The sequence below is a fragment of the Pseudobdellovibrionaceae bacterium genome, from assembly GCA_023898385.1.
In the GTDB taxonomy this organism is placed as follows: domain Bacteria; phylum Bdellovibrionota; class Bdellovibrionia; order Bdellovibrionales; family UBA1609.
The window spans coordinates 1-230,686 of the sequence record CP060220.1; the positions used below are offsets into that span (position 1 = coordinate 1).

The window sequence follows — 230,686 nt, forward strand, 5'->3', positions numbered from 1 at the left end:
AATGGATGGGGCGGCAGGACTCGAACCTGCGAATGTCAGAATCAAAATCTGATGGCTTACCAACTTGCCGACGCCCCAATCGCAGAGCCTTCGTTTCTATGAAGCTTTGGCGGCAAAATCAAGTGAAAGATCAACGATATCGGGGCCCACGAGTCCATTACTCATCGCAGCAAATGCCGAATGAGCTATTCGCCGTCCGATTCATCGAGCTCTTTTAGTGAGTCACCCATAGAGCGCACTTGTTTTTCATACTCGTCAAAAACCGCTTGCTCGATCATTTCACGAGTTTCTTGGTTTAGCGGATGGGCGATATCTTTGAATTCTCCATCTCGACGCTTCTTGCTGGGCATGGCCACAAACAGGCCAGTATTGCCGCGAATCACTTTTAAGTCTCGCACAACAAAGCAGTCATCGATTGTGATGGATACATAGGCTTTAAGCCGTTCTTCATTGACAGGGAAAACATTCACCTCGGTGATTTTCATTTTTGTTTCTCCTTGTTGCCTTCGCGATGTCTTTCCAGGAATCAACCCTGGCCGTAGTCGAAGGGGATTACAATTGCTTCAGCTCCTCTGTCGGCAGACTGGCCCAAAGACTTAAGCCCTTTGTTGAGGTTTTGTTAAAAAAAACACGTCGGGCCAGAAATTCCCAGTGATTGCAGGGGGTTGATCGTTTTAGAAAATTGAAGATTTTTTGCTATGGAAGTCGGGATCGTGTTATTTTGAGACACGCACTTATCGAAAATGGGGTCATCTACAGCGAGGTGCCATCCAAACTGACAAATATCAGTATCGGTGAATGATGTTCTTCGTGGTCTACAAGCCCTCGGTCTTCTCCGCACGGAACCATAGATGGGGTGGGTAATGTGGCCGTTATTGTTTTTCTACGGCACCACGATCGCAGGTTAACCCCCCACCGCCATCGGCCGGTCGTGGGAGCCCTCTTTGATCTGTGGTGGGGCAGTAGGCATTCAGCCCGCTATCCAGAGCAGGGCTGCCAGCCTGGAGACTGATAGTCTGTGTGCTGCCGCCATTGTTTGCAAGGCCTGCAACATCGAATTGCGGGTTCGTCGAAAGGTCAGTGCCATGGGCAAAGCCGCAAGAGTTGTCATCATCGATGTTTCCGCCAAGAGAAACCAGTGTCGAAACTCCCGAGATCGTGCAATTGTTCGTCGAAGCTCCTGCGAAAATGCTGTTCACCACTTCCACATCCGAGTCATACACGGCGAGGCTGTGAGAGGTGGCGCCTGAAAAGGTCACGTTTTGAAGGGTTGTGAGAGAGGCCGCGGCGTCCGCATTGATAACCAGGTGAAAGGGGTTATTTGAAAAGGTGGAGTTGACCACTGTAAAATCGGACGTCAGGCTGTGCAAATAAACAGAGTAATAATTACCGCTGCTAAAAGTACTACCTGAAATCAAAGATCCGCTACTCCACCCGGTGCCGTAGATATGGGCGCCATAATTCGCTCCGCCAGCTGCGGTGTTGCCTTGAAACTCGGAGTCCATTATTTTCACATCCCCTGTTTGCGCGTAAATTGCGCCGCCTCCCTGGATATTGTTGTTGGAATTTGAAGTAAACGTAGTTGATTGAATCTCAATTCCGAACAACGCTTTGATGGCGCCACCTCCATACTCAGATTGATTATTTGAAAATTGAGAATTTCGTACAAGAAAATACCCGCTGTGTTTAGTGATCGCCCCGCCACCGCCAGCGGAATTATTGTTTGTGAAAATGGAGTTGGCCACCTCGCCAGAGGGAGATTGTATAAAAAGGCCGGCGCCATCACTGCTGCCATTGGTGCTGCTGTTGTTGGTCACGGTGCAGTTGTCCATCAAAAACTCTTGGGATGTTACTATGTAGGCCCCAGTTCCCATAAGAAACGAGCTGCTGGAGTTATTGCTGATTTGACAATTTAGTAAGTGCAATTTTGAGTTGGTTGCTTTAAGGCCAACCCCATTGGCAAGGGACGAGCCACTTGAAGCCCCATCAATAGTGAAACCATCAATGGTGACATCACCGCTGATAATGTCCACGCCGCGCTCAAGCCCAGAGGCATCCAATACGGTTTTTATGCCATGGGGATTTTCAAGAAGGACATCACTGTTGATAACAAGGGTACTTGAAAGACTTATTGAGTAGCTTGTGGCAGTTACAATTTTTGCAGGAACGCCGGGTTCATTGTTGGCCTCTTCCACGGCGGCTCTGAGAGTGCAGGCTCCCGAGCCATTGTCGCAATTATTATCACCAAGATTGTAATCTGATCCGTCCCCATTGGCATTGATGCTGAATTTTTGACCGACTCCAATTTGAATTTGTGTCTCTGTAGACCCCGCCGAGTTAGATGCGGTGATGGTATAGGTCGTTTCGGCGATGGGTTCTGATGGGGTTCCCGTTATGGCTCCAGTCTGGGTGTTAAAAAGCAGTCCTGGGGGTAAACTCGGTGAAATCGAAAATGAGTCAGCCACGCCATCGAGGCTGGGTGCTGCCAATAAAAAAGAGTCACCAGCATAGATCACTGTGGGCACACTAGAGTAACTTAGCGAGGACGGAGGGGCCACGGGCGTGCCACTCGGGCTCGATTTTATGGAACCTTGGATAGAGTTGTCCGCCAGTTGGCAATTGGCTAAAGCCAAGCAAAAGAGGGGCAGCAGCATTAGCAAACGGGCATTGAATGGTTTTGTGGCCAGGCAACCAAGCATCGGTCAATCCACCTCTGTTAAAAACATTGAATTCATTTTATTTTATCGGAAAGGCAGGCGTTTTGCTAAAGGCTTTTGGGAAAATCCCAATTTCGATCAAATAAGTTTCTAAAAGACGACGCCAAAATAAATGGAGTTGCCGAATCGCGATAGGTGTAATCACCAATCAGTCAGTTCTCGTATCAGATTGAGACGGATTTGTTACAACAATAGATTAGTTACGGGTGTTGAAAAACTACGGCACCCGAAGGAAGTTTGTGTTGAGCGAGCCAACATGGATTTTGCGATATTGCCAGTAACCGCGTTGAGTCCAAGAAACGAAAAAAGACGCCGACCACCCAACCGTCGACAAAACTACGGCGCAGAAAGGAAGTCTGCGTCAATAGCATCATCGAACTGCGATTCCACAATCGGTGAAGCGTGTGGTGTTCTTATCGTAAACAAGGTCAAAGTACATTGTGCCTATGGGCAAGCTCTTCAATACGATCACATTCGGCTGGTCTGCTTGGGAAAGTCCCATAATGTTTCTAACTTGCACTTGACGTGTAGACCTTGCAATCAGCGGTTTGCCAAAGAGAGACTGGGGCAAGAACTTATGCAAAGTCATTTGGGGCGCACCTAGTGACCGTTGAAATTTCAGATGCCGCGCAAACAAGCCTTGGTGCGGAGGTGATGCCTGCGTTTTGGTCTTTTTAGGTCACCTCATATTGGCTTGCCGCGTCCGAGGTTTTCTCTATACGTCCGCCTTGCGATCAGCGAAGGTCCGTTCGGCTAAGTCATGGGCCGCAAAAAACGAGTTGGTATCTAATTCCGTAGGTAAAAATCCGTTTTATGGGGCGGGTCGATGATAGGGATATTTTCACATTGGTTTTGGTGACAATATCGGTTGAAATAGCAGTTGATTTTTTCACGGCCATTGTTAGTAGCTAGGGGGCCGCCAACTTCGAAGATTAAGTCAGGAGCCAACTCAATGAGACGAACGGCATTTCTATGGATTGCCATATCAATAGCACCTTTTTTTCTTTTAACTTTTTTTAATCACCCTTCCGCGGATGATTTTGTCTATGCCGTAAAGACTCTTGAACATGGCTTGTGGCGAGTGCAAGCTCATTACTACCTCGGTTGGTCGGGGCGGTATATGTCGACCCTGTTTTTAACGTTAAACCCATTTGTGTTTGGGCATGAATGGAGTTATCCGTTGATGTCTCTGTCTATGTTGCTGGTGTTTTTGACTTCATTGTGGGCGTTGTTCAACACAGCATTAGAACGGTACCTTGAGAAAAAATATATTTATGCCTTTTGCCTGGGGTTTTTTGCACTTTATTTAGCCCACTTGCCACGGGCCGCCTCGGGCTTTTATTGGCTGGCAGGCTATGTCAACTACATGGTCCCCTTGGTTTTTTTGAATCTAGCCGTCATTGGTCTCCTGAAACTTTGGGATTCTCGGTCAGCAATATTGTGGGTCCCGTCGCTCGTTATCTATGCTTTTTTCATTACCGGCGCCAATGAGACCATCATGTTAATTTTTAATTGGGTATTGGTCTTAGCGTTGGTGGCTTATTATCTCAAGCACCACAAAATTTGGTGGCCCGTCGTTTTAGTGTTTGTCTTCAATTTGGCCTTTTCTGTGGCCGTGGTAATGGCTCCCGGCAATGCTGTCCGCACCGGTCACTTTCCCAACGCTCACCAGCCATTGATGTCTGTGGTCAATTCAGTGGCCTTTTCCTTAGAGCATTTTTTTAGATTTTTAAGTGTTCCATTGATACTTGTGAGCATTGTCTTCGCCCAATGGATACTTGACCGAAGTCATCTCATGAACTCAGTTCATGTTAACAAAAAAACGTACAAGATCACTTGGGTTCTTTTAGGCTCATTTTTTCTGGCGGCTTTTTTTCCGGCGGCTTGGGCCATGGGTGGGCCACCACCAGAGCGGGTTGATAATATGACTTATTATTTTTTTCTGTTATTTTGGTTTGCTCTTGTCGGTCAATATGTCCATTTAAATTCAGACAAAGTGAGAGCCCTCGTTCATAGATTCAAATGGTTAAAACCTAACTATTTACAGTGGGTGATCGTCATAGTTCTTTTTGTCTGGGGCAACACGGGACGAGCTTGGTACGACCTGCTGACTCAGGCGTATCCCTATCATCGGCAAATGGTGGAGCGAGATATAGTAGTAAAGTCAGCGTCAAAGGGGTCACAACTCATCGTCCCTCCAATCGTGAATCGCCCACGTACGATATTTTTTGACGATATCATAGAAGACCCAGCTGACTGGAGAAACGTTGGTGTCTCAGGATACTATGGGTTGGGTTCAATTCGGGTGGCTCCTGATGGCAAATAAAACTTTATTAGTGGTGCCGTGCTACAACGAAGAACGGCGTTTGAATTTTGCAGAATTCGAAAAGTGGGCCAGCGAGGATCTGCAGTTTTTATTTTTTGACGATGGATCTACGGACGAGACGGCTTCACTGATTTCACAGTACATCGAGAATCGCCCGTTTATGTATTTTGAAAAAGGTGTAAAAAATCTGGGTAAAGCTGAGGCTGTGCGATCGGGCGTGTTGACCGCCAAAAATTTACCAGTCTATGGCCGCCTGGATTGGATTGGGTTTTGGGATGCGGATTTAGCTACACCACTCTTTGAAGTCTCAAACATGTTTACCTATGCCGACTTTTGCAAACAACCGGTGGATGCTGTTTTCGGCAGTCGTGTTTTTCGCCTCGGTGCGCGGATTGAACGATTGCCTTATCGCCACTATCTGGCCCGTGTATTTGCCACTCTAGTGAGTGTAATGCTTGGGGTAAGATCTTATGACTCTCAATGTGGTGCGAAGTTATTCAAGAAATCTGTGGCAGAGAGGGCGTTTTCTAAACACTTTGTAAGTCGTTGGATTTTTGATGTGGAAATTCTCCTGCGGCTTGATCAATCCCGCATCGTTGAGTATCCGCTAACAAGATGGGTGGATGTGGCAGGCAGTAAATTGCGACCCAAAGACGTCATTACCGTCTTCACCGACATATTGCGAATTTGGCGTAAAAAGTCTTAAAGTTGTCTCAATACAAAACCAGTATAGCGATCATTTATATTCAAGGTACGCCAAAAACACCTGATCTTGTCGCAACACTCGTAAAATATTGAGTTGTTTCTTTTTAAAGTGGCGGACCACATCTTTTGCTGAATACACAGCTTTCTTGTTTACATCGAGAATCACATCCCCCGGAGCAAGGCCCGCTTGAGCAGCGGTTGAGCCCGCTATAACTTCGACAACGACTGGGCGAGGCTTGCGCAGACGTGGCAAATTATACTCTTTGATCAAACTTCCGCTCATGTCGGCCACTTTGAACCCAAGCTCCGAGGCCGAAGTTTTTTCTTGTCGCTTGGGCGAAGCGTCTGCAAGTTTGGTGTCTTCAGGATGAGACCCCACGGCAATCATCAAAGTTTGATCCTTGCCGTTTCGGTTGATCTTCATTTTGGCCTGGCCACCCACAGGGATGTCCATCACAGATCGGACCAGGTCGTTAGAAGATTTTACTTCTTTACCGTTCACTTCAAGGACAAAATCATAGGGTTTAAGGCCGGCTTTGTCCGCCGGCCCACCCGGCTCCACCTGAGTGATCAACGCGCCTTTTGTGGAGGGCAGCCCCAGAGATTGGGCCGAGGAAGGATTTACGTTGGTGAGGTAAATGCCCAGATACCCTCGTTTGATATGTCCAAACTTTTCTAGGGATTCCAAAATGGACTTCACATCATCAATGGGAATCGCAAAGCCAATCCCTTGAGCCCGGGCATCGACAGCCGTGTTAACGCCGATCACTTCACCAGCCGTGTTGACAAGGGGGCCCCCTGAGTTGCCTGGGTTAATGCTGGCGTCTGTTTGCAAAAAAGGAAAGCGATTTAGTTCATCGATTTCGCGGCCTTTGGCGGAGATAATTCCTTTTGTCATCGTGTGTCCGTGGCCAAACGGGTTCCCAAAAGCGGCAACCCACTCGCCCACTTCGAGCGTCGAACTGGTGCCTAGAATCGCTACCGGCAGCTTCTTTTTCGCATTAATTTTGATCAATGCCACATCGGTACGGCCGTCGCGCCCTACAACTTTAGCGTCGTATAATTGATCATCGTTTTCAGAAAGCTGTACTTGAATAATATCAGCCTGCGCAATCACGTGGTTATTGGTGAGAATCAATCCGTCTTCACGAATGATAAAGCCGGTTCCCAGCGATTGAGCCGGCTGAATAGGTTGTTGCATTTGCGGCCCCATGAACTGTTGAAACAGATCAAAAAAGGGGTCGCCTGTGGGGCCGAACTGTCGCCGCATACGAACTTGTTGGGTGGTTGAAATGTTCACTACCGCCGGATTCACAAGTTTAGCCAACTCAACAAACAGATCAGAGGGCATTGGCTGCCCCTTTTCCACTTTAGGCAGTTTGGCTTCAGATGTGTTTGGAAATGAAAAGCCCACGAGGGCCACAAAAAATAGGAATACTGATCGAAGCATCATAGAACTTCTCCTTACTTTCCCTTGGCTTGCAGAAACTTCATCTGCAAATCATTTAAAATGGTTTCAAGGAATTCTTGCTCGTCTTTTTCAAGATTATTTTGAGTTTTCTTTTTCAGTAACACCAACAAGTCGATATTAAACTGAGCCATGTTCAGGTCTTTTTCCATTTTGTCGGTGGTGGGATTGGGGGCTAGCCCCAGTGCCATGGCCGCCGATGAAGCAATAGACAAAATTAATGTTGAAAAGCTGGCTTCCAGTCGATTTTCCATAGTGATCAATCCTATTTAAATTTTTCAGATGGGATAATATCCCAACAAGTTTTGAATCCGTTTTTTAACGGGCGGTTGCGCCTGAAAATATCGAGACCAACCTTTGCCAGTCAAGGGGTTAACAATAAACATATGGGCTGCGGCAGGAGACACGGAAAACGGCTGAGTGGCCCGCAGAGAATCTAGTTTCCAAAGTGCCTGTGCCAGGGTTTTTGGTTGTCCCGTCAGTTCAGCCGCCAATTGATCGATATGATAGTAGCTGCTTGACCCAACACTGGAGCGCAGCAAGAGGGCCACCACGGGTGCCGTAATGTAAGTCACAATATGACTTTGCGGAGCGTAGGGATCTTTTTTTGCACCAGTGATCAACCGCAAAAAGGCATCGAGTCCTCGAGTCACCCACAAAAACAAAGTGGCAAATAAGCTGCTAATTCCGAACGAAAGCGTGTCTAAGCGTTTAATGCAGGCCACCTGATAGGCAAGAATGGCTTCCAGCTCCCCGCGATCAAAGGAGTCCAATAGCCCCTGAGTGACAACAACGGTGGCCTCTTTCCAGCTTCGTCCCACGGCAAAGGCCTGGGGCGAGGATTGATCCATCACGAGAAGTTTCGGCTCGGGAATGCGCGCCTTTCGGCTAAGAGTAGACAGAATTTCTAAAGCTCGCCACGGGTCTTGGCCTTCAAGATGATGGCCCTGGACGGACTGCAGTATGCGAGCGTCGCCGAAAAAGTACATCACGCTGTTGATGCTAAGCGCCATGGCCACGCCCCACAGCACTCCGTCGCGGCCGCCAAGCCAGTGGCCCAGAACAATCAAGACCAATGCCAGGGTGATGAGATAAATCCATGCACGCGTTGGACTTTTCACTATTTCCCTCCAGGTTGGCTTTGCAAGCATTGAGTTTGCGAATAATATAATAAAGTTCTGTTGTCGAGGCCATCAAAATTGGAGGAGAGTCCGTGGAACTAGATATCGTCGCACTCAATGAAGCCATCAAAAAAGAAAGCCAATTTGTAGATAGGGCGTTTGCTGAAATCTCTAAAGTAGTTGTGGGACAACAAGAGATGGTTGAAGGCATCATTATGGGATTGCTGACGGGGGGCCATGTGCTTTTAGAGGGGGTGCCGGGGTTAGCAAAGACGTTAACTATTTCGTCAGTGTCGCAGGCCATCTCGCTCAATTTTCAACGCATTCAATTTACACCGGATTTGCTGCCCACCGACCTCATTGGGACGATGATTTACAATCTGAAAACGGGAGAGTTTACACCTAAAAAGGGGCCGATATTTACAAACATTGTACTAGCCGATGAAATCAACCGGGCGCCAGCAAAAGTTCAAAGTGCCTTGCTTGAAGCCATGGCTGAAAAGCAAGTGACCATTGGTGACAATACTTACAAGTTAGAAAAACCCTTTTTAGTGTTGGCCACACAAAACCCCTTGGAACAAGAAGGCACTTACCCCTTGCCAGAAGCGCAGATGGATCGGTTTATGTTTAAGATAAATGTAACCTATCCAAAAAAAGCAGAAGAAATGGAAATTCTTGAGCGGATGGCTAAAGAAGATATTCCACAGATTCAGCCGATGATCACAAAAGAAGAACTGATGCATGCAAAAAGTCGCGTCGATATGATCTATCTAGATGATAAAATCAAAAATTACATTGTTGAAATTGTGATGGCGAGTCGTGAACCCGGAAACTACGGTTTAAGTCATATTGAAAACCTCATAAGCGTCGGAGGGTCGCCGCGAGCCACGATCAGCTTAACTCGGGCGGCAAAAGCCCAAGCCTTTATTCGGGGACGAGGCTATGTCACAGCCGAAGATGTAAAGTCCATTGTCTATCATGTTCTTCGCCATCGGCTGATCCTGACCTACGAAGCCGAAGCTGAGGAAGTAACAACCGAAGATGTGATTAAAGAAATTCTTAGCCAAGTAGAGGTACCTTAATTTGAGTTTGCCGCCAGAGATACTGAAGAAAGTTAAACTCCTTGAGCTGGCCACCCGCAAATTAGTTAACAACCGTTTTGCCGGGGACTACCATTCGGCCTTCAAGGGTCAGGGTATGACCTTTGCGGAGTTTCGTGAGTATGTGCCTGGTGACGACATTCGGGCCATCTCGTGGCCCCTCACGGCCCGAACTGGTAAACCATATATAAAAATCTTCGATGAAGAACGGGAAAATTGCCTCATGTTGGCCGTGGATGTGAGCGGCTCTTCTGATTTTGGGACCGGTGAGTATTTCAAAGGCGACGTGATGGCGCATATTGCGGCGCTTTTGAGTTTTAGTGCTGTACGCAACAATGACCCCACAGGTTTGGTTCTTTTTTCTGATCAGGTGGAGCACTATGTGCCCCCCAAAAAAGGCCGTGGTCATGTTTTGCGAATTTTACGAGATCTGTATTATTTTAAGCCAAAATCCCGCGGCACCCGCGTGGCTTCAGCGCTAGAGTTTTTGCAGGGCGTTTTGAAAAAACGCAGTCATGTTTTTATCATAAGTGATTTCTTGGACCAGGGCTTTGACCAGGCATTGCGGATGATGGGAAAACGCCACGATACAGTGGCTGTGGTGGTGCAGGATCAGGCTGAAGTTGAAATTCCTAATTTAGGTCTGATTGATTTGCAGGATCCTGAGACAGGTGAAGTGGTTACAGTGGATACGGGCTCTAGGGCTTTTCGCCGAGATTATTCAGAGTACAAAAGAAAAGAACGAGCTGCTACAGAAGAAGAGCTCAAGCGCGCTCAAGTGGATCGAATTGATATTAAGAGCAATGAAGATTTTGTAGATCCGTTAATTGTTTTTTTCAAGAAGCGGGCTCGGCGATGAGTGAATCTAAAGAACCTTCAAATTCAAACCCGCAGCCCTCCGAAGTTGTAAATTCGGGTGCTTCATTGCCTCAGTGGAGCTGTGATCTCCAGGCTCTCGCCGATGGGCCGGCATTAGATGCGTGGCAAGTGGGGGATAAATACAACTTAGTGTGTAAGGGTGACGTGCTTGAGGTGGGGCTAAAGCCCACTGCGCAGATCATGTTCAAAGAGAAAAATGATGAATACATATTGCGTATCCTCAACGTGCAGCAGTCGGATCAGCAACAAGCGACATTTGTTGTGACCGGCTACAAGCCTGGCGAGTATTCACAAAAGTCTTTTGAGATTGGTGATGGATCTGCACGAGTTGAAGTGAAAGATTTATCGTGGACGGTAACTTCAGTCATTGAGGGGCAGATGGCGCAGCCGTATCCTTCGGCGCCACCAAGGCCATTGGGTTTTCCCGTGTGGGTGTGGACGAGTTTGGGTGTTTTTGCGGTGGTCATTTTGGCTAGCGTGGTCCGTGCAGTCATTAAATATTTTGAGCGAAAACGCTTGTACGAACGAATGGCGAAACAACGTACTGCTTTAGGCCCCTACAACCAGTTAAACAAAGATTTGCGAATTCTACTGCGCAAATACACGGGCAAACGAGTGACAGCCGAGGAAGAAAATTTACTGGCACGAAACTATCTTCGCGATCTAGAAAGAGAATTTAAGATGTATCTGGTTCGACAGCTCTTAGTGCCAGCAACAGAGTGGAACATACGATTAACGATGAAAGAGATTAAATCTCGCCACCGTAAAATATATAAAGACCAGGGGCCCCAAATAGAGCGGCTTTTGCGGGAGTTTAGCAAGGCCTCTAAAAATGTCGAGCGCATTCAAATTGTGGATTGTGAGCAGCTTGCCAATATGGTTCGGCATACGGCTGCGAGAATCCATTTACAGACGAGAGTGAAGCCCGTATGACCGTATGGAACACTCCTTGGGCTTTTTTAGTGTTGATTCCCGTTTTGTTGGTGGTGGCTTATCTGGCCTACCGAAAGGGCCGGCGTCGAGGCGCCATGCAATTCAGTGCAGTGGGTGTTTTTAAAAATGTGCCCAAAACCCTTAGAGGACTTTTAGCGCCCATACCGACGGCGTTTAAAGTTATCGCACTTGTTTTGGCAGTCATTGCATTGGCGCGGCCACAAAGGTCAGACACAAAAATACGGCGCAATGTTGAGGGAATTGACATCGTGCTCGCCCTTGACGTGTCAGACAGTATGTTGATTGAAGACATGCAGCCGGCAAATCGGCTTGAGTCCTCCAAGAAAACAATCAAAGAATTTGTTGAGAAGCGAGTGTCGGATAGGGTCGGGTTAGTCGTATTTTCGGGTGAGTCCTACACGCGTGTTCCATTAACCTTAGATTATGAGCTTTTTCAAAAGAGTTTGTCAGAAGTACAGACCTCAAGAAACATCAAAATGGGTACGGCTATCGGAGTGGCCCTCGCCAATGCCGTGGGGCGACTGAAGGATTCGACGGCGAAAAGTCGCGTTGTGATATTTCTCACTGACGGAGAAAATAACAGTGGCACTATTGACCCGATGACGGCCATTGAAATTGCCAAAGGCTATGGTGTTCGTGTTTACAGTATTGGTATGGGAGTCGATGGAGAAGCCAGGTTGCCCATTTACATCCAGCGCGGACGCGACAAAATAAAGCAGTATCGGCCAATTCACAGCAAAGTGAACGAAGAGCTGTTGCAGAAAATGGCGGCTGAAACCGGTGGTAAGTACTTTCGAGCCACCACGTCACAAGCTTTGGACGAAGTTTTCAAAGAAATCAATCAACTTGAAACCACAAAAATTGAAGTGAATAGTTTTACTAAATACACAGAGTTGTTTCCTCATTATTTATGGTGGGCAGTGGTCTTTTACCTAATGGCATTTGGATTGGCCCGCACTTGGCTGAGGAGGAATCCGTAGATGATCTATCGGTTTGCTGACCCCAATATTCTAAAATGGCTTTGGTTGGTGCCGGTCATAGTGATTTTGGCCTATTTGTTACAGCGATGGCAGCAAAAGAAATTTCAAAGAGTCATTGGTGGTAAGTTGTCTGGTTTTTTGCTGTCGTCGGTTTCACAAAATAAACGTCGAATAAAGCTTATCCTGGAATCTATTGTTGTGGTGCTTTTTATATTGGCCCTTGCCAGGCCTCAGTCAGGGGAGCGCACCCAAAAAATTCAGAGCCAAGGTGTAGAGTTGATGCTTCTCGTGGATGTTTCAGAAAGTATGTTGGCGGAAGATGTGAAGCCCAGTCGTATGGATTTGGCAAAAACCGAATTGGTGCGACTTTCTGACTCGGGTGGCGGCGACCGCATGGGAGTGATTGCCTTTGCGGGTTCGGCTATTTTGTTGTCGCCGGTGACGCCTGACAAATCGGCCATCAATATGTATTTAGATTCTCTCGGCACAAACTCCGTGTCTACACAGGGAACGAGTTTTAAAGAAGCGCTGCAAGCGGCTAGCGACGCATTTAAGCGCGGGGGCATTGAGGAAGATGAAAAATCAGTGGTGACGCAAGCTGTAGTGATGGTGTCTGATGGAGAAAATCACGATCCCGGAGCCATAGAGATTGCGGAAAAAATGGCCAGCGAAGGCGTACATATTTTCACTCTTGCAGTGGGGACCGAAAAGGGCGGAGCCATTCCCCTTCGGCAACATGGCCAACTTAAAGGCTATAAAAAGGATTCGTCGGGCCAGGTGGTCATGACACAAACTTCAGGTGAGGCACTAAAGGCCATTGCGCAAGCCGGAAAAGGTAGTTTTTATCACTTAACATTTGGTGGAAACGCCATATCCAATCTGAGACGGGACCTGGACCAGTTAGAAAAAAGCGAATTTGATAGTGCTGAAGTCTCGCAATATGATGAAAACTATCAATGGCCCCTTGGGCTTGCCATTGTGTTGGCGCTCATTGAATTGCTCTTGGGCGAGCGACGACCCGAGGGTCGAATTTGGAAAGGCCGATTTGAGGTAACAGTTTCATGAGTGCCTTGTTGAAATATCTATTCGGTTTGACGTTGATCTTCGCGGTGGTTCCGGCGAGTGCCTATGATTTAAGAGTTGTACCAGAGAACAATCGGGCCCTCGTGGATTTGATGAAAGCGATTCTGGTAAAGAACGCTGAGCTTTCAATAAAACAAATGCTTGGCGAGGAAGCTGGGTTAAGTCGTGAAAATTTATTGAAGGTGATAGAGCAACTTAAGAAAGTAAAGCAAGAGGTTCAGAGCAAGCAACTGCAAAAAGACGCTGATGGTGAGAAAGATGCGTCCTCTGATCAAGTTCAACTGATTGATGGATTGATAGAGCAGTATGAAAACCTGCTTGAATCTGAACAATGGAATGCCGAAATCTACGCCGCCGACGCCCATAAAAGACTTATTGAGGCGTTAATGTACGAGCCATTTATGCCACTGCTGCATTTCAATTTGGCGCAAGTCTATTCGGTGAATGGTGAAAGTGAAAAGGCATTAAATGAGTACAACACGGTCATAAATGACCCCCAAACAAAACTAGAGTTAAAGTTTTTAGCCCGGTTCAATGCCGGCAATGAGGCCAGTCGGGCTGGTAAAATAGACCTTGCGCTTGAACATTTTCAGGCAGCGCTTGCGATTAACCCTGAGTCAATCGAGGTGAAGACCAATATTGAACTCCTGTGGCGGCAAAATCAAGGCGGCGGTGGTGGCGGTGGTAAGTCCAAAGAGGGGGAAGGTGATGGAGAAGGCGAAGGTTCTGAAAATAAAGAACCTGACGAAAATACTCAATACACAAATCAACCCCAACAAAATCGTCCGTTTAACAGTAAAGAATTAACAAAAAACGACGTGCGAAAAATTTTGGATGAACTTCTAGATCAGGAACAAGAAATTAGAGCCAAAGAATACGACAAACAACCAAAGGAGAGACCTCGTGGCAAAGATTGGTAGAAGCCTATTGGGTGTATTGGTTTTTGTGTGGAGTGTTGTTGCCTTTGCCGATGTAAAGGTGACGGCCGAGCTGGATCGCCAAAAGGTGAACCAGGGTGAGACTTTTAATTACATCATCACTGTTGAATCCACTGACAGCGTTTCTGTCGGTGAACCCAGGTTGCCCAGTCTAACCGGAGTGAGTTTGCTAGATGCCTCTAAGTCATCAAGTAGTTCCACAAGTTTCATTAATGGTAAGTTCGAGTATTTGCAGACCTTACGCTATGTCTATGTGTTGCAAGCCGAGCAAGTGGGCAAACACCAAATCGGCACCACAGAAGTTGTGGTCGATAGCAAAAGTTACCTGACCGCAGCTGTAAATGTAGAAGTGGTGGCTGGTGGTGCACCGGCGCCCCCGATTGCCGGTGGTGGCGGGGCACCTCAGTCCTTTGACCCCTTTGCCGACGATATCTTTGATCAGTTACTCCAACGCGGCAACCCTCCCGGAGGTTTTAAGACCCAGCCGGTCAATCCCAATGAAGCATTTTTTATTCAAGTGGATGTGGATAAATCGAAGGTTTACGAAGGAGAACAGGTCACAGCGTCTTGGTATCTTTATACCAGAGGTAACGTGTTGACCATCGATACGCTGAAGTATCCCAGTCTCAATGGATTTTGGAAAGAAGACATCGAAGTGGCCACAAGACTCGATTTTACAAATGAAATGTATGATGGCGTGGTTTATAGAAAAGCGTTGCTGGCTTCTTATGCCCTGTTCCCGATTAAGTCTGGTCAGGGCATGATTGACCCCTACAAGGCCAGATGCCAAGTGATCACGCCTTCAAATTTTGGATTGAGGCGCGCTAATTATTATACAAAAAGCAGCAAGCCGGTGAAAGTTGAGATTTTGCCCTTACCCAAAGAGGGGCAGCCTGCGGATTTTACCGGTGCTGTCGGACAGTTTGAAGTCACAGCAAAGTTAGATAGTGAGGTCGCAAAGGTCGATCAGCCTGTGACTCTGTTGGTTCGTTTTGATGGCAAGGGCAATGCGAAGTTGATTGATTTGCCCACCATTGATTTTCCTTCACACTTTGAAGTCTATGACACGCAAAAAGAAAGTCATTTTGAAAAAGATGGGTCGAGCCATAAAGAATTTAAAGTGCTGTTGATTCCGAGGCAGCAGGGAGATTATGAAATCCCGTCGTTTAGTGTGAGCTTTTTTGATCCAGACAGAGAGAGTTACTACACGAAGACCATACCGAGCCTACCGATAAAGGTCGCGCCCGGTGATGGAACTAAGGCCATTTCAGACGCGCCCCTTGCCGAGACCGGAGCTGGCGAAAAATTGCCAGCCATTGTGGAGCCGCCATTGAGTCTTGCGTGGTCCAGTGGGCCACTACTAACAAAAACTCAGCGGGCCACGCTATGGAGTGCTGTTTTTTCTTTTATTCTCTTGTTCTTGGGTTGGCAAAGTCGCATGGAGTTAGGTTGGGGTCGTAAGCGCCAAGATTTAGAACAGCTTTTAAGACTGCGTCTGAAAGTGGTGCATCAACACCTAGACAAAGGTGATTGGCGTCAGGTGGGTGTGAGTGTAATGAACACAATGTATATGGTGTTGGGCGAAGTCTCTGGGGAAAAGGGCGCCAGTGAAGAAATCGAAAAAATGTTTTTAAAAGCCCCGCCCAGTGTTAGGCGTGAAGTGGCCGAGCCTTTACAGAAACTCATGCAGTCCTTTGAAGTGCTGGCCTTTGCTCCTGAGTCTGTCGTGGGGCCGTTAAAAGATCCTAAAAAACTTAAAGATTTGGTGCAAGCCGTAGACAAGGTCTTATTTAAGGCCGTACGCTTAGGTGTAGGTACGGAGGAGATGGATTCTTCCGCCAAATCGGAGAAAAATGTTTAGATCATTTGCTTGCGTCATTTTTTTTATTTTATCGGTGGCGGAGGCACAGCCTCATAAAGTGACCCTCACTGAGGCCGATCAGTGGCCGCAGCCACGATGGATGCACGACGGAAGCTCCAGTGTGACGGGGCCCGTGCGCATTCTATATTTGGCAAAAAAAGCAGAATCAGAAGAGAAATTCAAAACCTGTCTGAGCCAACTCAGCAAAGCAGAAAAACGATTTCAAAATATCCAACCCTGGATAGCTCATCTGCGCCTTCAGTGTGGTCGCCTAGAAGTAAAGAAAGACTCCGAATCTTTGCGGAATCTTTGGGAAACCACAGAGTGGGTCCGGCAAAATCCGCAGTGGCTGACGGGCAGCCCTTACAGTGCCTCTTTAAGAGAAGAGTATTTAGAGGGGTTAATGAGCGTGGCCGAGGGATATGCGCAGTCTACACCCGAACGCGCGTGGACGGCAGTGGAGAATTTATTGGCATTATTCGAATTCCTCAGCACCAGCGAAAAGGCAAAGATACTGAAGCTTGCTGGAGATGTGGCCCAACAATTGAAAAATCCAAGGGGCGCATTGGCCTACTACCAACGCAGTTTAGATCAAGAGTATGAAACGGCTCTGGCTGTGAAAGTTCAAAGCCTGCGAAAAAAATTGTTGATCCCAGAGGTGCCATCTTCGAGCGACGGCCAGCCTTCAATGACTGCAGACGCTTCGACACCAGCAGAAAAAGAATTGGCCCAACTATTAGAGCGAATGAAAAAATGGGGCCGCAAAGGTGATCATGTCGCTGCTATTGTTGATGGCGTTCGGTTGTTACGTCAATACCCGGCCAGCCCCCAAGCTGAAATCGCATCCAATCAAGTGTCTGAAAGCCTGAAAGTCGTAGTAAAAGGTGGGGCGCAAAGCAAGATCGAGAAAGTTTTAAGAGAATTAAAAAAGTGTGACGGTGACAATCTCAATCGCTGGGCTTTAAGACTGTTTGCACAACGTGAGTATGAGTTGGCTGAAAAACTAGCAGAGGCCAGTGCTGAAAAACTAGAGACAGCCGGCCAAGGCGCCAGAACATTGTTGTTGATTGCCAAAGGATTTGTAACAGAAGGCGAGTACAATCAGGCCATAAAAATTTACACAAGAATAAGCGACAACTACCCCGGCAAAGATTGGGCGCATGAAGCTCGTTACCGCCTAGGATTGGTGAAGTTTCGCCAACAAAAATATGACGAAGCCAAGCCGTTGTTTGAAGGCTATTTGGCAAATCCCAATCGCGAAGAATTTCGCTTGAGTGCAATGCATTGGCTCTGGCGATCAGAATTAGAACTGAAATCTGAAAAAGCAGCCACGGTGGCACAGCAGTTGGTGAAAGAGTATCCGCTCACCTATTATGGATTGCGGGCTCGTGCCGAACTCAATGGGGGACAGCTGGAGTGGTCTGATGAGACTCACGCTCCACTCAAAGCCGAGATGTGGCTCACAGACAGTGAGCAACAAAGCTTTGATCGGTTTAAGCTTTTGCTGCAAGCCGGATGGCTAAAGGCCGCGCAGACCGAGCTCAGAAGTTTGCCAGATCCTTTGTCTGCTGAAGAAAGGCTTTTACGGGCTCGATTATTTGCCGCATCCATGGACTATTTCACAGCCATTCAGTGGACGCAGAAAAGTTGGGAAGACAATCCTGGGTTGAGGGTGAAGCGATTTTTACCGCTGGTGTTTCCAAAGGAGTTTTCAAATCTCGTAGAAACTCAATCTGAAAAATACGAAGTGGAGCCACTGCTTGTATACGGTTTGATAAAACAAGAAAGTTCGTTTCGCACCAACGCGATAAGCCCTGCGCGGGCCATGGGATTAATGCAGCTCATGCCGGGCACAGCGCGTGATGTGGCTCGTTACAATCGTACGGGGTCTGTGCAGTTGCCAGATGACATGTTCGATCCTGAAAAAAACGTGTATTTCGGGACAAGTTATTTAAAGCGCATGATTCGGGCCTTTGATGGACATGTTCCGTTGGCTTTGGCCGCCTACAATGTGGGCATTGGAAACATGCGACGGTTTTTACGGGGCCGGGATGAACTGTCAGAGCTAGGTAAAAAACAAACCTCTCACTACCTGCACGAAGTGTGGGTGGATGAGTTGCCTTGGGAAGAAACCAGTTTTTATGTGAAGGCCATCATGCGAAACTTGCTTGTCTACAGAATGCTTGAGCAAAACAGCGTGGGTCTTGCCGATCCTCTTTGGGCACCCGTGGTGATGCAGACTCCCCTTGAGGCCTCACACCCCAATGATGCAAAGCCAAAACCTGGCCCTTGATCGGTCGAGCCCCCCGTCCTCAGCCCTATTGCCTTGCGGCATGATTGCTCTAGATTATGGGGTAGGTTAGGATGAAGTTTGAGAGTATCACAGCTTATTTGGGATCTTTCAAAAGATTGGGGTTAGTTTAATGGCAGTATGGTTGAAGTATGCGGCGCCGTTGGTGGCGGCGTCAGTGGGCCTTTCGGGTTGTTCAACTTTTCGGCAAGCTAAAACGGGCAATGATGACCGAGAGGTTGAAATTCGCCATGAGTTTTATCAGCAAAACCCGCAGGCCGAAGAGCAAGAAGTCACGGGGCAGGCCGCATCAATTCCCTTAGTGGTAAATCCAAAGGTCAACCAATGGATCAATTATTTTCAAGGTCGAGGTCGACCTCATATGGAGCGGTACCTAAGGCGCTCCAGTCGCTATTTGCCAAAAATGAAATCCGTGTTGCGAGAGCGGGGCCTTCCTGAGGAATTAGTCTATGTGCCTTTAATTGAATCGGGATTTAACCCAGTAGCACACAGTCACGCCAGTGCCGTGGGTTACTGGCAGTTTATTAGAAGTACTGGCAAGCGATACAACCTTCGAATCGATGGCTATGTGGACGAGCGACGGGATTTTGTGATGTCCACCGAGGCCGCAGCCAATTATTTTTCAGCCCTTTACAGTCTTTTCGGAGATTGGTACTTGGCCCTGGCCGCCTATAACACTGGTGAAAATCGCGTTAAACGAGCCACCATGCGCTATCACACACGAGACTTCTGGGAGCTGGCAGAGGGAAGGAGGCTTCCCCGCGAAACGCGCAATTATGTGCCTAAGTTTATCGCTGCGGCGTTAATTCATAGAGAGCCGCAACGCTATGGATTCACTGATATCGACTATCAAGAGCCCCTAGCCTATGACCGCTTTGAAGTGACAAAGCCTGTGAGCTTGATCAAGTTGGCAAAAAATATCGATGTTCCTTATAAAACATTAAAGGCGTTAAATCCGAGCTTTCGAACAGATTATGTTCCTATTTATGGATCTCGACCGCAGCTGATTCGAGTGCCTACGGGGCAGCGAGATTTAGCTCTCGCGCAAATAGATAACAGCTACAGCAAAAAGCCGTCTTATGTATCTCGTGATTATTTTTACTATCGCGTACGTCGCGGAGATACCCTTTCTGAAATTGCCCAACGCCATCGTACGAGGATATCCACACTTCGACGGCTTAACGATTTGGGTCGGCGCTCCTTTCTTAGAGTGGGACAAAAGCTGAAGGTGCCGGTAGCCGGTGGAGTACAGGTGGCAGCGAACGATTCTGGTGATGAAGCACCGGTCAAGGAGACGGCGCAAAGGGCCGCGAGTATTGAAACCTCCTCTGACGGAACTCACCGGGTGCGACGAGGCGAGAATCTCACGTTGATTGCCAGAAAATATGGAATGAGTGTGAGTGAATTAAGAAGCCTTAATGGTTTAGGGCGCCGGTCGATGCTTAGGGTGGGGCAGAAATTGAAGGTTTCAGGAGAAGGCTCATCCTCACTGCGAGTTCACGTGGTTCGACGGGGTGAAAATCTGTCTTTGATTGCTCAGAAGTACGGCACATCGGTACGAGCTTTGGCGCAAGTTAACTCGCTTGAGAATCGCTCACGCATTTTCGCGGGCAAAAAGTTATATATTCCTCATTAAATAAAAAAAACCCGCCAGGGTGTTTCCTAGGCGGGCTGCAGGGATAAGATCTTCGAGGTTTCCCAAATAAATCCCCAAAAGCCCATTCGAACCTTTGGCAGCTGGCTGGCATGGCATAAGCCGAAGCCCCTGTAGCTTTGCGTCCCGTGGTTTCCGCACGGTTTGCCCCTACAAAGGAAGAACACTCGAAGGAAAGTCCATAATACGACCTCCTTGTTAGCGAATGTTAATCTCGTTAGTAAGGTCTTCTCATATAAGAGAAGTTTAGAATCTCGCGTGTCTCACGCTACTTTGGCGGCGGATCAATGCGCCACTTCTTGGGGTCCGTCATCGAAACAACTCCTTTCGAAAATACGTCAGCGTCTATACCTTCATAATAACGCGAAGTGTCTTTGCGACAAAGAGTTTATGAGGTCCCCATGAGAAAAAACCAGGCTCTGTCTCATTACGGTTCGAAACTCGCCTCGAGATAAGACAACCTGGCAACACTTCGGCGACGATTGGGTTCCAGGTCCTAAACCTGATCACACAGCGTCAATGTCCACCCGATGCCATTTTGATTTTTAAATTATTTCACCGTCGAATAGCACGGAGCTGTTTGTTAGCTTGTCTTTTTTGCTTTTAAAGTACTGCCGTTTTAACGCCCACCGGACGGCTTCATTTTGTTGATCGGAGGGCTTTTGGTTCAGCCACGACAACGTATCGTCTATGTTGTCAAAAAGTGTGTCGTCGAAGGCTAGTGGGATGAGCAACTTGGAGCGACCAAGCAGACCATGAAGAGTGCTGTAAGGATAATCTTCAACTCTTTCAGCCATACAAGCCTGAACCGGATTTCTATAGTTATACTTGTAGGCATTGAGGTAGTAGCTGGGATGATCTAAAATCGTCTTATAGTGTCGGCCGGCAAATGTCTGATTAATACGATTCCCTGCTTGAGTTAGCCTCAAACTCACATTTTTTAGGAGCCGATACATGCACTGACTGATGTTGGCATCCGGTGTGGACGCTAGCAGGTGAAAATGGTTATTCATAAGAACAAAACTGTGGATTAGCAAATTATGATTAATCACTGTTAGGTATAACTCTTCACTAAAAACATCCCATACCTGTGGCATGGGCAAGTTAAACCACTCGCGATTAATACAGCGGCCACTGATATTGTAAGGATACTTCGACTGGAGAATAGCTCTTGCTCGGGGCATGGATGGAACTTGCTGCAAATGCATGCCATTTTTTTCTGTCAGCTGTGTGTGTATCTGGCACTTGTAGTGTCCGAATTACATTCCACAGGGTCCGGTAACCAGGCCAATCTATTTGGGGTTAAATGGGCGGACTCCGACGCTATGTGACCAGGTTTAGGACCTGGAACCCAAAAGTTCCCCGTGCTTACAAGCCCAAAACCTGGCGAGCTAGTTTCATGAAAGTCTGGGCCTCTATGCTTTCGGGATAACTTTCTACCACAGGAATGCCGGCTTCGCCGGTGAGTCCAATGTTGGGGTTAAATGGAATTTGCGCCAACTACCAAAAAAACGTGAGTTTCAAAGCATTAGCTGAATCCCCAACTGGATGTAAAAAAGGTACGCCATAAAATGAGAATGACGGTAGGGTCGTCTCAAACAGGGGGATGGACGCATTGCACCCCTCTCCGCGGAGGTGAAAGTAAACATAACTCTTTTTGCCCGCTTCAGGATCGTAGAGAATTCCACCATAGTCGTCCACTGCACAGTCGTATAAATAGGGTTCGTCAACATAGCCACGATACGACCGAGAAAGGTGAAATCCAGTTTGGTGCCATTCGGAATCATAATTAACCCATTCTAGCTCGAACCGTATGTAGAGAGAATTATTTGCTTCGGAGTACGTAATTTCTCGTGTAAATCTACCTTCCGCATCTTTTGCTATGTTAAGTTGAGCTTCTACATAATCAACGTTGGCCAATACTGGTTTGGACAAGAGTAGTATGGCATATATTACGATATTCTTCATAACTTGTTACCCCCCTTTAAATTTCCAATCTACTAGTGGAATGTCTTTAGAGTCAAATTTTGCTATTTAGAGCCAATGGGACCGGCCTCCAAATCCAGTGAACTAAGACCAGACGCATCCAGACCTTGGTCTCGGTCACAGATCATCACATCGACATTCACGTTCATCGCACAAAACAGTGGCTGCGACATCAAAAGCGCTTTGAACGGTGAATTGAGATAATCATAATGGGATCCGGCCTGCAATGTTTTACCGAGTTAACAGGTGTTTTGGGATTTTTCTGTAAATGTTGTTTAAGTGAGTTTTTACAGTAGATGGCGCGATATTCAGGTGTTCGCCAATTTCCCGGTTCGAAAAGCCTTTGAGGATCATCGCTGAGATTTCGAACTCTCTCGGTGTGATCAAAAAGCTTTTAAGGGCTTCAAGGCGGGCCTCTAAGATCTCATCTTGAGGAGTCAACACAATTACATATTGATCGTCACGATTGATCATCAGGACGTCACACCATTGACCATGCATTTGAATATTGCGGCCATAATTGTTGCTACAGGAGCCGGAAAATTTTGAAAGGCAATCTTCATTGCAAGAGACTCCAAGCTGATCATTACAAATTGCAACACAGGCCGGGTTTTGGAATTTCACTGGACCACCGGGGGCTTTCATGCACAGACCAATGGATGTTGATTTATCTAAGGAACATTCTGTTTCTTGGAAATTTCCACCCCGGGGGTCGATGTTATTTTCGACAGACATGTGGCATAGGTATCTGAATCAAACAGATAAAACAAGGGAGGATGCCATGGGGTCATTCATCAAAACCGCAAAACTGTTTTCTTTCTGGCTGCCGTTGATTGTAACAAGTGCAAATGCTGCTGAATGCTTTAACCTAATGGAGTTAGGTCGTCAGACGCCGTCCTATGAACTTTGTGTAAAAGCGACGGGATCAATGAATCCAGGAGGGTGGAAGCCAGCCAATGTTGTTTTGAAGTTGCAAAGCAATAACTCCATCTTATCTGAATCCAAAGCTGCACTTATCTTCTCGCAGGCGACTGGAGAGAACCTCTCTTTTAATAAAATAGTGCTTACGGAGGAACCCGTAGGTAACGACACCTTGATCAAAAAAGTAAATCGTTTTGTTATTCAAGAGATGAACCCTATAGAATTTAAGGTTTCATTTGGCGATCAGCAAAATACAGACGGCCTTGTGAGTATGGGCGAACAGCTCTATGTCTACAAAAGGGTGGGCGCTGAAAACTAGCCGATTTAGGACCTGGAACCCAATACCTGGCGAGCTAGTTTCATGAAAGCCTGGGCCTCTATGCTTTCGGGGTAACTTTCTACCACGGGCATGCCGGCTTCGCCGGTGAGTCCAATGTTGGGGTTAAATGGAATTTGCGCCAACTTCTCAATGCCTTTGCTATCAAGGTATTGATCGAGTTCACCTTTTGGAAACAAGGCTATGGGGTCGCCACCGCCGGGGGGTTGAAAATAGGCCATGTTCTCTACCACGCCGAGATTTTTTACATTTGTTTTTTCAAACATATCGATGGATTTTTTAGCATCGATGAGTGCGATATTTTGCGGTGTGCAGACGGTGACAGCTCCATCCACCGGAACTTTTTGGGCCACAGTGAGAGCGATGTCGCCGGTGCCTGGAGGCAAATCAATGATGAGAATGTCCAAATCCCCCCAGTCCACATCGCGAAAAAACTGGTCCATGGCTTTAAACAGCATGGGTCCCCGCCAAATCACAGCGGAGTCTTCATCTACCAGAAAGCCCATGCTCATCAGCTTCACTCCATGCCTTACCAAAGGCTGGATTTTTTGATTCTCATCCACCACGGGACGTTGATGAAGGGCCCCAAATAGCCGCGGCATGCTAGGACCATAAAGATCAGCATCCAGCAGCCCCACCTTTTGTCCTAATTTTTTTAATCCCAGGGCCAAATTGGCGGCCACAGTGCTTTTGCCCACGCCACCCTTGCCTGAGCCAACGGCAATAATGCGCTTGATACCAGCAATGGGAGTTTGTTGATCAAATGGGTTCATGGCATCTCCTTTAATGGCAAGAGTTGAAAATCAACGCCGCGTCACTATAATTATTAAATGGACCCTAATGTAAAGAATTTTCTGATCGTAAACGGCATCGTGGTGTTGGCGCTGGTGTTCTATTTTCTAAAGCGGCGCAATAACCAACCTACCGTTTTGAAGATGAAAAAATCTGCAGGTTCGAAAGTGGCTGCGGTGTCCCAATCAGTTCCGGAGCCCCAGGAGGCGATTTTGAATGGGGAGAGGCCCAAGGGTCGTGATCTCAATGTGATCTTTGTTTTTAATGGCCATCCCTTTGATGCCTATGAGGCCTTGGGTTTGCCGGCGGGTAGTCCCATGCCCGCAGTGAAGCGGGCCTACGAAGACTCTGTAAAAAAAGTGAATGCGGATTCAAGGGAGTTTATTGATAAAGCCTACGAGTCCATTTGCCGAAAAACGGGCTCCGGTCATTAGAATCCCCTTTTGGGGTGTGGTTTTCGCCCCGCCCTCATCCATAAAATTTTAAAGATTTTCATAGCGTTAGCCGCCCGAGATGGGTGCGATTTGGTTGACTGAAATCGACCGCAAATGGTACCCGAAAAGCTTAAAAGGTTTGATGGCCAAACCAAGTAGAACTTGCCCGCTTTTTATTGAGGAGCCCAACATGCAGGTTAATCGTCTTAAGGACCTCCAAACGCTCGTGTCGCTGGCAAAGCGACGGGGTATTATTTTTCAAAGTAGCGAAATTTACGGAGGGTTAAATTCCTGCTGGGATTATGGCCCTTTAGGATCCCAATTTAAGTATAACGTGAAACAAGCGTGGTGGAAGGCGATGACTCGCCGGCGGGATATTGTAGGCCTTGATGCTGCTATATTGATGCATCCAAAGGTTTGGCATGCCTCGGGCCATGTGGAAGGCTTTACCGATCCGCTTGTGGACTGTCGCAACTGCAAAGCCCGCTTTCGTTTAGATACGGCACCGAAAAAAGACGGGCAAGTGGTGTGCCCCGAGTGTGGTTCTTCAAATATCACAGAAGCCCGTAATTTTAATCTCATGTTTAAAACATTTATGGGGCCGGTGGAAGAAGACGCGGCGGTGGTTTTTTTGCGTCCCGAAACGGCGCAGGGAATTTATGTTAACTTTGAAAATGTGGCCACCAGTGCGAGAAAGAAGATTCCATTTGGGATTGCCCAAATAGGAAAGTCATTCAGAAATGAAATCACTCCGGGCAACTTCATTTTCAGAACTCGTGAATTTGAGCAAATGGAAATGCAGTATTTTGTAAAGCCAGGCGAAGATGAGCAATGGTTTGAAACTTGGAAAGAGACCCGTTGGAACTTCTATTTGCATCTCGGTCTTGATGAGCGAAAATTGCGATTTCATCAGCACGGCGAAGGTGAGTTAGCTCACTATGCGAAAGCGGCATTTGACGTTCACTACGAATTCCCCTTTGGTTGGCAGGAACTCGAAGGCATTCACAATCGCAGTGATTTTGATTTGTCTCAGCATCAGAAATTTAGTGGTAAAAAACTAGAATATTTCGACGACACGACAAAAGAAAAGTATCTGCCCTATGTGATTGAAACGGCCGTGGGTTGTGACCGTCTTTGTTTGGCACTTCTTTGTGATGCTTATCGAGAAGAGGTCACAACAGATGCCAATGGTAAAGAAGACACAAGGGTGGTGTTGGGTTTAAAACCATCGGTGGCCCCAGTGAAAGCCGCCGTCTTACCGCTTTCTAAGAAATCGCCCTTAACTGAGATTTCACAAAAAATATTCGACGACCTAAGCCTCGATTGGGAAATTGACTATGACGATGCTGGCAGTATCGGAAAACGGTATCGACGACAAGACGAGATAGGCACGCCTCTTTGTATCACCGTTGATTTCGATACGTCTGAAGATCAAAAAGTCACTGTACGCCACAGAGACAGCATGGAACAGGACCGCGTGGAGTTGGCGCAACTGAAAACCTATGTGGCCAATAAACTTGCAGAATGATTTTATCGTTTTAATTTTGATTAACCCTGAGGAGGGGGAATGAGCTTGTCAACAGAACCACAAAGCAGCCAGTCAAAGAAGAAAGTTCCCCAACAATCGGTCTACTTTTTCTCTAAAGGAGAGACCGACGGCCACACGGGAATGCGCGATACCCTTGGCGGCAAGGGGGCCAATTTAGCGGAAATGACAAGCCTGGGTTTGCCGGTGCCTCCAGGGTTCACCATTTCCACAGATGTTTGCCAGGCCTTTTATGATAATGACGAGCACCTGCCCGATGAAGTTGTGGCGGCGGTGGAAAAGGCCTTGTCCCGAGTAGAAGGCGTGATGGGCAAACAGTTTGGTTCAGCTGAAAACCCATTGCTGGTGAGTGTTCGCTCTGGTGCGCGGGTGAGCATGCCCGGGATGATGGACACCATTTTAAATCTGGGTCTTAATGATAAAACCGTGCAAGGCTTAGCTCAGGTTTCGGGCAACGAACGTTTTGCTTGGGACTCCTATCGAAGATTTCTGCAAATGTATTCTGATGTGGTTATGGGCATGAATGGTTCGCTCTTAGAAGTGACCCTAGAAGATCTAAAATTTGATAAGGGATACAAGTCAGACACAGAGCTGACTGTCGATGATTTAAAAAAATTAGTGGATCAATTTCGCAGACAAATTCTACAGGATACGGGTAAAGCCTTTCCTGAAAAACCCAAAGATCAATTGTGGGGAGCCATTAAAGCCGTATTTAAAAGTTGGAACACGGCTCGAGCGGTAACATACAGAGAGCTGCACGGTTACCCTCACAATTGGGGAACGGCCGTGAATGTTCAGAGTATGGTCTTTGGAAATATGGGCGACGACTCGGCAACGGGTGTGGCGTTTACAAGAGACCCATCTACTGGCGAAAAAAAATTCTACGGAGAATTTTTGATCAATGCGCAGGGTGAAGATGTGGTGGCAGGAATTCGAACGCCCCAACCAATTACAAAATTAGATGGTGAAGCCTCAGGGCAAGTTTCATTAGAGCAAGCGATGCCTGAAAGTTACAGCCAGCTTGTGGATGTGTACAAAAAACTAGAAACCCATTATCGAGACATGCAAGACATTGAGTTCACCATAGAACAGGGTCGGCTGTGGATGTTGCAGACACGCACGGGTAAACGAACAGCTCGTGCGGCCCTCAAGATTGCCTGTGACATGATTGATGAAAAGCTCATCAACGAAGAAGAAGCACTGCTGCGAATAAATCCGAACAGTCTTGATCAGCTGCTCCATCCCACGCTCGATCCGAACGCCGAAAAAACGCTGTTAGGTAAAGGTCTGCCGGCAAGTCCGGGTGGAGCCACAGGAGAAGTGGTTTTTTCATCAGAGGCTGCTGTTGAGGCTGTGAACAAGGGTAAGAAAGTGATACTTGTTCGCGTTGAAACTTCGCCTGAAGATATTGAGGGTATGGTCAAAGCTCAAGGCGTGCTTACTAGTCGCGGAGGAATGACTTCTCACGCCGCTGTGGTGGCCAGAGGTATGGGCAAGTGTTGTGTGGCTGGCTGTGAGGAAGCCGATGTGGATTATCAAAAAGCCGAGCTGCGCATGCGTGGCTATGTGATCAAGCCCGGAGATATCATCACTCTGGACGGCTCTACCGGAGAAGTGCTGCTCGGAGAAGTGAAGACGGTCGAGCCAAGACTTGATGAATACTTTGAGCGAGTGATGAAGCTTGCAGACAAGTATCGAAATTTGGGTATTCGCACCAACGCGGACACGGCCAAAGACGCCACGGTGGCTCGAGAGTTTGGGGCCGAGGGCATTGGCTTGTGCCGTACTGAGCATATGTTTTTTGCTCCAGAGCGCATCGATGTGGTTCGGCAAATGATTTTGGCTGAAAACAAAGAGCAACGGATATCGGCACTGGAAAAGCTGCTTCCCATGCAACGTGAAGACTTTGTGGCTTTGTTTAAAGCCATGTCGGGATTGCCAGTGACCATTCGACTTTTAGATCCGCCGTTACATGAATTTTTACCCCAAGACGAAAAAGACCTTTTGGATTTAGCCAATCGGTTGGGCATAGATCCTTCATCGCTTCGAACAAAAGTTCGAGCCTTACATGAATTTAATCCCATGTTAGGGCATCGGGGCTGTCGATTGGCGATCACTTATCCCGAAATCTATGAAATGCAAGCCCGTGCGATTGCTGAGGCCGCCGCCGAAATGGTGAACTCGGGTCAGAGTTTGACTCCTGAAATCATGATTCCGCTTGTGGGAATGGCCGGCGAGCTAGAGCAGCTTCGACAACGGGTGGAGCGCACAGTGAGCATGGTAAAAAATGAACGCAACGTGCAATTTGATTATTTAGTGGGCACCATGATTGAGCTCCCGCGAGCGGCCGTGACAGCAGACAAAATTGCTGCATTTGCTGATTTTTTTAGTTTTGGAACAAACGACCTAACGCAGACCACGCTTGGGATTTCCCGTGATGACGCGGGGCGATTTTTGGGCAGCTATGTGAATGAAGGGCTGCTGCCGGCCGATCCATTTGCCAGTTTAGATCAAGAGGGCGTTGGATATTTAGTGCAAAAAGGTGTTGAATTAGGACGTAAAACAAAGCCTGATATTAAGTTAGGAATTTGTGGAGAGCACGGTGGAGATCCAGCGAGCATTGAATTTTTCAATGGAGTGGGTCTCGACTATGTGAGTTGTTCGCCCTATCGAGTGCCTATAGCTCGTTTGGCGGCAGCTCGTGCGGCGATAATTCAACGAAAGGTCGAACATTGAGAATCAAAAAGCTGGAACTTTTTGGTTTTAAGTCGTTTAAGGACCGCACCGTGGTTCATTTTGATGCTGGCATCACTGGTATCGTTGGACCAAACGGATGTGGAAAATCCAATATTGTGGATGCTCTAGTTTGGGTGATGGGCGAAATGTCAGCCAAACACTTGCGGGGCTCATCCATGGAAGACGTTATCTTTGCGGGAGCCGAAGGCTATGCCCCCATGGGTATGGCCGAAGTGTCGCTGACCCTTGAGAATGACGGTGGCCCGTTTCCGGCAAAATATGCCAGACATTCTGAAATCATGGTCACTCGGCGGCTGAACCGCTCGGGCGAGTCAGAGTATCAGATTAATAAAGAACCCGCTCGCCTTCGTGATATTCAAGAAATTTTCATGGATACCGGCGCCGGCTCAAAGGGATTTTCCATTATTGAGCAAGGGGCTATCGGTAAGATCATTACGGCTAAGCCAGAAGAGCGGCGCGTGTTGATTGAAGAAGCTGCTGGAATCACCAAGTTTAAAGTGAGAAAGCGTGAATCACAGCGAAAGCTCACGTCAACAGATCAAAACCTAGTGCGTCTGCAAGATATTATTGGTGAGCAAAAGCGCCAGCTAGACAGTTTGCAAAGGCAAGCGCAGCGGGCGGAACGATATCGAAAAATTAAAGACGAGCTTAAAGAAAAAGAGCTTTGGGTCAGTTCAAAAAAATATCTTTCTCTTCACGCTGAAACGAGCGAGGCTCAAAGTATTTTTACGGAAGCCAAAGAGCAAGAAGCCAGCATGTCGGCTGAAATCAGCCAGATCGAATCAGAGCTTGAGCAATTAAAGCTTAACGTTTCTGAGCGTGAGTCTGAGGTTCAACAGGGGCAGTCAGAAAACCAAGTTGTTCAAGATAAAGTGAAAAATCTTGAAAGCGAAATCCGAGAGTTGCAGTTTGAAATTGAGCAAGCCCGTCGTAACAAAGAAATGACCGGCAACATCCTTGAGCAATATACAGTACGTCGTGAAGCTCTTGAAAAAGACCAAAAAGACTTGAGCGAAAGGCAGCAGGCCGCGGCCAGCAAAGCCGGGCAATTAGAACAAGAGTTTAGTGAGAAGCGTGAACGGTTTGCGGAGGTGCAATCACGTATTCAATCTGCCGATGATGAGTTAACTGAAAAGCGTCGAGAGATGTTGGCCGTGAGTCAAAGTGAATCTCATATGGAGGCAAAGCTTTCAGGCCAAGAAGCTCAATTGGCAGATCTTTCAGAGCGGTATGAACAGTCTCGCGCCATTGAACTCGAGCTTACAGAAAAGAAAACAGAGTTTGAACAGCGGCGTAATAAAATTTTTGGTGAACTCGAAAAAGAGCGACAGCTGCAATTTGACATAGTCCGCGACGTAGAGAATCTCACCGCTAACGTGGAGTCCCTTGGATCACAAGTGACAACTAAGCAAGATGAAGTGGCGCGTTTTAAAGATGAGCTCAATGAAGTGGCGAGCCGTTTGTACGGTCTTGAAAACTTGCGAGACAACTTTGAAGGTTTTCAAGAGGGCGTTAAATCTGTGATGTTGTGGCAGCGACAAAAAATGGAAGCCGTGCAACTGCAAGGCGGACAACCGGTTGTGGAGTATCGGCCCGTCGCAGAGGTTGTGGAAGTTCCCGCTGAATATGAGTTGGCCATGGAAGCCGCCCTCGGAAATCGCCTACAAATGTTACTCAGCTCAGATGCTGACGCGGCAGTATCTGGTGTGGACTATTTAAAAGAACAAAAAAATGGTCGGTCGAGCTTTTTTGCTGGGGCCGAAAGCAATGCGGTGTCATCCTCAGAGACACAACAAAGCGAGCTCAAGGGTGAATCCGGTGTTCAAGCCATGCTCTCTGATGTGGTGCGTGTGCCAGAGGGCCACGAACGACAGGTGGCGCAAATCATTAAAGATATCGTCATTGTTGACTCTATTCGTACGGCACTGGCGTTGCGTCCCAACTATTCGGGAAAAACATTTGTGACCGTTGATGGTGACACACTGTCTGAAGATGGCGTGCTAACGGGTGGGGCGTCAGAGAACGCTGACTCCGGAATGTTAAAACGGCGTCGTGAGATTAAAGAGCTTTCGCAAAAACGAGAAGAGGCGGCCGGAAAGTTATCCTTAGCCCAAGCGTCTTTGCAAAAACTGGAGAAGCAACATAAAGCTTTGGCCGAGCAGCTTGAGACAGCGAAAAAACAAAGCAGTGAAAAAGAAATTCTTATTACAGGATTGAAAAAAGACTTCGAACGGGCTGAGAACGAATTAAATAATGCACAAACTGCATTGAATCGCCAGCAAGAAGAGGTCAGTCGACATGACAGCCAGCTTCAGGTTTTAAATGAAAAGATTGTTGAGCTGCGCGAAACTCTGCTTGAAGTGAAAGAGAAAAAGCAGGGTCTTGAACGGTCTGTGGAGGCGCTGACTGAAGAGTTGCGGCAAATTCGTCAAGGCATAGACGAAAAGCAACAAGAAGTGACACGGCTTCAGGTCGAATCCGCTTCTCGTCGTCAAGAGGCCGAAGGGTTAAGGCACCAGTTGGAGATGGTGACGAAGTCTTTAAATGAGGTCGAGACGCAGTTGGGAGAGATGTCAGAAGAGTCTCAACGCAATACAGAATCGCTGTCGTCAAATCAAATCATCATAGAACGTTCAAAAGTCGATCTTGAAAGCCTTATTCGCCAAGCCAAAGAGCAAGAGAAAAAACTAGCTCAGGCTAAAGATGCTTACGAGCAGGCAGTGGCTCACCTCCGGCGCCGAGAAGAGCAAGTGGGTTCTTCTTTGCGCGGAATCAACGAGTACCGAAGTCGCATGAGTGAAGCTGAGCTCAAGCTAGAGCAGCTGCGCATGAAAGAGCAGTATTTGTTGGATCAAATCAACGAACGATACATGTTGGACCTTCGCGAAGTGGCGCCTCAGTATAAAGATCAAGAGGGCGACATAGCGGCCACAGAAGCTGAGCTGAGTGACTTGCGTGGTAAGTTGAGCCGAATTGGAGAAGTGAATCTCTCAGCCATTGAAGAGTACGATGATCTTGTGCAGCGCTATGAGTTTCTCAGCCAGCAACATAAAGATCTCATGGAGGCCAAGGAGCAATTGCGTAAAGTCATTGATCGAATCAATCGCATTTGTTCTCGGCGGTTCAAAGAGACCTTTGAACAGGTCAATGAGCGGTTTACAAAAGTCTTCCCCGTTCTGTTTGGCGGTGGAGAGGCTCGCCTGATCCTTGTGGAAGATGAGCTCAAAGGGGAGATGGGGATCGATATTGTTTCTCGGCCTCCTGGTAAAAAATTACAGAATGTGAGTCTTTTGTCCGGTGGTGAGAAAGCATTGACCGCTGTGTCCTTGATTTTCGCCATCTTCCTCGTTAAACCGTCGCCATACTGTCTACTGGACGAGGTGGACGCTCCGCTTGATGATGCCAACGTGTTCCGCTTCAATGATTTGGTGAAAGAAATGTCAAAACGAAGCCAAATTATTGTTGTGACCCACAACAAACACACGATGAGAGTGAACAACAAGCTCTTCGGTGTGACCATGCAAGAAAAGGGCGTATCCAAACTTGTCTCAGTCAGTCTAGCTGAAGCTGTAAAAGTAGCTGAAGCGTAACAGGCGTTAAAATAAAAAAAACGTCTCTGTATCCGTAGGTGGGTGCTTGAAAAGTTAAAGGCGCTTTGCCCAATAGGTTTCGTTTTGTCTTTGGTAGATTCGGGTTGTTAACCTGTTTTTGTGAAGACGGAATGATTCAAGGGAAGGTAACTTTCTCATCAAAAGCTTCCTCAGTCGGTATGTGTAAAACCAAGTAGGGCCATCGTACTTAGTTCGAAGCGGTGTGGTGGTTCAAAGATATGGGCTTCGTAAAGAATTGTTGGAACAGTTATGGATGAAAATACTCAAGTTGTCTTATTTGTTGTGATCTTTGTTTTTGGGATGCTAGCCACAGCTGTTTATTACTTTGCTCGATATTATTTTCGCACCCATGATAAGGACCAAGAGGTGGTGCCAAAGCTGCGAGAAGAAGCGCCGGCGCTGCAAAAAGATTTGGTTCGTGAAACCGCCACTTTAGAGTTGGTTAAAGAAGAAAAACACACCGCCGAAGACCGTGTTGAACCCAAAGCACCCATCGCAGAATCTGCTCCCGTAAAGCCCCTAGAAAAACCGCGTGAAGAAAAACCGGCACCCGTAAAAGATCTGCGCTCCGCACTGGCAAATACTCGATCAAGTATGTTCGGTCGATTTAAAGAAGCCCTACTCAATAAGCCCCGGTTGTCAGAGGATGATTTTGAGTACCTAGAAGAGGTTCTTTATACCAGTGATCTGGGGCCGCACACGGTGCAGAGATTGGTAGAAGCCATTGGAAATCGGCTTTCTGCTGAAGATCGCGCGGATCTTGAAAAAGTAAGGCTGGCGCTAAAAAATGAAATGCTGACCATTTTCTCCGAATTAAATGAAGAGCATGCGGGTGATCCTGAATTTAAAGAAATGGACGCCGTCGATAAGTTCATCAAGCAATCAGCGGTTAAGCATAAACCGCTGGTTTGGATGGTGGTGGGAGTTAATGGGGCTGGAAAGACCACTTCAATAGGCAAACTGGCAAGCCGCGCTCAAAGCATTGGGCTAAAAACTTTGGTGGTGGCCGGAGACACTTTTAGAGCCGCCGCTGAAGACCAGTTAAAGATTTGGAGCGAGCGGGCCGGTGCAGATACATTTAGCCCTGAAGGAGTCAAAGACCCCAGCGCGGTGGTGTTTGATGGCTTAGCCATGGCAAAGTCCAAAGACTATGATTTTGTGATTATCGATACGGCGGGGCGGCTGCACACACAGACTAACTTGATGGAAGAACTAAAAAAAATGAAGCGGGTAATGGAAAAAGTCGCAGAGGGTACGCCGCATGAAGTGATGTTGGTTCTTGATGCTAATTCAGGACAAAATGCGATGGTACAAGCCAAAACATTTAGCGAAGCCCTCGACGTCACCGGTGTGGTGCTCACAAAGCTTGACGGTACAGCTAAAGGCGGTGTGGCCGTGGGGTTAGCCTATGAGTTGGGATTGCCCATCCGACTTATTGGAGTGGGCGAGGGCGTAGAAGATCTTCGGCCCTTTCATCACCAAGAGTTTGTAGATTCGATTATCTAAAGGTACCCGGTTCAATTTTGATTTGCAGTGCGTTGACTTTGGTATTCTTAGCCCCGTTGAATTCACACGGCCAGTTCCACATTATCGTTGCCTCACAAATAAAACACTCGTGACCTCATGTCCCTCCACCAACTCGAATAGGCACCCACGATAGATGATCGAGCTTAAATTTAACCGGGTGCCGTGAATAGACCGCGTCATGAGGCGGGGATTGGAATGTTTAGATACTCCCAAATCTCATCAATAAAGAAATCAGCTTTAATTCGTACACTGGACTCATCGTCACTTAGGTCAATACTTTGAATTTGCATTTCGTTGTGAAGGCTGCGACCGGTCAACTCTTGAAGCCCTGTGCCGTCTACATTTCTGATATACACTTGATCGCTGACACCATCGACATTTCGCACAACAAATACAACTCGACCATCGCTTAAGACCACATATCTAAAAACTTCACCTCCATTTAGCACACCCGCACTGAGGTCAATCGCCCCACTGCCATCGGCTTTTGCAAAAAACAGCTGTTCGTTTTGATCAATTTCAACATCTGCAACGTATAGAAAACCCGTGCCGTCGTTCAGCCACATAAACTGCGATACTGATGTATAGGCAAAGTGATTCAAAGATGCCTTTAAAGAGCCTGGCGTGCCATAGTCGGTCACAAACACCTCTTGAGGGCCTGAACCATCCCGAGCCACATAGGCAATCTTACTCCCACCATCTCCAGAATATATAGAAGTCAAGTTAGGGCTGGCTAAATTCGACACCTGCGAAATCGACTCGAATACACCCACAGTAAACGTGTAAGCTTGGAGCCCCACTTTCAGAATCGGATAAGTCTCATGAAACTCTAAATACCCGTTGGCATCTAAGGACGTAGGATTCAGCCGCACCAAACTATTGGCCACACCGACTTGAGCTGTATAAAGGTCTTCGCGATTAATAAGTTCAAAGTCTGATAAAAAAACGACTTGCGATGAATCAGACGTAAAGGAAATATTCTCAATTGAATTTCCGTTGCCGCCACTCATACTCAGGTTCGTAAGGTTATTACCATCGAGGTCAATGGAAAATAGGTCGTAAAAAGAACTATCATCACAAAATATCAAGGTCTGGCTGTTGGGCGTGATCGCAAAATGCCTCTCGTATATTTGCGCAGTGGACGTCGCTAACTCTATGGAGCTGGCGCCTGTCCCTATGGCAGACGAGTAAATTTTGAAAGACCCAGAACTATAGTATTGGTAGACCACCTTTTGGCTGTTGGGTGAAATCTTGAATTCAGAAACACGGCTATTGTTGGACGGAGCCGGGCTCAGCAACACAGGGCCTGTACTTAGATCGGTTGGCTGACTGTAAAGCCGGTTCTCTGATGTGGCGTCGATATCAGCCTCGTAAACGACGTGGGTGCCATCTCCACTTAACTCAATCCTATTGAAAAACACTTCATCCTCATTGGCCAAATGCCCCTCAAGATCTGTAAGTTGTCCTGTTGCCGCGTCTAAGAGGTGCATATTGGAGTCGCTATATGAGGGCCCCAACTTCGCTATGACAAATGATCCATGGGAAATATGACTGAACACATTGATGTAGTCCCAGCTGCCAACCACGGTAGCTTGTCCGGTGCTCTTGTTAACTGTCACCAACTCTTTAGGACCGCTTTGGTCAATATTCATAGCCAATACAATATAGTCATCCAGTTCACCTTCCACAACGCCGCCGCCATACCATTCCGATGGTACCCCACTCCAAGAAGTTGCCGGGTCAGTGAAAACGGTAAGGCTAGCCACTACTCCGCGACTATCTGTGACGAGTATCTCCGAAGTGCCTAGGCGATCACCGGCGATAAACTCCAATGATGATTCATCCACACTCCCTGGTCCCGAAATCACCTGGAAGCTGTACGGCGGCACTCCTCCAACCACATCGAGGTTAAGTCGCTGGCCTGGATGCAGACTGTTTGTCACGGTTGTAAAGATAAGGGCATCACTGCCGGCAACAACTCGCCCATGAAGTCGATTGTCTCCGAGCTGACAAGAAACAAGAGTAATTGTTTGCAGCACCAAAAAGACCAGCAAAAGTCCTCGGTAAGGCGAAATAAAAATGATTGGATCCTTGATCCGAGATGGCATGACTACCTCCATCAGCCAGTACAAGACTCGTATCGGCAGCCTAGTCAAAAGACTTAAGCTAAAAAATGGAGTATATGCGGGCTTCGGCGAACGAATTGTCGGCGAACGAATTGCCTCAAAATGAGAGTTACTAGTTGTTTTAAGGGGTTACCGTCGGCAATTTGGTATTGTTTGTCTCAGTTACCTCAAGCATAGTTAGGCGGGTCGCTTTCACGACACCGCCTAGTTAGAGACAGACCGCTGCATCCATGCGCTTTTTTAGTGAGGGGTATTTGCGAACATTCTCTCCGTTCACGTCGTCGTCGAAGTCGCTACTCATCTGGTCGTACGTTTCCCGTGAGACTTTGTGCAGAGCCAGCAGCGCATCTTGCATCCATTCTTGGGGAAACCCTGCGCGTTTTAATAGACAGGCTCCAAAGTGATCGGCTTCCATTTCCTGGGCTGGCGCTTTTTCGCCAAATGCATCCAGTATGACGGGCATATTCCCGCTGCCAAGAACTCGCTGCAATCTTTGGGTTTGATCCCCGGTAAACATCCAGAGAAGTTCGTCCATGATTAGCTGGCTCACATGGGCTCCTGTGCTGGTCGCCAAAGAGAAAATAGATTCCACAGAGTGGCCTTGATCGCCATGGCTGATTTCATGAGCCAATACCGCTAGCAGTTGTTCGTCAGGCAGCTCCTTAACCATTTTTTCTGTTACAAAAATATTGCACCCAATATTAAAGGCATTGTTAAAACCCAACTCGATCACCTGCACTTGATAGCAGTCGCGCATTTCAGGGTCGGCGGCGTGGGGGCGAAGTTGGCGCAGCAAAGCATCGAGCTGGGGTTGTTGGGGGTGTTGTTTTGCATTTTTGATGGCGTTAATAACCAAAACAGCAAATTCAGAAGCATCTTTGTACTCGTTGGGGAGATGAGCGGTGGCTTGTTCCACTGTGTTAAGGCTTCTCCATAGTGTCAGTATAAACTTTTCGTAAGACCTTTTTATCGGCGTGGGAACTCGCTCTAAATCGCTAAATGTTTCAGGGTATCGATTGGACCAGTATTTGTAGCTGTAGGATGAGGTTTCTTTAACAAAAGAAGATACCGAACGGATGGTAGCCAAAAATTGATTGCCTATGTCCTTGCCCCATCGATCGTAGTAGTCTTCGTACATTTTTTGAGCGGCCGGTTGAATCGTATCACGCAGATAATCGTCAAAGCTCAGTGCCGTTTCTTGCCAGAAACTGAGTTTTGCCTCGGCTTTTTTTGTGTATGTTTGAAATGAAACTAACAAAATTATCAATGCAATTAAACGCCCCACCCCTGGCCCCCCTTGCCTTTTTCAAACATAGCAATTGGGTTTGGTTAGCAATAGGGCGTTGGTGGGATGGGAGGGATTTTCCAAAATCTGCATGGTTTGTTGCGTGAAAAACAAACAGACACGGGTGAAAATTACTGAAGGCTGACAGCTCCAGGGAATTCCCGTTTGCAACTCATGGCGTTAGTTGAGTCCGAGAGCGACGAAGTGGAGGGCGGCGGGCCATCGTCGTCATCCCGATGTGCATGGCGTATCCGGGTTGCAGCACGCAGTGATGCAATCCGAAGACGACATGCGGCCACTCGGGCCTGCGACGATGGCCCGCCGCCCTCCACTTCGTCGCTCTCGGACTCAACTAACGCCATGAGTTGCAAGCGGGAACTTGGTTAGGGCTTGGGTCCTTGTTTGTTGGGTCAAGGGGGCGCGCCTTGCCAGATGTTGGGCTGGCATTAGATATTATTATCGTAAAATACGATAATAATATATTGCATCGCACCGGGAAATTTAGTATGATGAAGTTTTGGAGGTGTTGATGCTGTTGGACTATTTGGTGAAATCAGAGACCCGCAAACGATTGTTGGGACTTTTTCTTAATGAAGGTCTTGAAGGATCGGTGCATAGTCTATCAAAAATCGCCAGTGCTTCCTATGCCGTCACCTATGATGAGCTTATGTCCATGAAGGCGGCCGAGCTTGTAAAGGAGGTTCAAAGGGGGCGGGCGAAGATCTTTTCATTGAATGAAGATTATTGCGAGCTCGATTTGCTTAAAAAACTCTTTGATGCTGAAAAGGCAACAAAGGTGTCGCGAGATTGGGATAAAGAATCTGTCAAAGCTAGCCTAGTGTTTTATGGCGCTCCACTTCAGGAAAAGGGCAAAAGTGTAGCGGAACTTTCTCTTGAAGAAACATTAGTGTTGGGTGTTCTTTACTCAAAACAGGAGTCCTATCTATTGCGAACACTTCCTTTGGTTTTGTGGCGGCATCGTAAAGAAGTGAGTTTTGATAGGCTTATGCATTTTGCCTTAAAGTATGACATAAAAAGGGAAGTGGGGTTTGTGCTGGATTTAACGGGAAAGTTGTCTAAGTATCGTAAGTTTTCAAAAGAAGCAGGAAAATTTGTAGACGGTAGACATAGGAAGTCGGAAAGCTTTTTTCAGAAAGCAAGAATAACTGGCGCGCAGACGACTTTGGAAGAGCTTAATACCCCCAGGCTTGCCAGAAAGTGGTTGTTTACTATGAATGTGGGGATGGATAGCTTTGAATCATTTTTTGAAAAATTTAAGGCGGTATAGCGATGAAAACTTTTGCCCGTGAGGATCTCATTAATTTCTTGCGAGTCTTAGATGTGACGTTGGCGAGTCCATTTGAAATGATTCTCATTGGTGGGACAGCTGCGGCGCTAGCTTATAACGTCAGTCGAGCCACGAGAGATATTGATGTCATAAGCCACATTGATGGGGCCCTCGATTCGTATAAAATCGCTCAAGAAAAAACGGGTTTGAAAATTCCCATTGAAGTCGTGACCGTTCATGATGCTCCTTTCGAATATGAAGGCCGTCTGATGCTGATAAAGGAATTTAAATTTCAAAACTTAGTCCTTAAGGTCCCCGAAATCCATGATCTGATCCTAATGAAAACTGTCAGAGGGTATGAGCATGATTTTGAAGTAATTGAAGAGATGATTGCGCTCAACAAAGTATCAAAGGATATTCTCAAAGAGCGAATCAAAAATGAGATGAGTCATGTGATTGGCAATCCAAAGGTGCTCAAAGTGAAATATGAAGCATTGTTGGAGTTGTTTGGCTAAGCTAACTCGTGTAGCATTCCTCCAGGGGGAAGTCGGGATCCCTACTAGCTATCGAATGAAGGGAAATATGAGGCGGTTGATTCTTTGGGTAGTGGTTGGATTTTTTGTTCTTCTGATCACTGGCATTGTTGGTCTGGCTCTTTACATTAGTAGTGAGGCGGGGTCTGAGAGACTGTTTGCCGAGTTGGTCTCTGTTGTTCAGCAAAAAACGGGTGTTCATATTAAGTCTCAGCGGCCGCGGCTGAGTTTGTTTGGTGGGATTGAAGTGAACAACTTCGCCGTCACCCACGAGGTTTCGGGGCAAATGAAGTTGGAGGCTTTTGCTGAGCGCCTTTATTTGCGTATTCAGCCCCTTTCGGTGTTTCGATCTTCGGTGGTTGTGGAATCTCTGGAAGCCGATGCTCTCACTTTAGATGTTTCGCTCTTTTCCTCAGAAAAAACGGCTGCTGATGAAGCGCCTGGCGGTGAGCCATTTCCCTTGGCCGTTGTCCTCAAAAATTTAGATTTAAATCGTATGAATATTACGGCAACACTCAATGTGGATGATCCGCAATCTCATTGGGAGATCAAGAATGCCAAGGTCAATGGATCTCTTACTTTTTTAGGTCAAAGACCAGTCACCCAAGGCTGGTCGGGAACACTCTTGTTTGCTGCCGACGGCATTGCATCGTCATTGATTCAATTTCGGCCTCGACAAGTAAATCTAGAAATCATCTCTGTGGAAGACACACATCGGGTTTCTTTTGATGTGGCTTTAAACGATGTTCATTCCTTTGGGTATGGGCTCAATGATGTTTCGGCTTCGGGGCAGGTCCTTCTCGATGAAACTTGGCCAGCTGAGGCCAAGGTGGCGGCCAGGTCTGTTCGCGGACCTCATTTGGTGGGCGAAATTGATTTTTCAACCGATATGAAAATGACTTGGGCACCCTTGGCTAAAAAACTAGATGCTCAGGGAAGCCTTTTTGTTGATGGTCACACCGCCATTGAAAATCTCAACCTTAAGGCTGATTTAAGTACAAAAACTTTTAATGCCAGTGCCTCGATGAGTGTTTATCTCAAGGATGACTGGGTTCGGCGATTTCAGCCCACACACGATTTACCCCTCTCTGTGGATAAGGTTTTGCCTACGCCGGTGGAACTACAGTTAAGTGTGCAGCAGAATGCAGTGACATCAACTTTGGGTGTTGTCGGAGGGGCTCAGTTTTCAAAAGTGGTGGTCCCGCAAAAGGGCTTGGTCACCGATGTGAAGTGGTCATTTCAAGGAGATGCGGAGTTTTCAAAGGATGGTTCGCCAAAGCTTTTCAACTTTGATTCCACCGTGGCTCACAAAGAAACGGCATTAATTGCAAAAGGTCTTGTTGTTTGGGAGCGTGGGGATCTGCAGGGGCAAGGTGACCTCACCTTAGCTTTCCCCGAGTTTTATGAAGTGATGGATGGCCACAAAATCAAAGGTGGAGTTCATATCCCGTGGACGGTTCGGCTCGAATCGAAACACGAATTATTTTTAGAAACGCAAGTGGTTTTAGGTGGTTTGCAGTTGCAAAGTAAAGACTACGGCATCGATGGACTGAATGGCGTGGTTCGAGTGAGCGAACATTTAAAAATAAAACCATCAGGCGTGGAGCTGGCCTCCACGGTGGTGCCGAACCCCTTTTCTCGAGTGGAGTATGGGCGTGTTGAGCCGCTTATTGAAAATGTTGTGCCCATTGTGATTGATCGAGTGCGTTGGCAGAAGCATGAGTTTGGCCCATTTATTGGCTACTTTTCTTTAGTGCAGAACTTGTTTGCTATACACGAGTTTGACCTCGAAGTGGGTGATGGAGAATTGGTGGGCGAGTTTTACTTTGATGGCAGGTCCAACCAGCAGCAGATTGGCCTTTTAACAAGAGCCATTGAAATTGATTTGAACCGTCTATTTCCTCGCTTTGCCACCGCAAAAAATCAAAACGACAATCAAATTAGTGGACGTGCGGGATTGGTCGTCGATATTGCCCAAAAAAACTTAGAGGGTCGAGCTGACATCACTCAAATTGGCGCCCCCCCTTTAGTCACAATGATGAACGTGTTAGACCCCGAGTTTGAGGATGAACAATTTAATAAAGCCAGATACGCTTTGTCTTTAGCGTATCCAAGTTTAGTCATGACGGATTTTCGCCAAGGCTATATGAATATGGATGTTCAACTGTCAGGGGCCCTTAACCACCGTTTTAAATTTAGAGGCATTCCCATGGGAACATTGTTTTCGCAGATAGCCTTTGGTGACAAAAACAATAAAAAGGAGACGCCATGAGGTGTTTGAAGACTTCAATATCTATAGCAATAATCATTGGCATGACTGTGCTGTCAGCATGTGCCCCTAAAATCTATGTGATGGATCGCCCCACTGTGATGGAGGAAGAAGCGTCAGGATCCTGGCCTAATTTCACCAAAGACCTAAAGAAAAACGCGTTGAGCAAGGGGCCCACGTTTTTTCCAAAAGAAAAAGAGAACAACAAAAAAGCCCGCGTTTATAACATACTCAATGGCGACCTTACCTCAAAAAATCAGGAGTAATAGCCAATGTTTCGATTTCAAAAACAGCTTGGATTGTTTCTCGTCTTTGTTTTGGCAACTGTAGCCCTAAATTGTTCAGCTTCTGCTGAAACAGAAGCCGAGCGCCACACTCGCTTGTTGCTTCGTCTTTTGCCCCTCAATAAGATCACTGTGGGCCCCTATGACAACTACCAAGGCTCGTTTGTGAAAGGTGGCCAACAGCTCCTTTTTTCTCGAAAGGTCGATCTGGCACCGCGAATATACAAATTGGATTTAAACACAGGTAAAGAGACGCCTCTTCTTGATTTAGCTTTTGACTCTAAAGATCCTCACGTCAGTAGCACGGGCGACAAGATTGTTTTTGTGTATTTTAAAAATCGAGCGAGGGGTCAGGTCTGCGTCAAGTCGATTGATTCCGCAGATGCTGAATCTTGTTTAGATCACAGCACCAAAGAGCCCGCATTCCCTGTATGGGTGGGTGAACATCAGGTGGCCTTTATTCTTCGTGATCTGGCAAAGCGAAAAAGCGAAGTGGTGCTCTGGGATTTAAAGGCGCAAAATTCAAGGGTGGTGGCCCAGGGCCATATTTCATCTTTGACCTGGTCTGAATCTCAACAAAAAATCCTTTACACATCGGATGAAGGGATAGTGGTTTCTGATGTTTCGGGTGTGTCAAAATATGATCTCAAGTTGGATTTGCCAGGAATGCCCGGTTTTCTCTCTGCGGGCGAGGACGGATATGTTTACTTCAGTCACTACCTCAGTGACACCAATAACGATCAAATTGTTGACGCCAACGACAATGCCGTCGTATTCAGACTGCCTTTGGTTGAGGCCAAAGGTGGATCTCGGTTGGTGTTTCCGGAGCCATTGACATCAGTCGAGTACAACTGCAGTTTTCCGCAAGCGGCACGGCAGTCTTTGCTGGTGACCTGTGCGTTTGAGGGAACTCTCGATATCTATGAACTTCCCCATGCGGGAATGGTGCCATCAAGTTGGGACCACCAAATTCTTGAGAATGCCAGAAAGACTAGTCGCACCTATGCCGAACGGCTATTTTTAACTCAATCGTTAATATTTCGAAATGGGACTTTTTCTGCAGAGAAGAGTCTTCAGCAGTTGATGAGCAATCACTTGCTTGCAGAGGATGGATCGGCCACGCGATATTATCTAAAACGATTGATCGAGTTATATCCAAAGACTTCGTCTCTTTACGCTCTTCTTGATGTCTATGTTCAAGGGCTGCAGTTTAAAAAGAAAGAAACTGTGGACCCACTTTCTCGGGCCTTCTCGCGAGAAGTGAGCCAATTCTTAACAAAACTGGGTGCAATAAAAGGGGTGAATAAACAGAAAAAATTAGTGCATGCCGTATTTGACCTATGGAGCGGCAATGGGACGCGGGCCGCAGCCGTGTTGAAAGATCAAGAGACTTTAAAAGTCTCTAGCACTATTGACGGGTACTTGTTGTTTCAACTTATTGAAACTTACTCTGGCCGCCGTGGTGCGGTCGCACGAGGGGTCGACTCAGGATATTTAGCGCTCATCACCACATCAGATTTACCAGAAGAGAGCCAGCTCTTCTATGCCCACCGACTTTTGACGTACATCCAAAAAAGTGAGCCTGATCTTAAAAAACGAAAGACCTTAGTGGCGCGCTTTCAAAAAAAGTGTGAGCCTGGATCCTCGGTCGAGACTCTGATGCAGGCCGAAGTGGTTTCGTTAAATATTGTTTTGACTTTGGGCTTACAAGATAAGCGAAAAGTGTACAACGACCTAGACAAGTTGATGAGCCAAACCCGGGACAACTATTACTTACGAAAAGCTTTATATGTAAGAGCTATAGCCACATTGGTTGAAGCGGACGAGTATGATATTGCCGGTTACGTCGCCACCAATTGGTTGAAGTACACAAAGCCAGTGGATACAGAATTTAGCTACGCAAAGACCCAATACATCTATTCAGTTTTTGACGAAGCCTATTCAAGCTATGGAAGTCAGAATTATCTTTTGGCCTCCAATCACTTCTTGGCAGGGCTTCGCCTAACCGATGACTTAGAGGCTCATTTCGGGTATATTCAATCGCTTTTGAAGCTAAAAAAACGACAAGAAATTGACAAACAATATGATAATTTAAAAAAGCGGTCGTTCATCGGCGACAACATAACTTATGTAGAAACGCTCTTAGAGCTACTTGATGGTGAGGAGCGGGGCACTTTAGAATCCAAGGAAGTCAGGCGGGCCGTTGATAGGCTCAATGGTTTAACTGTTGAAAACTTCTCGCCCGTATTACACCTGACCATCGGCGCCCTTTATGTTTGGCTTTTAGACAGCGAAAGTAAAGGCCTAGATTTCTCGCAAGAAGATCTGGACAAGGCTCATAAGCATTTGATGTTGGCCTTTGATTTGGGAAGAAACAATCAACGACTTCGAGCTTCGGCTTTGATAGACCTCGGTTTATTGCATCAGAGGGTGCGAAATTATTCTTTGTCGGCCCGATTTTTTGCAGATCGAAAAAAATTTGGATTTACAAGTGACGAGGAGAGGCTTGCGTTTTCATGGCTATACAGTCGGACCCTTTATTTATCGAACAATGCCAGTGGAGCCGCTGCAGAGCTTGCGGAATTGTTGTCTACCCAGCCAAAGGCGGAGGGCGATGGTTATTTGTTTGAGCGTCTGGCTTTTTATCAACAAGCCAGCGAACAATGCAAACAGTCCATTGCCAACTATGACAAGGCTTTTGCAAAACTCTTAAAGTTAGCCGATGATCAACACGAAATGAAGATGCACCTAGGGCGTGGAGTTTGTTATTTTCGTGAAGAAAAGAAAAAGCCTGCAAAAGAAGATTTCTTAAAGGTAGTTGAGATCTCAAAAACATTGGTGAGTGAGAAGCCCACAGGCGATCGACCCTTGCCATTTAGGCCAGAGCGCCAACAGTTGTTGGCTTTAGGATATTTGGCCCAATTGAGTCAGGGCGCTGAAAGTGCAGGTTACCTGGAAGAGCGAGCTCAGTTGTTGGACTTAGTGGGTGATCAAATCAACTCATTTGCTATGAAAGAAGAATCCCTTTTGGGTTTCAAAGTAAAAAACAACCTTCAGCTTGCTGAAAAAAGGCTCGAAAGCGGGCGCAACGAAGGTGCCAACAGGTATTTGGTTTTGGCCCTGCGCGATTCTTGGCGTCTTGTTGGGGATTTAGAGCAGCCGCTCAGTGTGGTGGCATTGAATGCTGTTGAAGCCTATTTGTTGCTTGCTGCTACGAAAAATTATGAAAGGTCGGGCGACGGTCACAAGTTGGCAGGCCAATTAACGTCGACGATTCAGGAGGCGTTAGTGAAGGTGCAAAAAACTCAACAGCAGCCCATTTGGGCCTTTAGGCAAACGAAGCTGGCTTTGTTGTGGGCAAAATACGAAGGGCGCAATTTAGACCAAGAGCTGACATTGCCGCAGGCGGTGTTTTTAAAGCAACAAAGCCCTGAACGTTGGCAACAGCTCAAAGAATTATCTCAGTTGTTAGCGGCTCCACTTTGAATCCACTGTTCAAGCGCGGCTTGCTCACTGGTGCTGAGATTTACAACGCCATTGATGGGGGTGTTGAAGCGAAATATACTCGCAGGAATTGCCAAAATCTAAATGGCCATGAACTGTTTCGGTCCGACTTTTCTGATTCTGGAGTTAACAATTTTGCTCTTGGTTTATGAAAGCACCTTTCGACTCTGCTGTTGGGAGCGTTCAGCTCGGGTCTTTTGGCCTGGCTTGATCTAAGAATTTGATATATTTGTTCAGAGAGGTTCACACTCAACTGTTAAGTCAACCGGTCGGTCTACTTAACTCCCCGTTATCGTTTGTGTTTTTTTTTTGGTTGCAAACAATTCTAATAACCTTTGCGCCATCTGTAGACTGCGGTTGATGGTGTCAGTGACTTAGGCTGCCTTCATGGTTGTCTCACTTTGGGTATCGGCAGCCAATAATTTTTCTTTAGCCCCGGGTTTTAGCACTTGAGGGTACTGCAAGAGGTACTCGTTAGCAGACTTCCATCCGAGAGCTTTTCGGAGCCGCCAAGAGTTTTTCCATTGGCAATACTGTTCGAGGTATTCATTAAGCTGTTCGATGTTTTGCGGTCTTGCTCGATGGAACAACTCTTCATCGTCCATGCGGTGTGAACGCTCTACAAGCCCGTTAAGCTCTTTTTCTCCTGGAGGTATGAGTCTGTGCCTGATGCCGTGTTCATCGCATAGTTCATCCAAAATATGCGGCAAAGGATCGTCGATTCGTGAGACAAATTTATTCGTAAATTCCACGCCATTGTCTGTCTGAGTGCTGGTTATCCAAAAAGGCACTGCTCTTAGTAGTTCAATCATAAAGCGTTCAGTCTCCCAGTGACCATAACCTTCATAGGCCCTCTTAAACTCCCACCTCGATGCGTGATCAACGAAGTTATAGACGTAACACTTCTTGCCGTTTTCAAGGAGCGTTGTTTGCCAATTAACATCGATCTGCGTGTGCACTCCTGGCAACTCTACCTTCACAACGGTGGTGTGGCTAGACGCCGGCTTTGCACGCCTCTTAGAGCCCACAAGGCCCGCGTTCTTCAAAAACCGATGGATACGATACAGTGACAGCTCCACTCCAAGGTAACGTTTGAGGTGGGCTTGTATCACCTCAGCGCCCCAACCACAGAGTTTGCGCCATCGCCTGATGTGATAAGCCGTCCAGCCAGTGATGTCCTGTGCTTGTCGCCCTGGTGCCTTTCTTGGCGTTAGTTTTCTGTGTCCACCCTCGAGGTAACTCTTTCTCCAGCGATAAACAGTACGGCCAGATTTACCGATTTCCAGACCCACAAGTTCATAGTCTAAGTCCGAAAGGTTGCCAGAATGTTCCCTTTTAGCTAGCTCTATCAACGCAAGTAGTCTCAAAGTGAGAATCTTATCTTTTTTTCGAAATTTCTTGGCTTCTCTTCGCAGTTTATCTAAATTAAGACGCATTGCTAACTCCTTGTTCTTCTTGGTGTTTCTTAATTTGAGACTTTAAATTTCACCAAGAAGACTTGGAGTTTTTCAAGTAAAATCAACGTTTCCCGCCATTTCACTGACAAAATCAACCGAAGCCTAAAACCTTTGCGCCATCATCCTCAAGATTTTGCTAGACGATCCGATAGATAGTGAAGGCTTTTTCCATTTTAGAGGACAATAGAATGCGAGCAGCTACAACCACATTGATACAGGCGACCTTGCGGGCATTGACCGGCCTGACAGCTCTCCCTCTGCTGTTTGGCTGTCAACTTGCTAACAACGAAATCAATGGCAGCATTAAGTCCCCGCCTCAGACCCCCGGAAGCCCAAGTCCAGTTGTTCCTCAATTAAGCTACTCCGGGGTACCTGATTACTTTGTTGCAGGTCAAAATATTGCATCTTTAACACCAACAACAAACGTTGTTAGCGGAGGGATCTATAGTGTTTCCCCGCCATTGCCTGCAGGCCTAGTATTAAATGAAGTCTCCGGTGCAATCTCAGGCGCTCCAACGAATGCATTTTCGCCAACAACATTCTCTCTCACATTGACTCACGATGGACAAACAGTAACTGACTCTATCGAGTTGGAAGCAGGCCTTTTATTTTTAGTCAATACTGTCAACGATACCAGCGACATTAACCCAGGCGACGAAATTTGCGGTGATTTTTCTGGTGACTGTTCCGTCCGTGCAGCATTTGAGGAGGGGGCGGCGCTTTCTGATATTTTGGTTGTGGTCGATGTTCCCGCGGGCAACTACGACTTGCCATCCAATCCTCTCACCATTAGCTCTCGAGTGATAATGAATGGTGCCGGACCCAGCCAAACGATCTTCGACGCCAACCCTGATGCGTCTCCCATTGAACATGTCTTCATTATTGATGCCGTGGCGGAAGCCACCCTTAGAGGTTTTGCCGCGGTCAATGCCAATATAGTCAATGGCACTAACTTCTTAGGAATATTATATTTGGGATATGGAGGGGGCATCTATAGTCAAGCCGACACTCTGAATTTAGAAAACTGCGATGTCTCTGGACATCGTGACACGCCAGGTACTCTAACGACAACCATGGGCTTAGGAATTTATTCTGCTGGATCATATCTTAACGTTGATAACTGCACAATTGACGACAATGTGTCGTCGTTGTCCGCAGGAGTCGGGTTCGCAAATGGAGGAGCAGGCATTGCTCATTTCGGAATCACCCACATCAGAAACTCTGTGATCTCGAACAACACCATGCTCAATGCCAACGACTCGACAGGGGGAGGTTTATGGTTAGATGCGGCAACAATTGAGGACTCCCAGATATTTGGTAATCGGGCAAGACTACATGGCGCTGGGATTAATGCCTCTAGTTTAACTTTGATTAATTCGCAAGTTTTTCTCAATGGCGGCAGTGGCATCGTGTTTGGGGCTGGCATACGATTAGGGAGTGGCGCCGTAAAAAATAGTGCTGTCTATGATAATTTTGGTGGCGATGCTGAAATTTACGGGGTCGATGGAACCATCGAGGTCAATAACTCCACCGTTTTTTCAAACAATACGCCCTTTGCCATAATTTCTGATGATGCCCATTTTCAAATACTTCACAGCACATTGGTTACCGATGTGAGCGTTGCACTAAACACCTCTGGGACAGGTTCTGGTACACATACACTGGGCCATTCCATTGTACATGCTATTTCAGGGGACAGTTGTGGCAATGCTTCAAGAGTCACGTCTACAGGTTATAACATTATTAACGATTTGACCTGCAACTTTTCTAGTGTTGGCGATGTGGAAAATATTGATCCTGAAGTGGGAGTCATTGCCAATAACGGCGGACCCACGTCCACCATGGCCATCAGTGCCACTAGCCCGGCTCGCAATGCCATTCCAGCTAGTAATTGCAACTTGTCGGTTGATCAAAGAGGCGAACCTCGTCCGATGGGAGGCGCATGCGACATTGGTGCGTTTGAATACGCTGAGTAGATCCACGACTGACTTTTTAAACAGCTTGGCACCGCACTGTCGCCGCAAAAGGAAACCAGGTGCCGTGGTGCCCCCTGGCGGGCGATCTTCGTTCCGCTATTATGGGTTATTTTAAAAAGCCAAGTAGTTTAAATTATTTTAATATTTCTATTTACTGGAGGACATCTTTTGGCGTTTCCGAGCCTGTTCTCTAGCTCGAAGTTGACATATATGTGCAATGTATGTATAATGTAATAATGCCGACGATCTTTGTTATTGGCCCATTTAAGATCATCATAAATACAAAAGATCACCGGCCAGCCCATGTGCACTGTGTTGGACCAGGTGTTTTTGTGATTGTTGAAATTGTGACCCAAGAAGTGATTCGTAATAAAGGGGTTTCTCCAAAGGATATTAAACGGCTGCAATTGTTTATTGAAGGAAACAAGGATGTCTTGATGAACGAATGGAGGCATTACCATGAAGAAGAATAAAGAATCTAAAAGTCTTTTAACAGATAAAGACATGAAGCCTGAAAATGTGAAAGCCAACATCACCATTCGCATTTCTGGTGAGTTGTTAAACGCTTACCGCAAAGAGGCCGAAAAGCTTGGAATTGGTTATCAGACTTTGATGCAAATTAAGCTTAAAGAAGGACTGGATCATTCTCTTGAACGGCGGCTTGAAAAACTTGAAAAGGCCTTGAAAACAAAGGCTGGCTAATGCCTTCGGCCCGACTTATCTTATTCGGGACTTAACACTTTTGTTCTAGACTTATCGTGGCAGCTCTCAACTCTACCCGTGGGAGCGTTCAGCTAGGGTTTTGGCTTTCTTACTTAATTTCATCGAGCGATCTCCTTAAGCGTTTCTTGCTTGTTTCGATCTCCTTCTGCGGTGTTTTTAAAGCAACAAAGCCCTGAGCGTTGGCAAGAGCTCAAAGAATTATCTCAGTTGTTAGCGGCTCCACTTTGAATCCACTGTTCAAGCGCGGCTTGCTCACTGGTGCTGAGATTTACAACGCCATTGATGTGGGTGTTGATCGGAGTGCAACCGCTGACGCCCCCAAAGTTGTCCTCATAGTACTGACTGCTTACAACACCCATTAAATACGATTGGCTTGGGCTGCCGGCGGCCACATTAGACAACGAACCACAAGTGCCTGAATTCGATGCCCCGCCCACGGATTGAAATAAACTGAAATAGCCAGTGCTGGTGGAAGAAAAATCCAGCGGGGCGCCTGCCACGTACCCCGATCCGCCAGGTTGGTGACAGCTGGCGCATTCAGTAGAAAACAACTTCGAATACAGCGAAGAAAACGTGGGCTCCACATCTCCGGCCGTATTTAATGGGTCCGAGCAGCGGGCTAGTAAGAGCGTAAAAGCCAAGCCAAAAAAACCTTTAACTAAAAGCCAGCCATAATTTTGCAAAGAATGAGCGTTAGGCAAAGACCCCTCCTCAATGGGATATATCAATACAGGTTTACTTATTTCACTATGACGGTGCGTGCAATCCAAGAATTTTGTGTTAGAATTTCGTTATGGGGCACTCATCTTTAGTTTTAGCCATCGCCGGTATCGCATTTTTTCTATTTGGAATGGGTTTTGCCAGTGACAATCTGCAAAAATTGGCGGCCAACCGTATTCGTGATTTGCTGACCACGCTGGGTGATCGCCCACTTTGGGGTGTGGTGGTGGGGATTTTAATGACAGTGGTCATTCAAAGCTCCGGGGCGGTGATGAGCTTATTGGTGGGCCTGGGGTCGGCCGGAGTGGTGACCTTAAGGCAGGTGATGGGGATTATCATTGGTGCCGCTATTGGGACGACTTTTACAGTTCAACTATTAAGTTTAAATATTTCAAAATACGGTCTACCCCTGTTTGCGTTTTCTTTTATTGTCTATTTTATCAGTAAAAAGCGCGTGGTTAGGCGTGTGATGAGCGTGTTCATGGGATTTGGTCTGCTGTTTTGGGGGCTAGATCTTATCGGAGTGGCCACTAGCGATTTGCGGGACGCTCGGTTTTTTGTCGATTTTTTAGATTACTTAAAGGCCAATCCTCTGGTTACGGTGTTAGTGACTTCAGTGTTTACCGCTGTGGTTCACAGTAGTGCGGCCACTATTGGATTTTCAATGTCTCTGGCGACAACGGGTTTAATCTCATTGTCTGACGCCATCTATTGGGTTTATGGGGCCAATATTGGAACTACGGCCACAGCCCTGATGGCTTCAACAGGTGGCAACTATGTGGGTCGCCAAGTGGCCTGGGCGCATTTTTTATTTAAAATTATAAGTGTAGGTATTTTCTACTTTGCCACTGATTTTTTTGCTCACCTTATTGATTTAGATAGCATTCAACGAAACGTAGCCAATGCCCACACGGCCTACAATATTATTTCAGCAATTTTGTTTTTTCCATTTATCCATATCGGTGCCCGCGTAGTAGAAAAAATGTTTCCGCCCTTAGATTCAGAAAAAGAATTTTCAACAAAATTCCTAGAACGCGGCACCTATGAAAGTCCGTCGGTGGTCATGGCCCACGCCGAGCGCGAAGTCCTTCGCATGGGTGACATTGTGTATTCGATGGTTCGAGATTCACTTAAACTCTTTGAAAGGGAAGATCCGGACCTGTTTGAAAAAATCAAAAAACGCGACAACCGCGTGGACCTTTTAAACAAAGAGATAAGTCTGTATCTCACCTCTTTCATAGAAAATTCGGAGAGCCTGTTGCAGGGCCAGGTGATTCAAATAGTATCCTTTGCCGCCGACCTAGAGAGTGCCGCGGACGTGGTAGACAATAGCTTGATTGAACTGGCCAACAAAAAGCACGCCTTAAAGCTTGAGTTCACAAAAGAAGCCTGGGAGGGCTTGCGCCACCTGCATAAACTGGTGGTTGAAGAAGTGGAGCTTTCACTCAGCGCCTTTCAGCGAAGGGACACCGAGCTGGCCTCAAAAGTTATTTACCTCAAGCGCGAGGTAAGGAAAGTGGAAAAAGCCCTGCGAGAGGGGCACTTTTCAAGACTCATAGAGGGCCGCCGCGAATCCATAAATACTAGCTCCATCCACCTTGATGTATTGCACGAATATCGCCGAATAGCCGGACTAGCGGCCAACCACGTGTACGGTGTCCTTAAAGACAACGATCCATACAACATTATGCCTCGTAGGGAACCCAACCAAACCTAAAGGGGGAGGTGAGGGGTTCGCCAAATAAGTTAAAAAAGTTCTAAATCAAGTAAAAGGGGCGCATCAGGAAGGTGGCGATCATCCGATATCAGATATTGGGTTGGGCGGATCAACCTGAGAGTGATTAGCCAAAACTCTGAACCAGCAGGGCTGGAGACACGTCAAAAAAAATCCGAACACCCAGAACCAAGACGGAAGTTAGTCGTTGTAGACACAGGGCAGGAGTGGAGAGAGAGGGAGGGAGGGCGGCTGAGGGGGGCCGGGAGCCATGGGATCGGCCATCACGATGTGCATTGCGTATCCGGGTTGCGGCACGCAAGTGACGCAATCCGAAGACGCAATGCGGCCACTCGTGCCGGCCGATCCCATGGCTCCCGGCCCCCCTCAGCCGCCCTCCCTCTCTCTCCATTCCGTTCGAACCAGCACCCCCAACCCTCCTTATCACTGATGCGGTGTTTCTGCAGGTGGAGAAGTCCTAGCTCCTTGGGTTCCCATAGGTTATTAATATTCTTTGAGAATTTTTCGGATTTTGAGGAATTGTGGAAGAGTCATCGAAAAACCTATATATGGTTGAAATCGCCGGCTTGCCAATGAAGTTGCGCTCGTCGCATGACGAAGAAACAGTGAAGCAACTGGCCGCTATGGTTGATGAAAAAGTGAAAGAAGCCCTGGATATTGGAAAAAACGTATCTTTCCAAAACGCACTTTTATTGGCCTCCCTACATATTGCCGAGGAGCTGATCATATTAAAAAGAACAGCTCTGGGCGAGTTAGATCGCATTGAATCACGAACCCAACAACTCCTCACTGATCTGGAAGACTCTCCTGTAGCACGAATTAGATTAGATAACTAATTCTAGGAAGAGTTTGAATTTTGACAGAAGACAGATCCTTAACTCCATTGCGAGACAAGAGTGTTTTGCGAAAACACTATCAGAGAGTGCGCAACGATTTTGCGGCCACTCCTGAGGCCAAAGCGGCGTGTGCGCAACTGGTGACCCATCTTAGAAAAGTGTTACCAAACAAGGCAGGCCTTTGTGCGAGCTACCTGAATAAGAGCGGTGAGGCCAGCTTGGAGGACTTTCACCGTCAGCCTGAGGGTTGGCAGTTGGCAGTGCCTCGGGTCGATGGTGATGATCTGGATTTTTTCCTGTTCGATTCTGAGGCCGATATGCCGGTCAATCGTTGGGGAATTCGAGAGCCGCGCCCAGAGGGGTCGCAGGCTGTGGATTTGTCCCAGTGCCAAGTGGTTTTGGTGCCGGGTGTGGCCTTTGATATTTTTGGACATCGACTGGGGCATGGAAGGGGTTTCTATGATCGGGCGTTGGCCAAATATTCGGGTTTAAAAGTGGGTGTGGCTTTTGAAGTTCAAATTGATGAAAAGCCGTTGCCGGCAGATAGCCACGATGTGGTTATGGATTGGATTGTCACTGAAAAGCGAACGATTCAAACACAGCCGGCGGCAGGTGTTGAAAGGATGGTTTAAAAATGGATAGCTCAATGGTTTTAACGGGCGTGATTGGCCTGTTAGCGGGAGCGGTTTTTGGCGTTTTAGGTCTCTATATTTATCGACAAATGCTCGATGAAAAAGTCCGCGATTTTGCAAAAGTGGAAGCAGACCGCATTATGAGTAAGGCCAAATCTAACGCCAATCGTTTAGAAAGAGATGCTCAGAAAAAAGCCAAAGACTTTGAGGTGAGAGCTCGACGTAATGCCGAAAACGACATTCGTAAAGAGAAGCAAAAGATCCAGCAGGTCGAAGGGCAGTTGAAGAACAAAGAGTCCCGGCTAGAAAAAGAGTATCAGAAAAAAGCTGAGACCTTGCAGTCAAAGCTGGGTGAAACAGATGAGCGAGAACAGCGCCTAGAAATTGCTGAGCAGCGAATAAAAGACCTCGAAAAACAAACCACGGGCAAGATCAATGAGTTGCAAGAAAAACTAGAGGCCGTGGCCAACATGAGCACGGACCAAGCCCGGCACGAGTTAAAGACGGCCCTTGAAGAGGACGCGCGCCGAGAAGCTTCTCAAAAGCTTTCCCATATTGAAGAAGAGGCCCTCAAAGAGGCCAATAAAAAAGCCCGCCAGATTCTTTCAACAGCCCTGGCTCGCTATGCCAGTGAAGTCACTACCGAGCGAACGGTGACGAGCCTTCCGCTTTCGGGCGATGAGATGAAGGGAAAGATCATCGGCCGTGAGGGGCGAAATATTCGGGCCCTCGAAGCGGCTTGTGGTGTCGATATTATTATTGATGAAACGCCGGACTCAGTGATGGTTTCTAGTTTTGACCCGGTTCGCCGCGAAGTGGGACGCCGGACTTTGCTTAAGCTTATGGACGACGGGCGTGTACATCCTGCACGCATTGAAGAGGTGGTGGATAAGGTTAAAAAAGAACTGCTTCGGGATATCAAAGAGGATGGCGAAAAGGCTTGTTTTGATTTGGGTATCCCCAATGTGCACCCAGAGATTTTGAACCTGCTTGGAAGTCTTAAATACCGCAGTTCGGCTACGCAAAATCTATATGAACACAGTTTAGAAGTGGGATATGTGGCGGGTTTAATGGCCGCTGAAATCGGGGCTGATGTGAAGTTGGCAAGGCGAGCGGGATTGTTGCACGACATTGGCAAATCCATTGACCATACTGTTGAAGGCAGTCATGCCATTGTCGGCGCTGATTTTGCGCGTCGACATGGTGAAACCGATCAGGTTGTGCATGCCATTCGGGCTCACCATGGTGAAGAAGAGCCACAGTCAGTGACAGCTCACATCGTGCAAGCGGCCAATGAGTTTTCAAAAGCCCGACCTGGGGCTCGACGGTCTTCGATGCAAAATTTCATTCGTCGATTGGAAGACTTAGAATCTATTGGCAATAGTTTTGATGGCGTAGAGCGCACGTTTGCTATTCAATCGGGTAAAGAAATTCGAGTGCTTGTGGATAGCGGTAAGATCACGGATGACCAATCTGTGATGTTAAGCCGAGATATTGCTAGAAAGATTGAGCGTGAGTTGAACTATCCTGGGCAAATTAAAGTGAATGTTGTGCGAGAGACACGAATGGTGGAGCACGCTCGATAAGATCGTAAGGTGGTATTTGAATTGTTTCCGTTAAAACCTGAAGAACAACTTCGAGAAATTAAACTGGGATCCGTTGATTTGGTTTCTGAGGCTGAACTGTTGGCCAAATTGAAAAAGAGCTATGAGACAAAAACGCCACTACGGGTGAAGGCCGGCTTTGATCCCTCTCGTCCGGATTTACATTTAGGGCATGTGGTTTTAATCAATAAAATGCGGCAGCTGCAAAATCTTGGTCACCACGTCATGTTTCTTATTGGTGATTTTACCGGGTTAATAGGTGACCCCACCGGTAAAAATGAAACTCGCCCAGCTCTCACCGAAGAAGAAGTGCAGGAGAACGCCAAAACCTATGCTCGACAAGTGTTTAAGGTATTAGATCCAGAGAGAACCGAGGTCTTGTACAATTCGCAGTGGATGGGCCAATTGACGGCCACGGATTTTATTCGGCTAGTGGCTCAATACAATGTGGCTCGAATGCTTGAGAGAGATGATTTTAACAAACGCTTTAAAGGTGGCGAGTCCATTGCTATTCACGAGTTCTTATATCCATTGGTTCAAGGTTATGACTCTGTGGCGATGAAGGCCGATCTTGAGCTGGGTGGCACAGATCAACGGTTTAATTTGTTGGTGGGGCGTGACATACAAAAAGCTTACGGCGTTTCACAGCAATGTATATTAACAATGCCCATTCTTGAAGGCCTAGATGGCGTTCAAAAAATGTCAAAGAGCCTTAATAATTATATCGCAGTAGAAGATTCCCCAACTGAGATGTTTGGTAAAACCATGCGGCTTTCAGATGAACTAATGGTTCGCTATTACGAACTTTTAGGCGACATGACTGCAGACTCCTTGGCACAGTTTAAAAAAGATCTATCTATTGGAAAAAAGCATCCCCGCGATGCGAAAGCAGATCTGGCCAAAAGTTTTGTCGCGCGCTTTCATTCGTCAGAAGCCGCGACAAAGGCCGAAGAAGAATTTAATCGAATGTTTCAACAAAAAGGGCTGCCCGATGAAATGCCTGAGGTGGTTCTTTCGGCCCAAGACTCCATGGGGTTATGTCAATTGATTGTGGCGGCCGGACTGGCTAAGTCCAACGGTGAAGCCCGTCGGTTGGTTGAGGGGCGTGCCATAGAGCGGGACGGAGAAAAACTTTTGGACCCAAAAATGTTTATGAGTTTGTCATCGGGTGAAGAATTTGTGTTGAAGGCGGGCAAGAAGAGATTTGCAAAGGTGAAGGTGAGCTGACGTGAAGGTGAAGTTTGTTCCCCAAAACGTAGAATTTGAGATCGCTCCAAATCAGTCGGTGATGGACCTGGCCCATGAAAACGGATTGCCGATCAAATCGGTTTGTAATGGAGTGCCCTCGTGTGCTGAATGTCGCGTGAAGATCGTAGAGGGTGATCACAATGTGTTGCCGCCATCGAATAAAGAGTTAAGTCTTATTGGCAGTGGCTACTTTTTGGATCAAAGACGGCTTTCCTGCCAGTTGCAGGTCTTCGGTGATATCACTGTGGATTTAAGTGAACAGATGAATAAAGTCCAAGATGTGGGTAAGCGCCGGCCTCAGGGCGGAGTGGCCAAATCGGACACCGAAGAGTCCTACGCCGTGCAAGGAAGCCTTATAGAAGAAGATGCCGATCTAATGGCTCAATCAGAAAATTTGGTAAAAGAAGAAACTGTCGCGGCTCAACGATCAGCCCCCTCTGGTGACGGAAAATCAGGTCCGTCCAGAGGCAACGACCGCCAAGACTCGCGAAAGCGACGAAACCGTCGTCGCCCGCGTCGGCGCAAAGATTAGTGTAAATAGCGACTGTAAAACGGAGAGTCTGCATTGATGTCTTCTGTAAGCATCAACGCCACTGCTTTTCGTTGACCGATTTCATCTGCAAAAGACCGCTCAAGGGAGTGTAGTACATTGGTGAGGTCTTCGCCATCGGCCTGCACATCAAAGAAAAAAGCATCATTTTTAACCTGGAGCACGAGCTTGTGATTGCTGTTATCTTTGTCTGGCCATTGTCTGACCTCAAGCAATATAGCGGTTTGAGGCGTACGGCTTTGCAGACGGTGAACGAACTCTTCAAGTCGCTTTGCCATAGCTTGATCTATAACTACATTCATAAAACCTTAACCTCCGCTATTAAATGTGGGGCCGTTTTTGAATATGTCAAAAATCTAATTTGATTAACTATTTCAGATAGTTACTGTTTTTCAGTGCGATCGTTAATAAACGTAAGCTATGCGCGACAAAATGGTCACAAAGCTATCCACCACAGTCACATCACTGCCAGAAAGCTGCTTTTTAACGGGTAAACCGTAATAATAGCGAACTTGAAACCCCGCCACAAACTGGCTACTCAGGTCGAAATCGATTCCGGCACCTCCGCCAAGACCCACGCCGTTAGCTGCGGCCGTGTCTGTGCCTGATGTTAAAGAATTCAAGATCAGCGTCATACCACCTGTGTAGCTTAAATAAATATTTCGAAAGGCCTCATAGTAGTTTGAGATATTAATTCCTAAACCCGTATGAGTGAGGTCGCCGGCACTGCTGGACAGAAAATCCATCTCATACACGAGGTCATCGCTAAACATATAGGCAAAATGCAGACCATATCCAATCCCATTGCCACCAGCAGCCAGTGCTCCTTGAGGCATAAAGTTTCCAGCTAAAACCCCGAACCGAAAATCGTTTTCAGCAATACCATGGGCCTGCATGGTGGCGGAGACGATGAAGAGACCAACGATGAAACGTAACAAGGGAGACTCCTTCTGTGTAATGCGATGCAACTAAGACAAAAATCCAGAACACCTCGATTTTATTTTCGGATCTGGCCTCAAGTCAATGCCGGGGTTGGCCGATGGTGACATTGTCTATTGAGCTTTTGGAGGAATGAAATGCTACGAATAGTTCTAGAAAAAACACTTCGTCTAATTTTGATCACACTCGGCGTAGCGCTGATGTATCCAGGCAACGCCATGGGAAAGACCCCAGCAGAGGCTAAATCAAAAAATGATTTGGGTTTTCGGTTTCAATGGGATGAACCCAGCAAAACTGGCGTGTGCAAAAATGACCGCGGGGAAGAGGGTTATAATCCACACTTCGTAGGGCCATGTGGCGATATGCGGGGTATGAAGTTGGGTCGAGTGAAATTAAATGGCGCCGATCTTTCAGGCGCTATCCTTGATGGTCTTGATTTAAGAAATGCCCAACTCAATGGGGCCATTCTGGTTGGTGTAAAAGCTAGAGGTACTGATTTTTCAAAAGCCTATCTCAACGGCGCAAAACTTTATTCTGCTGATGTGAGCGGTGCAGTCCTTGATCGCACAGAACTCAATGGCGCTTATCTAGATAACGCCGATCTCAGCGGTGCCGTAGTTATTCATGCGCAAATGCATGGGGCGCAAATGAGTCATGCAAATCTTGCGGGAACTAAAATTAATTCGCCCATGGACACCGCCAATGTGCGTGGCGCCATAGTGGCCATCGGTACGGAGCTTCCTTTTGGAATCAAAGAAGCCAGTGCTCGCGGAATGTACGGAATGAACATTCAAGGTCTAGCTGATTATAAAACGGTAGAAAAGAATCGTTTGCCCGCTTCAAACGGCAAATGAAGATCCACAACCACAGGTTTTAGTGGCATTGGGGTTTGAAAACACAAACCCCTGACCGTTTAAGCCGCCTTCATAATCTAAAGTCATACCTAAAAGATAAAGTAGGCTTTCGCTGTCTACGACAACTTTTTCGCCGCTTGACTCAAAGGTTTTGTCTTTATCGCCTGTTTGCGTGTCGAATTCCATTTTATACGAAAAACCAGAGCAGCCCCCGCGCTTCACCTTCACTCGCAAGAAGGCTTCAGGTTGAGCTCCTTCTTCGGCTTTTAACGAAGTAATTTTTTTTGCAGCAGTTTCACTGATTTGAATCATAGGGTCTCCATTTAAAAACACCTGTGGTTTCGCACAAACGTCGAAAATAGTATAGCACAACCGTCAATTTCTGGCGAGATGGCCCGAGAGAGTGTCTAACTATGCGAAATCTTTTAAGAGTTTCGCTACTGTGGGTGAGGCATTTGCACAATGGCTGCGGCCAGGGCGTCCACATCTTGCACTGAGGTTTCGCGTCCCAGCCCGATGCGAATGGTGGATCGGGCCAGATCTTCAGGCAGCCCAATGGCTTGAAGCACATGGCTCGGTTCGGTGCAGGCCGAATTACAGGCTGAGCTAGAGCTGATTGCAAAGTTTCTGAGGTGCTGAGAAATAATCTCAGGTGAAACGCCTTGAAAGGCAAAACTCGCGTTATTGCAAAGTCGCAGTGTGGGGTGCCCATTTAAACGAGCCTTCGGCACTTCAGAAAGAATTTTTTGAATCAGCCGATCTCGAAGCTGAGTGATGCGGCTGGATTCTTGATGTTGTTCGTGTTGATAAATTTCACAGGCTTGGCCGAGGCCTACAATGGCGGGCACATTCAATGTGCCTGGGCGCAATCCGAATTCTTGAGTGCCGCCAAAAATAATGGGTTTCAGTGGCGCGTCTGATTTTTTGTAGAGAGCGCCAATGCCCTTGGGGCCGTAGATTTTGTGTCCAGAGATGGACATAAAATCCACGTCTAGATCAGAAACGCGAAGTGGCATTTTGCCAACAGCTTGTGCGGCATCCAGGTGGTACAAGACATTACAATTTTTAACTACCTTCCCGATTTCATCCACGGGATTGATAGATCCTATTTCATTGTTGGCCATAATAATGCTAACCAATCGCGTGTGGGGTCTGAGGGCCGCACTCACCTGGTCGGGTTGCACTTGACCGTAGCGGTTCACCGGCAGGTAGGTGATTTCAATTCCGCGCCCACTCAAGGCTTGGCACGTGTTTATAGTGGCTTTGTGTTCCGCATTTGTGGTGATGATATGGATGGGATCATCGCTATCCATAAATTCTTCCACAACCCCTTGCAGAACCATGTTGATGCTTTCAGTAGCGCCACTTGTGAAAAACACTTCCTCTGGGGAGGCATCGATCAGTCGGGCCACATGGCTGCGAGCTCTTTCGACGGCGGATCGCGCCTGCCATCCAAAGCGATGGTTATCGCTTGAGGCATTTCCAAATTCTTTACAAAAGTAGGGGAGCATGGCCTCTAAAACGCGAGTATCCATGGGAGTTGTGGCGTTGTAGTCAAAATAACTATGAAGGTGGGGAGATGTGTGGGTCGAATCAAATGTCGGTTCGGTCACGTTGGCCACAAAAATCCCCCTGGTAAATTGCTGCTTTGCGACGGTTAATGAGGGGGAGTTTAGTAAAAAATTGATAATTTGCAACGAGGGACCCTACAAAATTTACGGCAAATCCATGCTGCAGCGACTCATTGAGGGGCTTCGTGACGAACCCTTCGGTCCGCAATCCCGTGGCCGCAAAAGGTGTGGGGGTGATCACGAGTTCATGAGAGTTTTCACTCGGTGATAGAGGTAAAAAAATTCACAGTGGCCCAACTCCTATGGGGTCTGTATATTGATTTTGGATTTTACCAGATGAAGGAGAGCCCATGTCCGATGTGCAGTTGCCCCAATTTGATCTTTACAACCCTTCCGAAGAACACCAAATGCTTCGCGATGCCGTTCGTGAGTTTGTTGTGCAAGAAGTGGAGCCACAGGCCCTTGAGTATGACAGTAAAGAGAAATTCAATTTGCCGCTTTTTCGAAAGTTAGGCGAGATGGGGCTTTTGGGTATCACCGTACCCGAAGAGTACGGTGGGGCGGAGATGGATGCCGTGGCCGCCGTCATCGTACATGAAGAATTGTCAGCATCTGATCCTGGTTTTTGTTTAGCTTATCTGGCCCATTCCATGCTCACGGCTAACAACTTTGCTGTGAATGCCAGTGATGAACAAAAAGCTCGCGTGTTACCAAAGCTGTGTTCGGGTGAATGGGTGGGATGTATGGCCATGTCTGAGCCACAGGTGGGTACGGATGTACTGGGTCTTACCACGGTGGCTGAAAAAAAAGGTGAAGGGTATGTGATTAACGGCCGAAAAATGTGGATCACTAACGGCACCATCGATGAAGAGAACACGGCCGCTGATTGTGTTTTGTTGTATGCAAAAACAGGAGAGACCAAGGGGCGGGCTTTAATTTCTACGTTTTTGGTTGAAAAAGATCATCCGGGCTATTCGGTGGGGCAAAAAATTAAAGACAAAGCCGGTATGCGCGCTTCAAACACGGCGGAGTTGGTGTTCACAAATTGCCAGGTGCCGATGTCGGCGTTGATTGGTGCTGAAGGTGATTCGATGGAACACATGATGCGAAATTTAGAACTCGAACGCCTCACTTTGGCTGCTATGAGCTTGGGAATTGCGAAGCGTTCCCTGCAAGTGATGGTTCGTTATGCCAATGAGCGCGAAGCTTTTGGTCAACCCTTGTCGAAGTTTGGGCAGATTCAAAGACACATTGGTGAGAGCTATGCTGAATATATGGCGAGTCGCGCTTATGTTTACGATACGGCTCGGCGATTGGATCTTGCCCAGTCCGGGAATCGAATTGATTCTGATGGTGTTAAATTAGTCGCTTCCACTATGGGAAAAAATGTCGCCGATCGAGCCATGCAGGTTTTGGGTGGTTATGGTTATGTGGGAGAGTACACGGTTGAGCGCTTGTGGCGAGATGCAAAGCTTCTTGAAATCGGTGGTGGCACCATTGAAGCTCATCAAAAAAATATCACCCGTGATTTAGCTAAAGTTTGGCGGGAGCATCTGTAATGGGATCAACATCATTGTTTTTAGTGGTTCTTATTCCTCTACTTGTGTTTGCCGTTGTCGACACTTTTGCATCACTGAAGGTGGCACTGATTGCAGCAGCAGTGGCCGCTTTAGGAGAAGTGGCTTTTTCCTATTTTTATCTTGGCGAGATAGATTCGTTCTCCATGGCCTCGGTGTTTTTAGTGTTTTTAATGGGGGGCGTGGCGTACTTAAAAGAATCTCGACAGATTTTTTATTTGAAGCCGGCCATTTTAAGTTTTGCCCTCGGCGCCTTTTTAGTTGGTGCGCATATGATGGGGCATTCCGTGTTGCTAGAAGGTGTAACGAAATACGCACAGTTATTTCCGCCAGAGCAGCAAGAAGTTTTAGCTCAACCCATGCTTGTGAAAATTTTAACAAATGCCAGTTTTACGGTGGGGATATCATTGATTCTTCATGGGCTGTTCACTGCCTGGGCAGCCTATCGCCTATCCCGCTGGGGTTGGTTAGCCGTAGCCGCCGTGGGTGTCTACTTTTTCATGTTTGCCGGCTTAGTGGCGGCAGCCTTGTAGGGTGCCTGGTTTGTTTTTGGTCACTGTTATGGATTTGTGGGTCCGGTCCTGGCAAAGCTTTAGTGCCAAATTTAAAGAACCACGTAGTCTGGGGGTATAGGATTGCGGTGCCCCGCTTCGAAGGAGGCCGGACCTGGAGCAGCCTCACTTTTTCATAATTTTGGTTCATTTTGATGCACATTTTTGTGCAATCGTCTCAACCTGGGACAGGGGTGGTTTTCTTTTTAGAGTATGTTCAGTTGTGTGATATCCTCAAAGTAATGAATTGTATTTTCTATTGCCGGAGGATGGCTCTTTGCAAGATGTAATGACAAAAAACGACAATGGCGCTGGTCTAGTGAGCGTGTTGGTGTTTTTAGGCGTATCAATGACAGTAATGTTGAGTTTGTTGACTTTGATCAATAATTTAACAAGGGCTCAGTCACGAGTTCAAACAAAAATGGATTCTTTGTTGCTTAGGGATGAACTCGCTGCACTGTTTTGGGATTCAGCTGTGTGTACGGAGGTATTCCAGGGTCAAGAGCTTGACGTGACTGCGGAGTCAGTGGCAGAGAAATTAAGGCAAAGGGCTTCAGACATTAAAAATCGAAATCTCGGCCACACTACCCTGGGTAAATATCAGCTAGGTGTGGCAAAGTTGAATGATTTGCCAATTCAAGTTGTTGGACCGGCGGGCACCGACTATTTGGCCCGCGCATATGTAGAAATTGATTCGCCTTATAACTTTAATCCGCCAGCTGTATTGTTAAAGGTCACCGTGTCCAGCGGTAAAATCACAAGCTGTTCATCTAATACCAGGGACTTAACCGTTGTTGCTGACAACCAAAGTGGTGATGGTTGGGATTCAGGGACAGATCAAAGTTCTTTGGATTCCCGTGCCGCATGCCACTACGAAACGTCAAACTTCATTATTGACGCTAAAGTTGAAAAACATCAGCCGCCAGGAGGAGGGTACGGTTCTTCCTTTTATGTAGGTAAACTGTACGGGAAGTGGAAAACCCCTGATCCTGGCTTGCCGACGGGTTTTAGTGTGGAGTGCAGTTCGGGTAATGCATCGTCGCCGTGGGAAACCGAGTCGAGTGGGGTGATCACCTGGGATTGTTGGATCAGCGAAAGTGGCACAAGTGAACCCACCAGTACAAAATATCAAGTTTGCTCATGGGTTGATAAAACTGGTAGCGATGAAGTTTTGCGAGCACAGATTGTCAATTCTATAGGTGGGTCCTGTCGAGATAATATTTCTAGCAAAGTTATAACTTGTTCGGAGCCGCTGGCGGTGCCTTGAAAAGAGCAAGGCTTTTGAGCAGGTTTTGTCCATTTTGGCCTATAGCGTCTTCAAGTAGACTATGGCGCCAGGTGAGTGTTTCCGTCTTGGGTCAAGGTGGCTTTATTGATCCCAGGGGGAGCCCTAGTCGCAATTGATTCACGTATTAATTCACGTCATCCCACAATAACTCCTGTATCAATTCGAGACTAAAAAAACCAAAAAATCCCTCAAGGTTTGTCGACTTTCGTCCGATCTATATTCGAAGACCTATTTGATAGATGTTGAACGTTAAAAAGGGTTAGAAGAGATTGGAAAAGCTTTTTTATAAAATCATCGATATCGTATTTGGGCGTGCAAAGATATTTTTGCAAGTCGGGGCCATCGTTCAACTTATTTTTGCAGTTGGTTGCAGCATTGGCGATACGACGTTGACGGGTAACTTTATGGGGGCGCTTAAATCCACGGCCGCCCTCAGCCTTGAAAACAATCTCCACTTTCAAATTCCAGAAGATGCTCAGACTCAGTTTGTAATGAAGCTTTCTGACCCCGTCGACAAAGACACACGAGTGGATTGGGTGATTTTTCCTGATGGTGGCGGCGATGCCAGCAGTGATTTTACGGCGATCTCGGGCACTTCAACCATTCCGAAGGGTGAGATTTCATACTCAGTGGCTCTTCCGATCAATGACGACAATTTGTATGAAGGCAACGAAATATTTCGTTGGGTTTTTATCAGCTACAGTGAGCATCTCACCGTTGATATAGAACAATATAATTTTACTATTATCGATAACGAGCCCGTTCCAACCCTATCTCTTTCTAGTGGTTCCAGTCAGTTTAACGAAGCTGATGGGAGTGTTACGGTTGGTGTTATTGTAAACCCTCCAAGTGCTTTTCCCGTTGATATTTCGTACACGGTTGGCGGGTCAGCTCTTGGCGCCGGTGATGATTATGACAACTTTGTGGCTGGCAATTTGAATATTGCCGCGGGTAATGCCACGGCCAACTTTAACATCGATCTTGTTGATGATGCCACAGATGAAACTGATGAAACTATCGTCATTAACTTGACTGGAGCCTTGGTGGACGGCTCCATAGTCGCGACATTGGCGGCTCCCAACGCTCACGCATTGACCATAGTAGATAACGAAAATGCCATTCTTAGCATAACGGACTCCAATCCCTATGATTTTGGCAACGTGAGCGTGAATGGAAGCTCCACATACAGTTTTACTTTGAGCAACGCGGGAGCTGGTGCAGCAACTGCACTTGCCGATTCTCTGGGTCTTTCAGCGCCATTTGAATTTTTAGATGGAACCTATCCTGGTAATGGGGGTAACTGCGGAGGAGCACTTGCCGCAGGTGGATCGTGCGTTTTAGTGGTGGAGTTTGCCCCCACAGCCACAGGTAGTTTTTCTGATGACATTGAACTTTCTTACTTTGACGGTATGGATTCGCAGTCCATCGTTCACGGCGTTCAGGGAAATGGCGCATCCGGCGCGGTTCTTACAATCAGCGATGCCGCCACTTATGACTACGGCTTGACTGAAAATAGCACAACAAAAGATCACAGTTTTACTATCACAAATACTGGGGGCAGCCCGGCTTCAAGTATTGCTTATTCAGGTTTGGCAGCTCCTTATGATTATAAAGACAGCGTGTTTCCGGGCACGGGTGGTGATTGTGGTGCTACGCTTGCGGGCGGAGCTACTTGTACTCTCGTCATTTCATTTTCGCCATCGGCCAGTGGCGCATACCCAGAGCAGCTAGTGGTGGATTATGACTCTGGTACGGGAATGTCTCAAGTGACTCGCGACATTGCGGGTGTGGGTGCAAGTCCTTTTACGTGGACGGGTCTAGGGGTTGACAGCAATTGGGCCACAGCCGGTAACTGGCTCGGGGGCAGTGCTCCAGGTGTTTCTGATGTGGCGGTGTTTGATCAATATTGCACAAACTGCAATGCAACGGTCAATGCTTCCATAAGTATTGCCGGAGCCGAAATGAAAACAGGCTATACCGGCACCATCACACAGGCCTCTGGTGCATCGATAACAATTGGCGCATCGGGCTGGACCCAGCAGGTGGGAACATTTGTTGGTGGTGATAGCGATTTTGTGCTTAGTGATGCACCAGGTGGTAACTTTTCTCTATCTGGAGGGTCATTCACTGGCCCCAACGCCTTATTTAAACCACTCAATGGGTTTAGTATTAGTGGAGGTTCCTTCACAGCAAGTCCGACCACTCACCTCGGTGGGCTCGGTGGCGGCATAATAAATATTGGGGCGAGCGAGCTTAACGATGTTGAATTTTTAGAGGCGATAATATTGACTGGCACGCTAAAGGTTAATGGTGACTTACTGATAAACGCCAGTGGCACAGCTGTCATTAATGGCGGGACCATTGAAGTGGCTGGAAATGTCAATGTGACAAACCAAAATGGTGGAACTTCATTATTGAAGTTTGTTGGGACATCGAACTCCACCTTAACAGTTGCAAACGGCGAAAAGATCAACAAACTAGAACTTGCTATGGGGGCGGCTCAGACCTTAACTGTTGCTGGTGACTTTAGCGCCTGTGGTGGATTTACCTATACGTCAGGGATACTAAATGCCACGGGGTCGACCATTGATTTTACATGCGTAGGCGGCGTCAGTATGAACGCGGGATCGGCTCACTTCGACAGCGTTAAGTTTTCTGAAAACACAACCATAACAGGCTTCCTCAATATTGATGGAGATTTGACATTAAACGGCAGCTACGCATTAAATGCTGGAGAAGTCTTGGTCGCTGGAAATGTCACCTCCAGCTCTTGGTCGCAAGGTACGAGCGCAATGACTTTCAATGGTGCAGGCCTACAAACAATTACCTCCAGTGCCGTCTCAGAGCTACCCACTAGTGCATTCAAGATAGACAAAGCTTCGGGCACTGTCGTGCTTGCAAACGCCATTAGCCTCAACGGTGCAGGCCAAGACCTCAATATCCTAGATGGCGACCTCGACCTCAACGGCTTTGATCTCACCGTCAACGATCAACTGAATGTTGGTGATGGTTCCGGCGCCGCAAGTAGCGCTCGAATACTAAAAGCCTGTAGTACCATCACTGCTGGCACACAAACCGTAAATCCCACAGATGGAGAAATTGTGGGCTCAAGTTCAAATCCAAACATCACCATTTCAGATGCGACAGTGGCCGAAGGCGGTAACCTCGTATTTAACGTGGCATTAAGCGAAGGTGTTTGCGCTACCGACTTCACTGTGAACTATTCTATAAGTAATGGGACGACGACCGCGGCCGACTATGCGACACCTGCCAACGATTCGGATGCGACTCCTGCCGATGGCATATTAACGCTTTCATCTGGAGCAACAAGCGGCACCGTAACGATTGCGACAACAACAGATGCCAATATGGAGATGGATGAGTACCTCATTGTCGTGCTTTCTGTCAATTCCCATGGAACCTTCGTGGATGACACTGGCCGCGGTGTTATCGAAAACGACGATGACAATGGGTACATTTGGACCGGTGATGCGGGTGATGGCGATTTCCATAATGGGGCTAACTGGAGTAACGGAGTCACCGCGCCTGGAAATACCAATGTGGTATTATTTGATGATGTCTGTGCCGATGTGCCAAGCAATTGTGATGTGCTAGTTTCAAATGGCAATGTGGATGTCCAGGGTTTTTGGATCAACGAATCTTACGCGGGCACGATCACCCAAGGAGCAGGTCGCACGATAAAAGTGGGAAATTCTTATTTTGAACAAAGAGGCGGCACTTTCGTGGGGGGTGATTCCACTATTGATGTGGATCGGTTTTACATGAAAGCCGGTACATTTATCAGTACCACTGGTGAGCTTCGAGTGGGGCAAGTGAGCGTCGCTGGCGGCGGGCAGTTAAGTGTCACCGGTGGCGCCTTTGACAACAACTCTGGAACCGTTCGAATGGATGGTCAAATTTGGGATGTGAACCCAGTTCGGGTTGGTGAATTGACTGCACCGTCTGGTTTAACACTCAACAATCTTATTATTGATGCTCATGATACGGAGACTGGCAGCGGGGCGGATGATGCCTACGTCGTAATTGCGAATGGCACAACAATTCATGTTGATGGCGACCTCACAATTCGCGATGGATTCATTGGGGGCGTCAATATGGGCATTTACCCTGGCAACATCTATTTAAAGGGAAATTTTTATCAATTGGACGTTAGTTCCAGTATACGGTCTGAAGTTGTTCAACTGGGTTATGATATAGTTCCACCCATTGTTTACTTTGATAGCGGTGGGTCGCAAGAATATTCAGGAACGTCAAATACTCGGGGTCCACGAATCACGGTGACAAATGGGTCAGTGGTAACACCTGCTGCAGGGACAACGGACGTTGGTTTCTCATCCTTTGCCCTTTTGAGTGGTTCATTTCAGGCTCCATCAGGAACGATGAAGTTGGGGTACAACACCAGTTCAGATGCAGATATGCTCAGTGGTTGGACCCATACGGGAGGTATTTTCGATCATAATTTTGGGACCATTAAATTTGATTCAAATGGATACTTCAATAATCCCCGAAATGGCTGCACTGTGAACTCACCAAGTGGGACTACGTTTTACAATCTTCACATAGCGGTGAGGGATTATGCCTCCGACAGCGGCTACAATGGCGCTGAATTCGACTGGAGTGCAGCTTCCCCATTGACGGTCCTTAATGATCTTATCGTTACTGATGGCGTAGTAAAGGCCGGCGGCAGTTTCATAGTCGGTCGAGATGTGCGTTTAAACTATACAAATGCGCAAATCCACGCTGAAGGGTTTTCTGCGGGACTCACATTTAACGGTGCATCAGATGCAGCCATCGAAGTTCAGTTGGGCGCTTCCGGTTTTAGTACATCATTAAATGTTGAAAAAGATAGTACGAGTACTACAACAATGCTGAGCGATATTAACCTGAGTAGCGCGGGTTTGGATCTCAATTTGGATTCAGGCACATTGGATATCAATGGTCACAACCTAACAGTCAACGACCAACTCAATGTGGGCGATGGTGTTGGCGCCGCAAGTAGTGCCCGCATTTTAAAAGATTGCAATACCATCACGGCTGGCACCCAAACAGTGAATCCCACTGACGGTGAAATTGTAGGTTCAGGAAGCAATCCGAATATCACCATCTCGGATGCCACAGTGTTAGAAGGTGGCAACCTCGTATTTAACGTCACACTCTCTGAAGGTGTGTGCGGAAGTGCAACAAATATCACCTTCACCACCGATAATGGCACGGCAGTGGCTGGCAGCGACTACACGGATAATGACAGCACACTCGTCATCGCTGCCGGCGATACCAGTGGCACCATTACAGTGGTTACCGCCGACGATGGCACTGGCGTGGCTGGTACAATGGAGTTTGATGAGACTCTTTATATTAACCTCACGGGCACAGACCAAGGTGCAATTACTGACAGCCAAGGGATTGGTACGATTCTCAATGAGGACGACAACGGCTACATTTGGATGGGTCGTACTGATAGTGACTGGAATACGGGCGCCAACTGGTCAGGCAGCGCCGTGCCTCCCACCGACGGCAGTGTGGTGGTGGCCTTCACCGGTGCCTGTCAGGCTGAAGCAACTTGCAATGCGGTGACAGCTGGCAATGTGGATGTGAAAGGCATGTGGCTTTATGGTTCTTACGTCGGCACTATCACGCAAAGTCCTGGAAATACTGTTGATGTGGGTACGGATCGGTGGATCCAAAACTCGGGAATATTTAGCGGTGGTAGCAGCCCCATCCAAATCGCCGAGTATGTCTTGAGTGGTGGTGTATTTACAAGCACCTCGGGCTCTTTGACGGTGGGTTATGACCTGCCGCTTAATACCAGCAACGCAGACGGATTCACCGTTTCAGGTGGTACTTTCAATCATAATTCAGGAACGCTCGAATTCAAAAATCAGGCCCTCATTAATGATGCCACTTGGCGTCCTCAGGTAGTTGTAGATGTTTCAGGCAGCCTGGAGCTAAACGATGTCGTGGTAGATATAAATAATTCGGTTGGCCAATTTTCTCACGCTTCTGTCGACATTGCGGTGGGGAATACTCTTGTAGTCAACGGTGATCTTACAATCCACAATGGATATTTGCGTGAAGGTCAAATTGACTTAAAAGGCGATTTGATACTGAACTGTGCAAGTGGTCCTGGTGTCAATTTGTGTGCTGAAGGGGGGACCACGGTCATTACAATGACCGGTGGCTCACCTCAAGAATATACACACCAAGTAGGCGCTTTTGCTCCATTTCTGGTCATCAATTCTAGTTCCACAGTAGGCCCTTCCGCCGGAACTTCGACTCTTGGCGTTTTTGAGTTTACGCTTCAGTCTGGCGGCTTTACAGCTCCAACAGGCCTGATGGAAGTCGGCTATAAGATGCCGAATACAACTGCAAATACAAATGGATTTACAGTTTCTGGTGGAACCTACAATCATAACGGCGGCACGCTAGAGTTTTTAGGTGAGATGTGGAATGCGGGGTCAACGGTGCGTCCAGTTACAGTTGTCGATGTCCCAGGATCACTCACATTAAATGATTTAGTGGTCGACATTAAAGACACATCGGGCGCAAACAGCAATGTTTCAGTTGAAATTGCAGCAGGTGACACTTTAGTTGTTCAAGGCGACTTGACCATAAATGATGGGCAACTGATAGGACAGACTATTGATCTAAAAGGAAATCTCATCATTAATTGTGCCGACGGCTTTGATGGTAATTCTTGTGCAGAGGGTGGCACCACAATCATTTTAATGACTGGTGCATCACCGCAGGAATACACACATGAGCCGGGTGGTTTTGTGCCAACATTACATATCAATTCAACTTCGACAGTTTCTCCTGCTTTGGGCATAACATCACTAGGCGTGTGGAAGTTTGTTCTTCAGAGTGGGACTTTCAGCGCTCCTGCGGGGACAATGCAAGTCGGTTACAGGATGAGCAATAATGCTTCAAATGCAGACGGTTTTACTGTTTTAGGTGGCACTTTTAATCACAGTTCAGGAACCTTGGAATTTTTGGGTAACGAGTGGTCGGGAAGTTCGATGGCGAGTGTCACTACAATTGATGTGGCAAGTTCATTGGATGTTTATAATTTAATTGTCAACGTTGCAGATACATCTGGTGATTTTGACGACGTTTCTGTAGATATCACTGCTGGTGACACGATTGTAGTCAACGGTGACTTGACCATTGAAAATGGTTATTTGAAAGATGGAGTCATCGATTTAAAGGGCAATCTACAAATAAATTGTGATGATGGTCCTTCAGGAAATCTTTGCGCCCAAGGAGGTACGACCGAACTACATTTTACAGGACCTGGTGATCAGAATATTAGTATTGCTTCGAATGCCACTGCTCCCGGAGGTGTTTTTACGGTTTCAAAATCTTCTGGTGATGTTGTTCAATTGAGTTCCGTAAATTTAAGTGCTGCTGGCCAAGATCTTCTGATCTACGATGGCGATTGGAACATGGCAGGATATGACCTCACTGTTAATGATCAACTCAACGTGGGCGATGGTGTTGGCGCCGCAAGTAGTGCCCGCATTTTAAAAGATTGCAATACCATCACGGCTGGCACCCAAACAGTGAATCCCACTGACGGTGAAATTGTAGGTTCCGGAAATAATCCAGATATCACCATCTCTGACGCCTCTGTGCTAGAGGGTGGCAACCTAGTATTTAATGTATCCTTAAGTGAAGGCGTTTGTGCAACCGACTTTTCGGTGAATTACTCTATCAATGACGGTACTGCGACCACAGCGAACTCTGATTATGCTGTTCCGGCAACAGATTCTGATGCTGCTCCGAACGACGGTGTATTAACTCTATCGGGTGGTGCCACATCGGGCACGATCACTGTGGCGTCTACTGCAGATGCGACGATGGAGATTGATGAAAACATGACTGTGGTATTGGACACTCCATCGCATGGCGCACTTACTGACAACACTGGCGTGGGAGTTATAGAAAACGATGATGACAACGGATATATTTGGACGGGCGATGCTGGCGATTCGAACTTTAGCAACGGCGCCAACTGGAGTAATGGAACACTCGCACCTGGGCCGGGCGATATTGTTTTATTTGATGATATTTGCAGTGATGTGCCGGCAAACTGCGATGTGGAAACTACGGCTAGTGTGTCTATTACGGGAATAATGTTTAACAATGACTACCCTGGTACGTTTACGCAAAACAGTGGCCACCAGATATCTACGATTAATCGTTGGCTGCAAGATGGTGGAACCTTTGTGGGCGGAGATTCTAATGTCACCGTTCAAAGTAGTTTCCAGTTGTTAAACGGAAGCTTTACCAGCACCTCTGCAACGCTTGCGGTAGACTACGGTACAAATCGGACTCACATATTTGGAAATACGGCCAATTTTACTCATAACAATGGAAAATTACGATTTTATACAAACAACTCCACGTCCGACAATGTGATTACATTAAATAGGAATATTGACTTATATGACTTGGAGTTTATCCGGACAAGCTCTGGTGGTTCCTATACTCATTGGAATTTTAATAGCACAGGTGTTTTTAATGTAACAAACGATTTGTACTACACTCGAACATTAGCTGGGGGGCTGTCACTAACGGGAAGTTCCATTGAGGTTAAGGGCGACATATTTGCCGGTGGAGGGTATCATTCGGGGGCCCCTAAAATAACTACGGTAGTAAAATTAAACGGCACAGCAGACCAATACTATAATTATACAAGTGGCGTATTTCCTCGCCTTAATATAGAGAAAGTTTCAGGGAGCGTTTTGCCAGAGGTCGGTACCACAGCCCTTGAGGTCACGAGTCTTCGGTTACTTCAGGGTACCTTTACCGCACCTACGGGCACATTGAGTATCTTCTCTCGCGATGGAAATCAGATTCAAATCGATGCGGGCACAACATTTAATCACAATAACGGAAATCTCCGCTTACGTTTTGAGGGGGCCGGCGGGTCAACCGGTACAGTAAACTTAGCTTCGGATTTAAATCTTTACGACATGCAAGTTTCAAGAGGCAACTCCGGTACAGGCTCTCAGACTATTCAAATAAGCGGTGGAAATATCCATTTAATCGATGACTTGTTGTTAACCGCCCACACCGGTACCGGCCCTTTCAAGCTGAATGGCGGAAAAATCTTTGTGGGTGGCGATATGACTGTGGAAACACCGTATTCCGGAGGCTCAACACAAATTGAATTTGATGGGCCGGGCGATCAAACAGCGAGTGTTATTAGTGGATCATTGCCACAGGGAACCTTTACTATAAATAAATTCAGCGGCTCAGTTCTGCTTGGATCTGCTTTGAATTTAGGTGGCACCGGGCAAGATTTGAGTATTTTAAATGGTGATTTCCTACTCAATGGTTATGATTTGACAGTGAACGACCAGCTCAACGTAGGCGATGGTGTGGGTGCTGCAAATAGTGCGCGAATTTTAAAAGATTGCAACACTATCACCGCAGGTGCACAAAATGTAAATCCCACTGACGGTGTTATTGAGGGTTCAAGCTCGAATCCAAATATAACCATTTCTGATGCCTCCGTGTTAGAAGGCGGCAACCTTGTCTTTAATGTGGCATTAAGCGAAGGGGTCTGCGCCACAGACTTCACAGTAAACTATTCCGTTGCTGACGGTACCGCTACCACTGCGAATTTGGATTACTCAACGCCGGCCACTGACTCTGATGCCACACCCAATGATGGTATTTTAACGATTTCAGGTGGTGGTACTTCTGGCACAATCACCGTGGCGACCACGGCCGATGCTACAATGGAGCTTGACGAAACCATCAATGTTTCGATCAACAGTGCCTCTCACGGCAGTATCACCGATAGCAGCGCAGTAGGGGTGATCGAAAATGACGATGACAACGGCTATATTTGGACAGGCGACACTGGTAACGGTAGTCTATCTGATGGTGCAAACTGGAGTAACGGCTCCACGGCCCCTGGTCCAGGTGTGGTTGTGATGTTTAATGACACATGTAGTGATGTGCCAGTTAATTGCGACGCAGTGACCACGTCAAATTTTAGTGTGGCCGGTATATTGATGGCATCAAATTACGCAGGCACTATCACTCAAGATCTCGGACACTCAATCACCGTGGGCACCTCCGGTTGGACGATGGAGGGCGGGACGTTTGATGGTGGTAACTCGCAAATTGCAGTTGGTGACTCGAATTTAGAAATTCTCGGTGGAGTGTTTACTTCTACTCAAGGTCAATTGAGGCTCACTTATAATCAGGCTCCTGGTGGTATTGGTAGTGCGACACCTCTTAAAATCACGGGTGGCGTTTTTAATCATAACTCAGGTACATTATATGCGGATGGCAAGAAGAACGGCACAAACTTTGCTTATAACATGGATGTTCCCTTCGATCAGGCATTCTACAATTTCACTCTCGATAATACTTATAATAGGATTGGATATTTTAGAATCATTGGCGGCGGGCAAATCCGGGTTTTGAATAATCTAAAGTTTTCTACAACTGCCGGAAACGTGGGTGCGACTTTTGATACGGGAACAATTGTTCACGAGGGGCCAAAAATTATCTCCGATCGCGCCGATTATGCGTACCAAATTGGTCATGGCGATGGCCTAGTAAAAATAGCGGGATCGTCAAATCAGAAATTTGAGACGTTAAACAACGGATACTTTCCTCGCCTTCAATATGATAGTCCTGGTAACAGCTTGTCGCCTGAGGTTGGAACGACAGAACTCAATGCCATTTCTCTAGATATTCAAAATGGAAATTTCGTGGGACCGAATACGATCAGTTTGGGTAAAACCAACTTTTATGGAGAAGTGCCATTCCAGATTTCAGCGACAGGTGATTTTGATGAAACGGCAGTGAACGAATTTAATTTGGTTGGTGCTTCAAATGGGAGCAATAAAACAAATTCAATTTCAATTGCCGAAGATGTTTACATACCGACATTAAATATAACCGGTATCGACGCATCAGGTGGGACGAGAACTACATTTCACACATTCTCTGGCGTCGGGAAATTCAACGTGACAAATCAGCTGAATATCACGTCGTCAGCGTTGGATAAAGAAGCCATTAACGGCAACCTCTACGTACAGGGCCACATCAATATCGATGGTGTTTCAACTTCAGGCACGGGCACGATCACACTCAACGGCGGTGGGGACCAAAATTTCACGCAAATAAACGGTGGAGGATTCGATCACATCATAGTGGATAAACTCGGCGGCGAGGTGGTTCAGCAAACTGCTGTTTCAATTGGTGCAAAAAATCTAACCATCGTGAATGGTGATTGGGAAATGAACAATTTTGATTTCACAACCACAGGAACGGTGGATGTGGGCGACGGCATTGGAGCAGCGAGCACGGCCCGAATTTTAAAAGGCTGTAGTACGATCACGGCCGGCACACAAAACGTGAGCCCCACAGATGGAGAAATCGTAGTGTCAGGCTCTAATCCCAACGTCACTATATCAAATGAGTCGGTGACTGAAGGTGGTGCGTTGGTGTTTGATGTAAACTTGTCAGAGGCCGTGTGCGGCGGTAATTTTACAGTGAACTACGCCGTCGTGGACGGTACGGCCACTCTGGCTGATTCCGACTATAGTGGCACACCGACTGACAGCGATGGCGCCCCTAGTGATGGCACATTAACTTTGGCTTCAGGTGTTTCAACCGGTACGGTTTCGATCGCGACAATATCAGATGGCACCAAAGAGTTTAATGAAAAACTCTATGTGAACTTATCTTCAAACTCACACGGAACCATCACGGTGGCGCAAGGCACGGGCACCATTGTGGATGATGATGGCGCAGCGGGCCCTGCCATGGTGAACATAGCCTCTCCACTTAACACCGATTTTATAGTTGCTGGTAACCAAGCAGCTCTGCCTGTTCAAGGCTACTGTACAGAAAGCGGTCTCACAGTAACGATCAGTGCCAATGATACCAACGGCGGCACCGCAGCTGTCACTCCCACAACGCAACCCACATGCACAAGTGGTGAGTATTCAACCACTTTAGATGTATCAAGCCTCGATGATGACACGATTACGATCACAGCCGATCATGACTCAGCCACACAGGCTAGTGTGAGCCTATTGAAGTTGACATCACCACCTTCTGTGGCAATTACATCCCCATTGGCTTCGGACTATATAGCCATCAGTAACGAGTCAACTTTCACGGTAAGTGGCACATGTAGTGCTAACGGCCAGGAGGTCACCATTGGAGCTTATGATGCCAATGGAGCAACGTCTGCAGTGGCTCCGGGAGTTCAACCCACATGTGCTGGTGGTAGTTTTAGTGTATCAATTAATTTATCGTCTTTAGATGATGGTACGATCACAATTGTTGCAGATCACCAGGACGCAGCAGCCAATGTGGCGCCACAATCCTCCGTAAGTCTTGTCAAAGACACTGTGGCTCCAGACGCTATGGATTCGATCACGCTATATAGTGATCTGACAGGTAGTATCTCCTCAACTCTCAGTTACACACCTGACATCACATTGGCGTTCAGCGGTAGCGATGTTGGCACCGGTGTTGACCACTACGAATACCAAATAGAAGAAGCTGTTGGTGGCGTAGTTCAGGGTTGGACCTCAATTGCAAGTTTGGCTCCCTTTCGAGTCAGCGGGTTAAGTCTTGTCGATGCAACCAATTATTTGGTGAAGGTCCGCGTTGTCGATGCGGCAGGCAACGAATCCAGTCCACTATCTTCGGCACAATGGTTAACACAACAAGTGATAAGTGTTTATGACGGTCAGGGTTTGAGTGATCCAACCACATTGTCGGACAACTCGGTGTCTGGAAATATCAGTTCGCTCACTTATAATAGAGCTGCTCCTTACTCTGGAAAAACCTTAACAGTGAACAATACCATTGGTCGAAGCGCAGGTCCCATGTCGCTGTTCTTTTATGCCGACGTCTTGGATTTTAGTTATGGAAGTAAAGTTAATGCCAGCGGCTCGCCGGGGACCTCGGTTGGAGGATCCGCGGGCGGCGCCGGAGGTGCTGGTGCATCTGGAGGTGCCGGTGGCGGCGGTGGTGGCAGTCCGGGGGGCACAAGGGGTACGCCAGGCACCAATGGAGCCAGCGGTACTTCGGGCTCAGGTGGCAGCACTGGAGGCGGCGGTTCCGGAGGAGCGGGGTATGGTGCTATTAGCGATGGATATAACTACGGAAACGGCGGCGACGGTCAGTCATTTAGCGGTTTTACTGGTGGCATTGGTGTTAGTGGAATGGGTGGTGCTGGTGCTGCATGGGACGGAACGTGTTGTGGGTACGGTGGTGGACCCGGCTCCGGCGGCAGCGGAGGATTAATCGTGGCTGCGGCCAATCGCATATCTGGGACCGCACGGCTTAATGTAGCTGGTGGAAATGGCGGAATTCATACTTATACAGGTATTCGCACAAGCGGCGGCGGTGGCGGAGGTGTCATTTGGCTTGCAGCTAAAGAATATTCTGGAAATTTGGCAACGAACACTTTAGGTGGCCAGGGCGATTACTATAACCGCGGTGGCTCGGGCCAAGCTAAGATTTATCAGGTGAATGGTGATGGAAGCTTAACGCTTCGACGAGTTCAAGATACTTGGACTGACGATTCCGTTGCCAGTGAAAAAGGGCTGCCCATGGTGATCAGTGAGCTTCCGGACGTGACAACTCTGGGTGGAGCTGTGAGTGACCAAAGTGTGGGGGCATCCATTTCGACAAATAATTACAGTCACGCCAATCCCTTTGTGGCTCGCAATTTAACTTTTTCAAATTCGACAGTTTCGTACGGGTCAAACAATATCGCTCGTATTTATCTGTATGCGGACCAAGTGGATTTTGGTGCAGGCACCACTCTTTCTGCTAATGGTGAAAATGGGGCTGATAACTCTGGGCCAGGTGGTGACGGGGCCGATGGCGGTGGCGGCGGCTCCAACGGCGGTGGTGGCGGTGCAGGTAAAATGGGTGGTGGGGACCCTGGTACCAACGGAGGTAAGGGTGGTTCGTTAACGATTTCAGCCAAAGTGGGGCAAGGGGTTTCGGGGCGTAATCCCGGTAAGCCAGCATTAAGATTTCCCGCCTACTTTGAAGAGTCATATCTTGATGACACATTTGACTACGGTATGGGTGGAAACGGTGGTAAGGGTGATGGTACAAACGCAGGCGTTGGTGGTGCGGGCACGCCATCGGCCGGTGGTGGCGGTGGCGGTGGCGAAGGTATCTGTTGTTCCACTGGTGGAGCTGGTGGCGGAGGCGGTGGCGGAGGCCTTGTGGTGATCATAGCTAACAACATTATCGGTACGGGTGCTGTAAATGCCAAAGGTGGCAATGGTGGAATGCGATCTTTTGGTGATGTTTGTGGCGGAGGTGGCGGTGGTGGTGTCGTTTGGATTGCCGCCAAGTCTTATAGCGGAGGGCTCTCGGCAAATGTGACCGGCGGAACATCCTGTGGCAGCGGTGTTGCTGGGCAGACGGGTTCAGCTAAAATATTTAAACTTAATAACGACGGAAGCTTAGAAGAAAAAACTTTTGGCGAAAGTTGGTAAATCCCACTGATAGCCAGGACTAGCCTGGCCGTCGAAACACCCGAGCAAAAAAGAATGTTTTTTGAGCGGCTGAAATTTCAGGGGCACAACAAGCCGATTTGTTATCATCACGGAGCAGTTCAAATATCAAGGCCGCTGACGACGATCCTAGCATGGGCCCAACGAAGTAAATCCAAAGTTGGTCATAGGGCAAACCTCCTGCCCATAAAGCGGGTCCAAGGCTGCGCGCTGGATTCATTGATGCTCCCGTAAACGGTCCACCGGCCAGGGCGCCCATGGTCACTGCCATGCCAATGGCAAGAGCCGGCACCACTCCAGGCACTCGCCGATCAGTGGCGACGGCCATAATCACCAGCATTAAAAAAACCGTAAACACTACTTCAAGCCCTAAAGCTTGAAACGGCAAAAGTAATGAACTTGTGGCGCCAAAGTGAACAGCATCCGTAGAGGTTGCGGGCATAAGCAAGGCATGCGCCCCACTGGCAGCTATGGCACCAAGAGTCTGCATGATCCAGTACGGAATCACAAATCGCCACCCAAAGCGGCCCGCCACGGCAAAACCCAAAGTGACGGCGGGGTTAAAGTGAGCGGCAGACACGGGTCCCAATGAAAAAATCATTGCTGCCACAACGGCACCAAAGGCCACAGAAATGCCTACATGGGTGACGGCCCCTTGGCTGTAGTGATTGGCAATCACGGCCCCGCAACCCACAAACACCAGTGCGAACGTGCCGATAAACTCAGCAAAGTAACGTTGCCACACTTGGTGCTCACCAGGTGTGTTAATAAGTTTGTCTAACAACAGCCACCTCCAGGTGCGCAAACCTCAGCAGCTGAGTTGCCCGCCACGGGGCTAGGTCCGCAGTCAAACAATCCATAGTGGGTGGACAAATCACCCTCTATGCGAAAATGATTTTTAAACCGAGTGTCTGCAAGCATCATGGCTGTGTTTGAGCACACCAACATGGGCTTGCCCTTTTCAAACAGGTGATGGTCGTCTAAGGCAAAATAGGTAGAATTATTATCAAGCGTCCCCTTATAGTAGGCCACCTGACCGTAATCTTCGCAGCGATCTTCCAGCGGAAGCTTAAAAGCGCGCATAGTGATTGAATAAAAGCGAGCGCCGTTTACTTTTTTGGATATTTCCGAATCAGTGATCGAAATCTCAGAGGCGTACATTTGCCTTGAATCTTTGCAACCCACTTCAAAAAGCAAGCGGCGAAAGTCTTCGGTGTAAAGGGCGCCGCCGAGGCATTCGCCAAGCAGTGTTTGATCTTCACGACAAGCCTGAGGTAGGCGTCGGTCACAATAAACATCAGAAAAATACAACTCTCCACCAGGTTTTAAAACGCGAAAAATTTCTCGAAAAACGCGCTCTTTTTCAGGAGACAGATTAATCACGCAATTAGACACCACCAAATCCACTGACTCGTTGGCAATGCCGGCAGACTCAAGGTCTTCGATGTAACCCTTCACGAATTGCACGTTGGATTGCGTGTATCCAAACTTTTTCATTTGTGAATCAACATGTCGATTGGCCACTTCCAACTGCTCGTCGGTCATGTCTATGCCAATGACCTTTCCCGTTTCGCCAACCAATTGCGAAAGTAAGTAAACATCGCGCCCAGTGCCGCAGCCAAGATCTAGCACCGTCAATCCCTTAAGCTCACTGGGAAAAGGGGCTCCGCAACCGTAAAATTTATCTTGAATTTCTGCATCAATATTTTTTGTCAGCGCAATCAAATGAGCCGGCATGGACTCCACACTGCAACAGGCTGTGGTTTTAAGATCATTTTTTGTTTTTAAAACTTTACCGTAGTAATCGCGAACCTTGTCGAGCTGACTCATTTTTTACCTCCAAAGGCGAAGCAGACTTGAAAATTTTCAATACAACGAAGGGAGTCTAGCGACCGCACGGGGGAGTGGTCAAAACAGATTACAAAAACACTCGCCCTGACCAGTGGCGTTGGCGAAACTGGACGTGGTGGTTATTCGCCGCAGGAGGTGACAGACAGTAAGTTGAGAGCCAATAGAAAATAGGCTACAGCGAGCTCCTTGCGTCTATTTACTTGAGAAGGCGACCACAATCGCGATCTGAAAACCTCAAGACATGTTTGGAACTGAGCGCCGAAAGCTGGGCCTGGTCCCCACGGGCCTTGGCTTCCCGCATAAGGCGCCATTGCTGTTGGGCGTCCGTAGCCTGATCGTGAGCCTTGAGCACATTTTCTTTGATTTGGTCCATGAGGTGACCCAATTGTACGCCGCGAGTTTCAAGGAATTCAAATTGTTGCAAGTGGCGCTCAATGCCCAATTGTAAAAACTCAATTAAATCAGGTGGAGGAATATCATCAAACTGAGGTAGATCACCCAGGGCACCGACAAAATAAACGAAGTCTTTTTTAAGCGCCTGCTCGTAGTATTGAGTAATCTGCATTTTTAAGACTTCAGAAAGAGGGATTGTTTCAAGGTCACTCCTCAATGCAGCTAATCCCAGGGTGTGAATGGTTTGATAGTCCATCATTCGTAAACTCATCTCGCCAATAAGATGTAAAAGCTCTCGACTGTGTCGCAGCTCTTCAAAATTGTGTCCTTCAAGGTATTCGTGTTGTTGGCTAATGCGGACCAAAGCATGAAACTTTAAAAGCCGTGAAAAAAGCGGGTAATCTTCAGCAAACGCAGGCAGGTGGATGATAAAACGCTCTCGAGCAGGAATCACATGAAAGCCCTGTTCCTCCGGAAAATCTGTGGAACGATACCCTTTTACGTCCCATAAAACATTTTCGTCGTGAAAGTAGGCTTGATAGTAACTCTCTTGCCGATGCAATGGGATCTGACCTAAAAACTCAACAAAAAGGGCATCCAATTGGCTCGCGGGAGATTGTGCCGCGGTAGAACGTCGAAATTCTTTGGGGAGGCCAGGGATCTGGCCACTGTGACTGAGGGCCGGAATGTTGAGGTTGGCAACTAATTCGATCGCTTCACTCATTCTCTGGTGCAATGGAGTGGGCAATAACCGGTGTTGCATACCCTCTTCGGCCCAGAGATCGGGCCGCATGACCGCATAGGCTTGAGTGGAAACAACAAGAAGTGTCCCAATAATCACAGCTTTTTTAAACAATTCCTATCCCTCCGGAATTCCCAAAACCCGGTTTTATAGCAAACTCTTGCGCATCATGCCATTTGATTTTTGCAATGCGGCCTATAAGGTAGATTTATGTATGAAGTCAGGTCTTGGGGTGGTGGCTCTCAAATTACCACTTTGAAGGGCGTGGCAGCTGCCGGTGCCGTGTTTTCGATACCCGGCCAAAAGAATGCGGTGTTTTTTTATGTAGGTCTTCCAAGTTTCTCGTTGCTCGTCTTGGCTGAGAAACGGGGAGTTGAGATGCTTTTCAAGGGCGCGAAGTCTCCAATAGTCCATGGCCACATAAAGGTGAGAGAGTTGATCCGCATGTCCCCCGTACTTGGTGATAAGAGGCTCTTCAATGTATGCCACTTCGTATTTTGAGCAAATACGTAACCACAGCTCGTAGTCCTCACACACCCGAAACTGTTCATCAAACAAGCCCACATCGTCAAATACGGTTCGGTGGATCAGCGCCGTGGAGGGGCTAATACAGCATAGGGGGAGGCATTGGGTGTAGATCCGTCCCCCACTTTTTTTGTGCTTTGATTTCTGGGCGAGTGGGGTGCCATTTCTAATCCAGTTTTCATTCGTATGAATGAGAGGTCGCATCGCTTTTGAAAGCAGCACCTCCACTTGCTTTTCCAGTTTTTCAGGGTGCCACTCATCGTCTGAGTCTAAAAAGGCCAACCATTCACCCTTTGAGGCCCGTATGGCCCGGTTTCGAGCTGCACTGACCCCCTGGTTCGGGGTGCGAAAAGACAGGACTTTTTCAGGATCCCATTGTGAAAGCCACAGATCGGTATCGTCTGTGGACCCATCATCCACCACGATCACCTCGTAGGGAGAATAGGATTGGTTCCAAACAGAGGCGAGCGCCCGCTCTAGGGTGTGCCTTCGATTGTACGTGGGGATGATCACCGAGATTTTCGGGCCTCTGCTTGGTTGCACCATAAGCAAGTGGACATATCACAGAAACACGCCATGGCAATGGCCCTTTGAGAAGTTGATTTCCATCCAATTTAACGCTATACGCCAGAGCCTTACCACGCGAGGCGATCATTGTTTTTTGAAGGCTCTGAAAAGAAATTTGAATTGATTGTGAAGCCCGGCGGGCCATCGTTTTTTGATTGGTCCACAAAAGAATGGGCCAAGGTCGTCGAAATGTCTCAAGCTCAAATTTTATCTGAGTTGAGCAACGAGCGAGTCCGAGCCTATCTGCTTTCAGAATCAAGCCTTTTTGTCTGGAAACATCACATCACCATGATCACCTGCGGGCAAACGCGATTGATCAATGCACTAGAGTATGTGTTGTCAAAGCTTGACCCTGACAGCGTGGAAGCCGTGATTTATGAGAGAAAAAACGAGTACTTTCCCCACCGGCAGTCGACGGATTTCTACCAAGACTCCAAACGCCTAAAGGCACTTGTGGGCGGCCAAGCCTTTCGCTTTGGTCATGCTGACACCCACCACCTATTTTTGTTCGATATGGGTAAGTCGTACCACCCAGAACCCAGTGACACCACACTTGAGGTTTTGATGTATGGACTCAGGGATCACGCGTATGAATTATTTGCCAATGCGGCCACCGGCAGGGAGGCCATTCGAAGAAACACGGGTATTGCAGATTTATTGCCGGGTTTTTTGATTGATGATTATGTGTTTTCCCCCTGCGGTTACTCATTGAATGCCATTAATGGCGATCAGTATTTCACCATCCATGTCACACCCCAAGAAGATAGCCCCTATGTCAGCTTTGAAACCAATGTGACAAAGGGTGATTCCTATGCGCCTTTGGTACGGCGGGTGGTGGAGGTCTTTCAGCCGCAGGCCTTCGACGTTGTGGAGTTTATCCCGAAAAACAACAAGCCGATGACAGAGCCGATGACCATCAGAGGTTATCATAACAAAAGTTTCGTTCAGCAAAATTTGAGCAGTGGGTACAACGTGAGTTTTTGCCACTTTGATCAACCGGGCTTTGTTTCGACAAAAGCCGTTTCTTTGGAGATTTAATATGTCTAGTGAGTCCCAGTTCATTGAAGGTGGTTGGGCCACTGAGGTTCACCGCAACGGATACCGCATGGGGTATCGAGTGGCCGCCTCGCTTTTTTCGCAAAAAAGTGAGTTTCAGCAAGTAGATGTTGTTGAAACTGAAGGGCATGGCCGCATGTTGTTTAATGATCACTTGGCTATGATTTCAGAGCGAGATGAGTTTATTTACCATGACATGATTACCCATGTGCCGCTTTTTGTGCATCCCAACCCCAAGCGGGTGTTGGTAATTGGAGGTGGTGATGGTGGAACGGCTCGTGAGGTGCTTCGCCATGGCTCTGTTGAAGTCTGCGACATGGTAGAAATTGATGAATTAGTTGTTGAGGCCTGCAAGAAATTTATTCCCCAAACTTCAGTGGTATTTGGTAACCCCAAGTTAAATCTTATGATCGAAGATGGGGTGAAGTATGTGGCCGAAACGGACAAAACATATGACGTGGTGATTGTGGATTCTACAGACCCCATTGGGCCCGCACAGCCTTTGTTTGGCTCGGAGTTTTATAAAAACATTCATCGAATTTTGGCTGACGATGGCATAGTGGTTTCACAAGGGGAGTCACCGTTTTTTGACGTGACCATGCAGCAAAAATTATTGTCGATTATTGGTGAGTTTTTTCCGGTGGCCACCATTTATAATTTCAACAACCTCACTTATCCTGGTGGCCTATGGTCGTTCACCTTTGGTAGCAAAAAATATCACCCCATAAAAGACTTCAACCCCTCTCAAGTGGAAAGGTCGCCACTGGATTTTCAATATTACAATGCAGATCTTCACCGGGCCTGTTTTTGTTTGCCTACTTTTATGCAAAAAAATTTGGAAGGTTTGATCAAAGAATGAGTTTATTAGAGGATTCCTTTTCAGGTTCAGAGGGCCAGATTTATTCTTCAGACCAGGTGATAGAAGCCCTATCTCCGCAAATCACGGCTCGACGACTGGCGCGCATGAAAGAAGTGGTGGCTGAGCGCACCTACAGTTTTGCGTCAGTGCTTGAAAATATTTACGACAGAGGCAATGTAAGTGCAGTGATGCGAAGTGCAGAGGCCTTTGGGTTTATGAATTTTCATATTGTTGAACAACCCGACGCTCGATTTAAAGCGGCCAATCGAGTAACTCAAGGCACAGATAAGTGGCTCGATATTAAAAAACATGCATCGACATCAGCGTGTGTGTCGCAATTGAGAGGCTATGGTTATAAAATATATGCCACTCACCTTGAGGCCTCTGTGCCCATTGACGAAGTGGATTTCAGCCAGCCCACAGCCGTTGTGTTCGGAAATGAAAAAGATGGCGTAAGTGATGAAATGCTGAGTGCCTGTGATGGGCGAATCATTTTGCCGATGCATGGTTTTGCACAGAGTTTTAATATTTCAGTGGCCGCAGCCATCACCTTCTATCATGTCTACCAAGCTAGAACTGCCGCTTTAGGGAAAAGCGGCGACCTCAGTGAGCAGGATCAACAAATTCTTTTTGCTAGGTACATACAAAAGAGTGTGCCGAGATCGGCCCTGCGATAAGGCCTCAGGGGAGCCGAGTTTATTTAAAAACTCTATTCCAAAATTGACATTCATGAGTGGCATCAGATTGCAAAACACATTGTGGGGTGTGTATCAAGGCCTTTAATTGATGATCCGGAGCCGCTGGATTTGTTTTTCGTTACCAGCCAAGGTGTTTTCAAGCTCCGTTTTTTGTTGAAAGAGAGCCTGCTTTTCCTGGTCGCTGAGCGAGCGATCATTGAGTTTACTCAACACCAAATTTATGTTTTGCCCCAGTTGCCTTTGGGTCGCCTCTAGGCGGAGGACCCTTTCGCCTCGTTCATAAGCTCTTTGAAAGGCGAGGGATTGTACAGAGGGGCAAATATTCACAAGGGGTTGGCCTGTGCGGCCCCGGTTAAAGCCATTTTCAGGGGTGCAAAACTTGGCTAGGCCAGCGTTATATCCGTTTTCATAGAGGCGGGAGATGGTCTCACTGGAAGATTGCGGGCAGCTCGCTGTAACCTCTGTCCATTTGGGCTCAAGGCCACGAAATCCCTGGCGCCGACCCAACTCGTACCAATCTGGCTCTTGGCAATTCGCCGATAGAGGGGTTGATCCACAGCCTGTGGTGCCAATGAGGATCAGTAAAGATATAAATAACACTAAAGATTTCATGAGCTTGCCTAAGTCTCCCTGGGAAAGTATAGCAAGGGTCGTCCCGCTGACCAAGAGGAGAGTTATGAGTGAGGAAAAATTGTATGGTGAGATAGCCATTGAAAACAACGAGCTGGAGCGTTTTGAAAACCGCACGCAGGTTCGACGTTATGAAGTGGATTTTAACTGCCCCGAGTTTACCTGCATCTGTCCTCGCAGTGGCTTTCCGGATTTTGCAACCATTCAAATTCGATATGTGCCAGATCAGTGGTGTGTAGAGTTAAAGTCTCTAAAGCTTTACATTAATAGTTTTCGCAATAAAAAAGTTTTTCACGAAGATGTGACTAATAATATTCTCGATGATTTGGTCACCTTACTCGATCCTCACGAAATCGAAGTGGTGGGCGATTTTAATGTGCGTGGCAATATCAAGACAGTGGTGAAGGCTCGTCACTCAAAGGCATAAAAAAAAGAGCCAGGCACAAAAAAATTGTACACCTGGCTCTCAAGGAGTTTGCGTTGCAAGGCCCAGGGTCATTCAATATGACCTAGGTCTTTATGTATTTCACATCTTGTGCCAACCCTTTGGCCCGGGAAGCATAGCTCTCCCCATTTTATGGTCTAGGCCTTTGACATTGTCGATGACATTGACGTTTTCTAAAATTGCGGGAGCGCGTTGTTTCAGTCTGAAGTCGCGTTGCCAGGAGCATGGTGTCGCGCCCATAATGGAAGGGTCAGAACACGATCTCAGGTAAGGACATCTCAATGGCTCCTAGCGACATGGTTCCCACGAAAAAGCTACTGTTTCAAAAGGTGGCTCTTTTTATCGACGCCGAAAACATAGAGCTCTCGGGCCTCAAGCACCACGAGGGGCGAACCAATTATCGAAAAATCATCGAAGAGGTGGGGGATCGAGAGATTGTTCGCATTTTATATTACAAGCCGATCTACAAAGACATATCGAAAGACTTTGAAAAATTTTGGGGTAGCCTAGGTGGCGAGATCAAGCGCCCCGACAAGAATGCCGACACCTTTTTAACCATTGATGCCGTGACCATGGCCGATAAGCTGGATGTGGCTATTATATTGGGAGGCGATAAGGACTTTCTGCCCCTAGTCTGGTATTTACGCTCCCGCGGCTGCCGCACGGAAATCTGGTCTTGGCCAGAGAGCACCTCACCAGAAGTTCAAGCGGCCGCAGATGCCTACTATCCCTTGACCACAGAATATTTGGTCAAAGACGAAGAAAAGGCTCCACGGCGCACCCACCGCAGCAAGAAAAAAGCTTGATGCCCAGAAAAATTGAGGCATACTACGAGGCCTTGCAAAACCCAGCATGCAGCCGTAGCTCAATTGGATAGAGCACTTGGCTTCGGACCAAGGGGTTGGGAGTTCGAGTCTTCCCGGCTGCACCAATTTTTCGCAGAGCTCGCAAGGCGAGCGAACGAAAAATTGGTGAAGAAGCTGAAGGAGCATGAGCGCGCGTGCTAACCGCACGCCGCGTATGCGACTGAAAATCAAGTCAAATTGCGGCCCCGCCCGCAATTTGAAAATCCTCGCAGAGCTCGCAAAGCGAGCGAACCCTTCTTGCGCTGAGTTCAAATCCTGTGAAAGCAAAAGAATCCGCTCGCATAATCACACCAGAACTGACAGATCTGAAAATCATTGCTGACCAAGAGCTTATAGAAAAACTGGAGAAAATTCGCGGACTTCTTGCACACAAGACCTCTCAACTCTCTCACTGCGAATTGCTGCATGCAATTTGTGATATCGCTATTGAAGACCTTAAGCCTAAAAAACCAAGTCAAAAGGATCTGCAAAATGTCGACAAAACTACGGCGCAACAAGTATGTTTGCGTCAATAGCATCGACGAACTGCCATTCCTCATTCGGTGAAACGGGTCGTGTATCATCGCGATCACGGACATTGTGTTCGCTGTGGATCCACACGTGCCCTGCAGTATGATCACATTCAGCCTATTTGTTTAGGTGGCCGCAATGATGTGTCTAATTTGCGGCTAACTTGCCGGTCTTGTAATCAACGATTTGCTATAGAAAAGCTAGGAAATGAGACGATGGAAGCCCACCTAATAACAATTGATTTAGTTACGGACATGAGTTCCGTTTTTTGGTTTCCATCTGCGGATAAATATTCACCAACAGTGTTGCCATTACTAACTAGAATGAGAGCCGAAGAGTCATTGGATTTTGCTTTTGAAAGAATTGTATCTATATTCATCAACTAGCTCGACGCCCTATCGCCTCCAAAGAAACAGACACCTACGGTACCGGTACCTGATCTACATCGGGAAAGGTTACTAGGTTTTGAGTCCAATTGTAAATCCCTAATGAGCTCTCTTCGCCAAACGCGGCTGAGTGGCCGCCGGGGAAATAACCAAACTGAGTGACTCAGGGAACGTTCATTTTTCGAGCTACGGCCATGGATTCTTCCGCGGGCACGGCGTTGTCGTTTTCACCAAAACTAAAAAACACACGGCCGAGATCAGAAAACACTCGTTTGGCCAGCTCCGTGTCGTCCACTCTGTCGCCGGGAGGTGGATTTTGGTCAATCTCGTCGACCATTTCATGCAGCCACTGAGGAGTATCCGCTGAGAGCTGAGTGATGGCTTGAAACTCATCGATCATCCAAGGTTCATAGGGTACCCTCTGCATTAATTCAGGGACCATGCTTCGATCAGTAAATCCCGGAGTTAGCATTGAACTTGAAAGAATGTAGTTAAGTAGCTCGACTTCGCTATGGCCAGTAGAGAGAAACTTTTCCATCTGCGGGCGATCCATCTCTAGCATTTCATGAACTGTTTTTAAGAAATTTTTCTCCCAATCGCCTTTCTTACCTGGACCCAAATAGTACCACAGACTATGAATGTTTGATTCATCCAGCTTGGGAAGAGATCAAGCCCCCAGCGGCACCGCCAATTAAGATTCCAGTTAAAATATTTTTTTTGCTCGCGTTTTCAAATTTAAATCTGAGATTTTCTGTTAAAAATCCCCTGACCAACTCAGGGCCATGCCGGTGCCCGTTGTGGTCTGCTCTGTAATGTTAGTTTTGATGGCCTTGGAGCCATACCAGGTTTGTAGAGCAAGCTCATAGCCCAGCACTGTTTTTGAACCCGTGATGTCAATTCGATATCCGGCACCGCCTTCAACTTCAACTAGGTCCTTGCGGCCGGCAAGCAAACTATCATAGGAGATCCCGAGCTCTAAACCAACTTCCCAGGGAGCCTTGGTGAGAAATCTTAAATTGGGACCCAGCTTTGGCACTCCAATGTTCACTAAAGCCAATGCGCCTGAATTTGTGGTTATCACGGGTACTTGAGTGTAGCCTGCGGCAATCCCGGCGATCCAATTGGGTTGGAGCTTCCACCCGAAGCCAGCGGTAAAATCCAGAGTTTGAAGGCCCCCAACACTATAGTTTTCATTGCCCACCAAAAACCTAGATTCAAAGAGGAATTTATCCCAAAATCCGTATTCCACATTAAGATCAATAGATTGATTGAGACCGGAGGCCCTCGAAGCGCCGCTTCCCGACAACAAGTCCTTGGTTTTAATAAAATTGTAATAAAATCCCAAACCCATCACTGAGTGAAAACCCCAGTCTCCACCACTTTCAGGTTTAGCCCTTACCTCGCTCACCATCTGCTGGGCCTTATTTGCCACCGACCGAGGAATAGCCCTGGCTGATTCACTTTGGCTTGGGCTCAAATTTTGATGATTTGGCTTGGCAGCAGAGTTGCCATAGTAGATCTGCGAACCAATATAAAAATTGTAGTTCACAACGCGACCATCCGTAGAGGTTGCGAACTCTGGCATAGCCGCAATGGGCATCAGCAGCTTCACCCCAGGGCTCACCAAATTTGGGTCTTTTAGCTGCGGGTTTTTTGAGAGTATTTCGGCAACCAATTGCTTGGGGCTCAATAGACCACTTTTTACAAAGGGAGACCGGCGCACCACCTGATAGATCCACTCACCGGACTTCATTTCGTACTCTTGCCACAACAAATACTGGGTGGCATCGCCGCCAATACTGTTTTGACAAAAGAGCATGATGGCCACTATTGCCAGAAAAAACTGCCTCATGATAAGACATCGGCTGATTATGGTCTGGACTTAAGAAAACCACAACGACCTGTACTTTTGTAGGGCTCGGACTTTGCTCACGAATCTCGCCGGCCACCCACAGACCATGGGCTAGGGCGGTTTTGGTAGGTCCAACAGCAGTTCTTTGCTATAATTTGTGGATGAGATTGTCTTTTAAAATTATAGTTACTGCAGTGGCTGCATTTGTCTTTTTAAACTTGGGCTGCAACAAAAATCCACTGGGTGACGACTCCCAAGACTCATCTTTCAGCCCCGGCACTAGCTTTGACACTCAGGCGCCCACAGCCCCTGCATCCATCGTCCTCTCCGGCGTGGCCTCCACCACCATGACCCCCACTGCCACTTGGGGTGATAGTACAGATGACAGTGGTGTCACAGGATATGAAGTGGCCTTAGGGACCAGTCAAGGTGGTGAAGAGGTTCAACCTTATTCCGATTTGGGTATTACCAATAGCTATCAATTCTCCAGCCTATCTCCGGCACTAACCACTGCTACGGCTTTTTTCATTTCTGTTAGAGCTAAGGACGAGGCCGGCAATATTGGCGAAGCTGTTTCAGCCTCCTTTTATAGCCCCGGACTTGCTACAAGCAACGGCGCCTTTCAGTACCCGGATACCACCTTTGCAGTGAGCTGTTTGGAGTACCTTAATTCCATCAGCTATAACTCTGAAGGCGATGGTCTGTATTGGCTTGATCCCGACGGTGCTGGTGGCAATTCGGAGCTTAAAGCCCATTGTGATATGACTCGAGATGGCGGAGGTTGGACGCTTTTTTCCAATCGAAGAATTCACGGTAGCAATATTGAAAGTTGTCAAACCGGGCTCAATTCCTTTTTTCAAAACGCCTGCGGCAGCCCTGACCTTATTACCAGTGCTGATAGCTATAGCCTGGGCAACACCAGTGTACGCGAAAACATTCTCAGTAGTGGTGAATGGCTATTTGTTCAGTTCGATGGATCCGATGTGGAAGACTCTGATGACGCCTTTATTATCCACCATGGCAGCGACTTGTTCTTTACTTCCACAGGAGTGCTGAACCGAACTGCGGTTACAAAAGTTTGCGATATCAACAACTCCAACTGCGACTCGGCCGGGGTGGAGTTTTTGTGGGCCGGTGATGGTTACTTTTCTAGTGCCCGCTGCAACACTGGGTATTCTCCCGCAGGCGTAACCTACTTCGGCAATTATGGTTATTGTCACAATGGGAATGCCAACTACAACGCAAACTCCTTGTTTGGCAATCGCGATCAATATGTGGAAACAAAACTTTGGGGCCATCCCAGCGGCGGCGGCGCCTATTATGAGCGGATCTTTCTGCGATAGAGGATGTGTGCCGCCTAAGAGCGAAAAACCCCAAAAAGACCTGCTTTTCAGCTTGATATTGTACCTAGCGCAAGTTAGCAAGTGAACCCTATGACAATATTGGGCGGACCATGAATTTCGATCGAAAACGGAAACCTAAAGACCCTTGCAAAAGGTGCTTCTTGCACAAGGATTTCTGTTTGTGCTCTTCCATTCCGTCGTTGTCGCTGCGAACCAAAATCAGCCTAATAATTCACAAACGTGAGCTCAAGCGAACTTCAAATACTGGCCGCCTAGCTATTGAGGCACTTACTAACTCTGAAATGCGGACTCGCGGCGAACACTGTAGCCCATTAGAACTTAGCGACTTGCTCACAAATGATTACCAAACCCTATTGCTCTACCCCACTGAGGATGCCACGCCTCTCACGAAAGACTATGTTGCAAATTTTAGCAAACCTATTCAGCTCATCGTGCCCGATGGCAACTGGAGACAGGCCAGCAAAGTGAACACTCGCCACAAAGAACTGGCCAATGTACCGAGAGTAAAAGTTGTCACTATAAATGCCGATCTCGCACTGATGCGAAAAGAGACCACTGAAAATGGCATGGCCACACTGCAAGCCATTGCCTATGCCCTTGGCACTATTGAGGGGGCGAATGTGAAACAGCAACTGCTTAGCCTTTATGAGAAAAAGCTTTTGCGCACCCTCCAAGGCCGCGGCACCATGCCTGCTAGCGGCCATGGGATCAGCTGAATTTGTTACGCCCCATAAAAGCAATAGTTCACAACTAGGTTTGGGCCTGATAGCGTCAAATATTTAAGGGGGATGTTATGCAATTGAGTCTAATTACTTCGCGCAAAACCTTTGCGCCATTTTTTTGGACACAGAATCTTGGGCCAACCGCCTTGGCAATTGAGATGTTGTAGGTGAATCTGACAATGGCACCGACGGCTATTAAATCAATATCTGTTGTGAAGCCGATGAGGCAGCCATTCTCGATTGGCCATAAAACCCCCAAGAATAGTTACCATGGCTAAATACGGAGCTTGAGAATAAATGTCCGGTTATTGCTCGGAGTTAAGTGAGAATAAAAGGTTACCTGCCCTTTGGTCTCCTGAAATATCTCAATCGAATCCTTTACCGCATATTTTGGATGAACTATGCGATCTTAATAGATTCCGGAGGCAATGTAAATTTGACCGTGGCTATGTGACGTGCCATCCAAATCATAGTGCTCTTCACGGTCTTCATTGGCGCTGACCAGATCGGGCAAAGCATGTGTTTTCTTTTTAGGGGTAGTATCTTTCCCATAGAGATCTGTGAAGGCCTCATACAGCGAGGGGTAATGAAACTTGAATCTGTTGGCAAGCAGCACCCCGGGCATCGCTCGTTGGCTAAAAAGAAAGAGTTCTTCGGTGGGGCCGGGCAAACTTCGCAATAGCCACGGCGGGGTTTTAATCAACACCGGGCGATGAAGAGCATCACCAAGGAGTACTGAGAAATCCATATTATGCACTGGTTTTTGTGAGCAGGCATTTACTGGTCCTGTGACCACCGGATTTTCAAGGGCAAATACATAGGCGCGAATCGCATCTTCGATGTGAATCCAGCTGATCCACTGCTCACCAGACCCGAGGATGCTACCGAGCCCGGTTTTAAATATGGGTTCCAAAAATTTCAATAGACCTTGTCCTTTGTTGAGGATGAGGCCACAGCGCAGCGACACTGTTCGCGAAGATAGATCCTTTCGTTGCAAAAGCTCACGCTCCCAGTTCACGCACACATTGGCCAGAAAGTCCTGGCCGGCTTTAGCCTCTTCACTTATCAAATCATCGCCGCAATCGCCATAGTATCCCACAGCAGACGCACTGACCACGACGTCTACAGAATGATTGGGCTTACTTACGATGGTGTCGACGATTTTTCTTAATCCCAACACCCGCGAGCCATAGATTTTTTGACGCCCCTTTTTCGTAAAAACATTGGGAACAAGAGGAGCTCCCGCTAAATGCACAACGGCATTCACACCTGACAACGCCTTCGGATCAAGGGATTTTGATGCCTCCCATTGAAGGATACGTCGGGCTTGAGGGATGCGCGTGTAGGCTTGTTCTACATCTCGAGCTAGGGCCCAAATTTCATGCCCGCGCCGAGACAGTTCAGCCACTAAATGCGTACCCACCATTCCCGTGGCTCCGGATATTAAAACTCTCATGTACAGCACCTCAAACTGTTGATGTTGCAACTAATATTCCGCATGCTTTGAAGGTGAATAGGTTGAAGATTAGACCTGGGTTACGAAGACGTATCAATGGGTGACACTACGTAACCAAAGTTGCAACGCCCTGTAGCCACAAATGGAAGCAGGTACCTACGGTACAGGCACTTGATCTACATCGGGAAAAGTTTCTAGGTTTTGAGTCCAATTGTAAATCCCTAATGAGCCCTCTTCGCCAAACGCGGCTGAGTGGCCGCCGGGGAAATAACCAAATTGAGTGACTCCGGGAACGTTCATTCTTCGAGCTACGGCCATGGATTCTTCCGCGGGCACGGCGTTGTCGTTTTCACCAAAACTAAAAAACACACGGCCGAGATCAGAAAACACTCGTTTGGCCAGCTCCGTGTCGTCCACTCTGCCGCCGGGAGGTGGATTTTGGTCAATCTCGTCGACCATTTCATGCAGCCACTGAGGGGTATCCGCTGAGAGCTGAGTGATGGCTTGAAACTCATCGATCATCCAAGGCTCATAGGGTACCCGCTGCATTAATTCAGGGACCATGCTTCGATCAGTAAACCCCGGCGTTAGCATTGAACTGGAAAGAATGTAGTTAAGTAGCTCGACTTCGCCATGGCCAGTAGAGAGAAACTTTTCCATCTGCGGGCGATCCATCTCTAGCATTTCATGAACTGTTTTTAAGAAATTTTTCTCCCAATCGCCTTTCTTACCTCGACCCAAATAGTACCACAGACTATGGATGTTTGATTCATTCAGAGCCAATGCCACAAATTTTTCTTTGAGTTGACCTAAGAGCTGGTCAATGTCGGGGTAAGCTTCTTTCAGCTGAAGATTGAGTTGGCGTTGCTCTTCCCTGCGAGCCACACTGGAGTTCATGGTGTCCAGACCGGGGATGACGGCGCTGGCAAAAATGGCGCGCTTTGGTTTACGCAAAACGCGATCGTCCATCAGGTAGCGCATCAATGGAGCACCCCCGTAACTTTGCCCCAACATATAAAATTCAACGCCTTCGGGTATCAATTTCGAGATCACTTGGGCATGATCCAAGGCCACCTCTTCGGCCTTAAAGTATTGAGCCACTATTTCAGGTCGAATATTTGGGTGGCTCATATCAAGCGGCGCGGAATACCCATCGGTACCCCGTTGATCAATGGCTATGATACGAAAATATTTTGAAAGATACCCGATGCGATTAGTGAAGGGGTCAAAGTTTTCAATATTGCTATAATTAAAATCATAGCTGCGGAAGGTTTTTGAAGGCATGCCGGGGCCGCCATTGATCGCCACAAGTAAGGGGGCTTCACTGTTGCGAACCCCAGTTTTGACTTCGTCAAAGGTGGGAAATACGCGGTAAAAAACCTCAATTTGTGGGCCTTGCGGGCGGTCGTAGTCCAGCGGGACTGTCACAAAACCGCGTTTTTCAAAGAGGTGATCCAGAGAGATTGTTTTTTTCTGATAGGGGATGCTTTGGAGGGTATCCAAGGAGGAGTGGCCCCAAAGAATTTCTTTACAATTTCGAGGCTGGCCGTGGGCAGCAGACAAAAACACCGTCCATACAACTAATGAGCCAAATAGAAATTTTATCATCAAGTTAACCTCAGGTTCAGGCGACGTACTGAAGGAGATCTTAATACCAGCTAGGGCTTTGAAACTCCAGCCGAAGAGCGGAGTGGACAATCATTACAGGGTTTAGAGTGGGCAATGTCCTGGGTCAACAGTTAGACGCCTTTTAAGCCCAGGTAGAAGCGTTTTTTTGCGTACAATATCAAGTATCTTCAAAAACCCTGGGTTGGTGCCATGACCTGTTGCCCAGCAATTCGATGAGGTCTCATTTTGTGACAGTGGCGACTTGTTGGCTGGGTTTTTTTGACATTGGCAGGGATTGCCACAACGGAAAAAACCAAGATTTTCGCAGATTTTCGAAGATTTCACTCAAGCCATTTTGTAAAATACCGATACTTAAGTATGGAAAAGATATTGGAGGGGGCTCGATGAGGAACCCATTTTTCATACAGTTGTGGAATTGCCGGCCACGAAGTTCTTGGTTGTGGTAACGTTCCATTTCCTTAGGACGGTTCCATTATTTCGCAGCCCAAAAACGTTAGTCTGACATTTCCTGTAATATTAAGTCGGTTTTTCCAATATTCTTCCCACTCGCCGGCACTTGTTATGCGTTTTATGATGATTTTTGTCATCTTTTCGGCGCCTTTTTTACTCCAACCGAACCCGATCTTTTTTATGCGGCGGCCGATTTCGCGCATCATTCTCTCTATCATTGAACTCACTCGGGGATTCTTTAATCCCATATGAAGCCACGTGCGTAAGTAAGCAAACATCCCTTTTTTGGCTCGTATCAAGTACCTCGCGGCATCTCCGTAACCCTTCGTAATTAATTCATCGATTAAGTCTTGAACGCCTTTTTCTGCCATCCAAATTTTTTTCTCAAGACCTAGCTTTTCCTCTGCGCTGACCTGATCGAAGTCTTCTTCAGGTATATGTAATTCAATCGCTGCAGCTAATTCACCCTGGAACGATCTTGTTTCTTCTATTGAAGCACCTCCTTCTATGCGTAAAGGCTGATAGATATCCTTTACGATGTGCCAGTGACATCGTTGATGATCGAGCGTCAACTTCTTAAGACCATGTATCAGTCCGGCCTCGCCATCTGAGACCAGCACATTAGCTATGGCTTTAAATTTTACTCGCTCATTAGGATGGTTAGCGGCTTTGATCATTTGCCCAATGCTTTGCCAACTCTCATCTGTCCAAGCGCCATATGGACGGACGCCTCCATCTCGATCCACACCAACTACAACCTTCACCTCTCCGCGATTCGACTCGTACTCTGGCTTTTTCTTATAACCAGTGCCATCGGCAACTAACGTATCACAGCGGCCCTTAAGAGGGATTTCGTCACAACAACTTGCCATAACCCACCGATGAAGAGTCGTGTGGGGGATCTCAATCGATCCAATGCTTTTTAAGTGAACCTCACCTCGACGATAGCTCTGCTCACTGAGAAGCTCCACAACAGTCTTCTCTAACTCTACGGATTTTTTCTGATACCGATCGAGTCCTAAAAAAGTTCTCAGTGGGATCGTCGTCTTATGGCAGCTTTTGCATTTGAGCCGGGTCCATAGCACCGTCACTGTACCCACACCCGTTCGAACCGTCTTTTTTTCTTCTCGTCTTGTGACAACAAGATGTGACTTCTTGCAACAGTCGTGGCGACCCACCCCCAGCACTTTCTTGTAGACCATGTCGTCAAGTAGCCTTAACAACACCTGCAAAAACCCGGGTATACCCTCGCGCTCAAATAACTCTTTTGACGCTAAGAGTAGCTCGTCTAAAGTAAATTCATTTTCTGATAGACTTGCGCCCACTTTTAAAGACAATATTTGCTCAATCATTTGGTGGTCTCCTTGTTGTTTGTTTTTAGTCGAGCATCAACAAGGAGATCATTTTTATCTTCTCAACGCCACCACTTATCACTCTTGCGAACAACCTTTCTTCGACGACTCGATGGAGCTTTCAACTGAGCTTGGTGTTCTTTTAAACACCGAGGACACCATTTCGTTCGCTTGGCATTGTGAAGACTTCTTTGCCACTTGCACTTACACTTTAAACACTGCCAATCAAGTGGCGCGTCTATATGCTCGTAGGACTTTGATAAAAGCTTGGCATTGTGATCTTTGGCAAGCTTTCTGATCTCCTTGACTGTGGCCTTTCTTTTTAAAGCCCCCTCTCGCCTTCGACAGATGGGACACCACTTGCCTTGGCTAACATTGGCTGGGGTCATAAAAAACATGTGACCCCATAAACACTTCCACTTAAGCATCGTATGGGCATCGATGTAGATTCTAGATAAACAAAGCCCTTTATGTGCCTTGGCCCGAGCCCTTTGTATTGTAATGTCGCCTCGAAGCTCCTCACCACGACGCTTAAAATAACATCGCCTACACCAACTGCCTTGCTTAATGTTCTCTGGTGTCGCCAACCACTCATGACGAGCCTCGCACCGCCATAACATCTTTGTTCGACCGTTTGCATACTCTTTTGTTAATAACCGACCACCGCGAGTTCTTGCTATTCTTCGCAACTCACGTAGTTGTTTTAGACGGGCTGTCTTAGTCATCACTTCAATCCAGACAATAAGGTGTAAAACTCAAAAATACTCTAGCACTATTCAACAGTTACGGTGAATTCATAAAAACTGTCGCTGTTTGAGACGCCCAATTGGGCTTAAGCTTCGACCCACAACAATGGCGCAGCTATTCTCAAATTGATGCATAAAAAACGAGCAGTACAGCAAAAATAACTAAAGTTATTCACCGCATCAGACGATACTAAGTATATCAATTTTAATGGAGTGCTTAATATGGAGGCAAAATGTCGCCCTACAAAAATGGAACGTTACCTTGGTTGTCTGCGTGGCTTGGCGGCTTCTTGATGACTTTAATGCTTGTTGGCTGCCAGCTGGCGGACAACCGCATAAAGGGCGCAATAGCATTGTCTGGTAGTGGCGCGGGCCCAGGCGAAATTACGGGGATTAGTTCGTCTAACGTCCTCAATGATCATGGGCAAATTTCATGGCCAGTGGTCGTGGGTGCGACAGGCTACCTGGCCAGCTATCAAATGGGGGATACGGCTCCCGCAAGCTGCGATGAAGGTCTACAGGTGCCGGCCCAAAATATGTCAGGAACAACGTTAACTTTGTTAAATTTAAGCCCCGGCACGAATTACTCATTGCGTATTTGTGCTTTGGGGGTGTCTTTTGAGGGCGAATTCACTGTCCTGACACTCAAAGAATTAACAAAAGAAGTGGTCTATCCAGGCAACAGCAATTGGAATGACTATGTTCGAAATAACGGAACATATCTACTTGATGCCGACAACACACCTTGTGATGGCACGGAAACGGGCGACTATCTCTCCGAATTGTGTATTCACGTTGCCGAGGTCAATAAATTTGCGGCCCCAGACCTGGGCTCCGATTGCACCGGCGTAAGTGCTTATGATTCAGCAGGAGTCTTTGATTGGCAATGTGATGATACAGTAGATCCAGTAGTGGTTTACTCTACGGGATTGAAAAATGGCAAAGGCCTCGCCGATCTGGTCGGTGTCACAGAGTTCTTACCTCTTCGTGTTGTGATTGAAAAATCAGGTAGTGCCACTCACTCGTCATCGCTCGCCACCTGGTGGAGCAATTCTATTGCACCGATCACTGCGGGTAACCTCACGTTATCAAATGCAGGAACAATTTATGTTTTGGAACAAGACCTCACGGCCAACGGATTTACGGTCACGGCTGACAAAGTGGGCTTTGTAGTAAAATCAGGGGCCACTCTAGAAAGTGATCTTAACAAATCACTCATTGCCGACTCATCTGCCAAGTTTTTATGGATAGAAGGGAGCTTTGGCGAGACGGTAGGCACCAGCGTTCTAGATATTCGGTCAAAGTACAGCCAAATCAGAAATGTTTCCATTGAGGAGGGTGATGCGATCCAGGCATTTTTGGCCCAGTCATCAGAATATTTGAAAATCCAAAATCTTCGCATAAAAGGCACCGCTTCAGTCTACAAGTGTGTTTCCCTTACGCTAGGATCGTGGCTTGAGGCTTCATACGTGGCAACGTATGGATGTCAAATTGGGTTCTCTTCAGGGTTTAATTCGAATTCAAGATTTAATAATCTCAAAATATTGGGGCACTCTGATGATGGCATTGGCCTTTCGGGTACCGGAAACAATATTTTTGTAAACACCCAGGTGGCTTACTCAAATCGGGCCATTACCGGAGATCTAACGAATAACGTGTTTTATAATACTGTGGTTTCTAACTCCCCTTATTGCGTCTATATGACTGGCGGCTCGATGACATTTGTTAATACTTTATTGGTCAACTGTAACCAGGCCAGGTTTACTCTGTACACTCATCATTCTTCGTTTTTAAATACGGTGATTGCTTCGCAATCGGCTTCCCAAGGGCACTACTTTTATAGAGTTCACGACAACGTATTTCACAATCTTGTAACGGCGAACAATGATGGATGGCAAATTGGACATACGTCATCTAACAATTTTGTGTTTTCAAATTTGGCCATGGATTTGCCTTTTAATGGATACGACGGCGATAACTGGAAGTTTACCGGGAACTTGTTGTTAACCCCATCGGTCACTTGCAGTTACTCAGGTGCCGGTACAAATTATGGACTACAAAATGGCACTTGCGCCAATGTTGGAACAAGTGATGCCGTTCATCGAACTGGTCTGGATTTTAGCGACACCTTTGTTGGCAGGGTTTTCGACGACAGCATAACTCAGTTTGATATTTCAAGTGATGTGGACTTTACCAATATCGGAGCCATTTCAAATTTAAACGATTTTGATACCGTTATTGACTTTGAGCATCCGTTGAGAGCCTGGGGCCGGAGTTCTACAAATTGGCGCGACAGTGCTGCACGGGGGGCATGTGCGACGGGAGGTACAATGTGCGCTGTGTACGACTGGAGGTTGAAATCCACCGACACTGTGTTCAGAAACACGTCCCTAGACGGCCTCAATCAAAATGACCCCTTCATCAGTGGAAGCGCCTGTCCCGCAGCCGTAGATGGCAACTTAACGTTGACCGACTCTAATGCAAATGGGGCCAACACCTATCTGAGAAACGCCGTAGAAATAATGAACGATAAAATCGGCGACGACGACGGTCTGTGTGAGTCAAGTGAGGCCTGTATCTACTCACCCAACTTCGGCGTCTATCAGGGTCACGGCGACTACAAGGCCAACGGCACCTGCACCTTTCAAAACGGCACCGTTTCGGGCGTCACGATGTATACATACCCTAGCAATGGTATCTAGATAAATGTAGCGGCCAGAATTATGGATAGTGAAGTGCTGGCAGAGACATGACTATTGATGGTGATACATAAAATGGCTAAAATGGCTTTAATGGAATCTCGTATCAAGTCAGCTTCACTATTTAGGTGCTATTTTCTCAAACGCAGGTTTAAGCGGGAGTAGGTCGGTGTGGATGGTATTCCATACGATCGATAGGTCTACACCAAAATATTCGTGAATAAGCAAATTACGGAAATCTTTTATTTTTCGCCACGGGATTTCAGGGTTTCTTACTTGAATATCCACAGGAATCTTGTGACTGGCTTCTCCAATGACCTCTAGGCAGCGAATAACTGCAAGGACCGTTTTTCGATCCATACGGAACGAGTCAAGAGTCATCCCGTGCGTGAAGTTTTCTATGTCTTCAATACTGGTGAGTATATCCGAAACTCTCAAGTCCCATTTTCTAGGCGACACGAATGGCCTCTTTAAGAATTTGTTCTTTGAGATGAGGGTGTAAAGCTTGTTCTGTTGCCAAGTCTACTTTGCACCCAAACAATCCTTCGAGAAAATATTTAACTTCTAAAAATTGAAACATTCCGACGGGTTCAGAAAACGCCACCAAAACATCAAGGTCACTGTTTTCTTTGCCCTCGTTACGGGCAACAGATCCAAAGAGATGTACTGATTCAACTTTTAGGTTTCGCAACTCACCTTTGTGGCTTGCGAGTAAACTGGCAACTTGATCTCTGTCGGTCATAGACGCCCCCACTGAGTTTATAATCGTACTATTGTATGACTTTCACTACAAGTCCACTTTTCAGGCATTCGTCGGTTGGATTCAATCTATGGGTGCGCTTGGTCGCGTTAAATCAGCACAGGGCCTCGGAAGTCTCGATGTGGGCAGCGAATCCAGACAATAGCGGGGTTTCGAACAACAGCCGTTGTATCAATGAGCTACTGCTCGGTCTTTAAAAGATCGCCGCATCGATTCTTAGGCTCTAAACCAAATGTTGGATTGGGCAGGCCGAGACTATTGAGTTTTTCAACCAATGCATGGCTGTATTTTTCAGCAAAATCCTCGAGAACTTCCGATTGGGCGACGGGTACTTTGGGTTGCAACAAGTAAGCTTGAAACTCGTCAATGATGACATCCTCACCCTCGTAGGCAAAAGCTAACCTATTGCGAATCTCTTCGCGGTCTGATTCTGTCAGAGTGTTTTGCCAAAAATCTTTGATAGTGTTCTTGTAAGCTGGGTAGCTGTCAAAAAGGGCGTGGGCTATCTCGTGACCCAAGGTATCTAGAGCAAAGCCCACAACATTGAGCCCAATCAGAAAATAATCGCCGCCACGATGTCGGCCATTTAAGATGGGTAAAATGTGATTATAGATCATCTGTTCTTCAGGCAGCAGGTTCCCACCTGTGGCTTTTGCAAACTGAATAAGATCGCGCCTTCGAAGATTCAAGCCGCGAGCGGCTTCGATAGATTCGTGATAAAACAGTTCATTGCCTTTTGCTACATGCCCCACTTCCACTCCGGGGCCGCCGTCTTGAAACAGTGACGGACGTATCAAAGATTTATTCATGTGCAGACGTGAGTAAAATAAAGCCACATAGACGTTATTCAAGCCTTCCACTGGCCGAACTTGAACATGGTAGTTATAAAGATGCCGATCATAGTCTGAAAAATTTCGATACCAGTTGAGCGCTTTACCAAAATCAGAGTTTGATCTCATCATATAGGCATTGGCCTGGTTTTTAAAAGCGGTGACCCATTCTTTTGCAGCAGGCTCAGTCAGAGGCAGAGGGAGGGGAGAGAATCGCACTCGCTTTTCAGAAAGGCCGCCAGCCACGGACTCTGATGCACCAGCGGCAAGTACGGCCGAAAAAAGTAAACATATTGATTTCAACATACGGACCACCAAACCGAAAAAAACAAACCTAATTTTATTTTTAGTTTATCGGGAGCTCTTGATATCGACTCATTCGGGTATGAGTCAAGCAAGGGGCGGGCTTGTGAACAAGATTACACGGCCTCTTCATATTTGCGAAGCTTCTCGGTAAGGGCTGCCGCTGTTGAATCATAACAGGCCTGAAGGTTCGACAAAAGAGTTGCCAATATGGCACTAGCAGCGTGGGCTTGTGCGTGTTTTTCAATGTCTCGGGCGTGATCTTGCAGGGATTTTGCGCCCAGGGTGCCGGCGTTGGATTTCACATCGTGAGCCATTCGCTCTAAAGTATTGAGATCACCTCGCGAAAGGGCCTCACCCATGGCCTGAATACGCGCGGGGGTGTGGTCAAAAAATATGTCAATAAGGTGAGTGAGCGTTCCCAGATCCCCAGCCAGCTGGTCTCGAAAAAGATAATCTAATAAACCCTCGTCAATGGGCGATGACTCTGCCATTTGGCCTCCGCAACTCATAGGTCTCGACTTATTGTACTTGGTCTAAAAGGCGTTGAAAACTGGTCCAGAAGTCTTGGGGGCACTCCTTGTGGGGGAGGTGACCACAATTTTTGGCCACCCGAAGAGAGGCTTGTGGAATGGCATTGGCAAATTCAATACCATGGTCAAGGGGGATGATTCTATCGGAGTCCCCCCACAAAAGGGCCGTGGGCATGCGAATTTGTTTAATCCGGTGGTCGAGAAACTCCGTGCCACCTTGCTGGGATTTTAGCATTTGGATAATGGGCATTTTCTCAAATTTTCGAATCGCACTTTGAGCAATAAAATCGGGAACTGGAAAGCTATTGTAGTAGGCTTTAGCCCGAAATTCGCGCAAGCTTTCGGGGCTCGGATCCACAAATGCCGGCAAAATATCACTGTAATCTCGATCTAATCCCGCGGCGTTTTCAAGCATCAGGCCACTTAATAGTGTCGGGTAACTCAACGCTATTTCCGCAGCGATCCATCCGCCAAAACTATTCCCCACGACCACCCAGCTCTCACACTGATCCATCACGCTATCTTTAACCACGCGAGCCAAATGGGAGATGCGGTAATCATGAGAGTCTTTAAGAGCTGGCGTGTCGCCGGAGCCGGGTAAATCCACAGCAAATAGGTGAACCGAAGGAGGAGGACTCGTGAGCCCCTCACCCATCAAAACGCGCTTCCAAGTGAGGCCTTCATCACCCAGCCCATGAATAAGTAATACGCATTGGCACTCTTCAGGGTGAGAACAATAGTTCTTTCTATACACATGCACATCTCGATAGGTCTCTGAGTGAACTTGCTTAAGTTGCAGTTGCGCCTGAAAAAGAGCCGTTAATGCAGAAATGGGGTAGGCATAAACTAGGCCTGCGGCCAAAATAGCCAGCGTCACAATGGGAATTAAAATTTTCAAGGGGTATCTCATGGGTCCCTTCGTCCTTATGGGGCAAGTCTTATTTTCGGTATCAACAGAACTTGGCCAACACAAATTCTGAAATTGCAGCCAAGACTCTCAGGATACGGACTGCGTCGGCCAACTTCAAAAAAAACTTTATAGCTTTGACCAATTTGATACAAAAGTCTTTGCATGATGAGTCGTGATTGTCTGACTCTAGACTCACAATACTTGTGATTGTTAATGCAAAGGGGGATGGCGTGATTGTATTTTTGGTCAGTTTATTTGGGGCGCTTGGAGTCGCGTTGCGATTTGGCGTGAACTCGTGGATGTCCTCAGTGTCTCATTTTTGGGCCACTGTGGTGGTGAACCTTTTGGGATGTTTTTTGGCCGGAGTGTTGTTTGCGTATTTTCGAGGCCAACCCACGGTTTTGGTGCCCGGTGCCGTGAAGACGGCCCTAGTGATTGGGTTTTTGGGCGGCCTTACCACCTTTTCAAGCTTTGCATTGGACACCATGCGTCTTTTGGAGAGGGGGGCGTATGGAATGGCCCTAACCAACGTAGTGGGCCAGAACCTGGCCGGTTTACTCTTGTGTGCTGCGGGCTTGTTTATAGGAAAAATGTTGGTGAGTTCGTAGTTGAGAATCGTGGCGAACAGCTCGTGTCCAAACACTGACCAGTTTTGTGTCTGAAATTTGCTATAGATAGTCAGTGAAGTGACGATGGCGCTCAGATCCATTGGACGAGGGTTTGAGCCGTTGATGCCGAATTTGAAGCTGACCTGTGCGTTTACAACCCTGAAAAAATCACATGTCAGGGTCATTTAGCGGCACGGTCAAAATTTGATAAATGAAGCGATTTCGAGTATAACAAAGCGCGCCCTCAGCCTTTCGGCACCAGGGGTGTTGCCCAAATTTGAGGAGGAATGTGAGTGGTAGACTCTGATCTAATGAACAATGACATAGCGATGGACGCAAATATTAATCCTGAGGCCGCTGGATTTTTGGGCATTGATGGAATGGACGATGATCTCCGTTACATTGATGAGATCGATAATATTTTAAATCTTGAAGAAAACGATTATCCCAATTTTACGTTGGCAAAAAACAAAGCTCGGTTTTTGCGAATGTTAGCATGGTATAAAAATAAAGAAACTTGGTTGGATGTGGCCCCACTCAGTGGTGTGAACAAGTTGTTTAAGCAGCAATCAAAAGAACTAGAAGGCATTCGTAGCAACAAGCTCGATTATGAAATGGAGCTTGAGACGGGAACACTCACTCCCAGCCAGAGATCTTATCGTCGTGACGAACTGAAAATGTGTAAAGTTCACGAGAAAATGGCCGTGCATCTAATTGCTAAGATGCAGGTGAAGATTAAATCAGGTCGTCGATAGCATTTAGACCACCAAAAATTTTTTAGATTCTTAGATAAAAGCCGGCAATAGTTGCCGGCTTTTTGCTTTTTGGCCCAACAAGAGCCGCCTCCGGCTAAGCCTCTGTAATCTGTATCTTTTTGAGAAAACTAGCGGCTAAAGCCCTGGATTTAAAGGAAGTGTTGCCAAATCCCATTTTGGTACTGATTTCGAGTACTTATCTAAAAATGAGAAAAATAGGCAATTTTTTCCTAATCTTTTCGGCTAGACCTGCCGATAGGTTTATTGAAATGAGCCAATGACAAGTTTTTTGAAACCTTATGGAGGTATTAAAATGGGACGTACAATGTTTATAGTCGTTAGTGATGACAACAAGGTCATTAGTGAAGCTAAAGAGCTAGGCGCTCGCTCAGAATCTTCAGTGGAAGTTTATTCACCTGAAGAATGGGACCGTCTTCTTGATAGCCGACCCTTTGTTTCGCAACTTAAGGTTATGGACAGCAAAGAAAGCAGCGGCGCTAAAATTTTACCATTTCCTGGTGCTCGCACGCGGAATTACGATAACAAAAAGCGCGTTCACACCATGAACGAGCTTGAGAGCATTGCTATTGAGAATGCCATTAAAGAATACAACGGCAATCTCACTGAAGCGGCAAAAGCCCTTAGTATCGGGCGTGCTACACTTTATAGAAAAGTAAAACAATACGGCATCGACACAAGTCGTGGTCGCAGAAAGAAAGCCGCGTAATACGCTGAGCTCTATACAATAAAAAATATCACAAGGCCGAGCTTGCCATGGCTCGGCTTTTTTTTGAAGATAAACCGCTATGAGTCGACGACCCTGGATATTGGCAACAGTATTATTTCTAAGTTCTCTTATCGTAGCCAGTCGCTGCGTGAGTGTGTCTAGCCGTGTACACGCTTTTCAATCGATCTGTGATTTAGTCGAGTCACGCTACATGGATGCATCTGAAAAGCTACAGGAATGGGCCAAGTCCTGTAGGAGTAAGGCGCGACAGAGTTTCTTCTTTGAATCAAAAAACAAATACATTGAGCGAATCCACAGCCAACTGACTTTGATGGAAATATCACATCTGGACATTTACTCACCTTCGGAAGATCGAAGGATGTGGCAAGGTCAGGACGTGGACACCGGGTTGAGGGTGGTAGGTATTAATGGTCAGTTTATAGTTTCAAAGGTTATCGCTGAAAGTGCAGGAGAGCAGGCAGGATTGCGGCTCGGAGATATTGTCGTATCCATTAATGGAAAGTGGGTAGAAAATGAATGGCAAGTGCAATCGCAAAAAGGGGTCTTCCAAATAACAAGAGGTGATCAAGAATTGCTTATTGAAATTATGCCGTTCACCCTAAAGATCGATCATCGGCCAGAGCTTAAAACCATAGCGGACAGAGTCGGGCGTTTGACTATTGATAGTTTTCGTTCAGAGTATTTCAGAAAATCATCTTGGCAGGAGATCGTCGCTCAGATGCGAGACTATCGACATATCGTCGTGGACCTGCGGGGCAACAGCGGCGGCAACTTTGTGGCCATGTTAAGGGCACTATCTCCGTTTTTTTGCACTCCGACAAGCGTGGGCGCTATTGAGCAGCCGCGAAAAAGTCAAACGGGTCTGCCGCAATTGTCCGATGACTTAGACGATATACAGCAACTAGAGCAGTTGCAATCCGCCCAAAAAATAGAGATGAAAACATTTTCAGAATACGGTTGCTATCAAGGCAAAACAACAGTTCTGATCGATGCAGATTCAGCTTCGGTTACGGAGGTGTTCGCAGAGGCCATTCGGCAAAGCGGTCGAGGCCGCGTATTGGGTCAATCCACTGCCGGAGATGTTGTGCTTGCCGTTTGGTATGATTTGCCTCTGCTTGGAAGGGGCTATCGATTATCGATTCCCGAGGCCCGCATCACCAATATTCATGGAGATGCTCTGGAGGGGACTGGCGTTTGGCCCGAGGAGTGGCTCACTTATGATTTCAATGAAGCCTTGCAAGGCCAAGACAGTTGGATACTTCGAGCTATTGGCAAACATAGAGGCGTTCACTGAATTTTCGCGCCCACGTTCCATTGCCATCAGCTTCGAGTTGGCCATAGGCTTGTCTAAAAAGCTTGCTCGCTTCTTTGTTGCCGCGACAGGCGGTCTCAAATTGTTTAAGTGCCACATCGAACTGCCCTAAGGCAAAAGTGGTTTGGGCGAGACTTAAATGACTGCGCGCCGATTCGGTATTGATAGAGATGGCTTTTTTTAAATATCTCGCCGCTGTTCTGTAGGATTTTTGTTTAAAAAAGAAATCCCCAGCAGCCCAGAGCACAGGCTCTGATCTGGAAAATCTCTTAACTGCATCTGAGTAGGTTTTACGAGCGGCATCGATGTCCTGAAGATCCGTTTGCACGCGTCCCAAATCTATATAATTTTGTTCGGTGTCGGGCGCCATCTTCACAGCTTTTTTGCAGTTTTCTTCGGCTTGGTTTAAAAATGCGTCTAAGGTGAAGAGATGGCAGAGATGACTGTAATAAAGCGGTTTTTCCCCGAGGTTATTGATCATGTCATTAACAATATTGCGGCTTTCATAGTTGTTTTTTTGTTCTAGAAAAATATCTAAAATCGCTTGATAGCTGGGCTCGTGTTTGGGCTGCATTTTTAAAACTTTTCGAAATCGAATGATCGCCTGTTCCATTTGTCCATCTGACTTCAGAGCGCGTCCCTCCAAAAAGTAGGTCACATAATTGGTAGGGTTTTCAGCAATAGCAATGTCGAGCGTGCGAATTTCATTCTTGAAGTCGCCTTTGTTTCTGTAGGCGGTGGCTAAGTCCATGAGCCCGTTGTAGGTCAAAACATCTGTATAGCTAGAAAGCGTTTCAATCACCTTATCCCATTGTTCTTTTTGGGCATAGACCTTGGCCTTGCGTTCCCTGGCTACGGCGTTCGGTGCCAGGCCCTTTGACTGGGCATAAGCAGAAAGAGAAATCGACAAAAGGACTGTGATGATCGCTAAGGTGTGTCTCAAATTAAAATGTCTCATTTAAATATTGTAAGTGGCTTTGGCCTAAGTCGCAATCCCCGTCCAGACCTAAAGTTGCCAGAATGTTGTGCCGACAGGTTTCTAAGAAATCATAAATGCCCACTTGTTAGTCGGTTGTCTCATTTTGAGACGGAGACAATTTGCGGGAGTTGAGTGAACAAAGCGTAGACAAAAAGAACGCCGAGTTTTGCATTTGAGTCGGCACACGGTTCGCAATTGATAGGGGTATCGAGGGAGAAAGAGCCATGACAGATAAAGACCATGATAACAATGTTATTTTGTTTCCGGGACGAAAGTTAAAAGAAGTCGAAGCCCCAACAAATTTGCCAAAAGGCAATGTAATAAATCCGCCGGTTGAACACCGCTCAAAAAAGGTGATTTGGGGTGGCTCATTACTGTCAGTGCTTTTTGTGGCGACCATTATGAATAGCAGCCTGATTCAAACGGCGTTTGTTGATGATTCACGTCAAATTCAAAGCACTTCACTTAGCTCCAGTCTTCCCGAGAGAAACTTAGAATTTGAAAAACAAATGGCCAAAGAATTAGCTGCGACTCCACAACGTGGAATTGCCAGTATTGGTCATCGCCCATCACCAGAAGATCATCTTCGGTTTGGCCTACTTGAAGGAAAGTACGCTGTCCAATTTGCTGATGGTAAAATCAATGGTTTGGCTTTTTCAAACGATCAGACTCGTGCGGATAGTCCCAAGTATGTAAACGACCGAGTGGCCTTTTTAAAAGCCTACCGCGACCTATTGCCAGACCAATTTACGGAAGTGCATCCAGTAAGTACTGAAAATGTTGATGGATCAGTAGTAGAAACCTATGACCTGGTTTCAAGCACCCATCAACCCGTGGCCGAGGTTCGGTTTACGTTAGATCGCCACGGAAGACTGCTTGCGATGAAAGTCCAGACATCAGAAGATTCTGAGTAATTTCAATTAAAATAAATGGCCATAAAAGTTAGGTTTTTCGGCATTGGTGCCGATAAGCCCGTATGGTCATTAAAGATCCTTTTTCACAGGACAATCATAAAACTGCCGCTGTTCAAACAAAACACGAACAGGCCGCTGTAGACTCTTCGCAAAGCCCCTACCAGTTGGCCAATCCCTTGGATCGGGCGGCCGCGGCTGTTTTAGATATTTTTGTTGTTTTATCACCTTTTATTTTAGTGGTCATCGCCCCCTTTCGAAAGGAACTCACTCGACAGAGTTTAATTGGAGATAACTTTGCCACGATAATGGCTGCCGTAGCTATGTTGGTGTTGGTGTTTGTTGTTGTGTTGCTTTATCAGACGGTGATGACATGGTTATTTGGTGGCACTTTAGGGAAAATTTTATTCGGTCTGCGTGTGAGAAAAATTTGGTCTGCAGAGCATCCGACACTTTTGGATTCATTTTTGCGATCTATCATTTGGCAGCTTGAGGTTCTGGCCGTTGGCGTGCCCTTCTTGGCCGCATTAATTAACGAAAAACGGCGAGTGTTGCATGACCGCGTGTGTGACACAATTGTGGTGACAACTAAGCGGGGCCAACATGTGGGCGCGCCGAATTTTGTTGAAGTGTCGTTTGCAAAGGGCTTATTGGCTTTGGCCGCCGGAACTTTTTCAGTGCTTTTTGTTGTCTATGTGATGCAGGTCTACAAAGAAGTCGAGTCGCAAAGCCGGTTGGCTCACTTGCTAGAAAACGAGGGGACTCTTTGCCCTTCTGTGGGCCAAGCGTTTTCAGATTGGCAATCTCACGATGACAACGAAGCAGGTCGCCTTGAAGTAGCGATGGCCTTATTTGCAGCCGGCGAGATTGATGAGAGTTGTTTGGATCAAGAGGCACAGTGGATTTTTAACTCGGGATACGAAACACCCCTGGCCTACTTGGCTAAATCTTTTGTTCACTCCGGCGAACGAGAACTTTCAGATTCTTATTTGAAAAAAGTGTGTGAATTGGATGAAAAGTCAGTTCACTGTGTCATGAGTCACATGATTTCTCAATGGGCTGCTGCGGGTGATTTTGACCTGTCGACCGATCTAGAAGATCGGGTGGGTACAGGTTCTGAATATTTAGGTGTTTGGGCCACGCGCCAAATGATTCGGTTTGGTCGGTATGACGAAGCGGTGAAGATTCTTGATAAATTGGGTCAACAATCATCGCTTTCCAATTTTCTGAGCAGTCATCGAGTGATGGCCTATTGGGGGCAAAAGCGAACCCTTGAAGCCAAGGCTGCAGCAGAGGCCCTACTTCAAGGAGAGTCTAATCCCCATGTGAGTCAAATGGCCAGTTGGTTGTGTTTGCAAAGCTTGGGGTCTTCTTGTGACGGGGAGTTTCCGTTAGCTTGTTCAAACATGGAGGCCTCTGGGCAGAGTCGTGGGTATGATTCTTCAGATGTGGTCGCCAATCTGGCCCATCTCAAGGTTCTTGAGTGCCATGACCAAAAAGATGTGGACTATCAAGGGTTAGCTTTAAGCATTCCCAATGTCGAGGTAAGAAGGCTTGCGTTTGCCGAATCTCTCAAAGCGATTGATAAGAAACTGGCCACTTCAGAGTTGCAAGATCTTATTGTCAACGATCGCACCGATGTGGCCGTAAAGGCAGAGGCTGTGATTAGGCTTTTGCCCTTGGCTACAGATCGGGAATCTTTAGAAAAGCTATCTCGGCAGTGGACTCATTTAGAGCCAGGGGTCGAGTGGGAATGGTCAGGGCTTCGACTTTTTGAAGACTTGCGGAAAAAACAATTAATTGACCCTATAATTCTGGTAGGGGAACGCCTCTTCTCAATGGGCGCTCTGTCTGAAGATCAGTCTCAATGGCTGGCCGTGGCCGCTCATAGCGCGGGCCACGTGAAATTGGCCACTCAACTTGTCGAGCATTTAGAAAACGAAGTCCGAGGCGAGAAGGTGAGCCGGTCACTGGCCAGTGTGAAGGCTTATGAGCAGGTCAAAAGGCAAGTTCTCAGAAGTAAAGGTATGGGCCAATGATTTTTCCATTTCTTCGGGGTCTACTGCCGTGTCGAAGTTGCTGGGTCACCTGGGTTCTTGTATTTATGAATCTCCTTGTGTTTTTACATTTTCAAGGCGACGACGATGTAAGAGAGGTGCTGTCGAAATCTCTGAGGGACGACACATTCATCATCGCTCAAGGCCAATTTTTTGCTCAATACATTGGTGATCACAACATTAGGTACTCTCCTACAATGTTGGAGATGGCCAGGCGAGGCTTGGCGGGGGACGAAAGCACGCTGATGGTATTAGGGGGCCTGGCCTTGCGGCACACCGAATTTGTTAATGAGGTGGCAAGCTATCCGTTTAAAGGAGATCAGGTGAAGGTCACTTGGTGGCGCGCAAAACTGGCGCAGCTTTTAGACGCCCAAGAGCGGATGCCCAGTTACAACTTTGGTCTTCGATCAGGCCAGCTCGACGGGCTTCGCTGGATTAGCTATCAATTCATTCACGGCAGTTTTGTGCATTTGGCTGTGAACATGATTTTCTTAATGATTTTTGGCGCTATGCTTGAGCCCATCATTGGTGCACTTGGACTACTTGTATTGTATTTGGGGGCGGGCACGTTAGCTGCAGGCGTCTTTATTTTATTGTCGGGGGCATCGTCGATTCCCCTAATCGGTGCCAGCGGTTCTGTGAGTGGATTAATGTCACTATTTTGTTTTATGTTTTGGAATCGACCGGTTCGCTATGTTTACATGCTATTTGTGCCAGTAAAAGGCTATGTGGGATTTATTTATTTGCCTGCGTGGATCACACTAGTGACCTGGTTTTTATCTGATTTGGCAGGTTACTTAGGGACGCTGGACGAGATGGGCGGCATTGCCTATACAGCCCACTTAGGGGGGCAAGCCGCTGGGGTGGTCGTTGGGGCTACTGTGTTTGTGGTGCGGTATTTTAAAAATGAAAAACTGCTGCCGCTCGATAAAATACCGCCCACTAAGCCCATTGGTACACGGGTGATTTAACCGGACAATTCTATTTTAGTCAATTCTCTGACCATAGTAATAGCAAGGTGAATTTCGGCAAACATTTCTGCAGGCGTGCCAGTTGGGTTGTTGCCACTCTTCAGGGTCGTTCCAATTGTAGCTACGCCAGGCCGCTTCGCAGTAATCCACCACGTTTGGCGAGCGGCCGCCCATGCAGCAATTAGTTCGTTCCCCTTGCGAGGTGTTCTTGCCGTAAATGCCGCCATCGCCAGTGTGATCGGGTTTCCATTGGGCTGTACAAACAACATTGTTGCCCACCAATCCCTCGACGTCACCAGATGCAGACTCGCGCATACCTACGCCGTCTTTAAAGGGGTGGCATCGATCGGACTTTGAAAATGGTAGTACATTAGAGCCAGTGGCGCAGACCACCTGCTTGGTCAATTTATTCTTTCCTTCGATGTAGAAGTAAAATTGTTGTGGACCCGATTCGCCATCCACCCATCTCTGAGCGTAGAACTCTTGAGTTTTATCGGCGCTCTCACAGTTAGCGAGGTAGCGTTCACTCTTGCCTTGCTGAGCGGCTGTGGGTGATAGGCCAGTCCCCGAGCCTGCGCCGGGTGCCGGTTGGGGCGCTTCTGCGGCCGGTGGCACACAACTGTCATTGGCTCCGTTGTAGTCAGCTCCTAGGGCTTTGCAAATGTCCTCTTGAGCATGGTTTCCCGCACATGCCGTGATTTCATCTGATGAATCATTGCTCACCACATAGGTCGAAAACTGCAGGGATCGGGTGCTGAGGTTTTCGTTTCCAGTTAATTTTGGCGAATAATCGATGCGAACTCGGTAGGCTGTATGACCATCATATGAATTCACGTTCGCGGCATCGACAATAGATAAATGGCCAATTTTCACTCCATCAAGAGATGCACCGGCCTTGGCCACTTGCCTTTCAGAATTTTGTAAAGTCAGTTCAATGGGTAGCCCCTCTTCAGGGATCTCAGAAAGATCCAAAGTTTGACCGATCAACCCCGACGAACACAGGGACGGGCTAGAGAGGACCTGTTCTATTCTCGATGACAAATTGGTCGAACTGATTTTTTGACTGACTATATAACTTTGTTTTTGATACATACTGATCATGGCGGAGGCGGAACCTACCAAAATTGACAGGAGCGCGACTCCCACGATCACTTCCATAAGACTGTATCCCAATTGGGTAGGTTTAAATTTCACGGACTAATACTCCTGAAGCAAAGCATTTAAAGCTGGTAAGTGAGTGCGCTGCCGCATAGTCGTTGCAGTTTGCAATACAATTATTATGATCGTCTTCAACTGTTCCTCCAGTATAAAGATCCCACTGGGAGGAGGTTCCATTGCCAAAAATTTCACAGGATTCGCCTTCGATCAAATTTCTACTCATCCATTGTATGGGCCCATCTCTATAGTTGCGATCAATAATACTATGGCGGGAGAGTTCGCGGATCTCATTTTCACCAATAAATCGGTCCGATTGATATTTTCCTGTGCAGTTCATTATAAGTGAATTCACGTGTACTTCGCCTTTTATCCCATCGCCTTGGGGGAGGATATAGGCATTGGCTGCATCGTGGGTGTAGCAGGCCGGCTGAGCCGCCCCAGGGGATGTAATCCAGCCAGATTCACAGGCCGATCCGCCAACAAAACCAGAGGCATAGTACCGGACAAGTCCACCGCCAGGAGTCTTTTCAGCAATGAAATCCATGCTGACATTTGCCATGTAGTTTCTGAGTTGGCAATAAGCATACACTTTGCCAGGATCTAGGCCTTGCGGCGGCGTCGCCGGAGGCAGAGGCGTGGGTTCACTGGTGGCATCTACACACGCCGTCGCTGCCGAAGGATCAAAGTCTTTGTTAATGGCTGCGCAATACGAGACGGCAGAAGAGTAACTGAGACACTTGGTCATCTTATTTGTCATTTTGTCTATTTCAACGATCTGTTCGATTTCAAGGGGCCTCAATGAGATAGCTCGGCCAACTTGATTTCTTACGGGTAAAAATATCGAAATTTCGCGAATCTCTTTTGCTGGGTCTTCAAATAACAACTTTCCTCTTTTTAGTGAGGCGGCTCCCAGGGAAAGACGGCCAAAGGAATCGCCTTCCTGAATCATATCGGGGCTCAACGGATTTGGTAGTTCAACGACAGCGCTGTCAGCATCGGTGGCTGGCACGATAATGTCTCGTACAGAGCCATTGCATCGAGCAACATCGGTGAGCGCAAAACTCAGCTGATGTTGAAGATTGCTTCGCTCTAACTTCAAGTCGGCAACAAAGGCCGAATGAGTCAAGTAGTTGACGTGCGCAGAAAGCCCCACCATAGTAAGTGACAATAAAAACATGACAAACAAAACAACTGTCAATACGCTGCCACGAGATTTCTTAGTCTGATCGATGAGGTCGTAGGAATTTATCATTGTATCCAAGCCCCACCTGGAATGCTGATTCGCGTTCCATTGTATGTGCAAACATCAACGCGTCCGTCGTAGACCCGTTTGTGTTTACAGAATGCGATGCAGGATGCGAGATCTTCAACATAAAAATCAAATGTAGGTGACACGCCGGCATGATCAGAAAGAACACAGTTGCTGGACGCTTGCGTGCCTGTTTTCTGGTGCATGGGCATTGAGATTGAGCTTAAAATCATCTGTGTCCACGGCATTTCATTGCCTAATTCAACCTCAATTTGACAATCTGATGTACTGACCTGCCCCAATGGCGTATAAGAAGCTGCCAGCGTAGACGGATCAATCTTAGCCTTGAAGTCACCACAAAATGTTTTACGATTGGTATAATCCTGGTACCAGCCGCTGTCGCACGCGATAATATTGGGATCACGAGCATTTCGGAAGACGATTCTAAAATGGCCATTCAAGTTGTGAAGGGGGTCGCCCTCCATGGTGACAGAACGCAAAAAGTACTCTCGCAAACCATCATCACTTTTACAGTAGCCGGTATTAAATATGTTTTTGACCGGACCAAGTTCGGCACTTTCTTCGGCACAAGAGGGGTCTGTGCAGATCTCGCCATCGTTGATTTGACCGTCATCAAGACAGTCTTCAATCAAATGTGTGGAGTTATTAACAACAAGGCCCTTGTAAAAATCAATTGTTTTAAAAGGGCGAAGTTGTGATTTTCGACTTTTCGCTTTCACTTCAAATTTTACCGACACAGCTGTGACCGCACTCGTCTCGGACAATTTTTTTAAACCCGTGGTTTTAAGAGATGTGATTTCAAGCATGCCGTAATGGCTGCCCGTGGTTAAAGAGCCGAAACCAGGCAGCTGTAGGTTAAGGGGCACAGAGGCTGTCTCTTCGGGGTCAAGTTCGACGTTACTAAATAGGCGGGTGCAGGACCTTTTTTGCGAAAGGGCATTCAAAAGCGTGAGTTGTAATTCACTGTGTTCCATTTGCCCTTCCATATGAGAAACGTGCTGACCCATATAGGTGGGAAGACCAAAAGCCATGGATAGCATCATCGACGTGATGGCTATCGTCACCGTGAGCTCGGTTAAGCTAAATCCTGAAATAGAAGATATACGTCCGCCCATATTCCTTGATTCATCCCTTCAATAAATGTATCGGAAAAAATCAAAGAAACTTTAGCCCTAGGTCATAAAATGTTAAAAAATTTTAGAAATGCGAATTGCCTCAAAATGAGAGTTACTAGTTATTTTAAGGGGTTACTATCGAGACTTTGGTATTGTGAAAAACAGCTCCGCTGCCTCATAATAACGGTTACCACAACTGTGATTGCTAAGGCATTGAAACAACGGAGGAAACCACCGATGGATCGCGGAGCTGTAAATCAATATTTAACACTTTTGAGACAGAGTTACCAAGTTACTTCTTACCAAGAAAAGCAAAAAATTATTGATGTGGTTGGTCTTAATTTTGGTTGGCATAGAAAATCTGTGATTAGGGCTTTGAATCGGCCTGATAGTGAACGAAAGAGCCACCCTGGTCGAAAGCGGAAGTACTCAGCGGGAGCCATAATCCATCTGAAAAAGGTATGGCTGAAGATGGATCAAATGTGTTCTAAACGGATGCGGGCGGCACTGCCACGGTGGTTAAAAGATTATAACCACTGCAGCGATGCGATAAAGGAAGAATTGATGAGCATGGGGGCAAGTACGATAGACCGCTACTTGCGAAGCTACAAAGCTCAACTTAAGCGAAAAAACAATACTGGCACGAGGCCTGGCAGTGACTACTTTAAAAACAGGATCCCGATTAAGCCGCTGGATCACAACGTCCATGAAGCTGGGGTCGTTGAGGCGGATACAGTCGCTCATTGTGGCGACTCGTTAAGTGGAGTCTTTGCCTGGAGTCTGACCTTAACAGATGTTAAGACGGGTTGGACAGAAGTGCGAGCCCAATGGGGTAAGTCAGGCATAGGAGTGGTCAACGGTATTACAAATATCGAAGAAAATCTTCCGTTCAAAATTAAAGAATTTTGCTGCGACAATGGTTCTGAGTTCTTGAATCACCAGCTGCTCAACTATATGTCTCAACTTGGCCAGGCACACAAGATAAAGCGTGGTCGTCCATACCGCAAGAACGATCAGTGCCATGTTGAGCAGAAGAACTACACTCATGTACGGCAGCTTTTTGGTTACCATAGAATAGACCAAAAAGAACTCATAGAGTTAATGAACGACATTTACGCTAATGAGTGGTCACAGTTGCAAAACTATTTTATGCCGCAGATGAAGTTAATCAGAAAGACAAGAATAGGTTCAAAGTACAAGCGAGAATACTCAAAACCAATGACACCCTATGACCGAATCATGGCTGAACCAACCATATCCTCAGAAGTGAAAGCTCGTCTAAAGCGGCAATACGACAACCTCAATCCCTTTGCGTTAAAGGAAGCTCTCGACAGAAAGGTCAATCGTTTCTTCAAGCTAGTGAACTTCAAACCCATAAGGAACGCATCATGACCAGACGAAATGACAGAATGCAGGAAAGTAACTCAAGTAAATGGGTCAATATGAATGTCCGGTTTTTTTGGCCTTTTCCCAAGTTGAAATGTCCCCTTTTCTCAGTCTGACACATTGTGCGTGTTTCGTTTTGAGCCATTCTTAAATTCTGTTAGTTTTTTACACTCAATCACCTCATGTGGGATTGCCTCTCTGGTTTTTTCGTGAACCACGCTCAAGGTGCCATCGGTGTGGATGCTGACCTCCACTTTTGCCTTTGCCCAGTTGGCTCTGTGAGCGGCTGGCAGGAGTTGGATTTTATAAAGGCCCTTTCGAGCAATGATGTTATCTGGCCGTACTGTACTTGTGTATTTAGCGCAGAGGATGTTCCGTAAGCACTTGGGGTCAAAGAGCTCTACAAAGGCTTTCCTGGGGCTTTTAGGCGCCTTCCTGAAGCGCTTCCTGAAGTCAGGTAAAAACACGTCTTCGATAAATACGTTTGCAACGTCGATGTTTTTTATTTTTCGAAGCCTGAGCTCTGAGATCAGTCGATCTTGAAAAGTCCTGTTCATTCTCTCAACGCGACCCTTAGCGGGGGCCGAGTGTGCTGCTATGAACTCGACTCCCAGCTCATCAAGGGCTCTGCCGATTTGGGTGAGGACTTTTTTGTCTTCCTTTGGATCTTCGAAGTACGACTTGTGAGTACCTACCTTCACTCCTTGTCCTGAGTAGTGGAACCAACTGGCCTTGTCCGTGTAGATGGCCATAGGAAGGCCATAAGTTCTAAACACATGTTCGAGGGCCTTGAAGTTAGGCATAGTCCCGTCATGCTCAAAGAACTGTGCATAGAGCGGGTCTGAGGTGGCATCATCGACAATCACGATTAGTTGTAGCTCCTGCCCTGTGCCCAGCCAGTCGTGCGGTGATGTGTCTTGTTGCAAAAGCTCGCCGGCACTCTCACGTCTCGGGCGCTCTTTGCGGTGCTTCCTGGGACGATGCATTTTCTTGTCAGTGAGGTTTCCACTGCGCAGTATTTTTCGCACCGACTCAACGCTGATCTTTATTCCCTCCACTTCATTGAGCTTCTCAGTAAAGTGAGTGAAGTTAAGATTTGCTTTCTGGTACTGATTTACCCACAAAGACTTGACCCTCTCCACCTTCTCTGGAGATATAGCGTTGTTGCTTGTACGACCGACAAGACCGTGCACAACACCTTTGGCGCCTTGAAGACGTACGAGGTCTTCAAGGCGTCGTACCTGCCTTGTTGACAACCCCAATACCTCTGCGGCTTCTTTCTGACGCATGCGTTTATCCATCACGTCTTTTATCACTCTGAATTTTTTCACCTCTGCCCCCGTTAATCTAAGCCGTTTAGCACCCATTTAAGCCCCCTCATGGTGAGAGAGCTTAATAAATCACCACTAAGTCACTGTAATGACTCAATGTAGAAAAGCGGACATTTCTACTTTGTGAAAAAAGCGGACACTTTAACTTTGTCGGAACAGCCCTAGGTCATAAAATATCGACATTTTTGGCAGAAAATGTCGATATTTTTGGGCGTCGTGTTTCACTATGAGACGGTTTACGCGTCGGGGGCGAAGCCTCGGCGCATGGTGTTTTCGCAAATATTTCTGGGATGCATGAAATGCAACAAATAGTCGGGAGACCCCGTTTTGCTGCCAAGGCCAGACATTTTAAACCCTCCGAAGGGGTGTCGTTGCACGAGAGCTCCCGTAATGCCTCTGTTGATGTAGAGGTTGCCCACATTGAACTCCTCTTTTACCAGCTCAATGTTTGCAGGACTTCTAGAATACACACCACCGGTGAGGCCGTATTCAACATCATTAGCCACTTGCAGGGCAGTCTCTAAGTCTTTCACCTTGATCACGGCAAGCACAGGGCCAAAGATTTCTTCTTGTGCCAAGGACGAATGGGGATCCACGTCCGTAAACACCGTGGGAGGTACAAAAAACCCTTCTTTCGGTACGTCACCTTGATAGGCAAGGGTCGCCGTGGCTTTGCTCTCCTCAATAATGCCTAAAATCTTTCGTTGGGCTTCTTCGTCGATCACCGGTCCCATAAAGGCTGCGGGATTATCAGCTGGTAGCACGCGAATACTTTTCACCGCCTCGACCAGCCGTTCAACAAACCGATCATAAATGCTTTCAAGTACAATCACACGACTGCAGGCAGAACACTTTTGACCCTGAAAACCAAAGGCCGAATAGACCACACCGTGTATGGCTTCGTCGAGGTCAGCATCACTATCTAGGATGATGGCATTTTTTCCGCCCATTTCAATAATGCATCTTTTGACGTGTCGCTGGCCTAAAACAATCTGTCCGGCCTTATTCACAATGTGCAGTCCTACGGCCTTACTGCCGGTAAAAGCGATGAGATCCACATCTTTGTGCCCAGTGAGGTATTCACCCACCTCTTCGCCAATACCTGGCAAATAATTAACGACGCCGGCAGGACAGCCGGCTTCTTTTAAAGCACTCATCAGCAGCGATGCCGTCACAGAGCTTTGTTCCGCCGGCTTCATGATCACGGTATTGCCTGTAACCACCGCCGCTGTGACCATTCCGGTTAAAATCGCCAGAGGGAAATTCCATGGCGCAATAACTAGAGTCACGCCAATGGGTTGATAGTGAAGCCAGTTGCTCTCACCGGGCACTGAGCCCGTACGGTCGCCTTTAGCGATTCGAAGCATTTCTGCTGCGTAGTAGCGGCAAAAATCAATGGCTTCAGCAATGTCACCATCAGCCTCTGACCATGGTTTTCCGCACTCAATCACTTGAGTGGCCGCTAAAGTGTAGCGATCTCGCTCTAAAATATCAGCCAGGTTTTTTAGCACCTGCGTGCGTGTATTCACCGACGCCTTTTTCCATGCGGTAAAGGCTGTTCGCGCTGACGTTACAGAGAGGTCGGCGTGTTCATTAGAGGCCAGACAAATTCGTCCCACCAATTGATCGGGATGAGAAGGATTATAGCGATCAATGGTTCTCTCGGTATTGATATTTTTGTGATCAATAACAAGGGGGTGGGTTTGACCCATGGTGGATTGCACATCCCTCAACGCCGTTTCCATCTTTTGCCGCTCACTGTGAATCGCAAAATCAGTAAATGGATTATTGTGAAAAGCGCGGCTTAGAGTTTTTGGTTGGTTACTTGAAGGCTCAAGACCTAGCCCCGGGTTTTGCATAAGCTTTTCTGTGGGAATGTTTTCAGAAAACTTAGAGCGCAAAAATGATTCGTTCGACGTATTTTCTAGAAGTCGCCTGACTAAGTAAGCCATTCCAGGAATCAGCTCGCCAATAGTGGCATATTCGCGAACTCGATATCCTTCATTGGCTAAAGTTTTTTTAATGGAATCGGCCATACCATAGAGCATTTGAACCTCAATGGCATTTTTCGAAAGGCCCGCTTCTTCGGCCATAATTAAAGCGGCAGAAATAGAGCGAACATTATGTGAACCAATGGCCAGCCGCACATGTTGAATATTGTTGATAGCAAACTGCGCACAATCTTCAAAATTTTTATCAGATTCTTTTTTATTTGTGTAAACAGGAATGGGCCAACCCTGTTGTTCGGCGTGGATAGTCTCAAAATCCCAGTAGGCGCCTTTAACTAGGCGTACAGTTACTGCTGTGCCGCGCTCTTTAGCAAATGTGGCAAGCTCATGCAGGTCGGCAAGGGAGTCTCGTAGGTAGGCTTGAATAACAATTCCAAAATGCGGGTAGTCTCGAAGTTCAGGTTCAAGGAGCAATTTCTTGAATACGGCAAGGGTCAGGTCTTTATGATCATATTGTTCCATGTCCACATTGACGAAAACAAAATTCTCTTTGGCCAAAAGGAGCAACGGGCGCAGGCGATCAGCGAGAGTGTTAACAGTTTCATCCCAGGCCTTGGCGTTGATTTGTGAATACAACGAAGTCAGCTTCACTGACACATTCACTTTTGGTATGGGGCCGCGATCATCTTCGTCAAGAAGTGAGTGATGCGACCAGCTTTTCGCATCTTTGACCAAGCCAACAAGTAGCTCCCGATAGCGCGTTTGATATTCAAGAGCTTCTTTTTCAGAAAGAGTCGCTTCTCCCAAGAGATCGGCTGTGAAACATAAGTTTTGTTTTCGGGCCTTTTTTAATTTAGGCAAGGCTTCTTCAGGAGTTTCTCCAGTGATAAACATTTTTGCCATTTGGACAATGTTCTTTTTGATGGCCCTTGATAGTAACCCTGGGGCCAGTGAGCTGACGCCCATTCCAAAATTAAACACGGGTGGAAGTTCTCCGCCATTTTCGGCAAAGTATTCTTTTAAATGTCTTGTGACCTCGGCGCCTGAATTGAGGTAGGGAAACACATCGACAAATCGAAACATGTTGGTCTTAAATTCCACATTCTTCATGGACCAATCCATAATGCGGCCGTACCACCAGTCGCTATTGAATATGGAGGGCCCTGATTGCTCGCCCATTTTTGAAAAAATCAGTTGGCCTTTTTCAAGGACCTTACTTTCAAATAAATGAGTGTGTTCTGGTGATGACATGTGATTGTTAGACATAGGCGTGAGACTCCCCGTGGTTGATGGCGTTAGATCCATGCCCAAACCTCCCTCATATGCTGAGCGGCATCGTCCTGTAATTGTGAGCTATTTAATGTCATAGGGCAGGGTCAGTGGGCAACAGCGTTTGGTGCATGGCCTGGTTTGGCGGCGCACAGCAGCAGATAACCTGTTAGGAGCATTCCAGAAAAAAGGCTGGAGGTGGGGAGCGTTCGCTCCCCCCTGGCAGTGATAGGACTTTGTAGGAACTTTCGGCTCATCGGTCACCCGGATACGGGTCAGAGCCTGGATGGTGAACTATCCCTATCGCAATTGCTGGACCAAAAAATTGGGGTCAGGCACTGTGTCCAAATCAAATATAAGGCCCGAATACACAGACCTTTGGTGAGGTATAAGAGGGTGTTGGGGTCAAAACGACACTTTTTCTTGATGCGGCCAAAATGCCCTTCAAAAAGTGACATTTCTGCGCGTTTTTCCTGTTGGAAATCTAGACACCAGAAATAATCAATAAAATCAATTACTTAGAATGTTGTGGCTGAGGCGGTGGAGGCTCTGCGGCTTCGAGCTAACCCCCTGTCGCAACGGCCATTTTTGGGCTCATCAAAAAAAATCAATCATATCAAGGCATTACAAGCTGGTCTCGCGGCACAACCCTTGCCTTGTTTGAAGGTAGAAGGAGGCGCTCTAGCCGTGATGAAACGACTGCTCATGCTCGTATTGTTATTGAATAGTATCCTGTTGATCCAGGCCTGCGGTCGTCCTGTGCCCGAAGAAGACCCATGTCACTTTGTGGTGAACCAAAAGGGGCAGCGTGTATCTTGGGGCGGGCAGACTATTCGAATGTTCGTGCATGACTCTGTACCTGCCATATATAGAGACGCCATTAGAGAGGCTGCTGACGTTTGGAACGACAAACTCGGTGAGCGCGTTCTTGAAGTGAGTATTGGAGCCACCGGCCCGGTGGCCCCCACCCGCGATGGATACTCCACCATTAACTATTTAGATACCTGGGAAGAGAATAAATCCAACGAACAGGCTCGAACCACAGTTTATTGGACGGGGTCTCAGGTTTACGAAGCGGATATTCGAATTAATAACAAAAATTTTGATTTCTACGTGGGCGATGAGGAACCGGATTTTTCTAAAGTTCATATGAAAAGCTTAATGGTACACGAGTTTGGTCATGTGCTGGGGCTTGGTCATATCGAAGAAAAATCAAGCGTCATGTATCCCACTTTGCTCAATGGCCTTGTGCGAACAGACTTGAGCTTTGTGGATTTAAGCTCGGTTCGCTGTGAGTACAATTGAGCGGTGTGTAAATAATACCTGCTGTGCATGTCTTAAAGTGGATTTTAGAAATGTAAGGTAATTTAAGTTTCTGTTTTTGTTAACCTGGGCCTAAGATAAGAAATCGGTAGGTCATGCAGTAAGGATATTGTTCAAAACCCGGGTCAGGCAAAGGAAAGGGAGTTTTTAATGGCATTAAATAACCAATCTGTAGAGATTCAGCGTCAGATGGTTTCTGAAATGAAAGTGGAGCCCGCCACGGAAGTGACTCCTATCCATCAATCTTATGTGGAATTACCCACCCAAGAATCTTCTGTTTATCATCGTGATGGCATTCAGCAGTTGCGGGCCAACATCAGTCAATTGCAAGATCTTCATTCTCGATTGCATTTCATGGTGAACGAAGTCAGTTCGCTAATTAAGCGTCGCCGCATCTAGCCCGAAGGCAATTTTTCTTTAAACGCTACCGATTTTAGGGATTTTTACGGTGAGCACACCGTCTTCGTAGGTTCGTTGAATGAGCTTTTCAGCCACGGGCTGATCGAGTGGGATCTCCTCACGAAAACTCTGAAAGTTATTTGTTATAAATCGATGCCCGTCCTTTTTCACAGTGTCGTTAAACCCCCGGCTGCCGCTGACGACCACATGATCTTTTTTGACTCGTATATCAACGTTGTGGGCTTCGTGTTCGGGTACCCAGGCTCGAATTTCATAGTGAGAGGCTCTGTCAGCGAATTCTGTTTTCGGATTCTGCAGGCGATAAAACGGGTCATGATTTTTGTCAGAATATTTGCCGTAGCTTTCCATGACTTCTTGTTTTTCTTTTTGTAGCGAATCAATGAGGCGCTCGCGTTGATTTTCAATGGCTTCCCGGTTAAGAGATTGATTTTGATGGAAGCTTTTTTCAAATTCAGATTTTTGCTTGGCAAGGTCTTTTCGCTGAACGCGTTGATTTTCTTCCATTCTCTTTTGGTGGCCCTCAGTGGCATTGGCTATCTCATGTTCGTGCTGTTTGTGCATTTGCTCAAGTTTGTCTTGGTACGAGGCCTTTTGCTGCTGGGTTCTTTGGTCGTAGGTTTGTTTTTGGTAAGAGAGTTCTCGGTCGCCATCTTTGTGCACTCGGGCCACTTCGGCATCGTATTCCGTTCTTACCTTGCCAATTTGAGCACTGCCTTTAGTGCGCTCAGTTGCCAACTGCCGCTGGTTTTGTTTTTTTAAATCAGCGATCTTTTTGTCGGCTTCAGAGTACTCAAGGTCGTACTGGTGTTTTTTTTCGTCTTTCATGGAGTGGAGAGAGTCATTGTGGCGATCGCGCTCTTCGTTGTAGGTTTCGGTGTTGTCGTTTTTGAGTTGGTCAAGGCGTTGGCGGTGAGTGTCCCTCGTGTGATTGAATTCGTTAATTTGTGCCTTCTGAGCATGCTGCACCATCTTGCGATGCTCTTCACCTTTTTTTCTAAGTTCATCTCGATGTTGTTCCCGAATTTCTGTTTCTGCCTTTTTAGTGTTTTCACGAAGATCTTGTAGTTGTTTATTAGACTCTTCGCCAATGACCTTTCGTCTCACTTCTTGTTGTTTCTGAAGGTCTTGAGTGGTCTTATACTCCTGATCAAGCACTTGATTTTTGTGAATTTTGGTTTGATTAATTTGATCATCAAACTGCTGTTCAATTCGGCCCAATTCTTTTTGCATCTCAGTCTTTTGGGCCTTGGCTTGGTTTTGTAGGTTCAGAAGCTGCTGGTTGTTTACCTGGCGCTTTTGTTGAATCTCATCGCTGTAGGTGGCTTTGATGTTGTCAATTCGCTCATCGTTGGATTTTCTAATGTGATTAACGGTGGCTTCACCATGACGGCGGAGGTTTTGCTCTTCAGAATTGTATTTTTCGCGAAGCTGTTTCAACTTGTCTTCACTAGTTTCTATGAGATCTTTTTTTCGTTGGCGATAGCGATCGTTGATCTGCTTTATTTGATCATCTTGGCTGATTCGAAATTTTGAAACTTCGTTGGCCATCTTGGAGCCTTCCTGGGTTCCTTTTTTCTCAACTCACATCCTATGAGTTGATGGTATCTTGCTCGGAGTTGATAACTGTGCAACGCGAGACTTCCCTCTCCCTATATCATTATTGTATCAATATTTTGGGTCAGGACCCATGCGACTATGGTTCGGTTTGTGGTCCAGAACTGCTATTGTCAGCGGTGGCTGTGGGTTTTTCGCAGATGGGGGTGTACCGGGCTGGCGCGGTGTTTTCCCAGCACATCCACGACTCGGCGTATTCAATGAGTTCACCCCGATTGAGTGGGTGATACTGGGGGTATTGAACATGGTCTAAGGTCGATAAGACAAAGCGCTCTGTCTCAAGGGTGGGGTTAAATATGCGCAACCGAAAGGCCCGGTATTCAGCGCCAGCCAGCCCCCCTGTCAGTGAAATAAAAATCAAGACTGTGACTCTGCCCAGAGATTTCATGCATCTCTCGTCGGCAAAAAAAGAATGCTACTTAAGGCATTCTCGATATTTTGCTAAATTGCGGTGGCCTTATGAAGATGGGTAGCTGTCAAGGTGTCGCAGAGCCCACGATCGGCCAGATTGGAGCTCTACGTGGCAAAGTGGTTTCAGGAGAGGCCACTTACTCGCCGCGAGGTTTCAGAGGTGGCCCAGCCACCTCTCGTTTGGCCCAGTCGACGACCTCATAGAATTTTTATTCCATGGTTTTTTGCAATGTAAGCTATTCCACCAACTTGAGAATCTCGGTCGAACGAGTTAGCTAAAAGAAGAATCCATTCGATGGGCCACTCAAGATTGGGCGGCGTTATCGTGCGCTCTTGAGCCAATTTCAATTGGGATATCTTATCAAACACGACCACCACATCTAAGTCTGATTCTGCTGTCATCTCTCCATCAACAGACGAGCCTACGAGGTATGCAGACTTGGCGAACTCCCCAATGCCTGAGCGTTCAAGTTCTTTGCGAATTTGAAGCACCAAACCTTCGGTGTCCACGTCAATTTTTTGAAGTTTCAAAAGTCCCATAACGGCACAATAGTCTAAAATGTAATCATTTACAACTGAGGCCCCAATTTACGCAACGAAGTTCAGTGTTTTTCGAGGGTGGCCGCAAGTACGGTGTTATCAACAATGTGAAAATAGGCCCGCACTAGGGTTTCATAGGAGTCGCCATCAAGGCTTTCTAGGAAGCACCGTTTTTCTTCAAAGGTGGTCTTATTGATGAGTCCGGTAAAAAGAGACTGAATTCGATCCATATTGTCGAAGCTGAAGAAATCAATTTCTTCAGTGGGGATTCGAAGTATTTGCGCGATTGTCTCATTTTCGAACAATACGTGAATGCCACGCATAGATTGCGCGAGCAGGACTTCGATTTTTTGTAATTTGTTTTCCTCAATCTGGACCATCATCTGCCCTGTTGAGAATCCTACGGATCTCTTATATCAATTATGAGAAAGAAATCCCCGCAGTATCAAGCCTGAAATCTAGGAAATTTGACATACCCAGACATTGGTCCTAAAATTTAATGTGAGGTGATGTTTTTTTGTGCAAATCCCGATGAGTCATTAGTCATTAAGAATTTTCAGCTCGGTGTTTCAAAATGAGACACGATTTTCGTCGACTCAAATTGCTCAATGACATAGCTTTTAGATATGGAGATGTTATGGCGAGTGAGAAACGAGCCAAGAAGAGTGAAGATATGATTGTTGTTGATGAAGAAAAAGACCTGAAGTTCTCTACGGAAGAAGAGCTCTTTGGTTATTTCGAAAAGGACGTGGTGAAGCTGGAAGAAGAATATTTTCAGCTTCGCTCCAGCAACGATCTAGATGATAAAGACTTTGCCCGCTACGAAAAGAATCTCGTTCGCCTACTTGAAGACCCAGATGAGGTTTGGGAGGATGAGTCCTCGTTGCCAGACAAAAAGGTATTCATCTATCTTCGCGAATTTGACAGCCCTAATGAAGACGAGGCTCTTTTTCATGTGGCGGTAGCCTATATGGCGGGTGATATGCCAAGCTTCATTTATTTGCATTTTCCAACGAGAGATATTCGATTAGCCGAACATTATCAGCGCGGTGAGATTGTCTATGACCGCATTCTTGAAAATGCGTCGCCTGGGGCATTGGATGGTGACGCTCTCCTTGAGGGTGAGCCATTGGCCAGTGGCCTTTATGAGGCCATGTTGAAGGTGCGCAGTGATCACGATATTAGAGAAGAAGAATTTAGAGAGTTTGCCCATTTGCGTGAAGAAGCCATTGAGGAGGCCGATGAGATTTGGCGAAACAATGACTCAATGGGCAACGTGTTGGTGACGTTTATTAAAGAATTCCATGAAGAGGGGCCAGGCGCTATTTATTATGTGGTGGTGACTTTGGAAGACACACCTTCAAATAGTCACGCATTGTTGTTTTCTTTTCCGACCACTGATGAGGGGCTTCTTGACCGCTATCGCCATGGCGAGAATCTGCAGGCCGATGAAGTGGTGCAAGAAGCCAGTCACTAATTAGAAAATCACCGACAATGTATTTTTAATCCATGTCCAAATGCGGGTCCACAATCCGGACACAGGCTTTATCGAAGCTGGGTTTCTGGTATCTAGTTTTTGAAAAAAGCCGGCACACATTTCTTTTGAATAGTTGTAAAACTCAACATCGGTAGCCCCACTGTTGATCAGGTGTTGAAGGGGGTGCAAGGCCTGTAAAGCGGTGGCTTTGTGAAGGGCATTATAGTTGGCTGGATTGGCTGAAAACGGTGGTAAAAGTACGTCGTAATAGGCAATGGCCGAGGAGCCTTGGCTGTCATCATAGACGGCCATTTTAACGGCGTCATATTGCATGGACATATCGGTCATGATGATCAGGAATCGATCTAGAAAGTTGTCGGTGGTTGTGCCGCTAATGTTGAGACTGAATTCTTGAATCAAATTATTAATGGTGGCCTTGCTAATTTTATTAACCGGAGTCTGTGCCGAAATGGTCATGCCCGAACCTTCTTGAACAAAATAAAAGCTCACCGGTCGGCTATTGGTCACGCGGTTGCCAGGAATGTCTTCCGCCCAGCGGAAGAATTGCACATAGTAGTTATCAGAATTAACGATGGCCTCGGGATAACTCTCTAGGTGGAGGCGAATAATGGTGGGAGCATATTGTCCGGTAAGGGGATCATAGTATGTGCTGATTTGTCCATTGAGCTCAGTGACTTGATCGCTAAAGGCGTTACACTCGGCAAGAAGACCGCCATCCACGCGCACGGTTCCAGTGGTCGTATCACTGCCGCCGCGGCTGGTGAGGGTGTCAGTGTCTCTCACCACTCCAGTGGGGCCGCACCCGCTGATTAAGAGCCAAAAAAATATAAAGGGACTAAACTTTGTTATAAATAATTTTTCGTAGATCATGCCTTCTATTTTATCAGCTTTGCTGCTTTGCGCACTTGTACAGTTGAATTGTTCGGCTTAGGGCTGGCTTGTTTAGGGTTCTTCAAGTAGGCTTGGGGCCATGCAAAGCTGGAGATTGAAAATGACCCGCATTTTTTGGTTTTTTGTCCTGTTATCGGCAGCTGGCTGCGCCACTGGATTAAAGTCTATAGAGTCAGAGGGGCCAGTGAATTTACAGTTTAAAGCTGTGTCCGGTCGAGAAGAAATCAATCAATATCGTTCAAGTAGTTACTACGAAGATTTTGAAGAGGGTCAGTTGGTGCGCGAAAAGCATGAAATCGTTGATTTCACGATTCGCTCGATGGTTAAGGGAGTCGATCCCAAAGACAAATCCATCGTGGTAGAGATTGCGACCACAAGTAAAGATGGTCTTGTGGACCTGCATGACTTGGCTTTTCCAGAGCTCAACGAAGTTTTAGAGGTGATATATAGCTCAACAGGGGAAGTGCTTCGCGCCGGCGACTATCCTCCCACCAGTGTGTTCTATGTTCCACCCATTTCATTGCCGCAGGAGCCGGTGTCTGTGGGCGATACTTGGGAATTTTCAAAATCGTGGATCGGAGCAAAAAGTGGAGCCCTCACTCGTGTGGAAATAGCGTCCATTCTTAAAGGTATTTACAATTGTGGGCCGGTAGGTCGATGTGTTGAGGTTGAAATTTCAGGTCACGTGGTGTTTCCTACTCTTGATGAAAGTAAGGCCCGATTTAACAGCGAGTTGTGGGGGCGCTATTTGTATGCCTACGAAAAAGGATCTGTACTGTGGTCAAAGGTTCACTCGGAAGAACAATTTTTGACCAAATCCGGTCGCAAAGATATTTGGAGTTGCATGGTTTCATTTTTGAAGGAACCTGCCGCAGAAGGCATAAAAAAAGCTCAAAGTTTAGAGTGTGATCCTAAGGCTCCAGCCCCTGCCCAGGTGCCGGGAATTTAGGCCAACTCGGCCCAGGTCAACCCGTCACCGCCACCAGATTCGCTATTTCCCGCATACCATTTTTTAACATAAACACTTCTTGATAAATAGGTGCGAATGCCTTTTTTGAGCGACTCTGTGCCGTGTCCGTGCACAATTTTAATGCGATCTTCTTGGCCGAGAGCTGCTTTATCCAGCTGAATTTCAAGTTGTGAAATGGCCTCTTCCACTGAAAGTCCGCGAAGGTCCACGACGCGATCGCCTTCAGCTGGAGAAACGGAATAGTGTTTTGTGTGTCGCAAAATCTCTTGCGTGGGATTCGTCGCATGGTGCGGGGGCTTCAATTGATTCCAAAGAACAGTGACTCGCATGGGACCTGCGAGAATGACCACTTCGCCCTTGCTGTTTGGCCGGCTTTGCACCACAGCGTCTTTTGCAATACTCGGTGCAAAGACCTTCGTGCCTGGCGGAAAGGCCCTTGTGAAGTCTTCTGCGGATTCAATTTTTTGTTGCTGGCTAGTTGGAGTTTTCACTACTTCTGGAAGATCAGCTTTCACTTTTTGTAGCTCACCGTGCCTTTTAAAAACTTCGTCCACTTTTGCATGTTGAATCATGGTTTCGACTTTTTTCTCGGCCCGCTCTATGGTGCGGCCGAGCATTTGCTCCCGGTCATGTTCAAACTGCTTTCGCAATCGCTCGTATTGGAGGCGTTCTTTTTCTGCCTGCCGGGATTTTTCAAGAAATTGGTCTTGCAACTGACTGAGCTGTTGCTTCATTTTTTCAATTTCTTTAACACTCTCGTGATATTTTTTTCTCTCAGGGCTTAGGTGCTCAAGCGCAGCTTCAATAATTTCTGGTTTTACGCCCACTCTCTTTGCCGTTTGAATGGCCAGTGATTGCCCCGGCACACCCATTAAGAATCGATAAGTGGGACCCCGCTCATTGTCAAACTCAAGGCTGCCATTCACCACGCCCGAAGTGTCTTCCCACCCCGATTTAAGTGCGCCCAAATGGGAGGTGATCACGGCAAAGGCTCCGGCGCGAGAAAAGGCTTGAATAAAACTTCTGGCTAGAGCCGCACCTTCTTCGGGATCGGTGGCCCCACAAATCTCATCCACTAAAATCAGATCCTGATCTCCCGCCACTTGTGTGGCCTCATCAAGAAGCCTTAGGTGGGCTGCAAACGTGCTAAGATGAGCGTCAACACTTTGCGAATCACCCACGGCCACAAACAGCCGATGAAAAAACGGCAGGGTTGAAGGTTCATCCGTGCAAATGGGGAGTCCGCAGCGAGCCATTTGGGCAGCAAGACCAATAGATTTAAGAAGTACAGTTTTACCACCAGCGTTGGGCCCTGAGAGAAGCAATACGTGGTTTTTGCGATCAACGACCACGCTATTAGGAATGACCGCTTCATTTTGTAAGACCAAAAGCGGGTGGCGCACGCCGTGCAGTTCAATGGTATCTTTTGAAAACTCACAGGCACTAGCGTTGAGGCGAGAGGCTAATTGACCCTGGGCTAATCGCACATCGGATTGCACCATTAACTCTTTGGTTTTTTTGAAATCCGTTTGCAGTGAGCTTAAAAACCCCGAAAGCTGAACCAATAATCGTTCCACTTCCGCTTCGATTTCAGCATCGACCTGTCGCAGACGGTTATTTACGGGCACGATTTCTTTAGGCTCCATGAAAACCGTTTGTTTGCTTTGGCTTGAGGCATGGATGATCCCCTCAAAGCTGTGTTGCATGCCACTTTTTATAGGTAAAACCCATCGGCCTTCACGGTTGGTCACGTACTTGTCTTGAAGGACGTGATCCATGTCATGGCTCTTGACCAATTTATCTAAGGTATTTTGAATGTTTCGAATGTGGTTTTCTTTTTCCTTCGACAAATTAAAAAGGGTTTCACTGGCATCTTTTCGGATATCGCCATCAGGAGTCATGATTTGATCAATGGCTGAAAGGGGTTCATCGGCTTTCATCAGCTGTTTAAAAACCTGAGTCACCCAGGGTGATGAAAAGGGCTTTAGCGTTTCATGTAAAGCAATGGCCTCTAGGCAAAAATGCCTAACATCGCGAAGCTCCATGGGTTTAAGCGTGGCATTTCTTTCAAGGCGTTGATGCCATGTGGGAAACAGATCCAAGCTTTCCATAAATGGACGTCGCCCGTGCGCCAACACAGATCGCGCTTCGTCAATTTCATTAAAGCTTTCTATGGCCTGGGCTTCAGAGCTCAATGGGGCCGTGGACGCTAGTTTTGTGCGTCCTTCTTCGCTGGTTGCATGTCCTTTAAGTGTTTCTAAAAGCGACTGCCAATCAAGAGATTTTAATTCGTTCACGCCATGCCCTTACGATCAGTCCCACCGTAAGTAGCCAAACCAAGGCAGGAATAAACCAAAACAATTTTTTATAAATCGTGGCAGGTGGGTTTTTAACATAGGGGACCTTGTAAAAACCCGTCCACTCTTCAAGCATCGGTGACAGCTGTTGAACTTCGCCTGTGGCCAAGGCCACTGTCGATATTCCGGTGTTGGTGGAGCGTACAAGAGGCCGTCTGAACTCAACGGCTCGACCCACTGTCATATACAAATGCTGCCAAGGCTCCTGCCAAGTGCCATACCACGAGTCATTAGTGACATTAACAAGTATCTCGGCGCCGAGGTCAACCACGTTCTTGGTGTACTTTGGAAACAAACTCTCATAACAAATTTGCGGGCCCAGGAGCGTTTCGTCAAAGGGCAGTACGTGGGGCTGAGTACCAGGTTCAAAATCACCAGCAGGAATCATTTTCTTAAGCTGAGGCCAGCGATCAGAAAAAGGGATGTACTCGCCAAAAATCAGCAGATGTAATTTGCTATAGTGAATCTCCTGTAATTTTCCAGAGCGAATGACAAACACCGAGTTTGTTGGCTTTCCCTGTTGACTGCCAATTCCGTAGGCGCCGGTGATTAAACTCAAATCGAGAGTGGCAAAAAATCGCAGAAGTTCACTTTGTGATGTTCGAAATATCGTCTGTTCGTCGAGTGTTCGTGGATAAGCGGATTCAGGCCAGATCACAAAGTCCGGCTTTTCAGAAAGATCAGACAGCGCCGACTTTGTGAGATTCATGTATTTTTTTGCAATGGTGTCGCGAAAACCCCAACCTTGTTCGGCATAGACCTTTTCAAGATTGCCCACGTTGGCCTGTACGATCAACACCTTAATTTCTGCATCAGGAGCGGGCTGATTTATACTAATATAAAACCCAAGGCCATTGCTCACAGTGACGGTGGCCAAAATAGTATATAGGGCCATATTTTTGAATTGTTGTTTTCGGTGCAGCCAAACCCAAAGTACCAAGGCATTGAGAAATAAAACCAAAAGGCTAAGGCCCACAAAACCGATCCACTCTGCCAGGTGATAGGCTGGGGCCTTCGCCCACAACAAGGGGTAACCTAAATTCCAAGGAAACACAGTGGGCGTGTATTCATGAAAAAGATGTGTCAGCAAAACCATCAACAGCAATTGGCTAGAAAGTTTAAGGTCTAATTTATCCCGCAAAAATCCAAAGGTAACGGCGGCGAAAGGCATAAAGAGATTTGCCACACTCGAATAAATAATGAGTACTAATAAAGCCACGGGCCATGGCATGTGGCCAAATTCGAGTGAGACATAGGCCACCCAATTAAAACCAATGATTGTGGTGGTGAATTGAGCCAGCCATCCATAAAAAAACAATCGTTTGTATGACGACTCGTTCAACCAGACCATCCAGAGCGGTACCAAGCAGAACAGCAGGGCCCATGGCGGAAAGGGAATAAAACTTGTGCCCGTGAAAATTCCTGTTACGATACTAAGTATGACGGCGGTACGTCGAGACAATGTCTGGTGATGCATAATCTTTTGTATCACTAAACGGCGCGGGGGAGCCAGTTGGAAAATCTTGAGAGCACAACAAAAGAAAATTCCCATTCAAAAGTTTCTGTGAAGGTGCGTTGTCCGGAGTGTTTTAAACTCTTCGGCGTCAAGGCGGCTGAGATCTCTGAATCGCGCCCGAGATTTGCTTGCACCAGTTGCAACACGCAGTTTTGGGTGCCCTTTCCGGAGTGTCTCGAGCAGGAGGCCATGATTGGATTTCCGGTCTCATGGTTAAAGAGCACGCCCCTTGGTGCGGCGAGCAATCTAGAGTCCACCCCATCCGCCCCAGAGCCAAAGTTAGAGAACAATGTTGAGGCGCCCGTGGCTCCGGCCCAAGCCCCCTTCAGTTGTCCCAAGTGCAACGAGCCCTATTATGCGGAGCAAAAAGACTGCAAGAAATGCGGTCTGATTTTTTCTAAATTTCGCCTGCAAGAGTCGGAAGGCGATGTCTCGGCCAGTAAAGAGCAGAAAAATCGATGGCAACTGGTCGTGGATAACTATACGGATGAAAATGTTCATCAAGAGTTTTTGCGATCTTGCTTAAAAGGTGAAAATCTAGAGTATGCTGCTGATCGTTATCAAAAGATGCTCAAGCTCAACCCTTTAGATGACACGGCTAAAAAACTTCACAGTGAGGTTATGGCGCTATCAGTGGCAAAAGTGGAGAGTCATGCGCCGGCTCGACAAGATCTTGAGCGGCGCCGAAAAACTTTGGGCACTCGCCTCAGTCATTTTGTGATTGTTCTAAGTACCATGGTGATTGTGATTGGATACTTTGTGCCTGAACTGAGAAACCTTACCGGATTGGGTGCTGCCACTTTGTTTTTTGTGGTAGCCCTAAAGTATTACTTTAAGATTTTTTAAGTCCCACTTTTAGACCGAACACACTTATTCCTGAGGTGGTGCCTCGGACTCGCTTTGCAGCTCGCGAGTTTTTTGGGCTCGTTTGTTGGCCTCTTCCGCAACAATCACTTTTTGAGTGGCTCTCAAAAACGCATTGATCTCTCGTCCGGTGGTAATGGCCAGGAGGCCGCTTCCCGTGAGATCTTCATTGGGTTCTAGGACAGGATCGGCGGTGGCGGCAAATGCCGTAGGAGAAAGGTTTTGAGTGTTTTTCGCCACCGTTCCATTGACGGTGACATCTTGGTCAAGGTTAGCCAGGGCCCGGTAAGTATTAAGACGTTTTCGGTAACGGGTTTTTCCCACTAATTTTTCATCTTCAGTTCCATTTTCAAGAATGTGGCGAATAACCTTTTTGGCCTCGAAGTCAGGGTATTTGGCTTTAATGAGTGCAGCCACGCCAGAGACAAACGCCGTGGCCTGCGAAGTGCCGGTCATTTGGCCGTATTGACCACTGGGGAGAGTGGAGAAAATATCGTTACCAGGTGCTGCGATATCTACGGTTTGCTCTCCGTAATTGCTGCTAGGTAATACGTTTTTTCCACGGTCGATAGCTGTTACAGAAATGATATTGTCCAGCTCGTAGTCTGCCGGGTAGTAGCCATTCACATCAGAATTAGACTTTTCATTTCCCGCTGCGGCCACAAACAGCACGCCCTTTTTCTGGGCACGGGCAATGGCTTGTTTTTCACTCTCGCTGGGCTGTAGGCCTCCGCCCGAATAATTAATAATATGGGCACCCATGCGCGTGGCATAGTCAATGGCGCGTACCGTGTTGTTGAGATTGTTGCCGCCATAGGCATGGGGGTCGTAATACTTAAGAATCATTAAACTCACGCGAGGAGCCACGCCACTAATACCCACACCATTGCCGCCTTCAGCGCCGATAATGCCGGCAATGTGAGTGCCGTGTCCGTGGTTGTCTGAGAGATCTGTGGTTTGCCCCACAAAATTCACCCCGTGGACGTCATCAATAAATCCGTTATTATCGTCATCGACGCCATTGGTCGCCTTATCTCTACCCTCAGCGTCCATTCCCACTTCGCCTTTGTTCACCCAGAGGTTTTTTTGCAAGTCCACATGATGAATATCAATACCTGTATCAATGACGGCCACCACGATATCGCGACTGCCAGTGGCTTTCACATCGCCGCTCCATGCTTTGTATGAATCGGTGAGTTCAAGCCCCCATTTTTTTGTCATGGCAGGGTCGGTGAGTTTAATATCCATTTCTGAATCGGACTTAAGAGGTTTAACTAAGGCCGTACCCAGTTCTGTAGATCGACTGGCCAGCTCTGTAACCGCAGCCGGAGCCTTATCAACGTGGGTTTCGTGTTGTTGTTGAAATGCAATACCAATAACTGCCACAGCAATCAGTGAACTCACTAATAAAAGCTTTTTTCTATAGGTTGTCATATTCAGCCTCCAAGACCTCTCAAGGTTAAATAAGAGCAATCTTGGTGCCGTTGCGGGGCGGGTTTAAGTCATTGATTTTAAAGGAAAATACCAGACTGAGACAGGCCCTTTTCGGCCAATGAATAGTGGGCTGTCAAACAATTCTACAGCTTGCCTGAACTTCGATGATTTTCGCTAAGGGATCTTGGGTTGAGGAATTAGACTTTTCCTTGAGCTGTACAGTTTGATACCCACAAGCAGGCTCAATGCAGCTGACACGAAAAACCCTGAAAACTGCAATTTAGGAAAAGCAAAAACGCCCACAAGACTGCCCACAATAAAGGCGACGATCAAATCGATGCGCATTCGATTCAGGCGGCCTTCTTTTTTGTCGTTAGATACAAAGTATTTCGCAAGACCTATTCCTAGATCTGTGGTGATTCCGGTGAGGTGAGTGGTTCGGACGATGGTTCCTGAATAGTGGGTGATGATGGCGTTTTGAGCGCCACACGATAGCGCTAGTAGCGATAACAGCAAAAAGTCATGGAGGTCGCCAAAGGGTTCTCCAAACTGTCCAAAAAAACCGTAAGTGCCAAAGGTGGCCACCAAACTAAAGATAAAAGCCAACAACAACAAAATGTGAATGTAAACGGGAGGTTGTTTTCTGCTTTTTCGAACCTCCGTAAAGATAGAGCTAAAAAAAGCACCGAGCAGAAAAAACACCGGAACTAATAAAAAATAAAAACTCTTCATATAGTTCTGGGCGGCAATTTCCTGGCTAAATAGTGTTGAAAAACCAGTGACGTGGGAGACGAAAAGATGAAGGCACAAAAGGCCACCGGCATTGACGTACCCACCTTGAAAGGCCAATAGCGCCCAAGTGATGCGATTTGATGGATGTGAAATGATTTCGATCATGTGGTTTAGCTTCAGTGCCTGAGAAAAACTCTACTTTTAGATGTTAGTTGGCCGAGTCCGCCGGGTCACTTGTTTTCTATGCACCCCTGATTTTCGCCGTGACCCTAGAAAATTTTAAAGATGCGTCGCTTCCATGGTTTCGGGCGTGCGGTTTGGCCCGACTATGGAGTATGGTGCCTCTTATGAAAAAATGGATGCTCTTAATATTATTGGTGCCGGTGGTGGCCTACGCCTCGGGCGGATCTGCGACCTTTGAACAAAACACACTATTTCTTGTGGTGACTCTCACGCTGGCAAAGTGGATTGGGTTTATGTGCAAGAAGGTGGGGATACCTGAGTTAGTGGGCGAGCTGGGAGCCGGGTTAGTTTTGGGTAACCTTGGTCTTTTCGGGTGGCATGTGGAGTTCACCCATAATTTCTTATCCAGTGAATTTATTAAATATGCCGCTGACCTTGGCGTGGTGCTTTTATTGTTCTTGGTCGGCCTTGAGTCCAATCTCACCCAACTTTTAAAGGTGGGCAAGAATGCGTTTGTGGTGGCCGCCGTTGGTGTGATTTTGCCGGTGATCGGCGGGTATTTTTACTCGTCCGCAGTAGGGTTAGGCGTCGGTGTGGCGGCATGGTTTGTTGGAGCCACGTTGGCAGCCACTTCGGTGGGTATCACAGCCAAGGTGTTGGGTGATCGAAAACTGTTAATGGCCCCATCGTCGCAGGTCATTTTGGGTGCGGCTGTTATCGACGACATCATGGGCATTCTGCTTTTGACGGTGTTGGCCGGTGTGGCCATGGGTGGTGAAGTTTCATTTATTGATTTGGGAGTGATCTTGCTAAAGGCGGGTGGCTTTTTTGTGGGAAGCTACTTTGCAGGTCGTTTGTTGTTTCCAAGGATGATTCGCCTGACTGGAAAAAATGATAGCAAAAGTTTTTGGGTGGCCTTTTCTTTAATTTTAGCCTTGGTGTTTGCCCAGGTGGCTGCAATGGCGGGCATGGCGCCCATTATTGGTGCTTTCTTTGCGGGGCTTTTACTTGAAGATGTGCATTTTGAAGTGGGTCATAAATTGCAAAAAGACACCATTGAACACTTGCTCTCGCCCATTGCTGAAATTCTTTTGCCCATATTTTTTGTGGCCATTGGTGCACAAGTGGACCTTTCCGTATTAGGCGATATGCACGTGCTAATGGTTGTTCTCGGACTGCTAGTTATTGCCGTGATATCAAAGACCGCCACCGGAGCATTAGTGAAGGGGCCTCAGTTTGATCGGTGGGGCATTGGCTTGGGCATGGTGCCAAGGGGTGAGGTGGGTCTTATTTTCGCATCCTATGCTTTACAGCATAAGGTATTTACGGCTTCCGCTTATTCGGTTTTAGTGTTGGTGGTGCTGTTCTCCACTATTCTTGGCCCGATGTTGTTAAAGTACCGCCTGGATTATTTTGAAAAATCTCTGGCTTAAATGAAGCTGACCAGAGACTTAACCGAGAAATTCTTGTTGGTTAAAGTTCGAGCGCCCATTCAGGAAACTGGATAGACTGGTTTTGGGCGCTTTGCATTTTATAAAAAATCATGTTTCTCATAACAAGCTTCACGTAGCTTTTGGTTTCTTCATAGGGAATGTCTTCAATAAATTCCAGTGAATCACCCCGGTAACGGGTTTTAAGCCAACCCGCAATGGCATCTTCGCTGGCATTATAAGAGGCCACAGCGGGTATAAATTGGCCATTATACTTATCCCAAAGTTGCCTTAAGAATCTTGAACCTAAGGGAATATTGACGGCCGGAATATAGAGGTCTTCAGCTTGTGTGAATTCCACATCAGTGCCTTTGGCCGATTGGGCTGCTACCTCGGGTAAAAGTTGCATCAATCCAAAGGCGTCCATGGGGCTTCGAGCGCGTGGATTAAAAGCGGATTCCTGGCGCATAATCGCATAGATGAACTCTGCACTAATGCCATATTTATTGGCTGCCGCATTCACGTAACCATCAAACGGTGTGGGAAATACGATTTCTGGGTGCTGCACAAGAAGCTGTTGGCGTTCTGCTGCGGGCATTTGGCCCAATTGATAAAAAAGTCCGAGGTAGTTACCTGAAAGAGCATAGTGTTTAAAAAGTGATTCCCAAACTTTAGCATCTTGTGGGTCGACTTTTCTGTACCCACTGGCAATTTCATCTAGATAAGAGCGCGCCACTTCGTCTTCGTTGACAGCCGTCAGCCAAGCGATGAACTGGGAATCCGGCATTTCGTTAAGCGGAGACGGTAATGTGTGAAGTGAGGCCGGTGTACGAGGGCCATCGATGGCGTTTGGCGACAGCACAGAAAGGGGTTGGTCAAGCTCTCGACGAGCCACAATTCCGTAGTAGCCAATGGGGTCTTCAGATTGCAGTTGGGTCAATACAACCTTGGATAATTCCCACTGGTTCATGTCTTTATAGGTGCGGCCGAGCCAGAACATATAGCGATAGCGGTTAAAATCGCTCTCGGTGGTGGCGATTAACTCTTTGTACTGATCCACAGCGGCGTCAAAACTTTTTATCTTTCTTAAATTCCATGCCTTTAGCCACTGTAACTTTTCAAAGAGTTCTGCGTCTGTCTTTGGTTCTTTAAGGGCTTTATTAAACCACCAAAGCGCATTTGCAAAATCTTGTTTCTCTTCAAGCATTCTTCCGCGTATCCAGTAGGCCTCCATTAGCGAGTGACGGCCCTGGACTGTTTTGGCCAATGTCTTTAGAACCTGTTGGGAGCCTTTGATTTGATCTTTTGTCCATAGAGTTCGGGCCCATAACAAGTAGGCATCCACATAGAGTCGGGTATGAGTTTGCGATTTCTTTTTTGCAAAGAGGGCTTGTGTGTATTTGGCCAATTTTTTTGTGGCCTCCAAATACTTTTTGTCGTTGCGTTCGATCTTGTAGGTGGCGCGCACACCTTTGAGGGCTTTGATTTTGTCCACAGCGGGAAACCGTTTTGAGGTGATCACTTTAAAATAGTACTTCCGAGCTGCTGGGAAATTTCTGATTCGGCGAAAATCATAGGCCACTTCTAGAAAATCACTACGATCGGGGTTTGGCTTTAATCGCGGAGCCAATTTGTGGAGTCGCTCAGTGTACTCATTGACAAGGTCTGATTTTTTGAGGTGCGTTGCAATGGCTAGAGCCTCTTTAGTGTAGTCCACTTTTAGTTCGCGGGGCAGGTTGAGTTTTGATTTTTCAATGAGTAATTCCATTTCACGAGCTGAGTTTTTTTGCAGGCGGGCATGGTCAAGTTCAATATCGAGCACGAGATCTTTCATCCAGGGTTCAGGATCACTACTGGATAATCCGGCCACCTCGGTCACGGCAGGGGAGAGCTTCTCACAAACCTGGTAGGCGCGTAGGGCTGCCATCTTTCTTAGCGGAAACTCACTTTCTTCTGACAGCAAACTGTATAACCCGCATGATATTTGGGGCTGGTCTTTTTGCCAAAGTTGGGCTCTTCGGTAGCGGCTCCACCATTTTGTGGGTTTATCTTTAGACTGGCGCTCAAGATCAAGTAAAAGTACATCCATTTGATCAGGACTTCTGCGTTCTGTGATTTCAAATTCTGGAGGCAGATTTTTCGGTGCCGGCGGCATCACCACTTTCGGGGAAGTGGCACACCCAAGTACAATAGAAAACGCCAAGGCTGTGGAAAGTAATAAGCGCATCCATACATTGTACGCTGCGCTTTAGGTGGACCTCAAGGAGGGCGCGAAGAGAACTGTACCTGGTCTTTTTTGAAAATAAATAATGGACAAAAGGCCAGCTGGCGCTGGCCTTTTAATCTCAATTTCTATCGGTATTGCTGCAGGCGAGCAATTCGTTCTTCAAGAGGAGGGTGAGTCGAAAATAGGAAGGCCAACGCACTTCGACTGCGCCCAGAAATTTTTAAACTGGCAATGGCCTGTTGATCAGGCTCGATGAGAGTTTGTGTATCCATCAACGAGCGCAGAGCTGAAACCATTTTGTCTGTACCGGCAAGCTGTGCGCCCCCGCGGTCGGCTCGGTATTCGCGGTGTCTTGAGAAGTAGTTCACCACCACGGCACCTAAAATTCCAAAAGCGATTTGGAATAAAAACACAAGGCCAAAGTGAACCCAGGGGCCGGCATCGCGATCCATTTGCCCAGCGACCACATTAGCTAAAGCACGAGCTGCAAACATCACAACGGCGTTAATGACTCCTTGAATCAGTGTCATCGTCACCATGTCGCCATTGGCAATATGGGCCACTTCGTGCGCCAATACACCTTCAAGCTCATCTCGATCCATTTTGTGCAATAATCCTGTGGAAACAGCTACCAAAGAGTTGGATTTGGATGGGCCCGTGGCAAAAGCGTTCACCTCAGGGCTATCATACACGCCCACCTCTGGCATTTTAGGAAGGCCAGCTCCCTTTGCCAAGTTGTGAACGCTCTGGACCAACCCTTGTAAGCGCACATCGCTTACGTGCGGGTCGACCACTTGCACGCCCATCATAGTTTTTGCCATAAACTTAGAGGCAAAAAGTGAGAAGAAGGCACCACCCATGCCTAGAATTAATGAAAACCCTAAAATGTAAGTGTAGTAGTCATTTTGCAGGCCGAGTGCAGCGCTAATAAAGCTCCAAGTGATACTGATGGTCGTGACCACCAAAATATTCACAACCAGAAACAAGAACACAGTTTTCGATTTAGCCCACATGTTAAATCCTCCTTGAGGATGGGTTAAAAACCATCGTTTTTGTTTTCGCTAACAAATACGATCTCCGCCAATATGAGTTGGGGATTTTTTAAGTCAAGGTCTATTGTTATGAAAACGCCGGTTAAAAGTCAAAATGGAGTGACCCGTTCTTAGTCGAAACTTTGACAAGCCCCCCTTTTTGCAACCGGCCAAACAAAATATCGTCCACCAAGGGCTTTTTAATGTGCTCGTCCACTGTGCGCGCAAAGGGTCTGGCGCCAAAAGCGGGGTCGTGGCCTTTGTTAAATAGCCACTCCACGGCACTATCAGACACTTTAAGTTCAATTCTTTTTTGCTTCAGTTGATCTGCCAGCTCGCTAATGAATTTTTTAATGACCTGGATTAACATGTCTTGTTGAAGTTCTTTAAATTCAACGATGGCGTCAAGGCGATTTAGAAACTCCGGGCGAAAGGATTTTTTAATGGCTTCCAAGGATTTTGACGAACTGGGCTCTTTAAGCACACCCATCGACCCTTTTGAGGCTTCATAGGCCCCGGCGTTGCTAGTCATGATCAAAATGGCATTTGAGAAATCGGCGGTTTTTCCGTTCGAGTCAGTGAGTCGGCCGCTGTCCATGACTTGCAGTAAGATGTTAATAAGATCTGGATGGGCTTTTTCAATCTCATCCATCAAGACAACGGCATAAGGTGTTTTCGTGATGGCATCAGTGAGAAGGCCACCTTCTTCATAGCCCACATATCCTGGAGGAGCACCCACAAGCCTTGAGACGGCGTGTTTTTCCATGTACTCACTCATATCAAATCGCAAAAACTGCACACCCAGTTGGTGGGCCAGTTGTTTTGCCACTTCGGTTTTTCCCACACCGGTGGGGCCAGCAAATAGGTAGGAGCCAATGGGTTTGTCTGATCTGCCAAGGCCCGTGCGCGCAAGCTTAATGGCTGTGGTGAGTTTATCAATGGCAGCATCTTGTCCGAACACCACTTGTTTTAAGTCAGATTCTAACGATTGCAATTTAGTTTTATCTGACGCGGACACCGTTTGTGCCGGCACCTGGGCAATGGCAGAGACCACTTTCTCCACGTCGCTGACGCGAACAATCACCTTCGCTTTAGATCCCGACTTAATTCTCTTTGCGGCACCTACCTCGTCGAGCACATCAATGGCTTTATCGGGAAGCTGTCGACCATGAATGTATTTTGCCGCAAGCTCCGCGCAGGCCCTTACAGCACCGTCCGTGTATTGCACACGGTGGTGTTTTTCATAGCGGCTTTTTAGGCCCAACAAAATTTGAACGGAGTCTTCGGTACTGGGCTCGCGCACGTCAATTTTTTGAAATCGTCTGGCCAAAGCGCGGTCTTTTTCAAAATGATTGCGATACTCTTTGTAGGTGGTGGAGCCAATACAGCTGAGGCTGCCATCAGCCAGTGCTGGTTTTAATAAATTTGAAGCATCCATTGATCCACCCGAGGTGCTGCCGGCTCCCACAATGGTGTGAATTTCATCAATAAACAACACGGCATGGGGCTGTTTTTTAAGTTCAGTCACAACAGCTTTAAGGCGTTCTTCGAAATCACCCCGATACTTCGTGCCTGCCAATAGGGCGCCCATGTCAAGAGAGTAGATGACCGCATTTTTTAAACTGTCAGGCACGTTGCCTTCAACGATACGTGAGGCGAGGCCATCGGCAATGGCCGTTTTTCCCACACCGGCTTCCCCAATAAGGAGAGGATTGTTTTTTGTTCGCCTTGCAAGCACGTGAACACATCGCTCAATCACATCTTCTCGTCCAATGAGGGGGTCCGTTTTGCCAGCCAAGGCTTTGTCGTTGAGATTTTGCGTGAACGTCTTAAGGGGTGAGCCTTGCGTGCCCGGCGGCAGTTGTTTGGGTAAGCCATCGGCGGCTAGGTCATCGTCGCTGTCCTCGTCGAACTCTTCATCGATCAAGTCGTCGGTTTGCCATTCACCCGATCCATGCGAGATATAGTTTATAATATCAAATTGGGTGACACCCTCGTCAGATAAATAGAAGGTGGCAAAGGCATTGGGTTCGCTAAATAACGCCACAAGCAGGTGGCCACTTGAGACTTCTTGTTTGCCGGCACTTTGTACTTGAATGGCCGCTCGTTGCAAAAGCCTGTGAAAGGCCAAGGTCAAGTCAGGTTTCCAGTCGGGGGTGCGGGCCACCACTTCCTTTTCAAGATGGGGGCACTTGTCTGTGAGAAACTCTTCAAGGCGCGAGCGAAGGCGCTTGATATTGGCCCCGCACGCCCGCAAAATCTGTTGCGCCTCTTTGTTTTCAAGAAGGGCCAACAGGACATGCTCAAGGCTGACATATTCATGTCGACCATCTGTTGCCAGTTGAACGGCGGTATTTAGAGATTCTTCAAGTTTTGGATTGAGCATCGTAAGCCTCCTTCAGCCGTCAGCTTATGCCTTTTCCATTATACACTTAAGCGGGTGTTGGTTACGTCTGGAATAATCATTCACTTGGTAAACTTTCGTTTCGGCCAGTTCGTAACTAAACACGCCAGCAACCCCGGCCCCTTTGTTATGCACGGCCAACATGATTTCTGTGGCCTCAGGCGGGGTCTTTCGAAAAAACTTTTCTAACACGTGTACGACAAAGTCCATAGGCGTAAAGTCATCGTTCAATATCACCACTTTATATAAAGAAGGTTCTCTGCTGCGCGTCTTCGGGCGGGTGAGTGTCTGCGTGCCCGTGCCAAAGCCATCATCAGAGCCGCTGGCGTGGTTATTGTCGGCACCCAAAGGAATAAGATTTTTTGACATCAATTTCATGAAAACAGCATATCACCAAACCACCGGGGAGAGTAGGTTCTGAGCATTGAGCCAGAAAAATCGGACGCTCCAATGGTCAAGGAGGAGTGGCCGCATAGATCCGGACCCAGTGAAGGGGGGGGGGCGGGAAAATGGCACGAGCTAGAAAATCCGGTGAGAGAGTCGATTGGCAACATCGACAATGGGCCCCGGATCTCGACCATAGTCGAGGCTTGAGGCCCATTGCCAGAGGACTACAGGGGTTCAAATCGAATAGAGCCAGTCTCACAATGGGACAGTAGTTTCACAGATTTTTCATATTTTAAAAATAATTGAATTTTTCATTCGTAAGAGCCGTGTTTCAGACTGAGACAATGCCCCCTATAGGGGAGGGTGAATCTCGGCACAAGATTGATTTGATCTCGATTTGTCACGAAACATTCACGAAAATTTCAAGGTAAACATCAATGATTCTGGTCTTTTGACCAATCAATCGGGCTTTGACCCCGCAGTATTGTCATGTAGACTTTAATTGTTCGTATAAAAACTTATTTAACTAATTAACATGTTTATTAGTTTAATTAACAAGACCGTAAGGGGGAAGAATGAAAAATAATAAGGGTTTCTCGTTAATCGAGTTAATGGTCGTTGTGGCGATCATTGGTATCTTAAGTGCTGTGGCCATTCCGCAGTATCAGCGTTTTCAAAGAAAGGCGCGCCAGTCTGAAGCTAAAGCTAACTTGGGTGGCTTGTACACCACTATGGAAGCTTTTTCTGCTGAGTGGGACACGTACACAAGTGACATGGGCATTCAAGGTTACTCTCCTGCTGGTACTTTGATTTACAACGTAGGCTTTACGGCAGATCACCTTCCGCCGGCAATACCACCTGTAACTGGTACAGCTACAGGCCTATTTGACAGTTTGGGACTTTGCGCCGATGCAACATATGGTACGAAATGTACTGGTGGTGGTGCGGCAATTGGTACTGTAGTGACCGCTACCGCTGCAAATAGTTTCTTGGCGGGTGCCGAAGGGTCGATTGGTGGAGCTGTAACTGATGTTTGGTCTATTAATGATCAAAAAGTGATAGCAAACCCACAAGATGGTATTCCAGATTGATCTAATTTTTACTTGAATACGTAATAAGAAAAGAGGCACCATTAGTGTGCCTCTTTTTTTTATTTTATACGATTGATTCTATGAAAAAATTGCGGGAACGAACCATATTACTGTTTTTGATACCTATTTGGGGAGGCATCGCCATATGGATGAATTTGAACAAAGAAATGATCGCGCTACCGACCCAGCCAAAACTGGTCGCGCCTGATCCTCAATTGGTCTATTTTACATTTGGTTACAATGACATGATCGTTGATTCTCTTTGGTTGCGATTAGTGCAAGATCTTGGGATTTGTCAGCAAAACAGAGCTAAGCCAGGCGAACCTCGAACGGGTCTAAATCGTACTCCCGATTGTGAAAAAGGGTGGGCCTATCAAATGTTAGATGTGATGACAGACCTTACACCAAAGTTTTACGAACTATATGAGCTTGGCGGCGTGAGTTTGAGTGTTCTTTCTGATGATGTAAAGGGAGCCACTGGTATCTATGAAAAAGGTGTTAAACAGTTTCCTACTAAATGGCGGCTGTTGTTTCGTGCGGCAACACATCTTCTGATCGAAGAAGGCAATGCTCAAAGAGCAGCCAGTTTGTATCTGATGGCCGTCGAGAACGGCGCACCTAACTGGGTTTATTCACTTGTGGGCCGTATCTATACGCAGACCGGGCAAGCCTTGGTGGCGAAAGCCGTTTTAACAGATTTTATAAACAAAAATCCCGATAATCGATTTCTTGACAGGGCCAAAGAACGCCTCGCCGAAGTGGAAAAGGTACTGGCCGAAGAAAAACAAAAGTCCCATCAGCAAACCTCTCCGCCGGAGCAGAACTGACCTTGCTGGGCCTGGTTACTTGGGTGTGAGCCGTGAAATTTTGTTGGATATTCCTACCCCCACTTTCTACCTTGCCAATTGCCGTGAGCGTCTCATATTAAGGGTGTGTACGATTTTGCCTCAACATTGGGGCCGAGTTTTGCGCTAAGGCCTTAAACTTTCAGGATTTTTAATGAGCACCGATTATTACAACGTATTGGGCGTCAATCGTGACGCGGATCAGGATACTATTAAGAAAGCCTATCGCAAGCTTGCGATGCAGTATCATCCCGATAAAAATCCAGGGGACAAAGCCGCAGAAGAAAAATTCAAGGAGGCGGCCAGGGCCTATGAAGTACTAGGAAATGCCGATAAAAGGGCGCGCTATGACCGCTTCGGCGAGGCGGGCCTTGGCGGTGCCGGTGGTGCGGGGCCTCACTTTGAAGATCTTAACGATATTTTCGGAGCCTTTGGCGATATTTTTGGAGACTTCTTTGGGGGCGGTCGCACTCGCGGCGGTGGTGGACGGCACCGGGCCCGTCGAGGTGCAGACTTACGTTACTTTCTTGAAGTGACCTTAGTAGATGTGCTCAATGGCGCCGAAAAAGAAATTGAATTTGATGCCGAAGCCCCTTGCCAAACTTGTACAGGAACGGGAGCTAAACCCGGCACTAAACCTGAATACTGTGCCACATGTGGAGGCACTGGTCAGGTGGTGCGGCAACAGGGTTTTTTCTCTGTAGCTACCACGTGTCCAAATTGTGCCGGAGAGGGACAAATCATTAAAGACCCCTGTGATGACTGTCATGGTCGCGGTCGTGTACGAGCTCACCGTAAACTTTCAGTGAAAGTCCCTGCAGGTGTTGAAACTGGCACGCAGCTTCGACTTACCGGCAAGGGAGAGGCCGGCGAGCTAGGTGGTCCAGCTGGTGATCTTTATGTTGAAGTGCGAGTTAAAAAAGACAAGCGCTTTGAGCGCGAAGGGCAGCACTTGGTTGTGCATCAGAAAATATCTTATCTTAAAGGATTGCTTGGTGCTGAAATCGAAATCCCCACACTGGAAGACGCAGCCAGGGTAGAAATTCCCGCCGGCACAGCTTCTGGCGATGTATTGCGACTCACGGGAGAAGGCCTACCGGGTCTTCGCTCCAGCCGCCGGGGAGATATATTGATTGAAGTAGAAGTAGAGATACCAAAAAAGCTATCAAAAAAAGAAGAAGCCCTCCTACGAGAGATCGCAAAACTAAAGGGCGAAGAAGTCGCCGACGAAAAAGGTCTATTCGGCCGGTTTAAATAAAAAGTACCTGCTTCCCTTTGTGGCGACAGTGCGTCAGGCGAGTCGCCCCTCCCCCCCCCAAGCACGGGCCATAGGCGTCCTCCCGATGTGCATGGCGTATCCGGGTTGCGGCACGCAGTGACGCAATCCGAAGACGACATGCGGCCACTCGGGCCGGCGCCGATGGCCCGTGCTTGGGGGGGGGAGGGGCGACTCGCCTGACGCACTGTCGCCACAAAGGGAAGCAGGTACTTTTTATGATAATGTCATGGTATCCTGTACATAATTGTACAGGATAATTGAGCATGAAAACTGGGCGAATTGATAAAATTGAGGCACTCTACTCCCACGGAGGTTTGGTTTACCATACGGGCGACTTGGCCAATTTGTGGGGCGTCACCAATGAAAATACGTTGTACACAACGATTAAACGCTATTGCCAAAAAGGTGTTTTGCACCGGATCCAAAAGGGCATGTACTCGATAAAGCCCCTTCATCAGTTGGACCCTTGGCTCATAGGGGTCAAAGCCCTTCATCGGTACGCCTATGTAAGCACAGAAACCGTTTTAGTTGAGGCCGGTGTCATAACCCAGATACAGCCGTATATCACCATCGTGAGTTCTCTCTCGACGGAATTCGAAATCGCGGGTCATCATTATAAATGTCGTCAGCTGCAGGACCGGTACCTTTATCAGTCCGTTGGTATTGAAGCACGTAATGGAGTCAACGTGGCAACACCTCAAAGAGCACTGTCTGACTTACTTTATTTTAATCCACAAGTTTATTTGGACGATATTCAGGCCATAAAGCGGTTAAAGGTTAAGGCCTTGCAAAAGGAGATGGGATATCGTGTTTCTGCCTAAACCTGAAGATGCCATTCACAAAGCTTGGCTATATCGCCTACTCACTGAAATTGCAGACGACGCATATCTTGCCGATGTCTTGCGGTTTAAGGGAGGCACGTGTGCCGCTATGCTCGGGTATTTGGATAGATTCTCCGTTGACTTGGATTTTGATATTTCAGGTCAAGTCAAAAAGGGAGAGTTCAAAAAAATAGATCATTATCTGCAGGCTATTTTCAAAAGACTTGACCTCACCATCAAGTCAAAGAGTCAAACCATACCCCAATATTTTTTGCGATACCCGGCTGATGAAAGAAAGCGAAACACTATTAAGATTGATATGTCCTATCCTCCACCAAAATCGAATGAATACGAGCCGAGGCAGCTCATTGATATTGATCGGGTATTTTACTGCCAGACCATCGAAACCATGTTTGCCAATAAGTTGGTGGCTCTACTTGAGCGATACGAGAAGTACAATTTAATCGCGGGAAGAGATTTGTATGATGTCCATCATTACTTTTTGGCAGGTCATCGATATCTGGACGCGGTCATTCTTGAGCGACGTGGGAGTGATCTAGCGACATTTTTTAAAGAACTCAGAGATTTTGTGGCTAAAAAAATCACGCAGAGGGTGCTGGATCAAGACCTCAACACACTTTTGGGCCCCAAAAAGTTTCGAGCGCTGAGAAAGACCCTGAAGCAAGAAACCCTCATGTTTTAGTAGTAAAAGATAGACTTGTTTTCTCCCTCCAAGCACGGGCCACTTGCCGGCGCCGATGGCCCGTGCTTGGAGGGAGGGGGCGGCTCGCCTGACGCACTGTCGCCACAAAGGGAAGCAGGTACTTTTTTTTCTCACCTTGACCTCACAATTATAGGACCCATCTTGGTTTTGTAATCTAAGGATAACTAAATGGGAGAATATCCATGGGAAAAATCATAGGAATTGACCTTGGGACCACAAACTCGTGTGTGGCGATTATGGAAGGCGGAGAGCCTAAAGTATTGGTCAACGAAGAAGGTGGGCGAACAACCCCCTCGGTTGTGGCATATACCAAGGACGGAGAAAAACTTGTTGGTCAAACGGCCAAGCGGCAGGCGGTGACTAACCCTGAAAATACAATTTATTCGGCCAAACGATTTATCGGTCGTCGATTTGGTGAAGCGGGTGAAGAGCTTAGACTTGTACCTTATAAAGTGGTGCAAAAAGGAGATGACTGTGCCTTTGATGTTCAGGGCAAAACAGTCACCCCAGAAGAAATTTCAGCCGCTATTTTGGGTAAGCTTAAAAAGGTAGCTGAAGATTACCTGGGTCATGAAGTGACTGAGGCAGTGATCACTGTGCCGGCTTATTTTAACGATGCCCAACGGCAGGCGACCAAAGATGCGGGTCGTATTGCTGGTCTTGATGTGAAGCGGATCATCAACGAGCCCACGGCAGCCGCTTTGGCGTACGGATTAGATAAAAAGAAAGACGAAAAAATTGCCATCTTCGATTTTGGCGGTGGTACTTTTGATATTTCCATTCTCGAAGTGGGTGACAATGTTGTCGAGGTGAAAGCCACAAATGGTGATACCCATTTGGGTGGAGACAACTTTGATACGACCATCTTAGAGTGGATTGTTGATGAGTTTAAAAAAGATCAAGGCATTGATCTGACAAAAGATAAAATGGCCCTTCAGCGTTTAAAAGAAGCTGCTGAAAAGGCAAAAATTGAATTGAGCTCACGTCAAGACACAGACATCAATTTGCCATTTATCACAGCCGATCAATCCGGTCCTAAGCATCTCAACTTAAAATTGTCTCGTTCGAAGTTTGAGCAAATGACAGAAAAATTAGTGGAACGTGCCATGGAGCCTTGCCGAAAAGCACTTAAAGATGCCGGTATGACTTCAGCCGACATTGATGAAGTGGTCTTGGTTGGTGGTTCAACTCGAATTCCAAAAATTCAAGAAGCAGTGAAAGCGTTTTTTAAGAAAGAGCCGAACCGTTCAGTGAACCCCGATGAAGTTGTGGCCATTGGTGCTGCGGTTCAAGGTGGTGTGTTAGCCGGTGATGTAAAAGATGTTCTGCTCTTAGATGTGACTCCTCTATCGTTGGGTATTGAAACCTTAGGCGGAGTGATGACCAAGCTTATTGATCGTAACACCACAATCCCCACTCGAAAATCACAGGTGTTTTCAACAGCGCAAGACAATCAACCTAGTGTGGATGTACATGTGCTGCAAGGTGAGCGTGAAATGGCTAGCGACAATAAATCATTGGGTCGATTTGAGCTTATGGGTATTCCGCCAGCACCTCGTGGTGTGCCTCAGGTCGAAGTGACTTTTGACATTGATGCCAACGGTATCTTGAATGTGTCGGCCAAAGACCTTGGCTCTGGTAAAGAACAAGCCATTAAGATCACTGCGAAGTCAGGTCTTTCTGAGGACGAAATCAACCAAATGGTGAAAGATGCAGAGTCTCATGCTGAAGACGACAAAAAACGTCGTGACGAAGTGATGGCTCGCAACAACCTTGATAACTTGGCCTATCAGACAGAAAAACTCGTTCGAGATAACGAGAAAGACATTTCTGCTGAAGACAAGAAGAAGGCTGAGGACTTGGTGGCTAAAGCTAGAAAAGCCATTGAGGCCAATGCGGCTCTTGCTGAACTGAAAGACCTAGAAAGTGAATTGACTTCAATAAGCCATTCGCTCAGCAGTTCGCTTTATGAAAAACAGAAGAACTCAGGCGGTGCGGGTCAAGGCGGTGGAGCTCAGGCGTCTGCTGATAGTAACGACGAAGACGTTATTGATGCCGACTATAAAGAAACAGATTAATCGAAAAACGTAAGCCAAGTTAGAGGCTACGACGAAAACCCGACGCAGATAGCGTCGGGTTTTTTTATTCCCCTTTAAAGCCTAAATCATCATCAAGTGATGTTTTAAGCCCAAAGCTAATATAAGAAGACGCGTTTACGATATTAATTCCGGCTTCCACATACCAAAAATATTTATTCCACTCTGGATTGTTAAACTTAGTGCCAATGGCCATTTGCATTGTGGCATCCGTGCCGCCGTTGCTGTTGCGAATACCAAGTGGCAGCGCCAGGTAAGCGTTAAATCGCCCCACTTCGCTTGGAAAAACTTTACTCGCCATAGGGTGAGCCCTAAGCGACACCTCGGTGACATCATCTTGTTTTGCCACTAAAACTCCGGCGAGAATCCCCACAGCTGGTTGAGTTTCTGTGTCTGGAAAGGGCACCCACTTGTAGAAGCCACCTAGTTGATAGTCGGTGTATCCAAACCCAAGCAGGCCTCGCAACGTCGAACTATCGCCCAGGCCATAGTCAATTCGACCCGTGATGTTAATTCCGGTTTGATTGGATGTGAGGATTTGGGTCTCGGCCAGTCCTTCAAATTTTCCGGTGGGAGTAATATCGCCTGTAGTTAAATGAGAATAAAAAGCCTGAGCCGAAGGGGGAAGGCCAATAAGACCTATCAATAGGCCCAGTAATCCAAACTGAAATGAATGCCGCATTTAAGAACTCCTTAGAAGTGGGCGGCCTGATCTTAGTCCCTTGAGTCCCGCTTTGACAAGTCGCGAGTCACGGCCACTTGGCAGTATGCCGACTTTTTTGTGGCAAGTGTTTGAGAATTTTCACCACAGCCTTAACTTTTCAATGAAAAATGCCGTTAAAAGAATTGCTATGGCAAGATTCACTACTCGAAAAGGTCTAGTTTTTAAAACCCTGATGGGTGTGGCATTCTCCGGGATGTTGTGGCCAGTTTTTGCATCTGCTCAGGGTGAGTGTTTGTGCCCCCCTGTAGAATGTGACCCTTGTGAACAGCAAGAGAGCGTACAATTTTACACTCAAAAATGCGAACAAGGTGAGCAGCTGAAAAGTTGTGCAAAGGCCAAATGTGTGCCGAAAAAACCCCTGCCGATGCATTGCCGGGTGGCGGCTTCAAGCAAGAAACAAGAAAGCAAAAAGTCTACGAAGTCTTCGGACCGAATGCCCGCATCATTGAAAAAGTTAGAACATTTGCCCCTACAAGGTGACATAGCCGGCACGGTGACGGCGGTCTCGGGACAGAGCTGGGTGAGTGTCGGGGAGGGGAAAAAATCAAGCGTTCAACTAAATATGCCCATTCACACACTTGACCAGATCGAGACCGAAATAGGTGGTCAAGTTCAGGTGGATTTTAATGATGGTAGTCGAATCTTGATTTTTGAAAATAGCGTGATTCGACTGAGCATTGTTGAAAAACAAAAATCAAATATTTGGAATCAGCTTTTGGATTTATTCCAAGGTAAAGTGCGCAACCAAACTGCTGATGGGCAAAACAAATTTCAGGTGCGCACCAAGCATGCCGTGGTCGGTGGAGCCGGAGCCGACTTTTTTGTTAATCACACAGAAGGTGATCGTGCCGTTACGAAGGTCCAAACCCTGAAAGGCCAGGTGGAACTATCCAGTCGGGATGGCGAGCAAAAAATTGAAGTGAAAAACGGAGAAAGCTCAAGCTTTGTTGTGACCAAATCTCCAGCCAGTGTGTTTACAGAGGATGAGCTGAGCGAATTTGTGGCCCAAGGATATATGACTCCCATTTACAAAATGAAGGCCAAAGAATTGGATCAACTTAAAAAACAGGGCTTTGTTGATTCAGGCTCGGCGAGGTTAGAGCGTGGCCTGGCCAGTACATCTGCGGGTTTTAAGAAAACCAAGTCTCCAGCGGCGCCAGAAAATTTCATTTGCAGTCAACCCACGGCTTCGTTCAATCAGTGCTCATGGGAGTGTGTGGGCAATCCCAAGGGCAGCAAGGCCTGTCGGGGTGAGTTGCCACAAGTGCGGTGTGTGCGCCGACGCTGCAACGCCAACGGCATGTGGGCCGACGAGATCCCCTTGCCGGCGATTCAAGCCGACAAGTGTATTGGCAACAAAGTGAAAGTGGACACCTGCGACTATTGATTCTCGTATTCAGGGTCAGTTTCTGATTCAACGTCAGATCCCATGCCCGAATCCATGTCAGAACCCATGTTTCCATGGCTTTACTGGGCGTTTCTACCTTTGTTTCGGACAATCACGAACGTGAAAGGCCGTTAGGCCGATCCTTCATTTTCGGCAAGGCGTTGACCTGAGTGGCATGGCCGTTATCAACATAGACGTTTCTGGAACCGCTGGAATAGACTTTATGGGCCCTGCGACATCAATTCGCCGACTGGTTCTAATCCAAAGTTGGAATTTGGATTGACACCCAGGCCAGAAAAGAATAGCATTTTCAATGATGTACGCTCGTGATATTTCTAAAAATTTTATTGCGGCCTTAGAAAAATACCCTGTAGTTGTATTGATGGGCCCGCGGCAATCGGGAAAAACAACCCTTTCAAGGGCCTTGTTTCCCGAGTTTAACTACGTCTCATTAGAGCAGCCTGACATTCGAAAAATCGCGTTGGAAGATCCACTCGCTTTTTTTAAAAATCACCACGGGAACCTTATTATCGACGAAGTCCAACGGGTCCCCGAGCTTTTGTCGTACATACAGGGCATTATTGACGAGCCCAATTGCACACAAAAATTTATATTAACGGGTTCACAGCAATTTTTATTAATGGAAAAAGTGGCCCAAACACTCGCCGGAAGAACAAGAATTTTAAAACTTTTGCCTCTAAGCTGGTCGGAGTATGCCCATGACGCCGAATTGGAAGAAGTTATTGTTCAAGGTGGTTACCCAAGGATACACGATAAAAATCTAAATCCTGGCGAATGGCATTCTCAGTATTTCCAAACGTATGTTGAACGAGATGTTAGAGAAGTTTTGCAAATTGGAGACCTGGTTGCGTTTGAGAGATTTATTCGGTTATGTGCCGGCCGAGTGGGCCAACTGATTAACTATGAGTCTTTGGGCAATGATGCGGGCGTAACTCAACCCACTGCAAAGTCATGGCTTTCGACCTTGAACGTAAGTTTTATTACGACTTTTCTCCCACCACATTTTAAGAATTTTTCGAAAAGAATTATAAAAACGCCTAAGCTGTACTTTTACGACACAGGATTATTGTGTTGGTTATTAAACATAAAAAACGCGAACGATCTAAAGTCTCACCCACTAAGAGGACCGATTTTTGAAAATTGGGTGGTAAGCGAGTATCTTAAGCACTATTATAATCGGGGCGAAGAGCCCTCGTTGTATTTCTGGCGCTCGCAAAAAGGCAAAGAAGTCGATTTAATTATTGATCGAGGCTCCAAGCTATTTCCTATTGAAATCAAAAGTGGCGTTACATTTCAAAGTGAATGGATAAAGGCGATTGACTACTTTAATGATTTACAGTCCGCTGAAAACTTACCAAGTGCATGTGTATATGGCGGCAACAAGAACCAAATTTTTAAAAATACACAGGTCTTATCGTGGAAGCAACCTATAGCAGATTTGCCTGAATGATCGCGGTCATTGCCAATGCGACGGCAGATTAAATTCGTATTCTCAGATAGATCAAGAAAATATAGGGGTTAGTCATGTGTTCACCAGTTTGAATTTATTTGACAAATTTCTTACGAATTTTTTGATGTTACTATGTCGTTCATGTCGTGAAGCCACCGAACTGGATCAGACTAGGTCTCCGCCGCAGCACGAATGCAAATTTCATTACTTGCTGCACTCGCCGCAGAAGCGCTTGGGCAATCATATGTTATTGGCAACTGGTTCTGACCGAACTTGTGGCCACCTGCGGGGGGGTGAAAAATTCGGTTGTGCCCAAAGGCAGTCAACGCCAACGGCATGTGGGCGGACGAGATCCACTTGCCGGCGATTCAAGCCGACAAGTGTATTGGCAACAAAGTGAAAGTGGACACCGGCGACTATTGATTCTCGTATTCAGGGTCAGTGTCTGATTCAACGTCAGAGTCCATGCCTGAGCCAATGTCAGAACCCATGTCTGAATCCATATCAGAACCCATGCCTGAATCCATGTCAGAACCCATGCCTGAGTCCATGTCAGAACCCATGCCTGAATCCATGTCAGAACCCATGCCTGAATCCATGTCAGAACCCATGCCTGAGTCCATGTCAGAGCCCATGCCTGAATCCATGTCAGAGCCCATGCCTGAATCTATGTCAGAGCCCATGCCTGAGTCTACGCCAGAACCCATATCAGAGTTCATGTCAGATTCAGAGTCTGTGTCCAAAGTGGACTCCGTCTCTGAGACGGTGTCATCAGGGTGAGTGGTCGACTCCTTATGGCCAAGTCCGAACCAATTAAATGCGATGGCTGCGCCAATTAGTAAAATAAGTATAAAACCAATGCGAATTAAATTTTTCATCAAGGCCTCCAAAATGTAGTGAAACCAGCCACTAGATAATCCAACGGAAGCCCGAAGCCAATAATGCGCCGCACACCGAGTTCTTCCATTGCGATTTTTGACGGTTTTCAATATAAGGGAAGGCTCAAATCACGCATGTGGCGGCCGTAGCTCAGTTGGTAGAGCCCCGGATTGTGATTCCGGTTGTCGTGGGTTCGAGCCCCATCGGTCGCCCCATTTTAGGGAAGCGGTTTTGAAAAAATCGGCACCACACATTTCCGATCATTTGACCCAAGCTGAAGAACATCGCAAAGCTGCGCTCTCAAAAATGTCGTTTGCCGAGAAATGGCAGCAGGCTCTTCATCTTAGGGAAGTGGCTTGGTCTATGAAGCGATCCTTTTTGCAGCAAAGGCATCCTCATTGGACCGAGGCCGAGCTCAACGCTGAGTTAAGAAAGATATTTCTGTATGCTAGCACCTGACCCTATTTGGATATTCGTGGAAAAATTAGAATCCGCAGGGTTCAAGTATATGACTACGGGGTCAGTTGCAGCCATATTTTATGGCGAGCCCCGGTTAACTCACGATATAGACATAGTAATCCATCTTGATGCAGACGACGTAAAAAAGTTTGAACGACTCTTCCCATTGGCCGAATATTACTGCCCCCCTGAAGAAGTGATTCTCATTGAAATGCGCCGTAGGCCCTACGGGCACTTCAGCCTTATTCATCATTCAACGGGCTTCAAGGCTGATATTTATCTTGAAGGGGGAGATGAGCTACACAAGTGGGCCTTTGAAAGAACCAAGCGCATCGTTGTATCTGAGGGGAGGGGTTTGTTTCTGGCGCCACCCGAATACTTGATCATCCGAAAGCTTGAGTTTTACCGCGAAGGAAAATCCAGCAAACATCTTCAAGATATTTCTAATATATTGCCACAAGTGAAAGATCAGCTTGATATGGCATTTTTGAATGACCAATTGAAAAAGAGGGGCCTTGAGCCCTTTTGGCATAGTTAGGGTTCCAGGTCCTAAACCTGATCACTCTGCGTCGAAGACGGTATGTCGTTTTCAACATGCAATCACATTTCAGGTCATGGGGCGCAGAGAATAGATGCTGACAAGAAAGATCCCGCATTTCGGCGTACCCGAATTACATTTTGTGGTAGTCTGTCCTTCGCAGTCACAGCAACAGTTAGGAAAGTATGTCAGACCCATTTAACAACGATCAAATTGAACTGTTAAACCCTCGTCCAGAGCACTTTGAGCAAATCAGAGAACTTTGTCGAAGAGTCTATCCATTTCACTTGCCTTGGGCGATTCGCCAGCTCGAGTCTCATAACTCCTATTTTCCCGACGGACAGCTGATTGTATATGATCATGAAAAACAAAAGGTGATCGGTTCGGCCTTTAGTTTGATTATCCCTTGGGATGATTACTCGCCTCAAGATAATTGGGGTGATTTCACATCGGGTGGCTATTTTCACAACCATGACCCTAAGAAAGGCGGAACCCTCTACGGCGCAGAAGTCATGGTTGACCCTGATTACCGAGGGCGTGGTATTGGCAAAATGCTTTATGAGGGCCGCAGAAAGATTTGCGATAAATACAATCTAAAAAGAATTCGTGCGGGAGCTCGACTTCGGGGATACTCAAAATTTGAGCGCAAAATGTCGGCTGATGAATACGCTCGAAACGTGGTAAATGGTGAGCTGTCTGACCCGACGTTGAGTTTTCAATTGAAACAGGGTTTTGTAGTCATAGATGTTGCCAAAAATTACTTAGTGGATGACCCCGAAAGTCTCGGCTACGCGGCAGTGATCGAGTGGCTCAATCCAAAGTTGGCCACAGGCCGAGATAAAAAACGACAGGCTAGTAGTGTCGATGCCTTTATGAAGGGTCAGAAGTTTGTGCCTGAGTTTTTACCCAGGGAGTTGCGTCGACTGGTTCGGCGGTCAACTCTTGTATTAGGGCAAATTATCAAAGAACGAGAAGGCCAAGACCTGTATCGAAAAATTGAATACTATCGAAAACAGCTAAAAAAAGCGCGAGGCCAAGATAAAAAAGTGCTTCACCGAATTTTAAACCGGCTCGAAGGCGAGACCCCGGCGGACCAACTCAAGATTGCCCACGCTTTTGCCTTGCAGCTTGAAATCGTCAACGCCTGCGAATCAGCATACAGAACTTGGCGCTTGCGGCAACGCCCAGTGATTCAAGGTTTAAAGTCAAAAGTGAGACTTAATTTTGTGTTGACCGCTCACCCCACCGAATCTCGGTCAAAAGAAATTATTGGTACTCTCAACCGAATCGTAGATCTTTTGCTTGAAGGCATTCAAAACAATTTTATTTTTCGTGATACTGAATTCTCAAGCCAGGTTCGTTTTTTGTGGTTGCATCCACTGTCAAAAGATAAGACTCCCACCGTGCGGGACGAGGCGGAATACCTGTTCTCAAATATTTTTGATGAAGAACTATTTGACTCAATTTTAGAAGAAAAGCCTTCATATGATTTACACCTTCGCACGTGGGTTGGCGGTGATAAAGACGGTCACCCTGGTGTTGATCAAAATGTGATGCGAGAGTGTTTGTCTCTATCTAGAGAGTATATCCTAGAGACTCTATATTTAAAAATTGAGTATTTACAACACGACGTAGAAAAGCTGGTTCAGTCAGGGGTGATTAAAAGTATCAAGCTAGATCAACTAACTCGCCTTGACAGTGAATTAGAAAAAATCGAAGAAATAAAGCCCGGCGATGGGATGCGCGTGCGCAAATGGAAGATGCTTTACAATAATTTCTTGAAAAATGCGCATCCATTTATTCAGAAGCATCATGAGGTCGCTCTAATCAATCGACTGTTTGAAGCCTTCCCGGCGCTTGTTTTGCCCATTGAGCTTAGAGAAGATGCCGGCAAAATTGCCACTGCTTTAAACGATAAGAATGCCCCTATTCGAAAGATGCTTGAGGGCCTGATGTCAATTGCCGGGCCCATCGATATCTCGGGTTATGCTCGTGGTCTGGTGATTTCACACTGTGAAAGTCATAACGATATTGCAAATGCTTCGGCGTTGGTGGGTGGATTGTGCAAGTCAAAGAAGCTGCCCGTGATACCTTTGTTTGAGAGTCGAGAGGCCTTAGTTAATTCAAAAAAAATAATTGAAAGCTGGTTGTCGGATCGACGCAACAAAGAGACTGTGCGGGCTCATTGGCAGAACTTATTTGAAATAATGTTGGGTTATTCAGATTCTTCAAAACAATTTGGGGTGTTGCCAAGCCGGCGGTTGATCCAAAAGACCATGTTCCAAATCGAAAAAGTTCTTAAAAATTATTCGATCACGCCAGTGTTCTTTCATGGCTCTGGCGGCAGTGTGGCCCGTGGCGGTGGGAGTATTAAAGAGCAAGTGTCGTGGTGGCCCAAATCGGCGGTGCAAAGGCCTAAGCAAACTATTCAGGGCGAGATGGTACAAAGAATTTTCTCGACTCCTGAAATTTTAAATTCGCAATGTGTGCACCTAGCTAACGAGTCACAACTTCGAAAAGTCAGAAAGACGAAATTAGAGACCTCAGCGGATTTAGACAAATTTGTGGATTTGGTTGAAAAGTCCTATCGAGGTATCGTTGAAAACGGTGAACTCCTTGACGCACTTATCACGGCCACACCTTTTAAGTATCTGGATGCTCTAAAGCTGGGATCAAGACCCTCAAAGCGCCCTGAGAAATTAGCTAGTATAGAGTCATTGCGAGCCATACCGTGGGTCCTTTGTTGGACACAGTCGAGAGTGTTGTGGCCCACTTGGTGGGGTGTGGGGAGTGCGTGGAATCAGTTAAATGATGCTGAAAAGGATCGACTTAAATTGTTTTTTAAAACCAGCCCGTTTTTCAGCTCTTTTGTGAAAACTCTGGGGTATTCACTAGCCAAAGTAGAGTTGCCGGTATGGGAGTTGTATTTGGGCAAGTCGTCTCAAAAACGTGAAATTGTAAAATCCTTTGAGAGCGAATTTAATGCGGCTAAAGATTTTGTCCATGCCATGAGTGGCGAAAACGGCCTTATTTGGCACAGGCCCTGGCTCGAAGAAAGTATCAGGTTAAGGTCACCCCACATCCATATACTTAATCTACTTCAGATCATAGCCATGAAAAACAACAATGAAAAACTATTGCGAGAAACCCTAGTGGGCATAGCCTGCGGCATGTTATCTACAGGGTGAGAATATTCTCCAAAAGGTATCGGATTACTTTTGGTAGCAATGGCGCGTCACTTTGGTGACGCACTATTGCTACCAAAAGTAATCCGATACCTTTTGGATACCTTTTTCGGGGTAATTTTACTATTTTGGCTCAAATAGTTTTACTGGGGAGGGGATATGAAGATTTTAATGGCGATTTTGGGCCTGTTTGTTTGGGCTGACTTAACGTGGGCCGCTGATTTAAACGTTATAGAAGTGGAACAAAACAAGGATCAATACATACAGATCACTGATGTTGGTCAATTTCAATTGCACCATTTAAATGGCAAGCGCTTGCGGTATCAAGGTGACCCGGAAATGGTTTTGGATTTTTTTAAAGAACTCTTCGGTCGGTTTGTGTCGCCCATAGTGTCTAGTTACGACATGGACTTGAACAGCGAAACGGGAACAATCGCCATCGTCGTCACTATTTCAGGTAACTTCGGCTTTCACAACTATCACTATGTGGTTCGAAGGAAGAATTAAAAGACTTACTTTAAATAGTCGCTCAAGACCGCGCCAAATAAGGCTGGGAAACTGATAATTATTACCCGTTTGATGGTGATGATGGGAGCTTCCCGGATAGGAAATTTATCAATTAGAAAAAGAAGCAACACCACGCTGCTAGCTGTGATGACGTAAGTAGCAATAATTCTCTTGATAAAATTGATGATGTTTCCGCGTAGTCGGGATCTATAAAAATTGAAATAAATAAAAAGCGTCGTTACCACAAATGAAACTAAAGCCAAATAGTAAACTTTCATGTTTTTTAGTGACACGCTGAGATTCCAGACCTCTTCGGTAAAACACAATGGGGCAGCAATAAGAAATGCACCCACAAAAAGCTGCAAGACATCTCGTGGTTTAAGCTCAACCATTAAAGGGTTGATTATGTTTGAAATAGGCTTCCCTGTAGAATCAAAAAAAGTGACGACTTCTTTTAGGTATCCATTGATTCGGTGAACTTCAGTTTTTTGCCTTGGGCTGTTCTTTTCTTTAGTCAATGGAGTTCCCTCTCCCTACAGGCTTTGTGGTATCAAGCTACCAGCTCAATCCAATTATTCCAAAGCCGCGTTCCATTAGCAACTCTTTCAGTTGGAGACGCCCCGTCTAGGCTCTGTCAAAATGGTGGTCTAACCGGTAAAAAATTTGTTCACCGAACAGTCCGGGACCAGCCATCAGTCCGAATTTCCGCGTAAAAAGAGGGTGGGGTGGCATGATACCTGCACGAATCGGCAGAAGAGAAATTTTGTCTTGGAGGTTGATTTTGACTAAAAACGGGGTTGCGCCGATGTTATGGAGTGCCTTTATGGCTGTGTTTTGCCTATCTGTATCTGCAGGAGCTGACATGAAAGGCCGGGCAGAGGAGGCTTTTGCTGACCTCCGAGTGAATTTTGACCTGACTCCAGTGGATTTGGACCTCGCTGATGTCTTAAATTTAAGAGGAAAATACGAATACGGGGTGGGTAAGGAAGACGGCGTTCTTCAGTCCTTTCCCCGTTCGGATATTTGGACCCTTCGAACCGGCTTGGGACCACGGTTTCAGATCAGTGAAGGACTTAGCTTGGGGTTCGGGATCAGCCAGGGCACAGAGGTAGAATTTATTCGGCAATTTCCAAGTAAAAAAGAGGCATTAAAGCAGCTACCCTATACATTTAAACGCCTTCCCATCAGCGCTGATATCGTGAGAGGTCACCTCAATGAGGGCGATTTTGTCAGTTTGGGTGCCGACCTGACCCTTTCGGCCTCTGGTGGAGTGGCAAAGAGCTTCGGCATAGCCACTATAAGCGCGAGTGGCCACTATGTGATTCGTGGACAATTTAAGGTCCAGGTCTATAAGAAATCAAATAAGCAGGTGATGCTTCGGGCCTTTGCTGAAAAGCGCAGAACATTAGGGGGCGGGGCTCGCATTGATCTGCGTCCGCAAATTGAGATTTTTTCTATAGGTAAGGCCAATGATCTTTCTGAGAAATATCTGAAACTCACTCCGGTGGCTTTTGATATTTCAAAGTACAAAGGTCAGCTTTTTATGATTGAGTACAACTTTAATCTGGATGAAGAAGTCGGCATTGAGGCTTACAATAAGCTTATGGGGACATCCCGAAAAAATCTTCGCGATTATAAAATCGTAGTTAAAGATGGAGATGACCTCCGCGACCAGATGCTGTCTAACCTTGATGACATTCAAGATATACTCAATGCTGAGAAAATTCGGCCCGAAGCTGAACGTGCGGTATCAAAACTCACTCAGGCACAAAGTGACTTTATGGGAGAGGTGCGAACCACGAAATTTAAGTTGCATGTAGGCGAGTGGAGTAGATCAAAAAATTTCACATCACAGCAGATCACCTTTTTAGATGAAACAGATAGGCCTCAGAACTATATTTTTGCCACCTACTTGGATTCGAAAGAAAAAGGCCTTGATCTCGGAGTCATTGTCTTAAAATTAGACCGACCCACTTATGCAGATGCCTTACTTAAATTAGACGACGACAAAAACGTGTCGGAACTTTTGCATTTGGGATTTAGTTTTGAGCGACATGAAAAAACTCAAACCCAAAGAGAGATAGAAAAATTTAAATCCCGCCTTCGCAGCGCGCTTACGCCAGAACTTTATGAAAAAATAGATTTTGGTGCATGGAAAGAGAACAGATTTTTTAGATCCGGCGGAGTCGACGTTTCGGCCTCCTTGGTGCTTTCGGGTGATGCACTGAGTTTTCTTGAGTCTCAAGTTTCAAGTAGAGAGTCCTTGAAAGCTGTCATCGAAAAACACGTGGATTCGATTGATCGAGTCCGTGATTTGATAGGTGGACGTTATGTCCATCCAGATCCGGAATCTGCAGAGCCGGAGTCGGCAGTGGTTCGATTTTTTGTAGAGATAAACAATATCACAGACTCGCTTTACGAGGCATTTTCAGGAAAGACTGTCGGCGGAACCGGCATTTCAAATCAAGACCGCTGGCAGGCGTTTGTTGATCTACGAAAAGATCCGCTATTTCAACAGATTGGCCCAGGTCTCCTGATGCGCCTTCTGGCAGAGCCGTCAGTGGGTGAGGTTGGTTTGCGCGGAGAGGATCTGGAACGAGTCATTTCTTTTCGGCTAAATATGCGGGCTGAAGGCGAGCAGGTGATTGATCGAACTTTTGGCGTTGAACGGGGCGCTATTCTTGGAGAGCAGTATGAAAGATTGCGCGCAGTTCGTAATGTGTTATCCACTCAATCGTACAGCACGAGATATTTGAGTAAGTAAAAAAAAGAGCACGTGGATAGAGGCTATAGCGGGCAGTTTTTGAGCCGAAATAGCCTGATGTGCCACCATTCCAATGAGAGCATTCAGAGTTGTTCTCTTAGCGGCAATCTTAATGGGATATTAGGTTTTTTGAGGCTTTGCCAATTAATCACTAGGGCTAGATGGCCTGGCTTTGTGCTTCGCGATTGAGAAAATAAAGAGCTGTTTTTTTAATCCCAGCCTCGAAGGGTGTGAATTTAAACGTCGGCAACAGCGATTTGAGTTTTTTATTGTCGGCTACTTTTCGATTTTGTCCCTTCTGCGAATAGGGTTGCCACCGTATGGCTTTTGAAAAATCAAGAGCTAGCGCCACCTGCTGGGCCACTTCAGCCACAGTTTTTTGCTGGCCGGATGCGACGATGAGCCGGTCTGGGGACATGGGCAGGTGAATGAGTGCTTGAATGACATCTCTCACATCTTCAACAAATACAAAGTCTCTAACGGCATTGGGGTCACCTTGAATCACCCATTCTTGATTTTGAAGTTTAGCTGACAGGCAAGATCGCATTAGGTGGGCCACTAAGCTGGGATGGGCTTCATAGTTGGGGCCCGGTCCGTAGACATTTGACAAAAACAATCCTGTGAAGGGGAGATTAAACTCTCTCTTTAAGCTTTGTAAAAGCACATCAAGAAATCGCTTCGCATAGCCATACTGAAAAACAGCGGGGTGAGGATCTCCTTGAAACAGGGTTTCTTCATTGGGGCATTCCTCAGATCCAGGAAATGCAGAAACCGACGATAGTGCATACAGTCTGTTGCATCCGACCCGGTAGGTGTTTTCAACAACATTGCAGTGGATGCGAATTTCTTCAATCAAGTGCTGGGTCAACGGCGTAGATGTGTGGCTTGAAAAGATCCCTCCAGGTGCCGAATGGATAACTGTGCGCGGTCGATGTTTAAAAAATAATTTTTTTACGGCAAGAGGGTCGCGAAGGTCACCATCAGACCGCGAAAGTCGAATGTCACAGGGTAGGTGTGAACCTATGTATCCGGCTGCCCCGGTGAGTAGAATGGGTTTTTTATTTGAGTGAGTTGTCATATTTTGAAGGCAACAGTCCAAAAGTGTCTTTAAAACCCTGTCCGAACCGAGAGACGTCAGTAAACCCAGATCCCAAGCAGCTCTCAGTGACGCTTTGATTTTTTACCTTGATCGAGTGAAGGGCATCCATCATACGAATTTTTTTAAGAAATAAACTCGGAGCCAGGCCGAAGCATCGTTTAAAATCTTGGGTCATTGTGGAGTAAGAGATACCAAGATCGTCGCACATGTTCGCCATTGAAATGCTACCGCGAAAATTCTTGCATAAATAATTTTTTACAGTATTCGACAGAGCGCTGGATCGAATTCGACTTTCTATTGGTATCGGATTTATGGATGTGGCAAAAAAGGCCTCCGCTTCGGCAAAGCACTGAATGCGAACCGAAGGTGCCTTTGGCAAAAAAATGGGGTGATTCGGTAGGCCGTACAATGGGCTTTCCGATCCAAATCCAATCCAATTAAAACGACCAGGGCTGATTTTGTAACGGATAATTGCAAAAGAAGGCAAAACTAGTGCGGATGGCCCCTCGATTTTCATCCAATGGTCTTTGTTCCAAATTTGAAGCTGGCCCTCGTGGGGCGAACAAAATAGCATAAACCAACACGAGGCCATCACGTCAAAGTCCACTGTGTCTTTTTGAAACAAAAGCTCCTGTTCTATGCTATGGAGCTTTTGGTCGATTTGCTTAAATCTAGTTTGGGGTGTCGTCGATGCCATAATGATATACTACGGTGTACCGACATCAACCGCTATGCGATTTCTACATAAAACCATCACGGAATAAGGTGAATCACTCCACCTGGCAAATTCACCACCGCCTTTAGACCCATTTTTCGAAGCTGGGCCATGTTTGCAAGCTGAACGTCTCGAAGCACTAGACGAATTCGGGTTTTCGCACAACTGGTCACCTCAGATATATTCTCCTCTCCACCCAAGGCGTCTTTCCAACCTTCAAGTCTGGACTTTAAATCGCCGTATTCCATCCACTGTCCCGATGAGCATTTAGTTTCGCTCGAACCCGCAGGCATAGAGCCAGCACCCGGGGATTGCCGCAAATATTGTTCGAGGTCAGTTTTGATATTTTCAGAAGACGTGCCAAATATGGCCTGCACACCATGACCGACCACGACCACTCCCGCAGCTCCTAGGTCTTTTAGTTGCCGTTCATTGATCTTTGAAACTTCAATCACCTCAACGCGAAGGCGGGTGATGCAGGCATCGAGAGTTTTGATGTTTGATGGGCCACCAAAGGCGACAACAAGGTCTCTTGAGAAATCCGATGTGACACCTGCTGCGGCGATGGCATCAGGGCCCTCGATCTCTCGTCCTGGAGTTTTAATGTTGAACCAAGAAATGCTAAATCGAAACAACCCATAGTAAACAATGCCCCAAATGGGTCCGAGCACCAAAAGCCACAGTGCATTTTTTGATTGAGCAAAAAGCACCACATAGTCAATAAGGCCATGAGAGAATGTCATTCCGTGTTTTACGCCAAGAGCAATGCAAAGGGCATAGGCCGCCCCAGACAAAACAGCGTGGGCCAAATACAAAATGGGCGCGATAAATAAAAAAGTAAATTCAATGGGCTCCGTAATGCCTGTGAGAAAAGAGGTGAGGGCCGCCGAGAGCATAATGCCGGCCACCTTTTTTTTGTTTTCAGGTCGGGCCGTGTGCCAAATGGCAAAAGCCGCAAATGGCAAACCGAACATTTTAAATAAATAGCCACCGGCGAGATTTCCAGCAGTGGGATCACTGCTGATGTATCGTGCGATTTCACCGGTAATGGTTTTGCCAGTTGTTGGGTCGATATACTGGCCCACTTCGAAAAAGAACGGAACATTCCAGATATGGTGCAGCCCAAAGGGAATAAGTAATCGTTCCACAAATCCATAAATTGAAAAAGCCACGACGGGGTTTTCGCTAGCTGCCCAATGAGAGAATGCGTTTATTCCTTGCCCAAGCGGAGGCCAAACCACACTTAAGATCAACCCCACAAAAACAGCGGCAAAGGCCGTTACGATGGGTACAAAACGTTTTCCAGAAAAAAAACCAAGATAAGGCGGCAGTTGAATGCGGTAGTATTTATTAAATAGCCAAGCCGCTACGCCACCAATAACGATGCCACCAAACACACCGGTATCAATGGCATCGATACCCATTATGGATTTTGTGGTGACACCCATAGTTTTTGCCATCACGCCCAAGGTGGCCAGTAAAACCACATAACCCACCACAGATGCCAGTGCCGATACACCATCATTCTTTGACAACCCTATGGCCACCCCGATGGCAAAAATCAAAGGAAGGTTGCCAAAGACGACGCCTCCTGATTGTGCCATAATGTTCGATAAAAGTTCTGGCATCCAAGAAAATTGTGCGCTTCCAACTCCGAGCAATAGCCCAGCTACTGGTAGCACGGAGACGGGAAGCATTAATGCTTTTCCTACCTTTTGTAGAAATGCAAACGAAGATTTTTTCCAGCTCATGACTCCACCCCCTCAATTGTTGCTAGGTACTCTAACACCAAAGCCCTCACCTCATGGGAAGATTTGAGTTGAAGGGCCTTGCGGGCCAACTCTTTACAGGTTGATAAACTCCATTGCCTCACACTGGCCTTTACGGCCGGCAGAGAAGGCACACTGACGCTTAACTCATCCACGCCGAGCCCAATTAAGATCGGCGCGGCCACAGGGTCGCTTGCAATACCGCCACACACACCCACCCACTTAGAGTGGGCGTGGGCCCCGTTCACTGTTTGTTCGATCAGGCGCAAAACGGCGGGGTGCAACCCATCGACGTCTTTGGCCAGTTCGGCATGTCCACGGTCCATGGCGAGTACGTATTGAGTTAAATCATTTGTTCCAATGGAAAAAAAGTCCACCTCTTGAGCCAAAGATTCAGCCATGATCGCCGACGAGGGCACCTCAATCATAATCCCCACAGAGACTTTTTGAACATCGCCCACTTGAGCTATTTCTTCTTGCAAAATGGATTTAGCTTTTTGCAATTCTTCCCATCCAGAGATCATTGGAAACATGATCCGAAGTGGATTCTTTGATTTTGTTTTTAGAAGTGCGCGAAGTTGAGAACGAAAAATATCTTGATGTTTTAAGCTCAGACGTATTCCCCGAATTCCTAGGAAGGGATTTTCTTCTTTTGGAAGTGGAAGGTAAGCTAGGGGCTTATCACCCCCCACATCCAACGTACGCACAGTGAGAGGTCGACTTTCTCCAAGCTCATCAATAATAGTTTGATAAATTTTTTGCTGTTCAGCTTCACCAGGAGCGATGTCCCGCTCTAAAAATAAAAACTCTGACCGTAATAACCCGACGCCCTCTCCGCCCAGGGGAAGACTTTCTTTGGCATCACTGATTCCGCCAATATTTGCCATCACCTCAATGCGATGACCGTCAGTGGTTACCGCTGGCTTCAGAGCGTGTTCGAGCTCTGTTTTTCGGCGTTCTAAAATCTTTTGCTGCCGACTTTCAGTATGTCGAATTTCTTTTTTTGATGGGTTCAACTGCAATAGACCATGTTCGCCGTCAAGAATGGCTTCTGATCCGTCGGGTATGAGAAGAGCCATGGGATCAATGCCCGCAATAGCTGGGATCCCTAGAGATCGAGCAAGAATTGCCACATGAGATGTTGTGCCGCCACTTAGGGTGCAAAATCCCCGTATCTGTTGGCGGTCTAAACTCGCTGTTTCCGATGGCGTTAGATTTTCAGCCACAAGAACTGTATTTGGAAACCTAGCCAAGGCCTTTTTTTCTACGCCCAATAGATGCCTTAGGACTCGCTCGCCCACATCACGTAGATCATTGGCGCGTGAGGCTAATAGTTCATTGCTCAATTTTGATAGGCGAGTGGCATGGGTGTTAATGGCATGGTTCCAGCTAACGGCTGCATTTTTTCCAGCATTGATGCCATCATAGGAAAGTGCCAGAAGATCAGGGTCAAACATGAGTTCTTCATGGGCCGAAAAAATAGCGGCTTGGCTGCTGCTGGCCTCTTTGCGGATGTTTTCTGCAAGAGTCTGTAAATCCGCCTTTGCCTGCTCAAGAGCACGGCTTAGTTTATTTAGTTCTTGTTCAGATCCTTCAAAAGCGGTGGGTATGGATAGGTCTTCAGGTTTTACGACCACCACTTGTCCGACGGCCACCCCCGGTGAGGCCGAAACACCTTTGAGGGTCACAGCCCCTTTGAGTTTCTTTCGTTCCACAGGAGGTACAACATTTTTTGAAGCTGGCGGTGTAAAGGCCTGAACGTCAGAAGATGTTTCTGGTGTGGTTAAAAAATTGAAGTCCACTTCCATGGCATCAATTGCTATTTCGGCGTCAGGGCCAGCTGCTGAAAAGCGAATGCGGTCGTTGCCAGACACTTCCAGTCCCATTATGGCCATAACACTTTTGGCGTTTGCCGCATCACTGTCGCGACACAAACGTATATCACTTTCAAAATTTTTTGCCGACGCCGCAATCATAGCTGCAGGCCTTGCGTGCAGTCCGGTCGGGTCATTCACCACGAGCCAACGCGAAAACACTTCTGTTTTAGGAGGCTGAGCGAGATCACCCGCACTCTGTAGACCTTGTGAGAACGACAACAAGGGGCTTCCGGCAACCACTTCTGATGAAAGACTTTCCGATAGGGTTAAGTCGCCGGGTTTTGAATCTAGCACAATAATCGGCGTCACCAGGCTTGAAGCGCTAACAGCTAAAAAATCAAGGTCAAATTGGGCGAGTAATTGTCCTTGCTGTACCCATTCGCCGCGTTTAATAAACAAGTCAATGCCTTGGCCTTTCAGCGCGACCGTGTCGATACCTATGTGGATAAGGATTTGTGCCCCCTCAATGGTGTCGAGTGTGATGGCATGCAGGGCCCGGTGAATCATGCTCACCTGGCCATGCACTGGCGAAAACACCTTTCCATCGGTGGGATCAATGCCCACGCCATCTCCTAAAAGGCCCTTTGAAAATACGGGGTCAGGAATTTCAGAAAGTGGAATCAATACACCTGAGAGGGGCGCTGTGATAACGCCATCAGGTAGCTTCACAGTGGGATTCGAGGTTTCAACAGTTTTTCCAAAAAACGAATCAATAGTCATTTATACCCCCAAGACCATGCTCGATACGAGCCCCACCCGAGGTCGAGGCCTGATTTGCACGATCAGATATGTCTCCATAAGGTCCAGGTAATGTCAACTGCGATAGGCGGGCTGGGGCGTATCGTTTGGATTTTTGCTTTCTTCTTGGCCTGGCGAAAAGTCTAAAAACGCCATTGGGACCAGGAAGCCCCCAGAAAGGCTCAATAAATGGGCAGGTGAGACCGATAAATAAGAGACGAATGATCGAAATCGGGAGACCAGCATGGGACAGCCAAAACAAGTGGATCACGTAGCCTATTTTGAGGTGTCAGAGCTTACAAACCTCACCACTGAAATGAGTATGTTGAAGCCCAATAAATCAGGGGTGATGCCTAAGATTGAGGCGATTGAGTTTGACGACAATCATGTGGGCCTTGAAGTCGACACGAAAACCTGTGCCAGCGGGCATTTGATCACACTAGATGGCACCGTATTTATGGGCCCCACAGCGTCTGGTTTTTCTGCATCTGGTAAAATCACAGAGAAAGTGGAGCTGGCTGATTCGCGGGCAAAAATTAAAATTGAATTTCATAGTTTCAATAAAGACCTTTGGTGGAGTTTTATCAGTTTGCAGCGGGGCCGACAAAAACATGCGGATGAAGTATTTTACTCTATTCGCGAGGAGGATTGAGAAATCTCATGAATGCTCGTGACCTACAAATGGTAAAACAATACCTACAAAAACAGACCTGTTTAGTTGTAGAGCCGTCGTCAGCTTTTAGGCAGACCATTGTGGGCGAGTTACGTGAGTTGGGGTTACCTAATACTCAAATTTTCATGGCTTGGAAATATGAAGATGCTGTGAAGTTAATCACTCAAGAAAAGCCCACAATCATCATCAGCGAATATATGATTGGTGAAAAACACGGGATTACTTTGCTTGAAAAGCAACTGGCCTATTGCGATGAATCCATTCGGGTCAGTATGGTCGTCACCCGCAATGCCAGCGATGCGGCTGTCGCGGAAGCCGCTGAAGAACAAGTGGATTCTTACGTGCTTAAACCGTTTTCGGCCGGTGAGTTCAGAGAGCGGCTATTGAGCACGATTAAGCAAAAAATAAATCCCAGTGACTATGTGAAAAAAATCCGAAAAGGCAAAGATCTGCTACGAATGAAAGAATTTGATAAGGCCGTTAAAGAATTCGCTGAGGCCAAATTTCTAGATGAGAAACCCGCTCTTGCTTGTTACTATTCGGGCTTCACGTATTATGCACAAAAAAAATATATCCAAGCCATTGCTGAGTATAGAGAGGGTCTTAAGTATCAACCACTTCACTACAAGTGTTTACTCGGTGAGTTTGATAGCCTCTTTATTGAGAAAAAGCACAAAGAAGCCTATGCCCTGGTTCCAACCATTAGAAAGTATTTTCCGCTCACGCCGAGGCGCCTCGGCAACGTGTTTATTTGTGCCGTGTACACCCATCATTTTAACGAAATCCCAGAATACTATGAATTGTTCCTAGCCTTAGATCACCGCCCACAAAAACTGGTGCAAATTATGTCGGCAGCCCTTATGGTGGCCGGAAAACACTTTGTGGCTGATGATAAAATTGATCGCGCCATTGAGTGTTTCGAGATGGGTGTGATGGTTTCGGCTCGTGACCTCATTTATCTACATCAAGTGATCGATACAATGCTCGCGGCGAAAGCCGTCAAAGGCGCATCAAAGTTTTATAAGATGTACCCCCGAGAAATGTATGGATCAAAAGACCATGCTATTTATGGGTTCTTGATTGATCGACATATCTTGCCAGCTCATGAGGCCGCAGAACGCGGCAAAAAAATTGTGGCAGAGGGACATGCCAATGCCGAAGTCTATCGCATTTTGGTAAAGCTCCTTGTGAAAATTGGTAAGCGCACGACGGCAGAGGGGATGATCGTTAAGGCCGTGAAGGTTTACCCTGAACTTCGAAGCGAGCTTTACGGTTTATTAGATCCTATCGCCAGTTGATGAGATTTGCTGGGAGCCCCAGCCATCTTGGTCCAGTGGACCTCAGCACAAACTAAAGCCTACAATCCAGGATTTCTCGCAGCGGCCGTTTCGGAGCGACGTCACCCGGGGCGTCGCGGGTCGCTCAAGCGGTTTAGCGGGTTGACTCAGGCAGGGCCAGTGCTCCACGAAAGGCATCGTTCACACAAGGGTGACCATTTAAGGCCTCCCGAAAATGGTGAATATTTTCACGAAATCGATGTGCCCGTTTACCTCAAAATGGGGATGTGGTTAAACCCTAACATTACCTTTCAGTTAAGGTGTTTGGACGTTGGCTCAGTTTGGGGAGTTCCATATGAAGCTTTTGGGGTGGTGGGTCTTATTTATTTGTTTTCAGATGCTGCCAGGGGTAGCTGCGGCAGGAAAAAAAGATCAATCTCCACCTCAATCCGCTCAAAGCGAGTGTGGAGTCATCCTCAGTAATCAACCCACATTGGTACAACCTTGGAATTCTCTTTTGCGAAACAAGGTTTTAAAGCGCATTGATGGCTTTTATCGTCAGGCTGTTTTAAACCCGGCTGAGGGTCGCCATATCAGTGCTCAGTTTCTGCGAGAGTTAGGTGTTCGACTTGTGGTTAATGGAGTCCACCAAGATAGTGAAGATCCGGCTGAGTTTGACAAAGTATTGTCGCGTATTCCCGATTCGGGTTCTCTGGTGGTTGTGGCCAATCATGTATTTGGCGGACTCGACGGATTGATTTTAATGTCCTTATTGTCTGAACGGCGAGACGATGTTCGAATTATCATGAACGAGGCTTTTGTCACAATTCCGGAGCTTAAGACTTCAATTATCCCTGTGAGCTTTAAATCAAAAACCTCTAAAATGAAAAAAAGCAGTTATAAGCAGGCCTTGGATCATCTGAAAAATGGAGGGGCGTTAATAGTGTTTCCGGGCAGCGAGGTGGCTCGGGCCGGATTAAAAAATGTAACCGCCACAGAAGGGCTATGGAAGAACACGGCCGCTCGCCTGATCAAGGCCACGAAGGCCAGGGTTTTGCCTGTAAATTTTGATAGCCAAAATAGTTGGACCTTTCAATTTTTTGCCTGGTTGAATAAGAAAATCTACGATGGTTTCAAAGTGAACCTACACCTTGAAGAAACCCTCATACCCCGAGAGATTTTGAAAAAGCGAGATGCTCGAATTCAAATCAAGATGGGCAATGGGGTGGAATATGAAAAAATCTTTTCTAGCGAAGTGAATGGCAAAAGCGAAGTTTCATTAATCACGAGGCGATTGCAGACTCTCACTCGCGTACTGGGTGGGGAAAAGCATTTGTTGGTTAAGCCGCTCCTTCAAATGGCCAAAGAGCAATTGGGAAATCGTATGAGGTCATTGGCTGGACCACCAGGGCCGTTCCCAAATCAGCCGCTGGAACCATCGATGTCTGCCAATGGCGTAGGGCTGGTTTTTGACGATGTGCCGGGCGAAATTATCGACGACATTGTTGAGCGAGGCTTGAGCACAGGGAGCATTGAGCTTTTGACGGAGCGCCAGAATCTGCAGGTTCTTGCTGTACACGGCAGCGAGATTGATTCTCGGTTGATGCGAAAAATTGGTATTGGTCGAACGCATGCCTTTGCTCGAGTGGGAGAAGGCAACGGCGATGTAGACATTGATAGCTTTGACGAAGATTATTTCCAGATCATTGCGTGGGATAAAAAGAATCTTCGATTGGCCGGTGGCTACAGAATGGGATTAGTGGATGAAATTGTGGCAGAAAAAGGCCTAGCAGGTCTGTACAGTCACCAGCAGTTTAGATACCAAACTGAATTTTTTGAAAAAGTCGGATTAAAGACGGCCGAAATGGGCAGAACGTTTGTGGCCGAGGGGTATAACGGCCGTTCGCCGGCTTTGTTCTTGCTTTGGCGGGGGATTGCAGAGTTCCTCTACCGTCGACCAGAATACAGAAATCTCATCGGCCCATTGAGCATGAGCGAGTCTTATAGTGATCTGGGAATCTATCTGATGATTCAGTTTTTACTGGCGCATGTGGCTGATTCCCCCGAGATTACCCAAACCGTTTCTCCAGCGCATCCCTACGAAGCGCCAGAGTTTTTAAATACAGAGGATGCGGGTAATTTATTGGCGACACTGAAAGACCTGTCAGACCTAGATCGTCTTGTGGCTGTGGTAGAGCAGGGTAAGCCTCTAGAGTTTCAGCGAATTCCGCCATTGATGTATTCTTACATTCAACAGCTAGGGGCCCGTGTCATTCATCTCGATCGCGATGAAGAGTTTCACACTGTGGATGCTCTTATTCGCGTACATATGCCTGATGTGGACCTCGATGTGCTAGCGACATTTTTAAATAAAGATATGGAAAGGGCTCGCCAGCTTAAAGAATGGTATGGCCAATAGCGAGCCTAATTTTGACCTATTTTTGGTTGGTTAAAACATCACCTTAAGAGCGAGGTTGAAGCCGCTGATGCTTAATTGCTCTTGGTCGTAAATGCCTAGGCCCTGGTAAGTTGAGCCGTAGTAGCTTGTTCCGTAGGTGTTGTTTTGAAGCCTTGATCGGGCCGCAAAATTCACGTGCCGATAGATCATTTCCACAGCCACCCATGAAGTGATGCGACTGCCAAAACCCACTTGGTAACCTACATTGCCGTCGAAGTCCTCATCAGCGGCGTTGGTGGCTTGGGGAATGGAATAATTGATACCACCAAAGAGATAGGTACGACCGTAAGATACATTGGCATGAGCGTAGGGTAGAAAAAACGCAATTGAAGGGTCAGCCGTGGCGGCTTGAGTGGAGCTGCTGTAACTTTGAATTTGATCGCGAAAAATGGTGCGTCCAAATTCGTAGGCAGCTCCGGCATCATAGCCGAAACTCACGGGACCAGTTTTAAATAGTCGTTTTTTAGAATGCTCCACTCCAAGTCCACCAGAAATATTTGATCGATACTCACCAGTGATACGAGAAGCCGTTTGTGCCGAATAGCTAGAGCTATATCCATCGGTGCTGCTAGCACCGTCTGTTTGGATGTGGCTTGCTCCGCTAAAATAACCAAATACGTTTATACCCCAAAGCCGACGACTAGACGGTTGGGAGGACCGTGAAAAGGAAGAGGTAGGGCGAAGAGGCGTGAGGCTTTCAGCAGAATCATCTTCGTCTACATTTGGCGACCCGTTACGGGGCACCACTAAAGTTTCAAGCTCAGAGATGATTTCATCTTCAGTGGCCTTGTTTGACGTCTCAGCCCAAGCCGGAGCACTCAAAATAAGTCCACCGCCAACCAATGCCGATAAAATTAGAATTGTCTGTTTCATGTGCCTGTCCTCCCAAGCCTGAAAATTTTTCATTTCAACTCATGGAAGTACAAGCCTCATGCCAGTGGCAAAAATCTCCTAACCCATTGAAAATAAAAGAAAAAATGAATCCACCAAGTGGCAGCCGGGGTGTAAAACCTCAAAAAACAAAGCCCAAATTCGTCACATCCAAAAGGTATCGGATTACTTTTGGTAGCAATGGCGCGTCACTCTGGTGACGCACTATTGCTACCAAAAGTAATCCGATACCTTTTGGAGATGTCTACAAGCCCAGGTCTACGGAGCCCCTTTCGTATTCACTTAGGCCCTTGGCATCAGGGAGTTGGCTCCATGAGCTCAACATGGCAGCGCAGAGGCTGTCGGCGACGGCCCCCAAATCGTCGTTCACATCGCGCATGACTTTTGTTGTGCGGGGCTGATACTTAGGAAGAGTTTCTAGATAGGATTCAATTTGTTCATAGATCTTATTTAGTCGCGCACCCTTTGAGAGCCCAAGCAAGGTGGCCAGCTGTTTTTGCCGATTTTCTGGATAATAATTGTGACCAATGGCAATGAAATCTTCTAAGAAATCGAGAAATTTTAACCACGTTTCGTCACGTTTTTTGTTCAACAACGCTTTGAGTTTGGTTATTTTCTTAGAGAGCGCCTCTGTCATTTTCATCACGGCTTGGGCGTGAAGTTTTTTTGATTCGCTATCATCTAGTCCCTTATAGAAAAAGTCGGTTTGTTTATAAGTGATAAGAACACTCAAGGTTTCCGCAAGTGCGTAAAGGTCTGACAGATACGAGAGGGCACCGCCTCTTTTTAACACTTCTGGTGAGCCAGTACCCTTACTGGTGACTTGCGGTGAGGTGCCGGGTTCGGCCAACGTATCTAAATCACTGATCACAAATTCATTTGCTGGTGAAATCAACATGTTTTGCGGGGTGATATCTCCATGCACAAGGCCCTCTTCGTACAGGGCGCGAAGTCCTTTGATATAGGTTAAAAACACTTTAGCGGTCAGTGAAACTTCGAAAAGGGCACGGCTACGATTTTGATCTCGATTTTGTGTCACTTCATCAAGAACGTCATGCACCATTCGATCAGAGACTATGCCGACGGATTCTTTACTCGAGCCGTCAGCATAAGTGAGCTGAACGGGTAGGATTTCGTGAATGTTTAAAAACACGTCTCGATATTTAGTTTGCAATTGAATGGCGGCCTGACTGGACTCTTCAAGATTTTTGAAAAAGTCCGGACGATCGTTTTTATCGACGCCTGTGATGAGTTTAATCACTGCGGGCTTCTTGTTGTATTTACTAACTGGGTAACTGTAAATATCGGCAAATCCGCCGGATCCTATATATAGGGCTTCTAGGTCATTGATGGATTGTCCATTTACTACTATTGAAACGGGCCGCTCTCTCGCGATCTTTCGATTTTGGCCACTGGAAGCCAGCGACAAAAATGGGAAGCCCCCTATAAAAAGGAAAAAACAAAACTTTAAAATACGGTTCCATCTCCAATTTAAACACATAAAACGTAACACCTTTCGGACATCGTGTCCTAGTGGGTGAGGTGTGCAATTTAAGATCTCGGCAGTTCCAATTTAATTAGAAGAGACAGGCCGCTTTGTCCACTCAAGGGCCGCAATTTGTCACCACGCGCTTTTTCAGGTCGACCAAATTCAACCAGAAATAAATTCCATTTTGTGCCCTCTATAGCTCAGCGCCGACAGCTTCGATTTCATAGAGTGTAACCGGGCCAGTGACGGATTTGGGGTCAAAGGGTTGGCCTTTGTCTTTAGCCAAATGACGAAAATATCGGATGGATTTTTTGTGGCTGAGCTGCTTGGCTACCAGTTTGCCCTCCACGACTCCCATTTTACCTTTGGCTTCGGTGGGAAACTGAATCACGCCTTCTTCAACTTGCACCCGTACTTTTTGGCCAGTGGCAGTATCTTCAAGCTCCATCCAGCAGCCGGTCATGGGGCACACATCGGTGATCTTGCCCTTCACTCTGACATAGGTGCCAGAAAGGCTTTTGCCGTTTTTTGCGAGATCAGTGATGTTGTGTGTGGGTTCACCTTGAACACCTTTGCCGTAGCTGGTTGCAAAGCTAAATGGAGAAAAAAGACAAAGGCTCAACAAAATGGCCGTAAAAATCTGAAACATTGAAGTGCTCCTTGAATTGTTTCTTACTCTAATCATGCCCCTAGCTTAGGTCAAACCCTGGTTGACCGAGGGTGGTCGCCCGTTTAGTCTTGGGTATTTACTATTCAACAAGGAGATCCTTAATGCGGTTGGCCAGAATAAAGGCAGTTGTGATTGTAGGGCTGGGTGCTGTCCTGGCCACAAGCGGTTGCGACAAAAAGAAGTCCGTGGACATGAAAGATGACATGAATCGCGCAAGCTATGCTATCGGCGTGCAAACAGGCCGAATGCTTAAAATGCAAAAGATAGATATCAACACAGATGCCCTTTCTTTGGGAATCAACGATGTGCTGGAAGACAAAGAACTTAAACTCAACGACAACGAAGCTCGCGAAGCCATGCGCAAGTTGCGTGAAAAGGCCATGGCCGCTGCTGAAAGCCCTGAGGCGAAAAAGCAAAAAGAAGATAATTTAAAAAAGGGCGATGAGTTCTTAGCTGAAAACAAAAAGAAAGAAGGCGTGAAAGTCACTGAGTCTGGCTTACAGTATACGGTGGTCAAAGAAGGTGATGGCCCCATGCCCAAAGAAACCGACAACGTCGAAGTTCACTACCATGGCACATTAATCGACGGCAAAGTCTTTGACAGTTCTGTTGAGCGAGGTCAGCCAGCGAAGTTCCCAGTTAACGGTGTTATTCCTGGCTGGGTTGAGGCTTTGCAAAAAATGAAAGTGGGATCAAAGTGGAAGCTTTTTATTCCCGCAAAGTTAGCTTACGGCGAAAGAGAGATGGGCGATATTCCAGCTAACTCGGCATTGATTTTTGACGTGGAGCTACTCGGAATTAATGCTGGCGGCGATGGCCACGGCCATTAATTTTGGTTTATTGTAAGCACAATGGGAAAGTGGTCGGAGGGCAGAGAATACTTTTCGGCCATACTTCTTGGGGGCGGGAGATCTTGCCCCCAAACATCTTTAAAGCGATAGACGCCACAGCCTGTGGCCACCACGCTCGCCAAAGCTTCCGGTGATAAGAAAAAATAATCCAGTTGTTGGGGGTTCGATTTGGCCTCAGGCGCCAGTTGAACTAGTGTTTGCCGTTCAGATTGTTTAACTCCAAGATGAGACCACAGTTCTGTAAGGTCAGTGAGGTTATGTAAGTCAGAGAATTCAGGTCCAGGGGTTTCAGGACCCGCCTGTCCGTTAAAGTCACCGGCCACCACAAAGGGACACTGAGGATGGAGAGCCCGCCTTTCATTGTAGATCTTTGCAAGAGCCGTGACCTCGGCGGAGCGCCGGAGGGTGCCACTGGGATCGATGCCGTCAGAGTCCAATTTTGATTTTAAATGCACCAATAAAAAAATCAATTGAAGCTCTTCGCTATTGGGGGTGAGCATATGCAGCTCTGACACATCTCGAGAAAACTTGTGTGAAGGGGGAGGGGGATTAAGCAAAAGCTCATGGGGATAGTTAAAATCAATATCCCTCTCTCGATGGGTTTCGAGGCGAAATTCGAAAGGCAGTGTGCGCCTTGTTAAATACCCAATATCAATTCCGCGATCCGAGTTGCCTTCGGTGATATGGCGGTGAAAGGCGTCATGCAAAAAATACTTATTGAAATTATGAAGTGATTCTGGGCCTCCGACCTCGTTGAGCATTAAAATGTCAGGGTCTAAATCATGAATGATTTTAGCCAGGCTCCATAATTTTTTAAGCGGCTTGTTGGGATGCAGAGAAATAGACATCTTTTGCCACTGATCTTCGGACAATTGAGTCAAATCTTGCTGGCTATATTGGTCGAGATAGACAAAAAGATTTTCTAGGTTAAACTGGACCACTCTTAGAGATTGGCTTTCGACATCCCCCATAGAGTTCACTATGACCATGGCCAGGTGTTGTCGTCAATGAAAAGATAAATACAATGCCTCAGATAGTGGTGGGTATTGTTGCTTGAGCATTTCATTTTTGCAGGAGATGTATTATGGCCAAAAAGAAATCCAAAAGAAAGTCCGAAAAAAAATCCGAAAAAAACAGTCATGTTCATTCGTTTCAGCATTTTGAAAATCCGTGGATTGGTTCGGCTAAAATTGAAAAAGTAAACGAGCTGCGATCAAATCCCACAATAGTTGTTCAGAGTAAAAAAATGCGGCTTCCGGTATGGGCCACGCAAGGTTTGCATCCATGGCAAATTGAAAAGCTAGATCAATCGACAGGTGTATCCGTTGAGATGGACGGGCCAAAAGGTAAAGTGGTGTTTGTTCGCCTGTGGGCCTATGACGAACCTGAATCTGATATGAAGGGGCTATTAGCCGCCTCGGATTATGCGTTGGCAAGAAATAGTGTCGGCGAGGCCATGAGAACTTTTTTGCTTTCTGGCGTAGAATCCATTCAAGTTCATTTACATGACCTCAATAAAGAACAACGCCTTGGTGCCCTGGTGGGGGCCGAAATGTCAGCCTACCGGTTTCGATCCTGGTATGAAGACAAACCGCTACCGTCGTTAATCTTCAGCGTGGGCCAGGGCCAATTGTCGATAAAAGATTTGAAAGAGGCGGCCCACCTTGGCTCGGCCATCAATTTGGGGCGGCACGTGGTGAATGTGCCAGCCGACACCCTCACTCCAAAGACGTTTGTGGATCTTGTGCAAAGGTTGTTTAAACAGCAGAGTCAAATGCAGGTAGAAGTATGGGACACTCAAAAACTAGAGCAAGAAAATATGGGCCTCTTGTTAGGAGTGGGAAAGGGCGCAGCCACAGGTCCCTACATGGTTCGTCTTAAGTATCGCCCAAGAGGAGCCCAAAAGAAAAAGCTTGTGGCCTTTGTGGGAAAGGGCATCACCTTTGATACCGGAGGTCTTAACATAAAGCCCGCCCACGGCATGCGAATTATGAAAAAAGACATGGGCGGTTCGGCGGCTGTTCTGGGGTTGGCATTTTGGGCTGTGCATTCCGGCCTGAAGCGGAACTGCGATTTTTATTTAGCATTGGCTGAAAACGCCGTATCGAGAGATGCCATGCGGCCCAGCGATATTCTGACTTCAAGACTTGGAAAAACAGTTGAGATACACAATACAGATGCCGAAGGACGATTGGCCGTGGCCGATGTTCTCAATGTGGCGGTCACGCAAAAAGGCAACGATGAGCCCGATACAGTGATTGATGTTTGCACTCTGACAGGCGCCATAAAATATGGTTTAGGCTCAGAGTTGGGAGGGCTATTTGCCAACAACGATGCTTTAGGCGAGAAAATTCTAAAGGGGGCTCATCAAAGGGGTGATTTGCTTTGGCGCATGCCTCTATACCAGTACATGCGACCTCGAATGAACTCTGTAGTGGCCGATTTACTAAATTCAACCGATGGGTTTGGTGGTGCGGTCACGGCATCTTTGTTTTTACAGACTTTCGTAGGCAATAAAAAATGGGCGCATCTGGATATCTATGCGTGGTCTGATTATGCCACAGGCGCTATCTCAGAGCCTGGAGCCACGGGTCAAGCCATTCAAGCGTTAAGCCACTTTTTAAATCAGTAGGCACGGTATGTTCTCGCAGCGCACTTTAGATCGGTGGTCGTTTTTTTTAGATGTTTTTTTGGTTTTGGCAGGTCTTTTGACTTTTGTAGTTTGGTTTTGGGGTAAGGGTTTTTTTTACTCAGAAACTTCGCCGGTGATGTCGCCATTTACATCGCTGTCACTAATGTTAATGGCCGCCAGTCGTTTTGCCGAAAAAGTTGTAGAAACTTGGTCAAAGCCCATGACGTTGGCCATATTGGGAATCGTCGCCTGTGGTAATATTTCTTCTATCGCCATGTTAATGGCAGTACCTAGGCTATTTCTACAAGCCATGCCCGGCGTTGTCCCCACTAGTATAATGACCTCCATTGGCCTGGTGCTTTTTTGTTTTTATGAAATTTTAGTGATCATTCGGCCCACTCCGAAATCTGCATTTATTATGGATGACGTGCTCTTGCATTTGGCCCTCTTTCCGGGAGGATTGAGCTTGCTCGGGCATGTCTTGGATATTCCGACCTACAAAAGTTCTTTTGTAGATCCCCGCGCAGGTATCGGCCCCATGGAGATGTTGTTTATGGGAACTTATGCCGTCGTGGCAGTGATTTCGAATCAGCATTTGTTTTTGTGGAGATTTCTAGTGGAGTCGTTTCGTAATCGCGTGACTTTTGTTCTCTTGTTTTTAAACCAGTACATTGCGCCTATCATAGTAGGATTGTGGGTGGTGGATGTGGCGCAAAGCCCCAGGACCCCAGGTATAGAATTTTTTGTGATGTTGGCCGGAGTTCTTGCCACCCTGATATTTTTGTTTATTCAGGCTTACACGAGAAGCGATAAATTGAAAAAAGCGTAAGGCCGTTCATTAAAATAAAGGGGAGGCCTAGGTCCTCCCCCGTATTCTGCTAAATTGATATTGAATGATGCGATCACTTAGGTATGCACAGTGTGGCGCCGGTATCTACACCGCAACCTGTCCATGAAGTGCTTTTGCAGCTTCTGTTTTCGGGAGTCTTCCAGTGCCCCGATTGAATGCAGGTTTTCCAAAGGTAGCTTGACGAGTCAGAGGCCTGGGCTTTTCCTTCTGTGAGAATGGCCTCAACCATTGATTGAGTGTCATCGACATATTGATCAAGATTTTCTGACATCGCGGTGAGACCTTCATCGCTGATCATTTCAAGTTTGCCCATAGCCATAAGGTCAAAAGAGTTGAGCCCCAGTTCTTTGAGGGCCTTCGGGTCACCATCATGACTTCGTTCAAGCGCACTTAAAACTTTTTCGGCCCCTTCATAGCTAAGTTTGTAGGCTTCAGCCCACTGTTCCACCAAAGGTGAGACTTCGGAAACAGCATCGCTTTTGGCATACATCGACATGGAGTAAAATCCAGTGCAATTGCGGCGCTCCACTGTGCGACAATCTCTTTTATTGTTCCCCCATCGATCCCGGTAGGAGGTGCATTTGCGTTCATAACTAGGTCGACATTGTCGATCCCGTTTCGGGGGGCGACGATAGTGATCGCGATCTCTGTGGTTATTATCGGTGGCTTTGTCGATGGCAATAATTCCGGCGCCGATCCCTATAAGGCCAGCGCCAACGGCCACATCGCGTTCGTCACAGGCTGTGAGTCCAAGTGTCATACTTGAGGCCAATGTCATACTGAGTAGAGCTTTGCTAATGGATTGATTCATGAGGTTCCCCCTTAAAAATGTTGTTTGATCCCCCTTGGGGGTGTCAAAGAGCACTAGCACAGCAAGATTTAGCAAAAGCAGTGCCAGGGTAACTGGTGTCAAAAAGGCTTGCGAAAATGTCGTCAAGGAGCCACCAAGCCAGAGGCGTTGTGTTCGCATCAAAAAAGGGGCTCGAAAGGTCACCAGGGCTTGTGAATCTGTCATGATCTTAAAAAGCCTTCGAGTGGTTCTTGCTGTCTTTCTGAATGCCACAAGAAATAGATTTTCATGGATAAAGAGCCCGAAACTTGAGAGCGGCTGAAGCTGGAATCGATCCGACCCCATCCAATAAAATAGATCAGCTGGTGGCCCGTTGAGGCGTTGTATCGAAAAGTGCTTAGTCCGCCGAGCGAGGTGTTCCTGCAAAAACCCATTTGATGAAATCACATTGGATTCTATTACGGAGGCATTGTTTCATCCCATGAGTTGTTGTATCGAGTGTCATCAAATCGGACCATGGTTCATTAAAAGTTAGGCGTTGCGAGGATAGTCCAATATGACCAAAAACAACTATCACATACTAGTTACCGGTCGCGTACAGGGTGTGGGATTTCGATTTTTCACGCACAAACAAGCCGAGAATTTGCACATCGTCGGTTGGGTGAGAAATCTCTCTGACGGGCGAGTGGAGGTATTGGCCACGTGTTCGGAATCGGTATTCTCACAGTTCAAAATGAAAATCAAAGAGGGACCACCTCGTTCTGTAGTAGAAAGCTGTGAGATCAAGAAAGTGGCAGGGGTGGATACGCATTCTGATTTCCAAATTTTGGAATCCTCTAATGAGCCGCTCATGTTTTCAAAAGAGGACCTCTGATTGCAGTGACAACGGTCTTTAGGGAGTTTTTTGGTTGCAATGGCCGCTGCCTTTGGCGGGCATGGCCCATTTTCTTTATTGACCTCCAGTTGCAGCGCATCTTTTTTATTTAAGGCATATTCAAAGAACTGGGGTTTTGATAGCATCAAAATCATGAGTGAAAGTTGTAACCTTGACGGAATAAACGTTCTTATTGCGGAAGACTCGCCTGAAACCCTATTGGTTTTAAAAAAAGCATTGGAAACCCGGGGCGCCACGGTAAACTCTGCAGAAGATGGCCAATTAGCTCTGGTGCGAGGGCTGACGGCCCAAGTGGATGTAATGATTATGGACATTCAGTTGCCTCGCCTCAGTGGGCTCGATGTGGTCACTCGACTCCGAAAAGAAGGTGTAAACACACCAATCATTGCCCTCACCGGCCACGAAGAGGTGGAACATCGAAACAAATGCCTAGATGCCGGTTGCAACGAGTATTTCATAAAGCCCGTAGACACCAATCATCTCTGCCGCCGGATCAAGGCCCTTGCGGCGGTTGAGTAGGTATCCACTCCAAACAATATAGCGTCTGGTTTTAAATGACGCCCGCTTCTTTAAGGCCACATGCCCCCTGTTCAAAATCTAATCAAAATTGTCTAAACTTTCGACGCGGAGGCCTCAGTCTCTAACACAAGGGGCCTTCATGTGGCGCCGGGATTGCACGGATATTCAATTAAACCGGGGGGCTCAAATGAGAATATTACTGGCTTTTATCGCAATAGGTTCTATTACAATTTTCTTTCAAAACTGTAGTGAAGTTCAATTTCTAGAAACAGGCGAAGTGGTTTCTGAAAAAGCGGGTGACCATATCCCCCTTCCAGATGTAGTGGATGAAGAGGGTCATATTAACCCTGATTTAGGCGACCAAGTGGAAAAACACAGCCAGGCCTGTGGCAATAACGGGGACAAAGTAGAAATCTGCCATATTCCATCGGGCAACCCAGATGCTCGCCACACTCTTTGTATTAGTCAATCGGCCCTTTCAGCTCACTTACATCGCCATGGGGCTAACGGAGAATTTGATCACCTCGGAGCCTGTGACAGCGACGATGATTCCCAGCAAGCCTCGGACCCAAAGAAAAAAGACGGGTCTTGTGATGACAAAGACAAAGATGGCGATCAGGGCGTTGATCCCGTCGCTTAATTGGAATCAAAAAAATTATTGGTGCCCCAGGCGGAATCGCCTTGGGCCCACTTGTTGATCCACCTGAATGTCGAATTTTTAAATAAGCAAAAGAATACACAAAGTTATTGCGGACCCTCAGCTGGGATTGCCCCCAGAGAATCGGCCTTTGCCCGGTCTTTTAATCGTCCGGACGGCGGACGAAATGGCCTGAAAGCCCCATTTTAAGTAGATTTTTCCTATTGATCTATGGTGACGCATGGCGTATGGTGCCGGGGAGTGTTTTGGCCCAACGCCTCTATTTCAAGCGTTCGTTTGATTTAGGTTTGAGCTTTCAAGGTTTTGGGGTAGTGGGTAAAAGTCTAAAAATTACAAACAGGAGGCGCCATGTTGGCTTCTAAACGACTAGTGACAATTTTTTCTCTGATCAGCGTCGGATTTGCATCCCCCCTATGGGCGGCAACCGAAGAATCTTCCGCATCAGAGTCCAAAGTGAAAATCGAAGATGTAAAAAAAGAAAAAAACGATATTGATAGCGAGATCACAAACGCTCGTATGCGTGCGGAAAGTGGTTCAAAAGATAAGTTGAGTGTAAGCACGTCCTTAGGTTTTTCCATGGGATCTGTGGAAGATCCATTTGGTGCCACTCGGCCTGATATTTACGGGAATCCTGAGAATGATGAGAGACCAGAAATTGGCGGAGACCTAGGCGTTCGTTATCGTTTCAATAAGAACGACAGTATGACTGTGGGAGTGGGCTTTGGAATCCTAACGCCGCTACAAGGTGACATCGACGGCGATCCGAATAAAAGCCAAGCGCAGTTGAGCAATCCTAATATCGGTTATTCCAGAGTTTACAAGTTAGGTGAGTTTCAGACCGTATCTTCTGCCGACTTGACCATAGCGACGACCCAAAAATGGAAAGAAAACAAGATGGCTGCTGGTACATCACTGGGCCAGAACATGCTGACGACGTTTGCTGACAACAAGTTAACGCTGGGTACGTCAGTAGATTTTACCTACTATTTTTACGAGGACGGCGTGCAGGCTCCCACAGCTAAAGGTGTGGATAACAGAAGTGCCTATAGAATGGGCATCTATCCTTATGCGGAATATGCATTCACTGATAAGTACTCTTTGCGTACCGTTTTTGGCTACATGAACTTTCGCCATAAACGAGGTCGTACAGACAAATCGCTATTAAACATGGACAAAACACCGAGCTATCAATCGATCGGTTTGGGAATGGCAGTGACTCGAGACGTTTACCTTTATCCTAACGTTCAATTCTTGCCAGAAGATTTGGCTACAGACAAAACCAACGTAGCGATCTCTGCAACCATCAACCTGTAATTTCGGTTAACAAGGTGATGCAAAAAAAGGAAGCCATGCGGCTTCCTTTTTTTATTTGGGGGCGGTAGCCTTTTTGAATGCCTCCATTTTTTCGTTTATCCTTACTTTTTGTGATTCTGTGTTTTGGGTTGCATAGCCAGGCCAGTTTTGAGCTGGGTGTGGGTACAACCTCGGTGACAAGTGGGCGGTTGGTGCCTTCATTGGCTGTGGCCAACTATGGGGCCAGCTGGGGGGTGTCGGGTTTTGCCACGGGAGTTCAAACGGCGACCTATTATCAATCAGCTTATGGGCTTAACATTTTAAGTATTTGGTCTTCGGGAGATTTTTTTGGGGGGCCAGTTCAAAGTGGCTTTGGGCTGGGTCTCTACTATGCTGTGTCGGCCTATCAGGACTCGCTTTCTAGTACTGAGGAAACGGCCGCCGATTTCACCTTGGGGCCAGCATTTCGTGTGCAGTGGCTTTTTCTAGACCCCTTGTATTTTAATCTTGAGGCCACATTTGGTCTTCGCTCTCCAACGGCAATATTGCAGCTGAGCGCACAAGACGTTGTGAGCTTTGCTCTGGGCTGGAGGTTGTGGTGATGGGCATTCGCCAGTGGATCCTGACCTTTTTTATTGCGACGCTGTTGGGAGTATCGGCTCAAGCTCAAGAGGGCGGACGTCAAGTAGAGATTTATCTGGGGGCGGGCAGTCTTTACAGTTTTCCTGCAACCATCCGTGTGGGCGTGGGTGATTGGGAGTTTGGGCAACTCACGTCCGGCATCATTGGATTTGATAAACGGTTTCGCTTTGGCGGCAATTATTACTCCAGTTTTGGGTTGATGGTCACTCAGGTGGCCGAGGTATCAGGTGGGTTTTGGGCTTCCATGGGGTTTGATTTTCGATTAGTGGCGCTATTGGGTTTGCGCGGCGAAATTTATGCCTTGCAGGGACTCAATGGTTACTCCAATGGTGGCTTGTTGTTGGGTGTAAATCTTAAGTTTTAGAGAGAAAAGATATTTAGGGGAGGGGGCGTTTTGAGCACCGGTCACAGAAGTTTAATTTGGTTAGTGATTGTGGGTTGGACCACCTTGGGGTTTCGGCCATATCCCGGGGCACACAGCTATCCTGTGGACAATTCTTCTTCAGCCAACAGCAAGGTGTTTGTTGTATACACCAATGCCGCTGACACTGTGACCAATGATTTGCCCACCGATGACACTTTGGGGGCGGGTACACTGACAGTGAGTCAAATCATGGATTCGGTATTTACAGATTACAACAGTATTGGTGGATCTTTTTTGACCCTTGTTGATACGTCCGACAGTGATTACTCGGTGGCTAATGCTGAAAACAGAACCCTAACCATTCAATTTGGTAATTCATTTGGAAACTCAACAGGAGAAGCCCGGCCCACTTGGGATGGTGACAGCATTGTGGGCTGTACGATCACGGCAAGGTCAAGCATTCTTGACTCTGCAAAAGAGTTTGTTGCGATTATGACCCACGAAATTGGTCACTGTTTAGGTCTAGATCACCCGCAAGAATCTAATAACGCAATCATGTCTTATTTTCGAAGCGAAGATATGATCAGGCTTCAGATCGACGATAAAATGGGCATCACCTATTTGTATCCGCAAGACTCTGAGGCCAACAAAGAGTCACCCACATTGGGCCTCACTTGCGCCCGAAAATAAGTTTTTCATCAATTACTTTTTTCTGATCGTTAAGTGACCCACGAGGTTTTCAAATTTTCCGTGGTAAAGAATTTCAGAGATTTCATTTTCTTTGAGGCGTTGCTTTAGGTAGGGCGTTTTGGCGATGACTGTGCCCGGATTTTCGTCGACTAGATCTTCTCGAAAGGCGACAACTCGACCTTGCATGATGAGTTCGCGGCCCACATCCTTTAGACTTTGTCCCGGCTGACTTCGATATCCCTTCACTCGGGCGCCGGGAGCTTTAAAAAAATAATACTCGTAATCCGCGTTAAAAGTGCTGGGGAAAAACACCTCTTTGTCCTTCAGTTGGTTTTGTACCGCGGGATCGTAGGGGGCGCTAAAGGGGGCACCAAAGAGACTCACTCCCATTAGAAAAAGCAAGGTGGCAAAAGGAAGAGCGCTTCTTAAATCTCTCTTCAAAAAAAGCCCAGATAGTCCAAGAACAGCGGTTGTGGCCAAGGTTGTGGTGAGGGGCCAGGCAAACAGTGCTGAATGCAGGCTGTTGTTGATGCCATGAACCACGTAAAAGGCCAATGCACTAAATATGGTAATGAGTAAAAACGATGCCCGAAACCAAAAGTACGAGATGGACTGCCACCGAAGGCCTAGCAGCAGGGCTACGGGCAGCATGGCTGGCAAAATGTAATTTTCTTGCCGTTGTGTGGGGAGAGTGTAAATGGCGAGCACCGTAAATACAAATAGCCACAACGACACTTCAAGCCGCGACAGGCGTCGCAAATTTTTAACCGTAAAAATCACAAGTCCCAACAGAGGCAGCGCTAAAAAGCCGGCATTGGCAAAGGCTCCCAGCCAAATTCGAAACACATTGTAGGGGCCGCTAAAAAAACCACTCCAAAATTGATGGGCTTGAAATTTTCCAGCATTTTCCTTCATGAAAAATTCGGCGAGCACCCCTTTGGGGTCAGGATCTACCATCAGCCACACTGAAAACAACGCGAGAGCCCCCGACACAACAGCCACACCTTGTGGTAAGGCGTTGCTAGTGAACCATTTTTTATTCCAACGGTTTTGGTGAAAGATGACAACGGCGGCCGCCAGGGCTCCCACTGCAATCAGAAAAAAAGATTTATAAAGAGCGGCCAGTCCAAGGGCAATGGCTGCTGAAAGTGTCCAAATGAAATCCAGTTTTCGCCGAAGTAAATAAAGGGCTGTGGGGAAAAACACCAAAAACATTTCTGCACTTTGCATAAGAAAGGGGCGGCCATGTTTATAGGTTGAAATAAAGCTTAAGAAAATCACACCCGAGAGAAAGCCTCGCCAAAGTTCATTCGTGTGGCGAAAGACAAGCCAGAAAATCAGCAACGCCGATAAAAAACTGTAGATCACCGAAGGCCATCGCAGAGACCAGAGGCTTGGAGAACTCTCAAAATCTGCGGTCACCATGCCTTGCCAAAATAACAAGGGGGGTTTTGTATTGAAAACACCCTGATCCCAAACCAAGGGTAGCCATCGACCGGTTTCACTGGTGGCACGGCTCATTTGGATGTACACACCTTCGTCGCCTATTGTGGGAATCTGGTTATAATTCAAGCCAACCAAGTAGCTGGCCAGTGGTATAAGGATCGCAAGAGCCCAGGCCCAAACAGGTGGAGGCGTTGTGAATTTGTCTTTATTACTGAAGATCATGTAGGGCTTGCGATTCAAGGCTGTGGGTCATCGGGGTCGAGAGTACTTGGTTGAGTTTTGAAGAGACTTTCTGGAACACCAACTCGGGCGAGAGTTGCTTCATGCATTGGTTGTCCGAGCAGGGCGTTTTTCTGTGGTTCCAAGCGCTCACACAAGGGGAGCAAGAAAGTTCTAATGTGATGGGTGTGGAGTTACCGAGAGCTCCATAAAGACTTGGCGTTTCAGGTCCAAACAAAACAAACGTGGGCAGTTCAGTGACGCTGGCAAAGTGAGGTGGTCCTGAATCATTACTGATCATCACCTTAGCTAAGTCATAGAGGGCAGGCAGTTCTGCAAACTTCACGGCTCCAGCAAAATTAATGCATTGCTTGTGCCCTACCATTTGCACAATTTGATCAAGCTCTGTTCGCTCTTGGGGAGCCCCCGTCAATAACACATAGCTTTTCGGATACTGCTGAAGGATCTTCACTATAAGAGCTGCAAAAAACTCTTTCGGCCATCGCCTTTGTGGCAACATGTCGCTGGCATTGGCATTGATCAAAACCAAAGATTTGGAGGCGAGGTTGGGTTCAATGCTATCGAGCTTAGATTGCACCGACTCGCGATGGGCGGGTGAAATTTCAGCGCGAGCCAGCCCGATTTCTTCGTCTGTGATCACCGACTTAGTGAATGGCACTTCAACAGTTTTCGCCAAGCAAGCATTCACTAAAGAAATAAAATTTTTCGCAATATGCATGTGCGGGTTGTACCAAACCTTATGAGTGAGCATGTCGCCGCGGTATACGCCTTCGTTGTGATATTTGTAGTAACCCACACGTCGAGTGGCACCACTAAACCCAGTGAGTAGGGCGGTGAAACGAGAGAACAGTTCAAGGTCAATGATCGTATCAATTTGGTTTTTTCGACACCATAACAAAAAACGAAGGGTGTCTTTTACCAGCACACCAAAGCTGTCTTCGCGGATCGTAAATATATTTTCCTCGGCAACGGTTTTTAACAGATCCAAACTAGGCTTATTTTTCTTGAATATGACAAAATATAACTCGCAGCCGGCGCGTTTTAGTTTGCGCATGGCCGGGTCAACAAGAATAGCACTGCCCATTTCAGACAGTTCAATCAAGAGGACCTTGCGCGGAGCAGACACTGAGGGTCCACTTGCAAAGAGATCAAGGGCTTTTCGAATCCAGGTGGCTAAAAAACAAAGGGGCACTCCTGCATAGAAGTCCACCTTGCGCATAGTATCGACTTTCATGATGATTATGTATGGTCTAAAAATGGTCGGGGGTCAAAACTATGCGTGGATCGTGACCCTTTAAGCGATGCGTCTGTAGCGTTTATTGCGTTGATGGGGTGGAAATCTGGCGGAGATTGGCCATCCACCTTGAGAACCTGTCGCGCTCCGTTTTTGAAAGTCGATCTAGGCAAATCCAGGTCTGACCGGTGATTTGCACATAGTCCTCTCTACGAACGATAGATAGGGCATCTCGGCACCATTTGTTGGTGTTTGAAGATTTCATATCCAGTTCATAAAAACTCTGAAGCTGACTGATGTGGTGAGAAAACTCCGACTGTGAAACATCTTTGTGTTCCACAAACTTCTCACCCAAGTAATATTTCACTTGGTAGTCTTTGGCATATTGAAATTTAACGCATCGCTTAAGGTGGTGGCCATAGCAGGCTTCAAGAGAAGTTCCAGGCTTGGTCAGGGAAAAAACGGGATTGGCAGCTAGTGACAATATCGGAGTGATCCCGCAGATTGGTAATATCCAAAAAAATCTACGAAGAAACTTCACTGATTCACCTCTTGGCTGGCCGGTGAACGTTGGCAACTTTTATCCACAGGACTTTGGCAGCTGGCGGCCTTGGCAAGTGCTGGCTTTTTGAGCAAGAGGTTGAGTCGGGCCCCCCAATGCACGCTGGAGTCAATGGAAGAAAAAGCCTGTCGATTGAGGCTTGATAGGGGCCGCTCCAAACAATAAAGCGCAGAATGCAGGGCCAGAGCTCCTTTGGTGGCTGAAGGATTTTCTTTTAAATACCGCTCCAAGGCCTGCAAGGCCAACCAGTCAGAAAGGGCTTTGGACTCAGGGTTTATGGGAGATTGGCAGCGGGGGACTGCTGAATCTCCATGTGGTTTTTTATTTGATTCAGAAAAGGCAAATACTCCCGCTTGCCGGCTTACTGGTTGTCTTGAATAGCTCTCTAGGGTGCCGGGTTTTCCTTGCGACAAACATTCTTTAATGGCGGCAAGAGGGTGGTCTATATCGTTGACTGAGCTTGGACCCCGCAGTTCGGGTTCTGCCGGTTGCGGATGAGCACAATCGTTTATGGCATTGCCTGACTCATGGGCCACTAAAAATAAAAGCGCACCACTGGGCAGAACTGAGGCAATCGGGCAGACGGTGACGGTGTTGCTGTTTTCATCATAGGCTGAAAGGGTGCCTGCCCCGCAAATTTGTCGGTACTCTTCAGAGTCTTCACTAGAGAGGTGTGTTTGTTGCAAGAGGTTTGAAAGGGCGCGAGCCGAAGGGGAGCTTGTGCCCAGCTCTTGTGAGTGAGATTTTTTCGCAAAGGCCAGGAGTTTTTCTAGACGGGGTTTTTGTTTTTTATAAGTTTTAAGTTCTTCATTCCAATGAGTTCCGGCAGAAAGAAAATCCTGTAACGAGGGTTGGCGTGTGCCGTCGCCATATTTTATACCGTAGGTTGAACGTTCGCAGTTAACCACACGCTTGGGTGTACAAAAGGGTTGCGGGATAGGTTCAATTTGGCCGCCCCAACTGTTATTGCAAAAACTGAGCACGGCTCCCGCAAACAGAAAAAAACCAATCAAATCCGCACTTTTACGAAGGTAGACCATGCTTTAAGTGTGCCACCAAATGCGGTGTGACGACAGTCCAGAGGAGGCGAGGAGTGAAAACTCCATTTTTGTCTGGAACACTTTATAGAATTTTAAGACCCCGCTCGATCAAAGTCTGAATCTTTTTCGAGCCTCGGCCAATTTCTAAAAGCTCGTTCAATAGTGACTGTTCGAGTTCAGGGAGAGCCTTTTGGTTTTTCAGTAGATCTATGACCTCTAGGCGCAACAACCAATCTGCCGGAAATTTGGTTTGCAGAGAGTGAGCGAGTTCAATGACCCTGGTCGCCCAATCTTTTGAGGCCTGAGGAGCTTCTCGAAGATCGCGGAGGCTTTGGTACAGTTCAACAAGCAGGGAGTCTTGGGCCACAGCATTGGAGCGGTGGGGAGTGGGCTTTCTCAAATAAGGGGTGGTTTCTTTGAAATAAGCGCTTCTATCTGCAGCACCGCCAAACACGGAGACCACGTCAGTGCCACATCCCATATCGAACAATCCCCATTCTGGCTGAAAGAAAACTTGGTCTCCTCGTTGAACGGTGCAATCTTTAAATGTGAGCACCAGCATTTTTTCGCCCTCTTGCATGGTGCCGATTAGCTCACCTCGGACTTCAACGCCTGAAGAAAACCGCAATGTCCCTTTTTGACCGGGGCGAAAGCCCAACTGATCGTGCAGTTGAATGGGTGTAAGGTCTTGCGGTTTTACTTGAAGCTGTTCGATGGGGCCTAAAGGGGTGCCATACCCGTGAATATGGTACGAGGGTCCTTGCGATGGGATTTGCTTATGCTCTCTTGATAGCTGCGTGGGGCCAGTGAATTGTAAGTAGTAGGGTTGATCATCTTTATGGTGGAATGCGCTCAAGACTCCACTTATTTGCAAGCCTGAATCCAACTCACATGTGGTCACCGTTTGGGCCTTTTTTGCTACAGAAAGGCCGTACAGGCCCCCTTTTCTAAAAGCCATGGAGTCGGCTAACTCATCAATGACATTTTCAAGTTCTTGAAAGCTTTCGCTGTAAAAAAGCTGCGGTTGTGGTTTTGTGATATCAAAATCTTGCCCAATACAATCTAAGGTGAGGGGGATTTTAGGAACGGATTCACTCAAACAATTATAGCTTTCGCCGACGGATGAGAGAAGGCCCGCGCCGTAAATGAAAAACTCATTTTGTTGTTTAAGCAGTCCGTACTCTGTGGACCACCACCCGAGGCGAGAAAGTTGGCTTGCCTCACTGACATAGGTCACTCGGTCGAGGGCCTGATCCAACTGATTTTGTGCCGCGACGATATCTTCTTCTTTAGCTTTTGGCGACTCTTTCACTTCAGAAAGGTTTCTTACGGCTTCGTAGACTTCAAGATCTTCTTTGGCAAATATCGCATTGCGGGCGATTTCGCCAAATTTGTGCAAATAAGAAGCATAGGTGGGGTCAGCTATAATGGGGGCATGGCCGGCGGCTTCATGCACAATATCGGGAGTGGGAGTGTAATCTAAATTTTCAAGTTGTCGCATATCGCACGCAATGGGAAGAATACTTAAACTCAAAAACTCTAAAAATTCTGCCGGCGGAATAAATCCTGTGATCGGTACGGCCCGCCAACCGAACTGTTGGAGCTTTTCATCCATTTCTTCAATGCGGGGGATGCTATTTATGCTGATCCCTGTGGCTTTTAGGCCATCCACGTAAATGGGGTGAGCGTGCTGGGAAAAAAAATCTCGGGAAATTCTCATGATGTAGCGCCAAGCTGCATGATCTATGGCGGTGTACAAATCATAGTGTTGAAGCGTGACATGTTGTTTGAGGTATTCTGGCAAGTCCCCGTAATCTAAATGACCCATGGCGGGACTATATCACCATCTGTTGGCGCCAGGAAACCTCTTAGATTCGCCGCACTATTTATTTGTTTTTTTCGCGCAACGCCAAATAATCCTCAGCGAGCACAGAAAGACCATCGGCCGTCTCCTGCATAAAATCACCATCACGAAACTTCAGGGGATGGCGAGCCGGTCTTTGTCCCTCTTTGACTTGATTCAGATAGTTTTTTATGGCTTCTGCTGGGCCGGCCACGCGATGAAGAATGATTACGCCAGCAAGCCAAGCAAACAGAACCAAAAACACACTAAACGCCACCACCCACAAAATGGCCACTTGCGACTGATCCAGTATGCCTTTTGTCATAGCTATTTTTGGCCCAGCGGAGAGCTGACTCACTTCTGCCAGCACGCCTTGGGTGAACAGCTGAAAAATAACTAAGGCAAAGATGGCATGCACCACCACGATGCCCACAAAAAAACCAGTAATAAGGTATTGGAGTTTTTTGTTAACAACAATTCTTTTGCGAAGTGGATTGATTCCTTTAACCAACGTACGGCTCCTTAGTTATAAAGTTCACTGGCGCTGTATCTAAAAACTCGGGTGTCACCACCACTGCTGCTATCAGCTTTATAAACAAAATTATTATTAATCAGGGCTCCTACGCCTACGTGGATCTCAAAACCCGTGGCGGGGCCAGCGCAAGCGGCGCCGCCAGGAGCCAGCACATCAGGGACAGTCAGGTCGCCGCCGCAAAGTGGTTTAAATCGGGCGACGCCCTGTAGAGGGCAGAGCAGGGTGGGTTCTCGCAATGAGGCCTCAGTGCAACGACGGCCAGAGGCTGTATAAAAGACCATAGGCATTCCGTTATCGGGGGTGAGAGCTCCCGCCAAAGGCTGTAAAGCCGTAGGGGCGTCGGGGTAGGGGCCGCCAAAATAGGTGACCACAGGAGCCGCAGGAAAAAGTGCTAAGTCATAGTATTCGCGCTCATCACAAGGGGAGGGGTCCGCTGTCAGACAGCGACGAAGGTAGCTGTTAATGGCAAAACGCGAGTTACGAAGGCTAAGATCTGTGCTGCCAGCAAGCTCCATAGATTGGAGCAGCCATATGCGACCTTCTTTGACTCCCTGGCGTAAAGAATCCTTAGTTTGCTTGAGGTGATGAAAAAACACAGTTTCCATGCCTCCAAGAACCACAACCAAAATTAACATTAGCATCACCAAAAGTGCGGTGCCTTTGTTTGAGGCCAAGAGTGACTTAGTTGATGGGTGCCGCATAAGTTCTTCCTGAAGGGTTGTAGCGTCCATATGTGCAAATAAAAGCATAACCCCAGCCACCGTTAAACACCATGCGGGCTGAATCCGTAGTTTTCATTGTGCCCGTGGGGTTATCAAACCCCATCATCGGTGAACTCCAAAGTTTTACTTGGCTTAGTGCCGAATTGCCTGTGCAGACTTCGCCCGTTCGATCCGTCCAGGCCTGAGGAGCCGTCGTTGACGTTTCGTTATTTTCGTTGGTGAAGGCCCAGGTTACGGGTGATCCTGATCCACGCGCTACAATAAAAAGTTCGGGCACATTGGGCGCTGACCAGTCGGGAATGGGAGAGCCGTTATAGGGAAAGAAAAATGGCTCATATGAAATAGAAGAATTCTTGTGATAATAGGGATTTGGATTTGGCACTTGCATATGATAGGTGGTTACGTGAAACAGGCCATCTTGTATGTTATTAGATGATACCGCGTTAAATCCGGTCCATGAATCGTAGCATCTAAGTGTCTTACTATAATTGCTACCGCCGTTGTCCCAATGGCTTGCATCATTTTCTGGGTACTGAAGCAAGTTTCCGTAATATCCCCATGGCGAGTTCAGCATGGGGTAAACTGTGGAGTAATTTTTGGTGGCGGGGAAATTGGCCGACGTGGTGACGTTGGTATTGCAGACGGTATGGGATAGGCCTCCAGGATCCAATGAGGCCTGGTGATCATTAGTAACCGCTTCAGCCACACCCTTCACATTGACGGAATTTTCTTGAATCAACAGTTGTCCCGAAAAATTAGCAGGGAGTGTGCAGCTAGCGTATTGTGGTTTATTGGAACAGGCTGCAGAGACGCCACCGCATCCGCTGAAAAGAACATTTGAGCATAAAGGTGTACCATCACTTTGGTCCACGACATCAACGACCACGTCGTAAAGGGGTTGGAACTCCGCTTTCAGTTTCACAACTGGGGCACCTGCGGGTGTGGGTTGTGTCGGGCCATTGTTGCCGGCAATATCAATCCATAAGGATTCTTCGTTAAAAAAGCTGATGGCAGGGATGTTCACAACTGGAATGTATTTTCCGATCTGCATGTCACCAGAGGTCGTGCAAGCAGCTGGTGCGCCAGCTAACCCTAATGTGGCATTGACGTTGTTGGTGTCTACAGGACTACCATCTTGTATCCCTGTGGCCGTTACGGAAGTTGTACAAATGCGATAAGAGCCAGAAATGTTACAATTTAAAGAGCTTGTGGCGTCACCACTCAAGTGACTGGACGGTGTTGTGGGATAAGCCCACGACACGTTGGGGACAGTCGTACAGCAGTTACCCGTGTAATAATACAGTGATACGTCGCCCGTAGAATTCATCCGAATCTGTGAAGTGCTTGAGTACATGAAAAGCCATATAGGCACTTCAATTAAATTGATTCCCGTACTTGCTGAAACCTGCTGCATGGTTGCAGTCAGTCCACCATTTGACGGTTGAATCACTCGATTAGCTAGAGTGAACGCATTATCGCCTTTAACGGTAACATTGTAGTTACCTTTAATTTTTGAACGATCAAAGGCGTGAGTTAAATAGTCTGTTTCAGCATCAGGGGTATTAGTCGACAATGTTGCACCACTTAGCGAGATACTATCTTCCACCACAGCTTCGTCATCCACCACGTAGTAAGAAAAGTTTGTGGTTGCCCCTTGGCAATCGCGCCAAAGTCCCGACTGAGCACCGGCCCCCACAGAGAGAACTTGTGGACGGCTATAAATACGAACCGTCATCATATTACTTGAAGGCACATTGTTGCTGAGCACGTCTTTTGCCAGTACCCGAAACTGGTAAAACCCAGACTTAAATTGCGGGGCCACAGGGTTTCCGCCTTGCACTGTCCACATAAATTGCGAATCATTAGCCGCTTTAGAAGATGTACGAAAATAATAAGTATTGGTCCCAAAAATAAAAGCCTGATTCGCCTGGGCGCCCACCAGTGAAAAAGCCCATGGGGCCGTATTGGTGGCGGGATCTTTCACGTCTTCCCAGGGTTGATTTTGCAGCGAGGCGGGGACGGTGTCATCACTGATCCCCTTGGCTGCGGGGCCCACCACTTTTCTATACTGCAACTTCATATTTTCAAGTCCAGAGGGGTTTCCTACTAGAACTTGAAAGCGAAGTCCTTTAATGCCCATCTGGCCTGGCAATCCAATATTTTTTTCGATGGCATACACCCCTGAGGCCGGATTGTTGTTAAGGGCCGCCAAATTCTCTGTGTAGAGAGTACTTAATGTAATGCCTTTTTGTAGGGGAATATAAATTTCACCAGTGAGAGATTTGATAGATGTGCCGGCCGTGCCAGAGGGTTGTTCTCTCACACCCACTTCATATCGAACGGTGATGGAGTTGGCTTTAAAACAGCTGCCTGCAAAGTTTAGACAGTAAGGTTCATACCAAATATCTGCATAAAGGGGGCAGCGAATAGGGTCATTGATATCAGACTCTTCGATACAGCGAGCTCCATCAGATGTATAATAGACGTTTTCTCCAGCCACATAGTTCAAGGGGTCAGGCGCTCCGCCGGCCAATGGCACATTGGTCAAATAAAAGTGCAAGCCCTTATCCGCCACATCGAAGGTGTTTTTATCGCACTCATCCGAGCTGGTCTGTTCGGGCAGACAGTTTGCTAACATTTCATATTGATTGTGTTGTAGGCTGGCTCCGCCGGCGGCGTAGCCCTGGGCACCCATGGCTTTAGTGAGCTCTGCGGAGTAATTCATGTTAGAAATATCCACGGCTATGCTGCGAATTCGGCTCAAAATTTCGCCTCGAGCTGAGACAAGGGTCATTTTACTGTTGTTAAAGTACATCATTTGGGTCATTGACATCACAGACATCATCACAACACCTGAAATGCCCAGAGCAATCATGACTTCAAGGAGAGAGATCCCCCGGTCACGGCCTCGGCCATTGATTAATTTAAAAGCCTGCGGTTTTCGCATACGGGCCCCTTTCCTTCACGTACCACTACAAATACACGTTTCCATTTGAAATTGTAGGTGACTTCAGCTTGGGTCACAAGTATTCTCATTTTGATTCGTTTCAAATTAGTACAGAAATGAACAAAATTTGTTTGGTGTTCGTCCTGTCGCCGCTGTAAGTGCCATCAATCAAATGGTTTATCCAAGATGGCCTGATCATCTGAGGACAGGCCCAGATCGCCTAACTTTTCCACCGTGGCCAGATCAGTAAATTGGGGCTTAACCAAGAATTCAGTGATGCCTGGGTCAGACGGCATATGGGTGTCGGCATCAGCGATCACCTCAATGCGGTACTTGCCGGGCGTTAAATTATCGGGTGCTTTCCATAGGGTGTCCGGCACCTTTTCGCTCGTGGCCACCACTTTCCAGTCATCGCCGAGAATGTCCGCCCGTAACAGTCGAGCTTGATAGGTTTGAGCATGCCGCACTTTTTTCCATGTGAGTGGTGGGATTTTGACCTTGTCTTTCACCTCATCCACGATGGGGGTCTTTAGTTTATTTCCCACAAGCTTAAATGTAAACTTGGGTCGCTTCACTTCGTATTGTACTTTATTTTGCCCAACGGCATAGACTTCCCACTGGTAAATTCGCCCCATGCGAAGCTCAAGACTCCGTTCTGTGTTTTTGGTTTTTACCTCGAAAGGGCGCTTCATGTTTTCAGACCAAACCCGCAGGCGATAGCCCTTGGCATCTTGAGCCGGTTGCCACTTAAATAGGATTTTTTGTTTTTTCTGATTACCTTTTGCCACGACCACAGATTTATCTGGCGGCTCCAGAGGAAGTACTTCCAGCGGCAAAACCACAAGTTCTACCGGTGAACTCCATTCACCAGGACCTTCTTTGGCAGTCACTGAGCGAATTCTAAATTTGTAAGTTCCAGCTAACATGTCTGATGAAAACTTCGTGGTTTCAGATTTGTAAACCTGTGGCTTCGCATCGGCTTCATTAAAAGTGAACTCAAGGTCATAGTGACTGGCCCCCGGCACGCTCTCCCAATCCAATTCAATTTTTGACATGGGACTCGGCGGGGGCGATTGACTCCAGGCTATGTGAGAGGTCAGACTGATCGCGATAAAAAAAACACTCAGCCAGAGGGGCATAGTTATTTGTCCTTTTTGGACGTGTCGATAATTGGTGGGGGCAGTTCTGTGATCGACTTCTCGGCCATGGAAATGGCAAAGCCAAGGGCTGCTTTGGCAGTGGCATCGTGGCCCTTTTCATCAAGGGCAAATCGATAGCCACGAAGAAAATTGTCTGGGGCCTTTGGACCGAATCGGAGCACTCGCATTGTAACTTCAAGAGCGTCTTTTACTGGCAGGCCAAAGGGTTTTTTCTCACGCAATACGGTATAGATAGCCTTGAATGGTTCCACAACTCCTTTGGGGTAGTACTGACTCATTCGCGCTAGATCAATGGCATATTGGGCACACACGGCAATGGGTAATCCAAGGTGTTTGTCTTTAGTGCAGAAATCCGCGATCTTGATGAAATCTTCGCGCACCTGCTTGCGATCTCCGCGGTAGTCTTTTGAGAGCTCATAGGCAATTTTAAATGCGGCCACAAAGTCGAAGTCAAAAAATTCAGTGAGATACACGCGTTCAAAAATTTCTTGGAAGCTTTGTTGGGTGTCATCACTTTCGTGAGAAAATTCAACGGCAATTTCTAGGGCTCGGCCGTGATCAAGGCCGATTTTTTTTAACAATAAAAGTGTTTTCGCAAATCGTGCGGAAGCTCCGTTGCACGCCGAGGCCACTCGCTCGGCCACCACTCGTGCCGAGGCTTCCCGAATATACACCTCGTCCACTTCCCTTAGAAACTTAAGGGTTTTCACATACTCATCGGTGGATTCGCAAAGCTCAGCTTCACTTTCTTGAATTTTCTTTGGGGTAGCGGATTGGGCTGTGGCCGCAAACAGCAGGCAAAGAGTGATAACCTTTAGCATCAGAACGTCCAATTCATAGCAAGCAGAGGCATTGTTTTTTGAGTTTTGCTATCATAGTGAAGTCGCATAGAAGTAAATGGCACATAGATCTTCCTTTTGTACTCCTGATGTTTTCCCCATGAAACAATATGCTGGTGGGGGAAAATCATTGGCAGAAAAGAAAACATGGCAGATGCTGCAGCATAGATTGTGCCTTCGCGATTCATAAAGGTGGCTAAATATATGGAAGCCATGGCGTTGGTGATTAAGGCCCCATAAGTGAGCTTAGTCATTAGTTTTGACGAAGACTCAAGAGTCTCTTCAGCCATTCTCTCTCGCAACAGTTGGGCTCGTTTGTCTTTGCCTTTTACCGCGCGCACTTCGCGGTAGCCGGTTTCGTAGGGTTTGCCAAGTCCCAGAAGGACTGTACCCAAAATCCACCCAGCACCAGTAACCTGAGCGCCAAGAACAGCGGCATCGGCATCCGTTTGTTGATCTGCCGTCAGGCTTGCGCGAAACATGGAGCTGCCCATTGAGCCCACATAGGCCGTGGCTAACCCTGAAACTTGAAAGGCCCAATAATCTGTGTACCAGCCGCTGGTTTCTCTTGCTGCTTCCACTTTGAGCCGTTGGCTGGCTCGTGGAACCACTTGCAGCTCAGGATAATCTAGGGCTTTGAGAAGATCTAAGCTTTTATCAATAGAGGGCTCGTCAGAGCTGTCGCTTGAGCTCTCTTCGTTTGTCGAATTGGGTTTTTCAGAGTTCTCTTTTGAAAAAGCCGGTTGGATAAGAATGGTCGATAGGGCAAATACGGTGAATAAAATGCGAAGGTGCTGAAACATGATGTCCCCTTTTTGTGCTAATTGGCTCTTTCATATATTACAGAAACTACAACGCGGTGAGAAGTAGAGTATGATCAGTTAGGACTATCATTGAGGTTCTTCACGCTACTTTGGTCGTATCGATTCAATTATCAAGTGAACAACATTTTGCAGATAACCACAGCAGCAACTATCCCCGCTAGATCAGCACTAAGGGCCGTAATAAGTCCATGCCGAAGGCGGCGAATACCTACGGCTCCAAAGTACACGGCAAGTACATAAAAAGTAGTCTCAGTGGAGCCTTGCAAAGTGCTAACAAGGTACCCTACATAACTGTCCGGCCCAATGGCTGGATTTTCAATTGTAGACGCCAATACGCCATAAGCTCCTGATCCCGACAAGGGACGAAGTAGGGCCATGGGCAAGGCATCTGTGGGCAACCCCAAAGGTTCTGTGAGAAAGGCAAGTGGTCCGATTATAAAATCGAGAGCTCCGCTATCTCTGAACATGGCTACCGCTGCCATGATTGCAACAAGATAGGGTATGATTTTAAGAGCCACTTCAAACCCATCTTTTGCACCCTCCACAAAGGTTTCGTATATGGGCACATTCTTTCGCCACCCAAAACCGACGATACCTAAAACAAGAACGGGAATCATCCAAGGTGCCATCACGTCACCCCATAAAATGGCTAGTGGAATAAAGCCGATCACGGCTCCGACACTCAGATAGCTCATCCAGGGTGTTTCGCCGGCAGAAGAATCAGGTGCCATGGTCGAAGATTTTGTAGGTGATTCTTGGGCGTAAAACTTCTGAAAAAACTTGGCAGCAAGAATGGCCACCGTTGTCGATATCAAAGTGGCAAAAAGGGTCGACGGCAGAATACCGGCAGGATCAGTAGAGCCAGCTGAAGCTCGCAAAGCAATCACGCCGGTGGGTAGCAATGTCACACTGGAAGTGTTAATAGCCAAAAACAAAACCATGGCATTTGACGCTGTGGTTTTATCTTCGTTTAAAGTATTCAGTTGCTGCATGGCCTTTATGCCAAACGGAGTGGCCGCGTTACCTAATCCCAAAACATTGGCCGCAATATTCATAATCATTGCGCCCATGGCGGGATGATCACTGGGCACATCGGGAAACAATCGGACCATCAAGGGACGTAGCAATTTGGCGATGATCAGCAGCAACCCCCCTTTTTCGGCGATCTTCATTAAACCTAAGAAAAAGGCCATTACGCCAACGAGACCTAAGGCCAATGTCACCGCCGACTTAGAGGACTCAATAATGGCAAGAGTCAGTGCGTTCATAGGACTTGAGGTGTCTGCGGCGGAGGCCGCCACCCAAGTCCATTGCCTTAAGGCTGCAAAAATAAAAGATGAGAAAATAAGAAAAATAAATACAGCATTCATAAATTTAAACCCTATGTGAGGGATCGATGGCCGGCCAATATCGCAATAGAGATGATTTGGCTGACAGGTAAAAAGCAGATATCGTCAGCGGCTGAGGCGGGATGGTTAGATGGATCTGTGTACATTCGCAGCAGCAACGTGGACCCATCGGGACTTCGGTCAGTGACCCAACCCTGAATGATCTGTCCGCTGTTCAAATAAAGCGACAGCAGGGGGTTCATACAATCTTCATTGGTTTTGGCTTCATTGGAGATGCGAACTAAGTCATCAATGAGATGGGCCAAAGATCGGGCTTTCACTTGCTCGGCAGCGGCTTCCAGAGCTGTTTTGTTATTCATGGCAATCCCCCTCAAGTTGTACCTAGTATCTTCCGAAAAAGTCTATGCTACATTAAGGTCTAGAGTAAACAACATCTTTGGAGTGAATGCTGTGCGGACGTGGGCAAGAGGTTTTTTTCTTCTATCGGTGATTAGTGGGCTGTGGATGGCCTATCAATTTTCAAAAGTGGCTCCTGAAATGAGTCAAATGGTGGAAGAGTCTCACGGTGCCAATGCGGCTGCCACAGGTGAAGAGTCGCAACCCAGTGTGGGAACCACGAATATCGGTTGCTTGAGTTGTGGCAAGACTGAGGATGACGATTATATCCCTCCAAAGACAGTGACCATCAAGGGGCAGACTTTTCCTTACAATCCAAAAAACATTTACTGGGTGAACGGCGAAAAGATCTTTTACGTGGATCGTGGGCGCAATTGGTACGCCGACGCCAATAAAAAGCCTGACAAAATAGGGATGGTAGCCACCATCAAGCCGCCGAGTTCCTCTGCAGATTTGAAAGTGGATAGCCTACTTGGAGCCTACAATCCGGCAAATCTAGAAAAGACCATGCAGCAGCTCAAAAAAACGCAAGAAAATATGAAAGACAGAAATAAATACCTCAACGAGTTAATGGAGCAGTAGTGGGTTCCAGGTCCTAAACCTGATCACGGGGTGTCAAAGGACGCCGGTCAAGGAGAGCCGCGACGCCAACGGCACGAGTGGCCGCATGTCGTCTTCGGATTGCGTCACTTTCGTGCTGCAACCCGGATACGCCATGCACATCGTGATGTTGGCGTCGCGGCTCTCCTTGACCGGCGTCCTTTGACACCCCGTGATCAGGTTTAGGACCTGGAACCCAATCACGGTCTGAAAATTAATCAAAATCTGCCCACGCAGCACACAGTAATTTCTTCTTATTAAATAGGTTCTTGCGAAATTCATTGCAAACCAGGCGGTGTCGTATTGCCATATTGGCCTGTAACCCGGGGGGGCTTATGAGAGGGGTAGTTGTTCTATTGGTTCTTGTATTGGGACTATCAATAGCGAGAGCAGAAGAATCTAAAACGTGTCAGTCGGTATTGACTTCAAAAATTAGCTTGGACGAGCAAATTGGAAACCCCATTTTGGCGCGGTTTTTAAAAAACTTTCGTCAAGAACTAGCTATTCTTTCTCAAAAGGGTTTGTTGAATCGGGCTGACGTGGGGCCTGAGAATATGTTTATAGGTGAAAGCTCTTTTAGTCGGGCACCATTTTTTATTGTAAAAGTGCGCCATGAGTTTCTCTACTTCTCGCAAAAACCAGGAGACTTGGGTGATGGAAATTCACAGCGCTGGGGTTTTTTAGAGGCCGCCGGCCCTGGTCGATTCACCTGCCTGGTGCCTCAAGATATCGTGTTACACACAGGGCAAGTGTTGAGGTTGATTCCTGGAATTGCGCCGGTTCTCATTGCAAAACGGCATGTGGGAGAAGATGGCGTTGCAGCACTGTTAGGCACGGAAGGCTTGAATCCAGCACAACTCAAATTCTATAAGAGGTTTAAAACCGAAATTTACAAAATTCTGTCAACTACTGTGTATGATTCTGGTGGCCGCCCTGTTGTGGTCGGAAAGGACGACTTTGTAGCCGCGCAAATCATGGCCGTAAAAACAAAGAAAAAGAAAACTCAGGCTGACCTTTTCGTGGTCGTTGTGCGAGGCGAGTATTTTTACTTCACAGATAAACCAGAAAAATATCCCTTCACCCAAGGCCGCCGAGTGGGACAGGTGATGGAGTCTAAGATGGGCTATCACCAAGGGATGCCGGCCGAGTTTCTTTTGGACAATGGCGAAACCCTTGCCATGGTGAATGGAAAGCTAAACCACTTTCAAGATCCTGAAGCTATATGGCAAAACTTGCGAGGGGAGTTGGAACAACTACTGCCGAGGCTTGGAGATGAGTGGAAAGAGTTTTATGAAGAATTCAATGAGGAGTTCCGCCAGTTGGCATTGTCGATCGGAGAAAGTGCCAGTGACTTCTCGTCTTTGCATTTAGAAAAAGGCTGGATCACGTATGGCAACCAGAGGGTTGACGGGTTCTTGTTGAAAGTGAAAGGCACCTACTATGTATTTAGCTCTGAGGCTGAGACTTTGGGTGACGGGCGGAATCTGAGGTGGAGAGAGTTTGAAGACCTTGTGAGCAAGGGAAAAGGTGGGGCCCAGTTTCTATTGGATTCTGGCGACCTTGCTCTTCATCTAAAAAGAGGCACGGGGTTCACCTCTGATTTAGTGCCATCATGGATCGAGGTGTCTGAATCCCCAGAAATCTATCTGTCGCCACCAAACATCAAAGAATGAATTGAAATTCAACACTGACCGCCTTTGGTGACCAGGCCAGTGTCTAGTTGTAATGGCAGGTCAACAACTGAGGTGATATCCCGTGAGGGTTTAATCGCCGATTGTCAAATAAGGTGTCTATACACATCAGGTGAAGCACAAGGTTGATGGGGAATACGCTAAAATCTCACTGTTGATATATCTTCTCTATGGATTCATGTAGCCGACAGCTAGTAAGCAACCTCGACCAGCCAGCAATGTATTTGGCCAGGGTGCCACAAAAGTCCGGTCCTGTTCCTGGCTGGCCCTTTTTCAGTATGGATTTTTCTGATACGATTTTGGAATGGCAAGGGGTCATAGGTATCGGCAGATTTTACACAATCAGTCTGGACAAGGTGCACTGATCATCGCGTTGATTTGTATTGTTGCGGTGGGAGTATCTCTGACTGTAGTTACTCGGGATGAAATCCCTAGGCCTCATACGAAAATCACACTACTACGGACTTCGATTACGGTAGTTCAGCAGAATATTATTCAAATTCTGAAGGATCCGGCCACTATTGTGGCGACAGTAAACTACAATACTTCAGAATTTTCATGTCTATCGACTGAATGTAATGATGGTGATGACTTTGAAATTTCGTTGGTGGATTCGACCAATGCCATGATCATCGACAAAACGGCAAACCCAGGTTTTACCAACTCTGGTGCGCCTTGCGAAAATGGTAGTGTGTTTGGGGATCCCGATTGCCCATTTCAAGTTAAACTTTTTTGGACGGCAGACTGTAATGGTGTGGCCACATGCAATACTGGTATTGTCAAAATGCGAACAGAGGTGGTTGTGAATTTGCCACCAGGGGTTTCAACTTTCAATGCTTCTGAGTACAATTATTCGTGTAATGCTGGTCAAATGACGAGCCTTTCGGAGTGTGTTCCACCATGAACGATTCTGCGAAACAATCGTCATTCATCTCCAGTTCTCCAAAATGGAGTGTCTACTTCAATGCTAAAGGGTTTGGCATTGCTGAGTTTTTAATAGCCTGGTTGGTCGTTATGGCAGCTACTGCTGCTACAATGACTATTAACTCATACCGACTAAAACGCCTGGCCTACGAAAAAGGTGTCATGACGGCCGCTGAACTGCGACTCGAACTTGCCACTATTCTGTTGGATGAGGCCTCGTGGGCGGCCACAATTGCGGACCCAGTCAATACAAGTGGAGCGGCGTCGTTTTCTTGCACTCCAAACCTCACAACTTGTCTTTCTGGTGGAGCCTTCGTGGTTAAAGATGGTGCAGGCAATACATTTTTTGACCCTACCGATTCAACTGTTAATGGGTTTACTGTCAGTGGGCAGGCATGCGCTTATCCAAGTAGTACTTGCGTATTCACCTACGACCTTGGGTGGAACGCCATTACTGATAATTTGATTCAAATACATGCCGACTTTGATGTGGATGGTAGTTATTCGCTACCTATCAACAAAAGGCGAATGAGTGTGATTGTCTATAAATATGTGGAGCCCTGATTCATTAGCACCGCATAATATCAAATAGGAGTTTTCAACGTCAATATTCTGCCGCTGACCCTAGCAGTTTCGAGGTCATTGAAACTAAAATCTCAAATTGAGTCATTTAATAATTCAAACATTAGGTGAGTTCGTTTTTTTAAGGCTTAAATCTAAATGGTAACTGATTGGAATGACAGCGAAATTCTGCCTTGAGGCCCTCAGGACGTCCACAGTTTGATTTAATTAGATGTTTTTGTAGACTGCGGTTGATTGTGTCAGTGACTTAGGCTGCCTTCATGGTTGTCTCACTTTGGGTATCGGCAGCTAATAATTTTTCTTTAGCGCCGGGTTTTAGCACTTGAGGGTACTGCAAGAGGTACTCGTTAGCAGACTTCCATCCGAGAGCTTTTCGGAGCCGCCAAGAGTTTTTCCATTGGCAATACTGTTCGAGGTATTCATTAAGCTGTTCGATGTTTTGCGGTCTTGCTCGATGGAACAACTCTTCATCGTCCATGCGGTGTGAACGCTCTACAAGCCCGTTAAGCTCTTTTTCTCCTGGAGGTATGAGTCTGTGCCTGATGCCGTGTTCATCGCATAGTTCATCCAAAATATGCGGCAAAGGATCGTCGATTCGTGAGACAAATTTATTCGTAAATTCCACGCCATTGTCTGTCTGAGTGCTGGTTATCCAAAAAGGCACTGCTCTTAGTAGTTCAATCATAAAGCGTTCAGTCTCCCAGTGACCATAACCTTCATAGGCCCTCTTAAACTCCCACCTCGATGCGTGATCAACGAAGTTATAGACGTAACACTTCTTGCCGTTTTCAAGGAGCGTTGTTTGCCAATTAACATCGATCTGCGTGTGCACTCCTGGCAACTCTACCTTCACAACGGTGGTGTGGCTAGACGCCGGCTTTGCACGCCTCTTAGAGCCCACAAGGCCCGCGTTCTTCAAAAACCGATGGATACGATACAGTGACAGCTCCACTCCAAGGTAACGTTTGAGGTGGGCTTGTATCACCTCAGCGCCCCAACCACAGAGTTTGCGCCATCGCCTGATGTGATAAGCCGTCCAGCCAGTGATGTCCTGTGCTTGTCGCCCTGGTGCCTTTCTTGGCGTTAGTTTTCTGTGTCCACCCTCGAGGTAACTCTTTCTCCAGCGATAAACAGTACGGCCAGATTTACCGATTTCCAGACCCACAAGTTCATAGTCTAAGTCCGAAAGGTTGCCAGAATGTTCCCTTTTAGCTAGCTCTATCAACGCAAGTAGTCTCAAAGTGAGAATCTTATCTTTTTTTCGAAATTTCTTGGCTTCTCTTCGCAGTTTATCTAAATTAAGACGCATTGCTAACTCCTTGTTCTTCTTGGTGTTTCTTAATTTGAGACTTTAAATTTCACCAAGAAGACTTGGAGTTTTTCAAGTAAAATCAACGTTTCCCGCCATTTCACTGACAAAATCAACCGAAGCCTAAATAATTAGATGTTTTGCCCTAAAGTTTTCGTACTTTAGTCCGAATAGATAGATGTGTTTCACCTGATTTTTACAGTGTGAGACGAAAAATCTAGCCGTCGGATATATTTATGAACTGCCCGTTGCCGAATAAATGTCCTTTGCGCTCAGCCTCTGGCGCGTCCCTAATTGAACTTATTGTTTCAATGGGGATGTTTGTGTTTCTTTACTCCATTGTAGGAGTGACAATGATATATCAGGCTGCCGCCGCAAAGTTTACCGACTCAATATCTTCAGCTCATGGACTAACTAGCGCATTTATGTCAGTCATTCAGTCTCCAAAGGCCTGGGAAAATACCATGAATGCGCCAGAGAACTCTAGCTTGCGCTGTTCTTCTGCTGAATCTGGCAATTCAGGAAAAATAGTTCTCTACGACGCATCTAACAGGCTTTACTTCGACCCTGTGAGTTCAGAAAGTAATGGTGTAACATATTCCCATGTGCCTTGTGTGTCCTTTGATGGTACGGCGGGAAGTGGCAGTAATGAATGCCCATTTCGAATGGAGCTGACATGGGACACTGTTTGTCCTGAATGTAGCCCACCTATGATCAAAGTGCACGGTGAGCTAAAGTATAATCCAAACGCCAAAAGTGTGGTGATCAACCCTGGCCACATGGACTTTTCAATTTTTAAATCCGCCACAGGCGGCATAGACGGTACGGTAAAGGATATCGCTCAGGGGCGGGAGCATGCGTGCGCCTTGTTGGGGAGTGGACAGGTTTTATGCTGGGGCGATAACTCTAAGGGCCAGCTTGGAGATGGCACAACGACAGATCGGGCAGACCCTGCGGTAGTGCCAGGAATGGAAAGTGGCGTGGATAGTGTTTTTGCCGTTCACCATCAGACTTGTGCACTTAAGGTTGATGGGACTCTTTGGTGTTGGGGTGATAATGAGCGGGGAAATCTTGGATCTGAGACGATTCCGGGTGTGAAATACGAGGTCTCACCAAAACAAATTACGGGTTTAGGTGGAACACCGATATCTATCGCAATGGCCTATCGAACAACGTGTGTACTGCTTGACACGACTGGCGTCGAATGCATGGGATACAATGGCGACGGGCAATTTGGCGCAAATATAGATCTTACTGACTATCCATCGCCGACACCAGCCGTCGAGGATACTAACGTCAAAGCAATTGATGAGGGGCCGTTCCACGGGTGTGCTGTAGATGTAGATGGCAAGGTAATGTGTTTTGGTGCCAATGAGGATGGGCAATTAGGAAATAATGGGTCTATTGATTCGAAAATTCCAGTTGACGTGTTTGGTTTATCTACAGGGTATTCCATGGTCGTCTCCACGGGGCAGGCGGGAGAGTTCTTTTCATGTGCATTGAGTGAAGCCGGAAACGTAAAATGTTGGGGAGATAACAACTCGGGCCAATTGGGCAATGGTAACAATGTCTCTTCAAATATTCCAGTTGATGTCAGCGGAATTGGTGATGCTTTGTCCATCACGGCTGGCATGCGCCATGTGTGTGCTATCACCACGGCTGGTGGATTGAAATGTTGGGGGAATAATAACCATGGGCAACTCGGTAATGGTACGACGACCAATTCAAATATCCCCGTGGATGTGATTGGCCTTTCTTCTGGGGTCAAAAAAGTAGTTATTAATGGAGACGGTACATGCGCCCTTATGGAAGATAATCATGTAAAATGTTGGGGAGACAATGACAATGGACAAGTGGGGGACGGCACAACCATCGAGCGCCATGAACCCGTTAATGCAATTATTTTTGATATATGTGAGTGAATACCAACTTATAGAGAATTCCTTACAAAACTAGTTGTTGAGTTTTGTGCAGACTGAATGCGGTCACTTAAATAATCATAGGCAGGTGTCGGGCCATAAGGATTTCAAAGTTTCTTAGAGTGGCCCCATGGGCTTTGGTCGAGAAAAGGTGGGTCGTTTTAGTGAAACCGCGTCAAATTGATACAGACCATCAAACTTTTTGCCGAGCCCTTAAGTTCAATTGGATCCTAGCCGATCAGTCTGACGTAGATTGCGGTTAAAATGTCTGTAAATCTTCGGGAGAAAACGGGCCGATGGCTGGCAAAAAGAAAAAGAAAAAAAATCTAGAGCTCGTTCAGGCAGACACAGCGTCTTTTAATATGCTGGAGAGCTCCTATAACCAGGACATGAAGCTAGCCCGCTCCATGGAGGCCGTGCTGATCACCATTCGTGGTCCTCATCAAGGGAAAAAAGTGTCCCTAAAAGGGGGACATTTGGTGCTGGGACGCTCTGAAGATGCCGATATCATGCTCGATGATCCAGCGGTGAGTAAACGCCATGCGATCATTATTGCTGTTGAAGGCCAGCACTACATTGAAGACCTGCACTCAACCAATGGTGTGAGAATCAACCGAAAAAAAATTGAAGAAAAAACCCTTCTGAAAAAAGAAGATTTAATTTCTATTGGAACGAGCATTTTTAAATACCTTCCGGCCGGCGAAGTAGAAATCATGTACCTGGGAGAACTTCAGCAGGCGGCCCATATGGATCGACTCACCGGTATTTATAACCAAAATTATATCACAGAGGCCCTCGAAGCTGAGGTCAAGCGTGCCCGAGTGTTGGATTCGCGACTGGCCCTCATTTTGTTTGACGTCGACAACTTTAAACAGATCAATGACAGCTACGGACACGCTGCCGGTGATTATGTTCTCAGTGCCATGGTGTCTGCCATTAAAGAGGAAAATTTAAGAGAAAGTGATATTTTTGGGCGCCAAGGCGGAGACGAGTTTGCCATATTGATGCTCAATGGGTCAGCGCGGGCAGCGGTGAAACTTTGTGAGCAAATACTAAAGACGGTGAGTCGTAAGAAATTCATCTTTGAAGATAAAGAAATTCGTGTGTCTGTGAGCATGGGGGTAGCCGTGATCCAGCAACACATGAAATCACCAAAAGCCTTTTATCAATCCGCCGATAAGGCCCTTTATTATTCTAAAAAGAATGGACGTAACTGCGCATCCCTTACTGTGGGGCAGTCCGATGTGACGGGATTGATCAGTCAATTTAAGTTTCGGCTGCAAGACAAACACAAAAGTATCATCTTTAATGATGCAGAAGCTGGTGTTTACAAGATCATAAATGAATACACTGGCAAGGTGGATAAGACAAAAGCTGAGACTCAGCGTAAAGCCAGTTAGTCACTCACTTCAAACAAAACTCAGTGTGTCGAAGGAGTGGTGCTCTCTACGCGACCAAGCCGTTGGGTGCCTCTGTAGAGCTATGACCCCAATGATCATCAGGGGTCTTCGACACACTGAGTTTGAATTCTTTCACTTGCCCGATTTTAGCTAGTCATAGGAATCTTGTGCCGCTAAATAAAATCCACATGGATGCGCTTTATGATTTTCAATATTTTATTTTGATTGCAGTGCTTTTGATTGTTCCAAAAGTATTGCAACGTTATCGAATACCAGGTGGGCTTTCAGCTCTGGCCATGGGAGTGGCTGCGGGTTACTTTTGGGGTGTTTATAAGTCAGATGCGGTAGTGAGTTTGTTTGCCACACTCGGTATCACCACTTTGTTCTTGTTTGCAGGGTTAGAAGTCAGCGTCACTGAAATTAAGCGGGATTTTCGATTTTTGGCCAAGCATCTCCTGGCCGGGTTGGTGTTGCTCCTCATTGGTGGCATTTTGCTGCGTTACTTTTTTGATCTATCGTTGCGGGCCTCTCTACTTCTATCGCTGGGCCTGTTGACTCCCTCCACGGGATTTATCTTGGACACGCTACACACTTACGCCTTTGACCAGCGCGAGACCAAATGGATTCGATCAAAGGCCATAGCTATGGAAATCCTCGCTCTTGGGGTTTTATTTTTCACTTTGCAGTCGGACTCTCTGCTGAATCTGTTTTTATCAATGACCCTCCTCATTGGACTGGTTTTCGCTCTGCCTCCGCTATTTCGCCTGTTTGTGGAAAAGGTCAGCCCTCACGCTCCCCAATCAGAATTTGCTTTTCTTATTTTGATGGCACTCCTGGCAGGAGTACTCACTCGAGAGTTGGGCGCGTACTATTTGGTCGGCGCGTTCGTCGTGGGAGTGGTTGCCAGGCGCTGTGAATTTATGGCCCCTTCATTTCAAGCTGAAAGTGCCTTGTCCTCGTTGCGTTTGTTTTTTTCGTTTTTCATTCCCTTCTACTTTTTCAAGTCCGGTCACGCCATAGACATCACTCAGTTGACATGGAAGGGTGTGCTGACGGGCGTGGTGCTTCTACTTGTTTTTGTGCCCATTCGATTTTCTTCGTTGATTTACTCACTCCGTTATTTTCATGAAGAGCGCTGGCAAAAGATGACGCAAATATCTCTGTCCATGTTGCCCACACTGGTTTTTGGGTTGGTGGTAGCTGACATTTTGAAAACTGACTATGGATTGCCTAAGGAGATATTTGCTGGCCTGATGTTATACACGGTGGTGGTCAGTGCTTTTCCGAGCTTCTTTATACAGCCGGCAATCAAAGGTGAATTCAAACCTCTTTAACGCACTATATTATAAGGTTTACCGGCATTCCGCCTATGGTAAACCCTACTGCGCTCACTGAACGAGCGAGAGTTGGCCAAAGGCGATGGGCAAAAAACAGCGGTTCAAGCATCCATAAAAATAAATAAAGAGGTTTCAATGAATAAGTCTCACTACACGGCAAAACGAATTCTGGTGACTGGTGGAGCGGGATTTCTTGGTTCTCATCTGTGTGCAAGATTGCTTCAAGAGGGCCATGAAGTGATTTGTGTGGATAATTTTTTTACCGGTAGAAAAGCCAATATTCTGGGTTTGCTCGACCACCCCTTGTTCGAAGTGGTTCGACATGACATCACCTTTCCACTGTATATAGAGGTGGATGAAATCTATAACCTAGCCTGTCCGGCATCGCCGATTCATTACCAAACAGATCCGGTGCAAACCACAAAGACCTGCGTGCATGGGTCCATCAATGTTTTGGGCCTGGCTAAACGGTTGGGGGCAAAAATATTCCAGGCCTCAACGAGCGAAGTGTACGGTGATCCAGATATCAGCCCCCAAAACGAAGACTACAGAGGCAACGTCAACCCCATAGGCCCTCGTGCTTGTTACGATGAAGGAAAACGTTGCGCTGAAACCCTGTTTTTTGATTATTACAATCAGCACAAGTTGCCTATTCGGGTCGCTCGAATTTTTAATACCTATGGCCCACACATGCATCCCGATGATGGCCGAGTGGTTTCCAATTTTATTTTGCAGGCCTTGCGAGGTGAGTCCATCACCATCTATGGGGACGGCACACAAACAAGGGCTTTTTGTTACGTGGATGATTTGATTGAAGGGTTTGTTCGATTTATGGAATACGATGGGGATCTTCCGGGCCCGATCAATTTGGGTAACCCTCACGAAATGCAGGTTGGAGAGTTGGCCCAGAGAATTTTGAAGATGACAGGGTCAAAGTCTGAATTGATCTTTAAACCCTTACCCCAGGATGATCCAAAACAACGTTGTCCCGATATCACTCGGGCCCGTGAAAAATTGGGGTGGGAGCCCAAGGTCTCTGTGGACGAGGGCCTTGAACGCACCATTCATTATTTTAGGCAATTGGTGTAATAGGAGATTTTTGTGAGTCAATTTTTTGTGTATCAGGCGTATGGTCGACCTGAGTTTTACCTAGAGTGCGTCTACTCGATTTTGTCTCTGTTGCGGTTTTATAACGAGGGGCCACCACCGTTTAAGATTTTTGTCTATACAGATAACAAACAGGCCATGCAGGGGAAATTACCTGAGTCCGTTGAATTTATAGAGTTGCCTGCCGGGCAATTTCAGGCCTGGCGAGGAGATATAGATTTTGTTCATCGGGTGAAGGTAGAAATGTTGCGTGATTTTACCAAGAGGGTGAGCGGGTCCATCATTTATGTGGACACGGACACTTATTTTTTAAAAGACCCTGCACCCATTTTTGAAAAAATCGGTAAGGGCACGCGATTTTTGCATCTACTGGAAGATCGTGTGGACAGCAAATCAAACCCCATTTTAAAAAAAATGTATCGATTTTTAAAAAAGCGAATCTTTTCGCTAAAAGATGGCCGAAATGTCAAAATGCCAGTGTCAGTGGAGATGTGGAACGCGGGCCTGATCGGTTTTTCCAGCCAAGACAAATCTTTGCTGGAGGACGTGTTGGAGTTAACGGATCTTATGTATTCGCAATATGAGAAACACGTCATGGAACAGCTCGCCTTTAGTTTTGTACTTCAAACTGAAGGCTCGTTGTTGCCGGCCGAGGACTATGTTTACCATTATTGGGCGCACAAAGATTTTCGAAATGCCATTGAAAGTTTTTTTGCTGAGACAAAGGCCATGCCGCTGCCTGATGTGGTCCAAGCTACAGAAAAATTAAATCCAGCCAATGAAAAGCCTGAGCCGCGGCGCTCTCGCTGGAGAGTATTTCATAAAATTCTTAACGTCGGTGGCGTGGCGGAAAGACCCTAACATATGTTTTGGCAACAGAAGACTTCACGAAAGCGATATCGCACTGAAAACGGATTGGCTTGTGTGGATTTACGGGTCAGTCGGTCGGATCAATTGTTTGACGTGCGAGATCCGGCCCCCTTTAGGGAGCGGGATTTAGACGACGATGCGGTGGACTACATTGTTGGTTCGCTCCGCGAGTTGGGGGTGAGCACCCCGGCAAAACTGGTGATCTCGGTAGCCGAATCAGAGACTCAAGGTATTGGTGAAGAGGCCATTCGCAATGCCATACACGCATTTTTTGATTTTGAGACCATATTAGTGCGACGGCGCTTGCAACAGACCTTCAGCGAGGGGCAAATAGCTTTGGCCATTGGGCTTGCGGTGATGTTTACATTTATTTTTGGCTCCCATCTTATTGGGGAGCCTGAAAAAGATTTGTTGCGGCGCTTGGCCTATGAAGGGCTAAACGTCATGGGCTGGGTGGCCATGTGGCATCCCATTAACATAATGCTCTACTCTTGGTGGCCGATCGTGGGTACTCTCAGAGTGATGCAAAAACTCAGTAAAATAGATATTGAAATTCATTTTAACCAGGGCAGTTAGTTGCGCCGCTCACCGCGATTGATAGTAATTCGGTTCTGGTAGGCGTCGTCACCAAAGTAATTGATGGCTGCCCGATTGTAAGCCCGAGCCGCAGCCTCTTCTGTTGAGAAATCTCCTAAAAATTGCGCTTTTCCGTCCACTTCGATACGCGCGCGCCAAACGTTCTTGCTCGCTATATAGGACACGCCCTTATAGGCCGAGGTGTTATGAGGCGACTTGGGTTTGGGCAACATGCGCTGGCGCTCTTTCATGGTACAAACGATGAGGTTTTGCTTGCGGTAATCCAGGCCATTTTGCCACCGACGGGGGAATACCATTTTTCCCTGAGGAGGATCCATTAGAAACTGGCCCAAAGACATTGTTCGCACTTTTCCGCCCGAGCGAATACTTGTGACCACGCGGGGTTTACCCTCTTTGCCGGTAGACTGCACCCGCCAGCTATGGGCCATGCAACGGCCGTAGTCTTCAGCATCTATTTTGACTGGATCGCTCCCCTTAACCGGCAGGTAACGCCAGGATTTCTTCGACGGATCTGACATAAACTCATTGTGAGTCCCTAACGGAGGGGAAGTCAATTTCGGGTCGAGGAATCCGGCATTGGAAGGGGAAATACGACGATTTTGAGATTTTAGGGCGCAATTTCGCAATCTCTCGTATCTTTTTCGGCAGGTCAAATCGCCCTTGTTCAAGCTGTAATCTATTCATTGAAAACAGGCCTAACAGGATCCTAGTTGGCTTCTCTGGGGGAATGAATTAAAAGCGTCCCTGAAGGGTGCAAAAAAATGAATATAGTTTCCATCAGCAAGATTTATCAGAATCTGCAAATTGGGGCAGTCTCACTATTGATAGCGGCAATATTGCAGCCATCCGTGGGGGGAGCCGATCAAGCGGCAGAGGACCTTGTAAATCGACCAGTAAAAATATCCGATACGACTATTTATGACATTCCCAATGCCGAAGAAACCGTCCATGACGTGTTTGAGCTTTATGAAATGGGGCGAGAATATATCTCCATACGGTTTGATGAGTTGGGAGAAAAAGGCTTTGATCAAGCCGTAGACCAGAACAAGATCCTGTTTGAACACCCTAAACTAGGCACTGCCGAGGCCACTCATATCGACAATATTCCCATAGTTCGTGTGGTCTACAAAAAGAATCATGTAGCCTATCTGTTTGTCAGTGCCGAACAAGTGCAGGATGACTCTGAACATTTTGAAAAATACATTGCGCGGCAGCACCTACTTTCGGGCTACTCGCGAGGGGACGGCAAAATGGGCCGCGATGTGGTGGTGGTTTGGTTGGAGCGTGATCGGGTAAAAAACGCCGATTTGTTGGCTCGTCCCCGTGGCTATATGGAGCGTTGGAAGTCCTTTTGGAAAGCTCATTACAAGACGCCAACCTTTGACGATAAGGCCTTTGGATTGACTTGTGGCGTGTTGCAGGCAGGTTTGGGGCTTGGCATGTCCTGCGCCCAGGTGTGGGCCAATGCGGATTCCGATTTCTGGCAAGACGTAAGTTTGCTACCGGCATTCTTTAATTTCGTTTTTGGTGCGGGTATCGGCGTGTTTCATAGAACCTACAAAAACATTGTGTTCTCAACTCCCAGTCGGGCTAAGCAAATTATGAAAGCCTCTGTGCCGAGTCTGTTATACGCTTATCTCATTTATGCTTCGGCTCGGGGCATGAATGCCAATTTAAATGTTTTTGATCCCGCGGGTTTTGTGAATAATTTGTGGATATGGCTGAACGTTGGACTCACCCAACCACTAAAAGTGGAAATGTCTCAGTGGGCAAAAATTCTGGAAGAAGAGAGAACAGATCTTAAAGAACACGTAGTAAAGATCCCATTTTCCGATAAGGTTATGACGATCACGGATCGAATGATCAATTACCAAATTAAAATCCAACTGTCTCTAATGGGTATTCGCATGGCGGATCTGATGGGAATTGGATTTTCTGGCCTGGCACTTTCTCATGCCCTTGGTATTGCGGTGAGTGAAAACGGGGAGGCCGCCATCAGTAAGGCCTTTATGCTCTCGCTGTTGCCAGTCGTCTACATTGTGACAAAGTGGTGGGCGAACAAGTACCATTCAAAGGCGGCTAAAAAGATGGGGTTTGATCGCCCCGTGTGGGACCGGCCGAAACAGGCGATCACGAGGTTTGTAAAGAACCTTCGTTCAGGAAAATACGTGAACGATCTCCAGAGACTTTTGGCCAAAGATGTAGAAATGGCCGAAGAGGCCGTGCAGAAACTCAAAGACGGTCACCGGGTGCATGAGCACAACAAAGAGGTGGTGGAGCTGATCAACCTTTTTGAGAAAAAGTCTGTAACGAGCTGTCGCGTGTTGCTAAGGACTCCCACATCCTCGGCCTCTGGCGAATAATTCATCTGCGCTGCATTTGTCGTTAAGTTTTTAAAGAGCCGTTGATATCTTAACGGCATGATCGACAATTGGCTTAAACAACTAAATCCAGAACAAAGAGAAGCCGTTTTACATAATGAGGGCCCACAGCTCATACTGGCCGGGGCAGGATCAGGTAAGACGACCGTTTTGGTGACCCGCACAGGGCGACTCATTGCCGAAAAAAAAGCCAAGCCTGAGCAAATCACTGTGATGACTTTTACAAATAAGGCCGCCCGTGAGTTAAAAGATCGTGTGGCCGCAAAGTTGGGGCCCAGCGCTAAGGGAATTTGGGCGGGGACATTTCACTCATTTGGTCTCAATGTCCTTCGTAAATATCATAAACTAGCAGGCCTACCGAAACAATTTGGAATTCTTGATGCGACTGACGCCAGGGCTCTGGTTCGAGAACTAGGCAAGGACCTCCATCATTCCAGCAAGCAGGGATTTGATGCCGAAAAGCTGTTGTCCATAATGGCCAGTTGGCGACAAGAGGGTCGAACCAAGGCCAAAAGTGAAGATGAGTACGAAGAGCTCACGCAAATGTTGCTGCCGAAATACTTAAAAAGGCTTGAGCTTTTAGGGGTTGCCGACTTTGACGGGCTATTGCTCAAGCCCCTTCAGATTTTTTCAGAGCACCCCCATGTGAGAGATGAATGTAATGATCAAATAAAATATTTGATGGTGGATGAGTTTCAAGACACTAACTTAGTGCAGCTGCGTCTTGTTCAGCGGCTTGTTGAAGACCATCACAATATAGCCGTGGTTGGCGACGATGATCAGTCAATTTATGGATGGCGGGGCGCTTGTGTCAGCAACATTTTGAATTTTCCAAGGTTATACAAAGATTGCCACGTTGTCCGTTTGGAAAGAAATTATCGATCCACGCCGTCTATATTAAAGGTGGCCAATGAGGTGATTCACAAGAATTCAGAGCGGCATGCAAAAATTCTTAAAGCAGAGGCTGCCAAAGAACAAGATCATAAGCCAGAACTCTTCGTTTACGAAACAGAAGAAGAAGAGGCTGATGATGTGGTTCAGCAGATTCATCACTTTGTGCGCGAAGGCTACGGGTATAATGATATTGCCATTTTGTATAGATCTAACTCGCAAGGTGGTCTCATTGAAGGTAGCTTGCGCCACGGGCAAATTCCCTACGCGTTGACCGGGGGTACGGCTTTTTTTGATCGGCGTGAAGTTCGCGATGTGATTGCTTATATCAGGTGTGCATTGGCGCCCAACGAAATCGCCTTTCGACGCATTTTAAATACGCCCCCAAGGGGTATTGGCGAGACAACGGTGAAAGCTTTAGAAGAGTATTCTCACAGCCACTCTGTCAGCCTGTTTAAATCGGCAAAAAATTGGTCGCAGGCTGGAGTGAACGAAAAAGCGGGCCACAGCATTGATCAGTTGTTAGAACAATTGCGGCAACTTCCAGATTTACTGCTACAGCCACTGGCCGATAAAACCAGTGGCCAACGGCTTTCAGAGTTTTTTGTGAACAATGGTTATTATGATTTTGTTAGTAAGGGCTATAAAGACACAGCCACAGCGCAAAATCGTTGGCAGCTCGTCGATATTTTAGGGCGAATACTAGATGGTTTTTTTACCCGTGGCGGACGCACACTGAAGACTCTTAAGGAGTTTATAGACAGCATGGAACTTCGAGACAGTATGGACGAGTCGCCTGCTGAAAAAGATAAGCCAAAGGTTCAGATGCTTACCTTGCATGCGTGTAAGGGCCTAGAGTTTCCCGTGGTATTTATAGTTGGTGTTGAAGAAGACATTCTACCTCATCGCACACTAGGATCAGATATTTCAGAAGAGCGCCGGTTGTTTTACGTGGGTGTGACGCGGGCTCAAGAACGATTGGTGTTGTCACACGCTCGTCAACGTAAACGTTTTGGAAAATTGCGGCCCGTGGCTCCATCGCGGTTTTTACTAGAAATACCAGAAGAGCTCTATTTGGCTCATGAGGGTGGGTTTCGTCCTGTTACGGAGCAAGATCGGCAATCGATGATGGCCGACCTGTTTAAAAAGTTGGATTCTCAGATATCAAATAGAAACACGACAGAATAAAAATATAAGGAACATACTTTCCCGACATTTCCCAGGCCTTCCACAGCCGCATTTGGGCTAGGAATCAAAAGACCAAATCCGTTGAGGGAATTGATCTTTTTAGAGAACCCTTTTTAGTTATGCCGAAAGGAGACTTCGACAATCGTGAGTCAATGATCGGGGTTTTTCAGGCTTAAGCGAGTGGTATCCTTCGAGGCTTTTTGCAAAAGGGATATCGTTCGAGATTTCTACGGAATCCACCTGCTTTTGCTTTTTTGCCTGAGTTAACTTCACAATGTTAGCAATGGAGCTTGGCTGGGGGATGCTATCAAGGAACTCTCCATCACGCCCAAACCGTTTGTTCCGATGAGCCATACGTGCTTTTAAAGCCGTGCCTGTGTGGGTTTTCAAGAAACCACCAAAACCGGCATCACCTTCTTTAACAACAGAGTGGTCTTTGTAGAACTGATTGAGGTCATCTTTGTTTAAGGTTCCTTTTTCAGCAAGAGTTTGCCCCATGGGGATAAGCGCGTTGTCAATGTTAGTCAATAGGGCCAAACGAGCCAATTCGCGAGCTTCTTTTAACATTCTATCCACTTCACGATCGAGCAGTTTTCGTCGTTGGCTAGTAAGCCCGGCCTTGAAATGATCTAAAACCTTTTCGATCACGTCTCGGTGAACAGCACTTGGTCCCCAGGCTTCGGACAAGCCCCAGTTTAAGATAGCCACATAGGCCATCTTGGTGGCTCTTTCCATATCGTTACTTTTGCCGGCATCATGGCGAGCCCCCTTCGTTACCAGGGTTTGAGCCACTTCGCCACCAAAGAGTACGGCCATCTCTCGAAGGGCGACTTCTCTAGTCATACTGGCCTGCGTTTGTTTCTGGTGGGAGGCTAGTCCTGCGTAGTAGATCCACTCACCGGCAATTTCTGTTACTCCTGGTACGATGGTGATCAACTCATGGTCATAGAGGTCGCCGAGATAGATCTGCCTCACCAATTCATGACCTGCTTCGTGAAATGCGGTCAAAACTTGATCGGTGGGTAGAATATCAGGGTGGGTCACCCGTTGCTTGCCGCGAAGGTCAAACTGAAGGGGATCTACATGGCCCTTCACATGAACCTCTAGGTGAATCATATTGACCTCAGTGGTGCCGACATTTTCATAAGAGGTTCCGGGGTTACCCATTTTAATAACTATATCAGTGTTTGATGGGATTTTATGTGTAAGCAACAGATGCCGTAATCGCGCTTCAAAATCTTCGCGCACGAATCTATCTATTGAAGCGCCTTGCTCACGCAAAATAAATCCAGCGTCTTCGATGGCTGAAAGAATGTTCACATAGTCTTGTTCGTTATAGAAAGACAAATTCCATCCCCGTCGACCATCTTGGGGGGCCAAGCGGCCTACAGCTTGACTGATTTTCAACTGGGTCAGCTGACGGATGGCTTTGAAACCCAATGGTGCAAAAAAGAAGATATTGGGTTCACCAATTCGATTGATAAAAGCTTCGCTAAAGTAACTCTCAAGCAATTTTCGTCGACGATCTGGGTTTTGCATCATCATTTGATGGATTCTTGTCATGGCCTCTTGCTGGACAACCTCGGGAACGTGACGAGGAATGGACGCAAACAACTCTTCCCCCGCATTTCCGGTAAGGATAATGGTGACGTTACTCATGACTCGCGGCTTGCCATCAGAGAAGGTAGTGACCACGGGCTCTCTGAAAATGTCATAGAGGGCTTTGAGCACTTCAAGTGGTGCATTGGCGATTTCGTCAAAAATGACGGTGAGTCGACCGTTTTTTCTATCGTAGTGCTTCATAAAATCAGAGGGTATCGAATTACCAAGGGCGTCACGAGAGCCAAGAATCTTAGTTTTTATATCTTGCTTGCTGACCACTTGACTGAAATCAATGGTTACAAGGTCAGATTTTTTACTGTTAAGAAACGCATCAATAGCTTTCCCGGCTTCTGTTTTACCAGTAGAGGATGGGCCCAAAAACATAAATGATCGTGCTGGCTCGGTGGCGTCTTCAATACTTTTTTTGCCGGCGCGTCCTTCTTCTGCATCTAACACGGCCGTACCCAAACGCTCGGAAATCCGTTCGATATTAAATACTCGACTGTTGAGAAATTCAGGCATCTTGAGCAGTTCATCCACGCGCTCATCGCTGATTGGCCCCTTATCTCTGTCGGCTAAAGTGGCCTTGATAGGCAAGCTAAAGGTTTCTTTTTCTTCGACCTTTTCTGTGACCCCAGCAATGTCGCTGATTTTAGCAATTTCTGCTGTGACGCCATCGGCGGTCTTAATTATAAACTTCAATTGCCAGGTGTGGTCGGGCAGCTGCTCAACATCTAAAACCAGAGCGTCGGTGGGCTTTAAGTTTTCAAACTTTTTTTCCCGAACAGCATCAATGAGGGTTCTCTCAATGAGGTTGAGCAAACGATCGGCCATAGGGCGTGCGTTGTCTTCCGCCACATACCTATAACTTTGAACAAACTCCACCAGTTTTTCGGTCCATTCAATTTTCATCGTGCCAAAAGCGCCTTGACCGGAGCTTAGAAGAACAGCCATTTCTCGGAGTTTGATTCTAACGATCTCCTGCAGCTCAATGGGCGAAAGGGGGCGCATTAAAGCAAAGGCCCGGTCGGGAATTCGGTTAAGTAGTTCTTCTGAGATTCCTGGAGATGTTCCGCCAGAATGTCGAGAATTGGTCTCGCCATTGGCTTTGGAAAGTTCGTTTCGTAAAACGGCGACGTCATCATTAACTGTTTCCCACTTCTCCACCATTTCCTCATAATCAAGAGGTGGGCCGAAACGTTGGCCATTGGGTTCTCGAGACGTGACCAGACCAATACCGTCATTGGTGGCCACAATAAAGGTGATGGGCACATAGATCTCAGCCAGACCACCATTTGGGTTATTGATTTCAAATTTACCCTTTTCAAGTCCCTGTTTTAAAATGGCGTCTTTAGCTTCTTTCGACCAGTTATGAAATTCGTCCACGTATACAACGGCATTTTCTGGAGAATAACTTCCGTTCTCATTTACACCGGGATGCCACTTGGGGTTTTCTGCAACATAGTATTCATCCCCTCGAATGCTCTCACGGGTTTTCACTTGATAACGGCCGCCCGAGTGGTCTACGAGAAACTGTAAAAAAGGCGGAAAGTTATCGGATCCCACATAGCCAGTGGCTGATCCCAGTAGTTTCCAAAGGTCAGCTTCTGTTTTAGTAACAGGCAGCGTGTACATGTGCTCGCGCCATGCCCCTTTTTGTTCATGCATGGCATCCACATAATTGCGGGCAGTAGTGTCTTTTCCGGTGCCAGGCAGACCCATCAGCAACAGCACTTCAGGATCCTCTCTTAGGCCATACAGGGCCTTTCGATATTCGAGGTTCAGCACTTTCTCAATAATATCGGCCTGTCCGATCACGGATTTATTCATCCATTGTTGAATTTTGCTAATTCGATCATAGACTTCAAATTCAGATAGGGGTTTAGAAATGCCTTTAACTGGCACTAACAGCTTTGAACCACTGGCTGGAGCCAGTTTTAACTGTCGCTTTTTACCAGGAATATCGTGTATGGAAGGTAGTTTTTTATCTCGGTTTTCAAGGCCTTTTATGAGTTTACTAAACCTGTGCCGTAGATCTTTTTCGTAAGTGTCATGTGCCCCAAAAAACAGACGGGTCATGGTCTCGAGTTCTTTGACATCGGGTTCATGGGTTTGGGTGGCCATTTTCTGAAGGCTTTGCAAGATAGCCTTCAGGATCTGTGGGTTCACGCCATCATGTTCGGCCCGAATGATTTCCAGTTCGTATCGATTAAGAAGGGCCTCAACAACTTCTTCAAATTGGAAGTTGCCGGCGTATAAAATGCATTCAATCTCATCAGTCACATCGCCTGATTGGAACGAGGCCATCAAGCGTTCAACCTCATTCACATCGGCTTGAGCTAGCGGCGACCAAGAAGACCCGGCAACAATGAAAAACAAAAATAAAAAATTGCGAAGAAATACCCTACCCCGATTGAGTCCCACAAGATCCCCCTTTATTGACCCTAACGACACTACCTAAATTTTAGTTGGATTTACCCGTCCCCCTAATGTGGAGTCACTCTTATGCAATTGAGTAGCCAATTATAAGTAGATAAAAAATTTTTCAAAAGGGCGGTAAAGCCGATTCATAGCCTCAAGTTCGCAGGATAAAGAGACTGGTAATCAGCGGTGGTGTGCGAAAACCCTTTTGAGTATAGGTACTTGATGCTGCGCAATCAAAACAGTTAAAGCTCCGATTGAACTAAAAGGAGTCGTTTTCTTCAGTATAAGTTGTGTTTTTAGATCACAAAAACCGACTAACGCATAATGCAATTACAAACTAGATTTTCAAATTTACATGATTTGTCTTAGCTCCAATTTTAAACAAGGATTAAGATATCAAAGAGAGTCTTGGCGAAAGATTGAGGGTTTTGGACGCGATTGGCGCCCGCCACCCATTCTCGGAACGGATCACTACCCCAGGAACTCCTCTTTGGTGATTTATTTAAGGTGGCAATAGGTAAGGCAACATATTCACCCAGATTCTGGTCAGATTTAATCGGTTCGATTGGTAAAAGGCCGAGGCGTATCCCATGCGATACGTTGAGGCTATTTTGGTCGAGTATCTTTTGAAGGTGACCTAATGCTGAGATGAAAATGTTGCCTTTCCTATGGCCGGCCTAATAAACAAAGGCATAACCTTAGTCTAGAAATTGCAATTTCAAATAGCTCTCCAATGGGGTCCGACAGGGTCATCGATATAAACGCTTTTCACCGTTTCACCGGCCAAGTAGAATTGAACCTATGAAGTTCAGTTTAAATTCTAGCATCGTTTTTGTCGTAATGACTATTTTTTGTACCTTGGTTTCGGGTCAGGAAAAGCAACCAGAAATGTTTTTCACCGTCCATCGCGAGCAAACTCTATATGGCGAGATAGGGTATGACTGGGAAGTCTACCGCGATTTGAGTCAAAAAAAAACGGCAACCTTGCCTAAACGTACGTGGATTAAACCAGGAGATCATTTAAAAATAGAAAAAATTGAGTCCAAGGGAACCGTGCAGTACGCGAAGGTTGTAAGTACAGATGATCCTAAAGACAGTGGATGGATAAGATACGATCAGTTGTATTTCTACGATGAGGGTGAGCTGCATCGATGTGTGGATATTGAGGCCGGTGATCAACAGAATGCAAAAGATATATTAAAGTTTCTCTATGCAAAAACCAAAGAATCCAAGGATCCATCAGGCCTTTCAAAGAGTTTTTATCGGAAGGGGGCCAACTGTGAGGACTATATTAAAAAGGATGGATCCTACGGTTCTCGAGGTGAGGTATTGGCCAAAGAAATACTGGGGCAGGGTAAGTCGTCGAATCGATGGGCCTACTTTCGTTCAAACAATATAGATCAGATGGGCAAAATATGTCCGAATTTTTCACGTCTCACCGACCAACAAAAGCTGAAATTCTGGGTTTGGACTTTTGCCGCCATTGCATGGGATGAAGGGAAGTGTATTTCTAACATTGCCCGCCTTGATGCCACAAACGGAGTGGCTGCTGGTGATTTTCAGTTGCCTGAAAATTGGAAAGACGGGCGAAGTTGGCGAGGACCAGGCTGCGACGCAACTGAAGAAAAGGTTCAAGGTGTGAACGCGAAACGGCGTCCCATCGGGAGGTTTTTGATGGCCAATGAAATGAATTCAATCCCCTGTGGAGTTGAAATTATGGGTGGAGCCATTTGCGGCTTCTACAGCACGAGGCGATGGCCCTTGCGTTGTGAAGAGTCAGAAGGTTATAAAGGGAAGGCTTTGTTCGGACATCACCTCTATTGGGAAAAACTGCGGCAGCCCAGTCATGGCAAAGTGTTGAGCATGGTCAAGGAGTATCCGTTATGTCGATAAGAAAAGGTCAGATTCTGGTAGTTTTAAAAACCGTCTTGTTTGTTTCATGTGTGACATTTGCTTGGTTTAGTTCTGCAGCTTGGGAAGATTTGAAGGCGGAGCTAGGCTTCCAAAGTGGCATTTACAATATGGTGAAAGGCGAATCGCCATGTGCAGAGTCATTTGTTGGATGGATGGATGGCGAGCCGAGTCCGTCATTTATGCTCGGCCAGAACATTGTCTTTGCCAATATCAACGAGGGTTCTGTGGAGAAGCGGAAGACTCATTCAGATGAGTGTAGCTATAAATCCAACACAGTCTTGAAAAAGAATCGATTGGCTCAAACGACCGATATCGATTGTCCAGGAGGACAGATCTCTCGAAGCGAGGTGCTCACTGTTAGTGGAGGCACTATCGATTACCAGCTTGAGATCTCATCGGGAGGAAAGCTGAACAAGCAGGTTCGATGTGTTTATAAAGTGAAATAGGGTTTTCATTCACTTTCAATTTTCGTAAATACTCACTATTAATCAGGTAAGTTCGCCCAATGAAGGCAGTCGAAGCCTTTGTAGCGACATACCCTCAGTTTGAAAAATAGCTGAGATCATCCGCAGTTTTATCAAAGCCCGGTGAATAGCGGCTTCATTCAGAACGATTCTGTTCAGGGCGCGGCAGTTTGTGAATTTATTTCATGAAAAGATGGGGTTGCAGTCATGGAGAGGCCACTCATTGTCTTTAGCGGCGGGGCCTATGGCATTGTTATTGCTGAAGTTATTTGCTAGTTATTCGCCATGCCATTGGTGAGGACTGAGCATGTGGGACTTTAGTGATCCCTATCCAGTCACTCGCCCCTTACGTGACCAAGGAGTGTTTATGTTATTTTCTCAGGTTAAAATATTGTCTGTTGTTTTGCCGACACTGGCCTTTTCGGTCGCTAGTTTTGGAACCACGTTTGATTCTGTGGCTCAGATTATGTATGCCAAAAAAGCCAATTCTAAAAAGCAGCAACCGAACGATCAAGTTCGGGATGATCGTTTGCGAAACTCTGACAATGGCCTACCACCCAACTCTAAAGGCTATGAAGGTTCTGAAACCAACAACTACGGTGGGTCCACCGGAGGCGGGTTCTCAGAATTTGGTGGAGGGTCTAATAACAGCAATTTATTTTATGAAGTAGAAGAAGCCCGCAGCTACCTTCGCGAGGCTTTTTCACAGATGAGCGATATTGAAAAAGAGCAAGCCATCGTCATGGCCGTGGCTGTGGGCAGTGGCGGGGCTTTGATCCTTGCGGCCCGGGCGGGGTCCAGTGTGGCTAAAAAAGCCGCCGGTGTGGCAGTGTTACTTGCGAGTTGGAGTGTTGCGAATGCCGCTGAAACAGTTGAGTACTACTACGACAAAGACAATTTGCAGTTGTGGATTGACGGCGAGCCGGGTTGGGATTGGCTTCCACGATATGTGGATGGATTTCCAGAATACATTTTATCCCTACGAGATGTAGTTTCAGAAAATATCTAGTCGTTAGAGATTGTATTCGCCAATTACCGAGGGGGCAGCATTGAGAATAGGCATCGACCTGGGCGGTACCAAAATTGAGGGTATCGCTCTTGATTCGTCAGGTGAGGAGTGGGCCCGGATCAGGGTGTCCACGCCGAAAGATTACCCTTCAACATTAAACGCCATTAGACACCTTGTGAATGATCTTGTCACAAAATCAGGCGCCACTAATTACACGGTGGGGGTTGGCACTCCGGGGGCGATTTCTCCAGCCACTGGTTTGATGAAAAATGCCAACTCCACATTTTTAATTGGCAAACCGATGGACAGAGATCTTTCAGAAATACTGCAACAAGAAGTGCGAATGGCCAATGATGCCAACTGCTTTGCGCTATCAGAGGCTGTGGATGGTGCCGCAGAAAAACAGCCAGTTGTGTTCGGCGTGATTCTGGGAACGGGTGTTGGTGGCGGACTTGTGATCAATGGTGAACTCCTTGTTGGGGCCCATGCCATTGCCGGTGAATGGGGGCATAACCCGTTACCATGGATGAACGAGGCGGAGTCTCCGGGGCCTAAGTGCTACTGTGGAAAGCAAGGATGTATTGAAGCTTTTCTCTCTGGCCCTGGGATGGTCGCAAGGTATCAGCAAGGGGTTGAGAGTGCCGACGTAGGCGTGACATCACCAAAGCACATTGCGGGGCGGGCGGCCAGTGGCGACCTTCAAGCCGAGGAGTATTTGCAAAAATACGAAGATCGACTGGCCCGGGCATTAAGTGGAGTGATCAATGTGGTCGACCCTCATGTTATTGTACTTGGAGGTGGAGTTTCAAACCTTGATCGTCTTTATTCTCGGGTGCCCGAGCTTTTAGAGAAATATGTTTTCTCAGACGAAGTGCACACAAAGTTAGTGCCTGCAAAATTTGGCGACTCAAGTGGAGTGAGAGGGGCCGCTTGGCTTTGGCCAAAACCTCTGTGACACCCTGCCATTTGATTTTTGTGAGGGTAGCCGTTAAAGCGAGCCTATCATTTTGATGTGTGTCTGCAATTTTTTGCTGATCCAATTTTGTAAATTCATATGTAGATTTGTCACTGAAGTGCAGGGGGAGATGTGTCCGCCCAGTTTGAAATATCAAATATAGACCTCGTTTTGCTGTTTCTTTATTTTGTGGTGGTGCTAGCCATTGGGTGGCATTTTGCTAAACGGCATTCAGGATCTGAGGATTACTTTCTTGCGGGGCGCAAGCTGGGTTGGGCCACCATAGGTTTCTCGCTTTTTGCCTCTAACATTTCAAGTACCACCCTTGTGGGTTTGTCTGGGGCCGCTTACAGCTCGGGGATTTCCATATCCAATTATGAGTGGATGGCGTCTGTGGTTCTGGTGATCTTTGCCGTGTTTTTTGTGCCTTATTACGTTGGCAGTCGCATCTATACGATGCCTGAATTTTTAGAACGACGATATGGTCCAGCGCTCAGGTACTATTTCTCTCTACTCACAGTTGTGGGAAATTTGTTTATTGATACGGCTGGAACATTATTTGCCGGTGCATTGGTCATACAATTTTTCTTTCCAAGCGTTGAAGTCTGGCAGTCGGCACTGATTTTAGCAATTGTAGCCGGTCTGTATACCGCAGCCGGTGGTTTGTCTGCCGTGGTCTATACAGATGTAATTCAAGCGGTGACCTTATTGGTTGGTACAACAGTGCTAACATTTTTGGCTTTGGATAGAGTCGGCTCTTGGCAGTATGTGGTAGAGAACACTCCGCCTGAAATGTTGAGTGTGATCCGTCCCAATAGTGATCCCACCATGCCGTGGCTCGGCTTAGTGACTGGCGTTCCGATTTTGGGGTTTTATTTTTGGTGCACCAATCAATTTATCGTGCAAAGGGTACTTGGGGCTCGCAACATACATCATGCCCGGTGGGGAGCCCTTTTTGGCGGGCTCCTCAAGCTGCCAGTTCTTTTTATTATGGTGTTTCCTGGTGTGATGGCTCGATTTATTTTTCCGGATCTTGAGCGCCCCGATCTCGTATTCCCCACCATGGTTCATGAGCTCCTCCCCGTGGGGGTGCGTGGCCTGGTTTTAGCCGGCCTCGTGGCTGCGATTATGTCGAGCATTGACTCCACTTTACACTCGGCCTCCACTTTGGTGACCATGGACTTTGTTAAGAGGTGGCGGCCTCAATGGGGACAAGAGAGGCTCACAGTGGCTGGAAGGTTCATCACTGCGGCATTCATGTTGATCGCCGCATTTTGGACGCCCATGGTGGCGCGATTTGAAACGCTGTTTGAATATTTGCAGTCCTCCTTGGCTTATTTGTTTCCGCCCGTGGTAGCGGTGTTTGTGATGGGGCTATTTTGGTCTCGGACCAGCTCAAGGGCCGCGTTAACCGGAATGGTGCTCACCCACGGGGTGGCCGTAGCCGTATTTTTGGACCAGAACTTTTTTCATTTCTTGCCGCAAGTGCACTTCTTGTTGTTGGGCGGCAGCTTTTTTCTGCTGGCTTGCCTAGTGATGTTCGGATTGAGCTTTGTGACCCCACCGCCAGAGCCGAGCCAAATCAAAAACTATGTGTGGTCGAAGGAGCGCGTAGCAGAGTTGGAGGCGGGTCTTCCGAAGGTGTCCTGGTATCAGGATTATCGTATTCATTCTGCGATCTTACTTGTTTTGACGACCCTACTAGTTGGGATCTATTGGTAGTTGTATTGGGGCAGATTTTAGCGGGTTTAAAATGTCCATCGTAATATTGATTTTCTGTAACATCTGGGTTACATGACATCTTGCGTTTTTGTCGGGTAAAGCCGGCATTTCGAGGGGACAAATTGGCGGAACGAGCAGGGTTGAACTCAAAGGGTAAACTGTAATTAGGGGCGGGGACGTCCTGGAAGGGTTCAACATGAAACTGCACACTCGGATGGCGCAGGGCTTTCTATTTGCCTTGTGGGTAACGGCTTGGTTTGTAAACCCCGCTTTTGTTAAAGCCGATGAAGTTGAGTCGAAATGTCTCGATCTTTTAAAGCAATCGACAATTCTAGAGGTTCTTCAAGAAGCTGCTGAAGAGCGTTGGCAGTCTTTGAATGTGGTTAAGCCCAGTTTCATGAGCATCAAGAAAGAACAAGAGGCTGCCATCACTTGGGCAGGAGTGGCGCCTCCTCCACTTATGTCGTCTTTTCTTCCAGAGGGAGTTAGTTTAATTTCTCATCCCCTGGTGGACCCCAAAGAACAAGGCCTTGTGAAAGTTGGCGACGGAGATTTTATGTCGTTGCGGCTTCACTTTTCACATGATGGGCAAACTCTGGATACCAACATCGGCCTGCCTGTTACCGCACTTTTAGATAATGTGGAAATGGCAGAAACAAAAGGCAGCGTGGAAGACGATAGCAGCGATAATGACGGAGACAAAGATAGAACATCTGGCCCCACCTTGACGGAGCTTTTGATTCAAGCCAAAAATAATCTTGGTGACTCAAATAACAACGCAGAAGCAAGACCAAAGTACCTCGCTGGACCAAAAGCAAAAGCGGTAGTTCTATTTTTTCACGGTGGTGGCACGAGCACAACCGGCCACCATGTGGCGATTCAGTTGATGGGATATTTGGCCGCCCACGGAGTGGTGGTGATCTCATGGGATCAAGACTGGCATGGAGAGGGGAATCGAGATTTTCGAACAGCCGATGAGTATTTTAAACTGGTGCAGGCTTTTGCTGAAAAATATGTAGCGCCAGGTGTTCCTGTTTATACCACAGGCCACAGCATGGGTGGGCTCTATACAGACATGATGTTGCGCCGGGCGGGTGAGGACAAACTCAATTTGCAACAGCGAATTCGAGGATTTTTGTCTCTCAGTGGAGTGCCTGATGCATCGCCAGATTCTGATTATGAGCAAAGGGTGAAGGCGTTTAGTCAGATTGTGAAGAATGACGATGTAAAAAGCCAAGTTCACGATGAAGATAACGAATTGGGGGAAATGCTGCTGCGACAGGGTAAGTACTCGCCTCTAGCTCTTCTGGGCGAGCGCAATATGGAACGAAGCAGTGTTTGGTCTGAGGCCGACGTCGCGGCTAATCTTCCCACGTCATTGCACGTGTGGGGTCGTAACGATTGGCTTTATGTGGGTAGTGAAGAAAATATCGACAAGCATGTAGGTCAACTGCCCAACGGTAAGTTGGTAATTATGGGTCCTCGTGTAGACTTTAAAGGTCAAATCAATGATGTGGGACACCTCATATTTGACCATCATCGTCCAAAACCCATTCACCTTGAGGCCATTGACATTCTTGAGGCCTTCGCACGAATGAATGGTTATAGTTTACCAGATATTGAAGTCACAGTGGACGAAGTTGAAAAAGTGCGGGACCTTCTAATTAAAGAAAAGGAACTTGTCGAAATTAAAATAGCAGGTCTTGAAGCGGCACGAGACAAGGCTGCAAACCGTCGAGCCAAACAAGCCAGAGAAAAGGAGTTGCCACCTTTAGTGGCGGCTTTGGAGCAAGTAGACACCTTGGCTGTTCGATTAAAGGGCGTGCGCCAGCTGTTTTTACAGGAGTTGCTTGAGAAATCAGTTTCGGACGACTTATTAAGAGATCCACAAGGCGATTCCATTGCCACATTCTTTATATATGCCTATAAACGAAAGCCATCTTTTCGCGTTTTTGTCGATTCCTATATGCGGGATAATTTGGGCTTGGCAGACAAAAAAGCGCAGCAGGAGTTTTTCCTGACGTTGAAGTCTGATATTCCTGAAACGTTTAGCTATATCTTAGAAACCATTGAGCGAGATTTGGGAGAAGTGCTTTCTAAGACCAGCGAGCCGTACGATGCGACTCTGGTTAAAGTGATGCAGAACATGGCAAACAATTTAGCCTTTAGGGAGTTTGTTGAGCGCTTTAATTATGGTCTACTGAACGGCTCAGAGGCATTGCTCGGGGTGAACGCCGAATACAAGGCCCTAGAGAGCTATATAAAGGCCTTGAGCTCCAAAAAAGGCGATATAGTTGAGCCACTTGTTATTAATGGGGTGGCAACACCGATCTCCTTGGAAGATGCTAAGGTTCGAAAGGATCGACTAGGATCTCGTCGTTCGCGAATTTATGATCCGGGCAAAGATGATCCTGACGGCCATAAGATTCTCGTGGATCGCGATGTGGCCCAAGCCCAGCGAGTGGCCTATGAAAAGGCATTGAAGGAAGTGCGGCAGTTGCAGCAAAATGTCGTGCGCCAACGAGACAATATTGACCGACAAATCGGTTCTCTTTTAGGGCAGGTAAAGTCTGAGCGCATAAATGGGCTGCGCGAATGGCAAGAGGCACTAATCAAAAAATTAGCGGGCCTCGATGAAGATATAGTGGCGGCCATAGATGAACATTTGGTGCGAGTAGAACGTGGCCAAGTGGTCGTTGAAAACGTGCCTCACAAAATCCATGATCTTTTCAAAGAATTTGATCGTTTGAATCGAGAATATAAGCGA

Annotated in this window: 183 protein-coding genes, 3 tRNA genes, 1 pseudogene and 1 riboswitch (1 of these 188 cut by a window edge); of the genes and pseudogenes, 106 read left to right on the forward strand and 81 right to left on the reverse strand. The window is 46.9% G+C overall.

Annotated elements, in window-relative coordinates:
• Positions 1–2 precede the first annotated feature (2 nt).
• The 3 genes from H6626_00005 to H6626_00015 all read right to left on the reverse strand — a co-directional run bounded on the left by H6626_00005 (position 3) and on the right by H6626_00015 (position 2,558).
• Positions 3–78 (reverse strand) — tRNA-Gln (locus H6626_00005).
• A gap of 107 nt (positions 79–185) precedes the next feature.
• Positions 186–485, reverse strand: coding sequence for a septation regulator SpoVG (spoVG, locus tag H6626_00010; protein USN47517.1), 300 nt, complete (start codon positions 483–485; stop codon positions 186–188).
• Positions 486–872: 387 nt separating this feature from the next.
• Positions 873–2,558 carry a right-handed parallel beta-helix repeat-containing protein gene (locus H6626_00015; protein ID USN47518.1) on the reverse strand — a complete coding sequence of 562 codons (1,686 nt, stop codon included), beginning with the start codon at positions 2,556–2,558 and terminating at the stop codon, positions 873–875.
• A 1,111-nt stretch (positions 2,559–3,669) separates the two neighbouring features.
• Here H6626_00015 and H6626_00020 point away from each other — a divergent pair.
• Together H6626_00020 and H6626_00025 are read left to right on the forward strand one after the other, a co-directional pair.
• Positions 3,670–5,043 (forward strand): hypothetical protein, encoded by a 1,374-nt coding sequence (locus tag H6626_00020; GenBank protein USN47519.1) that lies wholly within the window; start codon positions 3,670–3,672, stop codon positions 5,041–5,043.
• Positions 5,033–5,749 (forward strand): glycosyltransferase, encoded by a 717-nt coding sequence (locus H6626_00025; protein USN47520.1) that lies wholly within the window; start codon positions 5,033–5,035, stop codon positions 5,747–5,749. Before H6626_00020 ends, H6626_00025 begins: the two co-directional genes overlap by 11 nt.
• A gap of 30 nt (positions 5,750–5,779) precedes the next feature.
• Here H6626_00025 and H6626_00030 read toward each other — a convergent pair whose 3' ends face one another.
• From H6626_00030 to H6626_00040, 3 genes are read right to left on the reverse strand one after another with little or no spacing between them, the layout of a single operon-like run.
• Complete coding sequence (locus tag H6626_00030) at positions 5,780–7,201, reverse strand: Do family serine endopeptidase (GenBank protein USN47521.1); 1,422 nt, start codon at positions 7,199–7,201, stop codon at positions 5,780–5,782.
• Between the two features lie 11 nt (positions 7,202–7,212).
• Positions 7,213–7,470 (reverse strand): DUF1844 domain-containing protein, encoded by a 258-nt coding sequence (locus tag H6626_00035; GenBank protein USN47522.1) that lies wholly within the window; start codon positions 7,468–7,470, stop codon positions 7,213–7,215.
• Between the two features lie 24 nt (positions 7,471–7,494).
• Entirely contained in the window at positions 7,495–8,337 is an 843-nt protein-coding gene (locus H6626_00040; protein USN47523.1) for a M48 family metalloprotease, read from the reverse strand.
• A gap of 92 nt (positions 8,338–8,429) precedes the next feature.
• On the opposite strand from H6626_00040, the gene H6626_00045 reads away from it, so the two are divergent.
• From H6626_00045 to H6626_00085, 9 genes are all read left to right on the forward strand, one after another.
• Positions 8,430–9,419 (forward strand): MoxR family ATPase, encoded by a 990-nt coding sequence (locus tag H6626_00045; protein USN47524.1) that lies wholly within the window; start codon positions 8,430–8,432, stop codon positions 9,417–9,419.
• 1 nt (position 9,420) lies between these two features.
• On the forward strand, positions 9,421–10,296 hold the full coding sequence (locus H6626_00050) for a DUF58 domain-containing protein (protein USN47525.1): 876 nt from the start codon (positions 9,421–9,423) through the stop codon (positions 10,294–10,296).
• Entirely contained in the window at positions 10,293–11,249 is a 957-nt protein-coding gene (locus H6626_00055) for a hypothetical protein (GenBank protein USN47526.1), read from the forward strand. The genes H6626_00050 and H6626_00055 overlap by 4 nt, the downstream gene beginning before the upstream one ends.
• Positions 11,246–12,250 carry a VWA domain-containing protein gene (locus H6626_00060; GenBank protein ID USN47527.1) on the forward strand — a complete coding sequence of 335 codons (1,005 nt, stop codon included), beginning with the start codon at positions 11,246–11,248 and terminating at the stop codon, positions 12,248–12,250. Before H6626_00055 ends, H6626_00060 begins: the two co-directional genes overlap by 4 nt.
• Positions 12,251–13,315: a VWA domain-containing protein gene (locus H6626_00065; protein USN47528.1), complete on the forward strand. Its 1,065-nt coding sequence runs from the start codon at positions 12,251–12,253 to the stop codon at positions 13,313–13,315. It begins immediately after the preceding gene.
• 8 nt (positions 13,316–13,323) lie between these two features.
• Positions 13,324–14,253, forward strand: coding sequence for a hypothetical protein (locus H6626_00070; GenBank protein ID USN47529.1), 930 nt, complete (start codon positions 13,324–13,326; stop codon positions 14,251–14,253).
• Positions 14,237–16,132: a protein BatD gene (locus H6626_00075; protein ID USN47530.1), complete on the forward strand. Its 1,896-nt coding sequence runs from the start codon at positions 14,237–14,239 to the stop codon at positions 16,130–16,132. Before H6626_00070 ends, H6626_00075 begins: the two co-directional genes overlap by 17 nt.
• Entirely contained in the window at positions 16,125–18,425 is a 2,301-nt protein-coding gene (locus tag H6626_00080; GenBank protein USN47531.1) for a transglycosylase SLT domain-containing protein, read from the forward strand. The genes H6626_00075 and H6626_00080 overlap by 8 nt, the downstream gene beginning before the upstream one ends.
• A 130-nt stretch (positions 18,426–18,555) precedes the next feature.
• Positions 18,556–20,079 (forward strand): LysM peptidoglycan-binding domain-containing protein, encoded by a 1,524-nt coding sequence (locus tag H6626_00085; GenBank protein USN47532.1) that lies wholly within the window; start codon positions 18,556–18,558, stop codon positions 20,077–20,079.
• A gap of 93 nt (positions 20,080–20,172) precedes the next feature.
• A riboswitch (cyclic di-GMP riboswitch) is annotated at positions 20,173–20,256 on the reverse strand.
• Between the two features lie 386 nt (positions 20,257–20,642).
• Here the strand turns inward: H6626_00085 and H6626_00090 are convergent.
• From H6626_00090 to H6626_00100, 3 genes are all read right to left on the reverse strand, one after another.
• Positions 20,643–21,305, reverse strand: coding sequence for a hypothetical protein (locus H6626_00090; GenBank protein USN47533.1), 663 nt, complete (start codon positions 21,303–21,305; stop codon positions 20,643–20,645).
• Positions 21,306–21,597: 292 nt separating this feature from the next.
• Complete coding sequence (locus H6626_00095; GenBank protein USN47534.1) at positions 21,598–22,065, reverse strand: hypothetical protein; 468 nt, start codon at positions 22,063–22,065, stop codon at positions 21,598–21,600.
• A 249-nt stretch (positions 22,066–22,314) separates the two neighbouring features.
• Entirely contained in the window at positions 22,315–22,557 is a 243-nt protein-coding gene (locus H6626_00100; GenBank protein ID USN47535.1) for a helix-turn-helix transcriptional regulator, read from the reverse strand.
• Positions 22,558–22,864: 307 nt separating this feature from the next.
• On the opposite strand from H6626_00100, the gene H6626_00105 reads away from it, so the two are divergent.
• Positions 22,865–23,323 carry a hypothetical protein gene (locus H6626_00105; GenBank protein USN47536.1) on the forward strand — a complete coding sequence of 153 codons (459 nt, stop codon included), beginning with the start codon at positions 22,865–22,867 and terminating at the stop codon, positions 23,321–23,323.
• Positions 23,324–23,328: 5 nt separating this feature from the next.
• On the opposite strand, the gene H6626_00110 is transcribed toward H6626_00105, so the two are convergent.
• On the reverse strand, positions 23,329–24,114 hold the full coding sequence (locus tag H6626_00110) for an Mrp/NBP35 family ATP-binding protein (GenBank protein ID USN47537.1): 786 nt from the start codon (positions 24,112–24,114) through the stop codon (positions 23,329–23,331).
• Between the two features lie 57 nt (positions 24,115–24,171).
• On the opposite strand from H6626_00110, the gene H6626_00115 reads away from it, so the two are divergent.
• The 5 genes from H6626_00115 to ftsY all read left to right on the forward strand — a co-directional run bounded on the left by H6626_00115 (position 24,172) and on the right by ftsY (position 33,987).
• Entirely contained in the window at positions 24,172–24,567 is a 396-nt protein-coding gene (locus H6626_00115) for a hypothetical protein (GenBank protein USN47538.1), read from the forward strand.
• 190 nt (positions 24,568–24,757) lie between these two features.
• On the forward strand, positions 24,758–26,095 hold the full coding sequence (locus H6626_00120) for a glycine--tRNA ligase (protein ID USN47539.1): 1,338 nt from the start codon (positions 24,758–24,760) through the stop codon (positions 26,093–26,095).
• Between the two features lie 39 nt (positions 26,096–26,134).
• Entirely contained in the window at positions 26,135–28,849 is a 2,715-nt protein-coding gene (locus H6626_00125; GenBank protein USN47540.1) for a pyruvate, phosphate dikinase, read from the forward strand.
• A complete protein-coding gene (gene smc, locus H6626_00130; protein ID USN47541.1) occupies positions 28,846–32,460 on the forward strand; it encodes a chromosome segregation protein SMC in 3,615 nt (1,204 codons plus the stop codon). Before H6626_00125 ends, smc begins: the two co-directional genes overlap by 4 nt.
• A 321-nt stretch (positions 32,461–32,781) precedes the next feature.
• The gene (ftsY, locus tag H6626_00135) at positions 32,782–33,987 is read left to right on the forward strand and encodes a signal recognition particle-docking protein FtsY (protein USN48906.1); all 1,206 of its coding nucleotides are present in this window, start codon (positions 32,782–32,784) and stop codon (positions 33,985–33,987) included.
• Positions 33,988–34,184: 197 nt separating this feature from the next.
• Here the strand turns inward: ftsY and H6626_00140 are convergent, their stop codons facing one another.
• The gene (locus H6626_00140; GenBank protein ID USN47542.1) at positions 34,185–36,116 is read right to left on the reverse strand and encodes a hypothetical protein; all 1,932 of its coding nucleotides are present in this window, start codon (positions 36,114–36,116) and stop codon (positions 34,185–34,187) included.
• A 226-nt stretch (positions 36,117–36,342) separates the two neighbouring features.
• Positions 36,343–37,419 carry a M48 family metalloprotease gene (locus H6626_00145; GenBank protein USN47543.1) on the reverse strand — a complete coding sequence of 359 codons (1,077 nt, stop codon included), beginning with the start codon at positions 37,417–37,419 and terminating at the stop codon, positions 36,343–36,345.
• 529 nt (positions 37,420–37,948) lie between these two features.
• On the opposite strand from H6626_00145, the gene H6626_00150 reads away from it, so the two are divergent.
• The 5 genes from H6626_00150 to H6626_00170 all read left to right on the forward strand — a co-directional run bounded on the left by H6626_00150 (position 37,949) and on the right by H6626_00170 (position 45,279).
• Positions 37,949–38,707: a hypothetical protein gene (locus H6626_00150; GenBank protein ID USN47544.1), complete on the forward strand. Its 759-nt coding sequence runs from the start codon at positions 37,949–37,951 to the stop codon at positions 38,705–38,707.
• A gap of 2 nt (positions 38,708–38,709) precedes the next feature.
• Positions 38,710–39,222: a hypothetical protein gene (locus H6626_00155; GenBank protein USN47545.1), complete on the forward strand. Its 513-nt coding sequence runs from the start codon at positions 38,710–38,712 to the stop codon at positions 39,220–39,222.
• Between the two features lie 67 nt (positions 39,223–39,289).
• Complete coding sequence (locus H6626_00160; protein ID USN47546.1) at positions 39,290–41,512, forward strand: hypothetical protein; 2,223 nt, start codon at positions 39,290–39,292, stop codon at positions 41,510–41,512.
• The gene (locus tag H6626_00165) at positions 41,509–41,775 is read left to right on the forward strand and encodes a hypothetical protein (GenBank protein ID USN47547.1); all 267 of its coding nucleotides are present in this window, start codon (positions 41,509–41,511) and stop codon (positions 41,773–41,775) included. Before H6626_00160 ends, H6626_00165 begins: the two co-directional genes overlap by 4 nt.
• Before the next feature lie 6 nt (positions 41,776–41,781).
• Complete coding sequence (locus H6626_00170) at positions 41,782–45,279, forward strand: hypothetical protein (protein USN47548.1); 3,498 nt, start codon at positions 41,782–41,784, stop codon at positions 45,277–45,279.
• Between the two features lie 392 nt (positions 45,280–45,671).
• Here the strand turns inward: H6626_00170 and H6626_00175 are convergent, their stop codons facing one another.
• Positions 45,672–46,733: a DDE-type integrase/transposase/recombinase gene (locus H6626_00175; protein ID USN47549.1), complete on the reverse strand. Its 1,062-nt coding sequence runs from the start codon at positions 46,731–46,733 to the stop codon at positions 45,672–45,674.
• 209 nt (positions 46,734–46,942) lie between these two features.
• Here H6626_00175 and H6626_00180 point away from each other — a divergent pair, with 209 nt between their 5' ends.
• The 3 genes from H6626_00180 to H6626_00190 all read left to right on the forward strand — a co-directional run bounded on the left by H6626_00180 (position 46,943) and on the right by H6626_00190 (position 49,432).
• Positions 46,943–48,730 carry a right-handed parallel beta-helix repeat-containing protein gene (locus tag H6626_00180; GenBank protein USN47550.1) on the forward strand — a complete coding sequence of 596 codons (1,788 nt, stop codon included), beginning with the start codon at positions 46,943–46,945 and terminating at the stop codon, positions 48,728–48,730.
• Between the two features lie 221 nt (positions 48,731–48,951).
• Positions 48,952–49,203 (forward strand): DUF4160 domain-containing protein, encoded by a 252-nt coding sequence (locus tag H6626_00185; protein ID USN47551.1) that lies wholly within the window; start codon positions 48,952–48,954, stop codon positions 49,201–49,203.
• Positions 49,190–49,432, forward strand: a complete 243-nt coding sequence (locus tag H6626_00190; protein USN47552.1) for a hypothetical protein — start codon at positions 49,190–49,192, stop codon at positions 49,430–49,432. The genes H6626_00185 and H6626_00190 overlap by 14 nt, the downstream gene beginning before the upstream one ends.
• 224 nt (positions 49,433–49,656) lie before the next feature.
• Here H6626_00190 and H6626_00195 read toward each other — a convergent pair whose 3' ends face one another.
• Complete coding sequence (locus tag H6626_00195; GenBank protein USN47553.1) at positions 49,657–50,154, reverse strand: c-type cytochrome; 498 nt, start codon at positions 50,152–50,154, stop codon at positions 49,657–49,659.
• 92 nt (positions 50,155–50,246) lie between these two features.
• On the opposite strand from H6626_00195, the gene H6626_00200 reads away from it, so the two are divergent.
• From H6626_00200 to H6626_00225, 6 genes are all read left to right on the forward strand, one after another.
• Positions 50,247–51,890, forward strand: coding sequence for a Na/Pi cotransporter family protein (locus H6626_00200; GenBank protein ID USN47554.1), 1,644 nt, complete (start codon positions 50,247–50,249; stop codon positions 51,888–51,890).
• Between the two features lie 566 nt (positions 51,891–52,456).
• Positions 52,457–52,744: a cell division protein ZapA gene (locus tag H6626_00205; GenBank protein USN48907.1), complete on the forward strand. Its 288-nt coding sequence runs from the start codon at positions 52,457–52,459 to the stop codon at positions 52,742–52,744.
• Between the two features lie 20 nt (positions 52,745–52,764).
• A complete protein-coding gene (locus tag H6626_00210; GenBank protein ID USN47555.1) occupies positions 52,765–53,376 on the forward strand; it encodes a 5-formyltetrahydrofolate cyclo-ligase in 612 nt (203 codons plus the stop codon).
• 14 nt (positions 53,377–53,390) lie between these two features.
• Positions 53,391–54,962 carry a ribonuclease Y gene (rny, locus tag H6626_00215; GenBank protein ID USN48908.1) on the forward strand — a complete coding sequence of 524 codons (1,572 nt, stop codon included), beginning with the start codon at positions 53,391–53,393 and terminating at the stop codon, positions 54,960–54,962.
• A 21-nt stretch (positions 54,963–54,983) separates the two neighbouring features.
• Positions 54,984–56,207 carry a tyrosine--tRNA ligase gene (locus H6626_00220; protein ID USN47556.1) on the forward strand — a complete coding sequence of 408 codons (1,224 nt, stop codon included), beginning with the start codon at positions 54,984–54,986 and terminating at the stop codon, positions 56,205–56,207.
• 1 nt (position 56,208) lies between these two features.
• Complete coding sequence (locus H6626_00225) at positions 56,209–56,760, forward strand: (2Fe-2S)-binding protein (protein USN47557.1); 552 nt, start codon at positions 56,209–56,211, stop codon at positions 56,758–56,760.
• Here the strand turns inward: H6626_00225 and H6626_00230 are convergent.
• Both H6626_00230 and H6626_00235 read right to left on the reverse strand, forming a co-directional pair.
• Positions 56,757–57,080 (reverse strand): hypothetical protein, encoded by a 324-nt coding sequence (locus tag H6626_00230; GenBank protein ID USN47558.1) that lies wholly within the window; start codon positions 57,078–57,080, stop codon positions 56,757–56,759. The two genes, H6626_00225 and H6626_00230, sit on opposite strands and share 4 nt — an antisense overlap.
• Positions 57,081–57,182: 102 nt before the next feature.
• Positions 57,183–57,716, reverse strand: a complete 534-nt coding sequence (locus tag H6626_00235) for a hypothetical protein (protein ID USN47559.1) — start codon at positions 57,714–57,716, stop codon at positions 57,183–57,185.
• A 138-nt stretch (positions 57,717–57,854) separates the two neighbouring features.
• Here H6626_00235 and H6626_00240 point away from each other — a divergent pair, with 138 nt between their 5' ends.
• On the forward strand, positions 57,855–58,571 hold the full coding sequence (locus H6626_00240; protein USN47560.1) for a pentapeptide repeat-containing protein: 717 nt from the start codon (positions 57,855–57,857) through the stop codon (positions 58,569–58,571).
• Here the strand turns inward: H6626_00240 and erpA are convergent.
• The gene (gene erpA, locus H6626_00245; protein ID USN47561.1) at positions 58,557–58,883 is read right to left on the reverse strand and encodes an iron-sulfur cluster insertion protein ErpA; all 327 of its coding nucleotides are present in this window, start codon (positions 58,881–58,883) and stop codon (positions 58,557–58,559) included. The two genes, H6626_00240 and erpA, sit on opposite strands and share 15 nt — an antisense overlap.
• A 125-nt stretch (positions 58,884–59,008) precedes the next feature.
• The gene (locus tag H6626_00250; GenBank protein USN48909.1) at positions 59,009–60,106 is read right to left on the reverse strand and encodes a cysteine desulfurase; all 1,098 of its coding nucleotides are present in this window, start codon (positions 60,104–60,106) and stop codon (positions 59,009–59,011) included.
• A 386-nt stretch (positions 60,107–60,492) separates the two neighbouring features.
• Between H6626_00250 and H6626_00255 the strand changes: the two genes are divergently transcribed.
• From H6626_00255 to H6626_00270, 4 genes are all read left to right on the forward strand, one after another.
• Positions 60,493–61,701, forward strand: coding sequence for an acyl-CoA dehydrogenase family protein (locus H6626_00255; protein USN47562.1), 1,209 nt, complete (start codon positions 60,493–60,495; stop codon positions 61,699–61,701).
• Positions 61,701–62,252, forward strand: coding sequence for a septation protein IspZ (locus tag H6626_00260; GenBank protein USN47563.1), 552 nt, complete (start codon positions 61,701–61,703; stop codon positions 62,250–62,252). Before H6626_00255 ends, H6626_00260 begins: the two co-directional genes overlap by 1 nt.
• Before the next feature lie 295 nt (positions 62,253–62,547).
• Positions 62,548–63,537: a hypothetical protein gene (locus H6626_00265; protein USN47564.1), complete on the forward strand. Its 990-nt coding sequence runs from the start codon at positions 62,548–62,550 to the stop codon at positions 63,535–63,537.
• Between the two features lie 290 nt (positions 63,538–63,827).
• On the forward strand, positions 63,828–78,083 hold the full coding sequence (locus tag H6626_00270) for a choice-of-anchor D domain-containing protein (protein USN47565.1): 14,256 nt from the start codon (positions 63,828–63,830) through the stop codon (positions 78,081–78,083).
• Positions 78,084–78,102: 19 nt separating this feature from the next.
• On the opposite strand, the gene H6626_00275 is transcribed toward H6626_00270, so the two are convergent.
• The 4 genes from H6626_00275 to H6626_00290 form a co-directional block, all read right to left on the reverse strand.
• Complete coding sequence (locus tag H6626_00275) at positions 78,103–78,870, reverse strand: aquaporin (GenBank protein ID USN48910.1); 768 nt, start codon at positions 78,868–78,870, stop codon at positions 78,103–78,105.
• A gap of 8 nt (positions 78,871–78,878) precedes the next feature.
• Positions 78,879–79,931, reverse strand: a complete 1,053-nt coding sequence (locus H6626_00280; GenBank protein USN47566.1) for a methyltransferase domain-containing protein — start codon at positions 79,929–79,931, stop codon at positions 78,879–78,881.
• Positions 79,932–80,148: 217 nt separating this feature from the next.
• Positions 80,149–81,201 (reverse strand): hypothetical protein, encoded by a 1,053-nt coding sequence (locus tag H6626_00285; protein ID USN47567.1) that lies wholly within the window; start codon positions 81,199–81,201, stop codon positions 80,149–80,151.
• 81 nt (positions 81,202–81,282) lie between these two features.
• Complete coding sequence (locus H6626_00290) at positions 81,283–82,158, reverse strand: glycosyltransferase family 2 protein (GenBank protein USN47568.1); 876 nt, start codon at positions 82,156–82,158, stop codon at positions 81,283–81,285.
• 108 nt (positions 82,159–82,266) lie between these two features.
• On the opposite strand from H6626_00290, the gene H6626_00295 reads away from it, so the two are divergent.
• The 3 genes from H6626_00295 to H6626_00305 are packed head-to-tail and all read left to right on the forward strand — an operon-like array spanning position 82,267 to position 84,771.
• Complete coding sequence (locus H6626_00295) at positions 82,267–83,217, forward strand: adenosylmethionine decarboxylase (GenBank protein ID USN47569.1); 951 nt, start codon at positions 82,267–82,269, stop codon at positions 83,215–83,217.
• 1 nt (position 83,218) lies between these two features.
• Complete coding sequence (gene speE / locus H6626_00300; GenBank protein ID USN47570.1) at positions 83,219–84,094, forward strand: polyamine aminopropyltransferase; 876 nt, start codon at positions 83,219–83,221, stop codon at positions 84,092–84,094.
• Positions 84,091–84,771 (forward strand): RNA methyltransferase, encoded by a 681-nt coding sequence (locus H6626_00305; GenBank protein USN47571.1) that lies wholly within the window; start codon positions 84,091–84,093, stop codon positions 84,769–84,771. Before speE ends, H6626_00305 begins: the two co-directional genes overlap by 4 nt.
• A 102-nt stretch (positions 84,772–84,873) precedes the next feature.
• Here the strand turns inward: H6626_00305 and H6626_00310 are convergent, their stop codons facing one another.
• Positions 84,874–85,404 (reverse strand): DUF2799 domain-containing protein, encoded by a 531-nt coding sequence (locus tag H6626_00310; protein USN47572.1) that lies wholly within the window; start codon positions 85,402–85,404, stop codon positions 84,874–84,876.
• 64 nt (positions 85,405–85,468) lie between these two features.
• Here H6626_00310 and queF point away from each other — a divergent pair, with 64 nt between their 5' ends.
• The 5 genes from queF to H6626_00335 all read left to right on the forward strand — a co-directional run bounded on the left by queF (position 85,469) and on the right by H6626_00335 (position 87,629).
• Positions 85,469–85,849: an NADPH-dependent 7-cyano-7-deazaguanine reductase QueF gene (gene queF, locus H6626_00315; protein ID USN47573.1), complete on the forward strand. Its 381-nt coding sequence runs from the start codon at positions 85,469–85,471 to the stop codon at positions 85,847–85,849.
• A gap of 299 nt (positions 85,850–86,148) precedes the next feature.
• Positions 86,149–86,673, forward strand: coding sequence for an NYN domain-containing protein (locus tag H6626_00320; protein USN47574.1), 525 nt, complete (start codon positions 86,149–86,151; stop codon positions 86,671–86,673).
• Between the two features lie 48 nt (positions 86,674–86,721).
• Positions 86,722–86,798 (forward strand) — tRNA-Arg (locus tag H6626_00325).
• A gap of 192 nt (positions 86,799–86,990) precedes the next feature.
• Positions 86,991–87,248 (forward strand): hypothetical protein, encoded by a 258-nt coding sequence (locus H6626_00330; GenBank protein USN47575.1) that lies wholly within the window; start codon positions 86,991–86,993, stop codon positions 87,246–87,248.
• Positions 87,249–87,263: 15 nt separating this feature from the next.
• Positions 87,264–87,629: an HNH endonuclease gene (locus tag H6626_00335; GenBank protein USN48911.1), complete on the forward strand. Its 366-nt coding sequence runs from the start codon at positions 87,264–87,266 to the stop codon at positions 87,627–87,629.
• A gap of 163 nt (positions 87,630–87,792) precedes the next feature.
• On the opposite strand, the gene H6626_00340 is transcribed toward H6626_00335, so the two are convergent.
• Both H6626_00340 and H6626_00345 read right to left on the reverse strand, forming a co-directional pair.
• Positions 87,793–88,248 (reverse strand): hypothetical protein, encoded by a 456-nt coding sequence (locus H6626_00340; protein USN47576.1) that lies wholly within the window; start codon positions 88,246–88,248, stop codon positions 87,793–87,795.
• Between the two features lie 135 nt (positions 88,249–88,383).
• A complete protein-coding gene (locus tag H6626_00345; protein ID USN47577.1) occupies positions 88,384–89,448 on the reverse strand; it encodes a hypothetical protein in 1,065 nt (354 codons plus the stop codon).
• A gap of 200 nt (positions 89,449–89,648) precedes the next feature.
• Between H6626_00345 and H6626_00350 the strand changes: the two genes are divergently transcribed.
• Both H6626_00350 and H6626_00355 read left to right on the forward strand, forming a co-directional pair.
• The gene (locus tag H6626_00350) at positions 89,649–90,824 is read left to right on the forward strand and encodes a hypothetical protein (GenBank protein USN47578.1); all 1,176 of its coding nucleotides are present in this window, start codon (positions 89,649–89,651) and stop codon (positions 90,822–90,824) included.
• A gap of 110 nt (positions 90,825–90,934) precedes the next feature.
• Positions 90,935–91,561: a DTW domain-containing protein gene (locus tag H6626_00355; protein USN47579.1), complete on the forward strand. Its 627-nt coding sequence runs from the start codon at positions 90,935–90,937 to the stop codon at positions 91,559–91,561.
• Positions 91,562–91,976: 415 nt separating this feature from the next.
• Here H6626_00355 and H6626_00360 read toward each other — a convergent pair whose 3' ends face one another.
• The 4 genes from H6626_00360 to H6626_00375 all read right to left on the reverse strand — a co-directional run bounded on the left by H6626_00360 (position 91,977) and on the right by H6626_00375 (position 97,179).
• Positions 91,977–93,023, reverse strand: coding sequence for a TIGR01777 family protein (locus H6626_00360; GenBank protein ID USN47580.1), 1,047 nt, complete (start codon positions 93,021–93,023; stop codon positions 91,977–91,979).
• Between the two features lie 156 nt (positions 93,024–93,179).
• The gene (locus H6626_00365; protein ID USN47581.1) at positions 93,180–94,631 is read right to left on the reverse strand and encodes a hypothetical protein; all 1,452 of its coding nucleotides are present in this window, start codon (positions 94,629–94,631) and stop codon (positions 93,180–93,182) included.
• A 479-nt stretch (positions 94,632–95,110) separates the two neighbouring features.
• Positions 95,111–96,454: a hypothetical protein gene (locus tag H6626_00370; GenBank protein ID USN47582.1), complete on the reverse strand. Its 1,344-nt coding sequence runs from the start codon at positions 96,452–96,454 to the stop codon at positions 95,111–95,113.
• A 62-nt stretch (positions 96,455–96,516) separates the two neighbouring features.
• The gene (locus H6626_00375) at positions 96,517–97,179 is read right to left on the reverse strand and encodes a hypothetical protein (GenBank protein USN47583.1); all 663 of its coding nucleotides are present in this window, start codon (positions 97,177–97,179) and stop codon (positions 96,517–96,519) included.
• A 254-nt stretch (positions 97,180–97,433) separates the two neighbouring features.
• Between H6626_00375 and H6626_00380 the strand changes: the two genes are divergently transcribed.
• A complete protein-coding gene (locus H6626_00380; GenBank protein ID USN47584.1) occupies positions 97,434–99,902 on the forward strand; it encodes a fibronectin type III domain-containing protein in 2,469 nt (822 codons plus the stop codon).
• Positions 99,903–100,019: 117 nt separating this feature from the next.
• On the opposite strand, the gene H6626_00385 is transcribed toward H6626_00380, so the two are convergent.
• The 5 genes from H6626_00385 to H6626_00405 form a co-directional block, all read right to left on the reverse strand.
• Positions 100,020–100,280 carry a DUF86 domain-containing protein gene (locus tag H6626_00385; GenBank protein USN48912.1) on the reverse strand — a complete coding sequence of 87 codons (261 nt, stop codon included), beginning with the start codon at positions 100,278–100,280 and terminating at the stop codon, positions 100,020–100,022.
• 67 nt (positions 100,281–100,347) lie between these two features.
• Positions 100,348–100,641, reverse strand: a complete 294-nt coding sequence (locus H6626_00390) for a nucleotidyltransferase family protein (protein ID USN47585.1) — start codon at positions 100,639–100,641, stop codon at positions 100,348–100,350.
• A gap of 197 nt (positions 100,642–100,838) precedes the next feature.
• Entirely contained in the window at positions 100,839–101,795 is a 957-nt protein-coding gene (locus tag H6626_00395; protein USN47586.1) for a hypothetical protein, read from the reverse strand.
• 113 nt (positions 101,796–101,908) lie between these two features.
• Positions 101,909–102,286, reverse strand: coding sequence for an Hpt domain-containing protein (locus tag H6626_00400; protein USN47587.1), 378 nt, complete (start codon positions 102,284–102,286; stop codon positions 101,909–101,911).
• A gap of 28 nt (positions 102,287–102,314) precedes the next feature.
• On the reverse strand, positions 102,315–103,223 hold the full coding sequence (locus H6626_00405) for an alpha/beta hydrolase (GenBank protein ID USN47588.1): 909 nt from the start codon (positions 103,221–103,223) through the stop codon (positions 102,315–102,317).
• A 242-nt stretch (positions 103,224–103,465) separates the two neighbouring features.
• Between H6626_00405 and H6626_00410 the strand changes: the two genes are divergently transcribed.
• The 4 genes and pseudogenes from H6626_00410 to H6626_00425 all read left to right on the forward strand — a co-directional run bounded on the left by H6626_00410 (position 103,466) and on the right by H6626_00425 (position 106,640).
• Positions 103,466–103,843 carry a CrcB family protein gene (locus H6626_00410; GenBank protein ID USN48913.1) on the forward strand — a complete coding sequence of 126 codons (378 nt, stop codon included), beginning with the start codon at positions 103,466–103,468 and terminating at the stop codon, positions 103,841–103,843.
• Positions 103,844–104,208: 365 nt separating this feature from the next.
• A pseudogene (locus H6626_00415) lies at positions 104,209–104,598 on the forward strand (hypothetical protein).
• A gap of 277 nt (positions 104,599–104,875) precedes the next feature.
• On the forward strand, positions 104,876–105,325 hold the full coding sequence (locus H6626_00420) for a hypothetical protein (GenBank protein ID USN47589.1): 450 nt from the start codon (positions 104,876–104,878) through the stop codon (positions 105,323–105,325).
• A gap of 79 nt (positions 105,326–105,404) precedes the next feature.
• The gene (locus tag H6626_00425) at positions 105,405–106,640 is read left to right on the forward strand and encodes a PDZ domain-containing protein (protein USN47590.1); all 1,236 of its coding nucleotides are present in this window, start codon (positions 105,405–105,407) and stop codon (positions 106,638–106,640) included.
• Here H6626_00425 and H6626_00430 read toward each other — a convergent pair.
• Entirely contained in the window at positions 106,612–107,601 is a 990-nt protein-coding gene (locus H6626_00430) for a tetratricopeptide repeat protein (protein ID USN47591.1), read from the reverse strand. The genes H6626_00425 and H6626_00430 overlap by 29 nt on opposite strands.
• A 260-nt stretch (positions 107,602–107,861) precedes the next feature.
• Between H6626_00430 and H6626_00435 the strand changes: the two genes are divergently transcribed.
• The 3 genes from H6626_00435 (at position 107,862) to H6626_00445 (ending at position 111,576) form a co-directional block, all read left to right on the forward strand.
• Complete coding sequence (locus tag H6626_00435) at positions 107,862–108,551, forward strand: hypothetical protein (GenBank protein ID USN47592.1); 690 nt, start codon at positions 107,862–107,864, stop codon at positions 108,549–108,551.
• A 62-nt stretch (positions 108,552–108,613) separates the two neighbouring features.
• On the forward strand, positions 108,614–110,587 hold the full coding sequence (locus tag H6626_00440; GenBank protein USN47593.1) for an RDD family protein: 1,974 nt from the start codon (positions 108,614–108,616) through the stop codon (positions 110,585–110,587).
• A 77-nt stretch (positions 110,588–110,664) separates the two neighbouring features.
• Positions 110,665–111,576: a rhomboid family intramembrane serine protease gene (locus H6626_00445; GenBank protein USN47594.1), complete on the forward strand. Its 912-nt coding sequence runs from the start codon at positions 110,665–110,667 to the stop codon at positions 111,574–111,576.
• Positions 111,577–111,591: 15 nt separating this feature from the next.
• Here H6626_00445 and H6626_00450 read toward each other — a convergent pair whose 3' ends face one another.
• From H6626_00450 to H6626_00460, 3 genes are read right to left on the reverse strand one after another with little or no spacing between them, the layout of a single operon-like run.
• A complete protein-coding gene (locus tag H6626_00450; protein ID USN47595.1) occupies positions 111,592–112,770 on the reverse strand; it encodes a prepilin-type N-terminal cleavage/methylation domain-containing protein in 1,179 nt (392 codons plus the stop codon).
• A complete protein-coding gene (locus tag H6626_00455; protein USN47596.1) occupies positions 112,760–113,986 on the reverse strand; it encodes a hypothetical protein in 1,227 nt (408 codons plus the stop codon). The genes H6626_00450 and H6626_00455 overlap by 11 nt, the downstream gene beginning before the upstream one ends.
• Positions 113,983–115,119 (reverse strand): hypothetical protein, encoded by a 1,137-nt coding sequence (locus H6626_00460; protein ID USN47597.1) that lies wholly within the window; start codon positions 115,117–115,119, stop codon positions 113,983–113,985. Before H6626_00460 ends, H6626_00455 begins: the two co-directional genes overlap by 4 nt.
• Before the next feature lie 237 nt (positions 115,120–115,356).
• Between H6626_00460 and H6626_00465 the strand changes: the two genes are divergently transcribed.
• The gene (locus H6626_00465) at positions 115,357–116,511 is read left to right on the forward strand and encodes an integrase (GenBank protein ID USN47598.1); all 1,155 of its coding nucleotides are present in this window, start codon (positions 115,357–115,359) and stop codon (positions 116,509–116,511) included.
• Positions 116,512–116,612: 101 nt separating this feature from the next.
• On the opposite strand, the gene H6626_00470 is transcribed toward H6626_00465, so the two are convergent.
• Together H6626_00470 and pruA are read right to left on the reverse strand one after the other, a co-directional pair.
• On the reverse strand, positions 116,613–117,872 hold the full coding sequence (locus H6626_00470; GenBank protein ID USN47599.1) for an ISNCY family transposase: 1,260 nt from the start codon (positions 117,870–117,872) through the stop codon (positions 116,613–116,615).
• Between the two features lie 200 nt (positions 117,873–118,072).
• Positions 118,073–121,036, reverse strand: coding sequence for an L-glutamate gamma-semialdehyde dehydrogenase (gene pruA / locus H6626_00475; protein ID USN48914.1), 2,964 nt, complete (start codon positions 121,034–121,036; stop codon positions 118,073–118,075).
• A gap of 708 nt (positions 121,037–121,744) precedes the next feature.
• Between pruA and H6626_00480 the strand changes: the two genes are divergently transcribed.
• Positions 121,745–122,359, forward strand: coding sequence for a matrixin family metalloprotease (locus H6626_00480; protein ID USN47600.1), 615 nt, complete (start codon positions 121,745–121,747; stop codon positions 122,357–122,359).
• Positions 122,360–122,527: 168 nt separating this feature from the next.
• Positions 122,528–122,776, forward strand: a complete 249-nt coding sequence (locus tag H6626_00485) for a hypothetical protein (protein USN47601.1) — start codon at positions 122,528–122,530, stop codon at positions 122,774–122,776.
• 18 nt (positions 122,777–122,794) lie between these two features.
• Here the strand turns inward: H6626_00485 and H6626_00490 are convergent, their stop codons facing one another.
• From H6626_00490 to H6626_00505, 4 genes are all read right to left on the reverse strand, one after another.
• On the reverse strand, positions 122,795–124,345 hold the full coding sequence (locus H6626_00490) for an Hsp20 family protein (GenBank protein ID USN47602.1): 1,551 nt from the start codon (positions 124,343–124,345) through the stop codon (positions 122,795–122,797).
• A gap of 145 nt (positions 124,346–124,490) precedes the next feature.
• Positions 124,491–124,799, reverse strand: a complete 309-nt coding sequence (locus tag H6626_00495) for a hypothetical protein (GenBank protein USN47603.1) — start codon at positions 124,797–124,799, stop codon at positions 124,491–124,493.
• 221 nt (positions 124,800–125,020) lie between these two features.
• Complete coding sequence (locus H6626_00500; protein ID USN47604.1) at positions 125,021–125,353, reverse strand: nucleotidyltransferase domain-containing protein; 333 nt, start codon at positions 125,351–125,353, stop codon at positions 125,021–125,023.
• 71 nt (positions 125,354–125,424) lie between these two features.
• Positions 125,425–125,742, reverse strand: a complete 318-nt coding sequence (locus H6626_00505) for a hypothetical protein (protein ID USN48915.1) — start codon at positions 125,740–125,742, stop codon at positions 125,425–125,427.
• Between the two features lie 257 nt (positions 125,743–125,999).
• On the opposite strand from H6626_00505, the gene H6626_00510 reads away from it, so the two are divergent.
• Complete coding sequence (locus H6626_00510) at positions 126,000–126,839, forward strand: peptidase (GenBank protein USN47605.1); 840 nt, start codon at positions 126,000–126,002, stop codon at positions 126,837–126,839.
• On the opposite strand, the gene H6626_00515 is transcribed toward H6626_00510, so the two are convergent.
• On the reverse strand, positions 126,840–127,643 hold the full coding sequence (locus tag H6626_00515; GenBank protein USN47606.1) for a hypothetical protein: 804 nt from the start codon (positions 127,641–127,643) through the stop codon (positions 126,840–126,842). It lies immediately after the preceding gene.
• 208 nt (positions 127,644–127,851) lie between these two features.
• Between H6626_00515 and H6626_00520 the strand changes: the two genes are divergently transcribed.
• Positions 127,852–128,700: a hypothetical protein gene (locus tag H6626_00520; GenBank protein USN47607.1), complete on the forward strand. Its 849-nt coding sequence runs from the start codon at positions 127,852–127,854 to the stop codon at positions 128,698–128,700.
• Here H6626_00520 and H6626_00525 read toward each other — a convergent pair.
• Both H6626_00525 and lnt read right to left on the reverse strand, forming a co-directional pair.
• Positions 128,697–131,018 carry a Smr/MutS family protein gene (locus H6626_00525; GenBank protein USN47608.1) on the reverse strand — a complete coding sequence of 774 codons (2,322 nt, stop codon included), beginning with the start codon at positions 131,016–131,018 and terminating at the stop codon, positions 128,697–128,699. The two genes, H6626_00520 and H6626_00525, sit on opposite strands and share 4 nt — an antisense overlap.
• Positions 130,996–132,420: an apolipoprotein N-acyltransferase gene (lnt, locus tag H6626_00530; GenBank protein ID USN47609.1), complete on the reverse strand. Its 1,425-nt coding sequence runs from the start codon at positions 132,418–132,420 to the stop codon at positions 130,996–130,998. Before lnt ends, H6626_00525 begins: the two co-directional genes overlap by 23 nt.
• Positions 132,421–132,591: 171 nt before the next feature.
• Here lnt and H6626_00535 point away from each other — a divergent pair, with 171 nt between their 5' ends.
• Positions 132,592–133,440, forward strand: coding sequence for a hypothetical protein (locus H6626_00535; GenBank protein ID USN47610.1), 849 nt, complete (start codon positions 132,592–132,594; stop codon positions 133,438–133,440).
• A gap of 24 nt (positions 133,441–133,464) precedes the next feature.
• On the opposite strand, the gene H6626_00540 is transcribed toward H6626_00535, so the two are convergent.
• Together H6626_00540 and H6626_00545 are read right to left on the reverse strand one after the other, a co-directional pair.
• Positions 133,465–134,892, reverse strand: a complete 1,428-nt coding sequence (locus tag H6626_00540; GenBank protein USN47611.1) for a S8 family serine peptidase — start codon at positions 134,890–134,892, stop codon at positions 133,465–133,467.
• A gap of 174 nt (positions 134,893–135,066) precedes the next feature.
• On the reverse strand, positions 135,067–135,789 hold the full coding sequence (locus tag H6626_00545) for a DUF1275 domain-containing protein (GenBank protein ID USN47612.1): 723 nt from the start codon (positions 135,787–135,789) through the stop codon (positions 135,067–135,069).
• A gap of 182 nt (positions 135,790–135,971) precedes the next feature.
• Between H6626_00545 and H6626_00550 the strand changes: the two genes are divergently transcribed.
• A complete protein-coding gene (locus tag H6626_00550; protein ID USN47613.1) occupies positions 135,972–137,240 on the forward strand; it encodes a cation:proton antiporter in 1,269 nt (422 codons plus the stop codon).
• 40 nt (positions 137,241–137,280) lie between these two features.
• Here H6626_00550 and H6626_00555 read toward each other — a convergent pair whose 3' ends face one another.
• The 4 genes from H6626_00555 to clpS all read right to left on the reverse strand — a co-directional run bounded on the left by H6626_00555 (position 137,281) and on the right by clpS (position 143,277).
• Positions 137,281–139,464, reverse strand: coding sequence for a lytic transglycosylase domain-containing protein (locus H6626_00555; GenBank protein ID USN47614.1), 2,184 nt, complete (start codon positions 139,462–139,464; stop codon positions 137,281–137,283).
• Between the two features lie 125 nt (positions 139,465–139,589).
• Complete coding sequence (htpX, locus tag H6626_00560) at positions 139,590–140,477, reverse strand: protease HtpX (GenBank protein ID USN47615.1); 888 nt, start codon at positions 140,475–140,477, stop codon at positions 139,590–139,592.
• A 121-nt stretch (positions 140,478–140,598) separates the two neighbouring features.
• Complete coding sequence (gene clpA / locus H6626_00565; GenBank protein ID USN47616.1) at positions 140,599–142,881, reverse strand: ATP-dependent Clp protease ATP-binding subunit ClpA; 2,283 nt, start codon at positions 142,879–142,881, stop codon at positions 140,599–140,601.
• Positions 142,882–142,905: 24 nt separating this feature from the next.
• Positions 142,906–143,277 carry an ATP-dependent Clp protease adapter ClpS gene (gene clpS / locus H6626_00570; GenBank protein ID USN47617.1) on the reverse strand — a complete coding sequence of 124 codons (372 nt, stop codon included), beginning with the start codon at positions 143,275–143,277 and terminating at the stop codon, positions 142,906–142,908.
• 584 nt (positions 143,278–143,861) lie between these two features.
• Between clpS and H6626_00575 the strand changes: the two genes are divergently transcribed.
• From H6626_00575 to dnaK, 6 genes are all read left to right on the forward strand, one after another.
• The gene (locus tag H6626_00575; protein ID USN47618.1) at positions 143,862–144,377 is read left to right on the forward strand and encodes a prepilin-type N-terminal cleavage/methylation domain-containing protein; all 516 of its coding nucleotides are present in this window, start codon (positions 143,862–143,864) and stop codon (positions 144,375–144,377) included.
• 80 nt (positions 144,378–144,457) lie between these two features.
• On the forward strand, positions 144,458–145,204 hold the full coding sequence (locus tag H6626_00580; GenBank protein USN47619.1) for a hypothetical protein: 747 nt from the start codon (positions 144,458–144,460) through the stop codon (positions 145,202–145,204).
• A 172-nt stretch (positions 145,205–145,376) separates the two neighbouring features.
• Positions 145,377–146,480: a molecular chaperone DnaJ gene (dnaJ, locus tag H6626_00585; GenBank protein USN47620.1), complete on the forward strand. Its 1,104-nt coding sequence runs from the start codon at positions 145,377–145,379 to the stop codon at positions 146,478–146,480.
• A 284-nt stretch (positions 146,481–146,764) separates the two neighbouring features.
• Positions 146,765–147,322 carry a hypothetical protein gene (locus H6626_00590; protein USN47621.1) on the forward strand — a complete coding sequence of 186 codons (558 nt, stop codon included), beginning with the start codon at positions 146,765–146,767 and terminating at the stop codon, positions 147,320–147,322.
• The gene (locus H6626_00595; GenBank protein ID USN47622.1) at positions 147,309–148,025 is read left to right on the forward strand and encodes a nucleotidyl transferase AbiEii/AbiGii toxin family protein; all 717 of its coding nucleotides are present in this window, start codon (positions 147,309–147,311) and stop codon (positions 148,023–148,025) included. The genes H6626_00590 and H6626_00595 overlap by 14 nt, the downstream gene beginning before the upstream one ends.
• Before the next feature lie 203 nt (positions 148,026–148,228).
• Positions 148,229–150,124: a molecular chaperone DnaK gene (dnaK, locus tag H6626_00600; protein ID USN47623.1), complete on the forward strand. Its 1,896-nt coding sequence runs from the start codon at positions 148,229–148,231 to the stop codon at positions 150,122–150,124.
• A gap of 64 nt (positions 150,125–150,188) precedes the next feature.
• On the opposite strand, the gene H6626_00605 is transcribed toward dnaK, so the two are convergent.
• Complete coding sequence (locus H6626_00605; protein USN47624.1) at positions 150,189–150,824, reverse strand: hypothetical protein; 636 nt, start codon at positions 150,822–150,824, stop codon at positions 150,189–150,191.
• A 169-nt stretch (positions 150,825–150,993) separates the two neighbouring features.
• Here H6626_00605 and H6626_00610 point away from each other — a divergent pair, with 169 nt between their 5' ends.
• Together H6626_00610 and H6626_00615 are read left to right on the forward strand one after the other, a co-directional pair.
• The gene (locus H6626_00610; GenBank protein USN47625.1) at positions 150,994–152,253 is read left to right on the forward strand and encodes a FecR domain-containing protein; all 1,260 of its coding nucleotides are present in this window, start codon (positions 150,994–150,996) and stop codon (positions 152,251–152,253) included.
• A 313-nt stretch (positions 152,254–152,566) separates the two neighbouring features.
• A complete protein-coding gene (locus tag H6626_00615; GenBank protein USN47626.1) occupies positions 152,567–153,724 on the forward strand; it encodes an ATP-binding protein in 1,158 nt (385 codons plus the stop codon).
• A 416-nt stretch (positions 153,725–154,140) separates the two neighbouring features.
• On the opposite strand, the gene H6626_00620 is transcribed toward H6626_00615, so the two are convergent.
• The gene (locus H6626_00620) at positions 154,141–154,602 is read right to left on the reverse strand and encodes a hypothetical protein (protein ID USN47627.1); all 462 of its coding nucleotides are present in this window, start codon (positions 154,600–154,602) and stop codon (positions 154,141–154,143) included.
• Positions 154,603–154,742: 140 nt separating this feature from the next.
• Here H6626_00620 and H6626_00625 point away from each other — a divergent pair.
• The 5 genes from H6626_00625 to H6626_00645 all read left to right on the forward strand — a co-directional run bounded on the left by H6626_00625 (position 154,743) and on the right by H6626_00645 (position 159,292).
• A tRNA-His gene (locus tag H6626_00625) sits at positions 154,743–154,818 on the forward strand.
• 16 nt (positions 154,819–154,834) lie between these two features.
• Entirely contained in the window at positions 154,835–155,062 is a 228-nt protein-coding gene (locus H6626_00630) for a hypothetical protein (protein ID USN47628.1), read from the forward strand.
• Entirely contained in the window at positions 155,049–155,600 is a 552-nt protein-coding gene (locus H6626_00635) for a hypothetical protein (protein USN47629.1), read from the forward strand. The genes H6626_00630 and H6626_00635 overlap by 14 nt, the downstream gene beginning before the upstream one ends.
• Before the next feature lie 185 nt (positions 155,601–155,785).
• Positions 155,786–158,788 (forward strand): phosphoenolpyruvate carboxylase, encoded by a 3,003-nt coding sequence (locus H6626_00640; GenBank protein USN47630.1) that lies wholly within the window; start codon positions 155,786–155,788, stop codon positions 158,786–158,788.
• Between the two features lie 156 nt (positions 158,789–158,944).
• Complete coding sequence (locus H6626_00645; protein ID USN47631.1) at positions 158,945–159,292, forward strand: hypothetical protein; 348 nt, start codon at positions 158,945–158,947, stop codon at positions 159,290–159,292.
• A 5-nt stretch (positions 159,293–159,297) separates the two neighbouring features.
• Here the strand turns inward: H6626_00645 and H6626_00650 are convergent, their stop codons facing one another.
• Positions 159,298–159,810 (reverse strand): DUF2391 family protein, encoded by a 513-nt coding sequence (locus tag H6626_00650; protein USN47632.1) that lies wholly within the window; start codon positions 159,808–159,810, stop codon positions 159,298–159,300.
• A 305-nt stretch (positions 159,811–160,115) separates the two neighbouring features.
• Between H6626_00650 and H6626_00655 the strand changes: the two genes are divergently transcribed.
• Positions 160,116–162,056: a hypothetical protein gene (locus tag H6626_00655; protein USN47633.1), complete on the forward strand. Its 1,941-nt coding sequence runs from the start codon at positions 160,116–160,118 to the stop codon at positions 162,054–162,056.
• A 157-nt stretch (positions 162,057–162,213) separates the two neighbouring features.
• Here H6626_00655 and H6626_00660 read toward each other — a convergent pair whose 3' ends face one another.
• The 4 genes from H6626_00660 to ptsP are packed head-to-tail and all read right to left on the reverse strand — an operon-like array spanning position 162,214 to position 168,236.
• Positions 162,214–163,134, reverse strand: a complete 921-nt coding sequence (locus tag H6626_00660) for an NAD-dependent epimerase/dehydratase family protein (GenBank protein ID USN47634.1) — start codon at positions 163,132–163,134, stop codon at positions 162,214–162,216.
• Positions 163,115–163,852 (reverse strand): helix-turn-helix transcriptional regulator, encoded by a 738-nt coding sequence (locus tag H6626_00665; GenBank protein ID USN47635.1) that lies wholly within the window; start codon positions 163,850–163,852, stop codon positions 163,115–163,117. Before H6626_00665 ends, H6626_00660 begins: the two co-directional genes overlap by 20 nt.
• Positions 163,853–163,908: 56 nt before the next feature.
• Entirely contained in the window at positions 163,909–165,621 is a 1,713-nt protein-coding gene (ptsG, locus tag H6626_00670; GenBank protein USN47636.1) for a PTS glucose transporter subunit IIBC, read from the reverse strand.
• The gene (ptsP, locus tag H6626_00675; GenBank protein ID USN47637.1) at positions 165,618–168,236 is read right to left on the reverse strand and encodes a phosphoenolpyruvate--protein phosphotransferase; all 2,619 of its coding nucleotides are present in this window, start codon (positions 168,234–168,236) and stop codon (positions 165,618–165,620) included. Before ptsP ends, ptsG begins: the two co-directional genes overlap by 4 nt.
• A gap of 262 nt (positions 168,237–168,498) precedes the next feature.
• On the opposite strand from ptsP, the gene H6626_00680 reads away from it, so the two are divergent.
• The 3 genes from H6626_00680 to H6626_00690 all read left to right on the forward strand — a co-directional run bounded on the left by H6626_00680 (position 168,499) and on the right by H6626_00690 (position 172,623).
• Complete coding sequence (locus tag H6626_00680; GenBank protein USN47638.1) at positions 168,499–168,906, forward strand: hypothetical protein; 408 nt, start codon at positions 168,499–168,501, stop codon at positions 168,904–168,906.
• Between the two features lie 8 nt (positions 168,907–168,914).
• Positions 168,915–170,225, forward strand: coding sequence for a response regulator (locus H6626_00685; protein USN47639.1), 1,311 nt, complete (start codon positions 168,915–168,917; stop codon positions 170,223–170,225).
• Positions 170,226–170,559: 334 nt separating this feature from the next.
• On the forward strand, positions 170,560–172,623 hold the full coding sequence (locus H6626_00690) for a GNAT family N-acetyltransferase (protein ID USN47640.1): 2,064 nt from the start codon (positions 170,560–170,562) through the stop codon (positions 172,621–172,623).
• Between the two features lie 30 nt (positions 172,624–172,653).
• Here H6626_00690 and H6626_00695 read toward each other — a convergent pair whose 3' ends face one another.
• From H6626_00695 to H6626_00705, 3 genes are all read right to left on the reverse strand, one after another.
• Positions 172,654–173,535, reverse strand: a complete 882-nt coding sequence (locus H6626_00695; protein USN47641.1) for a hypothetical protein — start codon at positions 173,533–173,535, stop codon at positions 172,654–172,656.
• 262 nt (positions 173,536–173,797) lie between these two features.
• Positions 173,798–174,982 carry a protein kinase family protein gene (locus H6626_00700; GenBank protein ID USN47642.1) on the reverse strand — a complete coding sequence of 395 codons (1,185 nt, stop codon included), beginning with the start codon at positions 174,980–174,982 and terminating at the stop codon, positions 173,798–173,800.
• A gap of 253 nt (positions 174,983–175,235) precedes the next feature.
• Positions 175,236–175,691 (reverse strand): DUF4920 domain-containing protein, encoded by a 456-nt coding sequence (locus H6626_00705; protein USN47643.1) that lies wholly within the window; start codon positions 175,689–175,691, stop codon positions 175,236–175,238.
• A 122-nt stretch (positions 175,692–175,813) separates the two neighbouring features.
• Here H6626_00705 and H6626_00710 point away from each other — a divergent pair, with 122 nt between their 5' ends.
• On the forward strand, positions 175,814–176,542 hold the full coding sequence (locus H6626_00710) for an FKBP-type peptidyl-prolyl cis-trans isomerase (GenBank protein ID USN47644.1): 729 nt from the start codon (positions 175,814–175,816) through the stop codon (positions 176,540–176,542).
• On the opposite strand, the gene H6626_00715 is transcribed toward H6626_00710, so the two are convergent.
• Complete coding sequence (locus H6626_00715) at positions 176,539–177,534, reverse strand: endonuclease/exonuclease/phosphatase family protein (protein USN47645.1); 996 nt, start codon at positions 177,532–177,534, stop codon at positions 176,539–176,541. The genes H6626_00710 and H6626_00715 overlap by 4 nt on opposite strands.
• A gap of 113 nt (positions 177,535–177,647) precedes the next feature.
• On the opposite strand from H6626_00715, the gene H6626_00720 reads away from it, so the two are divergent.
• Both H6626_00720 and H6626_00725 read left to right on the forward strand, forming a co-directional pair.
• A complete protein-coding gene (locus H6626_00720) occupies positions 177,648–179,195 on the forward strand; it encodes a leucyl aminopeptidase family protein (protein USN47646.1) in 1,548 nt (515 codons plus the stop codon).
• Between the two features lie 7 nt (positions 179,196–179,202).
• Positions 179,203–180,024: a hypothetical protein gene (locus H6626_00725; GenBank protein ID USN47647.1), complete on the forward strand. Its 822-nt coding sequence runs from the start codon at positions 179,203–179,205 to the stop codon at positions 180,022–180,024.
• A gap of 73 nt (positions 180,025–180,097) precedes the next feature.
• Here H6626_00725 and H6626_00730 read toward each other — a convergent pair whose 3' ends face one another.
• Positions 180,098–180,856 (reverse strand): hypothetical protein, encoded by a 759-nt coding sequence (locus H6626_00730; GenBank protein USN47648.1) that lies wholly within the window; start codon positions 180,854–180,856, stop codon positions 180,098–180,100.
• A 535-nt stretch (positions 180,857–181,391) separates the two neighbouring features.
• Between H6626_00730 and H6626_00735 the strand changes: the two genes are divergently transcribed.
• The 7 genes from H6626_00735 (at position 181,392) to H6626_00765 (ending at position 185,896) form a co-directional block, all read left to right on the forward strand.
• Entirely contained in the window at positions 181,392–181,709 is a 318-nt protein-coding gene (locus tag H6626_00735) for an acylphosphatase (GenBank protein USN47649.1), read from the forward strand.
• Between the two features lie 153 nt (positions 181,710–181,862).
• The gene (locus tag H6626_00740; protein USN47650.1) at positions 181,863–182,249 is read left to right on the forward strand and encodes a response regulator; all 387 of its coding nucleotides are present in this window, start codon (positions 181,863–181,865) and stop codon (positions 182,247–182,249) included.
• Between the two features lie 187 nt (positions 182,250–182,436).
• Positions 182,437–182,889: a hypothetical protein gene (locus H6626_00745; GenBank protein ID USN47651.1), complete on the forward strand. Its 453-nt coding sequence runs from the start codon at positions 182,437–182,439 to the stop codon at positions 182,887–182,889.
• 366 nt (positions 182,890–183,255) lie between these two features.
• Positions 183,256–184,221, forward strand: coding sequence for a hypothetical protein (locus tag H6626_00750; protein USN47652.1), 966 nt, complete (start codon positions 183,256–183,258; stop codon positions 184,219–184,221).
• A 77-nt stretch (positions 184,222–184,298) separates the two neighbouring features.
• The gene (locus H6626_00755) at positions 184,299–184,802 is read left to right on the forward strand and encodes a hypothetical protein (protein ID USN47653.1); all 504 of its coding nucleotides are present in this window, start codon (positions 184,299–184,301) and stop codon (positions 184,800–184,802) included.
• A complete protein-coding gene (locus tag H6626_00760) occupies positions 184,799–185,206 on the forward strand; it encodes a hypothetical protein (GenBank protein USN47654.1) in 408 nt (135 codons plus the stop codon). Before H6626_00755 ends, H6626_00760 begins: the two co-directional genes overlap by 4 nt.
• Positions 185,207–185,236: 30 nt before the next feature.
• Positions 185,237–185,896: a matrixin family metalloprotease gene (locus H6626_00765; GenBank protein ID USN47655.1), complete on the forward strand. Its 660-nt coding sequence runs from the start codon at positions 185,237–185,239 to the stop codon at positions 185,894–185,896.
• 12 nt (positions 185,897–185,908) lie between these two features.
• Here H6626_00765 and H6626_00770 read toward each other — a convergent pair whose 3' ends face one another.
• The 13 genes from H6626_00770 to H6626_00830 all read right to left on the reverse strand — a co-directional run bounded on the left by H6626_00770 (position 185,909) and on the right by H6626_00830 (position 200,996).
• The gene (locus H6626_00770; GenBank protein USN47656.1) at positions 185,909–187,564 is read right to left on the reverse strand and encodes a hypothetical protein; all 1,656 of its coding nucleotides are present in this window, start codon (positions 187,562–187,564) and stop codon (positions 185,909–185,911) included.
• A complete protein-coding gene (locus H6626_00775) occupies positions 187,551–188,816 on the reverse strand; it encodes a glycosyltransferase family 9 protein (GenBank protein USN47657.1) in 1,266 nt (421 codons plus the stop codon). The genes H6626_00770 and H6626_00775 overlap by 14 nt, the downstream gene beginning before the upstream one ends.
• Positions 188,817–188,898: 82 nt before the next feature.
• Entirely contained in the window at positions 188,899–189,357 is a 459-nt protein-coding gene (locus H6626_00780; GenBank protein USN47658.1) for a hypothetical protein, read from the reverse strand.
• On the reverse strand, positions 189,354–190,418 hold the full coding sequence (locus H6626_00785) for a hypothetical protein (protein ID USN47659.1): 1,065 nt from the start codon (positions 190,416–190,418) through the stop codon (positions 189,354–189,356). The genes H6626_00780 and H6626_00785 overlap by 4 nt, the downstream gene beginning before the upstream one ends.
• A gap of 82 nt (positions 190,419–190,500) precedes the next feature.
• Positions 190,501–192,246: an aromatic amino acid hydroxylase gene (locus tag H6626_00790; GenBank protein ID USN47660.1), complete on the reverse strand. Its 1,746-nt coding sequence runs from the start codon at positions 192,244–192,246 to the stop codon at positions 190,501–190,503.
• Positions 192,247–192,304: 58 nt separating this feature from the next.
• Positions 192,305–192,772 carry a hypothetical protein gene (locus H6626_00795; protein ID USN47661.1) on the reverse strand — a complete coding sequence of 156 codons (468 nt, stop codon included), beginning with the start codon at positions 192,770–192,772 and terminating at the stop codon, positions 192,305–192,307.
• Between the two features lie 11 nt (positions 192,773–192,783).
• A complete protein-coding gene (locus tag H6626_00800) occupies positions 192,784–193,497 on the reverse strand; it encodes a hypothetical protein (GenBank protein USN47662.1) in 714 nt (237 codons plus the stop codon).
• Positions 193,478–196,465 carry a prepilin-type N-terminal cleavage/methylation domain-containing protein gene (locus tag H6626_00805; GenBank protein USN47663.1) on the reverse strand — a complete coding sequence of 996 codons (2,988 nt, stop codon included), beginning with the start codon at positions 196,463–196,465 and terminating at the stop codon, positions 193,478–193,480. The genes H6626_00800 and H6626_00805 overlap by 20 nt, the downstream gene beginning before the upstream one ends.
• 164 nt (positions 196,466–196,629) lie before the next feature.
• A complete protein-coding gene (locus H6626_00810; protein ID USN47664.1) occupies positions 196,630–197,520 on the reverse strand; it encodes a hypothetical protein in 891 nt (296 codons plus the stop codon).
• An 86-nt stretch (positions 197,521–197,606) separates the two neighbouring features.
• Complete coding sequence (locus tag H6626_00815; GenBank protein ID USN47665.1) at positions 197,607–198,446, reverse strand: hypothetical protein; 840 nt, start codon at positions 198,444–198,446, stop codon at positions 197,607–197,609.
• The gene (locus H6626_00820) at positions 198,446–199,267 is read right to left on the reverse strand and encodes a hypothetical protein (protein ID USN47666.1); all 822 of its coding nucleotides are present in this window, start codon (positions 199,265–199,267) and stop codon (positions 198,446–198,448) included. Before H6626_00820 ends, H6626_00815 begins: the two co-directional genes overlap by 1 nt.
• A 131-nt stretch (positions 199,268–199,398) precedes the next feature.
• On the reverse strand, positions 199,399–200,658 hold the full coding sequence (locus tag H6626_00825; GenBank protein ID USN47667.1) for a spore maturation protein: 1,260 nt from the start codon (positions 200,656–200,658) through the stop codon (positions 199,399–199,401).
• An 11-nt stretch (positions 200,659–200,669) separates the two neighbouring features.
• On the reverse strand, positions 200,670–200,996 hold the full coding sequence (locus H6626_00830; GenBank protein USN47668.1) for a hypothetical protein: 327 nt from the start codon (positions 200,994–200,996) through the stop codon (positions 200,670–200,672).
• A gap of 91 nt (positions 200,997–201,087) precedes the next feature.
• On the opposite strand from H6626_00830, the gene H6626_00835 reads away from it, so the two are divergent.
• The 4 genes from H6626_00835 to H6626_00850 all read left to right on the forward strand — a co-directional run bounded on the left by H6626_00835 (position 201,088) and on the right by H6626_00850 (position 204,812).
• Positions 201,088–201,615, forward strand: a complete 528-nt coding sequence (locus H6626_00835) for a hypothetical protein (protein USN47669.1) — start codon at positions 201,088–201,090, stop codon at positions 201,613–201,615.
• 353 nt (positions 201,616–201,968) lie between these two features.
• Positions 201,969–203,306, forward strand: coding sequence for a hypothetical protein (locus tag H6626_00840; protein ID USN47670.1), 1,338 nt, complete (start codon positions 201,969–201,971; stop codon positions 203,304–203,306).
• A 322-nt stretch (positions 203,307–203,628) separates the two neighbouring features.
• Positions 203,629–204,228 carry a hypothetical protein gene (locus H6626_00845; protein USN47671.1) on the forward strand — a complete coding sequence of 200 codons (600 nt, stop codon included), beginning with the start codon at positions 203,629–203,631 and terminating at the stop codon, positions 204,226–204,228.
• Positions 204,225–204,812, forward strand: a complete 588-nt coding sequence (locus H6626_00850) for a hypothetical protein (GenBank protein ID USN47672.1) — start codon at positions 204,225–204,227, stop codon at positions 204,810–204,812. Before H6626_00845 ends, H6626_00850 begins: the two co-directional genes overlap by 4 nt.
• A 265-nt stretch (positions 204,813–205,077) precedes the next feature.
• Here H6626_00850 and H6626_00855 read toward each other — a convergent pair whose 3' ends face one another.
• The gene (locus tag H6626_00855; GenBank protein USN47673.1) at positions 205,078–206,139 is read right to left on the reverse strand and encodes a DDE-type integrase/transposase/recombinase; all 1,062 of its coding nucleotides are present in this window, start codon (positions 206,137–206,139) and stop codon (positions 205,078–205,080) included.
• Between the two features lie 353 nt (positions 206,140–206,492).
• On the opposite strand from H6626_00855, the gene H6626_00860 reads away from it, so the two are divergent.
• The 6 genes from H6626_00860 to H6626_00885 all read left to right on the forward strand — a co-directional run bounded on the left by H6626_00860 (position 206,493) and on the right by H6626_00885 (position 213,348).
• A complete protein-coding gene (locus H6626_00860; protein USN47674.1) occupies positions 206,493–208,061 on the forward strand; it encodes a hypothetical protein in 1,569 nt (522 codons plus the stop codon).
• Between the two features lie 293 nt (positions 208,062–208,354).
• A complete protein-coding gene (locus H6626_00865) occupies positions 208,355–209,458 on the forward strand; it encodes a diguanylate cyclase (GenBank protein USN47675.1) in 1,104 nt (367 codons plus the stop codon).
• A gap of 167 nt (positions 209,459–209,625) precedes the next feature.
• Positions 209,626–210,792, forward strand: a complete 1,167-nt coding sequence (locus tag H6626_00870) for a cation:proton antiporter (protein ID USN47676.1) — start codon at positions 209,626–209,628, stop codon at positions 210,790–210,792.
• 138 nt (positions 210,793–210,930) lie between these two features.
• A complete protein-coding gene (locus H6626_00875; GenBank protein ID USN47677.1) occupies positions 210,931–211,884 on the forward strand; it encodes an SDR family oxidoreductase in 954 nt (317 codons plus the stop codon).
• 12 nt (positions 211,885–211,896) lie between these two features.
• Positions 211,897–212,763, forward strand: a complete 867-nt coding sequence (locus H6626_00880) for a hypothetical protein (GenBank protein USN47678.1) — start codon at positions 211,897–211,899, stop codon at positions 212,761–212,763.
• A 3-nt stretch (positions 212,764–212,766) separates the two neighbouring features.
• Positions 212,767–213,348 (forward strand): hypothetical protein, encoded by a 582-nt coding sequence (locus tag H6626_00885; protein ID USN47679.1) that lies wholly within the window; start codon positions 212,767–212,769, stop codon positions 213,346–213,348.
• On the opposite strand, the gene H6626_00890 is transcribed toward H6626_00885, so the two are convergent.
• Positions 213,345–213,887 carry a hypothetical protein gene (locus H6626_00890; protein ID USN47680.1) on the reverse strand — a complete coding sequence of 181 codons (543 nt, stop codon included), beginning with the start codon at positions 213,885–213,887 and terminating at the stop codon, positions 213,345–213,347. The genes H6626_00885 and H6626_00890 overlap by 4 nt on opposite strands.
• 243 nt (positions 213,888–214,130) lie before the next feature.
• Here H6626_00890 and H6626_00895 point away from each other — a divergent pair, with 243 nt between their 5' ends.
• Both H6626_00895 and H6626_00900 read left to right on the forward strand, forming a co-directional pair.
• On the forward strand, positions 214,131–215,732 hold the full coding sequence (locus tag H6626_00895; GenBank protein USN47681.1) for a hypothetical protein: 1,602 nt from the start codon (positions 214,131–214,133) through the stop codon (positions 215,730–215,732).
• 57 nt (positions 215,733–215,789) lie between these two features.
• Positions 215,790–217,829: a UvrD-helicase domain-containing protein gene (locus H6626_00900; GenBank protein USN47682.1), complete on the forward strand. Its 2,040-nt coding sequence runs from the start codon at positions 215,790–215,792 to the stop codon at positions 217,827–217,829.
• Between the two features lie 117 nt (positions 217,830–217,946).
• Here H6626_00900 and H6626_00905 read toward each other — a convergent pair whose 3' ends face one another.
• The gene (locus H6626_00905) at positions 217,947–221,855 is read right to left on the reverse strand and encodes an AAA family ATPase (GenBank protein USN47683.1); all 3,909 of its coding nucleotides are present in this window, start codon (positions 221,853–221,855) and stop codon (positions 217,947–217,949) included.
• A gap of 801 nt (positions 221,856–222,656) precedes the next feature.
• Between H6626_00905 and H6626_00910 the strand changes: the two genes are divergently transcribed.
• From H6626_00910 to H6626_00935, 6 genes are all read left to right on the forward strand, one after another.
• On the forward strand, positions 222,657–223,748 hold the full coding sequence (locus tag H6626_00910) for a hypothetical protein (protein USN47684.1): 1,092 nt from the start codon (positions 222,657–222,659) through the stop codon (positions 223,746–223,748).
• Positions 223,739–224,215 (forward strand): hypothetical protein, encoded by a 477-nt coding sequence (locus H6626_00915; protein USN47685.1) that lies wholly within the window; start codon positions 223,739–223,741, stop codon positions 224,213–224,215. The genes H6626_00910 and H6626_00915 overlap by 10 nt, the downstream gene beginning before the upstream one ends.
• Before the next feature lie 325 nt (positions 224,216–224,540).
• Positions 224,541–225,242, forward strand: a complete 702-nt coding sequence (locus tag H6626_00920) for a hypothetical protein (GenBank protein USN47686.1) — start codon at positions 224,541–224,543, stop codon at positions 225,240–225,242.
• A gap of 40 nt (positions 225,243–225,282) precedes the next feature.
• Positions 225,283–226,197: an ROK family protein gene (locus H6626_00925; protein ID USN47687.1), complete on the forward strand. Its 915-nt coding sequence runs from the start codon at positions 225,283–225,285 to the stop codon at positions 226,195–226,197.
• 132 nt (positions 226,198–226,329) lie between these two features.
• The gene (locus H6626_00930; GenBank protein USN47688.1) at positions 226,330–227,919 is read left to right on the forward strand and encodes a sodium/solute symporter; all 1,590 of its coding nucleotides are present in this window, start codon (positions 226,330–226,332) and stop codon (positions 227,917–227,919) included.
• 196 nt (positions 227,920–228,115) lie between these two features.
• Positions 228,116–230,686 carry the 5' portion of an alpha/beta fold hydrolase gene (locus tag H6626_00935; GenBank protein USN47689.1) on the forward strand. It continues 525 nt past the right edge of the window, so 2,571 of the gene's 3,096 nt are visible here — the first part of the coding sequence; it begins with the start codon at positions 228,116–228,118; the stop codon falls past the right edge of the window.

Excerpts from the sequence above, each read along its gene's own strand:
- spoVG (USN47517.1), bottom strand. The coding sequence starts at position 485 with ATGAAAATCACCGAGGTGAATGTTTTCCCTGTCAATGAAGAACGGCTT.
- H6626_00020 (USN47519.1), top strand. The coding sequence starts at position 3,670 with ATGAGACGAACGGCATTTCTATGGATTGCCATATCAATAGCACCTTTT.
- H6626_00025 (USN47520.1), top strand. The coding sequence starts at position 5,033 with ATGGCAAATAAAACTTTATTAGTGGTGCCGTGCTACAACGAAGAACGG.
- H6626_00030 (USN47521.1), bottom strand. The coding sequence starts at position 7,201 with ATGATGCTTCGATCAGTATTCCTATTTTTTGTGGCCCTCGTGGGCTTT.
- H6626_00035 (USN47522.1), bottom strand. The coding sequence starts at position 7,470 with ATGGAAAATCGACTGGAAGCCAGCTTTTCAACATTAATTTTGTCTATT.
- H6626_00055 (USN47526.1), top strand. The coding sequence starts at position 10,293 with ATGAGTGAATCTAAAGAACCTTCAAATTCAAACCCGCAGCCCTCCGAA.
- H6626_00060 (USN47527.1), top strand. The coding sequence starts at position 11,246 with ATGACCGTATGGAACACTCCTTGGGCTTTTTTAGTGTTGATTCCCGTT.
- H6626_00065 (USN47528.1), top strand. The coding sequence starts at position 12,251 with ATGATCTATCGGTTTGCTGACCCCAATATTCTAAAATGGCTTTGGTTG.
- H6626_00080 (USN47531.1), top strand. The coding sequence starts at position 16,125 with ATGTTTAGATCATTTGCTTGCGTCATTTTTTTTATTTTATCGGTGGCG.
- H6626_00085 (USN47532.1), top strand. The coding sequence starts at position 18,556 with ATGGCAGTATGGTTGAAGTATGCGGCGCCGTTGGTGGCGGCGTCAGTG.
- H6626_00090 (USN47533.1), bottom strand. The coding sequence starts at position 21,305 with ATGCATTTGCAGCAAGTTCCATCCATGCCCCGAGCAAGAGCTATTCTC.
- H6626_00095 (USN47534.1), bottom strand. The coding sequence starts at position 22,065 with ATGAAGAATATCGTAATATATGCCATACTACTCTTGTCCAAACCAGTA.
- H6626_00100 (USN47535.1), bottom strand. The coding sequence starts at position 22,557 with ATGATCAATCGTGACGATCAATATGTAATTGTGTTGACTCCTCAAGAT.
- H6626_00105 (USN47536.1), top strand. The coding sequence starts at position 22,865 with ATGGGGTCATTCATCAAAACCGCAAAACTGTTTTCTTTCTGGCTGCCG.
- H6626_00110 (USN47537.1), bottom strand. The coding sequence starts at position 24,114 with ATGAACCCATTTGATCAACAAACTCCCATTGCTGGTATCAAGCGCATT.
- H6626_00115 (USN47538.1), top strand. The coding sequence starts at position 24,172 with ATGGACCCTAATGTAAAGAATTTTCTGATCGTAAACGGCATCGTGGTG.
- H6626_00120 (USN47539.1), top strand. The coding sequence starts at position 24,758 with ATGCAGGTTAATCGTCTTAAGGACCTCCAAACGCTCGTGTCGCTGGCA.
- H6626_00125 (USN47540.1), top strand. The coding sequence starts at position 26,135 with ATGAGCTTGTCAACAGAACCACAAAGCAGCCAGTCAAAGAAGAAAGTT.
- ftsY (USN48906.1), top strand. The coding sequence starts at position 32,782 with ATGCTAGCCACAGCTGTTTATTACTTTGCTCGATATTATTTTCGCACC.
- H6626_00140 (USN47542.1), bottom strand. The coding sequence starts at position 36,116 with ATGCCATCTCGGATCAAGGATCCAATCATTTTTATTTCGCCTTACCGA.
- H6626_00150 (USN47544.1), top strand. The coding sequence starts at position 37,949 with ATGCTGTTGGACTATTTGGTGAAATCAGAGACCCGCAAACGATTGTTG.
- H6626_00155 (USN47545.1), top strand. The coding sequence starts at position 38,710 with ATGAAAACTTTTGCCCGTGAGGATCTCATTAATTTCTTGCGAGTCTTA.
- H6626_00160 (USN47546.1), top strand. The coding sequence starts at position 39,290 with ATGAGGCGGTTGATTCTTTGGGTAGTGGTTGGATTTTTTGTTCTTCTG.
- H6626_00165 (USN47547.1), top strand. The coding sequence starts at position 41,509 with ATGAGGTGTTTGAAGACTTCAATATCTATAGCAATAATCATTGGCATG.
- H6626_00170 (USN47548.1), top strand. The coding sequence starts at position 41,782 with ATGTTTCGATTTCAAAAACAGCTTGGATTGTTTCTCGTCTTTGTTTTG.
- H6626_00175 (USN47549.1), bottom strand. The coding sequence starts at position 46,733 with ATGCGTCTTAATTTAGATAAACTGCGAAGAGAAGCCAAGAAATTTCGA.
- H6626_00180 (USN47550.1), top strand. The coding sequence starts at position 46,943 with ATGCGAGCAGCTACAACCACATTGATACAGGCGACCTTGCGGGCATTG.
- H6626_00185 (USN47551.1), top strand. The coding sequence starts at position 48,952 with ATGTATAATGTAATAATGCCGACGATCTTTGTTATTGGCCCATTTAAG.
- H6626_00190 (USN47552.1), top strand. The coding sequence starts at position 49,190 with ATGAAGAAGAATAAAGAATCTAAAAGTCTTTTAACAGATAAAGACATG.
- H6626_00200 (USN47554.1), top strand. The coding sequence starts at position 50,247 with ATGGGGCACTCATCTTTAGTTTTAGCCATCGCCGGTATCGCATTTTTT.
- H6626_00205 (USN48907.1), top strand. The coding sequence starts at position 52,457 with ATGGTTGAAATCGCCGGCTTGCCAATGAAGTTGCGCTCGTCGCATGAC.
- rny (USN48908.1), top strand. The coding sequence starts at position 53,391 with ATGGTTTTAACGGGCGTGATTGGCCTGTTAGCGGGAGCGGTTTTTGGC.
- H6626_00230 (USN47558.1), bottom strand. The coding sequence starts at position 57,080 with ATGAATGTAGTTATAGATCAAGCTATGGCAAAGCGACTTGAAGAGTTC.
- H6626_00240 (USN47560.1), top strand. The coding sequence starts at position 57,855 with ATGCTACGAATAGTTCTAGAAAAAACACTTCGTCTAATTTTGATCACA.
- erpA (USN47561.1), bottom strand. The coding sequence starts at position 58,883 with ATGATTCAAATCAGTGAAACTGCTGCAAAAAAAATTACTTCGTTAAAA.
- H6626_00250 (USN48909.1), bottom strand. The coding sequence starts at position 60,106 with ATGGATACTCGCGTTTTAGAGGCCATGCTCCCCTACTTTTGTAAAGAA.
- H6626_00255 (USN47562.1), top strand. The coding sequence starts at position 60,493 with ATGTCCGATGTGCAGTTGCCCCAATTTGATCTTTACAACCCTTCCGAA.
- H6626_00260 (USN47563.1), top strand. The coding sequence starts at position 61,701 with ATGGGATCAACATCATTGTTTTTAGTGGTTCTTATTCCTCTACTTGTG.
- H6626_00280 (USN47566.1), bottom strand. The coding sequence starts at position 79,931 with ATGAGTCAGCTCGACAAGGTTCGCGATTACTACGGTAAAGTTTTAAAA.
- H6626_00290 (USN47568.1), bottom strand. The coding sequence starts at position 82,158 with ATGGTGCAACCAAGCAGAGGCCCGAAAATCTCGGTGATCATCCCCACG.
- speE (USN47570.1), top strand. The coding sequence starts at position 83,219 with ATGTCTAGTGAGTCCCAGTTCATTGAAGGTGGTTGGGCCACTGAGGTT.
- H6626_00305 (USN47571.1), top strand. The coding sequence starts at position 84,091 with ATGAGTTTATTAGAGGATTCCTTTTCAGGTTCAGAGGGCCAGATTTAT.
- H6626_00310 (USN47572.1), bottom strand. The coding sequence starts at position 85,404 with ATGAAATCTTTAGTGTTATTTATATCTTTACTGATCCTCATTGGCACC.
- queF (USN47573.1), top strand. The coding sequence starts at position 85,469 with ATGAGTGAGGAAAAATTGTATGGTGAGATAGCCATTGAAAACAACGAG.
- H6626_00320 (USN47574.1), top strand. The coding sequence starts at position 86,149 with ATGGCTCCTAGCGACATGGTTCCCACGAAAAAGCTACTGTTTCAAAAG.
- H6626_00345 (USN47577.1), bottom strand. The coding sequence starts at position 89,448 with ATGCTCTTTTGTCAAAACAGTATTGGCGGCGATGCCACCCAGTATTTG.
- H6626_00355 (USN47579.1), top strand. The coding sequence starts at position 90,935 with ATGAATTTCGATCGAAAACGGAAACCTAAAGACCCTTGCAAAAGGTGC.
- H6626_00360 (USN47580.1), bottom strand. The coding sequence starts at position 93,023 with ATGAGAGTTTTAATATCCGGAGCCACGGGAATGGTGGGTACGCATTTA.
- H6626_00365 (USN47581.1), bottom strand. The coding sequence starts at position 94,631 with ATGATAAAATTTCTATTTGGCTCATTAGTTGTATGGACGGTGTTTTTG.
- H6626_00370 (USN47582.1), bottom strand. The coding sequence starts at position 96,454 with ATGATTGAGCAAATATTGTCTTTAAAAGTGGGCGCAAGTCTATCAGAA.
- H6626_00375 (USN47583.1), bottom strand. The coding sequence starts at position 97,179 with ATGACTAAGACAGCCCGTCTAAAACAACTACGTGAGTTGCGAAGAATA.
- H6626_00380 (USN47584.1), top strand. The coding sequence starts at position 97,434 with ATGTCGCCCTACAAAAATGGAACGTTACCTTGGTTGTCTGCGTGGCTT.
- H6626_00385 (USN48912.1), bottom strand. The coding sequence starts at position 100,280 with ATGACTCTTGACTCGTTCCGTATGGATCGAAAAACGGTCCTTGCAGTT.
- H6626_00390 (USN47585.1), bottom strand. The coding sequence starts at position 100,641 with ATGACCGACAGAGATCAAGTTGCCAGTTTACTCGCAAGCCACAAAGGT.
- H6626_00395 (USN47586.1), bottom strand. The coding sequence starts at position 101,795 with ATGTTGAAATCAATATGTTTACTTTTTTCGGCCGTACTTGCCGCTGGT.
- H6626_00400 (USN47587.1), bottom strand. The coding sequence starts at position 102,286 with ATGGCAGAGTCATCGCCCATTGACGAGGGTTTATTAGATTATCTTTTT.
- H6626_00420 (USN47589.1), top strand. The coding sequence starts at position 104,876 with ATGACAAGTTTTTTGAAACCTTATGGAGGTATTAAAATGGGACGTACA.
- H6626_00425 (USN47590.1), top strand. The coding sequence starts at position 105,405 with ATGAGTCGACGACCCTGGATATTGGCAACAGTATTATTTCTAAGTTCT.
- H6626_00435 (USN47592.1), top strand. The coding sequence starts at position 107,862 with ATGACAGATAAAGACCATGATAACAATGTTATTTTGTTTCCGGGACGA.
- H6626_00440 (USN47593.1), top strand. The coding sequence starts at position 108,614 with ATGGTCATTAAAGATCCTTTTTCACAGGACAATCATAAAACTGCCGCT.
- H6626_00455 (USN47596.1), bottom strand. The coding sequence starts at position 113,986 with ATGATAAATTCCTACGACCTCATCGATCAGACTAAGAAATCTCGTGGC.
- H6626_00460 (USN47597.1), bottom strand. The coding sequence starts at position 115,119 with ATGGGCGGACGTATATCTTCTATTTCAGGATTTAGCTTAACCGAGCTC.
- H6626_00465 (USN47598.1), top strand. The coding sequence starts at position 115,357 with ATGGATCGCGGAGCTGTAAATCAATATTTAACACTTTTGAGACAGAGT.
- H6626_00470 (USN47599.1), bottom strand. The coding sequence starts at position 117,872 with ATGGGTGCTAAACGGCTTAGATTAACGGGGGCAGAGGTGAAAAAATTC.
- pruA (USN48914.1), bottom strand. The coding sequence starts at position 121,036 with ATGTCATCACCAGAACACACTCATTTATTTGAAAGTAAGGTCCTTGAA.
- H6626_00480 (USN47600.1), top strand. The coding sequence starts at position 121,745 with ATGAAACGACTGCTCATGCTCGTATTGTTATTGAATAGTATCCTGTTG.
- H6626_00485 (USN47601.1), top strand. The coding sequence starts at position 122,528 with ATGGCATTAAATAACCAATCTGTAGAGATTCAGCGTCAGATGGTTTCT.
- H6626_00490 (USN47602.1), bottom strand. The coding sequence starts at position 124,345 with ATGGCCAACGAAGTTTCAAAATTTCGAATCAGCCAAGATGATCAAATA.
- H6626_00495 (USN47603.1), bottom strand. The coding sequence starts at position 124,799 with ATGAAATCTCTGGGCAGAGTCACAGTCTTGATTTTTATTTCACTGACA.
- H6626_00505 (USN48915.1), bottom strand. The coding sequence starts at position 125,742 with ATGGTCCAGATTGAGGAAAACAAATTACAAAAAATCGAAGTCCTGCTC.
- H6626_00510 (USN47605.1), top strand. The coding sequence starts at position 126,000 with ATGGCGAGTGAGAAACGAGCCAAGAAGAGTGAAGATATGATTGTTGTT.
- H6626_00520 (USN47607.1), top strand. The coding sequence starts at position 127,852 with ATGACCCGCATTTTTTGGTTTTTTGTCCTGTTATCGGCAGCTGGCTGC.
- H6626_00540 (USN47611.1), bottom strand. The coding sequence starts at position 134,892 with ATGACAACCTATAGAAAAAAGCTTTTATTAGTGAGTTCACTGATTGCT.
- H6626_00545 (USN47612.1), bottom strand. The coding sequence starts at position 135,789 with ATGATCGAAATCATTTCACATCCATCAAATCGCATCACTTGGGCGCTA.
- H6626_00550 (USN47613.1), top strand. The coding sequence starts at position 135,972 with ATGAAAAAATGGATGCTCTTAATATTATTGGTGCCGGTGGTGGCCTAC.
- H6626_00555 (USN47614.1), bottom strand. The coding sequence starts at position 139,464 with ATGCGCTTATTACTTTCCACAGCCTTGGCGTTTTCTATTGTACTTGGG.
- htpX (USN47615.1), bottom strand. The coding sequence starts at position 140,477 with ATGTGGGCTAAATCGAAAACTGTGTTCTTGTTTCTGGTTGTGAATATT.
- clpA (USN47616.1), bottom strand. The coding sequence starts at position 142,881 with ATGCTCAATCCAAAACTTGAAGAATCTCTAAATACCGCCGTTCAACTG.
- clpS (USN47617.1), bottom strand. The coding sequence starts at position 143,277 with ATGAAATTGATGTCAAAAAATCTTATTCCTTTGGGTGCCGACAATAAC.
- H6626_00575 (USN47618.1), top strand. The coding sequence starts at position 143,862 with ATGAAAAATAATAAGGGTTTCTCGTTAATCGAGTTAATGGTCGTTGTG.
- H6626_00580 (USN47619.1), top strand. The coding sequence starts at position 144,458 with ATGAAAAAATTGCGGGAACGAACCATATTACTGTTTTTGATACCTATT.
- dnaJ (USN47620.1), top strand. The coding sequence starts at position 145,377 with ATGAGCACCGATTATTACAACGTATTGGGCGTCAATCGTGACGCGGAT.
- H6626_00590 (USN47621.1), top strand. The coding sequence starts at position 146,765 with ATGAAAACTGGGCGAATTGATAAAATTGAGGCACTCTACTCCCACGGA.
- dnaK (USN47623.1), top strand. The coding sequence starts at position 148,229 with ATGGGAAAAATCATAGGAATTGACCTTGGGACCACAAACTCGTGTGTG.
- H6626_00605 (USN47624.1), bottom strand. The coding sequence starts at position 150,824 with ATGCGGCATTCATTTCAGTTTGGATTACTGGGCCTATTGATAGGTCTT.
- H6626_00610 (USN47625.1), top strand. The coding sequence starts at position 150,994 with ATGGCAAGATTCACTACTCGAAAAGGTCTAGTTTTTAAAACCCTGATG.
- H6626_00615 (USN47626.1), top strand. The coding sequence starts at position 152,567 with ATGATGTACGCTCGTGATATTTCTAAAAATTTTATTGCGGCCTTAGAA.
- H6626_00620 (USN47627.1), bottom strand. The coding sequence starts at position 154,602 with ATGAAAAATTTAATTCGCATTGGTTTTATACTTATTTTACTAATTGGC.
- H6626_00635 (USN47629.1), top strand. The coding sequence starts at position 155,049 with ATGCTAGCACCTGACCCTATTTGGATATTCGTGGAAAAATTAGAATCC.
- H6626_00640 (USN47630.1), top strand. The coding sequence starts at position 155,786 with ATGTCAGACCCATTTAACAACGATCAAATTGAACTGTTAAACCCTCGT.
- H6626_00645 (USN47631.1), top strand. The coding sequence starts at position 158,945 with ATGAAGATTTTAATGGCGATTTTGGGCCTGTTTGTTTGGGCTGACTTA.
- H6626_00655 (USN47633.1), top strand. The coding sequence starts at position 160,116 with ATGGCTGTGTTTTGCCTATCTGTATCTGCAGGAGCTGACATGAAAGGC.
- H6626_00660 (USN47634.1), bottom strand. The coding sequence starts at position 163,134 with ATGACAACTCACTCAAATAAAAAACCCATTCTACTCACCGGGGCAGCC.
- H6626_00665 (USN47635.1), bottom strand. The coding sequence starts at position 163,852 with ATGGCATCGACGACACCCCAAACTAGATTTAAGCAAATCGACCAAAAG.
- ptsG (USN47636.1), bottom strand. The coding sequence starts at position 165,621 with ATGAGCTGGAAAAAATCTTCGTTTGCATTTCTACAAAAGGTAGGAAAA.
- ptsP (USN47637.1), bottom strand. The coding sequence starts at position 168,236 with ATGACTATTGATTCGTTTTTTGGAAAAACTGTTGAAACCTCGAATCCC.
- H6626_00680 (USN47638.1), top strand. The coding sequence starts at position 168,499 with ATGGGACAGCCAAAACAAGTGGATCACGTAGCCTATTTTGAGGTGTCA.
- H6626_00685 (USN47639.1), top strand. The coding sequence starts at position 168,915 with ATGAATGCTCGTGACCTACAAATGGTAAAACAATACCTACAAAAACAG.
- H6626_00690 (USN47640.1), top strand. The coding sequence starts at position 170,560 with ATGAAGCTTTTGGGGTGGTGGGTCTTATTTATTTGTTTTCAGATGCTG.
- H6626_00695 (USN47641.1), bottom strand. The coding sequence starts at position 173,535 with ATGAAACAGACAATTCTAATTTTATCGGCATTGGTTGGCGGTGGACTT.
- H6626_00705 (USN47643.1), bottom strand. The coding sequence starts at position 175,691 with ATGTTTCAGATTTTTACGGCCATTTTGTTGAGCCTTTGTCTTTTTTCT.
- H6626_00710 (USN47644.1), top strand. The coding sequence starts at position 175,814 with ATGCGGTTGGCCAGAATAAAGGCAGTTGTGATTGTAGGGCTGGGTGCT.
- H6626_00715 (USN47645.1), bottom strand. The coding sequence starts at position 177,534 with ATGGGGGATGTCGAAAGCCAATCTCTAAGAGTGGTCCAGTTTAACCTA.
- H6626_00720 (USN47646.1), top strand. The coding sequence starts at position 177,648 with ATGGCCAAAAAGAAATCCAAAAGAAAGTCCGAAAAAAAATCCGAAAAA.
- H6626_00725 (USN47647.1), top strand. The coding sequence starts at position 179,203 with ATGTTCTCGCAGCGCACTTTAGATCGGTGGTCGTTTTTTTTAGATGTT.
- H6626_00730 (USN47648.1), bottom strand. The coding sequence starts at position 180,856 with ATGAATCAATCCATTAGCAAAGCTCTACTCAGTATGACATTGGCCTCA.
- H6626_00735 (USN47649.1), top strand. The coding sequence starts at position 181,392 with ATGACCAAAAACAACTATCACATACTAGTTACCGGTCGCGTACAGGGT.
- H6626_00740 (USN47650.1), top strand. The coding sequence starts at position 181,863 with ATGAGTGAAAGTTGTAACCTTGACGGAATAAACGTTCTTATTGCGGAA.
- H6626_00745 (USN47651.1), top strand. The coding sequence starts at position 182,437 with ATGAGAATATTACTGGCTTTTATCGCAATAGGTTCTATTACAATTTTC.
- H6626_00750 (USN47652.1), top strand. The coding sequence starts at position 183,256 with ATGTTGGCTTCTAAACGACTAGTGACAATTTTTTCTCTGATCAGCGTC.
- H6626_00755 (USN47653.1), top strand. The coding sequence starts at position 184,299 with ATGCCTCCATTTTTTCGTTTATCCTTACTTTTTGTGATTCTGTGTTTT.
- H6626_00770 (USN47656.1), bottom strand. The coding sequence starts at position 187,564 with ATGATCTTCAGTAATAAAGACAAATTCACAACGCCTCCACCTGTTTGG.
- H6626_00775 (USN47657.1), bottom strand. The coding sequence starts at position 188,816 with ATGAAAGTCGATACTATGCGCAAGGTGGACTTCTATGCAGGAGTGCCC.
- H6626_00785 (USN47659.1), bottom strand. The coding sequence starts at position 190,418 with ATGGTCTACCTTCGTAAAAGTGCGGATTTGATTGGTTTTTTTCTGTTT.
- H6626_00790 (USN47660.1), bottom strand. The coding sequence starts at position 192,246 with ATGGGTCATTTAGATTACGGGGACTTGCCAGAATACCTCAAACAACAT.
- H6626_00800 (USN47662.1), bottom strand. The coding sequence starts at position 193,497 with ATGCGGCACCCATCAACTAAGTCACTCTTGGCCTCAAACAAAGGCACC.
- H6626_00805 (USN47663.1), bottom strand. The coding sequence starts at position 196,465 with ATGCGAAAACCGCAGGCTTTTAAATTAATCAATGGCCGAGGCCGTGAC.
- H6626_00810 (USN47664.1), bottom strand. The coding sequence starts at position 197,520 with ATGTCAAAAATTGAATTGGATTGGGAGAGCGTGCCGGGGGCCAGTCAC.
- H6626_00815 (USN47665.1), bottom strand. The coding sequence starts at position 198,446 with ATGCTAAAGGTTATCACTCTTTGCCTGCTGTTTGCGGCCACAGCCCAA.
- H6626_00820 (USN47666.1), bottom strand. The coding sequence starts at position 199,267 with ATGTTTCAGCACCTTCGCATTTTATTCACCGTATTTGCCCTATCGACC.
- H6626_00825 (USN47667.1), bottom strand. The coding sequence starts at position 200,658 with ATGAATGCTGTATTTATTTTTCTTATTTTCTCATCTTTTATTTTTGCA.
- H6626_00830 (USN47668.1), bottom strand. The coding sequence starts at position 200,996 with ATGAATAACAAAACAGCTCTGGAAGCCGCTGCCGAGCAAGTGAAAGCC.
- H6626_00840 (USN47670.1), top strand. The coding sequence starts at position 201,969 with ATGAGAGGGGTAGTTGTTCTATTGGTTCTTGTATTGGGACTATCAATA.
- H6626_00845 (USN47671.1), top strand. The coding sequence starts at position 203,629 with ATGGCAAGGGGTCATAGGTATCGGCAGATTTTACACAATCAGTCTGGA.
- H6626_00850 (USN47672.1), top strand. The coding sequence starts at position 204,225 with ATGAACGATTCTGCGAAACAATCGTCATTCATCTCCAGTTCTCCAAAA.
- H6626_00855 (USN47673.1), bottom strand. The coding sequence starts at position 206,139 with ATGCGTCTTAATTTAGATAAACTGCGAAGAGAAGCCAAGAAATTTCGA.
- H6626_00860 (USN47674.1), top strand. The coding sequence starts at position 206,493 with ATGATATATCAGGCTGCCGCCGCAAAGTTTACCGACTCAATATCTTCA.
- H6626_00865 (USN47675.1), top strand. The coding sequence starts at position 208,355 with ATGGCTGGCAAAAAGAAAAAGAAAAAAAATCTAGAGCTCGTTCAGGCA.
- H6626_00875 (USN47677.1), top strand. The coding sequence starts at position 210,931 with ATGAATAAGTCTCACTACACGGCAAAACGAATTCTGGTGACTGGTGGA.
- H6626_00885 (USN47679.1), top strand. The coding sequence starts at position 212,767 with ATGTTTTGGCAACAGAAGACTTCACGAAAGCGATATCGCACTGAAAAC.
- H6626_00890 (USN47680.1), bottom strand. The coding sequence starts at position 213,887 with ATGTCAGATCCGTCGAAGAAATCCTGGCGTTACCTGCCGGTTAAGGGG.
- H6626_00895 (USN47681.1), top strand. The coding sequence starts at position 214,131 with ATGAATATAGTTTCCATCAGCAAGATTTATCAGAATCTGCAAATTGGG.
- H6626_00900 (USN47682.1), top strand. The coding sequence starts at position 215,790 with ATGATCGACAATTGGCTTAAACAACTAAATCCAGAACAAAGAGAAGCC.
- H6626_00910 (USN47684.1), top strand. The coding sequence starts at position 222,657 with ATGAAGTTCAGTTTAAATTCTAGCATCGTTTTTGTCGTAATGACTATT.
- H6626_00915 (USN47685.1), top strand. The coding sequence starts at position 223,739 with ATGTCGATAAGAAAAGGTCAGATTCTGGTAGTTTTAAAAACCGTCTTG.
- H6626_00920 (USN47686.1), top strand. The coding sequence starts at position 224,541 with ATGTGGGACTTTAGTGATCCCTATCCAGTCACTCGCCCCTTACGTGAC.